The following is a 230,686-nucleotide window of genomic DNA, read 5'->3' as shown; positions in this document are numbered from 1 at the left end:
CATCAAGCAGTTTGACCCCCAGCAGAAGCGCGTAATCCCCACCGAAACGGCCTGGCTGATGCTGTACATGCTGCGCGGCGGTATGGAGGAGCCCGGCGGAACTTCGCAAGCCCTCTGGGACTACGAGCTGTGGCGGAAAAACAACCAGATCGGGGGCAAAACCGGCACCACCAGCAACTACTCCGACGGGTGGTACATGGGCGTCACGAAGGATTTGGTAACGGGTGTTTGGGTGGGCGGTGAAGACCGCAGCATTCACTTTCAGGGCTCCCAGCAGGGCGAAGGTGGGCGCATGGCGCTACCCATTTTCGGCAAGTACATGGAGAAGGTGTACCGCGACCCGGACCTGGGCATCACGATGGGTCCGTTCCCGCAGGCTACCGTCAAAATCAATAAGAAGTATAACTGCATCACGGAAGAGCCGCGGCGCCGGCGCGTAGAAGCGGTAGATTCTATCGTGGTTGATAACCTGCTGGAGAACCTCAACAATGGCACCGTGCCAGTGCCCGATAGCCTGAAATAGCCAAGAAGCCCAGGCCTTGGTAAGATCACAAAAAAGCCCTCTGCTTACGTAAGCAGAGGGCTTTTTACTTTAAGAGTGGCCTAGACCTCTTCGCCGTAGAAGGATTCCAGGGCTACTTTCAGCGTAGGGTATTCAAATTCAAAGCCCTGCTTCAGTACCTTCTCAGCGCTGACCCGTTGCGAGGCCAGCACAATTTCGCTCATCTCGCCCATCATGAGCTTCAGGCCAAACTCCGGAACTTTGGGTAGCACCAATGGGCGATGCAGCACGCCAGCCAGAGTTTCGGTAAAGTCTTTGTTGGTGACGGGATTGGGCGATACGGCGTTGTATGTGCCTTCCCACTTGGGCTCTTCCAGGGCCTGAATCAGGAGGCGGCACAGGTCATCGAGATGAATCCAGGACATATACTGCCGACCGGTACCCAGTGGCGCGCCGGCCATCATCTTCACCACGCGAGCTAAGGGTACCAGCGCACCCCCATCAGGACTCAGCACAATGCCGATACGGAAAATGGCAGTTCGGATATCGTTCTGGGCGACGCTCTGGGCCGCAGCCTCCCACTTCTGACAGACATCGGCCAGGAAATCGTTGGCAGCCGGTGGGCTTTGCTCGTTCACCACCTTGTCATCCTGGTCGCCATAAATACCAATGGCTGATGCCGAGATGAACGCACGCACATGGTGGTTGCCTTTGGCCAGCTCGCGGGCAATCAGCTCTGTCCCGGCTAAGCGGCTGGAAAGGATATCGCGCTTGCGCTCATTCGTCCATTTACCATCCGATACGCTGCTGCCGGCCAAGTTAATAATGTAGTCGGCGTACGTGACGGCGGCTTCATCAATGGAACCGGCCTGCGGATCCCAGCGGAAACCACGGTAGCGCGAGGTACCGGGCTGGCGGCTAAGCAAAGCCACTTCGTAGCCGGCATCAATGAGCATTTCGGCGAGCCGAGTGCCAATCAGGCCGGTACCACCGGTAATAAGAACTTTGCGGGACATTTTCTTGAGTTGCCAGGAGTAGTGCTGGGCGCTGGTAAAGCAGCGCCGCAGCAAAAAGTAGGATCGAGGGTGCAAGCTAGCAGGCAACTGACAACTCGCAACAGAATAATTATGCACAGCCAAGCAGTGGCCTAGCACCTAAAAGCGCGTAGGCCACTGGCGCAGGCACCTAAGGGCAACCGGCGCCCCGGCACACGCAGCCAGCCGTATACTGCGGGAGGGCTATTTGCCGATCAGACGCAGAAATTCCTGGCGTAGGCCACTATCATCCTTAAACACGCCGCCGTATTCGGCCGTGAGGGTGCCGCTGCTGGTGTCATTCACGCCGCGGCTCATCACGCACAGGTGGTCGGCTTCGATGAGGACGGCCACATTATCCGTGTGCAACGTTTGTTTCAACTCCTCCGCAATCTGTCGGGTAAGGCGTTCCTGCACCTGGGGGCGCCGCGCGTAGTATTGCACTACCCGGTTGAGTTTGGAGAGGCCTACCACATGCTCACCGGGCAAGTACGCCACGTGTGCTTTACCGATGATGGGCACAAAGTGGTGCTCACAGCACGAGAACAGCGTAATGTCGCGCTCCACCAGCATGTTTTCGTACTGGTAGCGGTTCTCGAATAGCTTCACGTCGGGACGGTGCTCGGGGTTGAGGCCCCGGAACCACTCCTGCACATACATTTTAGCCACCCGCTTGGGCGTGCCGCTCAGGCTGTCGTCGGTGAGGTCGAGCCCCAGCACGTCCATGATTTCCCGGAAATGCCCGGCAATCGTGTCAATCTTTTCTTCATCGCTGAGGACGAAGGCGTCGGGGCGGAGGGGGGTGCGGAGCGACGGCGCCAGATGTCCATCGGTGGCCGGAGTTGCACCTTCCGCAGCAGAGGCCGCGGGCACTAGGTTATCCATGGTATTCTACAAAATTGCGTTCGGTCTCATACAGCGTGACCGATAGGCCTAGGTGTGCTGCCAAGTGGGGCCGCAGCCGATTCCAGATGACCACGGCAATATTCTCCGCCGTGGGGTTCAAGTTCCGAAAGTCTTCTGTGTCCAGATTAAGATTGCGGTGGTCAAAGGTATCCAGAATCTCACGTTTCATCAGGTCGCTGAGCCGCTTCATATCATAGACATAGCCCGTATCCGGATCAATCGGGCCGGTGAGGCGCACAATCAACTCGTAGTTATGTCCGTGATAATGAGGGTTATTGCATTTGCCAAACACGCGCTGGTTCTGCTCATCGCTCCAGGCGGGGTTGTGCAAACGGTGAGCCGCATTAAAGTGCTCCTTTCGGCAGATGGTAACTTGCATAGTCGAGTTGAAACCCCATGGAGTTGCTTTTGTTTGCACTCTCCAAAGAAGAAAATTGAAGCGAATGAAAGTATAGAATCTCTTATTTATAGAGGAAAATATATGTTTTATGGTAGTTAAATAATACTCTATATGAATTATTCAACAAAAAGGTCAATTCTTCAAAAAAAACAATCTAGGGCATGCAAAGATGGCTGCGAGTCTATTTAAATTTGATGAGTCGGATTCCTAGATACAAACCGATTCAACCTGTAAATCATTTCTTTTCAACACATTCCATACTATATGAAACGAGGCGTACTCCTTTCTTTACTGCTGGTATTTGTACTATCGGTGACTAGCTACGCGCAAAAGTCGCCCGTGGACGAAACGGACATGGCCATCAAGGGCATTCCGCGTAAAGGCCAGCGTGTTTCGGTGCAGCTCGACAGCAAACGCGTTGAAGATTCTTGGAAAAAGAAGCTCGACGCAGAGTTCGGCAGCAAGGTAAAATCCGACAAAGGCATCTACACTATGGATGGCGTCGTGATTGAAGCCATTGCCAAAACGCCAGTGCGCGTAATCAGCAAAGTTGACGCTGTTCCAACCGGCACTACCATTTGGTGGTCAATTGACTTGGGCAACGCTTATCTGAGCAAAGATGCTACTCCCGTGCAGTGGAAGTCGGCTGAAGGCTACCTGAAGGATTTCGCTCGCATGCTGTACCGCGAAGACTTGGCTATCCAGGTTTCTGAGGCTGAAAAAGGCCTGATGTCGTCGCAGAACAACCACAATGCGGTAATCGCCAAAGGTGATGCTATCAAGAAGGACATCGAGAAGAACAAAGCCAAGAAGGCTGAGATTCAGCAGCAGCTGGCTCAGAATGCTGCCGAGTTGCTTCAGTACAACAACATGGTGGACATGAACCTGAAAGAGCAGGAAGCTGCCCGTGCCGACATTGTGAACATGCGTGTGGCTCTGGAAGCCGTAAAAGAGCGCATGAACAAGATTGAGTAGTTCCTGAGTTAGTCTCAAACTCAATAAAAAGCCCCGCCGGTATGCACCGGCGGGGCTTTTTGCGTTTTAAGCCATTTGACTACTGGCCTAGTAGCCTCTCTTATTGCATCTGCGCCCGAATCTGCTGCTCGGCGTATTTCTCGTCTTTCCAGCCGGCTATGCGCACTGGCTTAGGCAAGTTGCGGTGCTGAAACCACAGGCCTAGCGACTGGCGCACCGCCGGATACCGCCGCCTAAGCGTGGCCCAATCCGTAACATCGGGCAGAATGCGCTGACCGGGCCGGGCCGGCACCGCAACTACTATCTGCTCCAAGGTGCCGTCAATGTCCAGTAGCAGCATGGCCAGCGGCAGCACTTCCGTAACAGTACCAGCCGCCTCGCTTTCCGCCAGCACAAGTACCGGCAAAGGTTGATCAGCCGCAATATTGACGCCGGCAGTGGCCACACGCGTGCCCGGAATGAAGCCGTAATTGCCGGGGAAGGGCAAAAATTCTACCATCCGCTCCACTCCGGCTTGTTGCAATGGCTGAAAGCTATGCGTAGCCGGGCTGTAGCGTTGCTCGTGGTTGGTACCGGCTGGTACTTCTACCACCATCTGTAGCAGATGGCGCTCCTTGGAGAAAGTGGGCAGATCCGTGTAATCAGTGCGGCAGCTTGCCAACAGGCCTAGGCCACTAAGCAGAGAGGCAAGCAGCAAATTGGAGACACGCATGAGCAGTAGCTAGGGGTAAAACAGGGCTTCCGGACCGAGTAAGGAGTAGGCCACTGTCTGGGCCACTTCCTTACTCAGCCCGGAAGGCCAAGTAACTTAATTTTCGTCAGCTAACAGGCCTACTGGGCCAGTTGCTCATCCAGCAGCCGGAAGGGGTTCAGCTGCTCCAGGTGCAGCACAAAGCGAATCCGGTCGGTGAAATCTTTGCGACTGTTGGGCAGGCCATTCTCATACTGAGAGCCAGCTACTGGCAAGTACAGACGGAAGACGTTTTTGAACAGCGGCAGTACCAAGCCGGCATCGTAGTACAGGCGTTGGCCTCCCCGCGAGCTATAAATAGTGTTGAACTCCTTGGTAGCGCCAAAGTCAGCAAATACCGCTAGGCTGGTTATGGGCAAGTCAGCTTCCAGGCCCAGCGTGCTCAGCCAACGTTGGCTGCTCGTCTGTAGGCCACCTTGCGTAGGTACGTAGCTCTTAAAAGCGCCATCCCGGTCATCGGTTTGATGAAACTGAGCGGTATAGGTATCCGAAATCTGCTGACGGTCCAGGAAAGCTGTCTGGCGACGATAGTCAGGGCTGCCGCTTAGGCCCATGTAGTACTCTGTGAAAGTAGACGACTGCAGGAACCGGCCGCCGAATAGGCGGGCGCGCACTTGCTTCTTGGCCGAATAGTAGCGGCCATACGTAGCCGTGGCCCGCAGCAGGGTTGCCTCACTCGAAGGGTTATCCTCGGCCTGTGAAGGAATAAAATGGTTCAGTTCTACATGCGCCGACCACTCCTGAAGCGCGTTGCCATGATGCACACGGTACTCCAGCGTCTGGATGTTGCTGGTACGGTTCTGGTCCTCATCCCGAATGTATGTTAGGGCGCCTTTCAGCGTATGCTGAGGCCGATCGAAGGCAGAGTGAGGGAGGAGAAGGGTAATGCTAGGCTCCAGCTTACGGTAGCGCTCGAAGCGCTGTACCAATACGCCGGTCAGCAGTTGCCGTGAGCCACGCTGGGGCAGCACATTCAGGCTCAGGTTGCCGATACCATTCAGCTCTTTCCGGTTAAAGCTATACATCGGCATCACCAGAAAGTTAAGCTTTTTGGGTGCTATCAGGTTGTTGTAGAACGCCGCCCCAAGCATAAACTTATCGGAGGTATTGGCGCCCAGAACCGGCAGCCAGTTGATGGTGCTTCGGTCCCAGCGCTCAATGCTGGCCAGCGGCCGGATATGCAGCGGCTCCCAGGTCCGGAATGAACCGGTGAGGTTGATGTGGTCGTCGCGGCGGTTGAGCTCGGGCGTAAGGTAGCCGGGGTCAACGACAACGGAAGCCACACCTTCGCGCCGGAAGTTGAGCTGTACTTCATCGTTCTCATCGTCTTTGGAGCTGCCAAATACGGGCGTCCATTGCGTTTGGAGCACTTTGCCTTGTGCATCGAGGGTAGCAACCGGCACAGCAAAAGGAGCCGGAACATCGTTGCGCACCAGCACTTTCACCTGCTGATCCTGCACCAGAATATCCGAAACAGTGGCATCGTAGTGCGTCCGGCCCGTCAGCATGTCCTTAAAAAACCAGTCGAGCTTCTGACCGCTTACTTCCTCAAACACCGCCTCCATATCTTGGGGGTAGGGGTGGCGGAACTGCCAGCGCTGGTAGTAGGCCTGCATGGCTGCGTCAAACTTCTCCTGGCCCAGGTAGCCGGCCAGATACTTCAGCAACGAAGCCGTTTTGCCATACACTACCACCCCGTAATTCAGCTTACTATATGCCGCCGAAGTGGGGCCAGTCACCGGTTGATCGAGGCCGCGGCTTGCTAGGGCTTGATAGGGAACCTGATTGAGGGCCGTAGCGTCCAGGCCATCGGCATCCAGTTTGCTGGCCAAGCCCGGCGACTTCATGAGAAAGTCAAACTGACCTGCCATGGGGTTCTCGCGCTCCGCAATCCGGTTCTCCACATAGGAATTCACGCCTTCATCCATCCAAGGGTACTCGCGCTCATTAGAGGCCAGAATTCCATAGAACCAGTTGTGGCCTACCTCGTGCACAATAGCATTCGGCATCGTGACGGTGACCATGGGATATTCCATGCCGGAGCCGGCACTCAGGGCGCCATCTACGGCGGTTGCAGAAGCATACGGATACTCGCCTACCCACTGGGAGTAGTAGGTGAGGGCATCGTTCACATCCTGCAGGCCTTTTGTCCACTTCTCAGCCTCTTTGTTCGTGAACATGACCCAAGAGGTCACGGCCCGTCCAGATGGTAGCGTGACGCCTCCTTTCAGCACGTTAAAGCGCTTATCGGCAAACCAGGCGAAGTCGTGCACACGGTCCTGCACATAGCGCAGGGTTTTCGTTTCAGCAGCTGAGGCTGGAAACTTCAGATCGTCGCCGAAATCTTTCTGCGTTTTTTTCAGGGCCGTAGCGGCAGCCAGTTGGTCGAGGCGCTGCTGTTCGTCGGGGTTCTGCAGTACACCGGTAGCGCCTACCGTATAGTTGGCGGGCAGCGTAATACGCACATCAAACTTCCCGAATTCCGAGAAAAATTCACCCTGATCCAAATACGGCATCTGGTGCCAGCCTTTGCTATCGTACACGGCCGGCTTGGGGTACCACTGCGTAATCTGGTAGCTCTGGTCTACGTGCCCAAAACGCGAGAAGGAATCTGGAATCTTCACCCGGAAAGGTGTCGTGATGACGATACTATCGCCCGCGGCAAGTGGCCTAGGCAATACCAGCTTGGCCATGTCGGGGCTGGTGGCATCGTATTCCAGACGGGCAGCTTGGCCGTTTACTTTGAAGTCAAGGCCATCAATAGAGCCTCGCTGTTCGGGTTTGGCAAACTGAAACTTGCGGCTGCCATTGCGCAACTGCTGGCGAGCAAAAGCCGTGTTGTTGTCGCGGTACGCATTCGGCCACAAATGAAACCAGATGTAGGGCAGCGCGCTCGGAGAATGGTTGACATAGGTAAGCTCTTCCTGGCCCGTCAGGACGTGCTGTTGATCATTAAGCGCAACATCGATAGAGTAATTGGTTTCCTGCTGCCAGTTGGCTGCTACCAGCTTTTTCTGCGCTGTAGCCAAGAGCGGCAGAAACGCCAGGCAAATACCGGATACTAGTTTTTTCATGCTAATAAATAAGGGGAGATGGGCGGTGATGCCACGAAAGTAAGGTGCCGCCCCCGGATACCCGCATCATAACCTTTGCCAACCGCTACCGTTTGCTGAGTATTCCACGTACCACCCCGCCTCGCGGGCAAATTTCTAAGACCTATGTCCTTTCATAAGCAACCCAAAGACGATACCCAGCACCAGAACCACCTCGATGGCGCTGTCAAGATCCTGAGCAGCGACCTGCAGGAAGAAGCCGACCGCTCCGGGCTGGATAACCATTTCCAGCGTTGGATTGAAGATTTGAAGGATGTGAACAATCCGGAGCTGCACCAGATTGTCACGGATATGCAGGCGCTGAAGGCTCACTTCAATGGTGGCGCCATCGATAAGGACCTTGTTTCTCAGCTGCTAGGCCGCTTGGGCACTAACACCTCCAAAGCAGCAGTATTCGCTGAAAACCCCAATACTGCTGAGCGGGTAACGAAGCTGGGCGAAGCACTAAGTGCCGCCGCTAAGCAAGTACATTCGCCTCAGGAGAACACGGCCGCCCAAGACCTAGGCCAAGGCTCAGCCCAATAAATAGAAAGGCTGATGTAGTCGGTGCCGCTTTCTAAGGCGCCTCAACTGGCCTGGCATAGAAAAGCGCCGCTTCTGATTAATTCAGGAGCGGCGCTTTTCTATGCCAGGCCAGTTAGGTATTAGTCCAGACCTCAGTTAAAGAGTATAACAACAAAGAGCCGGCTCCTTTGCAGGAAACCGGCTCTTCTATAATGTATGTGAGAAAAGCGAAAGACTACGCTTTTACTTTCTCTACTACGTTCAAGCGACGCTCCTTGATACGAGCCGCTTTGCCCGACAGGCCACGCAGGTAGAACAGACGAGCACGACGTACTTTACCACGACGGATTACTTCGATCTTGTCGATGTTAGGCGACAGGAGGGGGAAGATACGCTCGGTACCGATCTGGTTCGAAATCTTACGTACGGTGAAAGTTTCGCCGTTCGAGTTGTTGTTGCGACGCTGGATAACTACACCCTGGAACTGCTGAATGCGCTCCTTGTTGCCTTCACGGATTTTTACGTGAACGTTAACGGTATCACCGGCGGCAAATTTGGGGAAGCTGGCGCGGCGCTCCTGGGATTCCTGCTGAATAAAATCGAGTAGTACGCTCATGGCTGGGAAAACTGAATAAAGACGGCCGCGCCGTCTGGAGGTTTCTGGTAAAGAGGCGCAAATATAGCCCTCTGATTTGAAAATTACAACTTTCTGCAAGTGGTAACTGCACAGCTAGTTGAGTGACCCTGGAAGCACGGACGCTACCCAGTAGGAATGTACTCAACAAGTGGCCTACACAGCTATTCCTGCAGTAGGTCCGGACGCCGTTGCCGGGTCCGTTCCAATGCCTGGTCGTGACGCCAGACATCAATTTTGGGGGTGTTGCCGGAGAGTAGAATCTCTGGCACCTCATGCCCACGCCACTCGGCTGGCCGAGTATAGACGGGCGGAGAAAGCAGGTTGTCCTGGAAGGAGTCGCTTAGGGCTGATTCCTCATTCCCCAGCACACCCGGCAGCAACCGAACTACCGCGTCTACCAAAATAGCCGCTCCCAATTCGCCCCCGCTCAATACGTAGTCGCCTACACTGATTTCGTGGGTGATGTAGGCCTGTCGGATGCGCTCATCCACTCCCTTGTAGTGCCCGCAGAGCAGCAATAAGTTGCCAGCCAACGACAACCGATTCACGAGTGGCTGACGAAGGGTTTCTCCATCGGGCGTGAGGTAGATGATGGCATCGTACGTGCGCTGGGCCATGAGCTCGTCGAAACAAGCGGCAATGGGTTCCACGCGTAGTACCATGCCAGCTCCTCCTCCAAACACGTAGTCATCAATCTGGCCGTGCTTGTTGATAGCATAGCGGCGCAGATCATGCAGATGGATTTCGGCCAGGCCTTTTTCCTGCGCACGCTTCACGATGGAATGTGCAAAGGGGCTGACCAGCAAATCTGGCTGGCACGTTACGATGTCAATACGCATAGGAGTGGCCTAGGCCTCTTCTTCCGACGGTTCATCCTGCTCACGCGAACTTGCTGACAAGTACACATCAAGCAAACCTTCCGGCAAAGTCACGTAGAGTTTACGCTCCTGCTGGTCGGCCCGGACGATGAGCTCATCCACAACCGGAATCAGCACTTCTTTTCCCTGATAGCGCATGGCCAGTAAATCTTGCTGCGGCAGCTCATAGAAAGTTTCTACAAGGCCAAGCTCGCCCAACTGCTCATCAACTACAGTGTAGCCAATGACATCATGGAAATAGAACTGATCCTCTTCCAGCTTGGGCAGCTCCGTGAGGGGGCGCCAGAGCTTGGCGTTGCGCAGGGGCTCGGCTTCTTCCACGCGGTCTATGCCTTTCAGCTTAAACAATACGCGGTTTTCAGCCTGGGGCTGCACCTTTTCCACCTCGTAGGCCACTAGCTTGCCTGGGGCTGCGGGTAATTCCAGCAGCACCGATTTCAGCTTACGGTAATCGTCGAGGTCATCCACATCGAAGAAAGCCACCACGAAGCCTTTCAGGCCGTGAGGCTTCCCGAGGGAACCCAGTTGGTAGCAGTCGTCGAGAGTCATGGAAGTAGAAAGGTAAAAAATGAGGAGTTTGAGAGGTCAAGAGCGTAGCACTCTTGGGCTCTCAAACTCCTCAGATTCTATGGCAGCTTAGGCGCCAGCTTCCTCCGTGGTATCAGCCGAAGCTTCAGCCGTTTCGGTTTCAGCTTCAGCAGCCGGAGCGTTGGCAGCCAGAGCAGCAGCCTGCTTCTGACGCTGCGCCTCAGCACGAGCTTCTTTAACTTTGGTTTCAGCAGCCAGCGAAGCTTTGCGAGCTTCCTCTTTGGCAGTGCCAATGTTGCTGCGCTTGCCTTCGATTTTGGCGTCTTTCTGCTCTTTCCAGTCGGTGTAGCGCTGATCAGCAGTTTCCTGCGAAATAGCACCTTTAATTACACCCAGCTGCAAGTGCTTGCGGTACAATACACCACGGTAAGAGAGCATAGCACGTACCGTATCGGTAGGCTGAGCACCTTTCATGATCCAGTCAAATGCCTTGTCACCATCGAAGTTGATGGTAGCAGGGTTAGTCTGGGGGTTGTAGGTACCGATTTTCTCGATGAAGCGGCCGTCGCGGGGCGAGCGGGAGTCAGCAACAACGATGTCGAATTGAGCGGCCTTTTTGCGGCCGCGACGGGCGAGGCGGATTTTAACTGCCATAAACCGGGTTGGTTAAGCGACGCATCTCGTGCGTCTGATGAAAAATGAGGTGCAAAGGTAGCGGAAAACTCTGATAGAAAGGAGCGCTTTTAAAAGTATTCTCCTCTGAAGATCTTCATGCTGCGATTGCTAAGGATCTTGCTATGCCGAAACAACTGTTAATAGGCCAGTCGGGCAAGCTTAGTATGAACCGTCACAAGCGCAGGTTGACTGGCATTTTAGTAAGTAGAAAATAAAAAGGCTGCCCTCAACAGAGGACAGCCTTTTTATTGATTTCAGTGGTTACTAGGCCGCTAGCTTCTTGGCCGGAGCTTTTACTTTGCGCTTAATTTTCACGACTCCTACTTTATCCATACCCCAGATGAACATGTAAGTAGGGTCAAACTCCCACCATTTTACGCCGAAGTTGACGCGCATGGGCAGCTTGTGGTGGTTGTTCTGAAATAGCTCGCCAAAAGCGAGGAAGTCCAGCGCAAGCGTGTTCTTGGAATGGTCGTGGTTGTCGAAGTTCTGATAGCCATACTTGTGGCCGCCCCAGTTCACGATAGCACCATGGATAGGACCCATCAGGAAGTGAATCGGGAGAAGCAGGAACTGCCACCAAGCCGTAGCGAACTGCACATAGAACAGTACATACAACGTGCCCCAGCCGAGGCGTGAGTACCATTTGTCGCCGAAGTTTTCTACGGCAGCCCACTCCGGATAATCGCCCTCGAAGCGCTCAGCGGCGGCGTAGTTTCGGTTCAGAACGTCGTTGTAGATGTTCTTGGTCTTCCACATCATCGAGAAAGCATTCGATGAGAAGAGAGGGGAGTGTGGGTCCATCTCCGTGTCGGAGTAGGCGTGGTGCATACGGTGCAGCAGCGCATACGCCCGCGGCGACAGGAAAGATGAGCCCTGGCAGATGTACGTGAACAGGAAGAAGAATTTCTCCCAGAACTTGTTCATCGTGAACATCTTGTGGGCCGCATAGCGGTGCAGATAGAACGTCTGCGTGAATAGCGACAGGTAGTAGTGTGCTACGAAGAAAAAAAGTATCGCCATGGGCCGAAAAAGGTTAGAAGCAGAGGGAGAAGCGGCTAAGCCTCAATTCGCAAAGCGCGAAAGGCAGGCATAAGTTCAGAAGCCGGTTTACAAAACTACTGCCACACCCGCGCAGAGTGCAATTTCCCTGCATAAAAGGCCAAAATGTTGTTCAGTTAACGCTGCCAACTACGAATACAGCATTCTAAATAGCGCATGAATAGATACAGCGTACTTAAGCAGGGTGCGGTAGGCCAGTGTTGTAGAGCGCCTAAGCTACTACTTGCTCAAAGCAGCCACTATTAATAGTACTGTTTTGCGGCATCCCAATGCGCGATATCCGGCACAGGCGCCTCAAAGCACATAGCCTCTTTGGTAACGGGGTGCTGTAGCTCCAGCCGACGGGCATGCAGGGCAATGCTTACATCGGGCAGAGGCGCCAGGAAACCATACTTCACATCTCCCACAATAGGGGTGCCTAGGCCACTGCTGAGCTGCACCCGTATCTGGTGGGGCCGGCCCGTGATGGGGTTTACCTGCACTAGCCAGCGGTTGCCCGCCTGGCCTAGCACTTGGTAATCCAGGTCGGCTTTGAGCCCTTGGCCGTGGCGCTCTGTGTAGGCTTTCGTAGTGTTCCGGATAGGGTCTTTCACGAGCCAATGCGTGAGGTGGCCGCTGGTCGGCTCCGGGCATTTGCCGGTGAGGGCCCAGTACGTCTTGTGCACCTTGTTGTCGCGGAACAGTTCGTTCATGCGGCTCAGGGCTTTGCTGGTTTTGGCTAACGCCACTACGCCGCTTACTGGCCTATCGAGGCGGTGTACTACACCGATAAAGGCTGCCCCAGGCTTTTTATACTTGAAACGCAGGTATTCCTCAGCCTTGGCCGAAAGAGGCTCGTCGCCGGTGGCATCGCCCTGCACGAGCAGGCCGGCGGGCTTGTTGATAATGAGCAGGTGATTGTCTTCGAACAGAATTTCCTTCTGTTCCGACCACAGATTCGGACGATTCACTGATAAGGTATGAGCAATGAGCAATAAACAGGTGGCAGGTATCAACGGCAATCAGGTATTGCTCATCGGCTTGCGCCATTTCTCGGTTGATAACCGCTTCTGGTACTTAATACGCCTCGTCGGAGGTAGGAAATTCGCGGGCTTTTACGTCCTGAATATAGCGCTGCACGGCATCGTGCATTAGGTCGCCTAGCTCGGCGTAGCGGCGCAGGAAGCGGGGTTTGAACTCCTTGGTAATGCCCAGCATATCGTGCACTACCAATACCTGGCCGTCTACATCCGGGCCAGCCCCGATACCAATGACCGGAATAGTGAGCTTTTCAGCTACCTGTTTGGCCAGCGAGGACGGGATTTTCTCCAGTACCAAGGCAAAACACCCGATTTCTTCCAGCAGAAGCGCATCTTCAATGAGCTTCTGGGCTTCAGCTTCTTCCTTGGCCCGCACCGTGTAGGTGCCAAATTTATAAATACTTTGCGGAGTAAGACCCAAATGGCCCATTACAGGAATGCCCGCGGTAAGGATGCGGGTAATGCTGTCCTTGATTTCGGCGCCGCCCTCCAGCTTAATACCGTGGCCCCCCGATTCCTTCATGATGCGGATGGCCGAGCGCAATGCCTCTGATGAGTTGCCCTGGTAGGAACCAAACGGCATATCTACCACAATAAATGCCCGCTTCACAGCCCGCACTACCGATTGGGCGTGGTAAATCATCTGATCCAGCGTGATAGGCAGGGTGGTTTCGTGGCCGGCCATCACGTTGGAGGCTGAGTCGCCGACGAGCAGCACATCTACGCCGGCGCCGTCCAGAATCTGTGCCATCGAGAAGTCGTAGGCCGTGAGCATGGAAATTTTCTCGCCGCGCTGCTTCATGGCCAGCAGTTGGTGCGTGGTCACGAGCTTGACTTCTTTGTGCTGAGACATAGTCGGAACTTAGGTACTTAGAATATGAAAAACGTCAGAAATCCGACCCTACTACGGGTGCGGATGGTGGCCCAAATCTGCAGAATTTTTCCGCAATGCGCGTAGGCCACTTCCCTACCTAGGCCAGTCCGGCCCTCCACTAGCCTACACCAAGCATGGCCTAGGCCATTGCTAGTAGTTCAGGAAAGTGCGGTTGCGGCTGAGCTTCAGATCCTGCAATAGCGCAGATTTGGCCGCAATGGTCACGAAGTAGCCACGTGTGGGACCGAAGGGGCGCCAGTTGCCATTGATCTGCCAGCAGTGCAAGTCCTTGAATATATCCAGGGAGGTGAAGGCTGGATTCTTGTTCACGAAATCGTAGTTGGTACTGAAGCCGAAGCGCAACGTCTCCGTCAGCTTCACGGAGCCGTTCAGGTTGAGGCTGACGGCCGTGTAGGGCGAGTTACGGGGCCGATTAAACCGGGCGGGTAGGGGCCCCTGGTTGGCATAGGTTGCCGTGAGGTTGGTGCTCAGGTCCCACGGAATCTCGAAGTCCACGTAGTCCTCATAGGGGTCGAGGCGAGTAGGAGAGCCCAGCGAGGGGTCGTTGGCAGGTGCCACGGGCCGCTTAATGGCAGATTTACGGTCGCCGGTGCTGGGGTTGAACTGATAGCTCATCGTCAGGCTGGCCGAGGCCAGACGGGCCAGCTTCTTCTTGTCCTGCTGCCACAGAAACTTATTGATGAGGCGACGAGTGGAGTCCTGCTGATAAAACTCTAGGTTGCTATTCACCAATAAGTTGAGCTTGCGTGCCACCTGGGTGCGGAACACAATGCCCAACGGGCTGAGATTAAAGACTGAATCCGCGAAGTTGTAACCGATGTTAAAGTCTAGGCCATCAATGAGGCTGACTTTGTTGAAGGGCGTTGTGCCGGTAGTATCCTCGTTGTTGCGCACCTTCATCTCTACCGAGTTCTGCAGCGAGAAGTTAATGGCACTGACTTTTGTAGTGCTTGGTACTCCAAATAAGAAGCCGTTATAGCGTGGCAGCAGTTGAGCACTCTGATAAGATTGGCCTTTTAAACTTGGGTCATTCAGGAACACGCGGCCGGTAGCAGGGTCGCGGAGGTCGCCTAATTCTGTTATAGCAAAGGCACGGTTACTAGCTCTGTTGTCCGGCGAATATTGCCAGCTCAGGCTAGGCGTAACCTTATGGCGTAGCGCCTGGATTTTGCGCGTGCCTTTCCGGTTAATAGTGCCGTAGAAGTTCGTGCTCAGGTTCAGGCCACCAGAATAGCTATTGAGACGATTAAAGCCGGCTACCGTATCAATGCGTACTGCACGGGCCGTAGAATTATAGCTGTAGTCGAGGCTCTTGAAGTACCACACCTCGTTGTAGCTGATGCTAGGATTCAGGTTGAAGTGCTTCAGCAACGTGTAGTTGCCCAGCGTAATCTGGAACTGATGCTGGACACCCGTCTGGGAGTTGCGCAGCAGTTTGGCAAGATTGTCCAGCTTAACGGGCAGAACGGCGGTTTCGCGCGAGCCGCCCAGCACCGGAATAGCTCCGCTATTGAGCAAGGTTTGCGGGATGGAGTTGGAGATGCGGTTCTGGCCTACGAACGTGTAGGCCACTGCCAGCTGCTCATAGAACTTGCCCTGAGGCTCCAGGCCTACTAAGTCATAGAGGTACTGCCGAGCTACACCTACCGTCACGTCGGGCAGGGTGAAGTTCATCGTACCCGACTGCGTGTTCTGCGTCTGGCTTAGCTGCAGCGCGTAGTTGATGGGCGAGTTGCGGATCTGCTTCGAGTAGGAAATAGTAGACGAGAAGGCCGGCTGCAGGTAGAGGCGCTGATTGTAAGAGTTCTGGCGGTAGTAGTTGCTGCTGCTCACGTTCACGTTGGCCGAAAAACGGCCGCCGTTGGGCCGCGCCACGGGAGTGTGGTTCCAGGCTAGCGCAAAGTTTTTGGAAGAGCGTGGCACGTTGTATTGCGGGTTGGTATTGACGTCGGTAGAGCTCAGAATTTGGGTAGTGGGCTGCGAGCTGTAGTTAAACGATAGTAGGCCACTATACCGATAGCGCGTGATGTACTGCACCTCAGCCGTGCCGCGCCAGCCGCCGAACACGTCCGCATTGCCGGAGTAGATGTCACCAGTGAGGCGCACGCCAATGTGGTCGTTGGCGGCCCAGTAGTAGCCGCCGTTGCGCAGAAAGAAGCCGCGGTCAGCGGCCTGGCCGAAGGTGGGAATAATCAGGCCGGAAGCGCGTTGGTTGGTTTTGGGCGTCGGGAAATACCCAAACAGAAAGCCTAGCGGCGTCGGAATATCCCCGATAACGAGGTTGAACGGTCCGGTCACGACTTTCTCGCCCGGAATCACCTTCATCTTGGAGGCGTTGATATAGAAGTGCGGATCTTCGAGGTTGCAGGTAGTATAGCGGCCTCGCACCCCGAACAGCTCGTTCCGGTCGTTTTTCTTAATGGTTTCGGCGTGAATGTAGCCTTCCCCCATGTTCGTGACCACATCCGTGATGCGGCCGCGCTTGCTTTTAGTATTGTAGTCGATGCGGTTGGCCTGGTAGGTGCTGCCGCCGTCCTTGAACACGGGTCGGTCTACTAATTTGCCCGTAGAATCCTTGCGGCCCTCGGCCGTCACCACGTTGGTGTTATAGTCCACCGTAATCCGGGCCGACTGGATGTTCATGTCGCCGTAATCCACGTTGGCCTTGTCGTAGAGGATGGCCTTTTTATTCTGCACCTCGAACCGGATCGAGTCCTTGGCCTTGTACTTGACGGTGGTTTCTACGGCACCTTTGCGGCCCCCGGCGGCCACGTTCAGCGAATCGGGAGAGCCGCTGACCAGGCCTACGGTATCCGTACGGACCGGAGCATTAGGTTTGGGAGGGTTGAGTACACGCGGGGCGGGGCGCACATCGGTGGGCACCGAGGTAGTGCGGGGACGTTGCTGGGCTAGGCCAGTGCGCGCACCTAGCAAGCTCAGCAGCAGCGGCAGCAAGAGCGTAAGTAGCCGGGGCCACCGGCCGGGCGCATATAAAATCAAATGAAACACAGGCGCTAGCGGGGCCACGTAGTTTTTATCGTTTATTTTGTGGCGGTTTGCAAAGGTAGCGGGTCGCTGCCCCAACTAACGAAATCCGTGCGGAATATTGTAGCTCTCAGTGCGGCGGGCCTGTTGTTTTTCGCCGGTTCGTCGCGGGCTGTTGTGCCGGATGCTCCGGTACCAGTCCCAAGTAAATATCATTTGCGCACCGTGGTGCTTGATGCCGGACACGGCGGCAAGGACCGGGGGTGCGCCGGCGTGAAGGCGCGCGAGGCCGATGTGGCCCTGAAAATTATTCTCGCCCTAGGCCACCAGATCGAGGAAACCATGCCCGATGTGAAGGTGGTGTACACCCGCAAAACCGACGTGTTTGTGGAGCTGGCCGACCGGGCTGGCATCGCCAACAAGCACAACGCCGACCTCTTTATTTCGGTCCACTGCAATGCCTCCTCACCCTCGGCTAATGGCACTGAAGTCTGGACGATGGGGCCGCACAAAACCGACGCTAACCTTTCCGTAGCCAAGCGCGAAAACGCCGTAATTCTGCAGGAAGACAACTACCAGGAGCGTTACAACGGCTTCGACCCGACCTCGCCGCAAAGCCATATTCTGTTTTCGCTCTACCAAAGTGCCCACATCGTGAACAGCATTCGGTTTGCCCAAAAGGTAGATCGGCAGCTGAAAACTACCGTGGGCAGACCCTCCCGAGGGGTGAAGCAGGCGGGCTTTTTGGTGCTCTGGAAATCCACGATGCCGGCCGTGCTCATTGAGTCGGGCTTTCTGACCAACCGCACCGAGGAAGTGTATCTGAACGATAAAGCCGGGCAGTCGTATATAGCCGGAGGTATCTACCGCGCCTTCCGCGACTATAAGAACGAGCTGGAGGCAATGAACGGCGAATAGGCCTACGCAGGCCTGCCAGCCTGGTTTTTACTCCCGACTTCTCTCTCACCCAACTGCTGACCCCTGTGTCGAAAGAAATAAAAGTGGCCCTATTGGGCATTGTGGCTATTGCTCTGTTGGTTATTGGGTTTAACTTTTTGAAGGGCAGTAATTTGCTGTCTTCTGATCGGACCTATTATGCCAAATATGATAACGTAGATGGGTTAACGGTTGGAAACCCGGTTATTCTCAACGGTATCAAGGTAGGCCAGGTAAAAGAAATGGTGCTGTTGCCCGAAGAGGCCAACCGCATCAAAGTAGCCGTGGAATTGCAGAAAGGCATTACCGTCGGCGACTCTACCGTGGCTAGCCTCAGCGGCTCGCTGCTGGGCTCCAAGACGATAACCCTGTTCCTGGGCAAGAATACTAAAGTGTATGATGGCGGCGAGGAGCTTCGTTCCTATACCGTGGCCAGTATCACGGATGCGTTTCAGGCCAAGGCGCTGCCCGTACTCGGTACCGTCGATTCTACTCTGACCAAAGTGAACAGCTTCCTGAGCAAAGAAGCTAAAGTGAGCCTGCAGGCCACCTTGCTCAATGCCCAGGGCAGCACCGAGGCCCTGAAAAATCTGTTGCTGATGAACCAGCGCAACATCAACCAGATTACCACCAACATGGCCCGCCTGACCGCTGAGCTGAATAAAACCAGCGCCAAGTTTGACCGGATTGCCACCAACTTCTCCGTTTTGAGTGATTCGCTGAAAAGTGCTCCGGTAGGCCCTGCCATGCGCAAACTCAACGCCACCATGACGGAAGCGCAAGGCACCATGACCACGCTCAACCGCTCCCTTTCGGATCAGAAAGGCTCGTTGGGCAAGCTCATCAACGATACAACGCTGTATAACAACCTCAACGCTACCGCTGCCAGCACCAACACCCTGCTGACCGATTTCCAGGCTAATCCGAAGCGCTACGTGCACTTCTCGGTATTCGGGGGCGGCAAGGACAAGACCAAGAAAGAGGTGGAAACCACTACCAAGCAGCCCGACGGCACGAAAATAGAAACCGAGGCCAAAACGACCGTTAAATAAGTCCGCTAGGCCAGTTGCACATTCTCCTTACCTTTGAAATCCGCCCCACCCAGGCGGATTTCTCGCTTCTAACCAAGGGTGAAGTTGTGAAGTTGTGAAATGGTGAGTTTGACATTCTGGGGACACATATTGTGCCCTTTGTGCCGTGTAGGCCACTAGAACGTCAATTTCACCATTGCACAACTTCACCATTTCACCTTTCCCATCCCACCCCGCATGAACCTCGAATTCAACAAGAACGAAGACAGCATTAAGCAACTTTCCTTTCAGCTCCGGCAGCGTTTGCAGCGTGTAGCCCTTGGCGGCGGCGAGAAGCGGATTGCTGCCCATAAAAGTAAAGGCAAGCTTACGGCTCGTGAGCGGATTGAGTACCTGCTCGACAAAGATTCCGAAACCGTTGAAATCGGGGCGTTTGCGGGAGAAGGAATGTACAAGGAGGAGGGGGGCTGCCCCAGCGGCGGCGTGGTAGTAGTAATTGGGTGGGTGCAGGGCCGCCAGTGCGTGGTTGTTGCCAACGATGCCACCGTGAAGGCCGGGGCCTGGTTCCCGATTACGGCCAAGAAAAACCTGCGGGCCCAGGAAATTAGCATCGAAAACAAGCTGCCCATCATTTACCTCGTGGATTCGGCGGGCGTGTATCTGCCCATGCAGGATGAGATTTTCCCCGATAAGGAACACTTCGGCCGTATTTTCCGCAACAACGCCGTGATGAGCAGCATGGGCATCGTGCAGCTGGCCGCCATTATGGGGCCGTGCGTGGCCGGTGGGGCTTACCTGCCGATTATGAGCGACGAAGCCATGATTGTGGACGGAACCGGCTCCGTATTCTTGGCGGGGTCTTATCTGGTGAAATCGGCTATTGGCGAAAGCATTGACAACGAGACGCTCGGCGGTGCCACCACACACTCGGAGATTTCGGGCGTGACGGACTACAAGTTTGCCAACGACGAAGAGTGCCTCGACCATATCCGCAACATCTTCGATAAGCTGGGCGGTCAGGCTACGGCCGGTTTCTCGCGCAAAGCGGCGGTAGCGCCCAAGGAGAACCCCCAGGAGATTCTAGGCCTGTTGCCCTCCGACCGCGCCAAGCCCTACGACATGATGGACATCATCAACCGTTTGGTTGACAACTCGGAGTTCGAGCCCTACAAAGACCTCTACGGCCAGACGCTGCTGTGTGGCCTAGCGCGCATTGATGGCTGGGCGGTAGGCATTGTGGCCAACCAGCGCAAAATTGTAAAGACCAAGAAAGGCGCCATGCAGATGGGCGGCGTTATCTACAGTGACTCGGCTGATAAGGCCGCGCGCTTCATCATGAACTGCAACCAGAAGAAGATTCCGCTGGTGTTCCTGCACGATGTGTCGGGCTTCATGGTGGGCTCGCAGTCGGAGCACGGCGGTATCATTAAGGATGGCGCCAAGATGGTGAATGCCATGGCCAACTCCGTAGTGCCCAAGTTCTCGGTCATCATCGGCAACAGCTACGGCGCCGGCAACTACGCCATGTGCGGCAAGGCCTACGACCCGCGCCTCATCGTGGCATGGCCTACGGCCCAGCTGGCCGTAATGAGCGGAGCTGCTGCCGCCAACACACTGCTCCAGATTCAGATAGCTTCCCTAAAAGCCAAAGGCGAAGTCATCACGCCCGAAGCCGAGAAGGAGCTGCTAGACCGCATCAAAGCTCGCTACGAAGAGCAACTCTCGCCCTACTACGCGGCAGCCCGCCTTTGGGTAGATGCTATTATTGACCCATTGGAAACCCGTAAGGTCATTTCACAAGGCATTAGCATGGCCAATCATGCGCCTATTGAGAAGGCGTACAATGTGGGCGTAATTCAGGTGTGATGACAGATAATAATGGTCTATTCCATATGCTAACACATACCTGAGTCTATACAATGAAAATATTGTGTATCAGTATCGGATTTGGTTATGTGTTCTATATGTGCAATGGATTCTTAACCCTGAATCCACGGAAAAAACCATACAATGTATTGTTTGACAAAAGAATCTATTTGGTTCATTTAGGTCTGTCAATTGTGTTGGCAGCTTTCGGGTTTTGGTATTTCTATGATGCTGAACTACAAACGGTTTCCTGTTTTGTGCCAGCAATATTTTTAATTGCCTTTTTTGTCGCCGACAGCTTCGTTAAGTTGTTGACTGGCCGACATCTGATTATTGCTGACCGATGGGACAGTAAGCCACCTAACTACAAGTGGTACATCGATGGTTTACTGAGTATCCTAATACTGAGTACTTCCCTGTGTTTTCCATTTGTGTTGGCAACCTATCTTCAACAGGTAGGTAGTGGAAGTTCCGCCAGATGAATTTACACCTGCCGCGCAGAAGGCAGCTTAAGCAACAATTCATGTTAGATACGGCCCGCCAGCACCACCCGGTGCGGCGGGCCGTTTGCGTTGTAAGGAGGCAGGGGTTTCCGCTTTTCTAGATACCTTTTGCCTGCTGATACTTATCCATAGCTCCTGATAGTAACCAGATGAAGAAACTACTATGCCTATTCCTGCTAGCCAGCGGTATGCATACAGCCCTAGGCCAGTCTGCAACGAAGCAGATGGTATTCACCGAGAACATTGACCGTTTCTGGGTGGCCTACGACAGCATTCGGACGACCACGGACCGAGCCAAACAGCACGTATCAGCCATACGCGCCGCTGAAAGCAATGAGAAAGTGATGCTCGTTTTCTTCACGCATAGCCGCTAGGCCACCTCAGCAACACACTACATTGCTAGGCTACCTACCTTTGCCGCCCACCCAAGTAGCCCACTGCTCGTGACCGACGTAACCATTTCCGCTTTCGATAAAGCCCGCACCGGCCTCTGGACCAGCCTGCAAAAGCACCTGACGGCGGTATACGGCGCCGAGAAAACCTTCCTGACGGCCACCGCTTTCGTGGAGGCGTTTCCGTTCACGCTGCACTCTGCCACCGACGAGCAGCAGGCCGACTACCAAAGTGCCCGTAGTGGCCTACGCGACCTTTACACTGACGAAACTGCGCAGCTGGATACCTTGGTAAAAGCCATCCGGACGAAAGGCTACTCCGAGGACGAAAAGAAGCAGCTGTACCTCCTGATTTTAGGCTACATGGATATTGCGGCCTCCGCATTTGCGCTGCTCCGTACCCACGTAGCCGCCAAGCAGCCCGAAGATGAGGAACTGGCTACAACGGATGCGAAATTTGAGCGCGTGCAGAAGTTTGCCCGCCTGAATGTGAAAGGAATAGCTGGTCTACTGGCCTAGGGCTGGCATTGTATCGGTGTGGGAAGGTTGCTATATTCAGGTAGCGTACAGCCTTAGCCACCGATGCCATGACCGCCGACTACCTGACCAGCGTTAAGAAGCAGTTTGAGTATTATAAGCTGCTGGGGGAGAAAACCTTCGCCCAATTGCCCGATGAGGCGCTGTTCTGGCAGTACAACCCCGAGAGCAACAGCATTGCCATCATTGTAAAGCACCTGTGGGGCAATATGCTTTCCCGCTGGACGGATTTCCTGACCACCGATGGCGAAAAGGAGTGGCGCCAGCGCGATGCGGAATTCGACAACGACATCCGGACCCGCGACGAAATGCTGGCCAAGTGGGAGCAAGGATGGAGTTGCCTGTTTGTAGCGCTGGATTCGCTGATTCCGGAGAACTGGGACCAAACGGTGTATATCCGCAACCAGGGCCATTCCATCATGGAAGCCATCAACCGGCAGCTGGCCCATTACCCGTATCATGTAGGCCAGATCGTGTTCATTGGGAAGATGGTGCAGAATGAGAAATGGACTTCCTTGTCTATTCCGCGTGGCAATTCGCAAGGATATAATGCGGAGAAATTCGCGCAACCCAAACACAACGCCCATTTCACAGATGAGTACCTGAAGCCCGACCAGAAATAGCCGCCATGCGGTTTGCCCGGAGCTTCTAGGCCACTCTCGACCATTGTGAAGAATTAAAAAGACCGTCATTGCGAGCTTGTCGAGGAATCTCGCATGCTGACGTTGTGAGTACTCATGACGTCAGCACGCGAGATTCCTCGACAAGCTCGCAATGACGGTTGTGTATAAACTGGTAGTGCTTGCTGTTTGTCCACATTCGCTAGGCCAGTTGTTAGCTTGTTTGCGCAAGTAACAGCCAGAACGAACCCCTGCCTGGGTTACCCGCTCACCCTGATCCGCCGTATAGCCTTCGGACTTAACCCCGAAGCATATGGCGAAGAAAACCGTCTCTGAAATACTAGTTGATACCATTATGGCGGCCGGCGTTACGCGGGTATACGGCGTGGTCGGCGACTCCCTTAATGGCATAACCGAAGAAATCCGCAAGCGCGACGGTATTGAGTGGATACATGTGCGCAATGAAGAAGCTGGTGCCTTTGCGGCAGGGGCCGAAGCCCACGTAACCGGCACCCTGGCGGTCTGCGCCGGCAGTTGCGGACCCGGCAATACCCACCTACTCAACGGACTCTACGACTGCCACCGCAGCCGTGTGCCGGTGCTGGCCATTGCGGCCCAGATTCCGAGCGTGGAAATCGGAACTCAATACTTCCAGGAAACGCATCCCGAAACCACTTTCAAGGAATGCAGCGCCTATTGTGAGCTGCTAGGCCACCCCGACCAGGCCGTGCGCACCACCGAAATAGCCATCCAGACGGCCTTGGTGCAGCGGGGCGTAGCGGTGCTGGTAGTGCCCGGCGACATCAGCCACCAGAAAACCGAAGCACCCGAGCCGCGCCTACCGGTGCTCCGCAGTCGCGCCACGTTGGTACCCGCCATCGAAGACCTGCGCGCTGCCGCCGACTTGCTTAATACCTGCAGTAAAGTGACTATTATGGCCGGTGCGGGCTGCGCCGGGGCCCACGCCGAGCTTCTGCAAACCGCCGAGGCGCTGGGCGCGCCGGTAGTGCACGCGTTGCGCGGTAAGGAATACGTGGAGCCAAACAACCCCTACGATGTAGGCATGAGTGGCCTACTGGGCTTTACTTCCGGTTATGAGGCCCTGATGGATGCCGATGCCATGCTCATGCTCGGTACCGATTTTCCGTATGTGCAGTTTCTTCCACAAGAGGCCCGTGCGGTGCAGATTGATGTGCGCGGCGAGCATATTGGCCGCCGCGCCAGAGTAGAGGTAGGCCTAGTGGGCGACGTAGCGGCTACGCTGCAGGCCTTGCTGCCGCTGCTCAACCACAAATCAGACCGCCGCCACTTGGAAAAGGCGCTGGAGAACTACCGCGAAGCCCGCCAGGATCTGGACGAGCTGGCCACCGGTGAGCCCGGCGACACCAGCATGCACCCCCAGTATGTGGCCCGCCTACTGAACGAGCAAGCCGCCGAAGATGCCATTTTTACCTGCGATGTGGGCACACCGACCATCTGGGCGGCGCGCTACCTGCGTTTCAATGGCCAGCGGCGCTTGGTTGGGTCCTTCAACCACGGCAGCATGGCCAACGCCATGCCACAGGCGCTGGGTGCGCAACTAGCCTATCCCGGGCGCCAGGTAATTGCCTTGGCCGGCGACGGGGGCTTTGCCATGCTGATGGGCGAGCTGCTGACGCTGAAACAGCTAAAAACGCCCGTGAAAATGGTCATCTTCAACAACCACAGCTTGGGCTTTGTGGAGCTGGAAATGAAGGCCGCTGGCATTCTGGAGTACGGCACGGAACTGGAAAATCCCAACTTCGCGGCTCTGGCGGAAGCGGCTGGCGTCCGGGGGATTCGCGTTTCAGACCCCGCCGATTTGCCCGGCGCCATTGCCGAAATGCTGGCTCACCCCGGCCCGGTTATTCTGGATGCAGTGGTGAAGCGCACCGAGCTTTCTATGCCGCCCAGCATTCAGAAGGAGCAAGTGTTGGGTTTCAGCCTCTACACGCTCAAAGCCATTATGAGTGGGCGAGGCGACGAGGTGCTGGAACTGGCTAAAACCAACCTGCTGCGGTAACGGGTAAGCCGCTGCTTTACTTCGTGTTTGCTGCTGCCTGCTGGCTGGCTATAGAATATAGCGTGAGCCAGATTGAACATTATACTGCTCAAAGAGTGTTAAATCCCAGCAACTCGCTACGTCAAAACCGCGTCAGTTGCGTTTATTTGCCTCTCCTGTATACCGGGTGGCCTACATGGCCTTCCGCTGATCCGCTCCATGACCAATAAAGAAATCAAAGCCCTTATCTCCCTGCTCGACGATCCTGAAATCGCGCCGCAGATTCAGGAGAAAATCCAGACGCTGGGCGAGAGCATCATCCCGTTCCTGGAGGAATCGTGGGAGGAAACGCTCGATGGCCAGCAGCAGCAGCGCCTCGAAGACCTGATTCACCATTTGCAGTTTGATGGCCTGCAGCAGCGCCTGCGCGTGTGGCGCGAGTCTGGCGGCGAAAACCTGCTGGAGGGCATGTGGCTCCTCAACTCCTACCAGTACCCCGACGCCGATTTGCAGGTGCTGAACCGGGCCATTGAGCAATTGCGCTTTGAGGTCTGGACTCTGCTGCAGCCCGATATGCACCCCACCGATCAGGTGCAGGCCCTCAACCACGTTATTTTCAGGTCTCATAAGTTTGCCGCCAACACGCAGAACTTCCATTCGCCGGCCAACTCTATGTTGCACCGGGTGCTGGAAACGCGCCGCGGCAACCCGCTCACTCTCTGCGTGATTTACCTGTTGGTAGCGCAGCGCCTGAAGCTGCCGGTGTACGGTGTAAACCTCCCGAACCTGTTCGTGCTCACATTTCGGCCGGCCAGTCCGCTCAATGATGTGGAGCCGTTCTATATCAATTGCTACAACCGGGGCCTGGTGCTCACCCGCACCGATATTGAGCACTACATCGGCCAGCTGAACCTGACGCCCAACGAAATTTTCTTCGAGCCCTGTTCTCACATTGATATCGTTCGGCGCGCCCTCCGCAACCTACAGTTAAGCTTCGAGAAGCTGCAGGAACCGGCCAAAGCAGCCGAGGTAGGCCAGTTGCTGGCCATCCTCACCGATGCTCCTACGGCTGATTCTGACCCTGACGAAGAATAACAGCGGATAGTACCCCAACAAAAAAGCCACTTGCTGAAAGCGAGTGGCTTTTTTGTTGGTAGTGGCCTAGGCCCCTACCTATAGTTAGTTGCGCTTGATAAGGCAGCCAGCAGCGCGCTTATCGGCTACACTGACGGAGCGGCCGGCCAACACATTATCGATGGCCTGCTGCAGGTAGCGCTCCTTCACGTAGCTTTCCACCTGGGGGTTATCATCAATGGCGCCTTTGTAGCGGACGGCAAACCCATCACCCACGGGCTGCAGAAGCACGGCTTCTGGGGTTTTGGTGGCACCAAGCAGGGCGCTTACTTTCTGGCCTTCGTCCGTTAGTAGCGGCATATCAGCACCACCTACTGTCTTGATTTTAAGCTTTTCGGCATCGGTTCCATCGGTGCTGGCCTCCAGATTGATGGGCGTATCAATGAACAGGAACTCTACGCCTTTGGCGCTATAAGCACTGCTAAGGGCCGAGAGGCGGCTTTGGTAGAGCTTGGAGAACGCGCAGCTCGGATTCACGAACACTACTACTACCGCCTTGCGGTCAGCGTAGCTTTTCAGGGCTACCTCGGTGTTAGTGCTGGTTTTGAGGCTGAAATCCGAGACGGAGCGGCTGCCCTGCGCCCGCGCTACGCTCACGGCTACTGTGCAGAAGAGCAGGGCCGCAGCGGTAATAATAGAAATTCGGCGAAGAGACATGCGGAAGGTGAAATGGTGAGATAGTGAAGTAGTGAGTTTGACGTGTTGGCGGCGCTATCTGTCCTATTTGAGCCTTGTAGGCCAGCAGAACGGCAACTCACCATTTTACAAATTCACGATTTCACCGAGAGCGTAAGTTAGGACGTAATCCTGAGGGAGGCGCTGGTAAAAGATCTGGTGTTGGCTGCGAGATTTTTCGAGTAGCAGGTGCCCCGTCAACACACCTGCCTCTCGCAGCCCAAACGGGTCGAGCAAAAGTTGCTCCTTAAACACCAGGCCCCGGCGGCTGTGCAGCTTATAAAGCGTCTCTTTGGCACTCCAATAGAGACTGTATTTCGCTGCATCGTCGCCGGCGTCAGCCCGCTCCGTTTCCGATAGAAACCGCGAAGCCAACTTTTGCGCTTTGGCGCGGATTAGTTCAATATCTGTGCCAACTGCCCCGCGGGGGTCCAGCAAAGCCGCCACCCACTCGCCAGAATGCGAAAGAGATACGCCTAGGCCCGGTAGCTCCGGGAAGTAGGGGCGGCCGTTGGGGTCATTACGCAGCATAGCCGGCGCATCATTCACCTCTTGCAGCAACTGGTGGGCCAGCACCCGGCCGGCCAGCCATTGGCGGGCACGGGTTTCGTCACGGCCATCGGGGTAGTAGGCCAGGTAGTGCTGCTGGGCCGGCAGCAGCTCCCATAGTGCGGGCAGCGGCTCAGTGAGCTGCCAAAGGCCTAGCAGCGCCGTTTGCGAAACCGGAGTGATGGAATGTAGCGGCAAAGGAAGTGTTGAGGTGATGAGGTAATGAAGGGACGAGGTAATGGGACAAAGGTACGGCGGTCGTGGCGAGGACGCAGGACGACGCAACCTTTCCTTCACTGTTGTACGGCCTCCTATTGACGCTTTGAGAAACCCTTATGCTAGGCCAGTCATCAGGGCTATTGATCAGGTAAACGGTTCGCGCTGAATCAAGGAAAGATTGCGTCGTCCTGCGTCCTCGCACCGACCGCCGTACCTTTACCCTATCACTTCGTCCCTTCATCACCTCACCGCTTCACCACTTGTCCTCCGTTCACCGCCCCCAAGTTCACAAACTCGCTTCCCTCACCGGCCACCGCGACTGCGTGTATGCGCTGGCCGGCACGCCCGGCCATCCGGAATTTTACTCTGCCGGGGCCGATGGAATGGTGGCCGCCTGGAGTGCCAATGAGCCCGAGCGCGATGGGGAGTTGGTGGCGAAAGTAGAAAACTCCGTGTATGCGCTGCTGCACCTGCCGGAGCACAATCTGCTGGTGCTAGGCCACAATTTTCAGGGGATTCAGGCTATTGATCTGGCAGAGAAAAAACTGGCCTACGCCACCTCGCTACCCCCGGCTGCCATCTTCGATATTGTGCATTCTGCGGCTCGGCAGCGGCTATACGTGGCCCTCGGCGACGGCACGCTGGCTGTGCTGCGGACCTCTGACTTTAAAGTAGAAACCCTGCTGAAGCTTTCCGATAAAAGTCTGCGCTGCCTGGCCCTGCACGAGGAGCGCGGTGAGCTGGCCGTAGGTGGCTCCGACTGGCTGGTGCGGGTGCTGGACGTTGATTCGCTGCAACTAAAGCACGGGATAGAGGGAGCCACTAATTCTGTGTTTACCCTGGCCTACGCTCCCGATGGCCGCACGCTGTTCTCGGCCGGGCGCGATGCCCACCTGCGCACCTGGGACGTGGCAGCGGGCTACCAGGCCGCTACCAGCATTGTGGCGCATATGTTCACCATCAACCACCTGGCTTTTTCGCCCGATGGGCAGTACTTCGCCACCTGCAGCATGGACAAAAGCATCAAGCTCTGGGATACGGCAACGTTCAGCTTGTTGCGGGTGCTAGACCGCGCCCGGCACGCCGGCCACGGCACCTCGGTAAACAAGTTATTTTGGCCGGGAAAGCAGAATAGGCTAGTTTCGTGTAGCGACGACCGCAGCCTCGCGGTCTGGGAGCTATCTTGAAAAAGAAGCTAGGAGCCAGTAGTCAGGAGCTAGAAGGAAGGAAAGAGCGTGTTGTAAAGCCTCTTCTGCTCTCTATTACTGCATTGCTGAATTCTTCGCTTCGCTTCTGGCTCCCAACTTCTCGCTCCTAGCTTCTCACCCAATGAAAATTACCGCTCTCGATATCCGGCAGAAAACCTTTGAAAAAGCCTTTCGGGGTCTCGACAAAGACGAAGTGCAAGCCTTCCTGATGACGCTTTCCCAGCAATGGGAGCGGATGGGCGACGAAAACCGCGACCTGCGTCTGAAGCTTGAGCACGCCACGCACGAGGTAAGCAAGATGCGCGAGGTAGAAACCAGCCTCTACCGCACCCTCAAAACCGCCGAAGACACCGGCAACAGCATTACGGAGCAGGCCCAGCGCGATGCCCAGCTGCGCATTCGGGAAGCCCAACTGCAGGCCGAGCAGCTCCTCAGCGATGCGCGCCAGAAGGCCCGTAGCGTAGTGGAAGAGGCCTACCAGCAGTCGGAGCGCGCCATTGCCGATATGCAGAAGGAGGTGACTGGCCTAGGCCAGGAGTGTCAGCGCCTCGAAAACGTGCTCGAAGGCTTGGTTGGCGACCTGCACCGGTTGGCCTCCGAAGCGCTGGATAAGGTGGAAAAAGCTAAGGGTCGGCCGAAAGCCAGCACGGCCGCCATCCTTTCGAGGGCTGCCAGCGTAAAAGTGAATCGTTCCCACTCCTCCGCCCCCGACGATTCACCTAAATCAGACGCCTCCATGCACGTTTCCGCTACTTCCACTTCATCCGTTGCTGCCGTTGCCGGAGGCACCGCCGCTTCTTTTGGCGGTTCAGCTGCTATTGCTGAGCCTCGCACGGCACCAACTCCGCAGCCGGGCGCCTATAACCCCAAGCCCGGCCAGCAACCCGACCCCGGCGCGCCCGCGCATGCCCCCGGCCCCGAGATTGAGCGTCCCGGCGGCCCCGCCGAAAACCCCGGTATTTCGCCCGCGCCCCATATCGATCCGCCCGCACCTTCGCAGGTGCCCGAGCCGCACGCCCCCAACGTAGAGCCACCCGCGCCCGATATCCGGCCCGTAGGCCCCAGCCATCCGGAAATCAACCAGCCTTCGCCCGTTACGCACCCCGGCCAGCCCGGCATGGCGGCCGCCAGCCTGAGCGAGAAGTCATTCTTCGACGAAATTTAAAAACCCATGGAGCAGGAAACATAAAGCGATTCTTGTTCTTTATTGCCAGCAAGGAAGCCTGCCTCTCGGGGCGGGCTTCCTTATTTTTAAGCCGACAACTGGCCTAGGCCACCTCACCGTTTCACCACCTCACCACATCACCTCATGGGCCAGATTGCACTGGAAGGAATGGAATTTTTCGCTTTTCACGGATACTATGATGAGGAGCAGAAAATCGGCAATAAGTATGGCGTAGATCTGTACATCGATACCAATCTGCACGCGGCCGGTGCTTCCGATAAGCTCCATGAAACCGTAAATTATGAAGTGCTCTACCGCGTGGTAAGTGAGGAGATGCTGGCCCCGGCGCGCCTGCTGGAGCACCTAGGCCACCGCGTAATTGACCGCGTGCTGGAAGAGTTTCCTTACATAGAGAGTGTGCGGGTAAGCGTCTCGAAGTTTAACCCGCCCCTAGGCGGCATCTGCCATCGGGCCCGCGTAACGCTGGAGAGGCGCCGACAAGTGGCCTAGCAGCAAACATAAAACGCAGAAAGTAGTAACGGCTCCGTGGTGCATGGCACTACGGAGCCGCGCTGTTTTCAAGGGAGTTGAAAAATATTTTCCTACCTCTGTAACGAACGGCAAATCAGTCGGTACTCCTGACAACTCCCCCGCATAAAGCTCCTTCTACCCGTGCAAAGCCCCAGCGACGAAACCCTGATGGAGCAAGTCCGTGACAACGACCTCGACCAGCTATCCACGCTGTTTGAGCGCTATCAGGGGTTGCTGTTCGGCTTCCTGTTACGGTTGACCAATGACCGGGATACGGCGCAGGATTTGGTGCAGAACGTGTTCCTGCGCATCCTAAAATACCGCACCAGCTACCAGTCCAGCCATCCGTTCAAGGCGTGGATTTACCAGCTGGCCCGCAACGTGTACGCCGACCATTGGAAGAAACACCACGTACCGGCCGGCGACCTGGAAGTGGCGGAACATACACCTACTCTGCGCCGAGCGGCCATGGCTGGTGTGGCGGCCACCTACGATGGCCAGGACGTGCAGGAGGCTCTAGGCCTGTTACCCTCGGCGCAACGCGAGATTCTGGTGCTGCACCGCTTTCAGGGCTTCGACTACGCCGAGATAGGGGAGATGCTGGGTTGCTCAGAAGGAGCGGCCCGCGTGAAAGCGCACCGGGCCCTGGAGGCCCTGCGCAAAATTTACTTCAGCTGATATTCCGACTGCTTAGTCATGTTACATAACGAAACCCATCTGCCCATCCCGCCCGACTGCTCCGACCTGGAGCTGTTGCTGATGGACTATGCCGCCCGTACCTTACCACCCCAAGAGCGGGCTCGGGTAGCGGCCCATCTGGCGCAGTGCCCGGCATGCCAGCAGAAGGCGGCTCAATACAGCAGCTTACTCACCGCCCTCGACGACCTACCGCCCGTAATGCCTCCTATGGGCCTGCGCGACGATTTTCAGGCCATGCTAGCGGCGGAAAAGGCGCTAGTGTCCGCAACTAGTCAGGCACAGTCGCTTGAGGCGAAAGTAGTGCCCCTGCACCCAGTTGCTAGTGCTTCAGCAGCATCAAATACAGTTATGTGGCTGCGGATTGCGGCCAGTATAGCGCTACTGGCGGTCGGCACGGTGTTCGGGCTGCTGCTGCGCCAACCGACCACTCCGGAAATAGCCACGACTACGCCGGCCGCCGATGCGCAGCAGCTAGCCGCCCGGCTTACAGCCGCTACTCAGCAGCCAGCCACGGCCAGCCACCGCATTCAGCTGGTAAGTGATGCTTCCGGCAATTCGCGCCCCGGCGACCCCACGGTGCTGGTGCTTATTAACACGCTCAACTCCGACCCTAACCCCAACGTGCGCCTAGCGGCCGCCGATGCCCTCTACCGCCTGCGGGCCGATTCGTTGGTAGCCCCGGCGCTGATACAGGCCCTACCCGTGCAAACTGACCCCAACGTGCAGATTACCCTCATTGAGCTGCTCGTGAAGCTGCGCGACAAGAAGGCCGTGCCCCAGCTCAAACGCCTCTCTCAGCGCCCCGACGCATTGCCCGCCGTGCGCGACCAGGCTCGCCAGGGCATTAGCATCCTGATTTAACCTTCTCTTTTTTTACTGATAGGGTAGTTGTCAGACCCTTGGAGTCCGCGGCTCCTCACGATCTGACTCACCTATCTGCAACTGACTCTCTCCTATGAAAAAGCATAGATTTCTTCTGATCATCAGCCTGCTGCTGGCGGGCTCCGCCGCCCAGGCCCAGGAATACCGCACCAAGCTGAGCGGCAAAGACCGCAAAGTGGTTATCGAAATGCAGCACGGCAGCGAAGTGACCGTGGAAGGTTACGATGGCGACGAGCTAATCATCAAAGGCGACAATGCCGAAGAGGCTCCGAAGCGCGCCGAGGGTCTACGCCCCGTGTACAACTCCGCTGTAGATAACACCCGCATAGGCCTAGCCGTGACCAAAGAGGCTAACACGGTACGCATCGTGAAGGCCTCGCGCCAGGATGGGCACTACACCATTCGGGTGCCGCGCTCCGCCGATGTGGTGTACCGCGAAATGCAGTGGGGCGGGGGTAATGTGGTGCTGCAAAACCTGCAGGGTAAGCTGGAAGTGATGATGAAAAGCTCCGATGCCAAGATGCTGAACGTAGTCGGCCCCGTGGTAGCCAGCAGCACCAGCGGCGATATTACGGTGCGCTACACCTCACTGGGCACCGGCCCCAGCGCCATCACCAACATTAGCGGCGCTATTGATGTGGCCCTGCCTACGGCCACCAAGGCCTCGCTCATGATGCGTACTATATCGGGAGAGGTGTATACTGATTTCGATATGTCTATGCCCAAATCAGCCAACAGCAGTGGCCTGACCCAGATTGGAGGGCAGACGCTCAATGGAGCCATCAACGGTGGCGGCACCTCCATCTCGCTCAAAAATGTGAGCGGTGATGTGTACGTGCGCAAAGCCAAATAGCCAAACAGTAGCCAGAATCTATTCTTTCACTTCTCTACTACCCATCCCATGTTTCGTTTCTTATTGTTGCTGTCAGTCCTGCTAGGGCTGAGCAGCCTGGGAGCTTACGCCCAAAAAGTACTCGAACAGAAGGCCCCTTTAACTTCTGGCCAACGCTTAAACCTGGAGCTGAAACACGCTACGGTTATCAAAATTCATCCGGCCAGCGGCTCCGAGATGGTGCTGCGCGCTACCGTCACCGTCAATGGCGGGCAACTGAACGAGGCCGTGACGCTTACTTCCAGCAAAGCCGCTGATGGCCTCACCATTACCTCCGTGCTGGATGAAAAGCTGGTACAAACCAGCCAGGTTACCAATTGCCCCGATGGCGAGGGTACTACTCGCTGGGGCGGCAACTGGCGCAACGGGCAGTCGAGCGGCGGCGGCATTTGCCTGAAAGTTGAAGTAGACGTGGCCGTACCCGCTGGCGTAGCAGTGCGCGTGAACACCATCAGCGGCAATATTGAGGTGAACGGGCTGAATGCCCCACTTGATGTGAAATCCATCAGTGGCTTTGTGGATGTGAACTGGCCCGCCCAGAAGAGCGCCGACCTGGCCTTCAAAACCATCAGCGGCGAAGTGTACACCGATCAGGACATTGCCTTCGTAAACCGCAAAGACAATCCTATTGTGGGCTACCAGTTACGCGGTACGCTAGGCGGTAACGGCGGCCCCGCGGTTCGGCTGGAGTCCGTGAGCGGTGATGTGTATTTCCGCAAGCGCAAATAGGCTTCGTTGTCTAAGTGCCGCCAAGCTGTACCTCTCCGCTCATCAGTCAATCCAGGGCGCTTGGGCTTCAATTATGCCCTGACCAGGTGAGGCCCAGTTGTATATATCTACTGACTGCTACCAAGCCAGGGTGCTTAAACCATCATGACCAGCTACAGCAGCACCACAAGTGAGTGATGAGTGACCGGCAAGTGAGGAAAGGGCCAGATAAGGTGATGGTTTGTGTTATAATGCTGATATTTAACAGTATAACAGTAGGCAGTAATATTGTACGAAATAAATCGTAGATATTACTTGCATCTACGATATGGTTCGTATATGTTTGATGTACGAACTGCTTCGTAGTATCAAACACTGCAATTATGAATAAATCACCTGCCCCCAAACCTACTGAATCGGAGCTGGAAATATTGCAGGTGCTCTGGCAACATGGCCCCAGCACCGTCCGCTTCGTGAATGATGAGCTCAGCAAGAAGCGCGATGTGGGCTACACCACCACGCTGAAGCTGTTGCAGCTAATGCTGGAAAAAGTGCTGGTGCTGCGCGAAGACAGCACCAAAACGCACATCTATCGGGCCGCCGTGCGCGAGGAGGAAACCCAGGGCCTGCTCCTTGATCGTTTCGTGGAATCAGCCTTCGGCGGCTCGGCCATGAAGCTGGTGATGCAGGCGCTGGGCAACCGAAATACCTCGCAGGAGGAGCTGCAGCAGATCCGCCGTCTGCTCAACGACATTGAAATCAAGAACGACACCACCTCAACCGACGACGCGTCATGAACTGGCTCGAACAACTACTGCCACCGGCGCTGGTACGCGCCCTCGGCTGGACTTTAGTGCACTCGTTGTGGCAAGGCGCGGTGGTAGCGCTGGCATTGGCGGGGTTGCTGTTGCTGCTGCGTCGGCATAGAGCCGTGGTGCGTTATAACACGGCGGCGGCGGCTTTGGTGGCGTTGCTGGTGCTGGCTACCGTCACCTTTGGGCGCTACTACGCAGCTGCCCGCACAGAGCAGGCCGCCGAAGTTGCGACAGCTAAAGCCGCCGCTGTAGCGGTGGCGCCAACTGCTTCGGGCATTCGTTCTGCTGTCACTGTAGCTGCCTCGGAGCCGGGTTTAGTGGCTGAAGCCGCTCCGGCGCCTTCTCGTTTGCAGGCCTGGCTGAACTACTTCGACCAGAACCTGCCCATGCTGGTGGCCGTGTGGCTGCTAGGCCTGTTGGCCATGACCCTGCGCCTGATGGGCGGACTGGCCTACGTGCAGCGTTTGCGCCGCTACCGGGTGCAGCCGTTGTCTGAGGAATGGCAGGCCCGTTTGGCGGTGCTGGCCACCCGGGCCGGGCTGCGGCAGCCGGTTGAGCTGCTGGAGTCGGCGCTGGTGCGCGTGCCAGTGGTGGTAGGCCACTTGCGGCCCGTGGTATTGCTGCCGCTGGGTACCGTGACGGGCCTGAGCCAAACGTATCTGGAAGCTATTCTGGCCCACGAGCTGGCCCACGTAGCCCGCCGCGACTATCTCATGAACCTGGTGCAATCGGTAGCGGAAACGCTGTTTTTCTACCATCCGGCCGTATGGTTCATCACGGCTTGCCTGCGCACCGAGCGCGAAAACTGCTGCGATGATGCCGCTACGGCTCTGGTTGGGGGCAACCCCCTGACCGTGGCCCGCGCGCTAGCCGCCCTGGCTGAGCTGAGCGTAGTGCCCGCTACACCGGCCCAACTGGCACTGTCGGCGCTGGGGCCCGATGGTTCTGTGCTTAGCCGCATCAAGCGGCTGGTGCAAGGCCGCACCGCGCCCACGTTCACCGAAGGCTTTATGGCCGCCTGCCTGGTGCTGGGTGGTATGGTGCTCCTGACCTCGGCTGTAGCCATGGCCGATCCTAGGCCAGTAGATACCGATGAAAATGAAGGTGGCGCGCTAGGTCGCTTGCCATTCCTGCAAACCCTGCCCGATACTAGCCGCAAAGCACCGATACTGCCCGCCGTGCCTGCGGTACCTGCTGCCCCGGCTTCGCCCGACGAGGTAGCAGTGGTGCCAGATGCGCCAGATGTGCCCGAACTGCCGGAGGTAGAGCAGGCCGAGGAGGAAATGCAGCCGCTCAGCATCCTGCAAGACGACGCCAAGGACAAAAAACGCAAGCGCAGCAAGCAGGTAGTAGTAGTGCAGGAAGGCGCACGTCGGCCTGGCACCGTGGTTATCGAGAAAGATAAAAAAGGCCGCGTGACCGAGTTGTTCGTGGATGGCCGCCGGGTAGAAGGCGCATCAACCGACAAAAAAGCGAAGAAGGGCAAGAAGAATGAGCGCGAAGTTGAAGTGATTCGGGTGGGGCCTAACGGCCGCACGTGGAGCAGCAACGGCTCCGATTTCGACTTCCACTTCGATGACAACTTCTCCCGCGTTTTCACCATGCCCAGCCCTGGCCTGAGCGAGGTACAGATAGAACGCATTCGGCAGCAAGCCCGCCGTTCTACCGATGTAGCCAGCCGCCAGCTGCGCAGCCCACGGGTGCGGGTGGAAATGAACCGGAACCTGAATGCCGGAGGCAGAGATGTGCAGGCCCGGGCCTTACAGGGGGCCGCTCGCTCTCTGGAAAACACGCTGCAAGACGCCAACCTGAACCAAGAGCAACGCGAGGAAATTGGCCGGGAGCTGGCCAAAATCAGACATCAGCAAGACGAGATGCGCCGGAATCTGCAGCAGGATTTCGAAATTCGGGATGATTTCCGGGGTGGAGGCACTGAGCAGGAGCTAGACGCGGCAAACCGCAAGCTGGAAGCCGAAATGCGCCGCCACGAAGCGGAAATGCGCCGCCTGGAGGTTGAGATGCGTCGCAATGACGCAGAAATGGGCCGCCACGATTTGGATATGCGCCGCCACGACAGCGAAATGCGCCGGGTTGACTCGGAAAAGCGTCGTCGGGAAAGCGAGGAAACGGAAGCTGTACTGCGCCGCGAGCTACGCAAGGATGGCCTCGTTAAAGACGATGCTAACTTTCAGTTCAGCCTCAACGCTACCACCCTCACGGTGAACGGCAAGAAGCAGTCTTCAGCCCTCCGCGACAAGTATCTGCGCCTCGTGGAGAAGCAAACGGGCCGCAAGCTCACCGCTAATAACACCTTCGCAATCAACCGCCAGTCAACCAATCGGAGTAACGGAGATATGCCAGCACCTCCACGGCCACCCCGGGCTCCACGAGCCATGTCGCCGATGGCGCCGCCCGCACCCCCAGCGCCGGCCCCCGTGGCCCCGCCAGCTCCACCAGCACCGCCCCGCGTCGATTCCGATGAGATTCGGGCAGAGCTGCGCAAGGATGGCCTGCTGGGTGCCAACGAGAAAAACTTCCAGTTTCAGCTCAACGACGAAGGCATGAGCCTGAACGGCAAAAAGCAGTCTGCCGCCATTGCCGAGAAGTACCGCAAGCTGCTGGACGCACCCGTAACCCCTGACAGCAAGGGCACTAAAACCCGCCGCAACATTCAGATAAACGTGAATGAGTAAGGGCCTGATTAGTTGAGGAACGGCCGCCGCTGCAACGGCGGCCGTTTTTTTATGGGAAAGTTTTAAGTAACAGGCAACGGTTGGCCTTGTGTCATCATCTATTGCAGCATTCCGCCCACGCTATATATATCGGCGGCGCCACCTCGTCCTGATGCCCTGGCCTAGGCCACTCATCAGGTGTTTCACCACCCATCCACCCCTTCGCTTGTCCCACATCTCCTCCCGTCTGCGCGCCGTGAAATGCTTCCGTGTGTTCCTGCTGCTCTGGCTGACTACGCTTACTGGCCTAGCCCAGGCCCAATCTGCCAGCCCGCCTGATAAAGCGACCAATGCCGCCGCAGCCTTGCCGTCGCCCAAGCGCCAGCTGCAGGCGCTGCGCATTACCGATGCTATTAAGCTCGATGGACAGCTCGACGAAGCCATCTGGCAGCAGGCACCCATCGCTACTGATTTCATTCAGAACCGCCCCAATCCCGGCCCCCATGAGAAGCACCCCACCGAGGTGCGCGTGCTCTACGATGATGCCAACCTGTATGTGGGCGCCATCATGCACGACGTCTCGCAGGACTCCATCATGCGGGAGCTAACCGCCCGCGACGATATTGGGAACTCCGACTTTATTGGCATTTTCCTGGATACCTACCACGACCAGCTGAACGGCTACAGCTTCATTGTGAGTACGGGTGGGGTGCAGGTAGATGCGCGCTACTCGCCGGCTGGCGGCGAAGATGGCAACTGGAACGCCGTGTGGGACTCGCGCACCTCCATGAAGGGCACTGACTGGTACTGTGAAATGCGGATTCCGTATTCGGCTATCCGCTTCAGCAAAGCGAAGGATCAGGTGTGGGGCCTGAACTTTATGCGCCAGCGCAAGCGCGACAACCAGGCCTTTTTCTGGAACGAGGTGAAGCCGGCCGTGGATGGCTTCGTGAACCAGTGGGGCGAGCTGCAGGGCCTGCACGACATCCAGCCGCCGCTGCGGCTTTCGCTCACGCCTTACGTTTCCAGCTACGTCAACCATTTTCCCTACAAAGAGCAGGGCACCCGCAACACCAGCACCAGCTTCAACGGCGGCGCCGATGTGAAGTGGGGCATCAACGAAAGCTTTACGCTGGATGCCACACTGGTGCCCGACTTCGGGCAGGTGCAGAGCGACAACCAGGTGCTGAACCTTTCGCCGTTTGAGGTGCAGTTTCAGGAAAACCGGCAGTTCTTCACCGAAGGCACCGAGCTGTTTAACAAAGGCGACCTGTTCTACTCTCGCCGTGTAGGGGCCACGCCTATTGGGTTTGGGGATGTGAGCAGCCAGCTGCGGCAAAGTGAAATGGGGCCAGATGGTCAGCGTAGGCCAGGGGAAGCGGTGGTGAGTAACCCCGGTATCACACGCCTGCTGAATGCCACCAAAGTATCGGGCCGCACCAAGAATGGGTTAGGTGTAGGGGTGTTCAACGCCCTCAGCAACGACGTGTACGCCACCGTGCGCGACTCTGTGGATGGCCGCCAGCGCGACGTGCTCACGCAGCCCTTCAGCAACTACAGCATCATGGTGCTGGACCAAAGCCTGAAAAACAACTCCTACGTCTCCCTCATCAATACCAACGTCACGCGCTGGGGCCAGACCTACGACGCCAACGTGACGGGTGGCCTATTTCGCTTCGCTAATAAGAAGAACAGCTATGCCGTAGATGGCCGCCTGGTGTACTCGCGTTTGCGAGGTAAGCAGTTTGGCTCGGAAGAGGAAATCGGTGACCAGGACGGCTATAAGTACCAGATTGGGGTGAGCAAGATTAGCGGCAACTTCACCTGGGGCCTAAACCACGGCATAGAGTCGGATAAGTACAACCCCAATGATCTGGGCATCCTGTTTGGCAATAATAACATCAGCCAGGGCCTATACGCCAGCTACAACAAGTACAAGCCCTTCTGGAAGGTCAACAATCTATACACCTTCTTTAACCTGAACCACTCGGTGCTGTATAAGCCCACGCGCTACCAGAACGCCAACGTGTCGGGCGGCTTTAACACAACTTTCACGAAGAGCTTTCTCACGGTGGGCGCCAACATAGATGCTAACCCCATCACGCACGATTACTATGAGCCGCGCCAGTACCCGCTCGGCGACTATTACGTGCGGGTGCCCGTGAATGCCAATATCGGCGGCTTTATCTCCTCCGATTACCGCAAGAAGCTAGCCTGGGATTTCAACGGCGGAGTGCGCTGGTATGCCGAGGACGACCGGCTGGAGCGGCCGCGCCGCATGGGCTACGGCTGGAATATCTCGCCGCGCTACCGCGTCAGCAACCAGCTCAACTTCCGCTACAGCCTCGACTGGAACCTGCGCCAAAACCAAGTGGGCTACGTGAACGGTGGCCTAGACTCAAGCCTGCCACAGGATACCGCCATCATTCGGCAGCTGGGCGGCAATGTGCTGCTCGGCAAACCGCCCGTAGACGTACTGCTGGGCCGCCGCCGCGTGCTCACCGTCACCAACACGATTTCGGGTGCCTATACCTTCAACAACCGGATGTCGTTCACTATCCGCACGCGCCACTACACCAGCACGGTGAACTACCGCGACTTTGCTCACCTCAAGAAAGGTGGCCTAGAAACCCCCATAGACTACCGCCGCAACCGCGACAACACGTTCAACGCCTTCAACGTGGATGCGGTGTACTCGTGGTGGTTTGCGCCCGGCTCGCAAGTGAGCATCGTCTGGAAAAACGCCAGCTCGTCGTTCCTGGAATCTAACGAGGCCACGCCGCTCTACTTCGATAACCTGAACAACACCATCAACACGCCCCATAACAACAGCATCTCCATCAAAATCCTGTACTACCTCGATTACCTGATGGTGAAGCGCCAGCTGGCCGGCTAGGCCAGTGCGGGTACGTGATACATCAAAAGTAAAAGCACGTCATCCTAAAAAAGAACGTCATGCTGAGCGCAGCCGAAGCATCTCTACCGGAGCTAATCAAATGAGTTAGCAATGCGGTAGAGATGCTTCGGCTGCGCTCAGCATGACGTTCTTTTTTGCATTTTCCTCGTGCCGACGTGCTTTTATAAGCTTACAGTAAAATAAGTGGCCTACAGGCCTAGCAGTTCCTCGGCGGCGCCGAAGGCTGATTTGCGGCCGTCCATTACCTGCTGGCGGATTTCGGCGAGGCGAGTGGCCACGTCGGGGCGGGCGTAGAAACGGGTTTCCAGCGCTTCGCGGATGGTCTCGTGGAGCCAGTGCAAGTTCTGCTCCTGGCGGCGGCGCTGGAAATAGCCGCTTTCCTGCGTTTGCTGCACATACCGCTGGATTACTTCCCACACTTCGGGCACACCCGCACCTGATACCGCTGAGCTGGTAGTGACTACCGGGCTCCATTGGGAAGGCGCCAATGGGAACAGGTGCAGCGCATTCTGGTACTCAGCGCGGGCCCGGCGGGCGGCCAGCTCGTTGCCGCCATCGGCTTTGGTGATGGTTACGGCATCGGCCATTTCCATGATGCCTTTCTTGATGCCTTGCAGCTCGTCGCCGGCGCCGGCGAGCATCAGGAGTAGGAAAAAATCGACCATGCCGTGCACGGCCGTTTCGCTCTGGCCTACGCCCACGGTTTCCACAAATATCACGTCGTGGCCCGCGGCCTCACAGAGCACCAGCGCCTCGCGGGTGCTGCGCGTGACGCCGCCCAGGCTGCGGCCGGCTGGGGAGGGCCGGATATAGGCCTGGGGGTGCGCGGCCAGCAGGTTCATGCGGGTTTTGTCGCCGAGGATGCTGCCGCCGCTGCGCTGGCTGGTGGGGTCTACGGCCAATACCGCCAGGCGGTGGCCTAGCTCGCGCACCAAATGCAGGCCTAGGGCCTCAATAAACGTGCTTTTGCCCACGCCCGGCACCCCCGTAATACCTACTCGCACCGAGCGGCCCGCGTACGGCAGCACCGCATCCAGCACCTGCTGGGCCAGGGCCTGATCGGTAGGCAGCGTGCTTTCCACCAACGTAATGGCCCGGCTCAGCATGACGCGGTTGCCAGCCAATATGCCATCAGTATATTCAGAAACGGAGAAGCGTTTAGCCAAAGCGGAAAAGAAATGTAGCAGAAGCTTCGTTAGTTTGAAGCCGATACCGGTTGCCTTCGGGGAGCGGGTGGCGACTGGCCTACGTAGCCAGCCGGACCTACAAGTCCCAAACTAACGAAGCTTCCGCCACATTCTCGCTTATGAAACGCGCTCCTCTTTCTCTGCTACTCGGCGTTGCGCTGGCATTGCCTACCGCGCTGCACGCCCAAAACGAGCTCAGCAACTTCACGGCCACGGGCCGGGGCGGCGTGGCCACCACCTTCGCCACCGACTACCAGGCCATCGGCATCAACCCCGCCAATCTGGGCCGGGTGGGCGGCGCCAAGTTTGCCTTCACGATAGGCGAAGTGGGCGCCGGGGCGGGCTCTCAGTCGCTCACGCGCCAGCAGCTGCGCAAGTTCATCTACAACACCAACGACCCGCTTTCTGCCCCCGACCGGCAGGAGCTGGCGCGGGCGTTTGCCTCCGATAATGCCCTGAACATGAACGCCGACGCTACCACCTTCGGGCTGGCGGTGCAGCTGCCGGTTATCGGGGGTATTGCCATCAGCAACCGAATCCGGTCGGCGGGGCACGTGGGCCTGAACCAGAACGCCGCCGATCTGCTGTTTCTGGGGCGCGATGCGCCGGTGTACACCTCGGCAGCGGCCGGCAACATTCCGCTGGTATCGGAGGCGCTGGCTGGCACCGAAATGCAGTTTTCTGCGCTTAATGAGTTCAACCTGGCCTGGGGCACGCGCCTGATAGATCTGCCCCTGTTTCAGCTCTCGGCGGGGGCGGGCTACCGCTACATTCAGGGCGTGGGCATTGTCGATATTCGGGTGCAGCCCGGCAACCTACAGGCCTACAGCGCCATGTCGCCGGTGTTCGATATCAACTACGGCTCCCTAACCACCGACCCCAGCTTCAACCTAAAAACCGGCAACGGACTGAAACCTGTGGGCAAAGGGAACGGCTTTGATCTGGGCCTGGCCGCCGAGGTAGGCAAGGCCCTGCGCCTGGGCGTATCCGTCACCGATATCGGGCACATGGAGTGGGAGGGCAACCTGGTCACCGGCAACGACCAGCCGCTCAAGCGCCTCAATTCCAGCGGTGTCGGGACCTATAACTTCATCAAGGAAGCCACCCAGATCTTCGCGGCCGGCACCGATAGCCTGTTTCAGTACCAGGCCGGCCAAACCCGCCGCGCTAATCTGGCCACCAAGCTCCGTGCCGGCGTCGGTCTACGCATCAGCGAATATTTTGAAGCGGGCCTTGATGTGACGATGCCCCTCAACGAGGTGGCCGGTAATTTACCTAACACCTTCATCGGCGCAGGCCTGGACTACAAGCCCGTGCACTGGCTGCGCCTGAGCAGCGGCCTGACCGGCGGCGCCGGCTACGGCCTGAGTGTGCCGCTAGGCTTCACCTTCACCACCTCGTTCTACGAAGCCGGCGTCAGCACCCGCGACGTGGTAGGCCTGGTAGCCTCCAAGAATCCCTACCTCTCCGTGGCCGCTGGCTTCCTTCGGTTTAAAATTGGCGGCGATGTGCAGTGAGGTTTGATGGATTCATGAGGTGGCCTAGGCCAGTTGTGTCATCGTGAGCATGTGGCGCATCAAGTCAGTGTCGAAGCAATCTTTCCTTTTCGCGGCGTCAAGTCCTTAAAAAGCAAAAGCCCTTACCTCCACGGTGGAAGTAAGGGCTTTTGAGTAAATGAATAGTTCGTGCAACGGCAAGGAAGGATTGCTTCGTCCTTCGTCCTCGCAATGACAGGCCTAGGCCACTAGCACATCAAACTCACCTTCTCACTCAATCACCTATTTCCCGGGTTCCGTGATGAAGTTGGGGAGGCCTAGCTTGCTGCGGCGGCCGCCTAGTTTGAGGCCGTCGTCGAGGTACTTGGCGTTGTCGGAGTTGGGGTTCTGGATAATGCCCAGGAACTGGTTATCCTCGCGGGCCACGTAGATGTTGCCGTCGGGGGCGCGCTGCAGGGAGCCCACTTTGCGGTTCGCCGATTTACCAACAACGGCAGCTTTGCCGGTTTTCAGGTCAATCTGAAAGATCTGGGCCTGGCCGCCGCCTTCGCCGTTGCTGGAGCCGTAGAGCTTGGTGCCATCGGGCGAAAACTCCACGCCGTAGGCCTCCGGATAAGGACCGTACGACTTCACATTGCGCACTAGGCCAGTATTTCGGTCGAAGTCGAATACTTCATATTTGTTGGCTTCGCGCCACAGGGCTACGGCCAGCTTTTTGCCATCGGGCGAGAACTTCATGGCGCCGATGGCGTTGCGGCCGGGGCCGGCGTGCATGCTGCCCACATTGCTCATAATGGGCTTGCTCTGCACGCCATCGGCGGTTACCAGGAAGCTCACGAAAGCATTGGAGTTCCAGCGGTGGGCTACAATCCAGACGTCGCGGCCGTTTTGGTGGCGTACGGCGGCCAGCTTCTCGGCCACGGGTGAAATCAGGAGGGCATTGGCGCGGGGCACGTCGCCGAGGCCGTTGTCGCGGGTCATATCCACGGTGGAGTAGCGTAGTCCACCGCTGGTGCCCTGGGCCGCTACCGTGAACACATAGAACACATTGCCGCTGCCGGGGTCGGGCACGATGAGGGCGCTCTGGGTGCTGGAGTTGGAGCCCATCAGCTTCTTGCCGCTGGGCATCACCTGGTGCTGGCGGTTGAACACAAACTCGCCGTTGGTGTAGAACAATAGTTGTCCCTGCTGATTGGTAGCCACCGCCGAGCCCTCGTAGGTCGTCATTTTGCTGGTGAGCAGGGGCGTGGGCGCGCCGCCATCGGCGGGGAAGCTCAGGCCGGCCTGCTGACCAAACAACCAGATAGACTGTTCCCGCTGGGCAAACGAAGCCACGGCCGGCAACAGCAAAAGCAACAGAAGCGAAAGTCGTTTCATGAATAGGGCGTTAAATACGCTGATGATATTACTAACGCAAATTCGTGCCAGATTAGTGAACGAGTGGCCTAGGCCACTCGTGCCTCCTCGCAATGACAGGTCTAGGCCACTTTACACCTCCCATTCGCCGGCCAGCAGGCGCGGAATCAGGGGCTGGATGATGCGGTAGCTGGCGCCCCAGAGCTTGTAGTCTCCGACGCGGAAATAAGGGACGCGGCGCGGGCCGGGCCAGCCGGGTAGGTTCCATTCTTCTTCAGTATGGGTGGCAGTATCGGCGAGGTGGCGCAGCGGAATTTCTAGCACTTCATCAATCTCGCGGGTTTGCCATTCCCACACTTCCGGGCGGGCAATGCGCCCCAGAAACGGCGAAATCTGAAAGCCTGAGGGGACAGGCACGCTGGGCAATGAGGTCAGAATTTCCACATTGGTGGGCAGAAGCTTCACTTCCTCGTACGCCTCTCGCAAGGCCGTAGCCTGCAACGATTCATCTTCGGGGTCGCGCTTGCCACCAGGAAATGCCAGTTGGCCGCCGTGCACGCCAAAGGCCGAGCGGCGCACCATCACAATCTGCACTTCACCGGCATCATCCCGAAACACCGGCACCAGCACGGCAGACTCCCGAAAAGTCTTAGGTATAGGAAAATCGGCGTCGGAAATAGAAGGCGTAAGCATGGTACAAAGGTACGCCCAGAGCGCACCATCAGTTACTAGGCCACTCCGGGCGTTCTTATTTGAAAGAGGAATATTGGACGCTATGCAGCTTTGTTACTGAGGTGTTTTAGCCAGAGAAGCTCCTCTGCATGCCAAACTCCCGACCCCGCTACTTTCCGTCGTATTGCTGGGCCATCTGGCGGTAGTAATCCTGCAGCACATAGAAGGCCTTTTTCTTGGTGCCGGTGCTAGAAATCAGGCCTTTGCGGTTGAAGCCGTTCTGGTACACCGGGTGCTGGCGGCGGGTAGCCCGGAAGTCGGCCAGAATCCAGGGCGTCATGCCGCGTAGTCCTTTAATAGTGCTCAGCATCTTGAGCTGGTTTTGGTAGAGTGCCTCCTGGTATTCTTCGCTCCAGCGGGTGTTGGCGTCGCCGTGGTAGCCGGCCAGCGCGTCGCCGCCAAACTCACTGATCATGACGGGCTTGTTGTACTTGATATCGAAAGTGTACTTCGTGATTTCGCTGGGCTTGCCGCCCCAGTACCAGCCGGCGTATTCGTTGATGCTGGTCAGGTCCAGAAATTCGCCCAGTGGGTCATCTACGTGCATCACATTGTCGGGGGTGCGGTGCAGCTCCAGGGCCGCCGAAATCAAGCGCGTGTCGTCGAGGGCGCGGGCTTTCTTGGCCAGACTGCTCATGAACTTGAGGCGCGGCTCGCCAAGCGGCGTTTCGTTGCCGACGGACCAGACCACCACGCTGGCGCGGTTTTTCCCCATTGAAATCAGGTCGGAGAGCTGCTGCTCGGCGTTCTGGTAGGTGGCTTGGTTTTCCCAGGCAATAGTCCAGTACACGGGCACCTCGGCCCACACCAGCAGGCCCATTTCATCGACTAGCTTGAGCATGGTTTCGTTGTGCGGATAGTGAGCCAGGCGCACATAGTTGCAGCCGAGTTCCTTGGCCCAGGTCAGGAGCATGCGCAGGTCGCCTTCGCCGCGCGCCCGGCCCGGAATCAGCGGGTTTTCATCGTGCATGGAAATGCCGCGCAGGAAAACAGACTTGCCATTCAGCAGAATATCCTGGCCGCGTGTTTCGATGCTGCGGAAGCCGATGCGGTCCTTCACTTCATCGGTGCCACTGCGCAGGGTTACGGCGTAGAGCTTCGGGTTTTGCGGCGACCAGCGCGTGAGCTTCCGGGCGGGCACGCTAAACGTGGCCCGGCCTTCGGTATCCGTTTTCAGCTTCTGGCTGATGTTGGCTTCGCCAATTGAGAGGGTTACGCTTTGGTTGGCGCGGCCTTCGCCGCTGAGCTGCACGTAGCCTGCCAGCGTGTTCGGGTCGTTTTTGGCGAGCTGGACTTTGTAGTCGGTGATGTATGTCTGGGGCGTTTCGGCAATGAATACGTCGCGCGTGATGCCGCCGTAGTTCCACCAGTCGGTGTTGATGGTGGGTACTTCCTCGGGGCGGCGGGTGTTGTCGGCCTTCACCACCACAAAGTTGTCGCCGGTCGTGCTCAAGCGGTCCGTGATGTCATATTGAATGGGTGTGAACCCGCCCTTGTGCATACCCAGCTTCTTGCCGTTTAGGTAAATGTGCGACTCATAGTTAATCGCCCCAAAATACAGGAAGTAGCGCTTGCCGGCTTTGGGCTGGAGGTTGAAGCTTTTCTTGTACCAGATAGTGCCCTCGTAGTAGAGCAGCTTGGGGTCCTGGGAGTTCCAGTCGCCGGGAATCTGCATGGCCTGCGACTTGTCGAAGTCATACTCAATCAGCTCTTCTTCCTGCGTGCTGCTGGGCTTGGCATTGTCGTAGTAGCCGCCTTTGCCGGATTTCGACTGGTCAAAGGCCTCGCGGCGGTAATCATAAAAACCGTTTTCGTAGGGGTCGATGATGTAATTCCAGCTGCCGTTCAAACTCAGCACGCGCCGCGCCGGCATGTTCTGAAGCAAAATTGACTGGCCTATCAGCGGCAAGCTGTTGAAAGTGCCCACCAGTAGCAAGGCGACCGTTAGGGCTTTCATCAGGTTGGATAATAGCATAAGTGGGAAGTATAGAGTGGTAATGCTGTGCTTGTCAGGTTGGCTTCAGCGAAGAATCTGTTCATAATGCAATGAGCTGCTAGGCCAGTCGAGCTGGCGTGGCAGGGCGCTGCGCCCGGTGCAGGCTGATAACCGAAGTAGTATAGTAGATAAAATGGTAAAGGCCTATTTACCGGTGCTGCAACGGGCTGGTATGCGCTAGGGTATGTAGATAGTGGCTCTAAACAGATACCTATATCAACCCAAAACGTCATGCTTGATCTGCCGTCCGCTTGCCGAAGCATCTCTACCGCTTCGTTTCAATAGGCCTAGGCCAGTGGAGTGGTCAGAGGTAGAGATGCTTCGGCTCCGCTCAGCAGGACGTTCTTTTGTCTTACTATCACAGCTTACTGCCACAGCCTACATCAGAGGCCTAGCGCGGTGCCACCAAAAGTACCTGCCGGCTGATTACAGCTATTGCACCGCGTAGGCGCCGCCGGCCTCTACAGTGACGGTAGGCAGCTGATGCGTATCGGCGAAGCGCTGGTAACCGGGCGCCAGCTCCAACCAAAAGGCCGTGTGCGGGCTGGCCATGCGGCGGGCAATGTTGGCATCCGTCAGCTCAAACGGGAAAATATGCACCGGAATATCCAGCTGGCCGGCGGCGCGGGCTTCCACGGCCAGCACATACAGCTCCCGAATACCGGCATCAGTGATGGGCAGGCAGCCAATGGTGGCATCGGAGCCATGAATGAAAATATCATTGCCGGGGTCTTGTAGGCCACTATGCTGCAGGTCGGCGGCGTTCGGGTAATCGAGGCCCAACGACAGGTGAAAGAGGCTGTTGGGGTTGAAGCGGTTGATGTGGTAGAACCCCTCCGGCACCTGCCCATCACCCAGGCGGCGCTTGGGCCCCAGCGTGCCCGAGGTGCCGGCCAGCCGAAACGTGCGCAGCAACTGGAACTCACCTTCGCCCTGGTTGCGGCCCCAGGCTTCTACGCGCCGCTCCACCTTCAGGGCCCTGATAAATAGCTCCAGCCGCTCCGGCGCAATGCCGTGCTGCTGCAACTGGGCCTGCAGTGTGGTTCCGTTTAGGGAGTAGGCCTCGCGCACCCTTGGGAAGCGCAGTTGCTCTTGTCGGAAGGCCGGATCGGGGGAGGAGAGAGGAGAGAAAGCAGTGGCAAGAGCCGCCGCCCAAAACAGAAGACGCATGAAGTAAAGGTAGTGGCCTACAGCCTTGCACGAGACAAGCTGCTTCGCCTTTTTCAGCTCAACGCCCGCTGACCGGATTCAAGTATCAGGATACTAATATATAACGTGTTGATTCTGAGCTCTGGCCCAGCCAGACGATTCTTCGCGTAGGCCTAGGCCAGTTAAACACTACCTACAATCGGCTCTTTCCGTATGGTGTTCCATGGCTTCTTTAACTCCTGCTGCTGAGCGCTCCGACTACGTGCCCGATGTGCTGGGCGACGATTTCGAGCAACTGACCCTGGTTCCTGCCGCTGCTGAAGACTATGAAGGCCCTGTGGTGAGCACGCTGGTGCGCAAACGTGCCCCAGCGCATACCACGCGAGCCGTATTGTATGTGCACGGCTTCAACGACTACTTCTTTCAGCGGGAGCTGGCTACCGAATACAACACCCACGGCTTTCACTTTTACGCTCTCGATCTGCGCAAGTACGGCCGCTCCATCCGGCCGCATCAGCGCCCCAACAACGTGCGCAACCTGAGCGAGTATTTTCAGGATCTGGATGCCGCTCTGGCCCAGATGCGTGCCGAGGGCAACACCACACTCGTCCTGACCGGGCACTCCACCGGTGGCCTTATTACGGCGCTTTATACTGGCCAACGCAAGGAGCAGGGCGGATTGGCCGCGCTGGTACTCAACAGCCCGTTTCTGGAAATGAACCAGCCCTGGCTGTTGCGGCGGGTGGGCACGCCCCTTATGGCACAGCTCGGCGCCTGGTGGCCAGATCTGAAATTGCCCGGCACGCTGCCCCCTGTGTATGGCCGGAGCCTGCATAAGAACTTCCACGGCGAGTGGGACTACGATTTAGACTGGAAACCCAACCAGGTATTTGCCCTGAACGCGGGTTGGCTGAACGCCATTCGGGCCGGGCACGCCCAGGTACGGCGGGGGCTGGGCATTGCGGTGCCAGTGCTCGTGCTGTTCTCCACGCGCTCCTACCAGCGGGGCCAGCGTGAAGACCTGCACCGCACCGATGCCGTCCTGAACGTGGAGCATATCCGGGCGCTGTCGCCGCGGCTGGGTATCCACGTTACGGCGCACGCTCTGGAAGGTGCCATTCATGATGTGTTTCTGTCCCGGAAAGCGGTGCGGGCAGAGGCCTACCGCGTGCTATTCGACTGGCTGGGTAAGGCGTTACCCAAGGATACTCACCAAGAAGAACCCAACTAAACCCATGTACTGCCTTATTCCCCTGACCCGTTGGATGGCTCTGCTGCTACTTATAAGTGGCTTGGTGGTTTCCAGTGCCCTGGCCCAAGCCTCGGAGGGCGCATTTGCAACGTGGCTCCCGAAACAGCGGTGGCAGAAGCGCGTGGTGCTGCTCTGCGCCCCCAATAGTGCATCTTCTGAACTGAAGGCCCAACGCCATCAGTTGGCCGCCGCTCCGGCCGAGCTGCAGGAGCGGGACATAGTGGTGCGGGAAGTACTCTTCGATCAGCTATCAAACCCCGACCGGCAGTACATCATGCAAAAATTGGGGGTGAAGCCCGCCGCGTTTACGCTATTGCTCATCGGGAAAGATGGAGGTGTGAAGCGCCGCGAAACAGCGCCAATCAGCCCAACTTCCTTGTTTGGGACCATTGATACCATGCCTATGCGCCGCCAGGAAGCCCGCCGCCCCAAGTAGTGGCCTAGGCCACTGGTGGCGCTTCGTTACCTTTGGCGCCTTGCCAACCTGCCCGCCCGCGTGCCCGATTCTGTGATTACCGACTACGATGTACTACTAGTAGGCGCCGGACCAGCAGGCACGGCTTGCGCCCTGGCGCTGCGCAGGAGTGGCCTACGGGTGGCGCTGGTAGATAAAGCCCAGTTTCCGCGCGACAAAATCTGCGGCGACGCCATTCCCAGTCCCACCCTCAAGGCCCTCGCCGGCCTCGATGTGGCCTACGCGGCCGAGCTGCGCGTCCTGCTGGCCTCGCACCGCGCCGATGTAGCGCACAGCCGGCTGGTGGCACCCGGCGGCGCCGAGGTCAGCATCAGTTGGAAAGCACCGGCCTTCAACAGCCCCCGGCTGCAGTTTGATGAGGCTCTGCTGAAGCTGGTGCGCCGCCACACCACCACTACGGTGCTGGAAAACTGGCCAGTGAAGACGGTAGAGGCCTGTTCCAGCCACGTTACCCTTCACTCCGCCAATCATGCTCAGCCGCCCCTCACGGCCCGCCTCGTGATTGGCTGCGACGGGGCAAACTCGGTGGTAGGCCGCCACCTGGCGCCATGGCCGCTCGACCGCAGCCGCCACTGCGCGGCCGTGCGGGCATACTATTCGGGGGTAACCAATGCCCCCGAAACTACCAGCGACTTTTATTTTCTGCGGCAACACCTGGCTGGCTACTGCTGGGTGTTTCCAGTCGGCAATGGCGTGTACAACGTCGGCTTCGGCATGCTTTCCTCCGATATTGCCCGCGACCAGATCGACCTGAAAGCTGTGCTGCGGGAGCTGCTGGCAGAGCACCCCGCCCTGGCACCCCAGTTCCGGGAGGCCCGGCCACTCTCCGAAATAAAAGGTTTTGGGCTCCCGCTGGGCGGCTCAGCCAGGCCACTCACGGGCCCGCGTGCCCTGCTCTGCGGCGACGCGGCGGCCCTCATCGACCCCATGCAAGGCCACGGAATTGATAAGGCGGTGCAAAGTGGCCTACTGGCCGCCGAGCACGCCTTGCGGTGTTTCCAGCAGAATGATTTTAGCGCGGCCAGCCTGCACCAGTACCAGGCAGAAGTGCAGCGGCGCATTGGGCGGCCGCTAGGCCAGCGCTACCGCCTAATGCGCTTTCTTTCGGGGCAGCCTTGGTTGGTAAATAGCGTGGTGCGGGTGGCGCGCTGGCCCTGGATACGGCAGGCCCTCGTCAGGAATTTTGGCTGATTTCTTGCGGCTTCCGCGTTCGGTAAGCTTAACTTTACTGAGCTCACCGCGTTTCTATGTAAGAGGGCTTGCGCTGGTAAGCCCGTATTTTCTGTGCCTGTTCGCTTCCCTATATCGCCCTGGCTGCGCCTGTCGCTGCTACTAACCATTTGGTTGGGCGGTTGGTGGTATCTGGATGCGCCGCTGGTCACGCCTGAGCGGACTCCGCAGCGAGTTCAGGCCGGGCATCAGGCAGTAGGGCAGCAGCCGGAGCTTACGCTGGCGCACTTGCAGGAACACGCTGCGCTGCTGCCGGCCGCGCCCGATGTGCCGGTAGGCACTAGCAGCGGCGCCTGGCTGCCCGCCGTATTCAGCTGGCCCGAGCTGGTATGGCCGTCAGCCGTAGGCCGGCCGGCTGCCTTGCAGGCATGTGCGGTTCCCGACTTGTTTCGGGTTCGGCTGTTGCTGACGGCGTTATCACCTAACGCCCCGTAAAAAGCAGATAAGAATTGTTGTAGGTAGTAGGCGCGGCCCCTGGGTGGCCGGCGTCTGCTGTTTTGTCTGGCCTAGGCCAGTAGCGCCTTGCACACTGGAGGGCGCTTTCCTCATCTGCTTATTCTGCTCTTATGTTTTTACAGCAACTGTTGCTCGAGCGCAACAAAAAGCCCACGAGTGGTCTGTCCACACCTCCGCCGGGCGGCCCTTTGCCGGAGTTTCCCGCCGATTTATTAGCCAACACCGGCCGCAGTCTGCGCCGTCCGCTGGTTCAGGCTGGTCTTATTGTGGCCGGTATTTTCTCCGCTGCCTTGGGCCTGAAGGGCTTTTTATTGCCTAATGAGTTCATTGATGGCGGCGTAACGGGTATTTCTCTACTGACTAATCAGCTGACCGGTATTTCCCTGTCCGTCCTGATTGTGGTCATCAATATCCCGTTCATCATCATGGGCTATTACCAGCTGGGTAGGGGGTTTGCTTTGCGCACCCTGGCCGCCATTCTGGGCCTGGCACTGGTGCTGCTCGTGATTTCCTTCCCGGTTATTGCCACCGATAAGCTCCTGATTGCGGTGTTTGGCGGCTTCTTTCTGGGCGCTGGTATTGGCCTGGCCATACGGGGTGGCGCCGTGCTGGATGGCACCGAAATCCTGGCCGTCTACATCAGCAAGAAAACACCCCTGAGTGTGGGCGATATCGTGTTGGTCATCAATATTCTGATCTTCGGGGTGGCCGCTATGCTGCTGTCCATCACTACCGCGCTGTACTCCATTCTGGCGTATTTGTCGGCGGCCAAGACGATGGATTTCATCATTGAAGGCATTGAAGAATACACTGGCGTAACTATCATCTCGCAGCGCTCCGATGAAATCCGGAAGATGATAACCGAGAAGCTGGGCAGGGGCGCAACTATTTATCTGGGCAAGCGCGGTTTCGGCAGCCGTGGCGAGCAGCTCGAAACCCTGGATATCATCTTCACCCTGGTTACGCGCCTGGAAGTCACGCGCCTCACCGACGAAATCGACCGCCTCGACCCGCAAGCCTTCGTAGTGATGAGCAGCGTGCGAGACACTAAAGGTGGCCTAGTGAAAAAACGCCCTCTGCACTAGAAACCAAAATGGTTATTCTCTCCTCGACTGAGCAGGAGAGTTGTGTTTTTTGCTGGAATTGTATTCCAGCAAAAAGCCCGTTGACTTCTCCTAGTAGGAGAAATCAACGGGCTTTTTTACGAACAAAAGTGGCCTAACCGATGCTCCGAATCACGCCGCCATCTACCCGCACGGAAGCGCCATTGGTGGCGGAGGCCAGCGGGCTCGACAGATACACAACCATGCTGGCCACTTCCTCGGTGGTAGCGAAGCGCTGCAGCAGCGAGGAGGGGCGAGCGTCGCGGAAGAACTCGTGCTCCGCTTCCTTCTGCGTCTTGCCTTCGGCTGATAGCTTCCCGATGAACTCCTGCACGCCCTCAGAGGCTGTAGGGCCAGGCAGCACCGAGTTAACCGTTACGCCGGTGCCTTTCGTGAGCTCGGCCAGGCCCCGCGCTACGGCCAGCTGAGCGGTTTTAGTGGTGCCGTAATGAATCATTTCCTCCGGAATCTGCAGGCCCGACTCGCTGGAGATAAACAGGATGCGGCCCCAGTTTTTGGCCAGCATCTGCGGGAAATAGTGCCGTGAAAGCCGCACGCCGCTCATCACGTTCACCTCAAAAAAGCGTAGCCATTCCTCGTCGGGTATTTCTGCGAACGGCTTTGGGTCGAAGATACCCACGTTGTTTACCAGAATATCCACCGAAGGCACCTGCTGCAGCAGGCGCGCAATTTCCTCGGGCTTGCCAAAATCAACAACCACGCCCCGCACCTGGGCCTGCGGAAAGTCGGCCAGTATAGCGGCGCGGGCTTCCTGAATGCGGCCGTCGGTGCGACCCGTGATGATAAGTTGAGCGCCTTCGGCGGCCAGGCCGCGCGCAATAGCCAGCCCAATGCCAGCCGTAGAGCCTGTTACGAGGGCCGTTTTGCCCGTGAGTTGTAAGTCCATGATAGCTGTATTAATGAAGCAATTCCCGGTTCAACAGGCCTAGGCCTGTTTTGTATACTGCTTCCCGAAAGAACAAGTGGCCTAGGCCACTCTGCTACTCCGCCTGGCGCTGGGCGGCGGGGCGGAAATCGGGGTTGAAATTGAGGCTGACCTGCACGGTGTGGTTGTTCTCGAACACCACGCCATCATCATGCTGCACAATTTGCTGCAGGTAGCTGGTTTCCAGGCCCAGCGCGTCCGTAATCTGGTAGCCGAGGCCGCCATACAGGCGGTTTTGGTTGAAGATGTTGGCCGCCACGTTGGGCCCGTAGCTGATGAAAATCTCATCCGAAGCCAGCGCGTAGAGCGTGCCGGCTTCTATGGTGGGTTTGGTGAGCGGAAACTTCAGCTGCAGCCGATAGCGGGATCGGTTCTGGAAGCTGTAGGCCACTTCCTCGGGGCCGCGCAGCCAGCGCAGGTCCTGGATGTAGCGGTGCGTGAGCGAGAGGCGGCCGATGGCATTATCCAGCTCCGCCTTCAGGTACAGGCGCCGCTCGTGGCTGCGGCCAGGGTCGGGGAAGTCGCCGTAGGGGAGGGAAAGCAGGTACACGTAGCCAGCCGTGAGCAGAAGTTTTTCGGTGGCGTGGTAGTTGAGACCGGCGCGGTAAAAATACTGCTGCGGATCCTGGAGGCCGTTGGTGCGCCGGTACTGAAACTCCGTATGCAGCCCCCAGCGCTGGGTAAGGCGGGCATCGCTGAAGTAGCCCAGCCACGCATTACTGTTGCGGTCCTGGATGCGCTCCGGCGGGCGGGCTTGGGCGGCCGCCTCAGGGCCGCCTACGGCACCGGCACCCAGCAGAGCAAGCAGGCAACTATAAAAACCTCTGGAAATCAACACTTGCTGACTAACGCAAACGCCACCACAAGGGATGCGCGCCCACTAGTGGCCTAGCGCCTGCAGGACAGTGAACAGATCCGTGGACAGTCAGCAAATGACATGGCTGCCCCACAGGCCCTAGGATATGGTGGCGTATCAGTAGTCGGCTGTGTAGTGGCCTACGGCATACCAGTTTCAGCTGAAGAAAAGGAGCAGTGAAACGGCCAGATACTGCTGAGCTTTAATCCGGTTATAATTTGGCTTTAATGAAGTTGTAATGTGCCTTTAATGTGCTTATAACATCCTTTTAACGATGGCTTAATTCCGGGTATATGGTTGGGTTATACTTTTGCTAAGAGGTAATATTCAGCTTTTTGCCTGTGCGTGCTGCCTGCTGTAATCAGCAAAAAACACGGCAAAGGAGGAGGCAAGCGGCAGTGGTTGTAAGCTATTCTGATAGCTCCCGCCGTACCGTTTTGATTGGCTTGTTACCCCTGGCTTTCTATTGGCTATTCTTTCTCAACTGAATATGAGTAAAGCAACTTCTGCTTCCCGCTTTCTGGATTTCTCTTATTTCAAAAACGATCTACAGGGAGGCTTTGTCTCGTTTCTGGTGGCGGTACCGCTGTGCCTAGGCATTGCGCTGGCTTCCGGAGCACCGTTGTTTGCGGGTATTATTGCCGGGATAGTGGGAGGGCTGGTAGTAGGGGCGCTGAGCAAGTCGGCGCTGAGTATTTCGGGTCCGGAGGCCGGGCTGATTCTGGTGGTCGTGAGTGCGCTGGAGTCGCTTGGTTCGTTTGGGGCGCTGCAATTGGCGGTGTGCGTGGCGGGGCTGATGCAGGTGGTGATGGGCGTGGCCCGGGCCGGCATCATCAGCAACTTCATTCCTTCGTCGGTAATCAAGGGTATGCTGGCTGCAATCGGCATTATCCTTATCATGAAGCAGCTGCCTCATTTGCTGGGCTACGATGCCGACGCGGCCGAAACACTGGCCTTGTTCCCCAAAACCGGCTCGACCATTCTGGCCCTTTTAGAAACGGCCGTGCATCACATTCAGCCCACCGGCTTGGGCATTGCGGTGCTGGCGCTGGCGGTGCTGGTGCTTTGGGAGCAGGCCATTATCAAGCAGCACCCGGTACTCTCGAAAGTGCCGGGCGCACTGGTGGTGGTAGTGCTGGGCGTGGCGGCCAACCAGCTGGTGCTGGCCCTGAGCCCGGCCTATGCGTTGGGCGGCACGCACTTGGTGCAGCTGCCGGTAGTAAGTAGTGTTGCCGATTTTCAGGGACTGTTCACGCTACCCGATTTCAGCCAGCTCACCAATAGCAAGGTGTACATAGCGGCCCTGTCTATTGCGCTGGTAGCCAGTCTGGAGGCCCTGCTAGCCATTGAGGCCACCGACGAGCTGGACCCGCTCAAGCGCAAAACGCCCACCAACCGCGAGCTGAAAGCCCAGGGCGTCGGCAACCTGGTAAGTGGCCTACTGGGTGGCCTACCGCTAACCTCCGTGATTGTGCGCAGCTCCGTGAGTCTCAATGCCGGTGCGCGCACCAAGGTGGCGGCGCTGCTGCACGGCACGTTTTTGCTGGTGAGCGTGCTGCTGTTCCCGAAGCTGCTGAACATGGTGCCGTGGGCCGCGCTGGCCGCTATTCTGCTGGTTACGGGCTATAAGCTCACGCGCATCAGCATTTTCAGGGAGCAACTGAAGGGGGGCGTTATGGAGTTTGTGCCGTTTGCCGTGACCATCGTGGCCATTCTGGCTACCGACCTGCTGATTGGCATCGGCATCGGGGCGGCGGTGGGCATCTTCTTTATCCTGCGCGAAAGCTACCGCAACGCCCATTTCTTCGAGCACCATACCGTGGATGGGCGCGATAAAATCCGCATCAGCCTTGGCGAGCATGTGTCGTTCCTCAACAAGGCTAGCATCCTGACGGTGCTCAAGGATATCCCGGAAAACGCCACCCTCGAAATCGACGGTACCAACTCGGCCTTTATTGATCGGGATATTATCAGTGCCATCGAAAACTTCCGTGAAACGGCTCGCCAGCGCAACATTCAGGTGGTGTTTCTGCGCAAAGCCGACGATTACTCTCAGAACCTTGCCGAGCAGCGCCAGGTAAGCGAGCCGGAAGCCGAGTTCGAGGCCTACTACAAGCTTTTCGACAACGACCGCAATTGGGTAGGGGAGAAGCTTCGGCATGCCCAGCACCCGGCTTCTGAGCTGAGCACCGATGCCCCCAAGTTCCTGTTCATCGGGTGCTGCGACAGCCGCGTGCCAGCCAGCGAAATCATCGGGACGGCGCCCGGCGACGTATTTGTGCACCGCAACGTAGCCAATCTGGTGGTGAGTACCGATCTGAACCTGATGTCGGTGCTGGAATACGCGGTGGAAGTGTTGGGCGTGGAGCATGTGGTGGTGTGCGGGCACTATGGCTGCGGCGGTGTGCGCGTAGCCATGGAGGCCCAGGAGCCCGGCATGCTCACGAGCTGGCTCAGCAATGTGCGCGATGTGATGCAGCGCAACAGCGCTGAGCTCAACGCCTTGGAAACCGACGAAGACCGCTACCGCCGCCTGGTAGAGCTGAACGTGATTGAGCAGGTGTATAACCTCTACCAAACCAGCGCCGTGCTGCAGGCGCGCCAGCAGAACCGCCCCCTGCATCTCCACGGCTGGGTCTACGATTCGCACGCTGGCCGCATTGAGGACCTGCAAGTAGATACCCGCCGCGATTTTGCCGAGTACGACACGGTGCTGCGCTACCAGCTGCGCCCCGAAGGGTTGTCTCGCCTCAGCGGCAACCTGCATCAGCCACCCGCTATTTTCTCGGTCTCTACGGGCAGCACCTACGGCCCCATCATCGCTATTCCGCCCTTGAGCAGCGACGCCCCACTGGGCACGCCCTAAGCGGTATGTTGCAGCAGAACTACAACGGCCGGGCAATTTGCCCGGCCGTTTGCGTAGTGGCCTAGGCCAGTAGCCCCTCAAGTGGCGTGAGTTGGAGAAGTGGCCTAGAACCAGTTAATAAGCACGTTATCCTGACCAAGGAAGGATCTTCTCACGACTGAACAACTGGCCTAGCGCCTCGTGCACCGTAATAAGATTCTTCCTTGGTCAGGATGACGTGCTGTGAGCTTATTGACGTTCAACGATTGTTCAATCAGCCCCAACTCTTCTTTGCTTGATGTGCAACATCATCTGAGCAGGGAGCCTTGCTAGGCCACTAGCAGCGCGTGGCAAGTACAGGCAATCCATTTTTCAGCGTTGCCGTACTAAGGAGCTGACTCGTATACTAACCTGCTTCCCTGTTTTTATGGATTTTACTTCTTCCCGGCCCGAAGATTTGCTGATTGATGCCGCCCGAAAAGGCGATGTAGGCCACCTGCAGGAGCTTATTGCAAGCGGATTGGATGTGAATATCCAGAATGGCAAAGGCTTCACGCCGCTGATTGTGGCCGCCTACGACGACCAGCTGGAAGCTACCCGTTTGCTGCTGCAAGCCGGCGCCGACCCCAACGTTCAAGACGTATCCGGTAATACTGCCCTGATGGGCGTCAGCTTCAAGGGCTACCCGGAGGTGGCCCGGCTCCTCATTGAGCACGGTGCCCAGCTAGATGTGCAAAACGGCAACGGCGGCACCGCCCTCATGTTTGCCACCTTATTCGGCCGCAACAACATCGTTCCCATATTGCTGCAGGCCGGCGCCGACATCAACGTGCAAGATGTGCGCGGCCTCACTGCCCCCGACCTCGCCGTGCAGCAAGGCAACGAAGAAGCACTGCAGATTTTCGATAAGCATTTTGGGCATCAGCCTTCCTAGGCCAGTCGGCCGCTACCTCACTCAAAACTATACTTCCTATGGACCGCGCTAACGCTTATGCCCCATATGCTTATGCTCTGCTCCGCATTGTGGTAGGCCTCCTGTTCGCCATGCACGGCAGCCAGAAGCTACTCGGTGTCCCCGGAGACGGCCAAACCGTAGAAATTGCCTCTTTGATGGGCGTGGCCGGCATCATTGAGTTGGTGGGTGGCCTCTTGATCATGGTCGGTTTCTTGACGCGCATTGCGGCCTTCCTGGCCAGCGGCCTGATGGCCGTAGCCTATTTTATGGCCCATGCCCCACAACACGCACTGCCCATTGTGAACAAGGGCGAGCTGGCCGTAGTATTCTGCTTCGTGTTCCTGTACATCGCGGCCCAGGGCGCGGGCATCTGGAGCATTGATAATATGCTTGGCTCGCGCCGGCCGGCCAGCGCTGGCGTGTAGGCCTATTGTCCTGCTAAAAACAAAACGGCCAGACGCAAGTCTGGCCGTTTGGCGTTTGGAGGCTTTATTTCTTCCAGGGGAGGTTTTTGTCGAAGAGCAAAAATCCCACTGAGAGTATATACTGATTGGTGCTTTGCTGGTAGGCGTAAGTCTGGTTATCGAAGCGGAGATGTTTAGTGTAGGGCGTGAGGCTGTGCTCGTAGCGGGCACCTACGTCGAAGCGCCAAAGCCTCACGCCCATGCCTAGCTGCCCTAGCAACTGCACATGCTCAGGGCTGGTTTCCAGGCTGGTGTAGGCCGGTTGCCAGCTCTCCAGGCCGTTCAGTACTGTTTTTTCGCGCTTATTGACTGCCAGCACTGGACCGGCTACCAGATAGAACTTATCCGTGAGATGATAGCCCGCTAAAGCAGCCACCTCCAGGCGCCGAATTCGGTGGGCATAGCTAAAGTAGCCCCGCGGAAACTCTAGTGTGTATTGATTGCCCAGCACACTCGTGTAGGCCACTTCCGGCTGCACAAAAAAGCTGCCTTTCCCGAGCCCTACACGAGCATACAGGCTGGCCCGGTTGCCAGTGTCATCATCGCGGGCCCTGTCGGTGTCGGTGTACAGAGTGGAGCTGCCCAGCGTTAGTGTGCGTTGTTTGGCCCAGGTTTGATTGACGTTGAAGCTTCCCGCTACACCTACCTCTTGCAGGTGTTGGGCCTGGGTTGCGGAAGCCACTAGCGTACCCGTCAGTACCACCCCTAGGAATAGAGCAGAAGTGTTAAGCATAAAGAAAAGCCGAATAATGTAAGGGATAGTAGAATGCGTAGCAGTTGGTATATGGATCGAATTAATTGGGCAAAAGGTAGCTGTTTTTGAATAGAAAAAGGAGTGCCATGCAGAGTACACTGAACCCAAGGTATCAGCCCGTCATCCTAAGCCTAAGCAAAGCATAGCGGGTTGATCCAAATGTTGCTATTTCTGGTAAACCAAGGATGTGGCTACTCCTCGGTCTTGTTTTCCAAGAGATGATAGTTGTCGTTCTAGGCCACTCCAGAAGCGGGATGCGGCCTACGTCAGGGGCTGCCAGGGCTGCTCTACTACGGCGGCGGTGTTAGTGGAGAGGAAGTGATTGTAGAGCTGCTCTGCGGGGCTCTGGTCTAGGAGCGGTGCGCCCTCGCTGGGCAACACCAGCAGCAACGCATCCGAGGACAGGCCTAGGCGGTTTCTGAGATATTGCTCCAAGGCGGCCGGTTGCTGAATATAGGCTTCCTGAAGCTTCACCACCGTCAGGTGCTGGCCATCGTGCTCTATCTGGGCCACTACGCCGGCTGGGCCGGTGGAGAAAGTATCGGTGTCGTTCTTCATGGGAAGGGTTGGTTGGTGGAGCTACCTATACGAAACTCCGTCCGCAGCTGCTGTTTTCTGTCGTAGGCCACTTCACGGGTGAGCTGCGTTTGCCAGCAGGGCCAGTAACGGCACATGGGTATAAGAACAGCAGAGCCTATAGAAGAACCGCGTAAAAATAACATCTTGCACGTGCGCCCCCCGAAGCACCTCTTTACTTTACCGCTGCAACTGGCCTAGCCCTCAGCAACGGAGCCGATGAGAAATGTAGAGGCCTGATTTGCAGTGCTTCCTGTTCAGTAGGCCAGTTCATCTTTCCACTTCCTGCCCAGCCGCGTAGACACTAGTCGGCCCACCCGAAACGTAGCCACTCTGATGATGAGATACCACCCTCTGCGCGCCGCTATCTTGGTACTGGCCTTCGTCAATTCCTACTGGGCAACTGCTCAAACGCGCCCCGCCATCAACCACGTGGCCCTGTATGTGCACGACTTGCAGAAAAGCACGGATTTCTACCGAAATGTGCTAGGGCTGCAGCAAATCCCGGAGCCTTTCAAAGACGGCCGGCACGTGTGGCTACGGATGGGACGGCACAGCCAGCTCCACCTTATTCAGGGTGCCGCCGCAGTAGAGGAGCACGCCAAAGACACGCATCTGGCCTTTCGGGTGAAAGACATGCAGAAATTCATGGCCCACCTCGACCAGGCTACCACGCGGTACGGCAGCTGGACCGGCGAAGCAAAGCAACTAACTACCCGCCCCGATGGCGTAAAACAGGTATATCTGCAGGACCCCGATAATTTCTGGATAGAAGTCAACGACGACCGATTCTAAAGTCAACCAGAAAAAGCCCGTCATTCCGAGCATGTGGCGCATCAAGCCAGGGACCGAAGCATCTCGCGTGCTGATGTTGGATTACTTTGGCAACGTCAGCACGCGAGATTCCTCGACAAGCTCAGCATGACGTGATAGAACAGCTGCGTCTGGTTATTGCCAGCCGGGCCGGTAGTCGCGCTTCACGAAACGGTTCACCTCGTCGAAGTTGGTGACGCGCAGCTGCTGCGGGTCCCAGAGCAGCTCAATGCCGCGGCCGGGATAGTCGAAGCCGGGGCCGGTGGTTTTGGGCCGCTGCAAATCATAGCCCCGGATAGCAAGGTTGGCCATTAGTAGGGCTTCCGTCAGTGGGCCGGCCGTTTCAAAGGGGGAGCTAACTGGTTGCTTGCCGTGGCCGGCAATGCAGGCTTCTACCCACTGCGCGTAGTGCCCATTGGCGCTGTCCGGCACGCGGGCCAGCGTGGGCTTCACCTCCACCTCCTGATTGCGAGAGAGAGGCAGCAGGCGCGGATCGGCGGCGTAGGTACTGGCCATCATCTTGCCCTTTTTGCCCACAAACAGAATGCCGTTGCCGCCATCGCCAAACAGCTCATTCGGGCCCAGTTCCTCGGGGCGCTCGGGCTGAATGCCGCCGTCCATCCAGTGCACCGTAACTTCTCGCTTGTTCTTTTTGGTGGCCGGAAACGTGAGCGTGACGTGGCTGGAAGGCGGGCAGCTCTCGGGGAAATAGCCGCGCTTAAACTCATCTACATATACGCTGCCCACGCTGGCCTGCACCGCGCTGGCGTATTGCAGGCCTAGTACCCGGAAGGGCGCTTCCAGCAGATGGCAGCCCATGTCGCCGAGGGCACCGGTGCCGTATTCCCACCATCCGCGCCAGTTGAAGGGCACGAGTTTATCTACGTAGGGGCGGAAAGGCGCCGTGCCCAGCCACAGGTCCCAGTCCAGCTCCGGCGGCACGGTGGCGGCCCCTGTTGGCCAGGCAATGCCCTGGGGCCACACGGGGCGGTCGGTCCAGCAGTACACGGTGTGCACTTTCCCGATGAGGTTGGCATCGTACCACTCCTGCAGCTGCCGCACGCCGTCGCCGGAGGCACCCTGGTTGCCCATCTGCGTCACCACGGGGTAGCGCCGGGCGGCTTCCGTCAGGGCGCGGGCTTCGTAGAGGTCGTGGGTGAGGGGCTTTTGCACGTACACGTGCTTGCCCAGCTGCATGGCGGCCAGCGTCACGGGAGCGTGGTTGTGGTCGGGCGTAGACACCGACACGGCATCGAAGTTCTTGGCTTCCTTATCCAGCAGCTGCCGCCAGTCTTTGTAGTACTTCGCCTGCGGAAATGCCTGCCTGGACTTGGCCGCCCGTCGGTCGTCTACGTCGCAGAGGTAGCCAATGCGCACTTTTCCGGTTTTAGCAAACGCGGCCAGGTCGCTTTCGCCTTTGCCGCCAACCCCCACGCCGGCAATGACCAGCTGGTCGCTGGGGGCGGTGTAGCCTTTGCCCCCCAGCACGAAGCGCGGCACAATCATGAACGTGGCTACGGCGGCGGCACCCTGCTTAATAAATTCGCGCCGGGAGGGCTGGGGAGGAACTTGGCTCATACGAAATGGATATAGCAACGAAACAGAAACCCACCGCCCGCCAGGCGCCGGGGTGAGCTGGCCCACGTATCTGCCTGGGCCCAAATAGGATAAGAGCCATAAGGTAGCAAAATCAGGTACAATCCCTAACACCGCCGCGCGTGTTGCCTAGCCACCAATTCTGAGCGACTATTTCCCGCTCCATGGCGTCCCTAGGCCACTCTGAAGCTGACTTGCCCCATCCCGAAGCCTGGGTTATCCAGTGGTTTCCCTCGCTAGGCCAGTAAGCAGAGCTGCAGATTCTTCGGGCGCTTGCTTAATGCGCTATCTGCTCTGCTGCACCAACTGAGTTTGAATAGCCGGAGGCATTCCTGTTGCTGAGCCCCGTGCAAACCAAAACCGACCCGCCGTAGGGCGAGCCGGTTCAGCATAGGGGCTTGGGGCCGTGTGCCGTCTTACCTGATAAGTGAGGCGGCCCCAAAAACGTGAGCCTAACGGGGCGCTAGGCCCCCTGGCTGCTGTTCCAGATGTCGCGGTGCAGCTTCCAATTGTTGCCTTCGTGTTTCCAGACCACCACGTATTTTCCGTGGTCGAGGATCTGATGATTATGGCCGAATAGCTGATAGTTGCCCATTTCGATGGCCGTATCGGGGTTCAGCTGCTCTACTTCCACGGAGCGCAGGTTGGCCTCTTTGATGCCCATTTGCATGGCGCCCTGCCAGAAAGCGGCAATGCCCTCGTGGCCCTGCACAGGCTCGCTGCCGGTGGGTAGCAGCATACCATCGGAAGTATAGAGTCGGGCCATGCCCATGCCGTCGCCTTTCCCGAAGGTCTGCTCGAAGGTTTTGTTGGCTTGCCGAATCTCGTCCATAATTGTTGTCGTCAATGCATCCATAGAGTGGTGGGGTTGAGGGTGGTACAACAAGGGCTTAAGACTGACAAGAAGGTACACTATTCAGGCGAACCTCTATATATCGAGCGAGGAGTTTCTTTTCAGTGCCAGCCTCATACCTGCTCTATTTCTGGCGACCTCCACTGGCCTAGCCGTTCTTGCAGACTGTGGAGTGGCCTAGCAGCCGAAGTGGAGTAGGGCCCGGCGAAGAAAGCTATGCGTCGGCTCGGGCGGCGTGGCACTGCGAGTAGGGGAGGAAACCAGTACTTGCTGAAAATCGGTATTCTCTTAAAATGTCATTCCGAGCTGGCCGAGGAATTCCGCTCGGAATGACGTTGCCATGACAACCCCACACAACAGCACGTCATCCTGAGCCCAGCGAAGGATCTTCTCACGTCAGCACGAGGCGCTAGGCCAGTCGCTCTCACGTGAGTAGATCCTTCGCTGGGCTCAGGATGACGTGCGAAGTAACAAGCAGAGTCAGCACACGAGATTCCTCGACTGCGCTCGGAATGACGTTCGTTTAGCACCAGGGTACTATGAGATACTGGAAACGTCCAGGGTAGTCAGGTCGGCTACCGAGCCAGGCAGCCAGGTTTTTTGGAGCAGCGCGGCAATGCGCTCCGGCAGGTCCGCCACTGTCAGCGGCTTGACTGGCCTAGCCACCACGTAATACCGCGAATCGGCCCGCTCGTGGAGGCGCGCTTTGGCGAAGGAAAACAGGCCGCGCTGGGCATAGCGCGCCGCGCCGGGGTAGCTGCTCTCATCGGCCCCCACTTCCAGCTGTACCGCCTCCGCCGAACCGCTAGCCGGCCGCGTCAGGAAATACTGATGCAGCTCCAGCAGCGCCTCCTGAGAAGCCGCCACCGATTCGGGCAGTATCCCGCCTCCGGAAGCCACGTGCAGGATATAGCCGTTGCTATCCGTGGCAAACCAGTCAATATCCGCGTCTTCCTGGTCTATTTCGTCAATGCGCATTCAGATAATTAATTTATGATGTTATTCCAATAATTTTCATTATATGCCTTTCCTGCTGCTTTAGCAATGTTTTGTTTTTCTCTGCTTGTAAGCATATAGGATGATAAAACATTATTCGTATTAGCTGGGTCAACCACTCTTCTTAATTCGACGTTTTCATTTAGAAATTTGAATACTATGAATATGTTGGTGGCTAAATTTTCTTTGCTTCTGTTGTACAATGCGTCTATAACCAGAGATTCAAGGTATAGTGAAGGAAATTTTAATTGGTTTTGCTTTGCCCAGATCTTGATAGCTCGTATTTCTTGATCCCTGCCTGAATTCTTTACTATTTTAATATGCTCATCTATATTAGTTTGGAGCCAGCTATCTGATTCGGAATTATAAAGGCTGTGCCAAATTTTATATCCGGGTTGTACTTTCCCTGGTACTAGGTCTATGTCCAGTCCATTATAATTAATATTAAGAGCTACTGTTCTTTTACTTGCTATAATACCATTAGACCTCAACGTGCTATTTAATGATTCGTATATGGTTTTAAGTGTGGCATCCGAGGAACTTTTTATTGATATAAATATATCCGTGTCTGGCTGACCTTGTACAACTAAGTTTTTAGCTGAAGATCCAGAAAGTTTTATGTCATTTAGAGCACTGCCAGCCCAATTTCTGATAATAGATAATATGGAATACAGTCGCGCGTCTCCTAGGTGCACAGGGGTAACTGATCTGCGTGCAATTACTTCAAGTATATATTGATCCGAAGCTGTCATTAGTTTGTGCTTTAGTTCTGATAAAAGCTTAAATCTACTTTATTAAATTTTTGTTCGCTAGGTATGAAGTCAATAGCTTCATCTAGATCGATAATAAAATCGAAAAATGTTCTGTTTATCTGCCTTATTCCAAATTTTTCGCGAAGCATATTTCTGACATCAGCATCATTTCTTGGAAATACAGCGTACCAGCATTGGCAATTGGCTGATCTATTTAAATTGTAGAGTATTGAAGAAATATCTAAGTCCATAAAACTATATCCAATAAAAATAACAGTTTTATCTTGTATATCGGTCAAGAATTTTTCTAGCATTTCCTTCCTGCTCTTGATAATTTCGTAATAATCGAACTGTGTAATAACAAAGCCTCCTTCTTTTACATTTGCATTTGGAAATTCGATTGATCCATGTGGTTTATACAACGGCACATGTTTGTTGTTAAGCTGGGGACTATTATTGAAAACTGGATGAATAGGTGGGTGATTCGAATTAGAGTGTCTATATCCAATTTCTATCAAATTATCATAATTTGTAGTGAATATGGATTTTGGATATAAGTATTTGAGGGTTGAGTGATGCCACAAAGTTTTATCTACTTGAAACCTTTTAGCCAAAAAGTTTTCAAGTAACCTCCTTGAGCCTTTTATTTGAGCTAAACTAGCGGCATTTTCTAATGTCATCAGTGTTAGCTCAGAAAAATCATATGTGTCTTTCTCGTCGGGTCGGAGCATAAATTTTTTCCATATCTCATTTCTTAATTCATAAGCACTAGGAAGAAATTCATTGTCAATATTCTTAGCTCCAATAGAGGCCCCGGCTCCTAAGAAAAGAACAATATCATCTTTTAGGTGTGTCCAGTTGTGTACTAAATTTTCAAAATTTTCATCAGAAGAAGGATATTCCTTCCTAATGTAAGGCCCTACATTAGTTTCCTTTCTCTTAATGTCTCTCCGAGCAGCAGCCATTTTAATATATTTTAGATTTTAATATATAACTACTCTCCCAACTTCTCCAATATCTCCTGCGCTGCCACGGCAATAACCGTCCCGGGGCCATACACGCCGACAACGCCGGCGTTGTAGAGGAAGTCGTAGTCCTGGGCGGGGATGACGCCGCCGGCAATGACGAGGATGTCTTCGCGGCCGAGCTGCCGGAGCTCCTCAATGAGCTGCGGAATTAGGGTTTTGTGGCCGGCGGCGAGGCTGCTCACGCCCACCACGTGCACGTCGTTCTCGGCGGCCTGGCGGGCTACTTCGTCGGGGGTTTGGAACAGGGGCGCAATATCCACGTCGAAGCCCACGTCGGCGAAGGAGGTGGCAATGATCTTGGAGCCTCGGTCGTGGCCGTCCTGGCCCATTTTGGCCACCATCATGCGGGGGCGGCGGCCTTCCTTGGCGGCAAAGTCGTCGGCAGCCTGGCGGGCCTTCGCGAATTCCTCGTCGTAGTTCATCTCGGCAGAATACACGCCCGAAATGGCGCGAATAGTGGCCTGGTGGCGGCCGTATACTTTCTCCAGGGCATCGGAAATTTCACCTAGCGTAGCGCGCAAGCGAGCCGCCTGTATGGCCAGCGCCAGCAGGTTCTCGCTACCGGAGCGGGCTGCTTCCGTGAGGGCATCCAGGGCCTGCTGCACGGTGGCGCCATCGCGCTCGGCCTTAATCTGGTTCAGGCGCGCAATCTGCGACTCGCGCACGGCAGCGTTGTCGATGTCGAGCACGTCAATCTTCTGTTCCTCGCTGGGGCGGTACTTGTTCACGCCCACCACTATTTCCTTGTGCGAGTCGATGCGGGCCTGCTTGCGGGCCGAGGCTTCCTCAATGCGCATCTTCGGTAGGCCAGTCTCAATGGCTTTGGCCATGCCGCCCAGCTCCTCCACTTCCTGAATCAGGGCCCAGGCTTTGTCGGCCAGCTCGTGGGTGAGGCTTTCCACGTAGTAAGAGCCGCCCCAGGGGTCTACCACGCGGGTAATGTCGGTTTCGTGCTGGAGGTAGAGCTGGGTGTTGCGCGCAATGCGGGCCGAGAAGTCGGTGGGCAGGGCAATGGCCTCGTCGAGGGCATTGGTGTGCAGGCTCTGGGTGCCTCCCAGGGCCGCGGCCATGGCCTCAATGCAGGTGCGGGCCACGTTGTTGAAGGGGTCCTGCTCGGTGAGCGAGTAGCCCGAGGTCTGGCAGTGCGTGCGCAGGGCCAGGCTCTTGGGGTTCTGGGGCTGAAACTGCTGAATGAGCTTGGCCCACAGCAGGCGGCCGGCGCGCATCTTGGCAATTTCCATGAAGTGGTTCATGCCAATGGCCCAGAAAAACGACAGGCGAGGCGCAAATTGGTCAATCGTCATGCCCGCCGCGAGGCCGGCGCGCACGTACTCCAGGCCATCGGCGAGGGTGTAGGCCAGTTCAATATCGGCGGTGGCTCCGGCTTCCTGCATGTGGTAGCCCGAGATGCTGATGCTGTTGAACTTGGGCATGTGCTGCGCCGTGTAGCTGAAGATATCCGCAATGATGCGCATACTCGGCAGGGGCGGGTAGATGTAGGTGTTGCGCACCATGAACTCCTTCAGAATATCGTTCTGAATAGTGCCCGCTAGCTTCTCGGGCGTTACACCTTGTTCCTCAGCCGCCACAATGTAAAAAGCCAGCACCGGCAGCACCGCCCCGTTCATGGTCATGCTCACCGACATCTGATCCAAGGGAATCTGCTCAAACAGAATCTTCATATCCTCCACTGAGTCGATGGCCACGCCGGCCTTGCCCACATCGCCCACCACGCGCGGGTGGTCGGAGTCGTAGCCCCGGTGAGTGGCCAAATCAAACGCCACCGAAAGGCCCTTCTGCCCGCCCGCCAGGTTGCGACGGTAGAAAGCATTGGATTCCTCGGCCGTACTAAAGCCCGCGTACTGCCGGATGGTCCAGGGGTTCTGCACGTACATGGTGGCGTACGGCCCGCGCAGGTACGGCGCCACACCCGCCCCGAACCCGAGGTGGCCTAGGCCAGTCACATCGTGCGCCGTGTAAAAATTCTTGAGCGGAATGCCTTCCGGCGTGATGGTTTCAGTGGTTTCGGCGGGTGGCGCAGGCAGCTGGGCTGCGTCGTAGAGTATCTGAGAGAAGTCGGGCTTCATCGGGTATCGTGTGGTGCTTGTTGTCATGCTGAGCTTGCCGAAGCATCTCTACCTCTAGCTAACTCCAAACGTGAGGACGAAGCGGGAGAGAGGCTTCGGCAAGCGGACGCTAGATCAAGCATGACGGTGGTTTAATTACTTCTTCCCCTGCAAACGGGCCAGTACGTCCTCGGTGCTGTAGCCTTGCACGGTGAATTCCTTGAAGCCAAACACACGGATGGCTTCCTGCATGGTAGGCAGATCGGCGGTGAGCAGGGCAGGGGGCAGGAAGTTGGGTTCATCAATGGGGACGTGGCTGATGGCGCGCGCCAGGCGCCCAAACTGCTCCGGCGTGGCGTACATCAGCGTAGCCTCCTCCGCCGACGAAAACAGCACCGACAGCGTGCTTTCCGGGTGGGCATCGCGCAGCTCCGGCCGCTCCATGCGCGGCAGCGTTTCCAGAAACGACTCCAGAATATGCTGGTTGGTGTGGGCGCCCAGCAGCACCAGGGCTGCCCGCTTCTTTTTCCGCTCGCGGCGGTCGAAGTGCATGGCCGTGGCCAGGCGCAGCACCTCCGTAGGGTAGGTAGCGCGGGTGCTATCGAACTCCCGGCTGCGCAGCAGGCGCTTGGGGTTGTAGTCGAACTGCTCGTTGGGGTTCTGGAATTTGTTGGTGCCCACTACCACCTGCTCGCCGTTGGCGATGCGCCGGAACTGGGCCTGCGCCGAGGCGTGCAGCTCCTGCAGCACCAGCCCCGTAGCGCCCGGTAGGCCACCCTCGGCCTCAATCTTCTGAAACAAAGTCCAGGCTTGGTGCGAGAGTTGGTCGGTAAGCGTTTCGAGGTAATAGGAGCCGGCCGCTGGGTCCTGCACGCGGCCCATGTAGGCCTCTTCGCGGAGCAGAATAGGCAGGTTGCGCGCCAGCCGCTCCGAGAACTCGCTCGACTCATGAAACAAGCTATCAAACCGGCCTACGCTCACGGCCGTAGCCCCGCCCAACACGGCACTCATGGCCTCGGTGGTTACGCGTAGCAGGTTGGTGTGCGGATCGAGCGTGGTTTGGCTCCAGGAAGAGGTGCTGGCGAAAATAGGCAGCTCCTGCGCAAGCTCAGTGGGTACGCCGTAGGCCTGTAGCAGCGTGGCAAACAGGCGACGCAAGGCCCGCAGCTTCGCTATTTCAAAGAAATAATTCGGGTTGATGCCCACATGCAGATGCAGACTGCGTGCTACCATTTCCACCGTCAGCTCGTCCTTTGGCAGCTCGCTCAGATACGTAGCCGCCGTGGCCAGCGCAAAGGCAATCTGCTGCGTAATGGTGGCGCCGCGGTCGGCGTAATACGCCGAGTTGATGCCCACAACGTGCATTTCCGGCCAGCCCTGCGCCAGCAGCATTGCCTTCCGAAGCTCACCAAACTGCGCAGACATATCGGGCGCGTGGCACGTAATGGGGTCGAGGACTACAAAGCCCCGGGGCGTGAGCTCCAGCTCCTGCAGGCGCTGCACCAGCTCGCCTAGGCCACTCCGCATGGAGTAGCCTACATAGGCGCTGTGCAGTGGCATTTGCTGGTGCAGGTAGCCCACATCAAACGCAGCCGCATTTGAGAGCAGGAAGTGGGCCCCATCAGCCCCGCGGCGCAGCCCTTCGGCGGCGCGGCTGATGGCGGCGTGGCCCCGGTCGCCGGACGGGACGGTGTAGGTAGGCACGTTGCGCCAGGCCGAAGCCGTGCGCACTAGGGGCGTGGGCGCGCCGCCTAGTGAGTCCAGCGCCTCGCGGTGGTAAAAGGGCTCCAGGGTGAGGCCGTCGGGAGTATTCCAGGTAAGCGTGGCCGGGTCCTGTCCTTTCAGGTCTCGGCGAATGCGCTCCTGCCATTGCGTGGTCGTGACGGCTTCAAACTCAGAAAAGGAAACCGGGGTGGAGCTAGGCGAATCGGCCATAATTCGGCGGGGTGGGGTGGAAATCAGGCAAAGGAAAGCGGGCTAAAGATACCGTTTCGGAGGCATAAACAGGTGTTTGCCAGAGAGGCCTAGGCCACTTGCCATAATCAGGCTTTCAACAGATGAAGTATACAGACCGATACTGATCAGCCAAGCTCCTTGATTAATGGCCCTAACTCCCGAGATAAGGCGCGTTGAACTGGCGCCCGCCACGGGCTGTTTTGCCACCGGCTGCTTCCGGGTACTGGCCTAGGCCGCGCAACTCCCGCGCGGGTGCCGTATCTTTGCCCCTCGGATTTCATTTCCCCTCTGAACCTGATGCACTTCCTTCGTTCTCGCGTGGCGGCCCTGGGCCTGCTAACGGCCGTAGCTCTGGCGCCGGCCTGCCAGCGCGCTGTTTACCAGCCTAAAGCGCAGCTAGCGCCCGTAACGGGCCTGCCCGTCGGCAAATCCATCCCCGACGACCCGACGGCCGCCGCCACCATTGAGCCCTACCGCCAGCGCGTAACGGCCCAGATGACCGAGGTAATTGGCACCGCTCCCGTGGCCATCACGAAGAACAACGGCGAGTCGCCGCTCTCCAACTTCACGTCCGACATTCAGCGGATGCGGGCCAGCAAGGAGATTGGCCAGCCCGTTGACCTGGGCGTGATGTCGAATGGTGGCCTACGGGCTCCTATTCCGGCCGGCCCCGTTACGGTAGGCTCTATTTTTGAGCTCATGCCGTTTGAGAATGAGCTGGTGGTGATAGATGCTCCCGGCCCTGTAGTGCAAGAGTTGTTCGACTACGCCGCGCGCACCAAAATGCCCGTTTCAGGAGCTGCATTCACGGTTTCGCCGGAGGGCAAGCCCCAAAACCTGCTTATCAACGGCAAACCATTGGATCTGACCCGGACATACACCATCGCCATTTCTGACTACCTGGCCACGGGCGGCGACAATATGGTGTTCTTCAAGCCGGTTAAGTTCCGCCACACCAATGTGCTGCTCCGTAGCGCCTTCATCGAAGCCATTCGAGAGCAAACCAAGCAAGGCAAGCTCATTGAGGCCAAAGTAGAAGGCCGCGTGAAGTAAGAGGCCGGTAGGGCGGAAGCTTCCGGCTAGCCGCTCATCAGCCATCAGCAAACTCAGTACCTCAAGAAATCAATCCCGTGGATCGTCGCGAATTTCTGAAACATACTGGCCTAGGAGCCGCCAGCGTAGCCCTGTTGGGCGTGAGCCTGCCCGCCGCCGCTGCCGATAACAAGGCAACCCGCCTCACTATTCTGCATACGAATGATATGCACTCCCGCATCGAGCCCTTCCCCGATAATGCCGCTCAGTATGCTGGCATGGGCGGAATGGCCCGCCGCGCTTCGCTGATTGAGCAGGTGCGCAAAGAGGAGTCCAACGTGCTGCTGCTAGATTCCGGCGACATCTGGCAGGGCACGCCCTACTTCAACTTCTTCATGGGGGAGCTCGAATACAAGCTCATGTCGCAGATGAAGTACGACGCCAGCACCCTCGGCAACCACGACTTCGACAATGGCCTGGAAGGCCTGCAGAAGCAGCTGCCCAACGCCACGTTCCCGTTCCTGATTGCCAACTACGATTTCTCCGATACCATTCTGGCCGGTAAGTTCCAGCCGTACAAGGTGTTCGATAAGCAGGGTATTCGGGTGGGCGTGTTTGGAATCGGGATTGAGATGGCCGGGCTGGTAGCCGACAAGAACTTTGGCGCCACCAAGTACCTCGACCCCATTGCCGTAGCCAACGATATGGTGAAGAAGCTGCGCGGCCCCGAAAAGTGCGACCTGGTTATTTGCCTCTCGCACCTCGGCTATAAATATCAGAGCGCAAAAATCGACGACTTTAAGCTTGCCGCTGGCGCCCCCGGCATCGATCTGATCTTGGGTGGCCACACCCATACGTTCCTGGAAAAGCCCGACAGTGTAGCCGGCCCGAACGGCCACCAGACCCTGATTAACCAAGTGGGCTGGTCGGGTATTAACCTCGGCCGTTTAGATTATTCTTTTGAGCGGGGCTCGCGCCGGCCGGCTGTTGCTGCTGCTTCGGTCATGCCTGTGCGCGAAGCGTAAAAAGCAAGAGTTCGGAGCGTTTTTTTGTCTCCTGACTTTTCCACATTTTTGTCTCCCTCTTAAAAAAACGGGCCTTTTTTCGGCCTGCGGTGGTTTCTCCATTCCCCTCACCCTGCACCTGTTGCTGCTGCCCTATTTGATTGATGCTGAAGGATTGCCGAACCGTATGGGTCAACTGTCTTCGCGTCATCAAGGCAAATATTGGTGAGCAGAGCTTCAAGACGTGGTTCCAACCCATCGTCCCGGTACAGCTCCACAATAATGTTTTAATCATTCAGGTGCCCAGCCAATTCTTTTATGAGTGGCTGGAGGAGCATTATGTGGATGTGCTCCGGAAAGCCATCTACCAGGAGGTAGGCCCCGAAGGCCGGCTGGAGTACTCCATTGTGGTGGATAACGGCAACGCCCAGACAAAGCCGCGCACCCTCAACCTGCCTACTTCGCACAAAGCTTCTGGGCCAGCGCCCGAAGCTACTCCGGCGGCGGCCCTGGCTTCCGGTCCTATGTCGTCGTCGGCACGGAATGTGGCGGCTGCGGCTGCGGCACCCCAGCAGCAGGCTACGCTGCGCAACCCCTTCGAGGCTAGCAAGGCCATTGATCGGAATTACTTGCACTCCCAGCTTAACCACAGCTACACCTTCGAGAACTACATTGAGGGCGACTGCAACCGCCTGTCGCGCTCCGCTGGCTTGGCGGTAGCGAATAAGCCGGGCACTACGTCTTTTAACCCCCTCATGATTTATGGGGGCGTAGGCCTGGGCAAAACACATTTGGTGCAAGCCATCGGCAACCACATCAAAGCCACCAACGTCGATAAATTCGTGCTGTATGTGTCGGCGGAGAAGTTCACGAACCAGTTCATCGAGAGTCTGCGCTCCAATGCGGTGCAGGACTTCGCGAACTTCTACCTGCTGGTGGATATCCTGATTCTGGACGACGTGCAGTTTCTGTCGGGCAAGGACAAGACGCAGGAGATGTTCTTCCACATCTTCAACCACCTGCACCAAGCCGGCAAGCAAATCGTGATGACCTCCGATAGGCCACCCCGTGACCTGGTAGGCCTAGAAGACCGCTTATTGTCGCGCTTTAAATGGGGCCTCACAGCCGACCTGCAAAGCCCCGACTTCGAGACGCGCATGGCCATCATTCAGAACAAAATGCAGCAGGATGGCATCGACATCCCGCCGCAGGTGGTGGAATACCTGGCGCACTCCGTGAACACCAACGTGCGGGAGCTGGAAGGCGTGCTGATTTCTCTGGTAGCCCAGTCGAGCCTCAACCGCCGCGAGATTGACCTGGAAATGGCAAAGCAGGCCCTGCGTCACATTATTGAGGAAGTAGAGGCCGAGGTAAATCTAGACTTCATCCAGAAAACCTGCGCCGAATACTTCGGCGTGCCCCTAGACTTGCTGAAGGCCAAAACCCGCAAGAAAGAAGTGGTAACGGCGCGGCAGGTGGCCATGTACTTCGCCAAAGAGCACACCAGCCATTCCCTCAAAAGTATCGGTCACCACTTCGGCGGCCGCGACCATAGCACCGTCATCCACTCCGTCCAGACGGTTTCGGACCTGATTGACTCGGACAAAAGCTTCCGCAGCACTATTCAGGACCTGCGGAAAAAGTTTGCTGGCAAGTAATCTAGAGGCATTCTCTGAAGCCCCGGAACGTCATGCTGAGCTTGCCGAAGCATCTCTACCGCTGACATACTGGCCTACCAAGCGGTAGAGATGCTTCGGCAAGCTCAGCATGACGTTCTAATTCCTACAAGACTTCACCAAAAAAGCCCGCTCCAGAATAGGAGCGGGCTTTTTTGGTGATGATAAAGTTGCCTAGGCCACTACGCTGGCGTCTGGGTGTCGCGCAGCGGAATGTTGTGCTTACTGGCAAAGCCGCGGATTTGTTCGCGCAGGGCGCGTTTCCGCTTCGTGCCTTTCACCTGGCGCAGGCTCAGGGCATAGGTGCCGCCTTCTTTCAGTTGCACCCGCAATTGCTGGGGCACCAACTCTAGGCCAGTAATATCCTCGGCTGGGAAAGCCTGCTTAGGACGAAATAGACCGTCTTTGTGTACAATGTAGGCGGGCGTGAACTCCAGATAGCTCTGCGTGCCGAAAACGGGTGCGTTGTGCACCAGCACGTAGCCCACATAAATCAGGCTGAACACCAGAAACACATAGTGCAGGAAGTGCAGATCGTTCAGGCCGCTGTCGGTAACAATTAGAGAGAGCGTATAAGCAATCCAGACGCAGCCAATGAAGAGCTGGCCCCAAAAGGGAATGCGAGAAGTATTGGCGGGCTGAAGACGAATACGAGTAGAAGCTGGAGGCATAAGGGCGAAGTAAAGTCGCTGGGGGCTGCAAAATAAGCGAATAGTTCCTGAACCACGTTCTTAGGCCACCTGCGTTTACCAAAAGAGCCTGCTGCTTCCGGGAAAGCAACAGGCTCTGATTAGCTCAATTACCGCATTTTGCGGCTGCTTGCTTTATTTGAGGGTTGCCGAGGCCAGCTCCATTTCGGGCACGGCGCTCAGCAGTTGCGAGATGGGGCAGTGCTCTTTGGCATTTTCGGCCTGCTTCTGGAATTCTTCCTGCGAGATGCCCTCCACTTCGCCTTCCGTGGTTAGCACAATCTTCACCACCTTCGGCACTTCGCCGGAGGTATCCAGCGTCACCTTCGACTCCGTACGGATTTGCTTCACTTGAGCGCCGGCTTTCGTGAGCTGGCCCGTCAGGAACATCGTGTAGCAACCCGCGTGGGCCGCGCCGATCAGCTCCTCGGGGTTGGTGCCTTTCTCACCGGCGAAGCGGGCGCCTACTGAGTACGGCGCTTTTACTGTGCCGCTCTGGGTCGTTATTTCGCCGCTGCCTTTGATGTCGCCGTTCCATACGGCATTTCCGCGCTGATTTATCATGATGAAGTGAAGTTGTGAAGAGTGAATTGGTGAAGTTGTTACGGGAGCAGCAGGTAAAAAGATGAGCTTCGGGAGTCTATACGTGGGCCAACCAGATTTTAACGAAGTGTACCTTTGGCTGACACCAGGTGAAGCGGTATCCGGAAACCTTCACAACTTCGCCACTTCACCACTTTACTCCTATTATGGGCCTGAAATCTACTCTGAGCCAGCCCTTGGCCTCCTATATTGCCCGCCAGTACGCCCAGTGGCAGAAGGACCCCATCGGGACTCAGCACCGGGTATTGCAGGCGTTGCTGGCCAAGGGCGCCCGCACTGCCTTCGGCCGCGACCATCACCTGGAGGGAGTGCGCACCGTGCAGGACCTGACCTGGCAGGTGCCCGTGCGCGATTACGAGGCGCTGAGCCCCTACTTCAACCGTGTGAAAGCCGGCGAGCCGGACGTGCTCTGGCCCGGTAAACCGCTCTACCTGGCCAAAACCAGTGGCACCACCAGCGGCGCCAAATACATTCCCCTCACTAAGCACAGCATCCCAAACCACATCAATGGCGCCCGTGATGCGCTGTTGCACTATGTGCACAAGACCGGCAAAAGCCGGTTTCTGGATGGTAAGCTCATGTTTTTATCAGGCTCGCCGGAGCTGGAAACGGTGGGCGGCATTCATACGGGCCGGCTCTCGGGCATCGTGAACCACCACGTACCGGGTTACCTGCGCCGCAACCAGCTGCCTACCTACCAGACCAACATCATCGAGGACTGGGAAACCAAGCTCGACCGTATTGTAGAGGAAACCTTGCCTCAACCCATGAGCCTGATTTCCGGGATTCCGCCGTGGGTACAGATGTATTTTGACCGCATAGTGGCACGCACTGGTAGGCCAGTAGGAGAGGTGTTCCCGGGGTTTGACCTGTTCGTGTATGGCGGTGTCAACTTCGAGCCCTACCGTAAAAAGCTATTCGAAACCATTGGTAGGCCAGTAGATAGCATCGAGCTGTTTCCGGCTTCGGAAGGCTTTTTGGCTTTTCAGGATGAGCCCGGCAACCCTGGCATGCTGCTGCTGCTGGATGCAGGTATTTTCTTCGAGTTTATCCCGGCTGAGCGGTTTTTCGAGAAGAACCCGCCCCGCCTCACGCTGGCCGATGTGGAGTTGGATAAGCAGTACGCGCTGGTGCTAAATTCCAACGCCGGACTCTGGGGCTACAGCCTCGGCGACACCGTGCGCTTCACCCAGAAATACCCGTTCCGGGTGGTGGTGTCGGGCCGCATCAAACATTTCCTTTCAGCTTTCGGTGAGCACGTCATCGGCGAAGAAGTAGAGCAAACCCTCCGCGACGCCATGCAGCAGCACCCGGAGGTGGAAGTGGTAGAATTCACCGTAGCTCCCCGCGTCAGCGACGACCCCACTATACCATCACGCCACGAGTGGCTTATCGAATTCGCTAGGCCACCCCACGATGCCGCCGCCTTCGCCGCTGCCCTCGATACTGGCCTACGCCGCCGCAATGTGTACTACGACGACTTGCTGACGGGCCATATTCTGGCGCCGCTGCAGCTCACGCCTTTGCCGGCCGGAGCGTTTCAGCGGTATATGAAAAGCCTGGGCAAACTAGGCGGCCAGAATAAAGTGCCTAGGCTGAGTAATGACCGCGCGGTGGCGGAGGGGTTGTTGGGATAAGATATCGGCCCACATTTCACCCAGACATCATACCGTAATCATTGTAGGCCTATGTATCTGTTTGCGTTTCTGATGAGCTGGCTGCAATCAGCGCACAGTGACCAGCTTCCTGCCGCTGTATTTTCGGATGTTCCTATCATTACTGAAATCATTACTGAAACCTCGGTAGGCAAGGCCAAAATAGGAATGCAAACCACTGAATTGCGCAAGGTGTACCAGGGGTGCACCTTCCAGCCTGTATTTGTGACCCGCTACGGATGGTACGGGGAAGGCGATACACCAAGCGGCATTCAGGTAGCGCAAGGAAAGCAGCCGCTCTTTGTCTATTTTGAAGATGAGGAGAAGCCCGGAAAAATCAGCGGATTGATTGCACTGCACACAGCCTATCGAACCACAAAAAATATTGGGGTTGGGAGTACGTCCGGTGCACTGCGTGCGGCACTTCCTGGCATTACCATCGGGCAAGATCTAATGGATGACTACGACCAGAACCTGCAGGTGGCATCTGCAAAAGGAAGCAGAAGCGCCATCAGCTACGCATTCGCGAAGCAGAAAGACGTGGGCAGTTACTCGAAAGACTTCTCTTCTCCCATCGTCGTCAGCACCGCCAGAATCTCCTGGATTACCGTTTTTCCAAAGTAATGAGTAAACTCCTATTTCACTCCATCTTATCCAAGGTGGCCTAGGACGTCAAACAGCCTGCAAACCGCCTTATCCTATGCGTCAGATTCTTTTCTTACTCCTGAGCGGATTGCTCTTAGGCCACTCCACACTGGCCCAAAAAACTCCCGTAGCACTGCGTGTGGCCACTTACAACCTGCGCCTCAACGTGGCCAGCGACGGCGTGAATGCCTGGCCCAACCGCAAGGAGCTAGTGAAAAATCTGGTGCGCTACCACAACTTCGATGTGTTCGGGACGCAGGAAGGCTTTCGGGGACAGCTCAACGATGTAGCCGAGCTACCCGAATACGCCTTCGTAGGCCACGGCCGCGACGATGGGAAGGAAAGCGGCGAGCACTCGGCCATCTTCTACAAGAAAAGCCGGCTGAAACTGCTCCAATCCGGCGACTTCTGGCTCAGCCAAACTCCCAACGAGCCCTCCAAAGGCTGGGATGCCACTTGCTGCAACCGAATCTGTAGCTGGGCAAGGTTTCAGGATCTGAAGACGAACCAAGAATTTTACTTCTTCAGCGTACACTTCGACCATGAGGGCGTGGAAGCCCGCCGCCAATCGGGCCACCTGATGGTGCAGAAGATCCAGGAGATTGCCAAAAACGCGCCCATTATCTGCGTCGGAGACTTCAACTCCACGCCCGACACGGATCAGATAAAGACCATGCAAACACTGCTGCGCGACGCTTTCCAGGTTGCCAAGCAGCCACCTTACGGCCCGGTGGGTACGTTTCAAGGCTTTAAGTTAGACGCTCCGCTGCAGGACCGCATCGATTATGTATTTGTAAGCAAGCAATTCGAGGTGCTGGATTATGCCGTGCTAACCGATTCCATGCGCGGGCTTTATCCCTCTGACCACTTTCCTGTGCTGGTGAATGTGGTGTTAAAGTAAAGCGGCTCGTTGAAAAGCGAAAGATGAACGAAGGGACAATAAGAATTAGCGCCAGCGTTGATCACGACGGAGATTGTACGTTTGACCTGACTGCTTCAAAGGGAAAAATCGAGGCCCATGGGCACTTCTTTGGTGATTTGGACACGTTACGGGAGTTTGGTGAACAGCTTATTGCCTTCCCTGAGGCGGGAATAAATTCTTATGCTGCGTTCGAATGCGATTGGCCAATACAGTTTGTCTTAAAAGTGTATTGTTATGATGTTCAGGGTCATGCGGCTTTAAGTGTGGCTTACGACAACAAAGAAGATGAGCCTCATCGGTGCCGACTTGAATTCTCCATACCAGCTGAAGTAGCTTCCTTCAACCGCCTAGGCCACCTCTTGCTAACTTGGCAAGTCGAAAACGATTCTGAACTACTATGGCAGGCGCAAACCAGCTGATCAAATCCCAACTTCACGCCGCCTGCTTGGCCTATGTGCAGGAGCGCATAGATGCTTGCCAGGCCGCCATTCAGGCCGCGCAGGAATCGGCCAACTCCGAAACCAAGAGCAGCGCCGGCGACAAGTACGAAACCGGCCGCGCCATGGCCCAGAACGAGCGCGACCGAAACACTGTGCAGCTTCGCCAGGCCCAGCAGCTGCAAGGGGAGCTGGCCCGCATCAACCCCGAGCTTCCCTGTGACACCGTGCGGCCCGGCGCCCTGGTCCAGACTGGCCTAGGCCACTTCTACATCAGCATCAGCGCCGGCAAGCTCACGGTAAGTGGCCTAGACTACTTCGCCGTTTCGCCGGCCGCGCCGGTTGCGGCGGCACTGGCGGGTAAGCGCGCTGGAGAGCAGGCGCAGTTCAATGGCAAGCCCGTGAAAATTTCGGCTATTCAGTAGGACATGCAGAAGCTATACTGGTTGGTTCTGTGGTTATGTGTTGGGTGCGCCGCGCAGGAAGAAAATACCGCTGTTACCACTTCTAGGCCACCTGAAGCCTCGGCCGTTGCTACTGGCCCGTCCACCGCTGGCATGGCGGATACACTGGCGGCGAAAGCGGCAGATGGCTTTCTGAACCCAGCGCAGTTCAAAGCGGCCAGGCTGGATACGTTCAGGATAGGGCAAACCGATAAGCTGGTGCAGCTCACGGCGGCCGAAGAGCGCAAATACCTGCAGCAGTCTATGGCACACAGTATCTATAAACCTTACCACTTCTATTCCATTCAAGAGAATACGGCCCTGCGCAAAGTCATTACCCTTCTGTCGTATGATGGGGAGTATAAGTCTGACTTATTGCGATTGGTATATGACAGGCAGAACAAGCTTATCAGCAAGCAGATCGTCGCTGCTGATGCTTCGGATGGCGACGTTGGCGATGAAGCGTATGGCTGGTTTGATGCGCCAACCCTTTTTTGCTTCGTAGAGGTGCAGAAGCAACCAGTACGTGAGACTCAGGATGCAATAGAGTATGCCGTAGATTCTGTTGTGTCGCGCTACCAGGTTAGCCACGAGCAATTTAAACAGATACAACAGCGCAAATTTCAGCGCCGTGCTGTAGAGGCACAAGTCCAGAAATAAAGTGGCGGCAACAACTGGCGAGGCTTCGTGTAACTTTGTTGTTCCCGCTCGCCCAATCTTCCCAATGCCTGATTCCTTTCCCAAGCGCGTCACCCTCCTCGGCTCCACCGGCTCCATCGGTACCCAGGCCCTCGACGTAATCCGTAGCCAGCCCGGCCGCTTCACCGTCACGGCGCTTTCGGCCCACTCCAATGCCGAGTTGCTGATTCAGCAGGCCCGCGAGTTTCGGCCGGCGGCCGTAGTTATCGGTGACGAAGCCAAGTACGAAACGGTGAAAGCGGCGCTGGCTTCGCAGCCCGAAACCGAAGTGCTGGCCGGAGCCGCCGCCTTAGCCGATGTGGCTGGTCGCGACGATGCCGATGTAGTGCTGACAGCTATGGTTGGTTACGCTGGTTTGCTGCCCACGGTGCGCGCCATCCGGGCCGGCAAAACCATTGCGCTGGCCAACAAGGAAACGCTGGTAGTAGCCGGTCAACTCATCACCGATCTGGTGAAGCAGCACGGCGTAGGCCTGTATCCCGTCGATTCGGAACACTCCGCTATCTTCCAATGTCTGGTAGGAGAGGAGCAGAACCCGATTGAGAAAATTATTCTCACGGCTTCCGGCGGCCCGTTCCGGGGGTGCAGCCGCGAGCAGCTGGCCCAAGTGACGAAGGCCCAGGCCCTGAAGCACCCCAACTGGGACATGGGCGCCAAAATCACTATCGACTCGGCCTCCCTGATGAACAAGGGCCTGGAGGTGATTGAGGCCAAGTGGCTGTTTGACCTGCGCAACGACCAGATTGAGGTGATAGTGCACCCGCAAAGCATCGTGCATTCCCTGGTGCAGTTCGAGGATGGCTCCCTGAAAGCGCAGCTTGGCCTGCCCGATATGAAGCTGCCGATTCAGTATGCCCTAGGCTACCCGCAGCGGCTGCCCAATACGTTCCCGCGCTTCTCCTTCCTCGATTACCCAAAACTGACGTTTGAGCAGGCTGATACCAGCGCATTCCGCAACCTGGGCTTGGCATTTGAGGCCATGAGCCGGGCCGGCAACGCGCCTTGCATCCTGAACGCTGCCAATGAAATTGCCGTGGCCGCGTTCCTGCGCGATGAAATTGGCTTTCTGCAGATGTCGGATGTAGTAGAATCCAGCCTCGCGCGGGTTTCGTACCTTGCCACTCCAACCCTCGACGACTACGTGCAGACCGACTACGAAACCCGCCGCATTGCGCGGGAGCTCGTAGGCCAGGCCTGACACCGTGGCCGAAATGCTGGGCTTCGGGCACGTCGGCGCCGTTCGGTGCGTTGTTTGTGTACTGCCTCTTTACCGCTGGCCAGCTGAGTTGCTCGAAGGCCAGCCGCTCTTACTCATCACCTCATTACTCTACTCTCTTTGGAAGGATTAATCATGGCCGGGCAAATGCTGCTGGGCCTTTCCATACTGGTTGGCCTGCACGAGTTCGGACACTTTGCAGCCGCTAAATACTTCAAGATCCGGGTCGATAAGTTTTACATCTTCTTCGACTTCCTGTTTCCGCTGCCGGGCGTGATGAACTTCGCCCTCATCAAAAAGAAAATCGGCGAAACGGAGTACGGCCTGGGCTGGTTTCCGCTGGGTGGCTATGTGGCCATCCACGGCATGATTGACGAAACCCAGGATGCTGACGCGCTGGCCGCCGAGCCGCAGCCCAACGAGTTCCGGGCCAAGCCAGCCTGGCAGCGCCTCATTGTGATGCTGGGCGGCATCATCATGAACGTCATCACCGGCATCGTGATTTTCTCGCTGCTTACTTTCAAGTACGGTGAAAGCTACCTGCCTGCTTCGGAAGTGAAGTATGGCGTGGTACCGAATGAGCTGGGCAAGGAAATCGGGTTCCAGACCGGCGACAAAATCGTGAAGATCAATGGCCGCCCGTTCACGGAGTTCAATGATGTGTACAGCCCCGAAGTAGTGCTGGGCAACAATGGCTACTACACCGTTGACCGCAATGGCCAACTCGTGGATGTGCCAGTGCCCAACGACTTCATGGACCGCCTCTCCGATGAAGGTCAATCGGCCTTTGTATTGCCCCTCGACCCATTTGTAGTAGATGAGGTAGTAAGCAGCAGCCCGGCGGCCAAAGCAGGCCTACAGCCCAACGACCGGGTGCTGAAGGTCGGTGCTCAGCAAATCCAGTTCTTCCCCGAGCTGCAGAAAGCGCTAAAAGATAATGCGGGCAAAACCGTGCCGCTGCAGGTGGAGCGCGCCAGCCAGCCCGTTACCCTGAACGTAACTGTAGATGATGACGGCAAGATTGGCTTCAAGCCGAAGTCCTTGTTGCACTACGCCACCCGCCAATACGGGCTGGTCGAGTCTATTCCGGCTGGCACGAAGCAAGCCTTTGGCGTGGTAACCACCCAAATGAAAGCCTTCGGCAAGATTTTCAAGGGGGAAGCTTCCCTGCGCAAGTCGTTGGGCGGCCCCATTGAAATTGCCCAGCAGTACGGCGGTAAGTGGGACTGGCTGCGTTTCTGGACACTTACGGGCATGCTGTCCATGGTGCTGGCCTTCATGAACCTGCTGCCCATTCCGGCCCTCGATGGTGGCCACGTCATCTTCCTGCTCTACGAAATGATTGCCGGCCGTAAGCCCTCCGACAAATTCCTGGAAGGTGCCCAGAAAGTAGGCATGGCCCTCATTCTGATGCTGATGGTATTTGTGCTGGGCAACGGTCTGTTCAAGACATTATTCCACTTCTAGGCCACCCCCACAGCAACAGCAAGACCTTTTTGCGTTGGCACGATAGTCGTTCTACCTGAGCGGCCCGTGCCAAGGCCGAAAGGTCTTCTGCATTATACGCGCTTTCATACCTCGCTTTTCCTATGACACGTCGTCTTTTTCTGCTGCTCCCCGTGGCCTTGTTGCTGAGTCTGGCGGCTTGGGCCCATGCCTACCACGCCAGCATCATGGAGCTGCGCTACAATCCGCAGAAGCTCCAGGTAGAAGTGGCGCTCAAGCTCTTCAGTGATGATTTTGAGAAGGCGCTGTCCGTAGGCCAGTCCTCGGCCATCAGTCTGGATAAATCACCGAAGGCGCAGGTGAATACGCTGGTGCTGCAATTGCTACGCCGTTCCGTGCAGGTTGGCACCAAGCCCGGCGAGGCGCTACCGATTACCCTTATGGGTATTCAGCATGAGCACGATTCTCATTGGGTATATTTCACGGTGAAGCTCGCTAGACCAGTCCAGAGCCTTTCACTTACCCATAAGCTCTTCCTGGATGTGTTCCCCGATCAGATGAACATCGTGAACCTGGAAGCCAACGGCCAGAAGCAAAGCCTGCTCTTCCGCGACGGTCAGGAGCAGCAACAGCTCAAGTGGTAGCTTAGAGATGCGTAAAATGCTTCCACAGAAGCAACGCAGTAAGCCACAGGAAAAACGGACCGCAGCTGCCCGCGGCTTTCACCCAAAACGGCTTCTCTAAAAAAGTAAAGCTGAGCTGCCAGGATAAGGTACATGGGCAACGTGAGCACAAATACCCACGGAATATAGGAAAGGAGTAAGCAGCAGACTTCGGCGGCCACATAGCGGTAGAAGCGCTGGGTGGCTGAGGTAATAGCTGCCATAGTTTGGGTGGCCTACCAGCCGCTGCCGGCGCCGGTATCCTTCTTTTCGTCCTCGCCTTCGGGCTTAATCAGGCGGAACTCTACCCGGCGGTTTGTGCGGGCATCTTCGGGGGTGGCTTCTGGCCGGAGCGGCTGGGTGCTGCCGTAGCCCATGCTTTCGATGCGGTTGGGCTTGAGCTTGCCCTTTTGTTCGATGTACCGGCGAATAGACTCCGCCCGATCCTGGGAGAGCGTCATGTTGAAATCGGCGTCGCCCTTGGAGTCGGTGTGGCCCGAGATGCTGAGGCGGAACGTGGGATGGTCGACCATAAACACCGCAATCCGGTCCAGAATGGGGTGCATACTCGCCCGAATAGTGGCTTTGTCCTGATCGAACTCAATATTCTTGAACACCAACGGCAGCTTGTAGTCGATGGAGTTGGTCATGAGCTTCATCACCGTGTCGTTCTTCAGCGCAAAGCTTTTCTCCACGCTGAAAAAGTCGGGGCTTTGAATGAGCATCACGTAGTGGGAGCCTTCAATCAGGTCGAAATCAAAGGAGCCATCATCGCGCAAATACTTGCTGGCTACTTCAATCCCGTTGTCGGTATCGATAATGCTGACGATGCCATTGAGCGGCTTGCTACTTACCGAGTCAATCAGGGTGCCTTCTACGTGCGTGGTGGCCAGGGGCTGCGCTTCCATGGGGAGCGGAAAGGAGAACAGGTCGAGGTTCTTCATGTCCTTCTCCTCTGAGCGCGCATAGTAGAGCTTCTTGGAGTCAGAATCGATGGTGAAGTAATACTCCGAGCCTTTCCCGTTCACCAGTGGCCCGATGTTGATGGGTTCCTGCCAGCGCCCCTTCACCCGATACGTTTTATAGATATCGAAGTCGCCGAAGTTCAGCAGCTGCCCCCGTGAGGAGAAGTACAGCACATGGTAGAGAGGGTGATAAAAAGGGCTCACCTCGCTCTCGCGCGTATTCACGGTAGGCCCCATGTTCTGGGCATGGCTCCACTGCCCGTTCTTTTGCTTCACGGTGTACCAGATATCGGAGAGGCCAAAACCACCGAGCCGGTCTGAGGCAAAATACAGCGTGTCTTCGCCCGGCGAAAGGGTTGGCTGCGAATCCCAAGCGGTAGAGTTTACGCTGGTGCCCAGGCTTTTCGGTACGCTCCATTGGCCTTCCTTGAACGTGGAAACGTACAGGTCACAGTTGCCGTGGCAGGTGGGACACTCGCAACGGGCGAAATACAGCGTTTTGCCATCCTTGCTCACGCAGGCCGAGCCTTCGTTGTAAGGCGAGTTGATGGGCTTGGGCAGGGGCTCCGCCTCGCTCCAAACGCCGTTTTCAAAGTGCGCTTTGTACAGGTCCTCGTCTACTACATTGTTGATGCCCCGCCGCTTGCGTTTCGAGGTAAAAATCAGGTCATCGGCATCAGCGCTAAGCGTTGGGCCGTAATCTTCTGAGCTGGAGTTGATCATGTCGCCCATAGTGGTGTACACACCTTTGGGCGGTCGGAAAGCCACAATATTTTTGCGGTATTCTACAATATCGTAATAGGTCTTGAGCGGAACGTACAGATCGGCATCTTTCTGCTCCAGCGAATCATAGTAGAGTTGTACCTTCTTGAGGTCTTGGCGGCGGTGCTTAAGGGCCAGGCTATAGAAGATTTTGGCGCGGCTTTCGTTGTCGGCTTTCTCCCAGAGCTGGCCCAGGCGCCAGAGCATATTGGTGTCTTTGTAGAAATTCTCGATGCCGAACTGGCCTACGTACGCGTCCAGCAGGTTGCGGGCTGCGGTCCAGTTCTTGCGCTTTTCCGCCTTCTGGATTTCGCGGAGTGCCTTTTTGTCCTGAAAATAGGGAATGCGATTGACGTTCGGGAAATCGGGCGTGCCGTCGTTGCGCAGACGCAAGCGCTGCGTCATCTTGCCCGAAAGCTTGCGTTGCGTGTTCGGTAGGCCACCTTTTTGCTGTCCGTGGCTAGTTCCGGATAGACCTAGCGTTAGAAAAAATACCAGGCAGGGGAGAAGCAGACGGGAAAAGCGGAGCATAACAATAGTAGGCACGGAGGCAGGATAGACCGGCGCAAGGAAAATCAAAAATAGGAAATTTTTGATGCCCATGGAGGCTGATTTCATTCTGCCGGACTGGCGGTATTCAGCACGGAAAGGTGCCGGGTTGGCGGCTTGTTACCGGCAAAAATGCACAAGTGCCAGCGTGGCACGGCACTTGCCGAATCCGTACCTTCGAAAGAATATCCTGCTTCGGGCAAGGGCGCTTGTCGCCTCGGCTGTCATTCTGGCATCCGGCTTTCCCTTTCCCTCCGTCCTGCCCATGAGTCAATCCGATTCGAATAACTCCTCCTTATCTTCCTTTCTGCTGATGAGTGAAGATCCGGCCGAAGTGGTTTCCATTGTGGCTACCGACCCCGACCAGCCCCTGGGCCCCGATGATTCGCCTGCTATCCTCCCGCTGCTGCCGGTGCGCAACACTGTCCTGTTTCCGGGCGTGGTGTTGCCCGTAACGGTAACCCGCAAAAAGAGTATCCGGCTGGTGCGCAAGGCCTATCGGGGCAATAAAATAGTGGGCGTAGTAGCCCAGAAAAACGTTCAGAGCGACGATCCGACCCTCGCCGACCTGTATCAGGTGGGCACGATGGCCAAAATTCTGAAGCTGCTGGTACTGCCCGACGGCAATACCACCATCATCATTCAGGGACAGTCGCGGTTTCAGATTGAAGCAGAAACCCAGAGCACGCCTTATCTAATGGCGCGGGTGGCCTACGCCCCCGAAACGTTTCCGAACAAAACCTCCAAAGAGGTGAAAGCCCTGGTGTCGTCGTTGAAAGACGCGGCCGCCAAGATGCTCAAGCTCAACCCCGAGATTCCGCAGGAAGCCCAAATGGCCCTGGAGAATATCGAGTCACCGTCTTTCCTGACGCATTTCCTGTCTTCCAACATCAACGTGGAAGTGGGCATGAAGCAGAAGCTGCTCGAAATCAACGACGGCGTAGAGCGCGGCACCCAGCTGCTGGAGCTGATGATGAAGGAGATTCAGCTGCTGGAAATCAAGCGTGAAATCCAGACGAAAGTCCACACTGACATCGACCAGCAGCAGCGCGACTACTTCCTGCGCCAGCAGATCAAGGTGCTGCAGGATGAGCTCGGCTTCGATGGTCCCGACCAGGAAGTGGAAAAGCTACGCCAGCGTGCTAAAGGTAAAAAGTGGTCGGAGGCGGTAGCCAAGCATTTCAACAAAGAGCTGGAAAAGCTGGCTCGCATCAACCCGCAAGCCGCCGAATATCCGGTGAGCGTAAACTACGTGGAGTTCCTGCTTGATCTGCCGTGGGCCGAGTACACCAAGGACAACTTCAACCTGAAGCGCACCAAAAAAATCCTCGACGACGACCACTACGGCCTCGAAAAGGTAAAGGAGCGCATCATTGAGTATTTGGCCGTGCTCAAGCTGAAGCAGGATATGAAGGCGCCGATTCTGTGCCTCTACGGGCCTCCCGGCGTGGGTAAAACCAGCTTGGGCCGCTCCATCGCGAAGGCGCTGGGACGCAAATACGTGCGCATGAGCCTGGGTGGCGTCCGCGACGAAGCCGAAATCCGGGGCCACCGCAAAACCTACGTGGGCGCCATGCCGGGCCGTATTATCTCCCAGATCAAGAAATCGGGCGCGTCTAATCCGGTGATTGTGCTCGATGAAATCGACAAAATCAACTCCGATTTCCGCGGCGACCCATCGTCGGCGCTGCTGGAAGTGCTGGACCCGGAGCAGAACTCCACCTTCACGGACAACTACCTGGAAGTAGAGTACGATCTGAGTAAAGTTCTCTTCATTGCTACGGCTAACTCGCTGGAAACCATTCAGCCCGCCCTGCGCGACCGGATGGAAATCATTGACCTGACCGGCTACACGCTGGAGGAAAAAACCCAGATTGCTAAGAAGCACTTGTGGCCTAAAATGCTGCACGAGCATGGCCTAGGCCCCAAAGATTCCGCCATCACTAATGCTGCTTTGCAGCGCGTGATTGACGATTATACCCGCGAATCGGGGGTGCGAAGTCTGGAGCGTAAGCTGGGCGCAGTGGCCCGTAATCTTGCCAAAAGCAAGGCCATGAAGGAGGAATTTCCTGCTACCCTAGAGCCCAAAGACATTGCCCGCATCCTGGGTGCCGCCATCTTCGACCGCGACCAGTACCAGGACAACGAGACGGCCGGCGTGGTTACTGGCTTGGCCTGGACCTCCGTGGGCGGCGACATTCTGTTCATTGAAAGCCTGCTAAGCCGCGGCCGCGGCAAGCTCACACTCTCGGGCCAGCTCGGCGACGTAATGAAGGAATCGGCCGTGACGGCGCTGTCGTATCTGCGCAGCCGCGCCGAAGAACTGGATATCGATTACCGTCTCTTCGACCAGTACGACTTACACATCCATTTTCCCGAGGGTGCCGTACCGAAAGACGGGCCGAGCGCGGGTATTGCCATTTTCACCAGCATTGCCTCGGTATTCACGCAGCGCAAAATCCGGAGCCATTTGGCCATGACGGGCGAGATTACGTTGCGCGGTAAGGTGTTGCCGGTGGGTGGTATCAAGGAGAAAATTCTGGCGGCTAAGCGCGCTGGCGTGAAGGACATCATCCTGTGCCACAAAAACCGCAAAGACATCAACGAGATTCCGGCTGAATATCTCAAAGATGTCACGATTCACTACGCCGACCGTGTAGATGACGTGCTGGAAGTGGCGCTGCTCAAGGAGAAAGTGGCGCATCCTATAAAACTCATTGTTCGGGATGAGGCCGCGCCAGCCCTTGGGCCAAGCGTAGAAGTAAGCTAAACCTGGAAATTGGTCTGGCGAAGTCACTCCTCACCTCATGCCCAGTAAAATTGCGGTAGCAGGGGTAGAGAGTAGCTTCGCCAGACCAATTCTTTTTTTGTGCCAGCCACTGAAAATGCGCTTACGCCACCCGCTCCGGATACTCCGGTTTCCCTGTATCTTAGAACGATGATGACACCGCTACGCCGTCGGATTTCTGCATTTGCTCTCGTAGGCCTGTTGGCCACGGCGGCTAGGCCAGTAGCGGCCCAGATTGGCGGGCAGCAGGCCTTCTCTTTCCTGAACCTGCCCGGCAGCGCTAAACTAGCGGGCCTTGGCGGCGTAAACGTTTCCTCCCGCGATGCTGACGGCACCATGCTATTCGGGAACCCCGCCCTGCTCAATGCCGAAATGGATGGGCGCTTAGCCCTAGGCTATGTTGACTATCTGGCCGATATCAAGCAGAGTACTGCCGCGTACGTGTTCAATACGGCACATGCCGGGCGCTTTGGCGTAGGCCTGTCGTATCTGAATTATGGTCGGTTTGAGCAGGTAGATGCGGCAGGCAACAGTCTGGGCGAGTTTTCTGTGAATGAATACGCGTTGAGTGCCTCAGATTCCTACACCAGCGGCAGTTTCACGCTGGCAGGTACGCTCAAACTGGCCGTTTCAGGCATCAGCGGCAACCACTCCGTCGCTACGCTGGCCGATGTGGGAGGACTGTTCAAACACCCCGAGCAGGATTTTACGGTAGGCCTGGTGGTGCGCAACGCGGGCTACCAGCTAAAGGCCTACGATGGCGCTGGCCGCGAGCCAATGCCGCTGGATGTACAGCTAGGAACGTCGTTTAAGCCGGAGCATCTCCCGTTTCGCTTTTCCTTCACGGCGCACCACTTGCAGCAGCTGGATATCGTGTATCTCGACCCCAGCCAGCGCGGACAGCTGGATGAAGCCAACAACGAAATCGAGCCTAAGAAAACGCTTGGCGACAAAATTGCCCGCCACTTTGTGGTAGGAGGGGAGCTGCTGCTGAGCAAAAACCTAAACCTGCGCGTGGGCTACAATCATTTGCAGCGCCGCGAGCTACGCCTGGAAAATACCTCAGGCGGTGCGGGGTTTTCGTTTGGTGCCATGCTGCGCATCAGCGAGTTTCAGCTGGACTATACGCATGCGGGCTACCATGCGTCGGGGGCAGCCAATTACTTCACCGTTTCTCGCAACCTGAGTTCTTTGTTTAAAAAAGAGGAGTAAGGTAGCGGGAGTGGCCTAGGCCAGTCGGAGATGTGGCGTTCCTCCCAAAACCTTTCCTGCACAATCGGGATATAACCCGGCACTCCCATCCAATTACACACCTTCCTATATGTTAGATTCTGCCGAGTTCCTCACGCCTGCTCAGATTGTAGCCGAGCTTGATAAATACATTATCGGGCAGCACGATGCCAAGCGCCATGTAGCCATTGCTTTGCGTAACCGCTGGCGTCGGTTGCATGCGCCCATCGAGATGCAGCGCGAAATAGTGCCCAATAATATCCTGATGATTGGTTCTACGGGTGTTGGTAAAACCGAAATAGCGCGCCGGCTGGCCAGTATTTCCGGTGCCCCCTTCACCAAAGTAGAAGCCTCCAAATTCACGGAAGTAGGCTACGTGGGCCGCGATGTGGAAAGTATGGTGCGCGACTTGGTGGAGCAGTCCGTAAACATGGTAAAGCAGCGGCGCAAAGAGGAAGTGAAAGCCCAGGCCGCGCAAGCCGTCGAGGACCTGATTCTTGATGCCTTAATTCCGCCTGTTTCTGGCAGTGCAGCCGTGAAACCCAACGTTGGGTTCGGAGCTCCTGATGGCGGCCAGCTGCCCGACTCCGATTACGAGCTGAACGAGCGTACCCGCGAGCGGTTCCGGGAGAAAATCCGCAGCGGCGAAATGGACGACCGCAAAATCGATATTCGGGTGCAGCAGAACAGCTCGCCCGGCATCGGTGTGATAGGCGGGCAGACTGGCCTAGACGAGGCCTCCATGGCTGGCATTCAGGATATGCTGGGCTCTATGATACCTAAGAAAACCCGCAAGCGCAAAGTCACCATTGCCGAGGCCCGCAAGATCTTGCTCGATGAGGAAGCCGCCAAGCTCATCGACATGGACGAGGTGAAGGACGAAGCCATCCGCCAGGCCGAAAACGCCGGCATTATCTTCATTGATGAGATTGATAAAGTCGCCAGCCGCAGCAGCAAAGGTGGCGGTGGCCCCGATGTCAGTCGCGAAGGCGTACAGCGCGACCTATTGCCCATTGTGGAAGGCTCAGCCGTGAGTACCAAGTACGGCATCATTCACACCGACCATATTCTGTTCATTGCTGCCGGCGCCTTCCACGTTGCTAAACCCTCCGACCTGATTCCGGAGCTGCAGGGCCGCTTTCCCATTCGCGTAGAGCTGCAGAGCCTCACCAAAGACGACTTTTATCGCATTCTGAAAGACCCTAAAAATGCCCTCACCAAGCAATACGAGGCCTTGCTCAAAGCGGAGGAAGTAGAGCTTACGTTTGAAGATGAAGCGTTGGAGCGCCTCGCGAGTATTGCTTTTGAAGTCAACAGTGAAGTAGAAAACATCGGTGCCCGGCGCTTACACACAGTCATGAGCCGCCTCTTGAACGATATCCTGTTCGATGTGCCAGACCGAATCGGACCTAATGCCCATATCCTTATCACCCGGGATTTGGTGGAAGAGCGGCTTCGGGACATGGTACGCAACCGCGACCTAAGTCAATATATTCTCTAGGCTACTGCATAGCAGTTATGGTGTTCAATTGAACTCCGTAGAAAACGAAAAGAGGTGGCCTAGGCCACCTCTTTTCGTTTTCTACCGTATTTTTTAACTGCTTCTCTTCACATTCCTTTCCTCTATGCACTATTACATCATTACGGGCGCCAGTCGTGGCCTAGGCAGAGCGCTTGCCGAAGAAGTCCTGCAGCAGCCCAACACGGCCGTACTGGGTGTGTGCCGGCATGCCACCATTACGCACGAGCGATACACCCACCAGCCCCTGGATCTTTCTGATATGCTGGCAGTACAAAACAACCTGCATAAGGTCTTCCCAGCCCACTCGGATGCACAGAGTATCACCCTAATTAACAATGCGGCTGTTGTTGGCAAAATAGGGTATGTGGGTGAGCAGCAGAACGAGCACTTCGAGTTTGTTTTTGACGTTAATACTGTGGCCCCGGCCATGTTCATGAATACATTTCTGAGCGCCTATTCCGGTCTTTCTGTTCCACGCACCATTCTCAACATCAGTAGCGGGGCCGCTCAACGTGCGGTAGACGGCTGGGGAGCCTACTCTGCCTCCAAAGCTGCTCTCGATGCATTATCACGCACAGCCCAAAAGGAGCAAGACCTACGCGGCAGTGGCATCCGCATCCGCAGCCTTTCCCCCGGTATTCTCGACACCACTATGCAAGAACACATCCGCAGTGCAGAGGTAAGTAACTTCAGTGAAGCTGATAGGTTTGCTGAATACCACTCTGCCGGCAAGTTAGCAGAGCCTCATGACGTTGCTAAAAATATTATAGCATGGCTTTCTCAGCCTGCAATCTCAGAGGAGGAAGTAGTATTGCGAATGGAGTCTATTAAATAACATAACCCTATTAACAAGAAAAGGCCCTACTTGTGTAGGGCCTTTTCTTGTTAATAGGGTTATGTTATTAGTAACCCTCGTTCTGTACTAGGTTTGGGTTCTGCTGAATCTCGCGAAGCGGGATAGGCATAATCAAACGTGGGCTGCCGTAAGGCTGTGCGGCTGCTGAGCCCCGGGCTGTTGTGCCTTGCTTATTACGAAGCAAGTCGAACAGGCGGTGACCTTCGAAAGCAAGTTCCAAACGACGCTCCAGCAAAATAGCGTTCAAGAGTTCCGTAGCGGAGGTAAATGCTACATAGGGAGTAGTAGAGCGGCTACGTACTTGGTTAAGCAGCGTCAGAGCTTCTGGATTTACAGTGTTTGTTGTCCGAACCAATGATTCAGCACGGTTCAACAAAACTTCAGAATAACGCGAGATTGGAACCCAGTCGGCTGAGATGGCCGCGTACTTAATCGTGTAGTAACGGTTGTTCGCCGTTGACTGCGTAGTGAGTAGCGTACGGCGCTTGTCGTCTGCTGCAAACTGAGTAACCGGAATGTTGATGTAGGGAGTAATCGTGATGTCAGCACGGGCTGGCGAAGGACCGTAGTGCTGACCGATAGCGTTGTTGGTATTAGGGTTATCCGAAGTGCCCTGTGCTACAGAGAAGATAGACTCGCTGGTAGTAAAAGTGCGGAAAGGAGTCAGCGGCGAAGCATTAAGCGCATGACGCCCACCCGTAATTACATCACCGGCAAGCTGAGCCGACTTAGCGTAGTCACCTTTGTACAGCTCAACACGCGAAAGCAGTGCACGAGCAGCATCTTTTGTAGCACGACCCACTTTGCTAAAAGCAGTGGTATACGTCTCAGGCAAGCGGGTGATAGCATCGTTCAGATCTGTTTCAATCTGAGCATATACTTCGGCTACAGTTGCTCTTGGAAGGTTCTGAGCAGGGTCGAAAGCATTTGAAGCATCAGGAGCTACCAACTGAATAGGAATGCCCAAGTGCGTGGCCCCAGCAGTATAGTTGTAAGGTTGAGCATACAGATTCACCAAGTAGAACATGGTCAGAGCCCGGATATACTTGCCCTCTCCGATGTACTGAGCCTCAAGGTCAGCTGGAGCAATACCTGTGTTTTTTTGCAGCTCTTGTAAGAAGAAATTTACCGAATAAATAGTGCGGTAACCTCCCTGCCAAGCAAGCTGAGCAGTACCATCACTGGCCAATTGCGTGTTATTAGCCAGCGTGCCGAAGTAAGCTGCAGGATCAACATCGTCAGCACGAATGTCGGCGTAAATCAATGCACGGCCACCAAGAAATTCTGCGTTTTGCAGGCCATCGTACATGCCGAGCGCTGAGCTGGCGATACGAGCTGGGGTGCTGTAACCTTCAGCAGTGGTGAAAGCAGCTGGAGGAGCTTGATCAAGAACCTTGTCGCAGCTTGAAGCAGTAGTGAGAAGCATCGCGCTGAGCGCTGCTTTCCAAAACAAATTAGAATTATGTGTCATAAAGCGGTGAAGCAAATTTTTAGCAAAAAGGAATTAGATACCGATGTTTACCCCGAAAACGTAGCTCCGTGGCTGTGGCACTGAGCGGTTGTCGATGCCGTAACCAATGTTGGTATTATTTCGGTTCGAGTTTACCTCAGGATCTGTTCCTTTATAATCCGTGAAAACGTAAGCGTTCTGAACCATCACGTACAGGTTCACATTGTTCAGGCCACCAATTGCAGCAAGTGCTGGCTTGGGCAGGTTGTAACCAAGACGCACTTGACGTAGACGCAAGAAGTCGCCTTTCTCCAACCAGCGAGTTGACGCTTGCGTTGAAATGTTGTCCTGCAGAACCAGCTTAGGAACATCCGTTTTCTGACCCGGAGTAGTCCAACGGTCCTTAATTTCCTCAAGGTTGTTGTTCAGTGAGTTGGTCAACAGGCCAGCGCGGGTGGCGTTATAAATCAGGTTGCCACCGCTATACTGCATGAATACTCCTAACTCAACCCCTTTCCAGGAGAAGGTGTTGTCAAAGCCACCATACATGGTAGGGTAACCGCTCTTCTTGGTGTACTTGAAATCTGCAGCGCCAATTGCTGCAGTTGGTTCGCCAGCAAGGGTAGTCCAAGTCAGAGTAGAAGGATTGTATTGCTTAATGTTACCATCCTTATCCTTGAACTGGGCATTGCCGTTCTCGGGGTTTACACCTGCCCACTCTGGCAGATAGTATACGCCTACAGATTTGCCAATGCCAACCCGCTGCACGCCGGAAACGATATCAGTTGGTGTAGCTAATTCAAGAACGCGGTTCTTGATAACGGAGAAGTTAAGCTGAGAAGACCAAGTAAAGCCGTTTTCAAGACGTACGTTCACCGTATTCAAGGAAAGCTCAACCCCGCGGTTGTACATCTTGCCTACGTTTCTTGTAACTGATGCTCCTGGGAGACCAGTGGTAAGAAGTACTGGGGCGTTCAGGACAAGGCCGTCAACGTTCGTATCATAAAAGTCGAATGTAACCCCGATCCGGTCCTTCAATACGGACAGGTCCAAGCCAACGTCGAACTTTTTGGATTTCTCCCACTGTAGGCTTGGGTTTCCAACGGCAGTAACACTCAAACCATTAAGGTCAGCGTATTGACCGCCACCGATGGAGGTCACGGAGCCGTAGTTGCTCAAACCATTTGAGTTACCTACAATACCATAGCTAGCCCGAACTTTCAGATCACTGATGAAGGAATAGTTGCTCATGAAGCCTTCCTCCGAGATACGCCATGCTAGCGAACCTGCAGGGAATGTGCCGCGCTGGTTGTTTCTACCGAAGCGTGAGTCTGCATCGTTCCGGATTGTGAACGATGCATAATACTTGTTAGCAAACGAGTAGTTAGCACGGCCATAGTACGACTGGAAACCACGTGCATACTTCGATCCACCTCCTGTGAACGTTCCCGAGTAAAGTCCATCAAGAATGTCCTTGTACTTAGGATCAACGAAGTTCTCGGCAGGAGTATAAATCTGCTGCTGACGCTCCTCCTGATATTCTACACCAGCCGTTAGGTTCACGGTGTGTTTATCAGCAAACGTTTTGTCGTAGTTAGCATAGTTTTGCCAGTTCCACAGAGTCTGGTTTAGGTTGTTATCCTGTACCAAACCGTTGTAGGAACGTCCTAGGCCGGAAATAAGAGGGCTGCTATACTGATCCTCAAAGTTGTTGAAGTAATCAATACCCAACTTAGACGTCAACTTTAGGCCGGTAACAGGCTCAACCGTCAAGTATCCATTAGCCAGAATACGCTGGGTTGTGTTATTGTTACGCTGCAACTCAGTAACTGCCGTCGCGTGGTTAAAGTTGTTAAGCAGGTACTGGGTCAGGTTGTTACCGTTACCTAAGTTACCGGCTGTGTTCAGATAGTAGGTTCCATCTGGGTTGTAGATCGGAACGTTTGGAGGAGCGTTGTAGCCTGCAAGTGTAACACCCGCGAGGTAGCCATCTGTGAGTACACCTTTATTCAGTGCCTTAGAATAGCTGGTGCTGATACCACCCTTCAGCCATTTCTTGGGGGTAATGTCAAGGTTCAAGCGTACAGATCCACGCTTCAACTGGTTGTTAGTAAGGATACCTTTTTGATCGGTCCAGTCGCCTGAAGCGTAATAGCTGGCTAACTCATTACCACCAGAAAGAGCAACCTGATAGTCTTGCTGTATTCCTTTCTGGAATATTTCTTTCATCCAGTCTGTACGATCTGGAACACCATCGCCATTCACATCAATGTCCCGGGCGATTACAGCTGTTGGGTACTGAGCAGGGCGTGCAGCGTTGGCATTGAATGCCTTTTCATTTTGAATGAGGTTGAAGTCATCTCCATTCAAAACCTTCGGAATACGTGTTGCCTCCTGAAAACCTATGTAGGAATTAAAAGTCAAACGGTTTTGGCCTGCTTTACCACGCTTAGTAGTAATCAGGATAACGCCGTTAGATGCACGCGAGCCATAAATAGCGGCGGCGGCAGCATCCTTAAGAATGTCAATTGACTGAATATCGTTGGGGTTGATATCTGCCAATGGGTTGTAACGGGTACCATTGCCGCCGTTGAAGACGTTAGCATTGGTAAGGGTGTTCAACGGCACACCATCAACCACAAATAGCGGTTGTGAGCTATTTGAAATGGAGTTAACACCACGGATGCGAATAGCTACACCATCGGCCAGTGTACCACCAGGGTTGGTGATTTGTACACCAGCAGATCTGCCAGTTAAGGCTTGATCAAAGCTCTGTACGGGTTGGTTGGTGAGCTTCTCTTCGGTAACGCGGCTTTGTGAGCCTGTAATTTCTTTTACATCCTGCGTTCCACCATAGCCCGTTACGACTACTTCGCTCAAAGCCTTCGTGTCGGCGCTGAGGCCAATGCTAAGCTGATTATCAGTGCCAATTGCTCTCTCCTGAGGAACAAAGCCAACAGAGCTGAATACTAGAGTTCCTCCAGCTTCGGGAACGGTAAGCGTATAAGAACCATCCGAGTTGGTGGAAATACCATTGTTGGTTCCTTTTACCAGCACTGTAACGCCAGGAAGACCTTCACCGGTGGTCCGATCAGTAACCCGACCGCTTATAGTACGAGTTTGTGCAAATACCTGCGCTACACTCATGGTAGCTAGTGGTATAGCAAGAAGTAATGCTTTATTCATGTAATAGGGTGTGAGTGAAGTTTTGGAGTTGATAAAAGAAGCAGCTACTAGATGCTCTCACTTGCAAAGGGTGCTAGCTCGGTTGGAAAGTTATGGAGATATTTCAACAAACACCGCTTTGTATTCAAATTAAGCTTGTTTTTTTCGCTGAATGATATAAATTTCTCTGCTAAACGGTGAATAATACAGGTCGATCAGTTTCGATTGATATATTGTAGTTTAGATATATGGTTTCTGGTTAGATATAAAGACGTGTCACAGGACACTCGATAAAGACTTGACCAAGACAGATCGCGTTTAACTGGCTGAGTGCGCCTCAACAAGTCTGTCCTGTTGCTGGATGTAGATTATAGCGTAGTAGTAGCTTGACTGCGTACGGCTAGTACCAGTATTCCAAAGGATCTATTTATGCAGTAAAGAACATTCTCTTCGCTATAAATAGAAGTTTCATATTCTTATTATGCTATAGTAAAGCTACGCGCGGTGATAAGTAATTAAGGAGAAGAATATCTCTATAGGCTACACTCAGCGGTATTTAAAAATGTCAGAATCGTTAATTGTATTATAATTAATATAATTTGTATTATAATTATATTAATTCATTGCATTGGCAACTATTGCTATCATGAAAAGATACCATCATTTTTGAGTAGAGCTATGATGTTGGATCAATAAATAAGTTGGAGCTTGGATAGCTTGTTACTAGAACTGATTAAATTTTTTCTCTTTTGAACACTAAAGCATAACTTGTAGCACAGTTTCAATTCACTAAACGTTTTTCACTCACATGCGAAAAATTTTATTAACGGCGGCTCTTGTCGCGCCCGTACTGTTGCAGCAGGCGGCCGCGCAGAATCGTCAAATCTCAGGACGGGTTACTGACCGCTCTAATGGCCAAGGCCTACCTGGTGTAACGGTACTGGTGAAAGGAACCACTATTGGCGTTTCAACAAACGCTGATGGTAGCTATACCATTAGTGCCCCAGCTTCTGCAACTACCCTCACCTTCTCGTCTATCGGCTTTGTTGCTGTAGAGCGGGCTATCGGTGATGCTTCCACCATTGATATTGGTCTGGGAGCCGATTCTAAGCAACTAGGTGAAGTAGTTGTAACGGGTGCCTTGGGCATCCAGCGTCAGCAGCAGCAGGTTGGTTATGCAACCGCTTCTCTCGACAGCAAAGAGCTTACTCAGGCCCGTGTTACGAACGTAGCCAACGGCCTAGCCGGTAAAGTTTCGGGTCTGCAGATTCAGACTCTGAACAACAGCGTAACTGCAGCCCCCCGTGTAACGCTGCGTGGTAGCCGTTCGCTGACCGGTAACAACGAAGCGCTGATCGTAATTGACGGCGTTATTTCTACGAACGACGTTTTGGGCGCACTGAACCCAGATGACGTTGCTTCTATCGACGTGCTGAAAGGTGCTAACGCAGCCGCTCTATATGGTTCGCAGGCATCTAACGGCGCACTGATTATCACTACGAAAAAGGGTGGTACTTCTTCGCAGGTTACTTTCTCACATACTTCGCAATTCGAGTCCATTTCGTTCCTGCCTAAGTTCCAGGAAGAATTCGGACCTGGTTCGCCAGACTGGTATAACAACTCTGCAAATGCAAAGGCTGGACTCTTCTTTGACCCCAACAACAAAGTAGACGACTATACTTACCAATATCAGGGTTACGAAAACCAGCAGTACGGTCCTCGTTTCGATGGTTCCATGCGTCCTTTTGGTCAGGAACTAGCTGATGGTAGCGTGCAAATGCTGTCGTATGAAGCCCGTCCTAATGAGAAAAAAGATTTCTTCAACACAGGCTACCAAATGCAGAACGGCGTATCGTTCTCGGGTGGTGATGAGAAGAACAAGTTCTTTGCCTCTTACCAGAACCTGCACAACAACGGTATCGTCCCAAAGGACAAGTTTGACCGGAACTCTTTCCGCTTCAATGCGTCACGGGAAATGGGCCGCTTGAATGTTGGCTTCAACATGTCATACTCGCAGCAGGTTGCTGATGTTACCTCGAACCTGGACCGGAACACTTCGGTGTACTGGAACGTGTTCAACACGACGGTAATGGCTCCTCTCACGTCGTACAAAGACTATGTAAACAACCCGTTTGCTGAGCCAAACTACGGTTACTACAACGCCTACTACTACAACCCGTACTTCATCCTTGATGCAAACCGCACGAAGGATCGTCGTAATACGGTGCAGGGTAACATCGACCTGTCTTATAAACTGACGGATTGGGTTAAGGTAAACTATCGCTTAGGTACTACCTCCATCGGTCAGACCAGCCTAACTACGCAGAATAAGTTCTCGCTTGCTCCAGGATCGCCGAAGCAGATTGCCAGCTATCCTGGTTTTGTACAGGATCTGGCCAGCAACTTTACGCGTATCAACTCGGACCTGTTCCTGAGCATGGACAAAACGTTCGGCGATATCAGCGTGCAGGCCATCTTGGGCAATAACATTCAGCAAACTGACAGCCGCTACAACTTTGTAAGCTCTAGTGCACTGGCTGTTCCTGTTGTTGGTGACGGTTTTAATCTGGCAAACCGTGTAGGTATTCTCAATGGTGGAGATGCCCGAGCGCGCACCCGCTTGTACGCTTTCTATGCTGATCTGACTGTAGGCTACAAGGATTTCCTGTACCTGCACGGCTCGCTACGCAACGACAACATCTCAGTTCTGGATCCTGACAACCGGAGCTTCTACTACCCAGGCGTAGATGCATCTTTCGTTTTCACGAATGCTGTACCTGCCTTGAAGGATGTTTCGTGGCTCGATTACGGCAAGATCCGTGGAGGTATCTCCAAGGTTAGCCAAGTAAACTTGCAAGGCGCAACAGCTTTCGGTGTGTATAACACGGGAGGTGCTTATCAACTGGCCTCAACATATGGCCTGGGTGCTGGTTTCCCCTTCGGAAATACAGCTTCCTATACGGCGAATGGTGGCCTAGTACAGCCAGGTCTTTTGCCTGAAGAAACCCGTTCCATTGAAGCAGGTGTTGAACTGAGCTTCTTGAAGCGCCGGGTTGCTGGTGCTGTTACGTATTACAGCCAGCGAAGCACGAACCAGACAGTACAAACCAGTATCTCAGGTGCTGCAGGTTACCAAACCTTGCTGCTCAATGCTGGTGAAGTGCAAAACCAAGGTGTTGAAGCTGACCTGAACATTACGCCAGTACGCCTTGAGAACGGCTTTACGTTCACAGTAGGTGGTAACTTCAACTATAACAACAACGAAGTTATTTCACTGCCAAACGGCCTGCCACAGCTCAACCTGACTGGTAGCGGCCGCCAGAGCACGAACGCCGATTTGTTTGCTATCCCAGGTCAGCCTTTCCCCGTGCTGCAGGGTACCTACTACCAGCGCACTGCTGATGGCCAGGTGAAAATGCAGAAGGTGGCTGATCCGAACGACGCAACTCTGGTGCGTTACGCCCCAATTATTGCTACGGATACCAAGATCTTCGGTAATACCCAACCAAAGTATCGGTATGGTTTCAACACCAGCCTTACTTTCAAGGGTCTGACGCTGGCTGGCCAGGGCGAACTCCGTACGGGTTATGTGGTGTACAACACCATTGGTGAAAACCTCGACTTCACGGGTAGCGGTGTACGCAGCACGCAGTATGGCCGTCAGGACTTCGTATATCCTAACTCGGCAATTTCTACCGATGGCGGTGTAACGTATGTACCAAACACCTCGGGCCTGACCCCTGGTGGCTCGGAGTTCTGGGCTAACACGCCTAACTGGAACACTGGTGTAGCCGAAAACTACGTGACTACGGGTAAATTCTTTAAAATCCGGGAGGTTTCGCTGAGCTACGCACTGCCTACTACTCTCGTGTCGAAAATTGGATTGGTTAAAGGTGCTTCAGTGAATCTTTTCGGCCGGAATATCTTTACATGGGTACCGAAAGAGAACATTTACACCGACCCTGAATTCAGCGGCACGGCAGCTGGCAGCAATGCCATCGGTATCAACAGTGTATTGCAAACCCCTCCAACCAAGTTTTACGGGGCTACTCTTAACGTAACCCTTTAATCTGCTCTATCAATGAAAGTACATTTAAGAGTCCTGTTGGCAGCAACGCTTGCGTCTGCGACAACTGGGTGCGAGTCGTTCCTCGACATCAATGATAACCCTAACCAACAAACCTCTGTAACTCCAGATGCTCAGCTAGCTACAGCACTGGTTACAACGGCTGCCAACTACAATGGCAACCTGGGTGAGAACAACTACAATAGCTATTCCAGCTTTGCTGTAGGCTATTGGGGTAAGTCTGGTACAGTTAGCGGCTTCTCTTCGGAGCAGACGTATAACTATACTACTAACTATTACTCGGGTCTGTTTAACACCACCTATGATAACCTGAATGACTATAACCTCATTCAGCAAAATGGGAGTGCAAATGGCTACCCTAATCATGCGGCTATTGCGCGCATCATGAAGGTGTATAACTACCTACTGTTGGTAGACCAATATGGTGACGTGCCTTACACGAATGCATTGCAGGGTATTGGCAACACTACTCCTACCTATGATAAGGCCGAAGACATCTATAAAGACCTTGTTGTACAGCTAAAAGGTGCTGTTGCTGATATCAATGCAGCTGCGGCTACTGGTCGTAAGGTAAGCTCTGAAGACGTTGTCTTTGGTGGCGTTATGTCGCGCTGGAAGCAGTTTGCTAACAGCCTGCGTCTGCGTATTCTGCTTCGTGAGTCGCAGGTACCTAGCCTAAAAGATTATGTAAAGAGTGAAATGGCTACGCTGCAGACGCAGAGTGCTGCCGATGGCTTTATTACCACGGATGTAGTGGTACAGCCTAACTACTCCACCAACGCTGGTCAGCAGAACCCGTTCTTCACCCGTTACGGCTACGCTCCTGGCGCAATTAACCCTACTTCGGAGTATAGCTTTGTGATGCCCACAAACTATATCATCCGTCAGTATGAAAGCAACAAAGACCCCCGCATTACGCAGCTCTACACTGTAGGTAAGCGTACTGTAGATGGTAAAGCTGTTCCTCAGTATGTTGGAACCGACCTAGGTGAAACTAGCCCTCCTCGTTTCGTTGCCACCGATGCCACTGTTGGCTCGCGCTTCCTAGTGTCAAATGCCAATAATCCTGCTGGCGGTACTTTCCTCAGAGGTGCTAACGCCCCGACTGTTCTGATGCTGTTGGCAGAACATAAGTTCTCCAAAGCTGAAGCAGAGACGCGTGGTCTGTTTACGGGTGGTGAAGCTGCTGCTAAAGTAGATTACCTGGATGGTATTAAGGCTTCGTTCCTGCAGACGTACCGTCTTGGCAACGCAGCTCCTACTACATTGGAAGCTAACCCTGCTTCTACTCCTCAGGTGCCTTCTACAAACCCTGTAGTACTGGCCTATGAGAAGTATATTGCTGACAACGTTGGCAACCCACTAGTAGACTATGACGCTGCTATATCTGCAGGTGCTGAATTGGGTAAGCAGTCGGTTATCATCTACCAGAAATACCTGGCGGAGAACACCGTTGCTAGCACTGAAGCATGGGACGATTATCGTCGTACCGCGCTGCCTAAGTTCACGGTTTCGTCGCGTTCTGCATCGCCACGTCCTGACAAGCTGCCTACGCGTTTGCTGTATCCACAGACCGAGGTGAGCACGAACCAAGGCAACATCCCAACTGGGACTACGCAGTTCACCAAAATCTTCTGGGATGTAGTGGACTAAACCACTGCCAGTAGATAAACAAAAAGGGCTACCCAACTGGGTAGCCCTTTTTTATGTGCAGTGCGTGGAGCATGCTGTATATCAGAGGCACATGTAGTGGCCTAGCTTTGCATCAGATAGCCTTTGATAAACTCTTCCAGGTCTCCATCCAACACGTTCTGTACATCAGTGCGCTCTATGCCGGTGCGGAGGTCCTTGATGAGTTTGTATGGGTGCAAAACGTAATTGCGGATCTGGGAGCCAAAATCAATACGCTTTTTGCCGGCTTCCACCACTGCCCGTTCTGCGTTTCGCTTGTCCATTTCGATCTGGTAAAGCCGCGACTTGAGCATGCGCAAAGCGTGTTCCTTGTTCATGAGCTGACTACGCTCAATCTGGACCGCGATGATGATGCCTGAAGGAGCGTGAGTGAGACGAACAGCAGTTTCAACCTTATTCACGTTCTGGCCGCCGGCACCGCCGGCCCGGAATGTGTCCCAGGTAATGTCGGCGGGGTTTATCTGGATATTGATAGTGTCATCAATTACCGGATAGGCAAAAACGGAGGCAAATGAGGTATGGCGCCGGCCACTACTATCGAAGGGAGACATGCGCACGAGGCGGTGTACCCCGATTTCGCTTTTCATGTAACCGTACGCAAACGGACCATCTATTTCCAACGAGGCCGACTTAATGCCGCCACCTTCGCCGGGCTGATAGCTTACCTGGCGTACCGTGAAGCCCTGCTTCTCGCCCCACATGATGTACATGCGCATGAGCATTTCGGCCCAGTCCTGGCTTTCGGTGCCGCCGGCTCCAGGGTTGATGTCCAGAATGGCGGAAAACTGGTCTTCCTCATCGGAGAGCATGCGCTTGAACTCCAAGCGCTCTACGGCCTGCTCGGCGGCTTGGAACTCCTGTTGCATTTCCGGTTCCGTCACGTCGCCTTCGCGGTAGAAGTCGTAGAGTACTTCTACGTCGCCGAGCTTCTTTTCAACCGCTTCGTAATCATCCGTCCACACTTTGATGGATTTGATGTCGCGCATGACGGCCTCAGCCTTCTTGGAGTCGTCCCAGAAGCCGGGGGCGGTGGTTTGCTTCTCGGCTTCTACTATTTGTGCTTTACGATTATCGTAGTCAAAGATACCTCCTCAGGGCCTCAGCGCGGCCCTTCAAGTCCTTCACCTGTTCGTGGGTCATCGGGACAAAAATGTGAATGATGAAAAGAATAGTTATGCTTCAAAGGTCTACATAAATAATGAGGCCGGCTCCATCAGGAGCCGGCCTCATTATTTATGTAGGCCACTTGCTAGGCCTGTTTGATATGGTTATACCCGTACCATCCAGCCGTGTGGGTCGGGGGCTAGGCCACTACGGATAGCCGCCAGGGCTTCTGAAACGCGGTGAGAGAAGGCGTTGGCCGGAGGAGTGGGCAAGGGGTAGTCCTCACCCTGATAGCCAATTACCGACATGGGAGCAATGGTGGCGGCCGTGCCTACCCCAAAAGCTTCCTGCAGCGTGCCATTGGCCTGAGCCGCCAGAATTTCCAGAGCAGACACCTTCCGTTCTTCTACCGGAATATCCCAGTCGCGAGCCAGTTGGAGCACGCTGCGGCGCGTGATGCCATCCAGAATAGACGAGCTGAGCGCGGGCGTTATCACGCGGCCATCAATCACGAACATGGCGTTCATGGTGCCTGATTCTTCTACGTAGCGGTGTTCCGAAGCATCGGTCCAGATGAGCTGGTTGTAGCCTTCCTGCTGCGCTAGCTTGGTGGGGTACATGGCCGCACCGTAGTTGCCGGCATTTTTAGCGAAGCCAGCGCCGCCTTCAGCAGAGCGCACATACTTCTCCTCGAAGCGCACACGTAGCGGCTTATTGTAATACAGGCCTACGGGGCACGTAATAATCATGAACCGGTAGGAGTCGGAGGGACGCACTCCCAGCATGCCATCGGTGGCAAACATAAAGGGCCGGATGTATAGCGCACTGCCTGCAAAACTCGGAATCCATTCGTTGTCCAGACGCAGGAGCTGGGTGAGGCCCTGCATAAAGAGCTCCTCCGGAACCGTAGGCATGCACATGCGCTCGGCCGAAGCATTCAGGCGGTGTAAGTTATCGGAAGGGCGAAAGATATATACCTCGCCTTTCTCGTTTTTGTAGGCCTTCATGCCCTCGAAAATGGCCTGGCCATAGTGCAGAGCAGAATTAGCCGGGCTTACGGCCATGTCGCCGAAAGGAACAATCTGGGGCTCCTGCCACTCGCCATCGTGGTAGTCAACTACCAGCATATGGTCGGAGAAGGTCTTGCCGAAGTCAAGATGGTCGAAGTCTACTTCGGGCAGACGCGAAGCGCTGGTGCGCTGGGTCTGGATAGTGAGGGTGTCAAGCATAAGCGGAGGAGGTGGGTGGGAAGGGAAACGAATAGCGTCGGGCGGGAGTCTTGAAACGACGGCAGCCCGCTGCTGGTTTTGGGGTGGAAAAAGGGGGCGGCCGAGCCGCAGATCGAGGGGTGAAAAACGGAGGGACTTCTCCTTACATCCGGGGCTTCCAGCTAACTTCTTCGGCGCCTAGCTCGTGGGCCATTTGGCGGCTGAGCACGAAGAGGTAGTCAGACAAACGGTTGAGGTACATGACCACGAGGTCAGCCACAAACGAATCCTCGCGCAGGTGGATAACAAGCCTCTCTGCGCGCCGGCAGACGCACCGGGCCACGTGGGCAAATGATACGGCAGGGTGGCCACCGGGCAAGATGAATACGCGCAACTCAGGCAGCGTTTCATTCATGCGGTCCATTTCCTGCTCCAGCAGCGCAATGTCTTCGGCGTGCAAATCCGGAATCTTCATCTTTGATTTTTCCGGATCGGAAGCCAGCGAGGAGCCAATGGTGAAGAGGCGGTCCTGGATTTCCTTCAGCAGTGGCCTACGAGCGGCATTTACTTCCTGATCGCGCACCAGGCCGATGTAGGAGTTGAGCTCATCTACGGTGCCGTAGCAGTCGATGCGCAGGCTGGATTTGGGTACGCGGGTACCGCCGATGAGGGAGGTGAGGCCTTGGTCGCCGGTCTTGGTATAGATTTTCAAAAGCAGGAACGTAAAACAGAAAGTACTACAGAGACAGGCAGCTTGGCTAAAAGTTGCGGCCCCATCGTAATCCTGTTGCCTGCTGCCAAATGACGTGAGCTTATTTGCTCACCAACTGCTGATGGCTGTTGACATCATGATTGATGGTATCAGACTCCACGAGGCCATCGCGCAGACGCACAATGCGGTGGGCGTAGCGCGCAATGTCCTCTTCGTGCGTCACCATAATAATGGTATTGCCTTTGGCATAGAGAGCCTCGAACAAGTCCATAATCTCATGGCTGGTGCGCGTATCCAGGGCGCCGGTAGGCTCGTCGGCGAGGATAATGCTGGGGTTGTTGACCAAGGCGCGTGCAATGGCTACGCGCTGGCGCTGGCCGCCACTGAGTTCATTGGGCCGGTGCAGTGAGCGTTCTGCCAGGCCTACACTACGCAACGCTTCGTGGGCAATGGCCTGCCGTTCCGATTTGCCATAGCCCGCATAAATGAGCGGCAGGGCCACGTTATCGAGCGCGGTGGCGCGGGGCAGCAGGTTAAACGATTGGAACACGAACCCAATTTCCCGGTTGCGCACATCGGCCAACTGGTTATCGGTCATGTTGCTGACATCCTTGCCGTTCAGAATGTAACGGCCGCTGCTGGGCGTGTCCAGACAGCCAATGATATTCATCAGCGTGGATTTTCCGGAGCCGGATGGGCCCATGAAGGCTACGTACTCGCCGCGCTGAATGGTAATGGATACCGATTGTAGGGCATGAATCTCCTCCGTCCCCATGCGGTAGACCTTAGAAATGTCAGTAGTCTCTATGACAGGATTCAGCATAACCAGGGCAGATTAGTTCCAGGGGGCATTGGCGGTAGCCTGCGCGGAGCGCTGTGCTTCTACCCTCGTACGAAAGGTACTATATTCCTCAGGTGAAAGCAAAGCCCCTAAATGTTCCATTGGAGCTGCTGCATATTCAGTAAGACCAACCGGAATAGCCGCCAGAATGTAGGCCTTCAGGAGCTCCGTTGACTCGGGGTTGTATTCAATTCCCTTCAGCAGGGTGTTGTATGCCGTGTTGAAATCCTGACGCTGCGTGTAGAAGTTGGCTGCCGCCAGAATCCCGCTTTCCACGAAAGGCGTTTCCTGCACTAGCGCGGCATAGAGTTTAGCTGCTTGCTCAGGTTGTTTGTTCGCTTCGGCCAGCTTGGCCTGGAAATAGCGCTTCCATGCCACATCGGGGCCTACCAGATAGGCCTGCTGCGTGAGCTGCTGCAGGCTAGGCCACTGTTGAGACCGAATCAGTAGCTCGCCGCGAGCTACGTTCCAGGCGGAGGCGCGAGCAGAACGGGTAGCAGGGGCGGGCGCAAAGCGACGGACCGCCTCCTGGGCAGCGGCCTGCTGGCCTGCACGTAAGGCCCGGGGCAATTGTGCTAGTAACGCGGCTTCACGCGGCGCGGGCTGTTGCAGGTCGGCGGCAGGTGCTAGTAAATCAGAAGAAGCGGGTAGCTCGTCGCCGCGCAGTACCAGGTATTGTGCTTTTAGGGAGTCAGATGCCTGTGCGTACCCCGATTTAAAATCAGGCTGGAGTACCGTATATAAGTTTCCGGCGAGGCGGGCCTGCGGGCTCCGGGGTTGTTTGAGTAAGTAGGTGACCACCCGACGAGCAGAATCGAGCTGGCCGCTGAGAGCCAATGCGTAGGCCTGAGGCAGCGCGGCCGGCACGGAGCCGTTTTGCGTGGCCTCGGCCAAACGTGGAGCTGCTGCGGCATAGAGGCGTTGGTCCATCAGCCAGAGGCCTTGTATTGTTTGATAGTAAGCCGCCGATGGTCCAGAGCCGGTAGCCAGCGGGCGAAGGATGCTCTGGGCCGCTACCGGACGGCCGCCATACTGCTGAGACAGTGCCCGCAGAAACTGCAGCTGATCAGCATAAGCAGCGTTTTCTGGTTGGGCAGCAAGTTGGCTGAGAGTAGGCAGTAAGCTGGTGTCGCGGCGCGTGGCTTGGCCTAGCGCGTAGTGGTAAAGCTGAGCAAACACGGCCGGCGTGAGAGGCTCTGGCGAAGCAACGGCCGGCGTAGCGCCAGCTACGGTCTGTTGCGTGAGGTGGCCTAGAAGCAGGCGGTTGCTCTGCAGGGCAGGGTCTTTGGCCTGGGTAGCATCAGCAGCTAGCTTCTGCGCGGCTGCCCATTGCTGCTGTTGAATCTGGTAGGCCAGCTGGTTGGACTGCAAAACCGCGTCATTCGGGGCCATGGCCTGTGCACGGGCCTGGTAGTAGGTTACCGAGTCGGAGAGGGAGGAGCGCGTGTACAGTTGCGCCAGATCGTTAGCGAGGCGGGCACTGCGGGGCGAGGCTTTCAGGCCTTCGCGCAATACTGCCAAACGGTCGAAAAAGTCGGCGGGCTCATTGTAGAGAGCAGCGAGGCGGAGTGAAATCTTCTCAGATGGCCTACGGCTCAGTGCGCGGCGCAGGATGTTAATTTCGTTCTGGCGCTGCAGGCGGAAGCGGTAAAGCGCTGCGCGGCCCAGGCTGGCTTTGTGGTTGTGTAGGTCCAGGTCGTCGCTTTCGGCGTAGTAGCGCTCTGCCAGTAGCGCCAGCCCATCGGCTTCAGGAGAAAGCTCGCTTTGCAAGCGGGTCAGGTCGCCGAGGTTGTTGTAATAAGCCGCCCGAATCTGATCGGCTATATAAAAATTGTTGCGCAGCTCTACCGCTCCTACTGCCACGATGCCGAGCAAGTACATGGCATAAAAGGGAAACCGCCGCGGCTCATACACCACGCGGTGCACCGCCATCTTCTTCCGAAGCAGCGGCCCGAAATTTACCAGCACGTACAGCAAAAAGGCAGTACCGATAGCCAGGAAGGCCAAGGCCGTAAAGTCGCGGGCGGCGGCCAGAAACGGGTCGTTGGCAGTGGCAAAGGCATAGCCCAAGGCGCCGGCCGCCAGCAGCACGAACACCAGATAGAGGTAATTGGCTGCGGGCCAGTAAGCCACCCAGGGAGCATAGGTAGTGCTGCGCTGCTGGAGACCCAGCCAGCCTATCAGCACCGCCGGAATCAGCAATATCAACGGATCTAGGTGCCAGCCGGGCAGAATAAGCAGCTCGCCTTCATTCCAGTAATACAGCAGTAGCGTGCCCAGGTAGAGCAGGCTCGTGAGTAAGAAAGGCAGGAGGCCAAAACGGCCGCTGGGCGTTTCTGCCTGCGTATTCAGCCAAAGAAGACCGTGAATACTCTCGTAGGCCACCCATACTACCAGCAGCGCCACCGCTACGGCTCCAGCTGTCGTGAAAAAAGCCGTAAGGTGCAAGGCCGTTACATCGGGCTGGTATTGGCTGCGCAGAAACAACAGGCCGCCTAATGCAGCCACCAGTGCGCCTAGAACCAGTAGTCGGCGAGTGAAAGACACCGTAGGCCAGAACGCATGGAAGGCGTAGGCCACTCCGCCCAGCAAAGCCAGGCTCAGGACCAGAAAATATTGCTGCCGGGCATTAAAAATGGCCAGTAAGTCGGCATTGAGCGACATCAGCAGGAATATCACCATGCCCATGCCCACCACAAAAGCCGGACGTGCCAGCGTGCTGACGGCGGCTAGGAAATAGGCAAGCGCTATCCCCAGCAGGCCTACAAGCAGCAGGGCCGCCGTAGTCTGGACATAAGGGCCGACCACATCGTAGGTTTGCGTGAGCAGGTAACCATTGGCCTGCACCGGTAACTCAGCCAGGCCTACGCTCACGGAAGCTACCGTGGTAGGAACCGGCGTGAGCTGGGCTACGGCCCGCACAGGCAGCACTTCGTCGGGGCCCGTGAAGTAATTCCAGGCAGCCAAGCCTACTGCCAGTGCAGTAAAAAGCGCAAGCAGCGCCAGCGGTCCGCGCCAGCGGGAGGAGGTGGAAGCGGGAGGAAGTAGCAACCGTTATTCTAATACTTTCGGGACGCGGAAATAATCGGAGTCTTTGCGCGGGGCATTGCGCAATCCTTCCTGATGGCTCACGGTGTTGTGGGCTTCATCGGGCCGGAGCACGTTGATTTCTTGCGAAAGATGAACGAGCGGCTCCACATCAGAAGTATCGAGCTGGCGCAGCTGATCAACCCAGTCGAGAATTTTGTTCAGGTCGCCGAGCATCTGCTGCTCTTTGTTTTCGTCGAATTCTAGGCGGGCCAGGTGGGCCAGTTTGCGCAGGGTGGCTAGATCGGTGCTCAAAGCAAGAGAGAATTAAAGAGTAGGGTAGAGGCTGGGCTAGGCCAGTTGCTTTTTGTTGGATTGGTTTGTTGGCTTGCGCCAGGTGCTGGCCTCCGGAATTCCGGCCGCTTCCGGCAGAAATTCGCTTTTGATGATATCGTAGACCCGGTCTTTCAAGGCTACGGCATCTGCCTGCGTAAGCCCGGTGGTCGGAATCGGCTCATGCATAACGAGCTTCAGCGGCGAATAGCGCACTCGTAATGATCCTTTTACATCCGGCATGAACCGGTGGTTCAGCGGCATACTAATCGGAACGATGGGTACGCCGGCAGCAATGGCCAGTTGAAAAGCCCCTTCCTTGAAAGGCACCATTTCTTCGCCGGGCTTGGGCGAGATGGTACCCTCCGGAAAGAACACGACCGAGCGGCCTGCTTCCAGACTGCGGCGGGCGGCCACCATAGAGCGGCCCCGGCTGATGGCGTTTTCCCGGTTGACCGTAATGTATGCTCCGCCGAAGATGGGCCCCCAGGCCGGGACTTCTGCCAGGGCGCTTTTACCTACCATATTCAGGAAACCTGGTATGGCCTTAAACAGCAGCATGATATCAATGTAAGAGCCATGATTGGCTACATACACGCAGGTCTGGCTAGGCGGGAGCGGGCTTTTCTTGATAATCGTGACGGGCACGCCCCACATCCGGATGGAGAAAATGCTCCAGCCTCGGTTAACCATGTGCAGCAAACGGTGCCGCTTCTGTCGGCTCAGCAGCCACTGCAGCGGATACGTCAGCACAAAAGGCAGCACAAACCAGAAGGTTGCCCAAGTGGTGTACAGACGGTGGCCTAGAAAACGAAGCAAGCGGCGCATAGCCACAAAGGTAGGACGGATGAGCGACTAACGGCGCAAAACGGGCCGCAGGCCCGGCAGTGGCCTAGCGAATATCTAACAGACGAGCCGCCTTCAACAAGCCTGCTGCGCTGATGGCATCGGTGATGCGGTTGTTCATGACCATTTCAACGGCTTCCGAAAGTGGCAGTTTCCAGACGCGCAGATCTTCGGTTTCCTCCGGCTCATGTTCGCCAAACTCCAGGTCCTGGGCCAGGAATACAAAGCCTTCCTCATCCGTCACGGAGTTGGACGTATGCAGGCGCGCAATATTGGTCCAGCGGTGGGCCGTGATGCCGGTTTCTTCCCGCAGCTCCCGTTGGGCCGATTCCAAGATATCCAGTTCTACCGGGCCGCCGCCCATCGGGATTTCCCAGCAGTATTCGTTCAGGGTGTACCGGAACTGGCCTACGAGCCAGGTGTTGCCGTCCGCATCAACCGGGATAATGCCTAAGGCCTTGTTTTTCATGGAGACTACGCCATAGATTCCGGGGTTGCCAGCTGGGTTTGTAATCTCGTCTTCCCGCACGCGTATCCAGGGGTTCTCGTAGAGTACCTCGCTGCTATGCGTTTGCCACGGATTGTGGGATTCGTCTAAATCGGATAAATGCTGATTGGACATAAGCAAGAAATAGCTTGTGGTGCAGGTAGGCAAAGGTACGGCGCATTCCATTTCTCGCCTGCTTTTCTCGGGCTTCGGTCGGGAAAGAAGGGCAATTGGCCGGCAAAGTTGGTCAGTTGGTCAAGTAGTGCAAATAGGTAGGGAGGCGCTGCTATACATTTGTATCAGTAATAAATGACGCACGTAGGGTTAATGGAAAGGAAGGCTTCTACTGCGTTGTGTTGCTGCTGGCAAAGGAGTAGGGTGGATGAATGAATTTGCCGGCCAACACACAAAAAAAGCCGCTGCCTTGGGCAGCGGCTTTTTTGCGTTATAGCGGTTTGGGTACTGGCCTACAATCCCCAAATCCTATGTGGCTGCGGAACCAACCTCGGCGGCATGAGGCGCGTATCAGAGGCTAATCGACCGTTCACATTCCGGTCGGTGCTGTATGCTCTATGGCCAATCAGTCAAAAAACCAATCAGCCCAAAACCAACCCGGCGATCCGCTCTTCAATCTGAAACATGCCCAGGCTGAATCAGAGCTGGCCCAGAACACGGGTGGCTTAGGCCCCATTACCAATGTGTATGTTACCAATGATGAAGACGAAGCCTTAGACGAAGGCCCACGTGATAAGCAAGGCAACCGCCGGGGCTCCAATGATGGCCCCGAAGCTGGTTCTACGGCCGGTAGCCACTAATCAGACTAACGAACACAGTGCCTATAAAGGGCCTCTCCGGTTGCTGCGGCTGCCGGGGAGGCCCTTTTCCTGTGGGTGCCTAGACCACTTCGGGGAGGCTTCCTGTACCTTTGCTGCCATGTTACTTGCTACTTATACCGGCCAACCATTGGAAGCGGGCCTCGATGAAGCGGGCCGAGGCTGCCTAGCCGGGCCCGTTTTTGCGGCGGCTGTTATCCTACCTCCCGATTTTGCTCCGCAATTCCTCAACGACTCCAAGCAGATGACCGCCCGCCGGCGGGAACTAGTACGCACGGAAATTTGCCAAGAGGCCATAGCCTGGGCCGTGGCGGAAGCCTCGCCCGATGAAATAGCCAGTATCAATATTGCTCAGGCCAGCTACCTGGCAATGCACCGCGCGGTAGAAAAGCTTAGCCAGGTGCCCACGCATTTGCTGGTAGATGGCAACCGCTTTCGTCCGCATCCTACGCTGCCGCACACCTGCATTATTGGCGGCGACGGACTGTACCGCTCCATTGCGGCCGCCTCTGTGCTGGCCAAAACCTTCCGCGATGACCGTATGTGCGAGCTGGCCGCCGAGTACCCGTACTATGGCTGGGAGCAAAATGCCGGCTACCCCACCGTGCAGCACCGCGCCGCCATCCGCGACCATGGCCCGACGGAGCACCATCGGATGGGCTTTCGATTATTATAAGGGGCGTTTCTGAATATCTGGAGACACTACGCCTTGCTTACAAGATCACTACAAACGAAAAGCCCTTACTTCTTGATAACTAGAAGTAAGGGCTTTTGAGACAAGTTGAGGGCTAGGCCAGTGGGATGGGCTAGGCCAGTGGCCTAACTTTTGAGCTGCAGCAAATCCAGGAACAGGCTGAACCCATCAACGGTGGTACCGCCTTCGCCAAAGCTGTCAAAGCTTAGTGGTTTGATGATGTAGCCGCTCACGGCCAGGTCCTGTGCTTTAAAACGGTCGGTTTCCAGGTCCGAGGTAGTTGTGATGAAGACGTTGAGGCCTACAAAGTCGGGGTCGGAACGCAAGACTTCCAGCAGCTCTAGGCCATTCATGCGAGGCATGTTGATATCGAGCATAACCACGCTGGGCTTCGGAATAGCTGTTTTGCCGTCTTCGCCGCGTAATAGGCTAAGGGCCTCACGGCCATTACGGGCAATGTGTAGAGGAACTTCGATGTTGTGCTTACGCAGCTCGCGTTGCACATTCATAATATCCATCTGGTCGTCTTCGACGAGCAGAATGCTGGGTTGGATAGCGTCGCTGGTCATGGGGCGGAAACGGAAAATAAGTCGAAAAGCAGGCTTGTATACGAGCTACTGTTGAATTTGGGCATTAGACACCGGCAACACGGCCCCTTCGGAACGGAATTCGGTCCGGCGGGGCTTCTCCTTCGGCCATGTAAACAGGAAGGTGGCCCCTTGTCCCTCAGCCGATTCTACGCGAATGGTGCCACCGCGGCGCTCCACTATTTTTTTCACGATGGCTAGGCCTACGCCCGTGCTTTCCAGCGTATCACGCTCCGTGAGGGTCTGGAAAATGACGAAAATGCGCTCATGATACTCCGGCGAAATCCCAGGGCCATTGTCTTGCACCGAGAACATAAATTGCCCCCGCTCTTCGCGGCAGCCAATCCGGATGAGGCCCTGCTCCGGCTGGTGGTGATATTTGAGCGCGTTGCTGATAAGGTTGCTGAAGACCTGCTGTAGCTGCACGCGGTTGGTAGTGATGGTAGGTAAATAGCTGGGCAGCTCTACCTTAAAGCCCTCGGGCGGCGCCAAGGAATCCAGAATTTCCTGAAGTAGCTCCCGCACATTTACCCGCTCCTCGGCTTGTTTGGTGCGGCCTACACGCGCGAGCTCCAGAATTCCACTAATGAGGTTTTCCATGCGGCCTACCCGCGTACGCATCAGCAGCAGAAACTCCCGAATGTGCTCTGGCAGCTCCCGGCCCATGTCTTCCTCAATCCAGCGGGAGGCCGTCTCGATGCCGCGCAGGGGCGCTTTCAAATCGTGCGATACCACGTAAGCAAACTGATCGAGTTCCTGATTGCGGCGCTCCAGCTGCGTAATGGTGCCGTCAATGGTATTCGACATCACGTTTAGCGAGTCGGCTAGCTCCGTCAACTCGTCCTGTTCCGTGTCCAGTACGGTTGTGGTATAGTCGCCGTCGGCGATGCTGCGCGAGAGGGTCACCATGCCTCTGATACGCCGGGAAAGCTGCCGAACCAGGTAAGAAGCGTACAGCAGGCCCAGGAAAATAGTAACCAGGGTAATGCCCACTGACAGAATCCGGGTTTCCCGAATGCTGTCCTGCAGCTTCTGGCGCTGGGCCATACGAATGCTGTTTTCCTCCTTCTCGAAGGCCGCAAATACCACCCTGATCTGGTCCATGAGGACTTTGCCCGTGAGGCCCGATGTGAGGTTGCGGTGCTCCAGACCCTCCAGCGCAATCTGGCGGGGGTTGCGGCGCAGGGCCTCGCGCTTCTCACTGATCAGCAAGTGGGAGTAGGCTGTCCATTGCTGGTAGAGCCGTTGGGCCCTCAGCATGCGGTTGTACTGTGGTGTATTGAGTGGCAACTCATTGCGCAACTGGGCAAACCGGCCTAGCAGGTTCCGCTCGCCTTCGTAATAATATTCCAACAGCGTTTCGTCGCCTAGGAGAAGAAACCCCCGAAACCCCGTTTCCATATCAATGATGTTGCGCAGCAGCGTGGTCGATTCGCCGGTGATGCGCTGAGACCGTTCTACCCGCTGGGAGTTGCGCAGCACCTTGCGCGAAAGCTGGTAGTTGATAACCGCCACGGCCGCAAACAGCACTGAGATGGCCACAAAGCCAGCGAAGAGTTTGGTAGAAAGGCGGAGCTTCATGCAGGAAAACAGGGTGAAAAATGAGGCACTGGGTGGCCTAGCGCGCAGCCCGGACTTTTTGCTCTATCGTACGCAGGAGCTGGGTAATGTGGTCGGCAAGCAGGTTGACTTCGGACAAGCCTTCCTTTGCCTCATCTGGGTGGCCTTGCTGGTGCAAATCCATTAAGCGGTTGGCCACCTGGTGCACCCGGATATGCTGGCGGTTCAGCTCATGGCTTTCGGGCAGATACGCGTACTGCTTCAGCACCACATTCGTAATCCATTGCCCGAAGATACAGGCTTCCGGGTCGCGGATAGGACTTTCGCTGATGCCGCTGCCGTAGAGAAAGGAGCGCAGTTTAGACTTAAACAACAAATGCTTTACGAGGGCAGAATCGAAATCCTGTTTGAGCTCGTCATTCATAACAGACGGAAATAAAAGACCGCTACTGGCTGCTAACCCACCAGCAGGCCACGGGGAAATACAGAAGGAAAGAGAATCAATCGGCGTGTACGCCTTTGGCTCGGCCACAGCCTAAACAAAGATAACAGCAGGCCAGTAGCCGGGTGCCAAGCGGAATTGGCTAATTTCGCCCGGCAGCCTGCTGCTGGCGAGTGTGTAGTAGCCAGGGAACTGGCCTACACGGTTCTTTTGCACGCGCAAGCCACCACGTATACGGCACAGAGAAGCTCCACAGTTACTCTAGGCCACCTGTTGGTTTACCTTTTCTTCTTTTTCCTCCCACCCACTTTCTGATGGCCGAAGACCTCAAAACCGTTCCGTTGAATGATGTGCACCAGCAACTAGGTGCCAAAATGGTGCCTTTCGCGGGCTACAACATGCCCGTGCGCTACTCCTCCGATTTGGACGAGCACCACACCGTGCGCCGGGCCGTGGGCATCTTCGACGTATCGCACATGGGCGAGTTTCGGGTGCGCGGCCCCCAGGCCCTCGACCTGATTCAGCGCGTAACCAGCAACGACGCCAGCAAGCTGCAGCCCGGCAAAGCCCAGTATTCCTGCCTGCCTAACAGCCAGGGCGGCATCGTAGACGATTTGCTGGTGTATAAGCTGGCCGAAGAAGACTACCTGCTGGTAGTAAACGCGTCCAACATCGAGAAAGACTGGAACTGGATACAGGAGCACAACACCCAGGGCGCCGAGATGGAGAATGTGTCGGACACCATCAGCCTGTTTGCGGTGCAGGGGCCCAAAGCCATTCAGGCTCTGCAAAGCCTCACCGAGACCGACCTGACGAGCATTCCATACTACTCGTTCGTGCAGGGTACGTTTGCCGGAGCGCCCAATGTCATTATTTCGGCTACGGGCTATACTGGCGCCGGCGGCTTCGAGCTGTATGTACCGAACGAGTCGGCTCAGCAAGTATGGGACAAGGTGATGGAAGCTGGCAAGCCATTCGGCCTGAAGCCCATCGGCCTGGGTGCCCGCGACACGCTCCGCCTGGAAATGGGCTATTGCCTCTACGGCAACGACATCACTGATGAAACCTCGCCCCTGGAAGCTGGCCTGGGTTGGATTACGAAATTCACGAAGGACTTCACCAACTCCGAAAGCCTCAAGAAGCAGAAGGAAGCCGGTGTAGAGCGCAAGCTGGTAGGCTTCCTGATGGACGGGCCCGGCATTCCGCGCGGCCACTATGAGCTGGTAAATGAAGCGGGCGAGAAAATAGGCGATGTAACCAGCGGCACCCAGTCGCCGAGCCTGAGCAAAGGCATTGGCCTGGGCTACGTGAATACAGCATTGAGCGCGCCCGGCAGCAAAATTTTCGTCCAGATTCGGGGCAAAAACCAGCCTGCTACAGTAGTGAAGCTGCCCTTCGTGCCCGGCACGGAAGAAGCGTAAGCTGCTCTGAAATACAACAGACCGTCATGCTGAGCTTGCCGAAGCATCTCTACCGCACAGTTACGTTCGGTAGAGATGCTTCGGCAAGCTCAGCATGACGGTCTATTTTTAACTCTACTACTTGCCCTTGATGCCATCCATCGATATCTGTTTTTCCCCGGAGCTGTTGCCCCTCTATGACTTGTCCGGCCGGGTAGCCGTGGTAGTAGATATTCTGCGGGCGTCGTCGTCCATCGTGACTGGCCTAGCGCAGGGCGTGACGCACATGGTGCCATTCAGCGAGCTGGAGGCGTGCCGGGCTATGGCAAGCGAAGGGTATTTGACGGCCGCTGAGCGCGACGGTCGGCAGGCTGAAAACGTAGATCTGGGGAACTCTCCCTTTGGCTACCTCGACGGGCTGGTTCCGGTGCGCGGCCGGGCTGTAGCCATTACCACCACCAATGGCACGCGCGCCCTGCACCTATCAACAGGAGCGGATCACGTGGTGGTAGGCGCCTTCCTAAACCTGGGTGCCGTGGCCGATTTCCTGCGTCAGCAGCAGAAGGATGTAGTGGTTGTGTGTGCTGGCTGGAAGGGGAAATTCTGCCTCGAAGACACGCTGTTTGGCGGAGCACTGGCTTACCGCCTAGCGCAGGAGTTCGACGTCAGCAGCTCCGACGCTACCTTGGCGGCGCTTGACCTCTGGCAAGTGGCCCAGCCCGATGTGGCCGGCTACCTGCTGAAATCCTCTCACGTGCGCCGCCTCAACAGCCTGGAATCGCACAAGGACATGGAGTTCTGTGTGCGCGAGGATGAGTACAACATAGTACCCGTGTTCCGCAACGGCCGAATTGAAGTGGCCTAGGCCAGTTAGAGAGCCGCCAAACCTGTCATTCCGAACACTGGAAGGAATCTGGATGTAATCTTTAACGATTGATTCAGATTCCTCCCAGTGTTCGGAATGACAGTTTAGTGGCCTAGCGTAGCTTCTCGTTTTGCTGATGGCGGTCGGCGTCGCGCTTGGTCTTTTTGTCGAGGTTGCTTTGTAGGGCTGCTGTCAGGTCGACGCCGGTTTGGTTGGCGAGGCAGATTACCACGAACAGCACATCGGCCAGCTCATCAGCCAGTACTTTGTCCTTATCCGATTCCTTGAATGACTGCTCGCCGTACTGGCGGGCAATAATGCGGGCTACCTCGCCCACTTCTTCCGTGAGCATAGCCATGTTGGTCAGCTCGTTGAAATACCGGACGCCGGTTGTCTTAATCCACTGGTCAACGGTTTGCTGGGCTTCTTCGATAGTCATGAGGCAAGTAGGGAAGGATAATTTGAGCAGTACAGGTTTCAGCCAGTTTATTCCGGCGAGTCCAGCACAATCGTGACAGGGCCATCATTGAGGAGCTCCACCTGCATGTCGGCCCCAAATTCCCCGGTAGGTACGGACTGGCCTAGGAGCTGCTCCAGCATTTGCACAAACTGCTCATATAGCGGAATGGCAATGGGCGGCGGCGCAGCCCCGGTATAGCTGGGGCGGTTGCCTTTGCGGGCAGCGGCCAGCAGCGTAAACTGACTCACGACCAACACCTGACCAGCCACATCCTGCACCGAGCGGTTCATTTTGCCTTCTTCGTCCGAGAAAATCCGAAGCTGCACCAGCTTGCGGGCCATCCAGTCGAGGCGGCGGGTGTCATCGTCGGGGGCGAAGCCGGCCAGCACCAGCAGGCCCGACCCTATTTGCCCGGTCACGCGGCCATCTACACTGACGCTGGCGTGCCGGACGCGCTGAATTACAGTGCGCATATTCTCAGAAAATACTAAGTGAAACTATTGGCCCGATAGGTACAGAAAAGCCCGGTGCACTGCTGGTTTCAGCGGATATTACCGTACTTCGCCGCACGCTCCAACTCGCGCATGGCGGCCACGAAGAACGACATTCCTTTACCGAACCCCAACCTTTGGTGGCTGCTGGCCCTGGCGGCCGTGGCGGCGGTGCGCCTGCACGGCCTGCGCGAAATAGCCCTGCCCGACTACGACTCCGTTCGGAACTGGCAGATTGTGCAGGAAGTGGCCTACGGCAATCTGCGCCACCTTTTCCATCATGGTAGCCCCGGCTTTGCCTTGGTGTATGCGCCGGTGGCATGGCTGACTTCTGATTTTCGGGTATTTCAGCACCTGAACGCGTTGCTGGCCATGGCGGCGCTGGGCCAGCTCACGCGGTTCGTAGGCCACCAGATGCGCCTTTCCGGAGCTCAAGTTGCGCTACTCACACTTTTCGTGGGCACCTCCGTCTTCCTGACGTTCTCCGGCCGCGACTTTACCATGAGTGCCGGCAGCCTGTGGTGCTTCTTTGGGCTGCTGGAGGCCTACTACCACCGGTTGCAGCGCCCCAGCCGCGCTACGTTGCTGCGTGCCACGCTCTGGCTGATGGCTGGCCTCTGTTTCAACTACAAATTCATTCTGACGCTGCCCATTCTGGCGGTGCTGGAACTATGGCAGGCCGATGGGCTGCTCTGGCGCCCCGGTAACCTGTGGCGGGTATTGGCGCTGCTGCTGGCGCCGTATCTGGTGCTGGGGGCGGTGGGCGTAGCAGCTGGTTTGCCTTGGTATCTGTGGCCGGCCATCTATTACAAAGTAGCTTTTCCTGATGCCGCCAATGCTGCCGGTCGGACTACTACGGTGCATTTCGATGGACTATACTACCTGCGGTTTCTCTGGCAGTTCGAGTCGCCGCTGCTATGGTTGGGAGCAGGCCTGGGGCTCTGGCAGCTACGCCGCGAGTGGCCTAGGCGCCGGCAGTTGCTGCCGTTACCGTGGTACCTGCTGGTGTGGGGTGGTTGTTTGCTGGCTGGCATGACGCTGCTACTGAAAGCACCCCGTGGCTTGCTATGGGCGTATCCGCTGTTTTATACATTGGCATTTCTGAGCATGCGGCAGCGCCTACCCAGCGGTGTGGTTGTGGCGCTGGTGCTGGGTGCCGTGGCCTGGAACGGGTTCCGTTTGCAGCAGGAAGTGTTTGCCTACAGGCCTACACACTACCCACAGGTAGCCGCCTGGCTACACCAGCACCAAGTCGGCAAAGTAGCCAGTACCGTAGGCCTGGGCCTGGCGCCCTTCCGCTTAGCCTCCGATACCGTACTGCCCATTACCCAGACGCAACAGCTTGCCGCCTTGCGCAAGCGGGGATATCAGTATCTGCTACTCGATGACTACTACCGCGTGGCCGGCGTGCTGCCCTTTGATTCGTTGCGTCGTCAGCGGCCGGTGGCGGCGTGGCCGGAGCCGCTGCTTACCTCGCCCTTGCTGTTTCTGGAGCATTCCGAGTACACTGGCCTAGACTATGAGGAAACGCTGGCTCGGCAGCGGGCCACGCTACAGGATACGCTGCAACTGCGCCTGCTAAAACTGTAGACAGGTACGCGGAGCATTTACCGCAAAATGCGCATGCTGTCCAGCATATGCTGGTAGCGACGAGCATTCTGCTTGTGTTGCGCGTACGTCTCGGCGAAGTCAGAATAGCCGCTGTGGTCGGGGCGGGCGCAGAAGAAAACGTATTTGTGCGCGGCCGGCTTCAGCACGGCATCCAGGCTTTGGCGGTTGGCCGAGGTGATAGGGCCAGGCGGCAGGCCCTTGTGCTTGTACGTGTTGTAGGGCGAGTCCACGAGCTTGTCCTTGTTCAGCACTCGCTTCACCCCAAAGTTGCCGATGGCCCAGAGCAGCGTGGGGTCGGCCTGGAGGCGCATGCCGCGCTGCAGCCGGTTCAGGTACACCCCCGCAATAATGGGCTTATCTTCTTTCATGGAGGTTTCGCGCTGCACGATGCTGGCCAGCACGTGCACCTCAGCAGGAGAGAGGCCTAGCGAGTCGGCGCGCTGCTGGCGTTGCCGGTTCCAGAACCGCCGGTGCGTGGCGGCAGCCGAATCCAGAAACTGCCGGGCCGAGGTGTTCCAGAGCAACCGGTAGGGGCCAGGCAGAAACATCGTCAGGATGGTGGTAGTATCCAGCTGGTACTGCTGTCGCAGAAAGCGGTTATCCTGTAGCAAGCGGCGTAGGCCTACAGAGTCGGTTTCCAGCTGCCGCGCAACCTGGCGGGCCAGCTGGGGCTTGTATTTGAAGGCATCGAGCACAAACGCCACCGTGTCCTGCTCGCCTTGCATAAGCATATCCAGCAGCGCCGAATTGCTGAGCTGGGGCGTAAGCAGATACCGACCGGCGCGCACCTGGGCCGGGTAGTTGCGTTGCCGCGCCAGCCACTCGAAGGTATCTTCATCCCGTAGCAGCTCATACTTGCGCAAGGAGTCCTGCACCGCCGCAAAGCCCGAGCCTGTTCGGATATAGAGGTAGGCCGGCCCGAATGCCGAGGTGTGCACGTTGGGCTTCCAGAGCACGTACCAAGCCGCGCCCAGGCCTACAGCCAGTACGGCTAGCAGCGCCGAAAGTATAGGCCACAGCAGGCGCCGCAACAACGAAGGTTTCTTGTAATCAGGCAAAAGACGATGAAATGGGCCTGTGGATAAAATTGGACAGTTATTCCGGAACTGTCATTCCAATCAGCGCAAGGAATCTGGGTTAGCTTCTAGGCCACTTCCCAGATTCCTCACGCTGCTCGGAATGACGAGGGGCTGCCCGGTAGGCTATCCGCCGTTTACCAGCGCCGCTACCGATTCCTCTAACTGCTGCTGACGCTGCCGACGTTCAATTTCGACAGGTGCCGCCGCGCGCACTTCGCAATCCAGAATGGTGCACCGCTCGCAGGTTTCGTTTACTTCCTTCTGCACAATGGCCGGATCATCCAGAAAACGAATTTTTTGGCGCAGGTTATCGTCGCAGAGCAGGCCTACAGTCACGCTTACGGCCGGCTCGGTAGCGTCGCCGGCGCGGGCCAGCGTGAGGCACAGGTACTCGTCGCCGTTGGGGTAGTGGGAGCGTTGGGCACCCAGCGTGAAGTTGGGTGCGTCGGTCACGGGTTGCTGACGCAGATCGGCAATCAGGCGCAGCGAAATCCAGCGGCGGCAGTAGTGCTCGTGCAGCTCATTGCCGTGCGGGTTGTGGAGGCGGGAGAGGTGCAGCTCCTTCGTCAGCTTATAGACAGAAGAGGCATTGGCTTGGTCGAAGCGCAGGAAAAACAGGCTTTGCAGTCCAAAATGGCGGGGCAGCAGGTTGGTGATGCGCTGCATAAACATCTCCGGCGACACATCATACTTCGTGAGCAACTCCAGCAGCAAAGCTGGTTCCCACTTTTTGTGTGCAAAAAACCGTTGCAGGTCCCGCACCAACAATTCCTCTTCCATCAGCAGTGCCCCCGCGAAGTACGATGCCTTGAAGTTGTTAAGCACTTCCTCGAAGGAGTGTACCGGGAACGTGGCATTCACGTAGGGGCGCTCCTTGAGATTTAGGTAGTTGAAAGCCACCTCCCGGCCCAGTACAAAGCCTTCCTGTGCCCCCGTAAGCCCGGAGCGCAGCAGCAAGCGCCGGGTTTTGTGCTGGAATACGGACCGCAGACGGCCCAGATTGGTGTGTTCCTGCAGCGTAGTCCGGTCGAGGGTGTAGCCATACTTTGATTCCAGCACGCGCGCTAGCTGTGCGCGGTCGAAGGGGGCGCCGTGCTGCAGTTTGTGCTCACCCACGAAGGTGCGCACATCCTGCTCCAGCTCCTCAAAATAGTTGTCCTGCATCTCCTGGAAAGAGCGTAGAGCGGCCAGGAAAAAATGCTCCTGGCGCATCTCGTAGTTGCGGGCAATTTCAAAGAGCGTGCTGATAAATGCGTTCATCTTGGCCGGCGCATCGGCAATGAGCTCCACAATCCGCAGCGGATCAAGCCCAAACATCTCCAGTGGAAACTCCTTCAACAAATCAGACTGCAGAAGCTCGGAAATAGGCTCCAGCCGGCGGCTAAGCGTGAGCGACGTGAGCTGGTCGTACGTGACGCCCAGCACTTTGCTCAAGCTCAGAATCTTATCGGCCTTGGGGTACTTTTTTCCCTTCTCAATCTCATTGAGGTACGACACCGAAACGTCGCAGGCACGGGCCAGCTCGGCGGGAGTATAGCCGCGTTCCTGGCGTAGCTCGCGAAGCTTTAATCCGAAAATCAACCGGACAACTTGGCTGTGACTCAACATATAAGCAGAAACTGAAGGCAGAGGAGAGAAATGGCTAGCTGGCTTTAGCCAGCACTCGGGATTATTGCGAGATAAGGTGTGTGCGCCAAAGGCATAAAAACGAGATATAGTGGCCTAGGCCACGCAAACACACTTTATCCTAACGGCTACTAGCACTAGAACGCCTGATACAAGCCAAACTAGCTGGCAAGCAAGTACTAAATTCAAAGACCTGCAAACTTGGCGTGGTTAGCGATTTTAAATATTTAGCGAATATTCGCTTGTTATTTGAAATTCGCTTACGTATGTTTGGAATAGATAATCTGAAAAGGTTCTTATTCAGCCACTTCCAACTTGTAGCGTATGTCTCCTTTTAGTGAACCCGAATTGGCAGTAAAGCCAGCCAAGTACCTGACTCCGGAGCGCGTCAAAATACTAGGCGATTATTCGCTCGAATACGCGGGAATCCTGACCCCTTCGGCCCTGGCGTTTGTGGCGGAACTACACCGCCGCTTCGACCAGACACGGCAGCAACTGCTGGCTCGAAGGGAAGTGCGGCAACAGGAGCTAGAGGCTGGCATCCTGCCTGACTTTCTGCCCGAAACCCGCCTCATCCGGGAGAAGCCATGGACAGTGGCGCCCATCCCGCCGGATCTGCAGGACCGCCGCGTGGAAATAACCGGCCCGGTAGAGCGCAAAATGATTATCAATGCCTTGAACTCCGGGGCCAAGGTGTTCATGGCTGATCTAGAGGATTCTAACTCGCCTACCTGGGCCAACGTGGTGGAGGGCCAGCGCAACCTACGCGACGCGGTGCGACGGACTATTTCGGTTTCCACGCCGCAGAAAGAGTATAAGCTGAACGAGAAAACCGCTGTACTAATGGTGCGCCCCCGCGGCTGGCACCTGCTGGAAAAGCACATGCTGGTAGACGGTGAGCCAGTGAGCGGGGCGCTGTTCGATTTCGGGCTGTACTTTTTTCACAACGCCCACGAGCTATGCGCCCAAGGCACGGCGCCTTATTTCTACCTGCCCAAGCTGGAAAGCCACCTGGAAGCGCGCCTCTGGAACGACGTATTTGGCTTTGCCCAATGGTCATTAAAAATGCCGAAGTGCACAATTAAAGCCACCGTGCTGGTTGAAACGCTGCCGGCCGCTTTCGAGCTCAACGAAATCCTGTATGAGCTGCGTGAGCATTCCGCCGGCTTGAACTGCGGCCGCTGGGACTATATTTTCAGCTACATCAAGCGGCTTGGCCTGAAGTCGGAGTTTCGCCTTCCGAACCGCGCTGAAGTGACGATGTCGGTGCCGTTTATGGCGGCTTATTCGCAGCTCGTGATTCAGACCTGCCACAAGCGCGGCGTGCACGCCATGGGAGGAATGGCCGCCCAGATTCCCATCAAAAACGACCCCGAAGCCAATGAGGCGGCGTTGGAGAAAGTTCGGCAGGACAAAGTACGCGAGGCCCGCAACGGCCACGACGGCACTTGGGTGGCGCACCCCGGCCTGGTACCGGTGGCTATGGCCGTATTCGATGAGCTAATGCCCCAGCCCAATCAGATTGAGAACAAGCGCGAAGACCTCCACGTGTCGGCCGCGGATCTGCTGAAAGCGCCCGTAGGCCACATCACGGAAGAAGGCCTGAAGCTCAATATTGATGTGGCCGTGCAATACCTCGAATCGTGGTTACGTGGCAACGGCTGCGTCCCGATTTATAATCTGATGGAAGACGCTGCCACTGCCGAAATCAGCCGGGCGCAGGTGTGGCAGTGGGTGCACACGCCCGGTACCACGCTGGAGGATGGCCGACCCGTGACGGTGGAGCTGTACCGCTCTTTGGTGCCAGGGCAGCTGGAGAAAATCAAGGCGTTGGTAGGAGATGAGGCCTACGCCACCGGCCGCTACCTGGAGGCCGCCCGCCTCTTTGATAAGCTCGTGATGAGTGAAAAATTCATCGAGTTTCTGACGGTGCCGGCCTACGACCAACTGGCCTAGAGAGGAAAGCGGGCCCTGCGTTTCCCGCGCCCTAGCCTCTCCCTTTTACTTCATTATGCTTGCTCTAGGCCACTTTTTTAGCTGGCCTGGCAGAGCCTTGCCCTCAACTCAACATCCATTCAACCCTTACTCCCATGAACAAGCAGGACCGCATTACCGCATTGCAACAAGACTGGGCCACAAATCCGCGCTGGAGCGGTATAGCGCGTCCTTACACTGCCGCCGATGTCCTGAAACTGCGCGGCTCCGTCCAGATTGAGTATTCGCTGGCCCGGCAAGGTGCTGAGCGGCTGTGGAAGTTGCTGCACACGGAAAGCTATGTAAGTGGCCTAGGCGCCCTCACCGGCAACCAGGCCATTCAGGAAGTACAGGCGGGCCTCCAGGCCATCTACCTCAGCGGCTGGCAGGTAGCGGCCGATGCCAACAACGCCGGCCACATGTACCCCGACCAAAGCCTGTACCCCGCCGACAGTGTGCCGGCCGTGGTAAAGCGCATCAACAACGCGCTGCTGCGTGCCGACCAGATTCAGAGTGTTTCGGGAGAGGGCAATGTGCATTGGATGGCCCCGATTGTAGCCGATGCCGAAGCCGGTTTCGGGGGCAACTTGAATGCCTTTGAGTTGATGAAGATGATGATTGAAGCCGGTGCCGCGGGCGTGCACTTTGAGGATCAGCTTTCGTCGGCCAAGAAGTGCGGGCACCTGGGCGGCAAAGTGCTAGTGCCTACGCAAGAGGCCATTAACAAGCTGGTAGCGGCGCGGCTGGCTGCCGATGTACTAGGTGTGCCTACCCTCATTGTGGCCCGTACCGATGCCGATGCCGCCGACCTACTCACGGCCGACGTAGATGAGCGCGACCGGCCTTTCATTCTGCAGGAAGCTGAGCGCACCCCCGAAGGGTTTTACCGGGTGCGGTGCGGTGTAGAAGCCGGCATTGCCCGCGGACTGGCCTACGCGCCCTACGCCGACCTGATCTGGATGGAAACTTCCACGCCCGACCTAGGCCAGGCCCGGCAGTTCGCCGAAGCCATTCATGCCAAATTTCCCGGTAAGCTACTGGCCTACAACTGTTCTCCTTCGTTCAACTGGGCCAGCAAGCTCAGCAAAGAGCAGATGGAAACCTTCCGGGAAGAGCTGGCGGCCATGGGCTACCGGTTCCAGTTCATCACGCTAGCCGGTTTCCATGCCCTCAATACTAGCATGTTCGAGCTAGCCGTGGCCTACCGCGACCGGGGCATGGCTGGCTACTCGGAGCTGCAGGAGCGCGAGTTTGCGCTGCAGAAGCAGGGTTTCAAGGCCGTGAAGCACCAAGCGTTTGTGGGCACTGGCTACTTTGATGCAGTGCAGAACATCGTGTCGGCCGGCAAATCCAGCACAGGCGCGCTGGTGGGCTCTACCGAGGAAGCTCAATTTCAGCACTAATACTGGCCTAGGCCTCTTTTAAAATGCAAATAGCCCCAACAATCGTTGGGGCTATTTGCGCTTCGGGCTTATGTTACTAGCCTAGAAAGGCGCTGAAATCAGAGAGTAGTCGAGGTTGTGGCTTTGGGCAGCTTCGCGCAGGATGGCTTTCTGCCAAGGGCGGAGCGTTTGTTCTGCCCCCATTTCTACTATATCAGCAATGAGCCGGTTGGACAAGACCAGGTTAGCCACAAAGCCATTCACATCCGTTGTGATGTGCGTTTTCAGTTGCATGAGCAATTGCTCGCGGGCATCGGCCTGGGCTGCTTTTTCGCCGGAGAGGCGCCGACGGAACGGAAACCGGCGCTGCTCGCCGGTCTGGGGCGGCTCGGGGCGCGCCACAAAGTTTTCCGGGGAAAGCGCTACCAGCTGGTCAATATAGGGAGTACGCTTGAGCTCGGGGTGCAGACCACGGGCGTTCTTCCAGTCGTTAGCAGAGCGAGGAGTGTCGCGCACCAGCTCGGCCAGGCGCTCGTTAGCAAAGATCATGTAGGGCGGCCGGTCCAGCTCACGGGCCACTTGGTCGCGGAGCATGTATAGGTCGCGGAACAAGGGCAGCTCGTTGGGCAGAATCCGGAATTTGCCGGCATTGCGCATGTAGGGGCGCTCATCGCGCACATAGCGCACTTCCTCCAGCGCAGCATTTTCCTGCTCCGCCCATTCTGTGCGGCCCAAGGCGGCCAGCTTGGCGCTCAGGCGGTCGGCCAGCTCAAATAGGTAGATTACATCATTGGCGGCGTACTCCTTCTGGGCCTCCGTAAGCGGACGTTTCAGCCAGTTTGATTTTTGCTCGCCTTTGTCTACTTCAATGCCTAACTCGCTCTGAATCAATCTTCCTAGCGAAATATTATTGTCGGCTTCTGCTAACAATGTATATTGTACACTAGTATCGGTGATGTGACGAACATGCACACTGTAGAGTTCATCAAGCAGCAGAATATCTGACTTGCAGCTGTGGAAAATCTTCTCCACGGCGGGGTCACGCAGGATTGCCCACAACGGCTCCAGCTCATGCGCTGGGTTGGTGAGTGGAAGCGGATCAAGCAGGTAAGCTGTCTGGCCATCGAAGAGCTGGATCAGCGCCAGGTTACGCCCGTAACGGTGGCGCATATCGTCAAATTCCAGATCGATGGCGATACGAGGGGAGTTGCGCAACGCATCGGCAAGCTGCTGCACCTGCGCGGCGGTGGTCAGGTAGTGGAGATCAGGCATTCACAAGTAGAATAGGCGGAAATAGTCCAGCAGCGCTCTTTCTGCAAAGGGCCGCGCTGGTAAAGGTAGTCAGCAGGGCGGGGCAAAACCAATATGGGAGGTGCAAGAGTGGCCTAGGCAGAGCTAAAGCGGTAGCTATGCCGATGTGGGCTGGCAACAGGCAGTTTTGGGTCGGAAAATGCTAAAGAATAACTTATGCCGGTAGTAAAACTAAAAGTATTAGACGAATAGTGTAATTTGCTTTAGTTACGAATTTCACGATAAACCCCTGAAAAAAAAGGGAATCTTGAAATAAGTGGCGGCTTTCCTAGGTTTGTCCTTAATTTGCGAACTGCAATCAGTAGAGGATATCCTTCTTTTACTTTACAGTACCAGCGTTTTTTTGCTGGTCAATTTTCACTCTAATCGGCCTACAGGTCTAGATTGTATGAAACAACATTTCCTCATTCCTCTCACCTGCGGATTGGCATTTGCTTCGACTGCAGTGGCCCAGACGCGCGCCGTAACGGGGCGCGTAACGGATGCCAGCGGCACGGGCCTGCCTGGCGTAACGGTGCTGGAGCGTGGTACTACCAACGGCACCAGCACCGATGCCAATGGTGGATTCTCTCTCTCGGTTCAGCCGGGAGCTACTCTGGTTCTTAGCTCAATTGGATTTGAAACCCAGAATGTGGTACTAGGCGACCGTACCTCCTTGCCCGTCACGCTGAAAAGCAATGCTACAGAGCTCGGCGAAGCGGTAGTTGTGGGCTACGGTAGCCAAACCAAGTCAGAAGTAACCGGCTCGGTTACGCAGCTCAGCAGCAAGGACGTACAGAACGTGCCTACTGTTAGCTTCGAGCAGGCCATACAGGGCCGTACGCCGGGTGTGCAAATCAACCAGACCTCGGGTAAGCTGGGTGCTGGCGTGCAAATCCGGGTTCGTGGCTCTTCGTCGGTTACGGCTTCCAACCAGCCACTGTATGTAATCGACGGGATTCCGGTAACGTCGCAGGACGTAGGCTCTGACACGGAACCTCTGAACCCGCTGGCCGACCTGAACCCGAACGACATCGAGTCGATTACGATTCTGAAAGATGCTGCTTCTTCGGCTATCTACGGTTCGCGTGCTTCCAACGGCGTTGTGTTGGTAACTACCAAGCAGGGCCGCCAGGGCCAGACCAAGGTGAACCTGGGCTACTATGTAGGTACCAGCGAAACTACTCGTCGTCGGAAGTTCCTGAACGCTGAGCAGTACAAAGCGCTGTTTACGGTAGCTGCCGAAAATGAAGGCTACGATGCCCGAGAAGAGTTCGAAGGCAATGGCCTCGACTACGATTCGCCCTACGACCAGAGCTGGAGCGACGAGCCTTTCCGCAAAGGCAAAGTGTCGCAGTACGATCTGAACGTGAGCGGCGGCGACGCCAAGACGCGTTTCTACCTGAGCACGACCTTCAACGACCAGACCGGTATCATCATCGGCAACCGCTACCGCCGGGGCAGCGCCCGTATTAACCTAGACCACTCTATCACGGAGAAGCTGCGCGTAGGCCTCAACCTGTCCTTGACGCGCTCCGTGAACGACCGGACGCCAAACGACAACGCCTTCTCGAACCCCGTTCAGCTGAATGCACTGCCGCCTTTGCAGCCCAAAATTGACCCTGCCACGGGCCAGCTGAACCAGAATACGCTGTACTACAACAACCTGTTGGATCTGGAGAAAGGATCTAACCGCGCTGGTACGTATCGCTCGTTCAGCAACGTCAACCTGAACTATAAACCAATTAAGGATCTGACGCTGCGCACCGAAGCCGGCGCCGACTTCCTGAACCTGAACGAAAACATCTACCGGGCCGCTGGCACGCAGGATGGTGGCAACACCGGCTACGGCTACAGCAACCAGGTCCAGGTAATCAACTACACCACCAACAACACCGCCACCTACCTCAAAACCATCGGTGAGGACCACTCCATTGAAGCACTGGCCGGTTTCTCGTTCCAGCGCTCAGATGCGCAGGAAACGTCAGCGGAAGGCCGGGGCTTCCCGAACCCAGAGTTTACGAGAGTGGCCAGCGCCGCTATCAAAACGGCTGGTTCGGGTTCCGTGCGCGATGGATTCTCCTTCGTATCGTATTTCGCTCGTGTAAACTATGGTTTCCAGGGCAAGTACCTGATTTCGGGTAGCGTACGCCGCGACGGATCTTCGCGCTTCGGTGCCAACAACCGTTATGGTACGTTCGGCGCGGGCTCGGTGGGCTGGATTATTTCAGAAGAAGCTTTCCTGAAGGATAACACCATCCTGAACCTGCTGAAACTGCGGGCCAGCTACGGCCTGACGGGTAACGCCGAAATCGGCAACTTCGCCTCACGCAACCTGTATGGTGCACTGGCCTACGCCGATCAGGCGGGTATTGTACCAAGCACTGTAGTAGGCAACCCCAACCTGAGCTGGGAAAACACAGCCCAAACCGACATCGGTCTGGAGTTTGGCTTCTTCGACAACCGCATTTCGGGTGAAGTGGATGTGTATGAGAAGAAAACCAGCGAGCTGCTGCTAAGCCGCCCGCTTTCGTACAGCAATGGCTACACCAGCGTAACGGAAAACGTAGGCTCACTACGGAACCGTGGTCTGGAAGTGTCCTTGAACACGCGCAACCTGGATGGTGAGTTTAAATGGAGCACCAACTTCAACGTATCGTTCAACCGCAACAAGGTAACGTCGCTGGCTGCTCCTATCCAGAGCCAGTACCTGGGTAGCGTGCGCGAAGGCCAGCCGATCGGGGTATTCTACGGCCGCAAGTATGCCGGTGTAGATCCTGAAAACGGTGATGCGCTGTACTACGCCGCCGATGGCTCGACCACCAGCAACGCTGCTACTGCCGCTCTGCAGATTGTAGGCGACCCCAACCCGAAATACACGGGTGGTATCACCAACAACCTGTCGTTCAAAGGTGTTGATTTGAGCGTGCTAGGCCAGTTTGTGTATGGAAATGATATCTACAACGCAGCCGGTCTGTATCAGTCAGTAAACGGGGACTATTTCGATAACCAGACTGTTGACCAGCTGAACTACTGGACGCCTGACAACCGCAACACGAATGTGCCACAGCCGCGCCTGTATGCCGGCAACGGTACGCAAGTGTCTTCGCGTTGGGTAACCGGTGGCTCATTCTTCCGGGTGAAGAACGTGACCCTGGGCTACAACCTGCCCCAGGACCTGGTGAAGAAAGGCAGCATAGCGTCGGTACGGGTGTATGTGTCAGCACAGAACCTGTTCACTCTAACGAACTATGATGGCTACGATCCAGAGGTAAACACAGCTGCTTTCGGAGCTGCTAACTACCTCATCGGTCACGACTTCTACACGCCGCCGCTGGCCAAGACCTTCCTGGCTGGTATCAACGTGGGTTTCTAACTTTCTGATTTTATTTTCTGATGAAAACCATATTCTCTCGTTCTGCCGTCGCTATTGCTCTGGGCCTCAGCCTGGGTTTGGTGGCTTGCGACAAGCAGCTTGATATTGATCCTTTTCAATCGGTAGATGCTACTACTGCTCTCAACTCCGAGGATAAAGTAGGCAGCGCCGTGGTAGGGATGTACGCCCGTCTGGATTCGCCGAACCTCTACGGTACCGACCTTATTTTGGTGCCAGAGCTGATGGCCGTAGACAACTACATCTCTTTCCAGGGCTCCTTCGCAAACTATCGCCAGTTGGCTTTGCGCAGCACGAATGCGCAGAATGCTACGGCCGAAGGCATCTGGCGCGCATCGTATCAGGCCATCAACCTGGCCAACCTGATCATTGATGCTCTGCCAGTTGTAACTGATGAAGATCTGAAGTCTCAGTACGAAGGCGAGGCTCGCTTTATTCGGGCCGATATGCACTTTGAGCTGGTGCGCCTGTATGCCAAGCAGTACCAAGCGGGTGGAAATAACACGCAATTGGGCGTGCCCATTAACCTGGTGCCCGTGAAAACGGTAGAGCAAGCCTCCGTACTGACCCCTCGTGCTACAGTAGAGCAGGTATACGCGCAGGTTATTACGGACTTGAAGGCTGCTATTGATTTGTTGCCAAAGTCTAACGGCACTCGCGCATCCAGCTATACCGCTAAGGCCTTGTTGGCACGCGTGTACCTGCAGCAAAGCAATTTTGTGCAGGCTGGCCTCATGGCCGATGACGTGATTAAGAATAGCGGCAAAACCTTGTCGCCGACGCTGCAGTCGGTTTTCACGGGGCGTAACACGTCGGAGACGCTGCTGGAAATTCAGCAGAACGACCAGAACAATGCTGGTACTTCCAACAGTGGCCTAGCTACGCACTTCGCCAGCATCGGCCAGCTTGGCCGTGGTGATATTCGTGTGTTGCCAGCCTTCGCGGCACAGTATGGCCCTACGGATGCTCGGGGTGAATCTCAGCTGTTGTACGTAGGTACTGGTACCCGTGCCGGTGTACTGCGCTCGGGCAAATACACCACCTACGGTCAGAATATTCCAGTTATCCGCTTAGCTGAAATGTACTTGATCCGGGCTGAAGCAGCTTTCCGGGCCGGTGATTTGGTTACGGCCCTAGCTGACATCAACCGCATTCGTAACCGTTCGGGCGCTACGCCCCTGACAGCAGCTCAACTCTCTCTGGCTTCTATTCTGCGGGAGCGTCAGTTGGAACTGGCCTTCGAGGGTTTCCGCCTTCATGACCTGAAGCGTACGGGCACGGATATCTTTATCCCAGCTACCGGCAGCAACCCCGCTACCACGTACCCCATCACCAGCGACCGTCTGGTGCTGCCGATTCCTTTCCGGGAAACGAACGTGAATACTACACTGGTGCAGAACCCTGGTTACTAGGTTTTGACAATAGTGCTCAAACAAAAAGGCCGCAACGATATTCGTTGCGGCCTTTTTGTTTATAGTGGCTTGGGAGTTCAATGGGAGTGCAAGGTGGCTAGGCCACTAGGTTAGTTTTTATCTTCGTCCTCATCGTCTTCATCTTGGCTGAAATCGAGCTCTGATGAGAGGTACAAGGCTTCCTGAATGACTTCCTCCATGAGGGGCTGCGTGTCGGCATCGAGGGTGCGCTCAAATAGGCCTAGCAGCTGCTCGCCATCCTCATTCACGTAGAGGTTGGTGTAGAGCTTCTCAAACACCTTGGCCTCTTTAGTAATGGTGGCATCAATCTCGGCAACGGAGCGGGCTTTGAGGGCGCGATGCAGCACATCCATCACCCGGCGGCTTTCCTCATGATCGCCGAGGTCGGCCAGCAGCTTCATCAGGGCCAGCGCAACGCCCAGGCGCACGCGCTCAAAGCGGAAAGCAATATCAGCCTGGGGGGCTTTCTGGAAAGCCGTGTAGGCCTCTATCGTAGAGGCCTGCAGAAAGCGGGAAGCATCGGCGGCTACCGGGAAGGCAGCTTGCAAAAGTTGTTCGTAAGCAGAAGGCATAGCAAGCAAAAAACAGCGGGTGGCCTATAGCCGCAAAAAGAAACTGGCCTAGGCGAAACATTAGAGGGCAAAGGTACGATTGTATCTGCAGGGCTGATCAACCCCAGAATTATCTCCCACACTTCTGCTCCGGAATCAACCGTACACTCCTATGACGCACAAAGAAAAATGGCTCACGTTTGCCCCTGCCGGCCTGCTAACAATTGGCCTAGGCGCCTGCCTGATCCAATGGGCTTCCGATAAAAAACGTAACCGTGCCTCTACTACCGAGTGGGTATCTGCCGGTACGGCGGCTTTGGTCGTGTTTAATGCCGGCCTGAGTTTATTTGGCCGTGGAGTGGCCGAAGGTGTACTGTATGACCTTAAGGAAAAGCCGCGCGAAATGGACTTCTATAACGTGCCTCGCATGTAAACAGGCTCGGGCCCTTAAAAACAAAGGAGACGCAGCATTGCGTCTCCTTTGTTTTTAAGGGCCCGAGCCTGTTTAGAGTGGCCTACAGAACGCGCAACGTGAGCTGCGAGCTATGCGCCGGCGAATGGTACAGCCGATGCGTGGCGGCCTGGAAATCCTTCTCATCGGCCTCGAAAATATTGGGTACGAAGGTCTGCGGGTTGCGGTCAACAATCGGGAACCAGCTGCTTTGCACCTGCACCATCAGGCGGTGTCCTTTCCGGAAGGTGTGGCACAGGTCCTGCACCGTGAAGGGCACGGCCGTTACCTGTTCCGGTACAAAGGCTTCGGGCTTGGAGAAGCTGTTGCGGAAACGACCGCGCATCACCTCGGAGCGAACCATCTGCTGGTAGCCGCCCAGTTTCACGGCGGGGTTCGTGCTGGGGTTGTTGGGCGTATCGTCGGGGTACACATCAATAATCTTCACTACCCAGTCGGCATCGGTGCCGGTGGTGGCTACCTGCAACAGCGCCTCGATAGGGCCAGCCAGCGTCATGTCCTCGGTAAGCGCTTCGGTCTGGTAGGTCAGCACGTCGGGGCGGCGGCTGGCGAAGCGCTGGTCGTCGGTCATGTACTCGCGGGTCATGCCCGTAGCCGTAGCTTCGGTGAAAGGCACTGGGTGAGCCGGGTCGCTGAGGAACTGGTCGTACTCTAGGCCACTGGCAGGCTTCTCGAAGCCGATTTTCCCGGCCGACTGAAAGTACAAAGTGCGCTCTTTGGCTTCTTTGGGCGGCCAGGTTTCGAAGCTGCGCCAGCGGTTGGTGCCGCTTTCAAAGATGGTAGCCTCGGGGGTAGCGGCAGGTTTGCCATCCTTCAGATATGATTTGAAGAACGGCGCTTCAATCTGCTTCTGGTAATACAACGACGGCGACTCGCCGTAGGCCACATTGCCTACCATTTCGCCAGTGCCGCGGGCCCAGCCACCGTGTACCCACGGCCCCATCACGAGGCCGTTGCGCATGCCGGGGTTTTGCTTCTCGATGCTTTCGTAGGTTTTCAGGGCGCCAAACAGGTCCTCGGCATCATTGAAGCCACCAACCGTGAGCACCGCGGTGCCTTTGTTGAGGTTCTTGAGGTGGGGGCGTAGGTTACGGGCCTGCCAGAATTCGTCGTAGTTGGGGTGGCTGGCCATTTCGTTCCAGAAGGCCACTTTGCCTTTGTAGTAGTTGGCATCAGCGTTTTTCAGCGGACCCATCTTCAGGAAAAAATCGTAGCCATCGGGGGTGCCGTGCTTGAAGCCGGGGTTGCCGGTAGGCGTGGGCTGGGGGCGGGCCAGCCCAAAGGAGGCCAGGAAGTTGAAAGCGTGCGGCAGGAAGAACGCGCCGTTGTGGTGAAAATCGTCCCAGAACCAGTCGGCAATAGGGGCCTGCGGTGAGGATGCCTTTAGGGCCTTGTGGCGGCTCAGTAGGCCAGTAGCGGTATAGTAGCCGGGGTAGGAGATGCCCCACTGGCCTACGCGGCCGTTATTCTTGGGCCCGTGCTTCAGAAGCCACTCAATGGTATCGTAGGTGTCGGTGCCTTCATCGATGTCGTTCTTGCCTTTGTGCATGTCCTTTTCGGGGCGCACATCCACAAACTCTCCTTCCGACATATATCGCCCACGCACATCCTGGTAGGCGAAGATGTATCCCTCATGCATCATCGTGCTGCTGGGGCCCAGGTTGAGCTTGTATTTGCCGGGGCCGTAGGGGCCAATAGCGTAAGGGGTACGGTTGAGCAGAATAGGGTACTTTACCTTGTTGGCATCGTTGGGCGCGTACACAATGGTGTACAACTTCACCCCATCGCGCATCGGAATCTGATATTCTGTTTTGGTATAGCGCTCCTTGATGTAAGCCGTATCGGCTAGTACCACCGCCAGCTGCGCTTTTTCAGCCTCAGAAGCCAGCGGATAGGTAACAGGAGTTTGGGCGTGGGCACCGGATAAACCGGCCACCAGTAGGCCACTCAGGGCGGCAACTTTCGGGAAAGAGTAGGGCATAGTGGAAGGGTAGGTGAAGAACGAGCCTAATGTAGTTCCAATTCGTCAGCAGACATTCAGTTGAGTTACTATTCCGGCGTTGTTCGTGCTACTGGCCTACCGCGTCAGTACTTGGGCCGAATTGTTCAGCTAGGCCAGGTTTAGCAGTATTTTTTAGCTAACACAACGCTTCTTTATGCTTTCTTTGGTATCCACTTGTACACTGCGGGCTGCGGCCTGCCCAACTCACATATTGTGCTATACTCTCGCTTACGGGCGGCCTGCCTGCTGCTCTTGCTGCTCTGGGCGCCTCGGCTCTTTGCCCAAACGCCGGCCACTACCACTGATGGCCCTTTGCTTACCCCGGCTCAGTTCCTAGGCTATAAGCTCGGGACACAGTTTACGCCCCATGCGGAAGTTCTCCGCTATGTAGAGCACATAGTGCAGCACACGCCCGGCCAGATGAAGCTGGAGCGCTACGGCAAGACCTACGAAAACCGGCCGCTGGAGCTGGTGTACGTGGCCACCGCCGATAACATGAAGCAGCTGGATAATATCCGGCACAACAACCTCCGCCTGGCAGGCCTAGAGAAGGGCGCGGTGCAGCGCCAACAGCCGGCCGTGGTGTGGCTGAGCTACAACGTGCACGGCAACGAAGCGGTGTCGTCGGAGGCCGTGATGGAGGTGCTGTATGACCTAGCCAACCCCCAAAACCAGCAAATGCAGCAGTGGCTGCAGAACTTGGTGGTCATCATCGACCCCTGCGTGAACCCCGATGGCCGCGACCGGTACGCCATGTGGTACAACCGCGTGCGGAATCAGAAAGCTAATGCCTCGCCGTACTCCTGGGAGCACCGGGAGCCCTGGCCTGGGGGGCGCTACAACCACTATTATTTCGATCTGAACCGCGACTGGGCCTGGCAAACGCAGCAGGAAAGCCGCCAGCGCATTGTGGTTTATAACCAGTGGCTGCCGCAGGTACATGCCGACTTTCACGAGATGGGGCCCAACAACCCGTATTATTTCTCGCCGGCCGCCAAGCCGTTCCACGCCGACCTCACGGAGTGGCAGCGCAAGTTTCAGAACATCATCGGCGACTACAACCGGCAGGTGTTTGACAAGAACAACTGGCTCTACTTCACCCGCGAAACCTACGACCTGTTTGCGCCTTTCTACGGCGACACTTGGCCTTCTTTCAACGGGGCTATCGGTATGACCTATGAGCAGGGCGGCGGCGGCCCGGCAGGCATCAGCTACACCAAAACCGATGGCGACACCCTGACGCTGGCACAGCGCATTGCGCACCACCACGCCACCAGCCTGGCCACTATTCAGGCGGCTTCCGACCGACATACGGACCTGATTAGGGAATTCCAGACATTCTATACCAACGCCGCTACTAAGCCTAAAGGTGAGTACAAGTCGTTTGTGCTGGCGGGCAGCGGTGACCCCGGCCAGGTACGCGCCCTCACGCAATACCTCGACCGTCAGCAGATCAGCTATGGCTATGCCAATAAGCGCAGCAAGCTCAAGGGTTTCGACTATACCACCGGCAAAACCGACAATGTGCAGGTTGAAGCCAATGACGTGGTCATCAGCATGTATCAGCCCAAATCGACGCTGGTGAAGGTGCTGTTTGAGCCGAAATCAACGCTGGAGGATTCCCTGACCTATGACCTTACTTCCTGGTCGTTGCCCTATGCTTTCGGATTGAAGGCTTACGCGCTGAAAAACCAAGTAGCTGCCTCGGCTACGCGGCCGGCACCTGCTACGGTGAAAGGAAGTGCCGCCGCGCCCAATGACAAGCCTTACGCGTACTTGGCTCGCTGGAACAGCCTTTCCGATGTACAGTTTCTGGGCCGCTTGCTGCAGCAAGGCGTGAAAGCACGCGTGGCAGAGGAGCCCTTTGAGACGGAAGGCCAGAAATATCAGCGAGGCACATTGGTCATCACCCGCACCGGAAATGAAGGGCTGGGCGACAAGTTAGACCAGCTGGTGCGGGCCCAAGCCGATTCGGTGGGCGTAACGGTGCAGGCTGTGCAGTCAGGCTTTTCTACTACTGGCGGCGACCTGGGTTCCCGCTCGGTACGCCCGCTCCGTCAGCCAAACGTGGCTTTGTTGGCTGGTCCAGGTGTAGATGCCACGGCTTTTGGGGAAGTGTGGCACTTCTTTGAGCAGCAACTGGGCTACCCAGTTACGGTACTCGGTACGGATTATTTCAGTACGGTTCCGCTCGCCAAATTTGATGTCCTGATTCTGCCTGATGGCAACTACACCGAGATAATGCCCGAGCGGACTCTCGAGAACGTGAAAGACTGGGTGCGGGCCGGCGGAAAACTTATTGCACTAGAAGGAGCGTCGCGCTTCCTGGCAGGCAAAAAGGACTTCCTGCTTAAAGCAAAGCCAGCCGATACCACCGCTACCAAAAAAGCAGGCCCTTACACCGCCCTACGCCGCTACGCCGATTCGGAGCGGGAGCAGATCGGGGAGCGGGTGCAAGGCAGCGTGTACCGGGTACAGCTGGACAATACGCACCCGTTGGCCTTCGGCTACGGCAGCACCTACTACGCCCTACTGCGCGATACGCCCAACTACCGCTTCCTGCCCAAGGGCGGCTGGAACGTAGGAGTGCTCAAAAAGGACAGCTATGCCGCTGGGTTTGCGGGCCGCAAGGCCCAGCGCGTGCTCACCGACAGCTTCGTCATCGGAACCCAGGACCTGGGCCGCGGGCAAGTGGTGTATCTCGCCGATAATCCCTTGTTCCGGGCCTTTTGGCAGGGTGGTAAGTTGCTGTTTGGCAATGCCATTTTTATGGTAGGCCAGTAATCACTGCTAGGTATAGCGCAATAAAAAAGCCCTGCCGTGTAAACGGCAGGGCTTTTTTATGAATTGTGAGCAGACTAATCTACTACGTCTTCTGCTTTGTTTTTCACAGCTTTAGCGCCCTTTTTCACGGCGTGGCCGGTTTTGTTAGCGCCTTTTTTCACTACGTGCCCCGTCTTCTGGGCACCACGCTTTACAGCGCTACCGGTTTTCTCGCCAGCGTATTTAGCGTCTTCTTTCGTGTTGTGAATTTTCTCGCCAGCTTCCGTGCGGCCCGTCTGCGACTCCACTTTCATGGTGCCGTTGTCGCGGGTGGTTACGGTCGTTTTGGCGCCGGTAGTCTGGTCTTTTGCTACAGTTTTAGTATCGCCCTGGGCGAAAGCGGCCGTCGAGAATGCGAAGGCAGCAGCTATCATTAGTATCTTTTTCATGGCTAAGGAAAGGTTTGGGAAAGTAAACCTGTGTCCTTATACGCTGCCCTGAAAATAAGTTGTTTTCAGAAGCTACTGACGCCATACCTGTTGAGCTAGGGCCTTGGTTTACAACCAGAATTTGATGGCTATGGAAGCAGCAAAGAGCTGTCGCCGTAGCTAAGGAAGCGGTAGTTGTGGCCTAGCGCATGCTCATATACCGTGCGCCAACTAGGCCCGATCAGGGCAGCTACCAGCAGCAGTAAGGTGCTTTCCGGCTGATGAAAGTTGGTAATCAGGCCGCGCACCAATCGGAACTTATAGCCGGGCGCAATCAGTAGCTGTGTGGTGGCGTGCAGCTCCTGCTCTCCGGTAGTTTCCAGGTGCTGCAGCAGCGCCTGTAACGCATCAGCCGCCGATACATCCGCCCCTGGTTCATAGGGCTGCCACTGGCCTACATGCCACTCAGGAGCCGCGCTATCAGTTTGCTGAAGAAGGCGGGAGCCCAGCCAATACAGGCTTTCCAGGGTCCGGAGACTGGTGGTACCTACAGGAATGATTGGCTTGGGCAGGTGCTCCAGCAGCTGACGCAGGGTGGCGGCCGTCACGCTTATTGGTTCGCCGTGCATGGAGTGGCCTAGCATGTTGTCGGCCTTTACGGGCTGAAATGTGCCGGCTCCCACGTGCAGCGTTACGTGCGCCGAAGGTATATGGAGGGTCGCTAACTCGGCCAGCACGGCATCAGAGAAGTGTAGGCCAGCGGTAGGAGCGGCCACGGCACCTTCGTGGGCCGCATACACCGTTTGGTAACGTACGGCATCTACTTCCGTATCGGCGCGGTTGAGGTAAGGAGGGAGGGGCAGGTGGCCGGCCGCACGCAGCACTTCCGCGAACGGTAGGCCACTCGGCTGCCAGCTAAACCGAATCAGAGCATATCCTTCGCCTTGTTCAACACGCTCGGCAGTAAGAGTAGCCGGTTGTCCGTTTGCCTCAAACTCCAGCAGCACTGGCCCCGATTTCCAGCGCTTCCCATTCCCGACCAAGCATTTCCAGATACAGCTTTCAATTTGCTGCATAGCGGGCTCAATGGCTTTGTGCGGTGCCACCGGCTCTAGGCAAAAAAGCTCTACTATGCCACCCGTGGGCTTGTGCGCAAACAGCCGGGCCCGCACTACTTTGGTGTCGTTAAACACCAGAAGCGAATCAGAAGGAAGCAAACCGGGAAGCTCCTGAAAGCTCCGGTCCGTCAGCTCGCCCGCTTGGTAAAGCAGTAGCTTCGACTGGTCGCGGTTGGCCAGGGGCTCGGGGGCAATGCGCTCTGGCGGGAGCTGATACGTGAAATCGTGAATAGAAAGCTGGCGAGGATCGGGGGGAACGGGAACGAACATAGCACAAAGGTAGCGCCACTATCGTACTCTGCCCCGCCTCTAGGCCAGTTACTTCGCCCGTCGGAAGATCAGCAGGTGTTGCTGAGGAAGTGCCTCAATGGTGTCGGCTAGTTCAAGCCCTGCCGCGGACATTTCACGGGCAGCCTGCGCTACTGACATCTTATGGATTCGCTTGATCGGGACGTTAGGATCTTCGGCGCGGTATTCTACCAGCGCTACACGACCATTAGGCGTCAGGGAATTGCGAATAGCCCGCATCATTTCCTTGGGATGGTCGAATTCGTGGTAAGCATCCACAATCAGCACTAGGTCTACGCTATTGGCAGGCAGGTTGGGGTTTTTGGTAGTGCCGAGCACGGTTTCCACATTAGCCGCTTTTCTACTGGCCTTTGTAGCCTGCAAAGACGCCAGCATTTCCGGCTGAATATCTACGGCCAGTACCTTGCCCTGTGGCACCAGCGGGCTCATCCGGAAAGTGAAGAAGCCAGTGCCGGCGCCAATGTCGGCCACCACATCGGTGGGTTTAAGCTGCAATTCGCGCAATAGAATATCTGTTCCCTCTTCCTGTTGGCGGTCGGAGCGCTCCAGCCAATCGGAGCCTTCATGGCCCATCACATGCGCAATCTGGCGACCCAAGTAATACTTCCCGATGCCGTTGGGGTCCTGAGGAGCCCGGCGCATATAGCCACTGCTATCCGGTACACTGCTGCGCTGAAACTCAGATAGCTGAGCAGCAGTGCTTTCCGAGAGTGGTTGGGTGCACGCCGTAGGAGCCAAAAGGACGCTGGCAGTACACACCCGTAAGAAGGAAGCTAAGGGAAAAGGCATAGGCACGGAGGCAGATAAACGGCGTTAGGGTTAACAGCCTATTGCCGCTAAGCGTTCGAAACCTAACGCATGGGAAGCCCAAAATGCTATTCCTACTGCTGCATTATTTCAATATTCAGGTCTTTAACTATAGCATATCAGCAGATTTAATCCTGTTTATTCTCGCCTATTATTACTTTAGCCCGTACAAATCCCGTTTGCTTACCATTCACTTCAAACTTCTTTTCCATGAAACACCTATCCGGAATCTTGCACAAGCTGACAGCCGTAGCGGCTGTAGCGGTAGCTCTCACTGGCTGTAACCGTGCCGAGTACGCTATGCTGCCCAAAACTTCTTCGGCCTATCATGGCACGCAACGCGGCGTAATCGTAACTCCTGCTCCAGCCAAAGCACCCGTTGCTACTACTGCAGAAGTGCCTCAGGATGTGGCTGTAGCGCCTGAAATTGCGCCCGTACAGGCCGCACCTGCTCCCGTTGCTGCTGAACGTGCTGCTGTAGCCAGCGCACCGGCAAAAGCTCCTGCTGCTACTTCGGCTCCAAAGCTGACGCTGGCACAAAAGGCGTTAGTACACAGCCTAGCCAAGAAAGCCGACAAGCTTGCTGAGAAAGCACAGGTGAACAAGAAATCGGAAGTTGCTTCCAAAAAGGATGCTAACGCCATCAGCCGCAACATCAAGCTGGGTATCATCCTGCTGCTAATCGGTATTCTGGTTGGCATTATCGTCCCAATCCTGGGTACCGTTATTGCCATCATTGGTATCGTATTCATCGTGCTAGGCCTCCTCGACGAAGTATAGGCCTACCGTTTTCGCTTTTACTAAAACGACCCCAATTGCGCAGGCAGTTGGGGTCGTTTTGTTTCTAAGCTCCACTATATAGTCGGGTTCTTATTCTATCTTGCCTTGAGTTATTTTAGTACCATACCTGCAGTAGCGCTACTATATAACGCTTTCCATAGCCGATGTGCTTGTTTACTTTCTTATCTACTCTTCTTAGACTGTGCCCAAAAACTATCTATTACATACCACCAGTCTTGTTATGCTAGGCGTTGGTTTGCTCACAAGTTGCCAAACTACCTATTCCGCACTACCAGCAGCCGGTGGCTTTGGTACTGTTTCAACCGCCTCAGCACCTGCTAGGCCAGTGATGGAAGAGCCCGAAGCGCTTGTTGCCTCTGTTGCTGCGCAGCCGTTCCTGCTAACTACCTCACGCCCGCAGGCGGCAGAAGACGGAGCCGTTAAAATGGACCAAGGCGCCGCACCGTACCATGCTCTTCGCCCAATTACTGGCCTACAAGCACAATCACCTGATACGCTGCTTCAGCAGAAGCAGGCAGAGGTTCCGCGCCAGTTTGGGGTTACGCAAGCGGCACATATAGCAGGTGGAGTGTTAGTACTAGCGGGCGGAATCACCACCATTAGCGGGTTACATTCCGATGAACCCGGTTTTGAGCCATTAGCCATCGCAGCGCTGGGTGTTATCTTGGCCGTTGTTGGCGGAGCCATGCTGCTTTTCAGAGGCAAAACTGCCCGCCGGCGCCAGAAACAAGCCTAGTAGCTCTTAACTATAGTTAAAGTGGCCTAGCCGTCAACCAGACGTGCTAGGCCACTTTGCATTACATCGGGTCCACATCGGCCGCAATACGGGCCTGCTTAAAATCCTTATGGTCGCGCACTAGGTTAATGGACTCCAGAATATCGGCTTTAGCAGCGCGCACCACGGTATGCTCACGGCTGAGCTTCACCGTGATTTCCTGGAGGTAAAAATTCCGGATGCGGAAGATATACGGTGCCTCAGGACCCAGCACAGCCTCGCGCCCGAGCCGGTCCACGAGCTCCTGGGTCAGTAGAATAGCTGCTTTCTCGGCCAGTACCGGGTCCATGTGCTTTACCGTGAGCCGAATGACACGCATGAACGGCGGGTAACCGTGCTCGCGCCGCTGCAGAATCTCGTACTCGTAAAATTCCAGGTAGTCGTTGCGAATCACCTTGTCGAAGATGACTTGCTGCGGGTCGCCGGTCTGGATGATGACTTTGCCTTTCTTGCCCTTGCGGCCCGCCCGCCCGCTCACTTGCACAAACATCTGGAAAGCGCGCTCGTGCGCCCGGAAGTCGGGGTAGTGAATGATACTGTCGGCGTTAATGATGCCCACCAAGCTCACATTGGCAAAGTCAAGGCCCTTGGTTACCATTTGGGTGCCTACCAGCACGTTGGTCGTCTGCTTCTCGAAGTCAGAAATAATCTGCTGATACGAGTTTTTGGCGCGGGTAGTGTCCAGGTCCATGCGCTGCACGCTGGCCTCGGGCAGCATAATCTTCAGGTCGTCTTCCAGCTTTTCAGTGCCGAAACCTACGGTTTTAATGTTGCGGGAGCCACAGGCCGGGCATTCCACAGGCATCCGGTCGTGGTAGCCGCAGTAGTGGCAGCGCAGTTCGTGGGCGTGCTTGTGGTAGCTCAGGCTTACGGCGCAGTTCTTACACTTCGGAATCCAGCCACAATCAAGGCAATTGATGAAGGGCGCGTAGCCGCGGCGATTCTGGAACAAAATCACCTGCTCCTTGGCGGCCAGCTTACGCTCCATTTCCTGCATCAGCTCCGGCGTGAAGTGGTTAAGCATGGTTTTCTGCTCCCGCGACTTACGCGTATCTACCAGTTCAATTTCCGGTAGGCCTGCCTCACCAAAGCGTTTCGTGAGCGAAACCAGCCCATAGCGCCCGGTGCGCGTCTGGTAGTAGGTTTCCACGGAAGGCGTGGCCGAGCCCAACAGCGTTTTGGCACCCTGGAAGTTGGCCATCATCAGGGCCACCTCGCGGGCGTTGTAGCGCGGGGCCGGGTCGTACTGCTTGTAGCTCGATTCGTGCTCCTCGTCTACAATCAGCAAGGAGAGGTTATCGAAGGGCAGAAACACAGAGGAGCGTACGCCTACCACCACCTGAAACCGGCCGGATAGGACGCCGTTCCACACTTCCACCCGCTCGTTATCCGAGAATTTTGAGTGATATACGCCCAGTCGTGAGCCAAACACGCGCATCAGGCGCGTCACAATTTGAGCTGTAAGGGCAATTTCGGGCAGCAGGTACAGCACCTGACCGCCGCTTTCCAGCGCCTGCCGAATCAGGTCGATATAGATTTCTGTTTTGCCGGCACCTGTCACGCCGTGGAGCAGCACAATATCCTGGGTCTGAAACTGCCGCATGATATCGGTGTGGGCTTCCATTTGTGCCTCACTCAGCGTGAAGTGCATGTTGGCCACCTCATCGTCTTCCATTGGAAAGCGCGACACAATCACATCAAACTGCTCCAGAATACCGTTTTTGATGAGCGTATTTACCGCCGAAGGGGAGAGGTGCGGGGCGCTGGTCAGGGCTGCCTTCTCCATGCCCTTGTGGTTGGAGTGCTCATTCTGATACACGGGAACGCGCTGCAGATAGCGCATCAGCACATCCAACTGCTTGGCCTTGCCGGCCAACTGGGCGAAAAGCTGCTCCAATGCAGCTTCGGCCACATACCGGTGGGCCAGACGCACCTTTTTCACCACCTTGGGTGAGTACTTATCAGACATGTGCTCAAACAGGAACACCACATCCTTCTGCATCAACGACTTGATGTACTTATGGAAAGAAGCAATGCCCAGCAGCTCGCCAATCTCAGTGAAGGTCATCGACTTACCTTCCTCGCCGGTGCTTAGCGCCTCTACAATCTTCTGCTCCTGCTCACTCAGTGGGTAAGGGTTCGTTTCGGTCTCGAAAGCTGGGTGCAGCTGCACGCGGCTCTCGGAGCTAAGCTTGAGAGCGGCCGGCAAAGCGGCATTAATCACCTCGCCCAGTGTGCAGAGGTAATAATCGGCCATCCAACGGAACAGCTTCAGCTGCGGCTGCGTCACGACGGGCGCATCGTCGATGAACTCCAGAATGTACTTGGCCTGGTAGTTGGCGGGCGGCGTTTCGTGCACGGCCGCCACAATGCAGCTCAGCGTCTTTTTAGCCCCAAACTGTACAATTACGCGTCCCCCAATTACCACTTGATCATTCAGCTCAAACGGAACGCGGTAGGTGTAGAGCTTAGGCAGCGGCAACGGCAGAATAACGTCCGCAAATAGCGTAACGCGGTCGGCGGCCGGTTCCGGCTGCGGCTGAACAAAGTCAAACGTGAGGCTCAAAAGAAATCAGAAACAGAAAGCGAATAGTAAAGATAGCCGACCAGCTTCAATGAATAGAAGCCCTGTTCAGATTTGGTCCTAGGCCAGTTCTATATAGTTGGTTTGGCATAGGGCGCTTTCTAGGCCACCCTGCTGCCTGCCAACAGCCAAACGCTATGAGGGGCTGGTTTACTGAACTGATCGATTCCTGAAAGCAAGAGGAGGGGGTCGGCATTAACCGCGAATAAGAACAAAACAGAAAACCCGACTCTTGGGGGCCGGGTTTCCGCACTTCTTCAAAAAGAACAGCCAAGGGAATCCGCTTTGCGCTGGAAAACCTGGGTTGCCCACTAGGCCAGTTTACGTCGTTTCCTCAGAACTGCTGTCGGTTGCTGGCTTACGCCGGGGTGGCCTAGCACGGCGGGGAGCTGGTGCGGCCTTTGCTGCCGCTGGTTCTGCCTCTGCAGCGGGTGCAACGGGAACTGCCTTTTTACGGCTTGGTGCTTTCTTGGATGCCGGAGCTGCCGTATCAGCAGAAGCAGCGGGTGCAGTTGCTTCGGTAGCCTTAGGGGTTGCTTTCCGGGCCGGCCGCTTTTTGGGAGTAGCGCCAGTGTTTTCAGCAGGGGCCACTGGCAAAACTTCGGTTGGAAGTATCACAGGGGATTCCGGCGTCGGCTGCACAGCTGCCTTACGTGGCGCGCGTTTCGGACGAGCTTTCGCCACAACGGGCACAGCAGGTTCGGGCACCACCGGAGTAGGTGCTACGGGTGTTGCGATTGGCTGGACTTCCACAACAGGCGTAGCACTTACCGAGCCTACGGCTGCAGCCGACTCCGCTGCCTGAGCTACCCGGTCTTTGCCCGCGTTGCCACGGTTGCGGCCGGCTCCACCACGACTACGGCTGCGGCTTTTAGCGACAGGAGGTGTAGTAGCAGGAGCCGAAGCTACAGTCGGGTCTTGTAACTCCGTTGCGGATTGTACGAGCGGTGCTTCTAGGCCTGTCGGAGGTGTTTCCGTGAGCATAGCCGCAGCTTCGTCGGTAGCGGGCACCGCATACAATGGCTGCCGATTACCACGGCGCGGGTCGCGGTTTCCCTGCTGCCGAGGCTGCCTTTCCGGTCGGTTGCGCTGCCGCGTTTCTTGGATAGAAGAGCCTCGGGCATCCTCATTAGCACGAATGATTTCCGGTGCCGACACCGAAACAGACTGAGGCTCTGCCTGTACAGCCGGGGTAGCAATTCCTTCAGAAGGAAGCTTGGAAACAGTTCCGAACAGTTCAGCTTCCGATATATACGTGATGCCTTCGGTTGTGCTAACATCTTCGTCGTTTTCAGCACCGTGCTCACCCGGATCAGGTGTGGGGTGGCCTACAGCAGTGATTTCAGTCGCTGAGTCCACTCCAGACGGTTCTGCCTCTGCCGCTAAACGGGCAGCCTTACGCTTGCTGCGCTTAGCACCTCCTCTCGAACGACGCTTCTTTTTGCGGACGGGCAGATCTTGGTCTGATTCTCCATCGATGGAAGAAGTCTGCTCCGTAAGCAGGTCTTCCTCGTCGGCGTATTCCAATTCTTCACCGGAGTAAGCTGACTCGTAGGCCACCTCAGGGCTAGCCGTAAGCTCTTCCTGCTGCTCATACTCCTCGTCGTCGGCTTCCGTCAACAAGCCACTGCCTTGGCTGAGTAACCTTGCCTGGGAGTCATCTGCTTCTTCAATTTCAGCGGCTTCCTCCTCGAGAAAGTTCTCGTCCTCGTCCTCATCGGGCTCGGGTAAGGGTGGGGGAGGAGGTAAAGGTAAAGTGGCCAGTTCTTTTTCTATATGGAGCAACTCCATTCGCACGTCAGCTTGCGTGCTCAAGCGCTGCAGCCGCGCTAAGGTCCCCTCCAGGAACTGCCGGTGCTCAGGAGCTGCAATGTATAGCGGCCGATGATTGAGAGCCTGACGAATGCTTTCCCACTCCTTTTTGAAACGGCCAAAAGCTGTATCGAAATACGTACGCGTGAATCGCTCCCAGATGTAGTTTTCCGCCACGTCGGAAGGATGCAGCATATCCGCTGCATAAAAACGATAATCTCGCAAATCATCCAGCAACAACTCGTAGGCCGGGAAGTACGAAACATCAGGCAGCAGCTCGCTCAGGTAGTGGCAGGCCACCCGCAGCATCGATTTGCTGACAGAGCTAAGCGCTAACGTTTCCTTCAGATGCCGAACGGGGCTCACCGTCAGAATAAAGCGCAAGCGCGGATTAATACGCCGCAGATAAGCATGCGTTTCGGCTACTGCAGCAATAATCTCATCCGCTGATAGTAGCTCTTTCTCGAATTTATCAGCCGGAAGTTTATGGCAATTGCTGATAATCTCCTGCGTGTCCTGAAGCCGGTAGGCGAAGGCAGTACCTAAGGTCAGCACTACCGCATCCGCGGTAGCCAGAAACACCCCGGTATCGCGAACGAGGCGCTGAATGTGCTGAAGTAACTCAACCGGCGAATCAGCACCTAATGTGGCATGCAGGTCATAGCTCTGCCAGCGGCCACGAGCTTCTACTACGTGTTGTTGCCAGTCTATATCTTCTCCTGCGGCTGCTCGCAGCAGTTTGCACGCAGAAATCGGGTTGAAAACAGTGCCAAAAGGATTAACGAGTGTTGCCACCTTATAATCAGACAGGCGGTTTCCAATAGAATCCGAAAAGCATGAGCCTATCGTCAGCACCCGCGCGGTAGGCGGCAGCTGCTGTGGATGAGGGGTAAGTGGTAGTTCAGTGCGAAACATTTCTCCTTGATAAGGCCTAAAACGGCCAACGGACAAGCAACCTACTCAACATCGCTCGTTCGGCCAAAATACCTAGGATGGATGGAGTCACGAAACGTGAGTAGAGTATTTCTATAAAGTAAAGGGTAGTACGGTTTCTAAAGAGAAAGACTAGCCTTTGTAGCCAAAAAAGCCCGGCTACCGAAGCAGCCGGGCTTTTCCAAGCGTTTATAGAATAGCTTATTCAGCTACTACGTTAAAGCGCACTTTGTGTTTTACTTCGCGGTGCAGGTCCACCGTAGCAGTGTACTCGCCAACAGCGCTAGGCTCCGAGTCGAACGACAGGCGCTTGCGCTCCACATCGATGCCCTTTGCCTTCAGCGCGTCTGCCAGTTGCAGTGTGGTTACACGGCCGAAGATGCGGCCGCTTTCACCCACCTTAGCAGGGATATCAATTACCACATCACCGATCTTGTCAGCTACTGCCTGAGCATCAGCTTTTACTTTCTCGGCTTTGTGAGCAGCCTGACGTACGTTCTCGGCTACGATTTTCTTATTGGTTTTGTCGGCCAGGATAGCCAGACCCTGCGGGAGCAGGTAGTTACGGCCGTAGCCAGGCTTTACAACAACAGTGTCGTTCTTGTAGCCCAGGCCTTTAACGTCGTCTTTCAGAATTACTTCCATGTCTTTTTTAGTATTGAGTAGCGAGAAGTTAGAAGTGAGGAATTAAGCGGTAAGCAGAAAAGCCCACTTCTCACTTCTCAATACTAATGTCTATTTCAACGAGTCGGTTACGTAAGGCATCAGGGCCAGGTGACGAGCTTTCGCTACCGCCTGAGCTACTTTACGCTGGAACTTCAGGCTGGTGCCCGTGATACGACGTGGCAGGATGCGGCCCTGCTCGTTCACGAACTTCAGCAGGAAGTTCGGGTCTTTGTAGTCTACGTACTTAATGCCGTTCTTCTTGAAGCGGCAATATTTCTTGCGCGTATCCTGCTTGTGGATTTTTTCGTTGGCGAGGCTCATCTTCTTTCTACTGGGCTACGGCTTCCGATTGTTTAGCTTTCTGCTGGTTCATCTCGCCCTTACGACGACGCTCACCGTAGGCTACGGCGTGCTTGTCCAGAACGGTGGTCAAGAAGCGGATAATACGCTCGTCGCGGCGGAAAGCCAGCTCCAGCGTATCTACTATGTTGCCCGAGCCAGTAAACTCCACGAGGAAGTAATAACCGGTGGACTTCTTCTGAATTGGGTACGCCAGTTTCTTGAGGCCCCAAGCTTCAGTGTTGATAATGTCGGCGCTATTTTCCTTAAGCACCTGGGTGAACTTCTCGACCGTCTCTTGCACTTGGCTCTCGTTCAGAACGGGAGTCAGAATGAAGACCGTCTCGTAATTTCTTACTTCCATTACGACGGGGTGAATTGTGTGAAAAACCTAAATTGAGGGGCAAAGGTAACAGCTTTTACACCTATTTCTATATAGAAAGAAAAATTATTCGCATTCCTAGGCCTATTAAGCATTTGATTATCAAATGGGAAAACCTTCGGTTATATTATACAGTTGAAAATCTGAGACCATTTGAATTTGCAAAGTTATAGTGAGCAAGTGTGGCGAAGGCTGGAATCTGGGTATCAGACATAAGGAGCTATGCTGTCATTAGTGATGGCAGGTAGATTTCATCAGAATGTCTTTTTAGACTAATTCCAGACAAGCGTCAAAGGGCGAAAATTAGCGGAAGCTGGTTTGTTCTCTGCGTTCTCCGACCTACATTTGTGGCCTTGGAACACCCCCGAGTTTCTTTTTTCCCGTCAAACTGTGCTATGAATAGCATCCGACTTCGTTCTCTTCCCCACCTCCTTCTCGCTCTGTTTCTGACGCTTGCAGCCTATGGACAATCCATGGCACAAACGGTAGGATCGGCCCCGGCCGTGAGCAAGGAAGGTGTGGCGCCCGGCGCTACGGCCGGTGCAACTCCCGCTACGGCGGCCGCTCCCGCCGCAGGCGGTGGTGATGCTGCTGCCATTGCTGCCGGTGATGCCCTGTTTAAAGGCAACTGTGCCCAGTGCCACGCCGTGAACGACGTAGTAGTAGGTCCGGCCTTGGCTGGTATCTCTAAGCGTCGTCCAATGTCCTGGATCATTCCATGGGTAAAGAATTCCAGCAAAATGGTTGCCAGCGGCGACGAATATGCTGTGAAGATCTTCAATCAGTATGGGAAGCAGCAAATGCCAAGCTTCCAGCTGTCCGATCAGGAAATTACCTCTATCGTAGCTTGGGTTACGTCGCAGGAGGGTCAGGCTCCAGCTGGAACTGGCTTAAATGCAAAGAGCGGTGATCAGGCTGCCGTAGATGGTACTGCCGCAGCTGCTGGAGACGAGGCTGGTTCTGGCAAGTACATGAACGTACTGCTCATCGTATTGGTGGTAGTGCTCATTGTGTTGGTGGTAACACTAGTTATCATCGCCAACATCATGAAGGATGTGTTGCGTGGTCGGAAAGACTTAGATGGTCGTGATGTTGAAATCGTTGATCAGCGCTTTGACTTCTCGAAGATTTATAAGTCTACTGCCGTTCGTGCCATTGTAGGAGTTGTATTTGTGTTAGCGGTTCTCTACGAATCGGTGCAAGGAGCTATGGGTGTAGGCCTCACACAGGGCTACCAGCCTACGCAGCCGATTGCCTTCTCGCACAAGCTGCACGCTGGTGAGAACCAGATCAATTGTGCCTATTGCCACACCTCAGTGTATAAGAGCAAGTCGGCCAATATTCCTTCGGCTAACATCTGTATGAACTGTCACTCGCAGATCAAAACAGAGTCTCCTGAAATCAAAAAAATCTACCGTGCCATCGAGCGTAAGCAGCCTATCCAGTGGGTGCGTGTACACAACCTACCTGACTTAGCCTACTTCAACCACTCGCAGCATACCCAAGTGGCAGGCCTAGAGTGCCAGACTTGCCATGGTCCTATCCAGAACATGGAGGTTGTATATCAGTACTCTCCTCTCACAATGGGCTGGTGCATTAACTGCCACCGCGAAACCCCATTGAACACGAAGGGAAATGCTTATTACGATAACCTCGTGAAACTGCATGACACCAAGAATGGTGCAGTGCCCTTCACTGTAACATCGAACGGTGGAGCCGAGTGCTCGAAATGCCACTACTAGTAAAATAGGTCTTCGCAACGGCGGGCTTGGTTCCCACTAAGTTTGGCGTTACGAAGACCTAATTCACGTTACATAAGTCTACTTGGAGACTGTACGGACTATATACTCCCGAGTCCCTAAGCCCCTAAGCCCCTAAGTCCCCAAAATCACGATGCAAGAGTCGCCTAAGTACTGGAAGGGAATTGAGGAACTGGAGAATTCACCAGAGTTCGTGAAAGGTGCTTTCACGGAGTTTGCTGATTTCCTGCCGGTAAAAGACAGCCATGGATCTTCGGATGCCACGGTAGCGCCACGCCGCGACTTCCTCAAACTCATGGGCTTCGGTATTGCCGCAGCCACCCTGGCCAGTTGCGAAACGCCTGTTAGAAAGGCCATCCCGTATCTGAATAAACCTGAAGAGGTTGATCCAGGCATTGCTAATTTTTACGCCTCCACTTATTTCAACGGTCAGGATTACAACAGCATCCTGGTGAAAACCCGTGAGGGCCGTCCGATTAAGTTTGAAGGAAATCCAGAGTCTCCCATCACACGTGGTGGCTTATCTGCTCGGGCGCAAGCTGCCGTGCTAAGCCTGTACGATGGTGGACGTCTGAAGAATTTTGCGATTGATGGTAAGCCAGCTGAAAAAGACCTCGTAGATCAACGAGTTCGTGCCGCTTTGGCTAGCACTACTGGCAAAATCGCCATTGTGTCACCTACCATCATCAGCCCCTCTACCAAGAAAGTTATTGCTGAGTTTGCCTCGCGCTACCCGAACACTGAGCACGTGATGTACGACGTGAATTCAGCTTCAGGTTTGCTGCGGGCTAATGGCGGAGTACTGCCTGCTTACGATTTCAGCAAGGCTGGAATTATTGTAAGCTTTGGCGCTGATTTCCTAGGTACTTGGCTGTCTCCAGTTGAGTATGCTCAGCAGTACGTCACCAATCGTAAAGTATCGCGTGACAAAAAGACCATGTCGCGCCATTACCAGTTCGAAACGGCGTTGACGCTTACTGGCTCAAATGCAGACGTTCGCGTTGCACTAAAGCCTTCCGAGCAGGGAGAAGCAGTATTAGCTCTTTACAATTTGGTTGTAGGAGGTGGCACTGGTGCTACCTATTCCAATGAGCAGCTTAAGAAGGCTGCTGCCGATTTGAAGGCAGCTGGAAATGGTGGCCTAGTAGTTTCAGGTTCTAACGATCCTGCTGTCCAGGCGTTGGTTGCTGCAATCAATGCTGCTTTAGGTTCTACTGCTGTTGATGTAGCAAATCCTTCTCTGATTCGCCAAGGCGATGACGCACGAATGGCTCGCTTAGTACGTGAAATGAACGGAGGCCAAGTTGGCGCTGTCATTTTCTATCACGCTAACCCCGCTTACGACCACCCATTGGCGGAGCAGGTAATTGCCGGCATCAAAAAGGTTAAAACCACAGTTTCGCTGAACGACCGTCTTGATGAGACGGGTAGCCTGTGTACCTATTCTGCTCCCGACCATAACTTCTTGGAGTCATGGAACGACTACGAGCCTAAGCGTGGCTTCCTGAGTCTTGCTCAGCCAGTTATTACGCCGTTGTTTGCCACTCGTCAGGCTCAGGATTCACTCCTGACTTGGGCCGGTAACCCCACCAGTTACTACAATTACCTCCGCAATCAGTGGAAAGGTGTACTGGGTGGTAACTTCCAGAAAGCGTGGGATAAAGCTGTGCATGACGGCGTAGCTGTTGGAACTGCTTCGCCTGCTGCAGTAGCTCAAGTTGCTCCAGCAATGGACGCTTCAAGCGCTATTGCTGCTATCAAGTCAGCACCAAAAGCTGCTGGTGTGGAGCTTGCCATCTATGAAAAAGTAGGGGTAGGCAGCGGGGCTGAAGCAAACAATCCCTGGTTGCAGGAATTGCCTGATCCTGTATCTAAGGCCACTTGGGGTAACTATGTTGCAGTGCCCCGCTCGATGGCTGTAGAGAAAAAGTGGGAGCAGGGGGACGTTGTAAAGGTGTCTGCTAACGGCAAGTCAGTTGAACTGCCCGTTCTGATTCAGCCTGGCCAGGCCAACGGTACTGTAAGCATTGCTCTGGGTTACGGCCGTACGAAAGGCGGTAAAGTAGCCGATGGAGTTGGCGCCAATGTCTTGCCTCTAGCTGCAATGCGCAATGATGCTATCGTTTACGCGAATGCTGTAGAGATAACAAGCACCGAAGGCAAATCGCCTATTGCGCAAACCCAGACTCACCACACTATCATGGACCGCAAGCCGGTCGTGCAGGAGTCAACGCTGAAGCAATATATCGAGAACCCCAAGGAGGTTACAGAGTACGAAACCATCTCGACACCTGATGGGCCTCAAAAGCCTAACAAGGTATCGTTGTGGCAGGATTACGAATACAAGAACCACCATTGGGGGATGGCCATTGACCTGAACTCATGCATTGGTTGTGGTTCTTGCGTAATTGGTTGTCAGGTTGAGAACAACGTAGCCGTTGTAGGAAAGCAGGAAGTAATCAACCGTCGTGAGATGCACTGGATGCGTATCGACCGTTATTACAGCTCTGATGCACATAAGGAGGACTTTGAAACAAAAGGCAAGCTAGCTACATACGAAGCTATGGAGCATCCTTCGGATAACCCGAAGGTCATCTTCCAGCCAATGCTTTGCCAGCATTGCAATCATGCTCCCTGCGAAACAGTATGCCCAGTATTGGCTACTACTCACAGCTCGGAAGGTCTTAACCAGATGACCTACAACCGTTGTGTGGGTACTCGTTACTGCGCAAACAACTGCCCTTACAAGGTGCGTCGTTTCAACTGGTTCTCTTACTACTCTAACGAGAAGTTCGAAACCGTAAACGGGCATATGTTCACCGACCTCGGTCGGATGGTATTGAACCCCGATGTAACGGTGCGGGCACGTGGTGTAATGGAGAAATGCTCGTTCTGCGTGCAGCGTATTCAGCTCGGTAAGCTAGAAGCCAAGAAGCAGAAGCGTCGTCCACAGGACGGTGAGATTGTTTCAGCTTGCGCCCAGTCTTGCCCCACCCAAGCGATTGTATTCGGCGATATGCGTGATCCAAACTCGCGTATTTCGCAGGTCCTTCGTCGTGAAGACGGCGAACGTGCTTTCCACGTTCTCGACGCCATCAATGTTCAGCCGAACATTACGTATCTGACCAAGATCCGTAATACGGAAGAAGAAGTTCGTAACGCCTAGAAATTGAGCCATAGGGAAGGGCCATCTGGCTCTAGGCCACATAGCCCTTCCCGTCTACTCCTTTAAGTCCAAACACTATGCAGCACGTATCGCCTGTACGGGAGCCGCTCGTAACCGGGGGGAAAACGTACCACGACGTCACACAGGATGTGTGCCGCCAGGTAGAAGCCGCCCCTAATATCCGGTGGATGGCCGCTCTGAGCGTTGCCCTCATTCTCCTCGGCGTATTCTTTTACTCTGTATATCGTACCCTTTGGTATGGTATCGGAGAGTGGGGTTTGAATAAAACCGTAGGCTGGGCCTGGGATATCACCAACTTCGTATGGTGGGTAGGTATCGGTCACGCTGGTACACTGATCTCAGCAGTACTGTTGCTGTTCCGTCAAAAGTGGCGGACCTCCATCAACCGAGCGGCAGAGGCAATGACCATCTTTGCCGTAATCTGCGCAGCTATGTTCCCCGTGCTGCACATGGGCCGTCCATGGTTGGCATTCTACGTATTTCCCCTGCAAAACACACTGGGGTCGCTGTGGGTAAACTTCAACTCCCCTCTGTTATGGGATGTGTTTGCCATCTCGACTTACTTTACTGTTTCGCTGGTATTCTGGTATACAGGTCTAGTTCCTGACTTTGCTACCATTCGTGACCGTGCGAAAGGCCCTATCGCTAAAGTGGCCTACTCGCTGCTAAGCATGGGCTGGAAAGGTTCTGCCAAGCACTGGTCGCGTTACGAAACTGTGTCTTTAATTTTGGCTGGTGTTTCTACGCCACTGGTACTCTCGGTACATACTATTGTATCGATGGACTTTGCCACTTCGGTGGTTCCAGGCTGGCACACTACCATCTTCCCTCCCTACTTCGTTGCCGGAGCTATCTTCTCAGGCTTCGCCATGGTACTCACGCTGATGCTTATCACACGTGTTGTGTTCAAGCTGGAAGACTACATCACTATTGAGCACATCGCCCTCATGAATAAGATCATGATGGTTACGGGTTCGATAGTAGGGGTGGCCTACATCACCGAGTTTTTCATTGCTTGGTATTCGCAGGTTGAATTTGAGCAGTATGCTTTCATCAACCGTGCTACTGGACCTTATTGGTGGGCTTACTGGTCGATGATGACCTGCAACGTAATTACGCCGCAGCTGGTATGGATTCGCCGCGTACGGTACAGTATCCCTCTGACCTTTGTTCTTTCGATCATCGTGAACATTGGTATGTGGTTCGAACGCTTCGTGATTATCGTAACCTCGCTGCACCGCGATTACCTGCCATCGAGCTGGGCTATGTTCTCGCCCACTATTATCGACGTTGGTATCTACGTAGGTACAATTGGTCTATTCTTCACCTTGTTCCTGCTTTTCGCTAAATTCTTCCCTGTAATCAACATGGCAGAAGTAAAAGCGGTATTGAAGTATACGGTTGATAACGGTCCCACTTATACCGGGCACGATCCGCATCAGCACGCTCCTCATCAAACCACCACCCACGGCGTGCCTGCCTCGGCTCCCGTAAACTATGACAAGCATGACTAAGCGCTTCGCCCTCGGCATCTTCGAAGACGAAGACGTGCTGCTGCACGCCGTTGAAAACGTTCGCGAGGCGGGCGTGAAAATCTACGAAGTCTTTACCCCGTTTCCGATTCACGGCATTGATGATGCCATGGGTATCGAACGTTCTCGTTTGCCTATCGCAGCTTTCTTCTTCGGCTTAACTGGCCTATGCTTCGCGCTGTGGCTGCAGATCTACACGCTAGGCTTTGACTGGCCCATGATAATTGGTGGTAAGCCGCATATCGCGCTGCCCGCATTTATCCCAGTAACGTTCGAACTGACGGTACTATTCTGCTGCCATGGGATGGTGATAACCTTCTATACCATTAGCAAGCTTTACCCTCGTTGGAAGACTCCAGTACTGGATGTGCGTTCCACGGATGACAAGTTTGTAATGGCCATTGAGGTAAACGAAAATACCGACATGACTAAATTGTCGCAGTTGTTGCGCGATAACGGTGCTTCTGAGGTGAACCAAAAAGAAATGTCCAAGTTCTAATGACGCATTCGCTGAAAATAACTCTGCAGGCGTCGGCGGTACTGCTGGCATCGGTGTTCACCACCGCCTGCAACCGCGCCGATGATCCGGGTGTAGAATATGCTCCGGAGATGTACGAATCCATTCCGTACGAACCCCTGCGCCAGACAAGTGCTAATACGATTAACCCAATGGGGATTAACGAACGCACTCCTGCTGTAGGTACAGTAGCACGTGGCAAGCTCAATTACTACTCTCACATTGGTAAGGATAGTGTTGGTATTGCTGAACGTACTTTAAAAGAGCCTTACTCGTACACAAAGGCTAACCTAGCCGAGGGCCAGACTCTTTATACGCGCAACTGCCAACACTGCCATGGTGAGCAAGGAGATGGGCAAGGACCAGTAGGCATAAAGTACAAAGGTGTGCCGAACTACTCGACTGGTGCTTACAAAACCATGAACGAAGGACACATCTATCATGTGATCCAATGGGGTAAAGGCCGCATGATGCCACATGGCTCACAGGTTAACCCTGAGGAACGCTGGAAGATTGCTATGTACGTCCGGATGCTGCAGGAAGGAAAAGGCCCAGATGGTCTAACCGATTTCCTAAAGGCAAAAGGAATGTCTGCTACTGATTCGGCTACGACAATAAATCCGACTGAGCAGCTGCCAGTGCAAGAAGCACAGGCTGATAAGGCTTCGACTACCCCTGGCCAAGGTGATAAAGCACGTAACGGAACGGCGAACTAACTGATATGGCAACTCTGACGCATCACGAAACGGTGACGGCTGAATACCTGGAGGTTTCGCCGAACGCACGTAAACGGTTTATCACCATCATTGTTGCTGGTGTAATAGTACTAGCTATCGGTTTGATAGTTGCAGCTATGGGTATTGGTGCTGGAGCCCATGAGGGGGCAGCAGCAGCCCATGGAGCAGCAGGCGCCGGTCATGAGGGTACAGGGCATCATGGTAGCCCCATCTGGCTTAAGCGCTTCATCGTAAGCCTTTGGCACAATAATGTGTTCTTCACCGGGGTATCCGTAATTGGTACTGTGTTCATGGCTATCCAATATGTGGCCTACGCTGGTTGGTCAGTACTGATTAAGCGCATCAATGAAGCATTGAGTGCTTGGGTACTGCCAGGTGGCATATTGATGGTCATCATTTTTGGTATCGGCCTGATTAACCATGACATATTCCACTGGACTCTGCCTGGCATCATGACCAAGGGCAACGCTAACTATGATGCTATCATAGCTGGCAAGTCTGGGTTCCTAAGTGTTCCTTTCTACCTGATTCGTACGATTTCCTATGTCGTTATTTGGGTAGTGTTCACTAACAAGTTGCGCACTTTGTCGCTGGAAGAGGACTTAAACGGTGGAACTGTTTATTTTCATAAAAGCATTACTGCTTCTGCTTTGTTCTTGGTGCTTTTCGCAGTTACCTCGTCAATGGCAGCTTGGGACTGGGTGATGTCTATTGACACTCACTGGTTCTCGACAATGTTTGGTTGGTATGTGTTTGCCTCATGGTGGGTATCAGGTATTGCTGCCACAACACTTTGCGTGATTCTGCTGAAACAAGCTGGTTACCTGCAATTCATCAAAGAAGGCCATTTGCACGATCTAGGCAAGTTTATGTTTGGCTTCAGCATTTTCTGGACCTATGTATGGTTCTCCCAGTTTATGCTGATCTGGTATGCTAACCTGCCTGAAGAAGCGGTTTATTACAACCAGCGTTTAGGGGGCTTTAATGGTCAGTATACTTGGATCTTCTTTTTTAATCTGATTATCAACTTTGTGTTCCCTTTCCTTGTTCTTATGACACGGGATGCAAAGCGTCAGATGATCATGATGAAGATCGTGAGTATTGCCATTCTGGTGGGTCACTGGTTCGACTTCTATTTAATGATCATGCCAGCAACTATGCAGGCAGAGAATGGGTTTATCATTGAGATTGGGACTGCATTAATTTTCTTAGGTTCTTTCCTTCTCTTGTTCACGAAACGCTTATCTCAGGCCTCACTGGTGCCGGTTCATCATCCATTCTTGGATGAGAGTGTGCACCATACGACCTAATCATAAACCTGGGTATTGGGAGGTAAGCAGCATCATAGTTACACGGCTCTTACTTCCAATCTCTCACAGTTTCAGTTTATCCCTTTCTCATGACTGCACTTGGTATTCTTCTGGTATTGGCGTTGCTGCTGGTCGTTTTCGGCCTGCTGTTTCGTCTCCAGATTCTGACCTCTATTTTCTCGGGTAGTTCCACACGTGAAATTGGAGCGAGTAACCGTGTAAACGCTATCCTCTTCATCATCTTCATGGTTGTAGGTGGGGCTGCTTTTGCCTGGTCATTTGTCGATAACTTCGATAAAATGAACCCGCCAATCGCGTCAGTTCACGGACATGCTACGGAACGCATGTTCTGGACGACGATGATCATTCTGGGTATTGTGTTTACGCTGACCCATATTTTGCTATTTGTGTACTCTTACAAGTACCAGCACAAGGAAGGCCGTCGGGCATTTTTCTTTCCCCACAATAACAAGATAGAAATTATCTGGACCCTGATTCCTGCTATTGTTATGGCAGGTCTGGTGTTTGCTGGTTGGAAGGAGTGGTCGCGTATTACTGGTCCTGCTCCTAAGGATGCTGTAGTGGTTGAAGTAATGGGCAAGCAGTTTAATTGGCTTGTACGTTACCCAGGTCGTGATCAGAAACTAGGGTTGGTAAATTATCGTCTGATCGATGCTACCAATGAATTTGGATTTGATTTGAACGATAAAAGCGGCCTAGACGACTTCGTAGCTCCTGAGATCCATATTCCTAAGGGTCATCCAGTGCTACTCCGCATTCGTTCACGTGACGTATTGCACGCTGTATACATGCCGCACTTCCGAGTGCAGATGTATGCAGTACCGGGTATGCCGACTAAGTTTTGGTTTACACCTACCAAAACGACAGATGAAATGCGCGCTCAGACAGGCAACCCTAAATTCAATTACGAGCTAGCTTGTAACCAGATTTGTGGTCGTGGTCACTTCGCTATGAAGCTGAACATTGTAGTAGATGAACCAGATGATTACGTTGCTTGGTTCTCACAGCAAAAGTCCTTCTCGGAGCAAAACCCAGATGTCTTGGCTAGCTTCAAACAGAAAACTGCCAAGCTGGCAGTAAACGAGGCTGCTGTTCCTGCTGCTACAGTAGTTTCTACTGCTAAAGCATCGCTTTAATTTAACTTAATCGTACGCTTCTCATATGGCTTCTAATCAAGCGCAAGTGCAAGGTGGGGTCGGGGCAACCGAACCCGGTGTATCGCACGACGAGCACGCGCACCACGACGAGCACCACGAGCAAGGCTTCCTTTCCAAATATGTCTTCAGCACAGACCACAAGGTAATTGCCAAACAATTCCTGATCACTGGTATGCTGTGGGCTATTATTGGTGGCACTCTCTCCAGCTTATTTCGCCTGCAGTTAGGCTGGCCTGAAGCTACTTTGGAATGGCTTCAGCCGTTTCTAGGTAAATGGATCGAAGCTGGGAAGCTTAATCCAGAGTTTTATCTGGCCCTAGTTACGATGCACGGCACCATCATGGTGTTCTTTGTACTGACGGCTGGTTTATCTGGTACATTCTCCAACTTCCTGATTCCGCTGCAGATTGGAGCCCGTGACATGGCATCGGGCTTCATGAACATGCTCTCGTACTGGTTCTTCTTTGTATCGAGTGTCATTATGTTCACCTCTCTCTTCATTGAGACAGGTCCTGCTTCAGCCGGTTGGACAATTTATCCACCGCTGAGCGCTTTGCCCCAGGCTATCCCTGGCTCAGGTGCTGGTATGACGCTGTGGCTGGTTTCAATGGCTCTGTTCATTGTATCACAGTTGTTGGGTGGTGTAAACTATATCACCACTGTTATCAACCTGCGTACGCAAGGCATGTCGATGTCGAAATTGCCCCTTACCATTTGGGCCTTTTTCCTCACGGCAATACTAGGCCTGTTGGCATTCCCTGTGCTATTTTCAGCTGCTCTTCTGCTGATATTTGACCGCTCATTCGGTACGTCCTTCTTCCTCTCGGATATTTACATTGCCGGTCAGGCGCTGCCAAATACTGGTGGTTCGCCCATCTTGTTCCAGCACTTGTTCTGGTTCTTGGGTCACCCAGAAGTGTACATCGTAATCATGCCAGCAATGGGTATGGTTTCTGAAATTCTGGCAACCAACGCACGCAAGCCTATTTTCGGCTACCGTGCTATGATTGGTTCGCTGCTGGGTATCTCTCTGCTTTCGTTCGTTGTATGGGCTCACCATATGTTCGTGACGGGTATGAATCCGTTCCTTGGGTCGGTGTTCATGTTCCTGACCCTAATTATTGCTGTACCGTCAGCTGTAAAGACGTTCAACTGGTTGGCCACTCTGTGGCGTGGTAACATCCGATTTACGGCAGCTATGCTGTTCTCTATCGGCTTTGTTTCACTGTTCATTGCAGGTGGTCTTACCGGCATCGTGCTCGGCAACGCTGCCCTAGACATTCAGATGCACAATACATACTTCGTGGTAGCTCACTTCCACTTAGTAATGGGTTCATCGGCATTCTTTGGTCTGTTTGCTGGTGTTTACCACTGGTTCCCAAAAATGTTTGGTCGTCATTTGGACGAGAAACTGGGTTACATTCACTTCTGGCTGACGTTCATTGGCGTGTATTTGGTGTTCCTGCCGATGCACTACGTAGGTATTGCTGGTTTCCCCCGTCGTTACTACGCCTGGACTGGTTTCGATACTTTCAGCCAGTTTGCTAATCTGAACAAGTTCATCTCGGTGGCTGCGATTCTGGCATTCTTTGCTCAGTTTGTATTCATCTTCAACTTCTTCTTTAGCATCTTCCGTGGCCGTCGCGCTAGCGAGAACCCGTGGAACTCCACCACTCTGGAGTGGACGACGCCAGTAGTACCTGGTCACGGCAACTGGCCTGGTGCTATCCCAGCCGTACACCGCTGGCCTTACGACTACAGCAAGCCTGGTGCTGCTGAAGACTTCATTCCGCAGAACGTTCCTTATTCACAGACGCAGTCATCTAACCTGCCTTACGAAAAGGAAATGGAGTAGAGCCTGTTAGGCTATATGACTTCTGAAACGGGCCGCTGTATCTACGGCGGCCCGTTTTTGTTTAAGCGAAATACCGGCATCGGCTTAGTCGGTGTCGGTATTTCGCATTTAGCGAAGCAAACAGCACATGTAAACTGTTTGCATTACACACTTGCTCTTTTAAGTTATGCCTGTTCCTGACTACGTCCGGCGCTTTCGGTTTATTGGAATACTCACAGTAGTTGCCGTGTATATTCTGATTCTGGTGGGAGGTATTGTGCGCAGTACCGGCTCCGGAATGGGATGTCCGGATTGGCCCAAATGTTTCGGTACCTGGGTACCCCCAACTCATATCAGCCAATTGCCAGTCAATTACAAAGAGATATACACTACCCAGCGGGTAGAAAAGAACAAAAAGCTGGCTGCCAAGCTAGAACGGATGGGATTTCATCAAGTGGCTGGTGATATTTTCGCTCATCCTACCCAATACATTGAGACTGACTTCAACCCTGTAAAAACTTGGATTGAATATGTTAACCGCTTGATCGGGGCACTGATTGGCGTGTTTGTGTTCTTAACGGTAGTATTCGCGTTGCCCTATTGGAAACGCGACAAGCCTGTATTCTGGCTTGCTTTTGCCTCGTTCATACTGACGGGTGTTCAGGGCTGGCTAGGTTCACTGGTAGTTTCTACCAACCTGTTGCCCATTATGGTGACAATTCATATGGGTCTGGCCCTACTGATCGTAGCTATGTTAATTTACGCTGTTGATCGTTCACAGGGGGCTCCCGCTGGTCAGCAACCTATCCGCGCTATTGCAGGCCTTACTACTTGGCTTTGGATAGGCATTATTTTAACCTTTGGGCAGATTGTGCTGGGCACTCAAGTGCGGGAGCAGATAGATATGGTAGCGTTTGCCAATAACTACTTAAACCGAGCGGAGTGGATAGAGCAGCTTGGCGGATCTTTTCGCTTTCATCGCACCTTCTCTGCTGTGCTATTACTGGTAAACGTATACCTGGCCTACCGACTGTACTTATTGCCAGCTGTGCGGCTACACAAAATGGCAACTGCTATTCTGGTGTGCGTAGGCGGCGAAATTCTTGCTGGTGTTCTGTTGGCCTACTTCGCATTTCCGGCAGTAGTGCAACCTGTTCACCTTACACTGGCTACCCTCTTGTTTGGTGCTCAGTTTCTAGCACTCATTGCTTACCGTCGGGTTACTAAACTGCAACCGCAGACTGCTATTCCGGCTGTTGTTGCGTAACTTTGCGGGCCCATTCCGGGAGCGATTTACCCGGCCTCTTGTTTGTATAGTTGATGAGTAAAGCCAAGGCGTTTTTTCAGTTAATCAAATTTCGGCTTGCGCTGACGGTGGCTTTTTCCAGCGCCATCGGCTATTTGCTGGGAGCCCATGAGCTGAACTGGGGAAAAGCAGTATTGGTAATGTTGGGTGGCCTAGCAGTTACGGGTTCCGCAAATACCATTAACCAGATTTTCGAGATTGATCTCGATAAACAAATGAAGCGCACCGCCAATCGGCCGCTTCCCATGGGTGTGTTGTCGGTGACCGAAGCGTGGGTATTCACTGCTGTGCTAGGTGGCCTAGGCTTAGGTCTATTGACCTACTTCTTCAACCCTTTGGCAGCGGCACTGTCGTTGGTTTCATTGATTCTGTACGGCTTTATATACACCCCCCTAAAAACCATCTCGCCGATCTGTGTAGCAGTAGGAGCCATTCCAGGTGGCCTACCACCACTCATTGGGTGGGTAGCCGCTACGGGCTATCTTGGGATTGAGGGTTGGATTCTTTTCGGAATTCAGTTTATGTGGCAGTTTCCTCACTTCTGGGCCATTGCCTGGGTGCTGGATGATGACTACAAAAAGGCCGGTTTCAAAATGCTGCCGACACCAGGGAAGAAAGACCTGCGCACCGCTTTCCAGATCATGACCTACACTTTGGTTCTGATTCCACTGAGTCTGCTGCCATTCTACTTTGGTATGACGAACACTACGTATCCTATGGTAGCGGCCATATGTGGGGTGCTTTTTCTAATGCAAACGTTCTATTTAATGCGCACTGTCAGCAAAAAAGCTGCAATGAGCATCATGTTCGGATCTTTTCTTTACCTACCTATCGTACAGATAGCGCTGGTATTGGATAAGGTCTAACTGTGAGACTGGTAGGCCAGTGCAAAGCAGTGTAAAACCTGCAGTATCTGGCCAAAATGACGCACAAATCCAAGCTGCTACTTGTTGTCATAGTAGTAGGCCTAGCGTCTGGCTTATTCTTGGTTTTTTCTAATTCAACAATTGTATGCATCCTGCAGAAGCATTAAGCACCAAGCAGCCCGCCACCGGAATTCACCCGTTGCGGTTCCTGCTTTGGCTCATGATGGTAGCAAGTACCATGATTTTTGCGGCCTACACCAGCGCCTACATCGTTCGGCGTGAAGAAGGCAACTGGCTGGAGTTCGATTTGCCAGGCGGGTTTCTTATTACCACCTGCATCATTATACTAAGCTCCATTACCATACAGTGGGCGTGGTTTGCAGCTCGCAAAGACGAGCTGAATCAGGTACGGGTAGGTGTGTTACTAACCTTCCTGCTGGGAGTAGCGTTTCTTGTCGGGCAATGGATGATGTGGGGCCAGTTAGTGGAAAATCGAATCTTTTTTGGTGGTACAGATGCCAACCCTTCTGGCTCTTTTCTGTATGTATTAACCGGAGTACACGGATTTCACCTGATTAGTGGCCTTATCTTTTTGCTGATAGTGCTGCGTAAAAGCTTTAACTATCAGGTGCATTCCCGCCAAATGCTCTCTATTGGCAACGTGACCATCTTCTGGCACTTCCTAGGCGCGCTTTGGTTGTACCTGTATTTGTTCCTACTTTTGAACCACTAGATTTTCGTCAACCCCCCTGCACGCTATGTCCACCATTTCCACGACGCAGACGATTCCTGATTCCGCCCTGGATAAGCCGCGCACCGGCACCTGGGACGGAGGAAACGAGCCCTTCAAAGCTAGCTATGGCAAGCTGATGATGTGGTTCTTCCTGCTGTCGGACGCTTTCACGTTCGCTGCCTTCCTGACTACTTATGGCCTGATCCGTCATCGCTACGCTGCGTTTGATGAGAAAATTCACGGTGCCTTTAAGTTCTCTACTGATTACTGGCCTGTTCCAGATCAGGTATTCAACGCCTTCCCTGGCCTGCACGGTATGAACGTGCCCCTGGGCTTCGTGGCCTTGATGACCATGATTCTTATCTTCAGCTCTGTAACCATGGTACTGGCGGTAGAAGCTGGCCATCGGATGGATAAAGCAGATGTGCAGAAGTGGTTGCTGTGGACGATTTTGTTTGGTGCTACCTTCTTGAGCTCACAGGCATGGGAGTGGAGTCACTTCATCGGTGGTCATGAGGAGCCTACGCTTATGGCGGATGGTACAAAGTTCTTTGGGGCAAACCTGGCGATGAACCAGTATGGTCCGGTGCTTTTTGCTGACTTGTTCTTCTTTATCACTGGTTTCCATGGCACGCACGTATTCTCCGGCGTATGTCTGTTGGTGTATTGCTTCATTGCAACTACCAACGGTACTTTCGAGAAGCGCGGTCATTACGAGATGGTGGAAAAAGTAGGCCTATACTGGCACTTTGTAGATCTGGTGTGGGTATTCGTCTTCACCTTCTTCTACCTCGTTTAATTTTCATTTATACCCTGCCATCGGCTTGCTACCATGTAGACCGGTAGCAGGGTTCTTAGCTCTCTTACAACAATGGCTAATCACGCATCTACGGCTCCTGCGCAGATCGGAGAGATTCCAAAGCCTAACACAGGCTGGATCTGGAAAACGTTCTTCGTGTTGGTGGGTATCACGGCACTGGAATTCGTGTTCGTATTCCTGATGGAACCCAGCACCCTTCGCAATTCCATTTTCATTATCCTCACGATCTTCAAAGCTTTCTTCATCGTGGCTGAGTTCATGCACCTGAAGCATGAAACCAAAGGCCTGATCTGGACCATACTCATCCCGATGGCACTGCTCATCTGGCTGCTGGTTGCCCTGATTACTGAAGGAAATGCCATCGGCACAGCTGTCGATAACCTAGTTTCTTAAAGAATGAGGCCCAGGCAAACACTTGTGTTGGGCCTTATTCTGCTGGTTCCGGTTCTGGCTTTTCTGTTTCTAAAAAGCTTCGGTACTAACCGTTACGCGCTGCCAAATTTCCTGCCCGATCATGTGGATTCCACACAGATTGAGGGAAAGTGGCAGCGCGATACTGTTTTCCACCAGATCGGTGATTTTCGGTTTCAGTCGCAGGCTGGACGGGAAGTGGCCCAAGCGGAACTGGCAGATAAAGGCATGTATGTAGCTAGCTTTTTCTCGACTACCTGCCCCGACATCTGCCCGCGAGTTAATTCGCAGCTTATGCGGGTGCAGGAGAAGTACCGCCGTGAGGGGCGAGTGCGTCTGGCTTCTTTCACCACTGATTCGCACCAGGATTCAGTAGCTATTTTGGCGCGGTATGCTGAACAATACGGAGCTATTGCCGGCAAATGGTTCTTCCTCACAGGCAATGCAGCATCCTTGAACAAAGTGGCTACGGAGGAGTTTCAATTGCCTAGGCCACTACGAGCAGGAAGTACCATGACTCCTAGCTCAAAATTGTTTTTGGTGGACAAGGATCGGCGGGTGCGGGGCATCTACGATGGCACCAAGGAGAAGGAAGTAAATCGGCTCATCACCGAAATTGAAGTATTGCTTTACACCTATGACCACGAATAGTACTGCCGCCAACCCCGGCAACTTCACTAAGTACAAGATACTGGCAGCCATATTAGGAGCAGTCATTCCGGTGGCCGTAGCTATTCTGTACTTTTTTCCGGAGGTATTCCGGATAGAAGGCGCTCAGGTGAAAGCCTTGCCCAAAGTGAATGCTGTGCTCAACTCCTTGACGGCAGTGTTCCTGATAATTGGCTACTATTTCATTCGGCGCAAAGATGTGGCCAAGCACCGAGCCATGATGGGGATGGCGTTTCTGCTAGGCTCACTGTTTCTGGTATCGTATGTGGCCTACCACTCTCAGGTAGCCAGCACAAAGTTTGGTGGTGAAGGCCTTATCAAAGGCATCTACTACTTCATCCTACTGACTCACATTGTATTGGCCGCCGTTACGGTAGGGCTGGTGCTTTTTACTCTCTATTTTGCTTTAACGGAGCAGTTTCAGAAGCATCGGCGAATTGCCCGCTGGACGTACCCTATCTGGCTGTATGTATCTGTAACAGGCGTAATCGTGTACTTCATGATTTCGCCTTATTATACATAGCCGTAAGTGGGAATTGTTCGGTACAACGGTTGTTGTATAAGAGAATAAAAGAGCTTGAAAGGCCCAGCGAAATTCTCATTCACCCGAAATCAATCTGCTGCTTCGGCAGTTAGACAAGTATGAAAAAGATATTTTTTGTCGGAACATTAGCGGTTTTCCTTGGCTTGCTGCTAAGTGTATTTCCTGTGAACGTGCAGGCCCAGTGCACCATGTGCAAAACCCAGGTAGAATCGTCGAGGCAGGATAAAGATGGCTACGACACCACTGGCCTGAACAAAGGAATCCTGTACCTGATGGTGATTCCGTACGTGCTGATGGGTACGGTTGGCTTCTTCTGGTATCGGAATAGCAAGAAGAAAAAGGCGACTACTATCCGCTAACCAGACTACAATTGCCCCACCGGACGGGGTAAATAACAAGCGTTAGGAAATGCCGCCCAAGGGCGGCATTTTTGTTGCTTACCATCAGCGCTCAAGCCCGTAGGGTAGGCCATTCGCTTTTTTCGCTGACCATTGAAGTTCAAACGTCTTTCGCCCATACCACTACTGCTGCTGGCAGTACTGTGTTTTATTGGAGCCTACGTTAGCAACCTATATAGCCGCACCCCGGAAGTTGTGCTGCGGTTGGCGGCTTCCCGTTTGCAGCAGCAGGTGCTGGAGGCAGAAGAAACGGGCGAGCAGGAAGCGCAGGAATTGGCGCAGGATGTTGCGGCCAATGCCATCAGCTTTCGGTCGCTGGTAGGCCATACTACCTTTCCCACCTTCATCTTTCGGGGCGAAAAGCTGCTGTATTGGTCCGACCATATTGTTCGGCCTGAGCCCGAGCATGCCACTCAAGTATATACCGATAAGCTGGTAGAAACGCGGTTCGGGAAGTTTCTGGCTTTGCGCCATGTGGCGGGTCCTTACGTAGTCCTTACCTACGTGCCTCTCGAGATGCACTATGGTATCAGCAACCGCTACTTGCGCGAAGGCTCAGAGCGGGCACTCTTTCGCGACCTGACGGTGCGTTTAGTGGTAGAAATAAGCCCTTCCCAGCGGCCGCGCATCTATTCTGAAGAAGGTACTTATCTGTTTTCCATTGATCAGCTGCAGACTGATCCTATTACGGGACGTTATCTGCCGCTAGGCCTGTTGCTGATTGGGTTTGGACTGTATCTGGCGGGCTGGCTGCGGCTGGCACGGCGGATGTTTGCGCAGGGGCGGGTGGTGGCTGGTGCCGCTTTGGTGGTGCTACCTCTTGTGCTGTTTCGGGCCGGAATGCTGTACCTAGGCCTGCCGTTCTCATTTATCGAGCTACGCCTTTTCGACCCACGGGTGTACGCGGCATCCTGGTTGTCGCCTTCCCTCGGCGACTTACTCCTGAATGCGGTGGTGTTTGTGGTGGCGGCTTATTACGGCTTGCTGCTATTCCGCCGCTATGGAGTGCTACGCTGGACCCAGCAGACTGTAGGCACTAGCCGGGTAGTAGTGGGCAGCGGTACTGTGCTGGCGTTCTTTGTATTGCTGGAGCTGATGTTTGGGTTTTATTCCAGCAGCTTCAACAACTCCCAGCTTGTGCTGGATATCACGCAAAGCATTCAGTTCAGCACCATTAAGGCATTGCTGTGTCTGGCCATCGTGCTGCACACCGCCGGCTACCTGGTAGGATTCTACTTATTGTCGTTGCTCTTCGTGAGTGTGGTGCGGCCCAGTTCGCGCCTGGTGGGCATCACGCTCCTGCTGATCAGCACTGCCGTAATCCTGCCAGTGGGCGTGGTGATAGGGCAGAAGGATCTTACGCTACTGGGAATAACGCTGCTGTTCTTTCTGGTACTGCGCATCACCGGGCTTAAGTCGGCCGGAGCCGTGCTGCCCTATCAGGTGTATCTGTTCATTTTCCTGATGCTCGGCCTCAGCTCGGGTGTGGGCGCACTGGCTTTGTATGAGCACTTCGATCAGCAATTGTTGCTAAACAAGCAAACCATTGCCGGCAATCTGCTGGTGGATAATGACCTGCAGGGCGAATACCTGTTGGCGGAACGGGCCGTCGATATGGCCCGCGACCCTGGCCTACGGACCATGTTGAGCAGCCCGTTCATCAACATGGACCTGATACGGCAGAAGGTAGCCAAATACTACCTGCGTGGCTATTTTGACAAGTATGAGGTGGCCATTACGCTTTTCGGGGCCAACGATTTTGCGGTAGGGATGCCCGGCAGCCTCCAGCAGATGCAGACGCATCTGCTGCGCCAGGCCATACCCACCGACCATCCGAATATTTATCTGCTGCGCGGTTCTACCTCCTTTTCGAGCCGGCGGTACGCGGCCTTTCTGCCCATACCCATGGGAACGGAAGGAGACACGAGCCACATTGTGCTGGAGCTTTCCCTGAAGAAGCTGACGGCCAACAGTGTAGTGCCTGAGCTGCTCGTAGATCAAAAGTATTTTCAACCTGGCCTAGGGTCTGAGCTGAGCTATGCTGGCTATGAAAACGGCCGTTTGGTGTATAGCGAAGGGAATTTTGATTACGTAAATCGGCTGCCCACTTCGTTGTTGCAGGAACCCAGGTTGTATACTACCGGGCTTTCGGTTGATGGGTTCCAGCACTTGGCCGTGCGCGGCATTCATGGGCAGAACCGGGTGGTCGTGGTCACGACGGCGACCTATAACTTCGGCGACTGGCTGGCGAATTTCTCCTTCCTGTTTCTGCTCTACACATTTTTCTGGGTACTAGGCCTAGGGGCCTATCTGTTGGTTAGGGGGCAGTATGTAGAACTGGTCCGGACCAACTTCAGCACCAAAATTCAGCTGTTCCTGAACCTGGGTATTCTGGTGCCTTTGCTGGTGGTAAGTATTGCTACGGCCAGTCAGGTGACGGACTCCTACAAGCGCGACCTGCGGCGCTTGTACCTGCGGCGGGCTCAGGCCGTGCAGGATAACCTACTGAAAAACCGCGTGCTACTCGCCGATTCTGCGGACCGGGTAGATCTGGTGGAACTGGCGGAAAACGTATCGGGCCTCACCGAAACCGACCTGAACCTTTACAATTCGCAGGGCGAACTGTTGGTGAGCAGCCAGCCGCTCATCTTTGAGTCGGGCTTGCTAAGTACACTCATTAATCCGCAGGTGGTAGCAGAGCTGCGGGAAGGAGGGAAGCCGCGGACGCTGCTGCAGGAACGGGCCGGCACACTGTCTTTCAATGCGTTGTATCTGCCGCTTCGGGCTACAGCCACCTCCCCTGGTAGGCCTGGGGCAGTATTGGGCTACGTAGGTATTCCGTTCTTCGACTCAGAGAAAGACTTGGATAATAAGCTTACGGAGCTGATTTCCACCATCCTGAACATCTTCACGGTGATGTTTATCCTGTTTCTGGTGCTGGCCTTCGTGGCTTCCCGGATCCTGACCAAGCCGCTGAAGCTTATCACCGAAAAACTCAAGCAAACCACGCTCACGGGCCAGAACGAAATGCTGGCCTACGAATCAGAGGACGAGATTGGGCTGCTAGTACGCGAGTATAACCACATGTTGCTCAAGCTGGAAGAGAGCAAGAAAGAGCTGGCCACGCAGGAAAAAGAGGCCGCTTGGCGCGAAATGGCCCGGCAGGTAGCCCACGAAATCAAGAATCCGCTCACGCCTATGAAGCTGAGCCTGCAGTTTTTGCAGAAAGCCATTCAGGAGCAGCGCCCGAATACGGAGGAGCTGATCGGGAAGATTTCGCAGACGCTTATCACCCAGATTGATGTGCTGTCGGATATTGCGACATCGTTCAGCAACTTCACCAACCTGCCCGCCATGCGTCCGGAGCGCCTCGATGTAGCCGCTGTGCTGCGCCGTTGCGTAGGCCTGCATCAGGGAGGTAACCACCAGGATATTGTGCTGCACCTGCCCGCAGATGCGGAGGACGGCCGGTACGTGGTGTATGCCGATGAAAACCTGCTGATAAGGACGTTCAATAACTTGCTCATTAATGCGGTGCAAGCTGTACCCGCTGGCCGGCCCGCGCACATTGAGGCTAGTTTGGCGCTACAGCCTGGTAGCCGGGTGCGCATTTGTATTAAGGATAATGGCAGCGGCATTCCGGATGCCATCAGGGAGAAGATATTCGTGCCCAACTTCACTACCAAGGAAACCGGCTCGGGGATAGGCCTAGCGGTAGCACGCCGGGGCATTGAGAGTGCGGGCGGCACCATAACGTTTGAAACCGAGGAAGGAACGGGCACTACCTTTTGCATAGAGCTTCCGCTGGCCGGCTAGGGGCACGAATCCGGTAGGCTTTGGCGTTGTGCTAGGTGCAAACTTGTGGCCTCGTATTTTTACTGAATGAGTAACAGCTTTCCGCACCATTTCCTGCGCTTTTGGCTGTTGCTCGTCTGGCTGGTTTTAACAGAAACTGGCGCAAAAGCCCAGCAGCTTACCCCTCCCAATACGCGCCGATGCGTATGGGTGCGCCTTACGCTCGGGCGCGACACCACCGATTTCGCCCTGCGAGATACACTGACGGTTGTGCCTGCTTCTGTAGCTATTGAGGGCCGCTCAGTGGCCTACGACAACCGCACGGGCACGTACCGTTTCATCAGGCCCGGCATGCGGTTTCCTTCGCCGGAACAGGGCCAGCCAGATCTGGTGCTGCCCGGTGACCTAGACTCTGTGCTGGTGTGCTACCGCGTGCTGCCCGTTCAGCTCTCTGCGGCCCGGTATCTGCGGCCGCGCAGCCAGATGGACAGCCTGGGCTTTCTGAGAAGAACCTTCAGCATGGAGGACTTTACCGTGAAGGAGCAGATTCTGAGTACGCCGGGTATCAACAAAACCGGCAATCTGTCGAGGGGAGTTTCCTTTGGCAACACGCAGAACGTGTTCGTTAATTCTTCGCTCAACCTGCAGCTAGAAGGGCGCCTCACCGACCAGATTACGCTCACGGCGGCCATATCCGACCAGAACGTGCCGTTTCAGCCGGAAGGCAACACTCAGCAGCTGCAGGAATTCGACCGGATTTATATCACGCTCACGCACCCGCGCTGGAACCTGACTGCTGGTGATGTGGTGCTGCGCAACAAGCCTGATTACTTCCTGCGGTTCTACAAAAACATTCAGGGCGCAGCCATAGAGGCCAATTTTGGGCAGCTGCCGATAGGTGGATTTGGCGGCGGAGCCATTGGGCCGGGGATTAGCAACACCCAGCTGTTTCAGTACCCCAATGCCTCGGGCACCAGCGCGGGCACGTTCGTGACGGCGCCGCCTACGGTGCCGGTTAGTCCGCCTGCTGCCAATGGCACGGCCCCGCTTCCAACAGAGAATACGCAAACCGTCACGACAGTTACGCCCCGCACTGGCCTAGGAGCCGACGGTGGGCTGCGTAGGCCAGTATTTGCCACTACTACGGCAGCCACTGGTGTAGCAAAAGGCAAGTTTGCGAGTATTGACGTGGCGCCGCTCGAGAACGTGCAGGGGCCGTACCGTTTGCGCGGACCGAACGGGGAGCAGTTCATCATTGTGCTGGCTAACTCCGAGCGGGTGTATCTGGATGGGCGCCTGATGGTGCGCGGGTTTGACTTCGATTACATCATCGACTACAATCAGGCCGAAGTCACGTTCTCGCCACGTCACCTGATTACGCGCAATTCCCGCATCAAAATCGACTTCGAGTACTCCGATTTCAACTATGCCCGCTCCCTCTTTCAGGTAAGTCACTACCAGCAGTTGGGGCGCCTGCAGGTGCACTCCAATTTCTACCGCGAAGCCGACAACCCCGACAACTCGCCCAACCTCACGCTGGACTCACTGGATAGAGTGCTGCTGCGCGGCATCGGCGACAACGTGAGCCGGGCCGTGACCGACGGGGCCAAGCTGGCCGAGTACGACCGGCGCCAAGTGCAATACAACCGTGCGGAAGTGGGCGGAGCACCCGTATACCAATACAGCGAGCCGCTGGACTCTACCCAGGCCGTGTACAATGTTCTGTTTACAAACGTAGGCGCGGGGCAGGGCAACTACCGCTTGAGCGCTACGTTCCGCAATGCCAACGGCCGCGTGTATGAGTACGTGGGCGAACGGCAGGGCGACTACTCGCCGGTGCGGGTGCTGCCCACTCCCCTGCAGAAGCAGTTGGTTACGGTGGGGGCCAGTTACCAGGTAGATTCTACCAGCACGGTATTCGTGGACCTGGCTTCTTCTGACCTCGATCTGAACCGGTTCTCGCCCGAGTCGGCAAAGGGCCAGGCCATGCGGGTGGGGTATACAGTGCAGGATAAGCCTATCAATTTGCCTGGCCTAGCGGGCTACAAGCTGCGCAGTACTTTGGATTATGAGTACACCAGTCACCGCTTCTCGCCCATTGACCGCTACCGCGACATTGAGTTCGACCGTAACTGGAGCGCCTCTACCACCACCACAACTACCATCAACGGTACGGCGCCCACGCCCCGCGAGGAGAACATTCTGAACTTTGCGCTGGGCGTGGTGAAGAATACGGATAACGCCATTGGCTACCGGCTTAGCAGGCGCTACCGGGCCGGCGAGGTGAGTGGCCTACAGCACTGGCTGGATGTGGCCCACCAGACCGGCAACGTGCAGATGCGCGGCAGCCTGTTTTTGCTGAACTCTGAAGCCGGTCGGCGGCACTCAACCTGGGCGCGGGGTGAGGCTACCGCCCGGTATGTGGGCGGCCCCGTAGTGCCAGGCTATGCCTACCGCTTCGATAAAAACCGTGTAGTGCTGCCCAGCGGCGACTCTCTTACCTCCGCTAACTACTTCGATGAGCACGCCGTGTTTGTGCAAAGCCGCGACTCGGCCCGCACCCGCTTCCGCCTGGATTACAGCTACCGCCGCGACCAAACGCCCAACGTAGAGCGCACCGCGCTGCGCGAGCGGGGGCGGGCGCAAACCTGGCAGGGCACTATGGCTACCCGTCTCGGTAGCTCCCAGGAACTGAGTCTGCTGGCCACCTACCGTGACTTGGCTTCCCTAGACAGTGCCCGCCAGCGCACCGTGCTTAGCAAGCTCGACTGGAACGCCAGCTTCTTCCAAAATACCATTCGCTCAGAACTCAGCTATGCTGTGGCCACGGGCCGGGAGCTCAAGCGCGACTATTCCTTTATTGCCGTGAACAACGGCCAGGGCACCCACTACTACGGCGGCGACACCAATAACAATAGTCGAGAGGACAAGGAAGAGTTCTTTGAGGCGCAAACACTTGATGCACAGTACCGCACCCATATCAAAGTGTACTTGCCCACCGACGACTATATTCTGGCTTTCACCAACCGCTTCAGCTACCGCCTTACCACCAACGCCCCGCGCGGCTGGCGCGAAGGAAGTGGCCTACGCAGCTTTGTAGGCCGATTTTCAGACATCACAACGATTACTTTGGACCGCAAAACCACGGAGAACAGCCTTAGCTCGCGCCTGAACCCGTTTGCCTTCCAGACCGAAGATTCGTTGCTGCTGAGCCTCAACAAGCTGTTGCGCAATACTTTGTACTTCAACCGCTCCAATCCCATTTTCGGGGCAGAGTTTACGGTGCAGCAGGCCCAACAGAAAGTATTGCTGACCCAGGGCTCCGATATCCGGAACCTAGCCAGCCAGAGCGTGCTGCTGCGCCGCACGCTGGCACAGTCGTTCACGGGGCGCCTGACCACCACGCGCAGCATCCGGCAGAACTCTTCAAACTACCTACTCAACCGCAATTTCCGGCTGCTACAAGTTGATATCGCCCCCGAAATCAGCTACCAGCCCACCCAGTCGTTGCGCCTCACCGGCACCTACCTGCGCACCACCAAGCAAAACACCGCCGGCCCCGAGCCCGACACACGCGGCACTTTTGATGAGCTTGGAGTAGAAACCCGCGTGAGCCAGGTGGGCAAACGCACGCTTTCGGCTACCACGCGCTACGTGCGGGTCGGCTTTGAGGGTGAGCAATCATCGTTGGTAGGCCTTGAAATCCTGAATGCCCTTCGCCCCGGCAGCAACTTCACCTGGAACCTGAACCTGGAGCAGCGCCTCAGCAACGGCCTGAACGTGACCCTGGCCTACGACGGCCGCAAGGCCAATGGGTTGGGAGCGGTACACACCGGCCGCATGCAGGTGGCGGTGCTGTTCTAGCAGGTGGCCTAGGGTAACCCCACGACAATACCCAAAAAGAAGCTAGGCCACTAAAACTGACACACACCGAGCGGTAGCGTGTCAGTTATAGTGGCCTAGTGCCTTACTAGTGTCAGCTTGACAGCTGAATTATTTCCAGCCGCCGCCCAGGGCCCGATACACGTTTACCGTGGCATTGAGCTGCTGCATGCGGGTTTCGATCAGGTCGAATTTTGACTCCAAAGCGTCCCGCTGGGTAAACAGAACTTCCGTGTAGTCGGCGCGGGCGGAGCGGAACAGGCTGTTGGAGATGGTAGCCGATTGATTCAGGGCCTGCACGGCTTTGGCCTTTTCATCGTAGCTCTTTGCCAGGTTGTTGATGCTGGCTAGCTGGTTGGCCACCTCCACGTATGCGTTCAGTATGGTGCGCTCATATTGGTACGCGGCCTGAATCTGGACCGCATTGGCGTTGCCGTACACTGCTTTTATGCCGTTTCGGTTAACCAACGGCGCTACCAGATCGCCGGCCAACGAGAACAGCATCGACTCAGGCGACGAGAACAAAAGGCCCGACTTGAACGCCGCGAAACCTGCGGATCCGGTAATGCGCACCGACGGGTAGAAGTTGGCGCGGGCTATCTGCACATCCAGTTTCGTGGCGGCCAAGCTCTGCTCTGCCTGCCGAATATCGGGGCGGTTTTGCAGCAACTGCGCCGGCACGCCCGTCTGAACGGCTGTTGGTAGCAAGTCGTTGAAGGAGGCGTCGTTGCGGACAATGGGCTGCGGATACCGACCTACCAGGAAGTTGATGCGGTTTTCCGTTTCAATAATGCGCTGCTGAATAGTGTACTGCAGGCTCCGGGTGTTGTGCACCTGGGCCTCAAAACGCTGCACCGCCAACTCCGTAGTCCGGGCCGATTCCTTCTGGAGCCGAACCAATTCCAGCGCATTGCTCTGCAGCTCAATGTTCTGCTTCACAATGGCCAGCTGATTATCGAGAGCCAACAACTCATAATAGGAGGTGGCAATTTCAGAAATCAGGTTTGTGATGGTGAAATTGCGGCCCTCCACAGTGGCCAGGTAGCGCAGTGCCGCCGACTTGCGGGAGTTGCGCAGTTTATGCCAGATATCCACTTCCCAGCTGGCAAAAGCGCCCACCTGGTAGTTCGGCAGCGGGTCGGGGTTGCGGTGTTCCGGCTTGATGCTGATGGCTTCTTCCGTGGCGCCCTGCAGCGTGTTGCGGCTGGGTCGTTCGGTTTCCGCCTTGGCGCCCAGGCCTACGAACGGCAGGTATTCCCCTTTCCGAATCTGTACTTCGTTGCGGGAAATCTGAATTTCCTGCAGCGAGATATTCAGCTCCTGATTGCGCTGTAGGGCCGTATCAATGAGGGCCGTGAGGTTGGGGTCGGTGAAAAACTGCTTCCACTGCGCCTGGGCCGTGTTGGTAGAGTCCTGCGTGGCGCCGTAGCTGGCAGGCACGTTGCGGCTGGCGGTTTTCTGCACCAGCTCAGGCGTTTTGCAGCCCGCCACCGCCAACGTGAGCAAGGCGGCGCTCAGGCCTTGATAGATGCGTCTTTTAAGCATGACTCGGGATTTCTTCAACTAAAACATGCGGCTCAAACTCCGACAGAGGATTCTCATTCTCGTCCTGAATCAGCTTGCGGCCAGCGGCCAGGGTGCCAAAAATGTAGTACAGGCCCGGTACAAGTATCACCCCGAACACAGTGCCGAACAGCATGCCGCCCAGCGCCGCCGTACCAATAGTGCGGTTACCAATGGCACCCGCGCCGGTAGCAATAACCAGCGGAATCAGACCGGCAATGAAGGCGAAGGACGTCATCAGAATAGGGCGGAAACGCACTTTGGCGCCTTCAATGGCCGCTTCCCGTACCGTCATGCCTTCCTCGTGCTTCTGCACCGCAAACTCCACAATCAGTACCGCGTTCTTACCCAATAGGCCTACGAGCATTACCAGGCCTACCTGGGCGTAGATATTGTTGGCCAGGCCCATGGTTTTGATGAGCAGGAAGGAGCCGAAAATACCGGCCGGCAACGATAGGATCACGGACAGAGGTAGCAGGAAGCTCTCATACTGCGCCGCCAGCACCAGGTACACAAACCCGAGTACAATCAGGAAAATGTAGATGGCCTCGTTGCCGCGCGATACTTCGTCCTTCGACAAACCACCCCAGTCGATATCGTAGCCGCGGGGGAGGGTTTTGGCCGCCACTTCCTGCACCGCCTTAATAGCCTCACCGGAGCTGTAGCCCGGAGCCGCATCGCCGCGGATGGAGGCTGTGGGGTACATGTTGTAGCGGTTGATTTCGTTGGCCCCTTGGCCCTTCACAATTTTCATGAAGGCCGAGAACGGCACCATTTCTCCCTTGTCGTTCTTCACCCACATATCCAGGATGTCCTTGGGCAGGCGGCGATACTCGGGCGAGGCCTGCACGAACACCTTGAAGAAGCGCTGATACTTGATAAAGCCCAGTTCGTAGGTAGAGCCCACCATGATGCTGAGAGTGTTCATGGCATTGCCGATGCTCACGCCCTTCTGCATAGCCAGCTGGTTATCAATCTGCAGCTCGTACTGCGGATAGTTGGCCGAGAAGAAAGTAAACAGGCCGCTAAGCTCCTTGCGCTTTTTCAGGGCAGCCATAAACTCTTCGTTCACCTTTTCCAGCGCTTTGTAGTCGCCAGTAGCGGTTTTATCGAGCATCTGGAGCTGGAAGCCACCTGCCGCGCCGTAGCCCGGTACTGCTGGGGGCTCAAAGAACTCGATGGTCGCGCCGGGTATCTCCTTGGCTTTTTCTTCCAGGGACATGATAACGTCGTGCACCGATTCCTTGCGCTCATTCCAGGGCTTGAGGCTGATGATACAGGTACCCGCGTTGGAGCCCCGGCCTTCGGTCAGAATCTCGTAGCCAGCAAGCGTGGAAATGCTTTCGATGCCGGGCACCTTCTCGGCCAGCTTCTGCAGCCGCTGCGAGAGGTCGTTGGTGCGCTCCAGGGTGGAGCCGGGCGGCGTCTGTAGCACGGCGTAAATCATGCCCTGGTCCTCGGCCGGAATAAAGCCCGAAGGCAGCGTGGTAGAGATACCGAAGATGCCCAGTCCGAAGGCAATCAGTACTGCGAACGTGAGGACGCGGCGGTCCACTACCTTTTCCAGTAGGTTGGTGTAGCGGCCGGTTAGGCGCTCGAAGCCGCGGTTAAACCAGTCGATAAACCGGTTGATGGGCGTTTTCTTGCGGGGTTGGCCGTGGTTGTTCTTCAGGATCATGGCGCACAGCACCGGCGTCAGTGTCAGGGCCACAACGCCCGAAATCACGATGCTGGCGGCCATTGTGATGGAAAACTGACGGTAGAAAATGCCCACCGGACCGCTCATGAAGGCTACCGGCACGAATACCGCCGTCATCAGGATGGTAATGGCGATAATGGCCCCGCTGATTTCGCCGATTACCTCGCGTACTGCACCGTAAGGCGAGAGGTGTTTTTCCTCCATTTTGGCGTGCACGGCTTCCACCACCACAATGGCGTCATCGACTACGATACCAATAGCCAGTACCAGCGCAAACAGGGTAATCATGTTGATGGTGAGCCCAAACGCCTGCATGGCCATGAAAGCGCCCACCAACGACACCGGCACCGCAATAATCGGAATCAGCGTAGAGCGCCAGTCGCCGAGGAATAGGAATACCACCAGGGCCACCAGAATAAAGGCGTCGCGCAAGGTGTGAATTACGTTTTCAGTAGAGGCATCGAGGAAGTTCGACACGTCGTAGCTGATTTTGTAGTCCATGCCGGGGGGCATAGTTTTCTTCAGCTCCTCCAGCTTTTCCTTCACGCTCTTAATTACATCCAGCGCGTTGGAGCCATAGGTCTGCTTGAGCATGATGGCCGCCGAGGGGTAGCCATCGAGGTTGGAGTAGATGTCGTAGAATTCCGAGCCCAGCTCCACGTTGGCCACGTCCTTGAGGCGGAGCGTTTCGCCGTTGGCGTTGGCTTTGATGATGACGTTCTTATACTCCTCCACATCGTTGAAGCGGCCTTTGTAGGTCAGCACGTATTCCAGCGCCGAGGCCTCCTTACCGTCGGAACGGCCAATACGACCCGGCGAGCCAATTACGCTCTGGTCGTTGAGAGCTTCCATCACATCATCCACGGATAGGCTGTAGGCCCGCATGCGGTCCGGCTTCAGCCAGATACGCATGGCGTACTGGCGCGAGCCCAGAATGCTGGCCCGCCCCACGCCGTTGATGCGCTGAATTTCGGGCAGCATGTTTACCCCGGCAAAGTTGAAGAGGTACCGCATATCGGTATTCTTGTCTTTGCTGTAGAGGTTTACATACATCAGCATGTTGGGCACCACGCGGTTTACTACCACACCTTCACGCTGCACCAGCACCGGCAAGCGGTTCAGAATCTGGGCAATGCGGGTGTTGACGTTTACTACCGCCTGCTCCGGGTCGGTACCGAGGTTGAAAACGATCTGAATGTTGGCTTCGCCGGCCGATACGGCGTCGGAAGTCATGTACTTCATACCGGGTACGCCATTGATGGCCTGCTCCAGCGGAATAAGTACCGATTCTGTCAAAACCTTGGCGCTGGCGCCCGGGTACGCCGTGCTTACCATTACCATGGGCGGCGAAATCTCGGGGAACTGAGACGTTGGCAACGTATTGATTGCCAGAATACCCAGGAACATGATGACCACCGATATAACGATGGCAAACACGGGTCTGCGAATGAATTTACTGAACATGATCTAGCTGTTCGTGGCGATGATGGTGTACCAAATTCTATTCGGAGTACACTTTCAGATGCGAAATCACGGTCTTCGGCTCCTCGTAGGTGAAGCTGATCTTGTCACCTTCCTTCACCTTGCGGATGCCTTCGAGCATGATTTTGTCGGTGGCTTTGAGACCGGCCGAAATGATGTAGAGGTCGGGCATTTCGGAGGCCACGGTGACCTCGGTCTGGTGCACCTTGTTCTTGGCGTCTACCACGTACACAAACTTCTTTTCGAGTACTTCGAAAGTGGCTTTCTGTGGGATAATCACGGCGTTCTTCAGCGGCACCGTCATCAGAACCGAGCCGGTTTCGCCGTTGCGCAGCAGCCCGTCGGGGTTGGGGAAAGTGGCCCGGAAGGCGATGTTGCCGGTTTCGTTGTTGAAGTCGGCCTCAATAGTCTGTACCACGCCGGGGTATTTAAATACCTCGTTGTTGGCCATCATCAGCTTCACTTTCGTCTCGTCTTTGGTGCGGGCGTGGGCTTTGTAGGCCAGGTACTCGGCCTCGGGAACGTTGAAGTACACCCACATTTTGCTGTTGTCGGAGAGCGTAGTCAGCAGGTCACCCTCATCCACGAGGCTACCCAACCGGGCCTGGAAATGGTCCATGATGCCGCTGAAGGGCGCCTTGATGGTGGTGAAGTCGAGGTGTGTTTTGGCCAGGCCTACCTCGGCGTTGGCCTTATCCAGCTTGGCCTGGGCCAGCGCCAGCTCGTTTTTCGATACCACATTCTTATCAGCCAACTGCTTGGTGTTCTGGTACTCCAGGCTCACGTAGTTGGCTTCGGCTTTCGATTTCTGCAGCTCGGCTTTGTACACCATGGGCATAATCTGAAACATCAGCTGCCCCTGCTGCACGTGCTGGCCTTCATCTACATAAATCTTCTGCAGGTAGCCCTTTTCCAGCGCCCGCACCTCAATGTGCTGGTAGGCATGGATCTGCGACACATACTCTTTGGTGATGGTCGTGTCTTTCTGCAGAGGGCTGGTAACCAGAAATTTGGTGGCCTCTTCTTTTTCCACGTGTTTTTCTGCGCAGCCTGTACCGCCGTACAGGAGACCGATGCCCATGAACATGAGCAGGAACCTTCTTTTCATATGAGTAATGGTGATGAGTCTGGGAGGAGTTAGCTAACCAGGAGCACTGGCCTAGGCCTGTTGTAGGCCACTAGCGGCCGGATTCACGCGCTAAAGCCAAGGAAATCGGCTAACCACGTGGTTGAATTTGCTCAGGCAACGGGCCTATGAATGCCAGCTCGTGTGCTGGGGCCTACTTCAGTTTGGGGGAGCAAAATCAAGGGAAACAACGGGTGCCGCATAGCCTGTGTGATGTACTTATTGAGCACAAAACAAGCGTCGCCAAATGAAGACGTTATGAAGGAACCAAGTATCTGCCCACAAAAGCATTGCTTGCATCTGCCGCATTCCGGAGCGTTTTTGGCTCTCAGCGCCTCTCTAACCTGGGTGCGTGCTACGTGAATTATGAAGATTCTGAATGGCTGAGCTTCTCCGGTACCAGTGCATGCGTTCTGCCTTGGTCCAAATTCATGGGCAGGATATCCGCCGGATTTTTGGGCACACAGGCCTAGCCGGTGCTACCTAGTTGCCCAGGCAAAGCGGATAGGAATACAGAGTGTTGAGCACAGCAAAAAGCCCACGGCGGCAAGCCGTGGGCTCAGGAAGCTACGTAGGCCAGCAAGGAATAGGAAAATAGGCCTAGGGCCCAGCGCTTGCTGCCGGCTAACGGACCCGAACGAGCGTGTACTGCAGCGGACCACGCAGTAGATCGGGGTCCTGCACGCGAGCCTGGTAGAGCCGCACCGTGTCTCGGCTGATGGTGTACACGAAATCCTGCTGCCGCTTCGTACCGAGGTCGAAAATCAGGTTATCGAGGTTGTTTTCCACAGTTACCACGAAGTCGGTGGCAATGTAGTACTGGCGGAATCCGTCCAGGCCATCTACCTGGCCGGCAGGAGAAAACTGCACCTGCTTTTTACTGCCCTTGGCATCGGTAGCGGTGTAAGTACCGGCCAGCAGCTGCCGGTTTACCACGCGCTGCAGGCCATCTGAAGCGGCCGTAGCCGTCTGCGGGACGCCTGGAATGCGCGTGTACCGCACCGACTGTATCAGGCGCTTCTGAGGGTTGTACTTGTTGAGCAACAGAAACGTATCGGTGGGTGTGAGATGGTAGCTTAGCTCATGGAAATTAGCCGGCTGCTGATAATCGGGCCAGTTGGTAGGAAGTGAGGTAGTCTGGCGGCCCGCCCGCAGAAGAGCCTGAAAAGAGGTGCCCTCGTGGTTATTGATGTTGGCCTCTACGCGAAGGCTGTCACCGGCGGCTTTTCCAGGATCAATAGACAGGGCAACTACATCCGTAAGCTGATCGGCAGCCTTAATAGGTGACTTGCTACGAGCTACAGCTTCCAGATAAGCTGATTTTACCCATACTCCCCGTAGAAAAGGGCCCACACGCTGCAACGTAGCCGCCCCGGCAGCACTAAGGGCAGGCTCGGTGCTTTCGCCGGTGCGAGTGGGGTCAGCAGCTTCAGGCTGTGGGCGTTGGCAGGCGGCCAGTAGCAGCAAGGCGGCCAGGCAGGAGCGTTTCATAGCGGGGGAGAATAGGTGCGTTACTTGGCTTCTACGAGCCTGCGCACTGCCGGGACGATGGCCAGCTCCGTTTGGCCGGCCGGCGCCTTCGCGGCATCCAACTGTTTGAGGGCCGCCGCCTGCGCGGAAGCGGAAGGCGCCTGGCCTTTTTCCAGCAGCGTCAGGCGCTCCAATGATAGAGTAGCCAGGGCTTTCAGCTGCCCTGATAAAGGCGCGTATTCGGTGAGCGTAGGGTTGGCGGCGAGAACGGGTTGTACCAGCACATCATTCGCCTGCCAGCGCAGCAGCGTAGCGCGCAGAGCCGCTAGGCCAGTACGCGTCTCTGCGTCGTTCGGAAACTTACTTGCCATGCGGCGCGCCAGCAGGGCATCTAGCGCCACCCCAAACTCGCGGGCCGCATCTGACTCCGAAGGGGCCGCATCTACCAATCGGTTGAGTGGCGTTGCGGTGGTGTATTTGAAGCCCTGGAAGTGGCGCTTATACTCTTTTACCGGTTCGAGCACGCTGGCCAATGTGCGCAGCGGCGCTACTGACTTACCCTGGGCCAACTGCGCCAGGATCTGCTCCGGCGCCTTGCGGTGCTGTAGGCCTAGCGTCTCCAGCTCGTTGCTGAACAATGCCAGTCGGCGGTACATATCCGGTACATTCGTGACGGTGGCGGGGCTCCAGAGGCGCTCCGCAATGGCTGCCGCACGGGGCCAGATCCGGGAATCGACGATAACGGAATCGGCAAATTCAGCCCACATAGTAGCCTCGCCGCCCAGCACCAGCTTCTTTTGTTCCGGCGTGAGGGGCGCATCCTGGGGCAGCGGATCAACGGCGTAGTGGGTAGCAGCACTATAGTTCAGGTCGATGTAGTACCCGTTGGAGAGGATGGTGGGGTGCCCTGCTTTGGCCGCCTCGTACAGCCCCTTGCGTCCTCGCCAGCTCTGAATGACGGCATCGGTCGGCAGGCCGGGGCCGAGAATCTCGTCCCAACCCACCATTTTCTTGTTGTAGCGCGTCACCAGCTGCAAAATGCGGCGGTTGAAGTACATCTGCAGGGCATGCTTATCGGGCTGACCCTTGTCGGTCACCATCTTGTTGTCGCGCATGAACTGCACAATGCGCGGGTTGCGCTTCCACTGGCGGCCGTCGTTTTCGTCGCCCCCGATGTGGAAATACGGGTCGGGAAACAAAGCCGTCATTTCAGCCAGCAGCTTATCCAGCAGTTGATAGGTGGTTTCCTTGGTTGGGTCGATGGCGATGTTGAGCACGCCCCAGCGCGGCGACACGCCATAGGTAGAGTCGTTGGAGGCCAGCTCGGGGTAGCCGGGCAGCCAGGCGGTGGTGTGGCCGGGCATATCGAACTCGGGAACCACCCGAATGCCGCGGCGGGCGGCGTAGGCCAGTATTTCGCGCACCTGAGCCTGGGTATAGAACTGTCCCTGGCTACCCATCTGGTGCAGGCGCGGCAGAGCAAAGCTTTCCACCCGGAAGCCCTGGTCGTCTGATAAATGCCAGTGCAGTACGTTAAGCTTGGTGGCCCACATGCCATCTAGGTTGCGCTTGACGGTGGCCACGGGCATAAAGTGACGGGCCGCATCCATCAGCAGCCCGCGCCAGGCAAAGCGTGGCGAGTCGGTGATATCCACCTCAGGCAGCGAAATAGACTTCTTTTCCTTCATCACCAGCTGCCTCAGCGTAGCCAGCCCGCGCAGCACGCCCAAGTGAGTGGGTGCATTCAGGGCCACTCCCATAGGCGTCACACGCAAGGAGTACGATTCATCATCGCCGTAGGCCAGTAAGCGGCCAGCACGGCCATACTGAATGGTCAGGTTTGCGGAAGGCACCTGGGAGCTGAGCCGGGCTTTGCGAATCTGTTCTTCCGAAAGCGGCGTAGCCGATAGCGCCGGCAGCAGGAAGTGGCCTACGGCTTCCGTCACAGCCGAATCGGCGGCGCCCGAAGGTGGGCCAGGAGCGGGCGTGGCTACCTGCCAGGTAAAGCTCTGCTTCACTAAGTAGCTGCCCTTGCCCCAAGCCACCTGCACGGGTACGGGCAGTAAAGCGCGCGTATCGGTGGGCTGGGCTTGCAGAGAAGCAGAACAAAGAAGGGTCAGAAACAGAAAAACCGGACGCAGGCGCAGGAAAGAAGGCATAAGCAAGGGCAGGTAGTTGCCCGAAAGTACACAAGCATTGGGCCGGACCAGGAATGCGTGGCTTTTTTTCTCATTTTGCAGCCCCGTAGGCCTATTCCTACTTCTCTCTGGTTCCCCTGCATGAAGTCGCCCTCCCGCCTGGCCTGGCTGTTTTGCTCACTCTTTATTGCACTAGTATCCATCTGGTACATACCTCGCTGGAAGGAGAAAGCTACTAACAGCGTTTTAGGCTGGGATGTATCGGGCTACTACCTATATCTGCCCGCAATTTTTATTCATCATGATGTAAAGGAGCTGCGCTTTCGGGAGGAGATGATGCGCAAGTACGCGCCCACTCCCGATTTTTACCAAGCATTCCGGCACCCCGAAAGCGGCAACTTCGTGATGAAGTACCCAGCCGGAATGGCCCTACAGTACCTGCCTTTCTTTCTTGCCGCCCACGCCATAGCTGGCCCCGCTGGCTACCCCGCCGATGGCTTTTCGGCGCCCTATCAGATGGCTATTCTACTAGCCAGCCTGGCGGTAGCAGTGCTGAGTTTGTGGCTGGTGCGGCGGGCGTTGCTGCCCCGGTTTGGAGAGTGGCCTACGGTACTCACGTTGCTGATACTCGTGCTCGGTTCCAACTACCTGGACTATAGCTCCCTGGGCGGCGCCATGACGCACAGCTGGCTGTTTTTGTGGTACGCGGTCCTGCTGCTGCTAACGCCCGCTTTCTACCGTCGTCCTAGATTGGGCCGGGCCGTGGCTATCGGGGCCGTACTGGGCTTGATGGTGCTCACGCGCCCCACCGAAATACTGGCCGCCCTCATACCGATACTGTGGGGGCTGCGTCCGGCCTGGGCTTCCTTGCGCGAGCGGTTGGGCTTCTGGCAGCAGCACCTAGGCCACCTAACGGCGGCCGTGCTGGCGGCGGCCGCGCTTATCAGCATTCAGCCTTTGTACTGGCACTATGTAAGCGGCGACTGGGTAGTTTACAGCTACCAAGACCAGGGATTTAGCTGGCTGCGCCCGCACTTGTGGGAAGGCATTTTCAGCTTCAAAAGCGGGTGGCTGCTGTACTCGCCGTTGCTGTTTACGGCCCTGGTGGGCTTTGTCTTTTTGCGCCGGCAGCAACCCGAGGCCTTTTGGGCCATGCTGATCTTTCTGGTGCTCTTTATTTACGTGACGTTCGCCTGGGATGTCTGGACGTACGGCGGCTCCCTAGGCCAGCGGGCCATGGTGCAGAGTTATGCCGTGCAGGCCTGGCCGATGGCGGCCGCCCTCCGCTGGCTTCTGGCCCAAAAACGCCTGGCAGTGGCCTACGGGGTGCTGGCTGTACTGGGCTGCTACTACAATCTGTGGCTGACGCACCAGGCCCACCGCGGCGGTTTGCTGATTGTAGGAGAGATGACGCGCACCTACTGGCTGCGGATTCTGGGCCGCTATGATGTGCCCCTCGAAGCCCGGCTGCTGCTGGATACTAACTCCTATTTCTCGGGTACGCCGCGCAACCAACGTGTGCTCTGGCAACAGGACTTCGAGCAGCCCGGCAGTCCTGAGGCCTGCGGCGCCCCAGCGTTGGAGGGTAACTGCTCCTTGGTGCTAAATGCGCAGCATCCTATCAGTCAGGAATATGTGATTCCCGCGCGCCCAGGGCAGTTTGAGTGGGTGCGGGCTAGCGCCCTGGCCCGCACCAGCCAGCCAGAGTGGAGTGTAGGCCACATGAGCCAGTATGTGGTGCGTTTCCGGCTGGGTAAAAAAATGGTAAAAGAGCGCACAGTGCATTTTCAGCGCGCATTGGAGCCCAACTGGTCGCGTGAGCTGCACTTTTATATGCGTCCGCCCGAGGAAGCTTTCGATAACGTAGCAATACTGTTCGTCTACCGCGGCACCTCGGCCTACCTGGTGTTTGATAATGCCAAGCTGGAAGCTTTCGATGGTGACTAAACTGGCCTTGCGCCCTTGTATTTTACTTAATCCTGGAGCGTAAAGAAGCCTTTCTGCCGCAGAGAACCATACGACTGGCCTAGCAGGAGACTTGCATTATCAGCGGAACACGTGTACTCCTAAATAAGCCCGCGGGCTTTAAACTCCAGGTACTTGTTGATGGTGTTGGCCGTGAGTTGCTGAGGTGGCGTAAGCAGGGCGTGAATGCCGTAGCGGTTCAGCTCCAGCACAATCTGCCGCTTCTCCTGTGCGAATTTCTCAGCAATGGTTTGGTTGTACACGTCCTCAGTAGAAGCCGCCGGTGTTTCCAGGTACTCCCGAAGCTCCGTATTCTCAAAAAACACTACCAATAGCAAGTGCGATTTAGCCAGGCGTCGCAGGTAGGGCAGCTGGCGGTGCATGGCGCTTAACGTCTCGAAATTGGTGAACAGAATCAGCAGGCTGCGCTGGCGGATATGCGTCCGGACTTGCGTATAAAGGGCCTGAAAGTCGGTTTCGAGGTATTTCGTGCGTTGCTTGTAGAGCACTTCCAGCAGCTTGCCTAAGTGGCCGCTGCGCCGGTCAGCGGCTACTATCTGGCCGGTTTTCTCGGCGAAAGTGAGTAGACCAGCTTTGTCGTGCTTGATGAGGGCGATGTTGCTGACTACCAGGGTCGCATTGATGGCATAATCCAACAGGCTCAGGCCATCGAAAGGCATACGCATCACCCGGCCTTTATCAATCAGGCAGTATACCTGCTGGGCACGCTCATCCTGAAAGTGATTGACTACCAAGGTGTCCGCGGCTTCGGGTGTGGTGGCGCGCCTGGCCGTAGCCTTCCAGTTGATGCTGCGCGAGTCGTCGCCGGGCACGTAGGGGCGCAGCTGCTCAAACTCCATGCTCTGGCCTACACGCCGAATGCGCTTCACACCCACATCGGTGAGGCGGTTATGGATGGCCAGCAGCTCGAATTGTCGCATCTGCAGAAACGACGGGTACACGGGCACCGTCTGGTCCTGCTCAAACCGGAAGCGCCGCCGTACCAGGCCTAGCGGCGAAGCCACCAGCACATTCAGGGCCCCAAAGTGGTACTCGCCCCGCTTGGTAGGCCGCAGCTGATATCGTATTACGTGTGTTTCGCCGCTCGCAATTTCCACCCGAAACAGCACATCGCGCCGCTGAAACTGATGCGGAATCTCATCAATGGTTTCAGTGATGATGGGAAAGCGGTAGTGATTCTCCAGGTAGAGGGCAATGTCGTTGTCGGAGCCATTGGCCAGCTTATCGCCGAGCACACGCCGCCCGAAAACCGGCTGTTTACCCTGGCTCCGGCCCGGCACGTACAGCAGCATCACATCAATGAGCGTGAGCAGTACCAGCGCCGCCAACAGCACCTGCAGCGGCACCAGCAGCCCCGGCACCAGAAACGCCACCACGAAGCCCGCTACCAACAGGCCTAGCACCAGGAAAAAGCGTAAAGTCAGGAAAAAGCTTTTCAAGAAGAATAATTGAAATAGCGAGGGATGACCACTAGCTAGCGCGGCACCTCAATCTGCTGGATAATCTGCTTCACAATATCATCGGGAGTGCCGCCTTCCATTTCGCGCTCGGGGGTGAGCTGGATGCGGTGGCGCAGCACGGCCGGCGCGAGGTATTGGATGTCTTCAGGCGTCACGAAGTCGCGGCCGCGGAGGGCGGCCAGGGCTTTGGCGCCGTTGAGCAGCGCAATAGAGGCCCGCGGCGATGCGCCCAGATACAGGCCTTTGTGGGCACGGGTCTGGCCTACGAGGCGGGCAATATATTCCAGAAGCTTGGGCTCTACGTGCTGCTGGCGCACCTGCTGGCGCATTTCGGCCAGTTGGGCGGCGGTAAGAACCGGCTGCACCGCATCGGCCGTCATGCCGCCGAAGCCACTGTGGTGGCCCTGCAGAATGGATACTTCTTCCTCTGGGCTAGGGTACCCCACGTTCAGCTTAAACAGAAACCGGTCGAGCTGGGCTTCGGGCAGGCGGTAGGTGCCTTCCTGCTCGATGGGGTTTTGGGTTGCCAGCACCAAAAACGGCTCTGGCATGGGGTAGGTGGTACCATCCTGGGTTACGTGGCGCTCCTCCATCACCTCAAACAGCGCCGACTGCGTTTTGGCCGGGGCGCGGTTGATTTCATCGATCAGGACGACGCTGGCGAAAATAGGACCGGGCCGAAACTCAAATTCCCCACGCTGCGGCCGGAAAATAGACGTGCCCAGCACATCCGATGGCATCAGGTCGGGGGTGAACTGCAGGCGGCTGAAGGGTACCGCCAGAGTCCGGGAAAGCAGCTTGGCGGTAAGTGTTTTGGCTACACCCGGCACACCTTCCAACAGTACGTGGCCATCGGCCAGTAATGCCGTGAGCAGTAACTCGGCTAGGTCCTGCTGGCCTACAATGACCTTGGCCAGCTCGCGGCGAACCGCCTCCGCCCGGGCAGTCAACTGGCTGAAATCAGTACGTGGCGCCAGCGGCTCGGGGGCTGATGTAGAAGCAGACGCAACGGGACCGGTGGGGGTAGGGGAAGCAGTTGATTGTACTTCCTCAGGAGTAAGGCCGTTGAGCTGAGTAGAATCTGGGCTAGAAGAAAACGATTGATTTTCCATATGTTAGTCGGGGCAGAATCGGGAGAGGAAGTGGTTCGTGTAGTATGGAATATTTAAAATATGAACAGGCATATACTTACTGATTATATAGCTTTATTGCATTAAATAGATGATATGGGTAAAGTACAATAGTGGTTAAGTTTAAATTTGAATAATAGTGCAATTTTAGAAAGCGGCTTTTTTAAAGTTGCTTAACGCCCTGCTGAGGCGTAGTAAGTCGTGAGCGGTTACCTGCGGTGCGGTTTCAATCCGATGAATCAGTTTTATCAGCTCATCTACTTGCGGGCGTGGAATACCTGCTTTCTGCGCCAGCCGCTCCCGCGTGGCATCGTCGTTCAGGTCTAGCTCTGGCTCCTGCAAACGGTAGCGCAGCTGCTCCCGAAACAAGCCGATTTTCTTTTCCGCGATGGGGGCGTGGTTGCTGCCCTGCCGGTAGAGCGAGGCCACTGTGCGCGTAAACAGCAACGTAGTATTGGGGAGTGGTTTCAGGATGGGAATGATGCGCTGACGGCGGCGCGCCTCAAAGAAAGCAAACAGTGCAAGACCTGCCAGACTAGTGTACAGCGCCCAACGCAGAGCTATGTTCTGCTTCAGTACCCGTAGCAACGACTGCTCACCCAACGCGCCCTGTTTCTGGTACTCATCCCAGAAAACGGCGCGATTAGCGGGCAGCAACGACATAGCCGCAAAGGCATACGTGGCAGTGGAAGGCTGGAGCAAGACGATATTGCTGAAAACGGCGGGCGTAGAGCTCAGCAACAGATTTCCTTTGCCGTAGGCCACCCGCAGCAATACCGGCTGCTTTCGAGCATCAGTGGCTAATACGGTGGCGGGGCAACCCGTGTAGGCCACAAAATGCCAGCGTACATCATCAGTAGAGAACCGAAACTGCTGAGTGGCGCTACTACGCAAAGGCGTCAGCAGCTTCAGGGTTGCCGTTTGGGAGGCAGGGCCTTGATTGTTGCGGTAGCGCAGCGCCTGGCGCGACATCAGGCTATCCAGTGTGAGGTCGGGAGCGGTGTCGAAGTGTAGGGTGTCCTGTAGGAAGTTATCAAACTGCTCAGCAGCAATAAAGGCCGTATTACCCTGGGCTACATAGCGCAGCAAGGCATCCCGATCGAGGCGGGAGCAGGAGAATTCCTGGTTGATAAACACGTAAGAAGCCTGCTGACGCAGCAAAGGAGGCAACCCTCGGGCACTCAGCGCCGAGTCGGGGTTAATATCGGTATCCAGGGTAGGTAGGAGCTGGTTGGCAATGGGCTGGCGCACCATGCTGACGGTCTGGCCCGGAAAAAGGCTTGCCAGCGCGTCGTAGAGCACATAAGTGCCGTATGGTATCTTGTCGTGGTTGATGTAGGTCTGGCGCCAGTTGGTAGGGGTAGGGCGGAAGTATTCTACCAGTACAAAGGCCGTAAACAACGCCACCAACCCCAGCAGAAAAGCACGAAAGCGGGTCATAGGCCTAGGCGGCTACACGTGTGAGTTGTTGAAGAAAATGCTGGCGGTTTTCGCGCAGGGCCGGATAAGCCTCGGATGCCAGAGGCAGCTCGCCGTACCATACGTACTCAAATTGCCTCGTGAGCGTAGCAAAGTCGGGGGCCCAGCGGGTGCCGCCTAGCTCGCGCAGATAATCGTGGTTGGTTTTTTCGGGCTGCCAAGCAATAAGCTGCTGCTCGGCGAGGTGACGCAGGATCTGGAGGTAGCCTAGGCGCACTGCCAAACGGAAGTTGCCGGCGGCTTCGGCCTCGGCCAGCGCCGCCCCAAAATCTACTGCATGGATATCCTCCAACGCCGTATCGTAGGGTAGCGGCACGGCGCGGTTGCGGCGGCCAAAGGCTCCCGTCAGATCAAGGCGCAGCACGCGCACCAGCACATAAAGGAAAGCCGCGCCAAACAGCGCATATACCACAAACCGGCTCCGGCTCTCATACCCTGGCCCCGAAAGCAGTTTGCCCAGCCACTGCGTCAGGCGCCACCAAAACAACGACCATACGCTTTGCTGTTCCGGCTTTTCCTCCGGCTTCACATACTGAAACGCCTGTTGGCTGCGCAATGCCCGCAGGCGCGCCTCCGCTGGCCGCCTCAACGCCACAGGCGCCTGCCGATCGGGGGGCAGCGAAATAACCTTCGTAGATGCCTTGGCTGAGGCTGAATCCTGCGTCGTCTCGGAGGGGATAATAGGGGACTTGGGCGCCGGTAAGGGCGCTTGCGCTGCCGCGTGGGGCGCCGCCTGGGTAGCACTGGCCAGCAGCACTAGGCCCAGGGCTACAGCAAGTGGCCTAGGCCAGTACCGGAGGTTTGGTTGCCAGCGCAGGAAGGAGAACGAGGTAAGCACGCAGAAAGGTAGAAAAGCAGGAAGCGAAAGACGGAGCCCTACTGGCCTAGGCCGCTAGTATTCGCCTTCGTCGTCGGGGCGAAGGGCTTGGGGGACGGTTTCCGGGGCCGGCTGCCCAATGGCGTCTACCAGCAGATGCAGGCTTTCACCGTCTTTACGCTCTACCAGGTTGAAGTACTGAAATGCCAGCGCCATAAACAGCAAGGGATAAACAGCCAGGCTTACCAGAGATTGAATGAGCGTAGCCACCACAAACCCAATACGAGCGACTCCTTCCAGGTTGCCGCCGCTAATTAAGGCGAAGGGCGAGCCAATAAGTGAGGTGAGCAACATAACGGCAATCAGGATAACGCCGCATATAATCGTCATCACCATCATCAGCCCGAAAGTCGACCACCATTTTCCCCAAATCAGGCGGAAGCTGCGCCCGATACTGGCGAAAAAGCCTAACCGCTCTCGCACCCAGATTATCAGGAACAAGCTCAGCGTAACCGAGATGTAGGTGATGCTGCCGAAGAGCAGAGTGGACACGAGCATGACACTAAAGCCAACCATTAAGGTGTTTCCGCCGCTGCCCGCTATGAGCATGGCGCTCAGGAAGCCTACCACCATGGATACCACTACGAAGCCGACCACCAGCAGAATACCTAGGCCTAGAAGTGCCAGTAGGGTGCCAAAGAAGCGCTGCCGTACCAGCCGCCATACGTCCGACACGCTGACTTCCTGATCGGGTTCGGTTTCCAGGCGAAGGGTGAGATAGCCGTACACGGTTAAAATAAGTACCGTGATGAGTATGAGGCCGCCCAGCACCGTACCCAGGTAAGCCGGACTCAGGAACATGTTCGAGTATATGGAGCTAACCGTTGAAATAGTTGTCGCTTTGCCCGAAATGGTTTGTTCGGTACGCTGCATTCCCTGCATCAAACCAACCCATTGCAACATCATCATCGCCGATAAAATACCTGTGATGAGAGCTACTGGCAGCACAATGTAGAGCAAGGCCTTGCCCAGCGGCTTAAAGTGCGCCTTTACGAAATCAAAAGAGGCCTCAATTTTCTGCCCGAAATCTCGCTCCCGCAGGAAGTGGGAAGCATGGGTGAATGGCAGGTAACGCATACTACAAGGAGAAATAGAAGGGGTAAAGAAGAAGAGAAGTCGTTAGAAAGCGGCCGAGGACGGCAAGCGGGCCCCGCGCCGGTGTAACCACCACGGATAGGCCACGAAGTAGCCCAGAATAAAGGTGGCCGAGGTGCCAATAATAGTGAGGCTAGCCCACAGCGGCATCTCGGTGTGCCGCGTCACGAAGCCTTCCAGAAAGCCGGCCACTATGAAAACAGGAACCAAGCCCAGTACCAGCTTCATGCCGTCGCGGGCACCTTGCTGCAGGGCATCGCGACGGGAGTAGGTGCCCGGGAACAGCAGACTGCGCGCCATCACGAGGCCCGCACCGCCTGCCAGAATAATGGCCGAAATTTCCAGCGTGCCATGAATCCAGATGGTAAGCACTGAAGGGAGCAGCACGCCTTTTTCGTGGAAGAAATACTGAAATGACCCCAGCATCACGCCGTTGTGAAACAGCATGTAGGAGGTCAGTAGGCCACCGGTAATGCCACCGGCAAACGCCAAAAGCGCCACCCGCACATTATTGAGCGTGATTTGCAGGAACATCAGCGTTTCATCAGAGCCCTTATACACGGCCATCGGGTCGCCCTTCTGAATGTTGGCCAAGGTCTGGTTTACGTACCGGTCGCCGAGGACCACGCGCACAAACGTATCGTCGAGGGCAGCCGAGAGAGCACCAATACCCGAGCACAGCAGGAAAAACAGCAGGGTACCCAGCAATATGCGATGGTGGCGCACTACCAGCAGGGGCAGCTCCAGGCGCCAGAAGCGCCCAAAACGGCCGGCATCCTCGGTTTTGTTTTTGTACAGGGCTTGGTGTAGCTTGCCTGCCAGGTCATTGAGATAGACTGTAGTGGTAGAGCTCGGATAGAAAGTCCGGGCATACGACAGGTCATCGGTCAGCTCGATAAAGCGCTGGGCCAGCTCATCGGGGCCGGCGGGCGGCTGCGTTTCGTAGAGGTGCCAGCGCTCCTGATTCTGGCGGAGAAATACGGCTTCGCGCATAGTATATGCCGCCAATAAATAGCTAAGAATACTAGTGCTCACAATGGCACTGTTCAAATATACAGGTTTTGGGCGGCCAGCCGCCCAGCCAACTTCTTTTCTTCGTTTATGAGTACCATTCGCATTCAAACTGCCCAAAACGTGGTGGTGGAGTATGATGTAGCCAGTGTGGGCGACCGAATAGTAGCCCGGCTTATTGACTGGCTGGTAATGGGACTTTGGGCCATTGTGCTATCCTTTCTGATAGAGCAGCTAACCAACTCCGGTGATGAGCAACGCATACTGGGCTATATCTTCATTGCAATACCCTTGCTGGTGTACCATCTGGTCTGCGAAATCTTCTTTAATGGGCAGAGCCTGGGCAAACACTTTCGGCGCATCAAAGTCACGCGGCTCGATGGCACCCGCCCTGGCCTGGGCGACTACCTGCTGCGCTGGCTGATTGGGTTGTTTGAAAACCAGGTGACCTTCGGGACGGTGGCCCTCCTGACGGTGCTCATCAATGGTCGCGGTCAGCGCCTCGGCGACCTGGCGGCCGGCACTACGGTGGTAAGCCTGCGCAGCCGCGCGCAAACAGCCGAGGAGTTTGAGCTGACGATGGTGCCGCCGGGCTACCAAGTAGTGTTCCCGCAAGCCGCAATGCTTGCCGACCACGACATGGCCCTGATCCGACGCCTATATCAGCAAGCCGTTAGCCGCCACAACTACGTGCTGCTGAATGATGTCGCCAAGAAAGTGAAAGGCCTGACCGGCATCGAAACCAGCCTGCACGACGAGCCCTTCCTGCGCACTATTCTGCGCGACCACGCCGCCCTGCTGCAGGAAGAGGCCAACCGCTAGGCCAGTCGTAAACACAAAAAAGCCGGTCCGCACCATGCGAACCGGCTTTTTTGTGTTTACGACTGGCCTAGCGTACCAGCACTCGTTGGGTGCCGGCGGGCTGGCCATCCAGCTGCAGACTCAGGAAGTACATGCCGGCTTTCTGCGAGGCCGAGGACCAGCGCAGCGTTTGGGCACCAGCACCTAGTGGGCCTGTCTGGCGCTGCTCTACCGTACGGCCCAGCGCGTCCGTCACGGTTAGGGAAACCTGACCGGATCGGGGCAGCGTAAAGGCCAGGGTAGCGTCGCTGGAAACCGGGTTAGGAAATAGGGTGAGGCCCGTAGCCAGCTCATTGCGCTGCCGGGTGCCGGCCACTACGCCCGCCGGGCCTGCTATAGCCACATCACGAACGGTAAGGCCATTGCCAATGGTGCCGACCAATGTAGCGGCACCGGTGGTAAGGTTCAGGGTATAGAAGGCACTGTTCAGGGAGGTGCCGGTATTGGCTACCAGGTAGGCCATGTTTATGCCGGCACCCGTGCTGAAAATGTCCATATCCACGTTGGGGGCGGTGGTATTTACCGTGATGCCCGAGGGGCCTACCGTCGTCAGCTGGCCATCGGCGGGCGGGTTGGCTGTGCTTTGGGTGTTGAGCACGTTCAGAACCTGGTCGTAGTTGTAGAGCGTGGTGCCGGAGGTGGCATTGGCCCCCATAAAGCTGTTGGTGTAGGCCACTGCCCCAATGGTAGGTGTGTTGGTACCGGTGGTGTAGGCCACTTGCCCATCTGTAAACGCTACCGTGCCCGTAATGGGGTTGATGCGGTAGTTGTTGCGGTTGGCACCCACCACCCGGATGCGGTCAACGGTGGGGTTGAAATCGAAGCTGACATCTCCGGTGCCCAGCTCCAGCGCCAGCACGCCGCCAACGGCCACGGCCGCCCCGGTAGTGGGGTTGATGCCGTACAGCTGGCCGGTTTGTGCGGTGCCATTGTAGCCCAACACATACAGCGCATTGTTCAGGGGGCGTACATCGAGGCCTACCAGCGTTTGGGTAGCATCTACCCCCGTAATGGCTACCGATGTGCGGATGGCACCAGGCGTAGAGGTGTCAAAGCTGATGAGGTTGCCGCCCGCCAGCCCGTAGGCCAGTTGGCCCGTGAGGGCCGGCAATGTGGCCGGCCGGTCAATAGCAAACGTGATATCCGTAATGGCTACCAGCGGGCCCGTGCCTAGCGCCCCGACTGAGGTAGCCGCGCCTGTAGTCAGGTTTACAGTATATAGCGTAGAGGTAGCCGCCGTGGCATTTGTCGAGATGGCCGTGGTCATGTAGGCCACATTGGCGCTGGTGGCGGGGTTGAAGTAGATATCCAGATCGGAGGCCTGGCTGGCGCCGTTGGTGGCCACGCCCAGGGGCCCCACCGTGTTTAGCGTGCCAGCGTTCGGCGGGTCTTGCGTAACGAGGCGACTGTTGGCTTCATCCAGATCATACAGTCTGGTAGCGGTGGAACCGATATAGCTGTTCGTGTACGCCGCAGAGCCCACGCCGGGCGTCTGGCCCGCATTGGCATCGGCGGCCGCGTAGGCCAGGGCACCATCGGTAGCGGCCAACGCGCCGTTGTTGGGGTTTAGGCGGAAATCGGTGCCGATACCGCTGACCACCCGAATGCGGTCGACGGTGGGGTTGAAATCAAACCCAATGCGGGAAGTGGTAGTACCCAGGTTTAGGGTCAGGGCCGCGCCAATTGGCGTCACAATGCCGGTAGTTCGGTCGATGGTATAGAGCTGCGCCTGGGTGCCGGTGGGGTTATAGCCCAGCGCAAACAGCTCACCGGTGTTCGGCCGTACATCAATGCCCACAATGGCCTGGCCAGCCGTGAAGCCCGTGATAGGAACCGTAGCCGTGAAAGTGCCCGGAGTCGCTGCACTGAATGTTACGAGGCTCACCACAGCCGGAGTGCTGGTAATGGAGAGGCCATAAACGGTTTGAGCCTGGGCGGCTCCGGCCGATAGGCCTAGGGCTGCCAGCCCCAGCAGACTGCCGCGCAAGGAAGGAAGCCAGGAAGTAATAGTCGAGCGCATACGAAATAGTAAGATGGTGGTGAGATGGAGTAGAATGCCCCCTAAAAAAACCAAGGCGGCTAACGTCCATACGGTAGAATATTAAAGCATGGATTTGTTTTAATGTGCTTTTAATGCAGTGAAAGCGTGAATATTAGAGTTTGGGAAGAAATTGCTGACCTTCTAGTTATGCTGGAGCTTGGGATATAAGCACAGAGGGCCGCTTTCCATGGAAAGCGGCCCTCTGTGGGTGCACCAAATGTTGTACGTACTGGCCTACCAGGGCACTGGCTGGCCCTGCCACGTCACGAAGCTGCCATTTTCCTCCGTATGCAATTGGTCAGTAAGACGAAGGATGCCTTTCGCCGAGTCAGCAGCAGGAAGTGCGGCGTTGGAGCCACCCATGCCCGTCCGGATCCAGCCCGGATCGACGAGTACGGAAATCAGGCCGTAGGTGCCTACCTCAGCGGCCAGGGCGCGCATGTACATGTTCAAGGCGGCTTTGCTGGCCGAATAGTGGTACGGCTCGCCGGAAGCTTTCCAGGTAAGAGAACCTTGGCCCGACGATAAGCTGATGATGCGCGGCTTGTTGCCGGCCTTCAGTAAGTCCAGAAATGCCTGCGCCACCAGAATAGGCCCAATGGCATTTACTTTAAAAACCGTCAGGGCATTATCAGCCGAAAGTCCGCCCAGGTGCTGCTTGGCGGGGTCTTCGGGGCCGGCACCGGGGAAGATGCCGGCGTTATTGATAAGAATATCCAGTGCAGCCGTATGGCGGCGCACGGCTTTCTGGGCCTGCGCAATGGAGTCCTCACTGGTAATATCGAGCTGAATGAGGTGCAGGCGGGTGGTGCCCAACGCCTTCAGCTCCGTAGCGGCATCGGGGTGGCGACAGGCGGCAAACACAGTGTCGCCGCGCTCCAGATATTGGCGGGTAAGTTCGAGGCCCAGGCCCCGGTTGGCCCCGGTAATTAGTACGCGTCTCATAAGGGGAGATAAAAGAATGAAAGATGGCGTTAGGGGGCCGCAGTTTACATCAAAAACTACTACGCTCCTTCCTAGGCCACTACATCTGTTAAAACAAGTTCGGCCCGCCAATGTCGGCGGGCCGGTTGTATAAGTGGCATTCTAAAGTAAGTCAATGCGAGTTTTGTAGGTAGGCTAGCGTATCTGAGTGACGACTCCAATTCGCCCGGTAGTCACAATTTCATTTACGTAATGATTGCCTTTGGGCGCTAACAAAGGCGATACAACAGGTTGTTGCTCCTTGTTCATAGCATCGGCCGCCGTTACAATCTTAAAATGCACAACTATATAAAATTTGGTAGGAGCTAGCTGGCCCTGATAGACAGCGGGAACCCAATTGTCGGGCAACTCTTTTACTACCCGCCATACTTCCTGATCTAACTCGGAGCCAGCACTTTTTTCAAACAGGTAATCCTTGGTATGGCCATCTGTATCAACGGTATAAGCCAGTACTACACTCCCTTGTTGCCCTTGCCGTAAGGCATTTGCCGGGTAACGGAGTTTAGTAGCTATATCCATAGTCCTCTGCTTGTTGCTGCCTAGAATCTTTGGGGTGCGGGTCATATGCTTCAGTTCCCATTGGTCGCCTATGCGTACCAGATAGCGAGAAGTATCGGGCTGCACATACGTTATGCGGCTCGAGTCATAATCGAATATCATTTCCAGTTCGTCATGGAGACCGTAGAAATTCCATTTGCCTATTCTGCGGCCATCAGCCGATGTAAGCCCCTGCTCCGCTTGACCTTTCTTGAATTTAACTGGCTTCGAGGGGTTTTTTTGCGCCTGAGTAGGCAGGGAGAACAGTAGTACTGCCAGCAGAACGATATAAAACGATTTCATCAAATGAAGAGTAGTGAAGAAGTATTAGGTGTAGAATAGCCTTCAAAGATAGATAATCACCCCTTTGATGCTCCAACCACTAGGCTGCTAAAAGAAAGCGCCCTCCATAACCAGTATGGAGGGCGCTACTTCTATATAATAGGAATGATTGTTTGACTGGCCTAGCTGGCCGTTACACTTTTGCGGCGGGCGGGTGCTTTAACGGCGCGCTCCTCGCCCTGAGCCAGCAGTTCGTCGTCACGCTCAGTCTTCTTCACCCAGCTCACGGAGTACAGATCCTTGCGCCGGTCGCGCAGGTTCCGGACGGCACCGCTGGTGTTGAGGTCCTTGAGCAGGTCCAGGTCCAGGTCGGCAATCAGCGTCATCTCGGTGTTTGGCGTGGCTTCGGCCACAATAGCATCGTGGGGGAAAGCGAAGTCGGAGGGGCTGAACACGGCGCTCTGCGAGTACTGGATGTCCATGTTCTCTACGCGCGGCAGGTTGCCTACTGAGCCGGTAATGGCCACGTAGCACTCGTTTTCGATGGCCCGAGCCTGAGCGCACAAGCGCACCCGCTGGTAGGAGTTCTTGGTATCGGTCCAGAACGGTACGAACAAGATTTTCATGCCCTCATCCGACAGCATACGGGAGAGCTCCGGGAACTCCACGTCGTAGCAAATCAGGATGCCGATTTTACCGAAGTCTGTATCGAAGCAGCGAAGCTTGTCGCCGCCACGCATGCCCCAGTAGCTGGCCTCGTCGGGCGTTACGTGCAGCTTATATTGCTCATCCACGGTGCCATCGCGGCGGCACAGGTACGAGACGTTGTAGAGCTTGCCATCATCGTAGAGTGGCATGGAGCCCGCAATTACGTTGATGTTGTAGCTCACGGCCAGCTCCATCATCTTGGTTTTGATGGGCTCCGTGAAGGCCGCCATCGAGCGGATAGCCACCGAGGCCGACTCCTCGTTGGTCAGGGCCATCATGGGCGCATTGAAGAACTCCGGAAACAGCACGCAGTCGGCCTTGTAGCCCGATACGGTGTCCACGAAAAACTCCATCTGCTGGAAGAAGTCTTCCAGGTTCTGGGTAGCCCGCATCTGCCACTGCACAATGCCAATGCGCACGTTCGATTTCTGGTTACCGATTAGCTTGTCGGTTTCCTCGTCGTAGTACACATTGATCCACTCCAGCAGTGTAGCGTAGGCCTTCGACTCGGAGTCGTAGGGCAAGTACCCGCGGATAAGCTTCCGCACATAGAAATCGTTGGAAAGCTGGAAGGTCAGGATAGGGTCGGTGAGCTCCTTGTTGCGCACCATCTCCACGTACTTAGCCGGCGTCATTTCGTTGGCATAGGCTGCGTAGCCCGGAATCCGGCCCCCGGCCACCATAGCGCGCAGGTTCAGGTTTTCGCAGAGCTCCTTGCGGGCGTCGTATAAGCGGCGGCCCAGACGCAGGCTTCGGTACTCGGGGTCCACGAACACGTCTACGCCATACAGCGTGTCGCCTTCAGAATCATGGGTATCAAACTTACCATTGCCCGTGATTTTGGCGTAGGTATGCTTGTCGCCGAACTTGCTGTATTCCACAATGATAGCCAGAGCAGCGGCTACAACTTGGCCGTTGTCCTCGATACAGATCTGGCCTTCTGGAAATTTCTTCAGCAGGGCGTTGTATTCTTCCTGCGCCCAAGAGCCCTCCATGTTGGAGTACACCTTGTCCATAATTTCCTTCACGGCCTTGAAGTCGCCGCGCTTGAGGGTGCGCAATACCAGCTTGTGAGCCGGAATTGCGGTGGGCGTCATCAGCTCGGGAGCGGCGGGCATGCCGGGTAACGTTTGTTTTTTGGCGTGGCTGCCACCAGCCTTGCCATTAGCACTTGTTGCCATATACTGCGGAAAGAGAAAGTCAGAAGATGATGCAAAGGTAGCCAACCTACCTATGGGCGACCTGCCTCGTCATACGGGCCTACAACAACTTTGATGGCAAAAATGCTCACTAGTGCCACGATTTGACCGCAACGCGTCCCGCAGGTTTCCGTCACAGGCGGCCGGTTGTTGTCAGATGCGTCGTACCTTGTAGGTATGTCTGCTCCCATGCCCGAACGCCGGCTGCTTACGTTGGCGGCCATCCTGCAAGCTCCAGATGCCTATCCGCCCACGGCATGGCTGTGCGCGCCTAGGCCAGTCGGGCGTTGGCAGGCCGATAGTCCGGCGGCGGTTTTGCTGGTGGCGCAGCCCGGTCAGGCCGTACCGCCGCCACCAGGCCTAGCGCGCATCTTGTTCATGGATGAGGTGCAGCTGCTGATGAAACGCCTGCTGGAGCAAGTGCCCGGCGCACCCATTTGGCTCCGCATCGAAATCCTGAGCCGCTACAAGGAACACGCTGAGTTTCCGGCCCTCACCGCCTACCCCGACACGCTGGCCGATTACCTGGCCGAAGCCGTGCACGACGGCGGCCTCACCGCCATTGAGGCCCTGGAGCACCTACGTCGCTACTTCGCCCACTTCACCGTCGATGCGGCCCAGCGCATCATGACCCAGGCCTACAACCGCACCCGGAAATAGGCCTAGGCCACTGATCGGAAGGGAAAACGACCAAAAGAAAGCACGTCATCCTGAGCGCAGTCGAAGGATGACGTGCTGTTTTGTATCCGGTTAAACCACATAAGTGGCCTAGGCCACTCTATACGCCCTGCATTTCCGGTACGCCGGCTTCGGGGATTACCAGCTTGCCGGCGGTGGCGGCCTGGATTTGCTCTACGGTTACGCCGGGGGCCCGCTCGCGCAGCACGAAGCCATCGGGCGTTACGTCCAGCACGGCCAGCTCCGTCACGATTTTCTTCACGCAGCGTAGGCCAGTAATGGGCAGTGTGCAGGCAGGCAGCAGCTTGCTGGAGCCATCTTTGGCCACGTGCTGCATGGCCACGATGATGTTTTTGGCCGAGGCCACCAAATCCATAGCGCCGCCCATGCCTTTCACCATTTTGCCCGGAATCTTCCAGTTGGCAATGTCGCCCGTCTCGGAAACCTCCATGGCGCCCAGAATGGTTAGGTCCACGTGCTCCCCGCGAATCATGCCGAAGGAATCGGCGGAGGAGAAAATGCTGGAGCCGGGCAGCGTCGTCACGGTTTGCTTGCCGGCATTGATGAGGTCGGGGTCAACTTCGGCATCGGTAGGGAAGGGGCCCATGCCCAGAAGCCCGTTTTCCGACTGCAGCTCTACGTTGATACCCTTGGGGATATAGTTGGCCACCAGCGTCGGGATGCCGATGCCCAGGTTGACGTAGGAATTGTTTTCTACTTCTTGCGCAATGCGCTTGGCAATGCCGTGCTTATCTAACATGATGGGTGGGATTAGGAGGATGGAACGGCTTACTTGACGGTAGCCGGCTTCGATTCGATAACCGACTGCCTGACCAGGCGCTTGAATTTATCGGCCAGGTCGCCGTAGCTGTTGGGGTACTTTTGGGTGTAGAGCAGGGCCACGATTTTCTCCTTCGGATCAACCCAATAGGTGGTCCCGAAGATGCCGCCCCACTCAAATGAGCCCTCCGAAAGACCCGATTGCGCGGCTCCCTTCGGGGTAACGATGCTGAAGCCCAGGCCAAACTTGTTCGGGCCCTGCGTGACCTCGCCAATCTGGTTGGTCGTCATCAGGCGCACGGTGGCGGGCTTCAGCAGGTGGCGGCCGTTGTACTCGCCTTCATTCAGCAGCATTTGCAGAAAGATGGCGTAATCATCGATGGTGGAAGAAAGCCCCGCGCCGCCCGAAAAATATGTGCCGGGCGCGTTGGGGTAATCCGGAATCATGCCGCCCTGGGACTGCATGGGTACGGTGGCTTTGCGGGCGTCTTCGGTGTAGAGCTTGGCCAGGCGAGGCTGCTTGGCAGTGGGCAGGTAGAAGTACGTATCCTGCATGTTGAGCGGCTCAAACAGACGCGTGCGCAGAAACTGATCCAGCGGCTGGCCCGACAGTACTTCAATCAGATAGCCCAACACATCAACGCTAAGACCATACGTGAACTTCTCGCCGGGCTGGTGCATGAGTGGCAAGGGGCCTAGTGCGTTCATGGCCGTGGCCAGCTGGCCGCCCGGCGTACCAATGCCGCTCGGAATGTGTGCCTTGGCGTAGATAGCCCGCGCCTCCCTGGTCCCGATTACTGGGTAGCTGATGCCCGAGGTATGGCTGAGCAGCTGCCGGATGGTGATTTCGCTGCGGGCCGAAACGGTGGTGTAGGTTGAGTCCTTTTCGTTGAAAGTTGCCAGCACCTTAGGGTTGCGGAAGGCCGGCAGGTACTTTGAAATCGGGTCGTCGAGTTGCAGCAGGCCCTGATCGTAGAGCATCATCACGCCCACGCTGGTAATGGCCTTGGTCTGGGAGGCAATGCGCAGAATGGCATCTTCGCGCAGCGCCTTCTTGGTGGCCTCATCGTCCAGCCCGTAGGCCTTGCGGTAGATGATTTTACCGTCGCGGGCAATCAGGGCAATAGCTCCGGGCACGCGGTTGGTGGCCGTGTACTCCCGGAGCAGCTCATCCAGGGCCGGCAGGGCAACCGGGGCAGCGGCCAGTGCTTTGCTCTTGCTAACTACGCTTTTGCTGACTACAACCGGTGCCTTAACGGGGGCGGCCGTTTGAGCAGTTGCGCCATAGCTGCTTAACAGCAGCAACAGGCCTAGTGAGGTGTTTTTCATGAGTGTCAGCAAAAAACGAGATGGAATAAGCGAGGCGTTTCGGCGGCGCCAACAGGCCTAGCTCTGCCGAACGGTGCGCTGTTCAATGCGCTTCTCGTAGTTTTTGCCCTCGAAAATGCGCTGCACAAAAATGCCGGGCGTGTGAATGTGGTTCGGGTCCAGCTCGCCGGCGGGGACCAACTCCTCCACTTCGGCCACCGTGATTTTGCCGGCCGTAGCCATCATTGGGTTGAAGTTGCGAGCCGTGCCTTTGAAAATGAGGTTGCCGGCCGTGTCGCCCTTCCAGGCTTTCACGAAGGCAAAATCGGCGTGCAGGGCGGCTTCCAGCAGGTACATCTTACCGTTGAACTCGCGGCTTTCCTTGCCTTCGCCCACCTCAGTGCCATAGCCCGCAGGCGTGTAGAAGGCCGGAATGCCCGCTCCGCCAGCCCGGATGCGCTCGGCCAGCGTGCCCTGCGGAATCAGCTCTACTTCCAGCTCGCCGGAAAGCAGTTGCCGCTCAAATTCGGCGTTTTCGCCTACGTAGCTGGAAATCATCTTCTTCACTTGCTTCGTCTGCAGCAGCAGCCCAATGCCGAAATCATCGACGCCGGCGTTGTTGGAAATGCAGGTGAGGTTTTTGACGCCGAGGCGCAGCAGCTCCTGAATGGAGTTTTCGGGAATGCCGCACAGGCCGAAGCCGCCGAGCATGAGGGTCATGCCGTCGGTGATGCCGTGCAGGGCCGCGGAGGCATCGGCTACAACTTTATTGATCATGGAGGAAGGGGTGGGGTGGAAAAGTGGGTCAGCGCGCCGGAGTCGGCGGCATGTAATCGAGGGGTAAAAATTCACCCATTTTCTCGAAACCCCAGTACCCATCCATAAAAACCGCCAGTGGATTGTATAACTGGCCATTTTTCTGAATCTCCACCTCTTGGTTTAGCAGAATAAGCGTAGAAATCTGCCCCGTGGGCGGGAGAGCCGCCGCGGCCTGGGCGCTGATGGGTTTGCTGGCGGGGTAGGCCACATCCGGCGACTCCCGCAAATACGTGACCTGCAGATAGTCGCGGAAGCGCAGCCACACGCGGCCCGAATCGGGCTGCGCGCGGCGCAGGCTGTCGAGTGGCCTAGGAGCGGTGTAGAGCATAGAAAATGCCCGCGGCACCTTGTTCCAGCGGGCCAGAGAATCCTGATCAGCCGCGGAAAACGGTGCGTTATGGCGCGCCTTCCGGAGGGCCTGGGCCAAACTGTCGGCGCGCGGGAACCGGGGGTTGGGCACCACGCGCATCTTCTGCACCAGAAACCCCTCGGGTGTCACCTGGCCCGTGTACACGCTGTGCAGAAAGTGGCTCAAAGAACCGTGGTAGGCCTGTTGGCGGTTGGTGGCCCAGCGCCTCGCCTGCCGCTCGTTGCGGGGTTTTAATTCCTCAAACACCGGCCAGCCATAGAAGGTCATGTACCGCTGCTTGAAATTCTGGGTGAAATGAAGGCCGTAGTACTTCATGCGGTAGCCGAGGGCCGCATTATCAATCTGCACGAATGTGGGACTGGTGGCGGTTAGCTCGTTCTTATCCACATCGTACTCCACATACACATCTTTGGGGTTGCGGATGCGGCATTGTTGGGAAAAGGAGGTGGCGCCCAGAAAAGACTTGGCAAATTTCTGATAATCGGCCTCGCGGTTGGGGTTCGGGCGCACCACTACTTCGCCAAGCTGCTGCGCCGCCGGAGAAAGCAGCAACGCAAGCGTCTGCGGGCCCGGCTTCACCATGATGGTGCGCTTGTAGAGCTTGTAGCCGAGGTAGGAAATAATTAGGTCGTACTGGCCTACGGGCACATTCGGCAGCGAAAACTGCCCTTTGTCATTGGTGGAAGCACCATAGGTAGTATTGGCCAGAAACAGGCTGGCCAGCTCCAGCGGCGCCTGCGTCAGGGAGTCGCGGACGGAGCCGGTGAGCGTGCCGACCTGGCCTAGGCCAGTGGTAGTAGCCAGGAGCCAGCAGAGCAGTAGTAACAGCCAGGGGCGAAATGAGAAAGCAGGGACCATCTGAGGAAGGCAGAACCGATGAGGCCGCAGGATACGACGAATCCGGGAATACGCGGTGGCCTGGCCCGGCTAGTTTAGCCGCCCATCAAGTGGCCCCGCGCATTCTCAGCATCCAGAAACAGCTGGGCTTTCAGGGCATCCAGGCCATCGAACTTCTGCTCTTCGCGCAGGCGGGCCACAAACTGCACTGTCAGGGGCTGGTCGTACAGGTCGCCGTCGAAATCGAGCAGGTGCGCTTCTACCGTCTGGGCCAGGTTGCCGCCTACGGTGGGGCGCACGCCGATGTTGAGCATGGCCGGGTGGTGGGTGCCCGCCGCTGTGGTGGCCATTACGGCATACACGCCGCGGGCCGGGATCAGTTTCAGGGGCTCCTCACACTGAATATTCGCCGTAGGCCACCCAATGGTGCGGCCCAGCTGACGGCCCTTCACCACGATGCCCGTCAGCGGATAATCGTAGCCGAGGTAGCGGTTAGCGGTGGCTACGTCGCCGGCTTCCAGGGCCCGCCGAATGCGGGTGCTGCTTACGCCCACGGCATCTACATCTTCGCGCGGAATTTCTTCTACACTCATGCCATAGCGGTCGGCGTGCTGGCTGAGGTAGTCGAAGCCACCTTCGCGGTTTTTGCCAAACCGGTGGTCGTAGCCGATAACCAGCTTGCTGGTGCCCACCGTACGCAGCAGGATATTTTGGATGTATTCCTCGGAAGTCCAGGCGGCAAACTCGCGGGTGAAAGGCACAATCAGCAGATAATCGACCCCTAATTCCGCCAGCTTCTGGCTGCGCTCCTCCAGCGTGTTAAGCAAGTGCAGATCCATCGGGGCCGGGTGCGTAGTTGGTGGCGCCAGCACCAGGCGCGGGTGGGGCCAGTACGTGATGACCACCGCCGGCCCGCCGCTCTGCTCGGCTACTTCACGCAGCCGCCGCAGAATCTGCTGGTGGCCTACATGCACGCCATCAAACGTGCCGCTGGTTACTACGGCGTTGCCCAAGTGCGGAAATTGCGCAGGGTCCCGGATGATGTCCATGAGGTGAAATGGTGAGGTGGTGAATGGGTGAGTTGGCCGTTGTGGTGGCGCGGAACTCCTTTGGTACGGGTGCTTTAGCTGGCGGAAGGCTCGGCAGCAGAATCTGCGGCGGCATCTTGCTGCGACTGATAATACTCTAGGCCAGTCCGGCGCTCGGGTTGCCGCTCGCGGCGGGGGCGGGGCGGACGTTCTGGCTCGCCTTCGGGGCGCGGTGGGCGCAGGGCCTGTATAGCTTCCATCGTGAGGGCATCGGCCACGCGGTACTCGCCAATACGGGTGCGCACCAGCTTGGTGAGGTGGGCGCCCACACCCAGCGCAGCGCCGTAGTCGCGGGCCAGGCTGCGGATGTAAGTGCCTTTGGTGCAGACTACTCGAAAATCGACCTCGGGCAGCGCGATGCGCGTCAGCTCAAATTCCTTGATGGTTACCTGCTTGCTCTTGATTTCGGCCTCGCCGCCCCGGCGCGCTACTTCGTAGGCCCGTTCGCCATTGATTTTCACGGCCGAAAATAGCGGCGGCGTTTGCTCGATGAGTCCCAGGAAGGGCAGCAGTGCCGCCTGCAGGTCGGCTTCGGTGAGGTGCTCGTAGGCCTGTTCCTGATCGACGGGCGTTTCCAGATCGAAACTGGGTGTGGTTTGGCCGAGGCGGAAGGTACCGGTGTACTCCTTTTCCTGGGCCTGAATCTGGTCGATTTCCTTGGTTTTCTTGCCTGTGCACAGAATCAGGAGGCCAGTAGCCAGCGGATCGAGGGTGCCCGCGTGCCCGATTTTCTTGATGCGCAGCGTGTTTTTCACCTTGCGCACCACATCAAACGAGCTCCAGGTCAGGGGCTTATCCAGCAGCAGCACTTCGCCGGCCTCAAAATCGAAGCGAGCAGCGGGAGTAGGTTGTTCTTCGTTCGTCATAATCTTACAACACCTGCAGGCTGATACCCAACGTGCCCATCACTAAAATCACAATGCCTACCACAATGCGGTAGAGCCCAAATGCGCGGAAACCAAAGCGCGATACGAAATCGACAAACGACTTCACGGCCAGCAAAGCCACAATAAAGGCCACCACATTTCCGAACAGCAGTAGCTTGATGTCCTCGGCGCCGGGCGCACTCACTTTGTAGGTTTTGTAGAGCTGGTAGGCCGTAATCACGAACATGGTAGGCACCGCCAGCAGGAACGAAAAGTCGGCGGCGGAGCGGCGGTCGAAGCCCTGGGCTAGGCCACCGATGATGGTTGCCGCCGAGCGCGACACGCCGGGCACCAGGGCAATGCACTGAAACAAGCCAATTTTGAAAGCCTGTGCAAAGCTGGGTGTCGTCACCTCTTTCCGCTCACCCGTAAATAGTTTGTCGATGAATAGCAGCACAACACCGCCCACTACCAGAGAAACGGCCACTACCGTCACGCTTTTCAGAAGCTGCTCAATGACATCCTTCAGCAGAAAGCCCAGAATACCGAAGGGAATGAAAGCAACAGCCAGCTTGTAGTAGAAATCCAGGCTTTGCAGAAACCGGCGCCAGTACAGCACCACCACCGCCAGAATTGCCCCGAACTGAATGGAGGTAATGTAGGTGTCGGTGAAAGGCAACTGTCCGATACCCAGCAGGTTGGCGAAGATAATCATGTGCCCCGTGCTGGAAACAGGCAAAAATTCGGTGAGGCCTTCAACAATTGCCAGCAAGAGGGCGTGCCAATAGGACATAGGGGAGATTTTGGAGAAACGTATTTGGAAGACAGTGGCCTAGCAGCAGACCGGCACGCTACAATCACAACGTCATGCTGCATCTGGCGTCCGCTTGCCGAAGCATCTCTACCGGTGGCTACACAATGAAAGTTAGCACTGCGGTAAAGATGCTTCGGCAAGCGGACGCCAGATGCAGCATGACGCGTTCTGAGCGGGTAGGCGAGTGGCCTAGCGCTTATAAGTTGGCGCAGTAACAGGAGCCGGCGTAGGCGCCGAAACTGGCGGCACTGCCCGCGAAGGCACCGCATTCAGGGTGGCGGCATCTTGTGCCACGGGCGCATTGCCGGAGCGGGCCATAATGGCCCAGAACTCAATACCGAAACCGACAGCCAGCAGCAAGGGGCCTAGAGTAATGCCCAGGAAACCTTCGCCGTAATCGGCGGAGTCCAGCATCATCGTGATGAAACCAGCGGCCAGCACGGCCAGCCCGACAAACATCAGCCGGTAGTTGCGTGGCCCGAAGGCGAAGCGGGGGGTAATCTGTTCCATGAAAGCAAAGGTAGGAAGGTTGGCAGAAGGCAGCGCGCAAATTCAACCAACGGGGTAGTTCATTAATACAAGTCGTCAAGCGACATGCCCGAATACTTGCGCACGGCTCGCCAGGAGCTCAGGAAACCGATGCCCATGCCCAAGATTACCAGCGCCGCAACGAGTACGCCAATCATACGCTCATCGCGCAATAAGCGCAGCTCTTCCAGCTGCAGGTAGGCGTATTGGAGTAGCGCCAGTAGGAGCAGGCCGGCAAGTAGGCCACTCACGAGGCCTTGCCACACAGCGCGCCGCAAAAAAGGCCACTGAATAAACGCCTGCGTGGCGCCTACCAACTGCATGGAGCGAATGAGAAACCGTTGCGAGAACAGGGCCAGCTTGATGGTATTGTTGATGAGCACGACCACTACAAACGTCAGGACCACCGCAAAGCCCAACAGCACAAGGCTTACGTTGCGCAGGTTTTCATTGACGGAGGTTATTAGGCTCTCCACATACTCCACCTCAAATACGCCGGGCTCCTGGCGCAGCTCCTGCTTGATATTTGCGAGGTTTTTGGCGTCGCCGTAATCTGCGTTGATCTTTAGCAGGTAGGCGTCGCGCAGAGGATTGTCGCCGAGAAACTGCTGGAAGTCTTCGCCGGTCTGGTCGATGAGCTGCTTGGCGCCTTCCTCTTTCGAGAGGAAGCGGACCTGTGCCTGCCCGTTTTTATAGGCGATGTACGGTTTGTTCGCAAAGTCCTGCTGCAGGCGCAGCAGTTGGGTTTCCGGCAGGCCGCGCTCCAGATACACCTGCATCTCCAGGTTCTCTTTCACCAGATTCGACATTTTGTGCGCATGAATCAGGAGCAGCCCAAACAGCCCGATAACCAGCAGCGCCAGCGTGATACTGAACACCACCATCGTGTGTGGATAGCTGCCCAGTTTCTTCTTACGGGTCGTGCGGGGTTGGGCCATAGGTGAAGTTGTGAAGTTGTAAAGTTGGGAAGGGCAAAGTTGTGAAAGAAGCGCTTCACAAGTTCACCTTTCACAACTTCACCATTACATAGAAGTCCGGGGGTCGTCATCGATCTGCAGCTCGCGGGCCTTGCGGGCATTCTGGTCTCGGCGGCGCAGGCGCTTGCGGGCAAACAGCTCCCGCATAGAATCGAACTGCTCCGTATGCAGCAACGATACGCCCGCCCGCGCCTGGTTCGCCGATTGTGCTAGGCCAGTCAGGTCGCGCGGTGTGGTTTCGTAGCGCAGCTTCGCCCTAAACTTGCCATCGGGGCGCAGGTAGTATTCCAGGCTCAGGTCGCCGAGCAACGAGGATTGCGCAGTCGGGAGCGGGGTGCCCCCTGGGGTAGAGCTACCGGTGGGCAGTGCGTTGCTACCGAAACCGCCTTCCCGCGTCACGCGCAGGCGGCCGTTCATGAAGGAATAACTCAGGCGTACCTGCAGGGCCTGCAACTGCTCCGAGGTCAGACCGTTCAGGTTGAAGCTGATTTCCAGGTTGGGGTCAATCTGCGACGTCAACAGGCCTAGCTGCGTGGATATGATCTGGCCCAGGCTGTTGCCGATGGCGTTGTTCTCGCCTTGCAGCCGCGTAACGGCCAAGGAGCCGATGGGAGTCAACTGGCGGAATACCACCAGGCTGAATACCTGCCGGTTTAGCTCCTGCTCATCGTTGCGCAAGGCCGATAGAAAAGGAGCTAGGTCGCCTTCCAGCGACGATGGGATATCGTTGAATTCCAGATTGAGCTTGATGATGGGCTGCAGCAGTGGCCCCGTCAGGTTCATAACGGCCGTTACGGGCACCACGGCCGTATTGGCGGCCAGTACGGGAGCCAGCGAAGTGCGCTGGGTGTAGGTCGCCGTTACGTTCATTTCGCCGGCCAGCGGGTCGCCGTTCCAGGCAATGGTACCGCCGGGGCGCACCACAAATTCCTTGTTCACGAGGCCTTGTAATGTGAAGTTGTAGGCGCCTCGTACAATTTCCACTTGTCCATACATGTTGAAGTCGCCACGCGTGTCAATATTGAGGCGCAACTGGCCTAGGGCCGTGCCCCGGATAATGTCGCCGGTGCTTTCATCCAGCAGCATTTCCAGGTAGGCATCGGGCGTAATATCGAGGTTCATGTTCAGCCGGATACCCGAAACATCTGTCTGCCCGTTTGCCGCAACTACTGCTTTCGTGCGGGCCGTATCAGGCAGGTTGCGGTTCACGAACTTAATGTAGCTGGCCTGCTCCGCCTTGGCGGCGTTATCGAAGGGCAGGGAAATGCGCGTGCCGGCTTCGCTGCGAGCCGTTACGTTTACAAATAGGTTATCGGCAGGGCCGCGTACTACGGCGGTGCCGGTGGCGTAGGCCTGTCCGAAGTAAAGCTCGTTGTCTTTGCGCGTGGTGTTGAGCACCTGCAGCTTCCGGAAAGACGCGTTCAGCTCCAGGCGCATATCCTGAAAACCCTTCTCGAAAATGTTGCCATTCACTACACCTGTATTGCCCTGGGGGTCACGCACAGTAATGTTTTGCAGGGCAATCCGGTCTTCCAGGAAGCGGATACGGTCGGTGAAGGTGTAGGTGGTGCCCAGGTAGATGAACGTGAGTTGTCCATCGGTCACGTCAATATTGCCGGTAAGCACTGGCGCACTGAGGCGGCCCGTGAGGCGGAGCGTACCCTGAGCAGTGCCGCCCAGGTCGCGGAACAGGGTGTGCAGGAAAGGCTGCGCCAGCTTGACGGGCGCATTGGCCAGCGCCCCCGTTAGGTTAAGCTGCTGCTCTTTTTCGCCGGGGGCGAAAGTGCCCGTTACCTGCACCACGCGCACATCGTCGCGCTCCACATCGAGGTTGACAGCCAAGCGGCTAGCGCGGTTGTCCCAGTCGCCGCGGCCTTTCACGTTGCCAATCAGCACGTCATCCATCTGCAGCGAATCCACGGAGAGCGTGGAGTTGATGACTAGCGCATCATACACGCCACTAATAGTGCTCAACGCATTCACGCGGCCCGCAAATTTCTCCTGGCCCGTGAGGCCATTCAGGGTCGAAAGCTCGAAGTCCTTTACGGTTAGGGCCAGGGGTTTATTCGCATTCTGCGAGATGAAGCCCTGGGCGCTGATGCTCTGGCTACCGTTGCTGAGGCTCAGGTTCTGGAAGTCGAATTCCTTACCGCCGCCCGAGATAATCACGGAGTTATCGGCCGCAATAGTCCAGTCCTTCCCCAAAACATTCACGCCAGACTGCCGGAAAACCACGCGCACAGCATCACTCAGGAAAGCCAATGAGCCATTAATAACGGCGCGGTTGGTGGTGCCGGTTTGGGCCAGGGAAGTAGAGAAGTTGATTTTTTCCTGGTCCCACACGCCTTCCACATAAAACTTCTCTGTAGCGCCTAGGCCAGGTACGCGCTGCCGAACGGAGGTAATGTTGGCCTGGGCCAGCACCTCCGGCTGGTACGGCAGCTTCGACGTGTTGAACTCAAAGTCATTGTCCATGACCGTCACGCTGTCGTAGCGCACCTCGTTTACATGGCCACCAAACTGGAAAATAGAAGTCGGGCCGTTACGGAACGACCCATCGATGGCAGTAGAATCCGATACCGTAAGCTGCGGCATAAACAGGTGCAGCACGGGGTTCGGGCGCTTCAGGAGCAGGTTGAGGGCAATCTGATAATCTGGAATGGGCCGCTGGCGCTTACGACGGTAGTAGTCGGCAATAACGGCGTCGTTGCTCTCGAAATTCAGCCGATATTCGGTCAGGAGCGTGTTTACGTCGCGCATCACGGTGGTCGGCGTGAAGTCGCCAGCCAGGTTCAGGTTCAGCACTTCCGAGCGCACATTCAGGCGGCGCTGGCCGTTGCCAAACTGGCTCACTAGATCCAGCGTGTCGATAGCTACGGCCTGGCCATTATAGGTCAGGCGCGAGTTGCGCAGGCGGGCGTACCCCAGCAACTCATCGAGGCGCAGGCCCCGGAATTTCACGTCGGCGGTGGTGGCTAACACAATGTTCTGCTTGGTGAGGCCCAGCGCCCGCAGGCTGGCTCGCCGCACCCGGGCACGGAGGTCGAATGCCTGGGCTTTCTTGTCCAGATCAATGGTGCCATCGGCATCAAACTGCAGATTAGGGTCGTTGGCTGCCAGTTTGCCCGTGAACGATTGGCGACTGAACTTACCGTTGGTGGTGATATTGCGGTAGCGGTAGCCATTGAGCCAGATGCTTTGCACCGTGGCATTGGCCGTGAGGCGGGCCGTAGCCGGCGAAAATCCAACGCCTTCTACCTTGCCGTTCATCGTCACGTCGCGCACCATGCTTTCATCGCCCAGCAGCTTGCCCAGCTGGAAACCGGTGGTGCGCACCTGCCCTTCGTAGCTGGAGTAGCGTGGGTCGTCCTTGAACTTGAGGTTCACGTCGGATACCACCGAGCCCAGCGCTGTTTGGAAGGCGCCGTTGGCCACAAAGTCGTTGTAGTACCCCAGAAACTGCCCGTTGAGCTTCACGGTGCCCAGGCGCTGCACGTAGGGCCAGCCCGAGGCCGGAATGTAGCGCCGGATGTCGCGCCCATCTACCACGGAGGGTTTCAGGCGCATTTCCACAAAGCTCTCCTTGAAATTCGGCAGGCCCTCTACGTTAATATCGCCCTTTACATGCGTGTTCTTGCCGTAAGTGATGTCGAGGTTTTTGGTGGTGAAGTTCCGCACGTAGCCTTTGGCTTCGCCCGAAATCAGGACGGCTTCCTTCAGATCACGCATGAAGGGCTGAGGCGCGAACTTGGCAATATCATCGGAGTACACCCGCGAAGGCTGCAGACGGGCAATAACCTTTACGGAGTCGTTGAAGCTGGTGAAGTTGAGGAAGTGCTGATACTCAAAGCGCAGATAGTTGCTAAGTTGGCTGTTCTGCACGCGCAGCATCAACTTATCAAACTCCCAGAACTTGTCGGCGTAGGTCATGTTCGCCGTCAGCTCGCGCAAGTGCGTTTTGGAGGGCGTGTCTACAGTACGGAGGCCCTTTACGTTAGCATGAATGGTGTCGCCCTTGATCCAGAGTTGGTCGGCATCGGCATAAATGCTGTCGAGGCGCATGTGGGCGTAGTCCATCGTGCGGCCATACTCCGGAATGCGTGGCACATCCTGGCGGTCTAGCACGAAACGCCCGTTGCGTAGGCCTATCGACTCCACTTTGAAATCAAACGGCTTACTGACTTTGGTCGTGTCAGAAGGCCCGATGAGCCGTTTTACGGCTGTAATAAACTCCGTAAGGTTGGTGGTATCGGGGCTGTTTTTGTACGTGACCAGGTTGAAGCGGGGCTCCTCCAGTATCAGCTTGCCCACATGCAAATGCGAGGGGTCGAAGACGGAAAACAGCCGGATATCGGCATCGGCGCGGGTGATGTTGAACAGCTCGTTGCCGCGGCGGTCCAGCACCTGCACGCCTTCCAGCAGCACCCGCGAGAAGGGGCGCACATCTACCCGGCCTACCAGCACTTTCTGGCCTAGCTTCTCGCTGAGCATGGAAGCGGCCCGCTGCGCCAGGTTGGTTTGCACGCTGGGCACCCGCAACGCTACCAGCACACCCACTACGGCCAGCACCACCAAGAGCAGCAGCGCAAACAGGACCTTAAGGATGATGGTTATAAAGCGGGGCACGGGTAGTAAGTAGGGGAGAAGCAGAACGCCAGCCGAGGCAAAGATACAGCGTGGACCCCGACCGTTGCCTGGCCTACGCTCGCGAAGAAACGAGGAGCAGAGCTTCGGGGTTGAGCTTTGACAACGCCACTGGTCAAAGGTTTAGCATTTTGCCCGACCTTTACCGAACAAACTAGCTGTTTTCAGTTGTAATATGCTAGTTCTATCCTGAAGTAAGGCCAATAATATGGCCTAGGCCTATGGTCTTTCCCTGCTACATCACACGCCTTTTTTATGCACCCCGTTATTCTGGCCATTGAATCTTCCTGCGATGACACCTCGGCGGCCGTTATGGTAAACGGTGAAATCCGCTCGAATGTAGTGGCCACGCAGAAGGTGCACGAGCAGTATGGCGGCGTGGTGCCCGAGCTGGCCTCCCGCGCCCATCAGCAGCATCTTATTCCGGTGGTAAACGCCGCGCTGCAACAGGCCGGCATCACGAAAGCTGATCTTGATGCCGTGGCCTTCACCCAGGGACCTGGCCTACTGGGCTCCTTGTTGGTAGGTGGTATGTTTGCCAAAACTCTAGCCCTGGCCCTCGGCAAGCCGCTCATAGCCGTGAACCATATGCGTGCCCACATTTTGGCGCACTTCATTGAGGCTCCTAGGCCAGTATTTCCGTTTCTGTGCCTAACCGTGAGCGGCGGCCACACCCAACTGGTGATTGTGCGTAGCGCCCTGGACATGGAAATCATTGGGCAGACCATTGATGATGCCGCCGGCGAGGCCTTCGATAAAACCGCTAAGCTGCTAGGCCTGCCATACCCCGGCGGCCCCCACCTGGATAAGCTGGCACGCGAAGGCAACCCCACGCGCTTCCCGTTCCCGGTGGGCGCCATGCCCGGCTACGATTTCAGCTTCAGCGGCCTGAAAACCTCGGTGCTCTACTTCCTGAAAAAGGAAACGGCCCAGAACCCTGACTTTATTCAGGAAAATCTGGCCGACCTGTGCGCCAGCATTCAGCACACCATCATCCAAACGCTGCTGCGCCAGCTGCGCCGCGCTGCTGCGGATAATGGCCTGACCCAGATTGCGCTGGCCGGTGGCGTAGCCGCCAATAGTGGCCTACGCCAGGCGCTGCAGGATGAAGCCGTGGCGCAAGGCTGGCAGGTGTTCATTCCCGCCTTCCAGTTCTGCACCGACAACGCCGGTATGGTGGCCATGACGGCCCACTTCCAGTACAAAGCCGGCGACTTTGCCGATCAGCTCGTCAGCTCCGACCCGCGCCTGAAACTGGCCTAGCGTACCAGAACTGTCATTCCGAGCAGAGCGAGGAATCTGACCACTGGCCTAGAAGCCAACCCAGATTCCTCGCTGTGCTCGGAATGACAGTGTACTCGCTTAGGCCTGTCGTTTTCTGCTTCTCTTTATTTATTCGCAACCTTGCCGCCCGCATTTGCGAACCTTGCTTACGCCGCCTTTCCTGCGGTTACTTTCTCATGGCCAAACAAAAAGACGATACTCCTAAGCGCGTTAATATTCTCAACCGCCGCGCCAGCCACGAATATGCCTTCATCGTGAAGTACGATGCGGGTATTATGCTGCAAGGCACTGAAATCAAGAGCATCCGCGACGGTAGCGTGCAGATTCAGGACGGTTTCTGCTCGTTCCACCCCGATGGCAGCCTGTGGATACATAACCTCACGATTGCGAAATACACCGAGGGCACTTACAACAACCACGAGCCCACCCGGCCCCGCAAGCTCCTGCTCAATAAGCGCGAACTGAAGCAGCTGGCCAATAAAAACCAGGAGCAGGGCCTCACCATTATTCCCATCCGGATGTTCGTGAACGACAGGGGCTTTGCCAAACTGGAGATTGCGCTGGCGAAAGGCAAGAAGCTTTTTGATAAGCGCGATGACATCAAAGCCAAAGACCAGAAGCGCGAAATGGACCGCGCCCGGGAGTTTTAGGCCAGTTGGTGCCGAGAAACTGCTTGTTTTTGAGCAGATATTTGCCTTGTTGCACTTTAAGCAGGAGCTTCGCAGCAAGTTTTAACTTAAGCGTGTAGGTTACACTGGCCTACGCATGGTGAACGACAACTCACCAATTCACCATTTCACTAGTTCACCGTCTTGGAACACGGAATATGCGCCCTGAGCGTCGTGCCGGTGCGCGCCGAGCCAACCGATAAGGCCGAAATTGTCACCCAGCTTATCTTCGGGGAGTGCTATTCTATTCTGCAGGTGCAGGGTACTTGGTGCCAGGTACGCAGCGCCGCTGATCAGTATGTGGGCTGGATGGATCACAAGCAGCACCTGCCCGTAACAGCGGAGTACCTGCAGGCGTGGCTGGCCCAGGACCACCCGCGCACGCTGGATGTGGTGCAGATGGTCAGCTGCCCCAACACGCGTATTCCGGTGAGCCTGGGCGCCCGTCTGCCGTTTTTTGATGGTATGACCCTGCGGCTTGGGGAACAGCAACTCTTTTATAATGGGGCCGCCACTAACCCCCAAAACGGCCACGGTCCGCACGGGCCCATCGACCAGCGGTTGCGGTTGCTCCAGAAAATGGCCCTCACCTTTTTGAAAGCGCCATATCTGTGGGGCGGCAAAACCATGTTTGGTATTGACTGCTCAGGCCTCATGCAGCAGCTCTACGGCCTGATTGGGGTGCAACTCCCGCGCGATGCGCACCAGCAGATCAACGTAGGCCAGCCCGTGCACTTCGTGGCCCAGACCCGCCCCGGCGACCTGGCTTTTTTTGATAATGCCGACGGCCGTATCATCCATGTAGGCCTGATGCTGGAAGACCAGCAGATTCTGCACGCCAGCGGCGAAGTGCGCATTGACCCGCTCGACCATAACGGCATTTATAACCGCGACCGGAAAAAGTATTCGCACAAGCTCCGCCTGATTAAGCGGGTGTTGCCGGAGGACTAGAAGTTGGCTTCCGGCTGCGGCCATACATTCTGAAATACATCCTAAGGACCTGCAACCAGAAGCGTCAGGCTATTGTTAATGCGCTAAGAATCATCTAGCTTTCTGCCAGGCCAGATTCTTTTTTCTTAGCGCATTATGGATCAAAAAGTGCTCGTGTTAAACGGCGACTACACCGCCATAACGCTGTGTAGTGTACAGAAAGCCTTCGTGCTTCTGTTTTTGGAAAAAGCCGAGTTGATTGCCAAGTCCGATGGGGTGTTGCGCACGGTAAGCAAAGCCTTCCCGAAGCCCAGCATCATTCGGTTGCAGCGGTATGTGCGCGTGCCGTACAAAGGCATTGCCCTGAGCCGCCATAACATTATGAAGCGGGACCATTTTGAGTGCCAATACTGTGGCTCCACTAAAAACCTGACCCTGGACCACGTGCTGCCCAGGAGTAGGGGCGGCGACTCCAGTTGGAGCAACCTGCTCACGGCCTGCTCCAGGTGCAACCACGCCAAAGGGCATCGGACCCCGCAGGAAGCCGGCCTCATCATTCGGCAGCAACCCAAAAAACCTACCCTCAGTGGTTTCCTCAAACTAAGTGCTGGCACCCTCGACGAAAACTGGCACGCCTATCTTCACTAAAACCGACCGCCTCCGGGCTGGTCGGTTTTTTTATGCTCCACAAAAAAAGCGCTACTGGCCTAGGCCAATAGCGCTTTTGCATTTCGGGTAGCGGAGCCGCTAGTAGCGGTCGGCGGTACCTTCTACCGTGCCACCACTGCTGAAAGCCAGAATGTCGCGGTTCAGGCGTTCTTTCTCCGTCACGAACAGGCCGTGCGGGGCGCCACTGTACTCCACAAACTGGGCATGCGGTACAAACTGGGTCATCCGCTCGCCACTCACTTTAGCGGGCACGGTTTCGTCGCTGCTGCCATGGACAACCAGCGTAGGGACTTTAATGGTAGCCAGGTCCTGGCGGAAATCGGTGGCCGCAAAGGCATACACATCCTGCTCCGTGGCGCGGGGCGAGGCTTGCTGGCACATGGCCTGCATCCAGTCCAGCGTGGCGGAGCTTACGGGGTGGCTGATGGTGCCAACACCGAAGAACTTTTTGCCGAACGAGGCCAGAAAGTCGAAGCGGTCTTTATTGATGCCTTCCACCATCTTGTCGAAGGTTTCCTTGGGCGCACCGTCGGGGTTATCGTCGGTCTGCAGCAGGAAGGGCGTTACGGCCGAAATAAAGGCCACTTTGCTCACGCGGGCCCCGCCGTGGCGGCTCATGTAGCGGGCCACTTCGCCGCCACCCATCGAGAAGCCCACTAGCGTCACGTTCTGCAGGTCCAGCGTGTCGAGTACGGCTTTCAGGTCGTCGGCCAGCGTATCGTAGTCATTGCCTTCCCAGGTTTTGGAGGAGTTGCCGAAGCCACGGCGCGTGTAGGCCACTACACGGTTATTGTGCTTAGGCAGCTCGGCCAGCTGGTATTCCCACATCTCGTAGCTGGCGGGCCAGCCATGTATCAGAACAATCGGGTTGCCCTGGCCCTGGTCGATATAGTGCAGCTTTACGTCGTTGCCATTGGCATCGGTGCCGGCTTTAATGTAGCTCATAGGAGTAGTTTGAAGGTGTGGAGAAAAGGTCGAAATAGAGTTACTACATACGACAAGCCATTTATTGCAGGGGTGACTATGCCAATAAGTTGTACAACAGTTGTGCTTCGTCTCTGAATCCTCTTCCTTTGAGCTGATGACGTGTTTCTCCCGCTTTCTTTCGGTTGCTTTTTCGGCCAGGCTTTGGGCTATAAGTGGCCTAGGCCTATGGCTAACGGCCTGCCAATCGGGTTCCGATAAGCCCGCAGCCACCTCTGCTGCACCTACCCAGCCAACTACCACTTCCCAACTCACCGATTCGCCGGACACGTGGTACCGGCAGTACCGGACCTTGTTGCCGGGCACTACGGATAGTATTACGCTGCACCTACAGAACTTCGGGAGCACATCAGAAGAGTTTCTCTCGGGGCGAATAGGTGGTTTCTATGCCGCGGCTGAGGGCCGGCCAGTCAGCCTGACCGGAGAAAATTATGCTGCTTCGCCAGATAGCTTATTGCTGCACGAGAGCAGCCTTCCGCTTTCTGTTGAAGGCGACGAAGGCCTTGTTTGGCGACTGAAACGCGTGGGTCCCCAGTTGGTAGGGACGCGCGATGGGCAGGCCGTGCGGTTGCGCCTCGTGCAGCATCCCGAAGGCGTTGCGTTCATCTCCCGGATCTTTGCCGATTCGGTGCCGGCCCGTCCTTCGCAGCCTACCGACACGCTATTCGGCCGCCTTCGCCTGCATGCTCTGGTGCCTACCAATGGCCCCGCGAAACAAGCCCTGCAGCAACACCTGCTGCGCGGCCTGCGCGGCGATACCCTGGATACACATCCCGTCCCGGAATTATCCTCCTTGTGGCAGCAGCAGCGCTCCGCATTTGCCCGCGACTATCAGGAAGAAGTAGGGCCGCTCCTCAACGCTGCCGAAGCAGATACCAGCAGCAACTACCGGCCTCTGGCTACGTTGGCCTACGCCGCCGAAACCAGCACGCAGGTACTCTGGAACCAGGGTAATCTGCTTAGTATCGGGTATTTCAACTACAGCTACAGCGGCGGAGCGCACGGCAATTACGGTACCACCGTCTGCAGCTACGACACCCGAACCGGGCGGCCCCTGCGCTATCAGGATATCTTCCGGCCTGGTTCTGAGGCAGGTATAGAAAAGCTGCTAGGCCAGTATGCTAGGCCTGTGCTGGGCCTGAAACCAGGGCAGCCCTTGTCAGAAGCCTTATTTGATAACACGCTGCCCGCTACCCACAATGTGTACCTGACGAGCGGCGGGGCCGTATTCGTGTATTCACCGTACGAGGTTGCCTCCTTCGCCCAAGGTGAAATCAGCGTATTCGTGCCGCTGTCAGCGCTAAAACCGTGGCTACAGACTGGCCTACCCATACTTGGTGGAGGGGAAGTGGTGCGCAAGTAGAGGAATAGGCTCATGCTGATGAAGAGACGAGTGGCCTAGCGTCTTTTCCCCTTTCACATAGCAGCCTCTTTTCTGCGTCAGGAGCATGAACGCACCGGAGTAAATCCGGTACTGGCCTACGTGTAAAATCCGGCCCTTTCCGGCCTTGCACAAGACCACAGTAGTAGAAGAAGTATCTTTGTATACGTTTCTTCTCACCACCACATATGCAAGCACCCAAATTCGCGGCCTCTCGCTCCTTTCATCAGGAACTGAAGCGCCGTACCAATGCCTACTTCGCCGAAGCGGGTAAATCAACTACCGGCGGCAAGAGCTTGTTTTTCAAAGCCATCCTGCTGACGTCGGCCTTCGTAGCCGTGTATTTGCACCTCGTGTTCTGGACGCCCACCGCGTGGGTAGGTATCCTGGAGAGTGCCTTGCTCGGCCTTATCGGAGCCGCTATTGGCTTCAACGTGATGCACGACGGTGCCCACGGCTCCTTCAGCAAGAAAAAGTGGATGAACCAGTTTGCAGCTTTCACCCTGAACGTGATGGGCGGCAACTCCTACATGTGGAATGCCAAGCACAACCTCATTCACCACATGTATACCAATGTGGAAGGCGTTGACGACGACCTCGATGCCCAGCCGTGGTTGCGCCTGAGCCCTGAGCAGCCGCGCCGTCTGCTGCACCGCTTCCAGCACCTGTATTTCTGGTTCTTCTACGCTCTGCTCTTCATTGCCTGGATTTTCTTCATGGACTACCAGAAGTATTTCAAAGGTAAAATCGGCGAGATGCCTATCAAGAAAATGTCGGCTTCTGATCAAGGGGTGTTTTGGGGCTTTAAAGCCTTGCACCTAGGCCTGTTTGTAGCGCTGCCCATCTATACCGTAGGGTTTGTGGGCTGGTTAGTTGGCTTCTTGGCTTTCGCGGCCGTGGCTGGTTTCACACTGAGCATTGTATTCCAGTTGGCGCATACAGTAGAGCACACCAACTTCGTGGTGCCAAACGCTACCACCAACAAGATTGAGGACGAGTGGGCCATCCACCAGATCAAAACCACCGCCAACTTCGCTACCGATAATAAAGTAATCAGCTGGCTGGTAGGTGGCCTGAACTTCCAGGTAGAGCACCATCTGTTCCCGAATATCTCGCACGTACATTACCCGGCCCTGAACAAGATCATCCGTCAGGTATGTGAGGAATTCAACATCACCTACAACGAGTACCCCAAGATGCGCTACGCCGTTGCCTCTCACGTAGCTCACCTGCGCGCCCTGGGCCGTCGATAACCTTCCCTATGCGTTCGTGACTTACCTATTAAGTTGCGGATGTATAGTTAAAGCAAAAGCCCCTTGCTATTCTCTAGCAAGGGGCTTTTTTGGTTATTAAGTAACGATTCGGAAACCGGGAATGTCTTTTACGTTTTGCTCCCAATGAATCATTTCCTCCAGAAACTCCTGCACGTGATGCAGAATAATGTCGGAGGTTAGTTCTTCGGGCTCGAAGCTATCCAGGTGTTTTGGTTCGCCGCAATCCTTGAGTTCTACAATCTCAGGGTATTGAATGCTCACATACACTCTAGAGTCAGAAAGCTGGGAATAGAGTAGCGCACCCCCCTTCTTAACATAGTGTCGGAAGTCGGTTTCCTGTTCAGCCTCTTCGTGCAGTACTGTCTTTATACCGCTAGGGGAGGAGTTAAAGGAAAGGAATATCACCTCCCGATTCTCCAGATAGTTATCGGTATCAACGTACCAGTTCAGGGTTACTTCGCGCTGCACCTCGTTTAGCTGCTCCAGAATCAGGTTGCGGGTGTCGTTTTTCCAGGTATTTCTCCTTGTTTCAATCTTGTGCAGGATTTCCTGGTACGCGACACTGGTCTTTCTGATAATCTCTAATCGGGTCATGAACTGGCTGTTTTGGCAATGGTTAAGGTAGGGGTAATGGGCAGTACGAATAATAAGAGATATGGATTAAAGGCTACTCATGAAATATCAACTGCTCTTCCTTACTGTAAATAATTATAGTGTTGCGAATGAATAAAAGACCAAGAATATCAGGCTCTAATCGAAATAGGTGGTTAGTGAATCTAAGAAGCAATAAGAAACACATTCTCACACTATGCAGTATGTTGCTATTCTTTACTGGCCTAGAAGTTGGTCGCCACAAATGGCGCAACTACATAAAGGAGAATGGGCATGAAGTCACAGGGTATGTGACTGGTTCAAATAGCCGGAATATTCACTTGTTATATACTATTCATGGGAAACGGTTTTCGGTAACTGTACCAAATAATGGGTCAAATCTGGTTGCAGGAGATAGTTGTAAGCTGAAATACATCGAATTGTATTTCAAGGATGTTGTTCTGATTTCAGACTGATTGAAGCTAGGTCTATCATGTAGTATAGAGGATTTCTAACTCTCCTCTAACTTCCGTATCTTTGCGCCCCCGCCAGGGTGGCGGGCCGGTGCTTTGGCACTGTGTATCAAGTAAAAACGCGTTCCGGAGTTGGCCCTGAGCCGGACGTGTACAGCAGGGCTATACGCAAACTAATGGCAGAATTAGTAGACAACTTCGACTGGGACAACGTTGGAGCCAGCAGCTTCGGTGGTAACTATACCGCTGAGCAGCGCGCCGAAATGGAGCAGATGTACGGTGAGACCCTCACGACGGTACAGGAAGAAGAAGTAGTAAAAGGTACCGTGGTAGGTATCACCGACCGCGATGTAATCCTGAACATCGGCTTCAAATCCGATGGTCTGGTGTCTATCACGGAATTCCGCGACCTGACCGACCTCAAAATCGGTGACCAGGTAGAGGTATTCATCGAAGACCAAGAAGATGCCAACGGTCAGCTGATCCTTTCGCGCAAGAAGGCGAAGATCAAGCAGGCCTGGAAGTCGATTTACGACGCTCTGGAGAACGATACCGTTCTGGAAGGTGTAGTAAAGCGCCGCACCAAAGGTGGTTTGATCATGGATCTGGACGGCGTTGAAGCCTTCCTGCCCGGCTCGCAGATTGATGTGAAGCCTATCCGTGACTTCGACATCTATGTTGGTCGTCGCATGGAAGTGAAAGTGGTGAAAATCAACGCCGCTTTCGACAACGTGGTAGTTTCGCACAAAGTCCTGATCGAGAAAGACCTCGAGAAGCAGCGTGAAGCCATCCTCAACAACCTGGAAAAAGGCCAGATCCTCGAGGGCGTTATCAAGAACATGACCAACTTTGGTGTGTTCATCGACCTTGGTGGCGTAGACGGTCTGCTGCACATCACGGACATCTCGTGGGGCCGCATCGCTCACCCAAGCGAAGTACTGCAGCTCGACCAGAAGCTGAACATCGTAGTTCTGGACTTCGACGAAGCCAAGAAGCGTATCAGCCTCGGTCTGAAGCAACTGACTCCTCACCCATGGGATTCGCTGCCCGCCGATATGGGCGTAGGCTCGAAGGTGAAAGGCCGCATCGTGAATGTTGCCGACTATGGCGCATTCATGGAAATCATCCCCGGCGTAGAAGGCCTGATCCACGTTTCGGAAATGTCTTGGAGCCAGCACCTGCGTAACCCGCAGGACTTCATCAAGCAGGGCGACGTAGTAGAGGCTCAGATCCTGACCCTCGACCGCGAAGACCGCAAGATGAGCCTGGGTATCAAGCAACTGAGCGAAGATCCATGGACTCGCGGCGACTTCGGTACGAAGTACGCAGTAGGCACCAAGCACAACGGTCTGGTGCGTAACCTGACCAACTTCGGCCTGTTCGTAGAGCTGGAAGAAGGTGTTGACGGCCTCGTGCACGTTTCGGACCTGTCGTGGACCAAGAAGATCAAGCACCCTTCAGAAGTTGTGAAGGTAGGCGACCGTCTGGACGTAGTAGTTCTGGAACTGGACGTAAACAACCGTCGTCTGGCCCTGGGCCACAAGCAGCTGGAAGAAAACCCCTGGGATACGTTCCAGACGGTATTCACTCCTGGCTCGGTGCACAAAGCTACCATCACCGAGAAAACCGACCGCGGTGCAGTGCTCGAGTTGCCTTACGGCATCGAAGGCTTCGCATATCCTAAGTCGTTGGCCAAGGAAGATGGCTCGCAGGCTGAGAACGGCGAATCGCTGGACTTCCGCGTAGTTGAATTCTCGAAGGATGACCGTCGCATCGTGCTTTCGCACACTGCCGTGTTCAACCAGGCGCAGGAAGAAGATTCCCGCAACTCGAAGTTCACGAAGAAGAAGCCTGCTGGCGGCGCTGCTGCTCCGGCACAAGGCGAAGGCAAAATCAGCGACCTGAAGAAGCCCGCAACGGCTGAAAAGTCGACCCTCGGTGACCTGGATGCTCTGTCCGCTCTGCGCGACAAGATGATGGGCAGCGAGCGTCAGGCTGGCGAGCAGAAGCTGGCTCCTAAAGCGGCTCCTGCTGCTGAGGCTCCGGCCACAGAAGAAGCTCCCGCTGAAGGTGGTATCCTGGCTGCTGTAACTGGTGCTGCTTCGGCCGCTCTGGACAAGGCGAAGGAAGTAGTAGGCGACGCAGTAGAAGCTGCTTCGCACTCCGAAATCCTTGACAAAGCCAAGGAAGTTGCTGGCGGCGTAGTTGACAGCGTGAAGAACGCCCTGTCAAGCGACGAAGCTGCTGACAAGAAAGAAGACGAGAAAGCGTAAGCTTCCCTTGCTCTTTAGTAAGAAAGGCCCCGGAGAAATCCGGGGCCTTTTTTTGTGCTTCAGAAACGGTCCCGAAACCAGACGGCAATTAGATGGTCTGTCGGGCGCTTCTATCTGTATTGCTAGGCCAGTCTCGTACTGGTACAGCCGATGAGCCTCGGCACCGCAAGGCCAGTAGGAGGCAAGGGTACGTAAAATTTCTTGCACATGCCCAACGACTTACCGCTTGGCTAAGCGAAAAACTGGCCTGTACTTTGGCAAAAGCCAGATTAAGGCGTATGTTTGCATCCTCAAAACCACTGGTGACGTGACCGAGTGGCTAGGTAGAGGTCTGCAAAACCTCCTACAGCGGTTCGAATCCGCTCGTCACCTCTCTTTACAATTCCTGTTTTCTGAGTACGCTTAGTGCCCCGGTCGATTAGCCCCGACCGGGGTTTTTGCGTTTTAGTGGCCTAGCCCTGTCCGAACTCAGTTGCTAGGCCACCGTAAGCCAAAGTACTTAGTGCGCAGCGCGAAGGGTCACGTAGTGCTGAATAACCCTGGTAGATTTCGGGCGGAGTAAGATTTTCTGAGAAGCCTTCTGGCTGAGAATGATACTACTACACGGTTGAGTTTGCCTAGAACAGAAAAAGGCTTTCTTGCCGTATTATCCCTACATTTCATTTTTGCGTAAGACCGCGCACGCAACTACTTCTTTCTCCCTGACCATCCATGAAGATTATTGACCTCCGCACGATGCGCGGCCCGAGCTACTGGTCCGTTAAGCATTACAAGCTTATTGTGATGAAGGTGGACATGCAGGACCTGGCCGACAACTGGTCGAGTGCGATTCCTGCTTTAGCCGAGCAATTGCCCGAGCTCCTGCCGGAGCTGGCGCAACTGCCCCCCGTTGACTCCTCCAGTAAAGCGGCTCAGAAAAACCCTCCGCTAACCCAGGAGCAACTGACTGATGGGGAGCCGCTAGGCCACGTTATTCAGCACGTAGCGCTGGCCCTGCAGCGCACAGCCGGCATGCAAGTACATTGGGGCAAGTCGTATCCAGCGCATCAGGAAGGGGTGGAGTTTGTGGTGTTTGCCTATCAGGAGGAACGTGCGGGTCGTATGGCTGCCGAAGTGGCGGTGGAGCTTGTGGATGATATTTGCCATGGGCGTCCCGTGAACCTGAAGCCTATCATTGATGAGCTGCACGAAATCAGGGAAGAGGAATTTATTGGCCCTAGCACGTACAGCATCGTGGCAGAGGCTGCCACCCGCAACATCCCCTACATTCAGCTGAAGAATAGCAGCATCATCCAGCTGGGGTATGGCGTCAACCAGAAGCGTATCTGGGCTACTACCACCAGCTACACCTCTCATGCAGGAGTAGAAGTGGCCGGCAATAAAAATCGGACAAAGGCCATGCTCAACGATGCGGGTGTGCCTGTGCCAAACGGCACCACCGTGTATTCGGAAGACGGTCTACGCGACGCCATTGAAGAGCTGGGCTTTCCCATCGTGACGAAGCCCCTGGACGGTAACCATGGCAAGGGTGCTACTATCCGCATTATGAACTGGGAAGCGGCAGTAGAAGGTCTGAAAGCGGCGCAAGTGTATTCCCGCGCGGTCATCGTGGAGCAGTTCATTGAAGGCCACGATTACCGGCTGCTGGTAGTGAATGGTAAGCTCATTGCCGCCGCCAAGCGCACACCAGCCGCCGTTGTGGGCAATGGTTCCAGCACCATACAGCAGCTCATTGAGGAAGTAAACAAGGACCCACGACGGGGAATAGGCCACGAAAAAGTGCTTACCAGCATCAAGGCCGACCAGCATACGCTGGAAATACTAAAGGCACAGGACCTCACGCTGGAATCCGTATTGCCGCAAGGACAGGAGCTGTATCTGAAGAGCACCGCGAACATCAGCACCGGCGGCACTGCCACCGATGTAACCGACCTGGTGCATCCGTACAATGTGTTGTTGGCGGAGCGCGTGTCGGGCATCGTTGGCCTTGATATCTGTGGCATTGATTTGCTCACCAACGACATTGCTGTTCCCCTGAACGAAACACGCGGGGCCGTAATTGAAGTAAATGCCGCTCCTGGTTTCCGGATGCACATTGCGCCTACCCAGGGCTTGCCGCGCAACGTAGCGGCGCCGGTGGTGGATATGCTGTTCCCACAGGGAAGCACCGCCCGCATTCCTATTATGGCGGTAACCGGCACCAACGGTAAAACAACTACTACGCAGTTGATGGCCCATATTGTGGCCTCCAAAGGCTACAAAGTAGGCTATACTACCACCAACGGTATTTATATACAGGGCGTGCAGCTGCAGAGCGGCGACTGCACCGGCGGGCAAAGCGCCGAGTTTGTGTTGAAAGACCCGACGGTAAACTTCGCGGTGCTGGAAACGGCACGAGGCGGCATGCTTCGCTCGGGCCTTGGCTTCCATACCTGCGATGTGGCCGTGGTAACCAACGTGGCGGCCGACCACCTAGGCTTACGGGATATTTATACGGTAGAGGAAATGGCCGCCGTGAAAGGCGTGCTGCCGCGCACCGTGCGCCCCGAAGGCTGGGCTGTACTCAACGCCGATGATGACCTGGTGTACGCTATGCGGGAGAAGCTGGAATGCAACGTAGCATTGTTCAGCATCACCGACGACAACCCGCGCATCAAAGAGCACATTGAGCACGGTGGCCTAGCGGCGGTGTACGAAGAGGGGTACATCACCATTTATAAGAACAGCTACAAACTTCGCATCGACCGCGCCGCTGAATTCCCGATTACGTTCGGAGGGCGCGCTACTTTCAACATCGAAAACTCCTTGGCGGCGGCTTTAGCTTGCTACTGCTACGGCTTCGATAAGGAGGACATCAAGCTAGCATTGCGCACGTTTGTCCCATCGGCAGCCAAAATGCCGGGCCGTATGAACACGTACAAATTCCCCGACTTCGAGGTGATTGTGGACTACGCGCACAATACGCATGGCATCGGGAAATTTGCCCAGTTCCTGAACGCTACGGAAGCTACGCACAAAGTAGGCGTAATATCTGGCCTAGGCGACCGGCGCGACGAGGATACGCTGGGTTTCGCCAGGATTGCGGGCAGCATTTTCGATGAAGTAATTCTGCGCCAAGACCGTGACTTACGCGGCAAAACGGCCGAGCAGCTAAAGGAAATCATGGAGCGGGGCCTGCGCCTGGATGCCCCCGACTTGCGCATCACCTACATCGAAAACGAACCCGATGCCAATGAGTATGTGCTGACGCATGCAAAGCCGGGTTCAGTTATTGTGCTGTTCACGGAAAATATCAAAGCCACCTTGGCCCAGCTGGATAAATACGAAGCACAGGTAAAGACCGCCTTATAGGCCTAGGCCACTTACTAAGTAAGCATATACTAGAAAAGGCCACCCGCTTGGGTGGCCTTTTCTAGTACTGAGGATTGATAGAGTTGGCTACTTGAGCGTGAAAGTAGTCTTACCGATCATTACACCACCTTCGTAGAGCTCTACGGTGTGCAGGCCCACTTTGTAGGGGGCGCCTTTGGCGTACAGGAACTGCACGGGCTGGCGGGTATTGTCGTACACGATGTCTTGCTTGGCCGTATAGAAAGCCTCCGAGCCATCAATGGTGAACGTGCCACCGCCAGTGCTCAGGTTGTAGAGTGCTGCGCCATCGGGCTCAATCAGGCGCATCATGATCTGCTTGGTTTCCTTCGGCGATACGTCGTTGCGGGCCAGGTTGAACGTGACTTTAACTTTCTCTACGCGCTTGGCTTTGAACTCGTTATCGTCGTCGTCTTTCTCTTTGTTGCGGCTGTTGATAACACCTACGCGGATGTTCTCAGCCTGCAGACGTGAGGCAATTGTCACCTTTTCCGACAGCTCCTGGTTGGAGCGAACTACCGTAGAAATGGTGTCGGTGAGTTTGTTCTGGCGTTCCTTCAGCGTGGTTGTTTCGGTGTAGAGCGCCTCATTGTCAGCTTTCAGCTGCGCAATTTCTTCGTCTTTTTTCCGCAACTGGCTTTCGAAGTTAGCAGCGCGCTGCTTGTAGCGGCGCTGCTCCGCAATGCTGAAGCTGCCGGCTTTGAAGGAACGCAGACGCAGCAGGTCGGCGTTTACCTGCGCAATTTTGGCTTGCAGCGAGTCATTCGCGAGACCCATGCCCTGTACTTCCTGGCTCTGGCGCTCAAAATCGGCCTTGAGGGCTTCATACTGTTTGATCTGCTCTTCCAGCTTGGTGTCTTTCACCTGTACTTCCGACTGCAGCTGCTCGTTTTGCTGCGTCTTCTGCCGATTCATGTAGAACAGAAAACCGTTGATGCCGACCAAGAGCAGCACCAGCGCAATGAGCAGGAGCCATTTGTTGTTGTTCTTCGGTTCGTCGGTGTTGTGGTCTTGTTCCATGGAAGGAGGGGTTTAGTGAAGTCCGAGTAGTCCGGACGGAGGCATTACCTTTGGGGCAAAAATAACGGAGTTCCGCACCCAGTCAAGTCCCAAGGTACAATCCTGCCGCCATATGCAACCGGAATCTCACCTCGATGCCACATATTGGCAGCAACGCTACGCAATAGGCCAGACCGGCTGGGATACGGGTTCGGTAACGCCCCCGCTGCGAGAATATTTTGTGCAGCTAGGCCACCCCGACGACCGGCGTATTCTCATTCCGGGCGCTGGTCGTGCGTATGAGGCTGAATATCTGTATAATGCAGGCTGGAAGAATGTATTGGTAGCCGACGTGGCTCCCGAGCCGCTGCACGATTTGCAGACGCGGGTTCCCGGTTTTCCGGTAGACCACTTGCTTCAACAGGATTTTTTTACGCTGGAACCCACGCCTCCGTATGATTTATTGGTGGAGCAGACTTTTTTCTGCGCCCTCGATCCGGTCCTTCGCCCGGCCTACGCCCAGCAGTGTGCCCTTCTGCTGCGGCCCGGCGGAACGCTCGTAGGCCTGTTGTTCGATACGACCTTCAGTCAGCCGGGGCCACCATTCGGGGGCTCAGCGGAGGAGTACCGCACCTACTTCGCGCCGTATTTCGATTTCGTGCATTTCGCTCCGGCCACTAATTCCATAACGCCCCGCCAAGGCCGGGAGCTGTTTATATGTCTGAGAAGGAAATAGACCAAAGCCTTCTAGCTTTGGCCCCAGCGGCAAGAGTGGCCTAGGCCACTTCGCTACTACACTCTCCGTATTCTGTGGAGCAACGGCTTCATCTCAACCCCTGACTTTCATGCTACAATCTCTCGCCAACGCCCTACCGCATTTCCGCAATACCAACTCAGGTCAGTTTTTCCTGATGGCCGGCCCCTGCGTAATTGAGGGGGAAGATATGGCCCTGCGCATCGCCGAAAAGGTGCAGCACATGACCGATAAGTTGCAGATTCCCTACATCTTCAAAGGCTCCTACCGTAAGGCCAACCGCTCCCGCCTAGACTCCTACACGGGCATCGGCGACGAAAAGGCGTTGCGTATTCTAGAGAAAGTAGGCCGTGAGATTGGCGTGCCTACGGTCACGGACATTCACGAGTCGGAGGAGGCGGCGCTGGCGGCACAGTACGTCGATGTGCTGCAAATTCCGGCTTTCCTGTGTCGGCAGACCGATTTGCTGATTGCCGCCGCCAAAACGGGGAAAGTAGTGAATGTGAAGAAAGGCCAGTTTCTCTCGGGCGAGTCGATGCAGTTTGCCGTGGATAAAGTGCGCCAGTCGGGCAACGACCACGTTATCCTCACCGACCGCGGCAACTCCTTCGGCTATTCCGATTTGGTAGTCGATTTCCGCAACCTACCCGTGATGCGAGAGTTTGGAGTGCCCGTAGTAATGGACGTTACGCACTCCTTGCAGCAGCCCAACCAGAGCAGCGGCGTAACAGGTGGCAAGCCCGCCCTCATCGAAACCATTGCCAAAGCTGCCATTGCCGTGGGGGCCGACGGCCTGTTCATCGAAACGCACCCGACGCCTGCCACCGCCTTATCAGATGGCGCTAACATGCTGGCGCTGGACCGGCTGGAGGAGCTGCTTGTTAAGCTCACGCGTGTGCGGGAGGCCATAAAGTAACCGCCGTTTTCCGCGATACAACAAGAGCCCGCCCTGACCAGGGCGGGCTCTTGTTGTATCGCTACTTTATGCAGAAAGCCGGCGCGTCCTCTCCACCAGCTTATCTAGCATGTTATCAAAGCGCAAGATGAAGTGTTGTTTGGGCTGCTTGCGCCGAAAGAATACCAGCCCAATAAAGAACAGATCGATGGTCAGCGTAACCTCCGGGTGCTGCTTGATGGCTTCCCAGGCCCGCGTCATTTCCTCTGACCAATGAATGTCATCCAGCACGAAGACACTGTCTTCGGTGCGGTGCTGGTTCATGAGCTCGAAGTAGCGCATAGTGGGCTCGTAGCGGTGGTTGCCATCAAAAAAGGCGAAATCAACTGGCCTAGCGAGAGCGGCGAGTGCAGGAGCAAGGGTTTCATCAAGGTTGCCCTCCACAAGCTCAACGTTGTGTAGGCCTAAGCCACTAAATGTCTCCCTCGCAACCTCAGCCGTCTGTGGGCAACCCTCAAATGTGAGGACATGCGCCCGGGAATCGGCGGAGGCCAGGTAAGCAGTGGTAAGGCCCAGGGAAGTGCCCAACTCCAGTACCGTGCGAGGCTGAAAGTGATTGACTAGCCGGAAAAGCAGCTGGGCCAGCACGCGAGGCTTGGCGGCCGTACGGGCAATACCGCGGAGGCGGCGCGTGCGGCCTGCGCCCGTGTGGGAGCCGGCTCCAAAATCACGCACCTGGATAGCTTTCTGACTGCTGAGAAGCTCCTGGCGCCGGGTTTCAATGGCCTCAAAGGCCGCAAAATGGCCCGTATGCCCCACCACATGCGCATACAGCCCAAACACAAAAGGCGAATGCAGCCCGTGCGTGTTGCCGGAACGGAGCAGAAACCGGAGGTAGCTAAGAACTTGAAAAAGCAAGAGCGCAGAAAGTAGAGTCGTAGGCCTGTTGGCCAACTGGCCCGACCCCCGCGTGAGTAGTAAAGAGGCAAAGCTACACGCCTTTTCAGGATCGTGGCGGCCTTTCCTACGGAATCAGGTAGGCTATTTATCAAAGAAAAGGCCTTTCTCCTGCCAACAACATTCGGTGACGAGAGAAAGGCTTTGTTTGGAGATGCCTCAGGCGTGCGAGAAGCTAGTTCAGGCGGTAAGGCACCACGAGGGTAAACTCCGGAATATCAACGGCAAACTCATGGCCATCCATGAGGCGCTCCATCTGATACGAGCCGCGCATCTTGCCCAAACCCGACTTCAGGTTGCAGCCGGATACATACTGATGCGACTCGCCGGGCTCCAGCACGGGTTGCTGGCCTACCACGCCTTCGCCCTCCACCTCACGCACCACGCCGTTGGCGTCGTAGATGTACCAGTGGCGGCGCAGCAGTTTCACGGTAAACTCGCTGTCGTTGCGGATATCAATTTTATAGGCAAAGACGTAATGTTCCTGACCTGGGCTCGAATAGTCGGGCAGGTAGTTGGTGGTTACGCTG

At 55.8% G+C, this 230,686-nt stretch carries 185 protein-coding genes and 1 tRNA gene (2 of these 186 only partly in view); 94 read left to right on the top strand and 92 right to left on the bottom strand.

The window, feature by feature from the left end:
• A protein-coding gene (locus tag CFT68_RS13225) for a transglycosylase domain-containing protein (protein WP_245815390.1) crosses the window boundary here: on the top strand, positions 1-523 show its final stretch. It extends 1,853 nt beyond the left edge of the window; 523 of the gene's 2,376 nt are visible here — the last part of the coding sequence; the start codon falls outside the window, past its left edge; the stop codon is at positions 521-523.
• A gap of 80 nt (positions 524-603) precedes the next feature.
• Here the strand turns inward: CFT68_RS13225 and CFT68_RS13220 are convergent, their stop codons facing one another.
• The 3 genes from CFT68_RS13220 to CFT68_RS13210 form a co-directional block, all read right to left on the bottom strand.
• Positions 604-1,518: a TIGR01777 family oxidoreductase gene (locus tag CFT68_RS13220; RefSeq protein ID WP_088845078.1), complete on the bottom strand. Its 915-nt coding sequence runs from the start codon at positions 1,516-1,518 to the stop codon at positions 604-606.
• A 222-nt stretch (positions 1,519-1,740) separates the two neighbouring features.
• On the bottom strand, positions 1,741-2,421 hold the full coding sequence (folE, locus tag CFT68_RS13215) for a GTP cyclohydrolase I FolE (RefSeq protein WP_088844029.1): 681 nt from the start codon (positions 2,419-2,421) through the stop codon (positions 1,741-1,743).
• Entirely contained in the window at positions 2,414-2,821 is a 408-nt protein-coding gene (locus tag CFT68_RS13210; protein WP_088844028.1) for a 6-pyruvoyl trahydropterin synthase family protein, read from the bottom strand. Before CFT68_RS13210 ends, folE begins: the two co-directional genes overlap by 8 nt.
• A gap of 285 nt (positions 2,822-3,106) precedes the next feature.
• Here CFT68_RS13210 and CFT68_RS13205 point away from each other — a divergent pair, with 285 nt between their 5' ends.
• Positions 3,107-3,817, top strand: coding sequence for a DNA repair ATPase (locus CFT68_RS13205; protein WP_088844027.1), 711 nt, complete (start codon positions 3,107-3,109; stop codon positions 3,815-3,817).
• A gap of 100 nt (positions 3,818-3,917) precedes the next feature.
• Here the strand turns inward: CFT68_RS13205 and CFT68_RS13200 are convergent, their stop codons facing one another.
• Together CFT68_RS13200 and CFT68_RS13195 are read right to left on the bottom strand one after the other, a co-directional pair.
• Positions 3,918-4,529: an inorganic diphosphatase gene (locus CFT68_RS13200; protein WP_088844026.1), complete on the bottom strand. Its 612-nt coding sequence runs from the start codon at positions 4,527-4,529 to the stop codon at positions 3,918-3,920.
• Positions 4,530-4,648: 119 nt separating this feature from the next.
• On the bottom strand, positions 4,649-7,642 hold the full coding sequence (locus CFT68_RS13195; protein ID WP_088844025.1) for a M1 family metallopeptidase: 2,994 nt from the start codon (positions 7,640-7,642) through the stop codon (positions 4,649-4,651).
• 144 nt (positions 7,643-7,786) lie between these two features.
• Here CFT68_RS13195 and CFT68_RS13190 point away from each other — a divergent pair, with 144 nt between their 5' ends.
• On the top strand, positions 7,787-8,206 hold the full coding sequence (locus CFT68_RS13190) for a hypothetical protein (RefSeq protein ID WP_088844024.1): 420 nt from the start codon (positions 7,787-7,789) through the stop codon (positions 8,204-8,206).
• A gap of 214 nt (positions 8,207-8,420) precedes the next feature.
• Here CFT68_RS13190 and rplS read toward each other — a convergent pair whose 3' ends face one another.
• From rplS to CFT68_RS13150, 8 genes are all read right to left on the bottom strand, one after another.
• Positions 8,421-8,801, bottom strand: a complete 381-nt coding sequence (gene rplS / locus CFT68_RS13185) for a 50S ribosomal protein L19 (protein WP_088844023.1) — start codon at positions 8,799-8,801, stop codon at positions 8,421-8,423.
• 182 nt (positions 8,802-8,983) lie between these two features.
• Positions 8,984-9,661, bottom strand: coding sequence for a tRNA (guanosine(37)-N1)-methyltransferase TrmD (gene trmD / locus CFT68_RS13180; RefSeq protein ID WP_088844022.1), 678 nt, complete (start codon positions 9,659-9,661; stop codon positions 8,984-8,986).
• Between the two features lie 9 nt (positions 9,662-9,670).
• Complete coding sequence (gene rimM / locus CFT68_RS13175) at positions 9,671-10,249, bottom strand: ribosome maturation factor RimM (protein ID WP_088844021.1); 579 nt, start codon at positions 10,247-10,249, stop codon at positions 9,671-9,673.
• A gap of 87 nt (positions 10,250-10,336) precedes the next feature.
• The gene (locus CFT68_RS13170; RefSeq protein WP_088844020.1) at positions 10,337-10,882 is read right to left on the bottom strand and encodes a 30S ribosomal protein S16; all 546 of its coding nucleotides are present in this window, start codon (positions 10,880-10,882) and stop codon (positions 10,337-10,339) included.
• A gap of 285 nt (positions 10,883-11,167) precedes the next feature.
• Positions 11,168-11,926: an acyl-CoA desaturase gene (locus CFT68_RS13165; protein ID WP_088844019.1), complete on the bottom strand. Its 759-nt coding sequence runs from the start codon at positions 11,924-11,926 to the stop codon at positions 11,168-11,170.
• A gap of 281 nt (positions 11,927-12,207) precedes the next feature.
• Entirely contained in the window at positions 12,208-12,915 is a 708-nt protein-coding gene (locus CFT68_RS13160) for an RluA family pseudouridine synthase (RefSeq protein WP_088844018.1), read from the bottom strand.
• 106 nt (positions 12,916-13,021) lie between these two features.
• Complete coding sequence (panB, locus tag CFT68_RS13155) at positions 13,022-13,837, bottom strand: 3-methyl-2-oxobutanoate hydroxymethyltransferase (protein ID WP_088844017.1); 816 nt, start codon at positions 13,835-13,837, stop codon at positions 13,022-13,024.
• A gap of 171 nt (positions 13,838-14,008) precedes the next feature.
• Positions 14,009-16,888, bottom strand: coding sequence for a putative LPS assembly protein LptD (locus CFT68_RS13150; protein WP_141106551.1), 2,880 nt, complete (start codon positions 16,886-16,888; stop codon positions 14,009-14,011).
• Positions 16,889-16,975: 87 nt separating this feature from the next.
• On the opposite strand from CFT68_RS13150, the gene CFT68_RS13145 reads away from it, so the two are divergent.
• From CFT68_RS13145 to CFT68_RS13110, 8 genes are all read left to right on the top strand, one after another.
• A complete protein-coding gene (locus CFT68_RS13145) occupies positions 16,976-17,782 on the top strand; it encodes an N-acetylmuramoyl-L-alanine amidase family protein (protein WP_394340112.1) in 807 nt (268 codons plus the stop codon).
• A 65-nt stretch (positions 17,783-17,847) separates the two neighbouring features.
• The gene (locus CFT68_RS13140) at positions 17,848-18,852 is read left to right on the top strand and encodes an MlaD family protein (RefSeq protein WP_170934794.1); all 1,005 of its coding nucleotides are present in this window, start codon (positions 17,848-17,850) and stop codon (positions 18,850-18,852) included.
• Positions 18,853-19,068: 216 nt separating this feature from the next.
• Entirely contained in the window at positions 19,069-20,697 is a 1,629-nt protein-coding gene (locus tag CFT68_RS13135; RefSeq protein ID WP_088844014.1) for an acyl-CoA carboxylase subunit beta, read from the top strand.
• Positions 20,698-21,388: 691 nt separating this feature from the next.
• Positions 21,389-21,574: a hypothetical protein gene (locus CFT68_RS13130; protein ID WP_141106550.1), complete on the top strand. Its 186-nt coding sequence runs from the start codon at positions 21,389-21,391 to the stop codon at positions 21,572-21,574.
• 69 nt (positions 21,575-21,643) lie between these two features.
• On the top strand, positions 21,644-22,111 hold the full coding sequence (locus tag CFT68_RS13125; RefSeq protein ID WP_088844012.1) for a hypothetical protein: 468 nt from the start codon (positions 21,644-21,646) through the stop codon (positions 22,109-22,111).
• Between the two features lie 68 nt (positions 22,112-22,179).
• Positions 22,180-22,752, top strand: coding sequence for a DUF1572 domain-containing protein (locus tag CFT68_RS13120; protein ID WP_088844011.1), 573 nt, complete (start codon positions 22,180-22,182; stop codon positions 22,750-22,752).
• Between the two features lie 310 nt (positions 22,753-23,062).
• Complete coding sequence (poxB, locus tag CFT68_RS13115; protein ID WP_088844010.1) at positions 23,063-24,790, top strand: ubiquinone-dependent pyruvate dehydrogenase; 1,728 nt, start codon at positions 23,063-23,065, stop codon at positions 24,788-24,790.
• Between the two features lie 198 nt (positions 24,791-24,988).
• Positions 24,989-25,864: a transglutaminase-like domain-containing protein gene (locus tag CFT68_RS13110; RefSeq protein ID WP_088844009.1), complete on the top strand. Its 876-nt coding sequence runs from the start codon at positions 24,989-24,991 to the stop codon at positions 25,862-25,864.
• Positions 25,865-25,948: 84 nt separating this feature from the next.
• Here the strand turns inward: CFT68_RS13110 and CFT68_RS13105 are convergent, their stop codons facing one another.
• Entirely contained in the window at positions 25,949-26,560 is a 612-nt protein-coding gene (locus CFT68_RS13105; protein ID WP_088844008.1) for a redoxin domain-containing protein, read from the bottom strand.
• A gap of 105 nt (positions 26,561-26,665) precedes the next feature.
• On the bottom strand, positions 26,666-27,325 hold the full coding sequence (locus tag CFT68_RS13100; protein ID WP_088844007.1) for a 4'-phosphopantetheinyl transferase superfamily protein: 660 nt from the start codon (positions 27,323-27,325) through the stop codon (positions 26,666-26,668).
• Positions 27,326-27,606: 281 nt separating this feature from the next.
• Between CFT68_RS13100 and CFT68_RS13095 the strand changes: the two genes are divergently transcribed.
• The 10 genes from CFT68_RS13095 (at position 27,607) to CFT68_RS13050 (ending at position 39,814) form a co-directional block, all read left to right on the top strand.
• A complete protein-coding gene (locus CFT68_RS13095) occupies positions 27,607-28,533 on the top strand; it encodes a WD40 repeat domain-containing protein (protein ID WP_088844006.1) in 927 nt (308 codons plus the stop codon).
• A 142-nt stretch (positions 28,534-28,675) separates the two neighbouring features.
• Entirely contained in the window at positions 28,676-29,719 is a 1,044-nt protein-coding gene (locus tag CFT68_RS13090; protein WP_088844005.1) for a DivIVA domain-containing protein, read from the top strand.
• A gap of 144 nt (positions 29,720-29,863) precedes the next feature.
• Positions 29,864-30,229, top strand: coding sequence for a dihydroneopterin aldolase (gene folB / locus CFT68_RS13085; RefSeq protein WP_088844004.1), 366 nt, complete (start codon positions 29,864-29,866; stop codon positions 30,227-30,229).
• Between the two features lie 162 nt (positions 30,230-30,391).
• Entirely contained in the window at positions 30,392-30,928 is a 537-nt protein-coding gene (locus tag CFT68_RS13080; RefSeq protein ID WP_245815389.1) for an RNA polymerase sigma factor, read from the top strand.
• Positions 30,929-30,946: 18 nt separating this feature from the next.
• Positions 30,947-31,810, top strand: a complete 864-nt coding sequence (locus CFT68_RS13075) for a HEAT repeat domain-containing protein (protein ID WP_088844003.1) — start codon at positions 30,947-30,949, stop codon at positions 31,808-31,810.
• A gap of 94 nt (positions 31,811-31,904) precedes the next feature.
• Positions 31,905-32,684, top strand: a complete 780-nt coding sequence (locus tag CFT68_RS13070) for a DUF4097 family beta strand repeat-containing protein (RefSeq protein ID WP_088844002.1) — start codon at positions 31,905-31,907, stop codon at positions 32,682-32,684.
• A gap of 48 nt (positions 32,685-32,732) precedes the next feature.
• On the top strand, positions 32,733-33,452 hold the full coding sequence (locus tag CFT68_RS13065; RefSeq protein ID WP_141106549.1) for a DUF4097 family beta strand repeat-containing protein: 720 nt from the start codon (positions 32,733-32,735) through the stop codon (positions 33,450-33,452).
• 362 nt (positions 33,453-33,814) lie between these two features.
• Positions 33,815-34,228: a BlaI/MecI/CopY family transcriptional regulator gene (locus tag CFT68_RS13060; protein ID WP_088844000.1), complete on the top strand. Its 414-nt coding sequence runs from the start codon at positions 33,815-33,817 to the stop codon at positions 34,226-34,228.
• The gene (locus tag CFT68_RS13055; protein ID WP_088843999.1) at positions 34,225-36,939 is read left to right on the top strand and encodes a M56 family metallopeptidase; all 2,715 of its coding nucleotides are present in this window, start codon (positions 34,225-34,227) and stop codon (positions 36,937-36,939) included. Before CFT68_RS13060 ends, CFT68_RS13055 begins: the two co-directional genes overlap by 4 nt.
• A 205-nt stretch (positions 36,940-37,144) precedes the next feature.
• Positions 37,145-39,814, top strand: a complete 2,670-nt coding sequence (locus CFT68_RS13050) for a DUF5916 domain-containing protein (protein WP_170934793.1) — start codon at positions 37,145-37,147, stop codon at positions 39,812-39,814.
• Between the two features lie 209 nt (positions 39,815-40,023).
• Here CFT68_RS13050 and meaB read toward each other — a convergent pair whose 3' ends face one another.
• Positions 40,024-41,001 carry a methylmalonyl Co-A mutase-associated GTPase MeaB gene (gene meaB, locus CFT68_RS13045; protein WP_088843997.1) on the bottom strand — a complete coding sequence of 326 codons (978 nt, stop codon included), beginning with the start codon at positions 40,999-41,001 and terminating at the stop codon, positions 40,024-40,026.
• 140 nt (positions 41,002-41,141) lie between these two features.
• Here meaB and CFT68_RS13040 point away from each other — a divergent pair, with 140 nt between their 5' ends.
• Positions 41,142-42,539: a DUF5723 family protein gene (locus CFT68_RS13040; protein WP_141106547.1), complete on the top strand. Its 1,398-nt coding sequence runs from the start codon at positions 41,142-41,144 to the stop codon at positions 42,537-42,539.
• Positions 42,540-42,800: 261 nt separating this feature from the next.
• On the opposite strand, the gene CFT68_RS13035 is transcribed toward CFT68_RS13040, so the two are convergent.
• The 4 genes from CFT68_RS13035 to CFT68_RS13020 all read right to left on the bottom strand — a co-directional run bounded on the left by CFT68_RS13035 (position 42,801) and on the right by CFT68_RS13020 (position 47,772).
• On the bottom strand, positions 42,801-43,895 hold the full coding sequence (locus CFT68_RS13035) for a TolB family protein (RefSeq protein ID WP_088843995.1): 1,095 nt from the start codon (positions 43,893-43,895) through the stop codon (positions 42,801-42,803).
• A 111-nt stretch (positions 43,896-44,006) separates the two neighbouring features.
• Positions 44,007-44,567, bottom strand: coding sequence for an NUDIX hydrolase (locus CFT68_RS13030; RefSeq protein ID WP_088843994.1), 561 nt, complete (start codon positions 44,565-44,567; stop codon positions 44,007-44,009).
• Positions 44,568-44,715: 148 nt separating this feature from the next.
• Complete coding sequence (locus CFT68_RS13025; RefSeq protein ID WP_212590415.1) at positions 44,716-46,581, bottom strand: glycoside hydrolase family 2 protein; 1,866 nt, start codon at positions 46,579-46,581, stop codon at positions 44,716-44,718.
• Positions 46,582-47,034: 453 nt separating this feature from the next.
• Positions 47,035-47,772 (bottom strand): L,D-transpeptidase family protein, encoded by a 738-nt coding sequence (locus CFT68_RS13020; protein WP_141106546.1) that lies wholly within the window; start codon positions 47,770-47,772, stop codon positions 47,035-47,037.
• A 202-nt stretch (positions 47,773-47,974) separates the two neighbouring features.
• Here CFT68_RS13020 and CFT68_RS13015 point away from each other — a divergent pair, with 202 nt between their 5' ends.
• From CFT68_RS13015 to CFT68_RS12995, 5 genes are all read left to right on the top strand, one after another.
• Complete coding sequence (locus CFT68_RS13015) at positions 47,975-48,982, top strand: alpha/beta hydrolase (RefSeq protein ID WP_088843992.1); 1,008 nt, start codon at positions 47,975-47,977, stop codon at positions 48,980-48,982.
• 4 nt (positions 48,983-48,986) lie between these two features.
• Entirely contained in the window at positions 48,987-49,439 is a 453-nt protein-coding gene (locus CFT68_RS13010) for a DUF4174 domain-containing protein (RefSeq protein ID WP_170934792.1), read from the top strand.
• A 15-nt stretch (positions 49,440-49,454) separates the two neighbouring features.
• Positions 49,455-50,669, top strand: a complete 1,215-nt coding sequence (locus tag CFT68_RS13005) for an NAD(P)/FAD-dependent oxidoreductase (protein ID WP_212590414.1) — start codon at positions 49,455-49,457, stop codon at positions 50,667-50,669.
• 93 nt (positions 50,670-50,762) lie between these two features.
• Positions 50,763-51,143, top strand: coding sequence for a hypothetical protein (locus CFT68_RS13000; protein ID WP_088843989.1), 381 nt, complete (start codon positions 50,763-50,765; stop codon positions 51,141-51,143).
• Positions 51,144-51,274: 131 nt separating this feature from the next.
• Complete coding sequence (locus tag CFT68_RS12995; RefSeq protein ID WP_088843988.1) at positions 51,275-52,249, top strand: YitT family protein; 975 nt, start codon at positions 51,275-51,277, stop codon at positions 52,247-52,249.
• A 133-nt stretch (positions 52,250-52,382) separates the two neighbouring features.
• On the opposite strand, the gene CFT68_RS12990 is transcribed toward CFT68_RS12995, so the two are convergent.
• Positions 52,383-53,174, bottom strand: coding sequence for an SDR family NAD(P)-dependent oxidoreductase (locus CFT68_RS12990; RefSeq protein ID WP_088843987.1), 792 nt, complete (start codon positions 53,172-53,174; stop codon positions 52,383-52,385).
• 94 nt (positions 53,175-53,268) lie between these two features.
• Positions 53,269-54,048 carry a DUF2490 domain-containing protein gene (locus CFT68_RS12985; protein ID WP_170934790.1) on the bottom strand — a complete coding sequence of 260 codons (780 nt, stop codon included), beginning with the start codon at positions 54,046-54,048 and terminating at the stop codon, positions 53,269-53,271.
• Positions 54,049-54,559: 511 nt separating this feature from the next.
• Between CFT68_RS12985 and CFT68_RS22145 the strand changes: the two genes are divergently transcribed.
• From CFT68_RS22145 to CFT68_RS12970, 3 genes are all read left to right on the top strand, one after another.
• Positions 54,560-56,935 (top strand): SulP family inorganic anion transporter, encoded by a 2,376-nt coding sequence (locus tag CFT68_RS22145; RefSeq protein ID WP_088843985.1) that lies wholly within the window; start codon positions 54,560-54,562, stop codon positions 56,933-56,935.
• A 406-nt stretch (positions 56,936-57,341) separates the two neighbouring features.
• Positions 57,342-57,848 (top strand): ankyrin repeat domain-containing protein, encoded by a 507-nt coding sequence (locus CFT68_RS12975; RefSeq protein WP_088843984.1) that lies wholly within the window; start codon positions 57,342-57,344, stop codon positions 57,846-57,848.
• 38 nt (positions 57,849-57,886) lie between these two features.
• Positions 57,887-58,294, top strand: a complete 408-nt coding sequence (locus CFT68_RS12970) for a DoxX family protein (protein ID WP_088843983.1) — start codon at positions 57,887-57,889, stop codon at positions 58,292-58,294.
• Between the two features lie 64 nt (positions 58,295-58,358).
• Here CFT68_RS12970 and CFT68_RS12965 read toward each other — a convergent pair whose 3' ends face one another.
• Positions 58,359-59,066, bottom strand: coding sequence for a porin family protein (locus CFT68_RS12965; protein ID WP_088843982.1), 708 nt, complete (start codon positions 59,064-59,066; stop codon positions 58,359-58,361).
• Between the two features lie 282 nt (positions 59,067-59,348).
• Positions 59,349-59,645: a hypothetical protein gene (locus CFT68_RS12960; RefSeq protein WP_088843981.1), complete on the bottom strand. Its 297-nt coding sequence runs from the start codon at positions 59,643-59,645 to the stop codon at positions 59,349-59,351.
• 357 nt (positions 59,646-60,002) lie between these two features.
• On the opposite strand from CFT68_RS12960, the gene CFT68_RS12955 reads away from it, so the two are divergent.
• Positions 60,003-60,458 carry a VOC family protein gene (locus tag CFT68_RS12955; RefSeq protein WP_088845071.1) on the top strand — a complete coding sequence of 152 codons (456 nt, stop codon included), beginning with the start codon at positions 60,003-60,005 and terminating at the stop codon, positions 60,456-60,458.
• Between the two features lie 153 nt (positions 60,459-60,611).
• Here CFT68_RS12955 and CFT68_RS12950 read toward each other — a convergent pair whose 3' ends face one another.
• The 7 genes from CFT68_RS12950 to CFT68_RS12925 all read right to left on the bottom strand — a co-directional run bounded on the left by CFT68_RS12950 (position 60,612) and on the right by CFT68_RS12925 (position 69,702).
• Positions 60,612-62,054, bottom strand: a complete 1,443-nt coding sequence (locus CFT68_RS12950; RefSeq protein ID WP_088843980.1) for a Gfo/Idh/MocA family protein — start codon at positions 62,052-62,054, stop codon at positions 60,612-60,614.
• A 481-nt stretch (positions 62,055-62,535) separates the two neighbouring features.
• The gene (locus CFT68_RS12945) at positions 62,536-62,928 is read right to left on the bottom strand and encodes a YybH family protein (RefSeq protein ID WP_088843979.1); all 393 of its coding nucleotides are present in this window, start codon (positions 62,926-62,928) and stop codon (positions 62,536-62,538) included.
• 534 nt (positions 62,929-63,462) lie between these two features.
• Complete coding sequence (locus CFT68_RS12940) at positions 63,463-63,903, bottom strand: hypothetical protein (protein WP_088843978.1); 441 nt, start codon at positions 63,901-63,903, stop codon at positions 63,463-63,465.
• Positions 63,904-63,911: 8 nt separating this feature from the next.
• Positions 63,912-64,673: a nucleotidyltransferase family protein gene (locus tag CFT68_RS21540; protein WP_141106545.1), complete on the bottom strand. Its 762-nt coding sequence runs from the start codon at positions 64,671-64,673 to the stop codon at positions 63,912-63,914.
• 11 nt (positions 64,674-64,684) lie between these two features.
• Positions 64,685-65,638 carry an SIR2 family NAD-dependent protein deacylase gene (locus tag CFT68_RS12935; protein ID WP_088843977.1) on the bottom strand — a complete coding sequence of 318 codons (954 nt, stop codon included), beginning with the start codon at positions 65,636-65,638 and terminating at the stop codon, positions 64,685-64,687.
• Positions 65,639-65,667: 29 nt separating this feature from the next.
• Complete coding sequence (gene scpA / locus CFT68_RS12930) at positions 65,668-67,788, bottom strand: methylmalonyl-CoA mutase (RefSeq protein WP_088843976.1); 2,121 nt, start codon at positions 67,786-67,788, stop codon at positions 65,668-65,670.
• A 135-nt stretch (positions 67,789-67,923) separates the two neighbouring features.
• Entirely contained in the window at positions 67,924-69,702 is a 1,779-nt protein-coding gene (locus CFT68_RS12925; RefSeq protein WP_088843975.1) for a methylmalonyl-CoA mutase family protein, read from the bottom strand.
• Between the two features lie 318 nt (positions 69,703-70,020).
• On the opposite strand from CFT68_RS12925, the gene CFT68_RS12920 reads away from it, so the two are divergent.
• From CFT68_RS12920 to dnaA, 3 genes are all read left to right on the top strand, one after another.
• Positions 70,021-70,776, top strand: coding sequence for a 5'-nucleotidase C-terminal domain-containing protein (locus tag CFT68_RS12920; RefSeq protein ID WP_088843974.1), 756 nt, complete (start codon positions 70,021-70,023; stop codon positions 70,774-70,776).
• 77 nt (positions 70,777-70,853) lie between these two features.
• On the top strand, positions 70,854-71,780 hold the full coding sequence (locus CFT68_RS12915) for a bifunctional metallophosphatase/5'-nucleotidase (protein WP_088843973.1): 927 nt from the start codon (positions 70,854-70,856) through the stop codon (positions 71,778-71,780).
• 143 nt (positions 71,781-71,923) lie between these two features.
• A complete protein-coding gene (gene dnaA / locus CFT68_RS12910; protein WP_088843972.1) occupies positions 71,924-73,417 on the top strand; it encodes a chromosomal replication initiator protein DnaA in 1,494 nt (497 codons plus the stop codon).
• Positions 73,418-73,617: 200 nt separating this feature from the next.
• On the opposite strand, the gene CFT68_RS12905 is transcribed toward dnaA, so the two are convergent.
• Complete coding sequence (locus tag CFT68_RS12905) at positions 73,618-74,106, bottom strand: hypothetical protein (protein WP_088843971.1); 489 nt, start codon at positions 74,104-74,106, stop codon at positions 73,618-73,620.
• A 153-nt stretch (positions 74,107-74,259) separates the two neighbouring features.
• Entirely contained in the window at positions 74,260-74,688 is a 429-nt protein-coding gene (locus tag CFT68_RS12900) for an OsmC family peroxiredoxin (protein WP_088843970.1), read from the bottom strand.
• A 185-nt stretch (positions 74,689-74,873) separates the two neighbouring features.
• Between CFT68_RS12900 and CFT68_RS12895 the strand changes: the two genes are divergently transcribed.
• From CFT68_RS12895 to CFT68_RS12860, 9 genes are all read left to right on the top strand, one after another.
• Positions 74,874-76,364, top strand: coding sequence for a GH3 auxin-responsive promoter family protein (locus CFT68_RS12895; protein WP_088843969.1), 1,491 nt, complete (start codon positions 74,874-74,876; stop codon positions 76,362-76,364).
• A gap of 51 nt (positions 76,365-76,415) precedes the next feature.
• Positions 76,416-77,006, top strand: a complete 591-nt coding sequence (locus tag CFT68_RS12890; protein WP_088843968.1) for a hypothetical protein — start codon at positions 76,416-76,418, stop codon at positions 77,004-77,006.
• Between the two features lie 76 nt (positions 77,007-77,082).
• Entirely contained in the window at positions 77,083-77,928 is an 846-nt protein-coding gene (locus CFT68_RS12885; protein ID WP_088843967.1) for an endonuclease/exonuclease/phosphatase family protein, read from the top strand.
• Positions 77,929-77,951: 23 nt separating this feature from the next.
• Positions 77,952-78,368 carry a hypothetical protein gene (locus tag CFT68_RS21820; protein ID WP_170934789.1) on the top strand — a complete coding sequence of 139 codons (417 nt, stop codon included), beginning with the start codon at positions 77,952-77,954 and terminating at the stop codon, positions 78,366-78,368.
• Positions 78,347-78,811: a 3-oxoacyl-ACP synthase gene (locus CFT68_RS12880; RefSeq protein ID WP_088843966.1), complete on the top strand. Its 465-nt coding sequence runs from the start codon at positions 78,347-78,349 to the stop codon at positions 78,809-78,811. Before CFT68_RS21820 ends, CFT68_RS12880 begins: the two co-directional genes overlap by 22 nt.
• Before the next feature lie 3 nt (positions 78,812-78,814).
• Positions 78,815-79,489 carry a hypothetical protein gene (locus tag CFT68_RS12875; RefSeq protein ID WP_141106544.1) on the top strand — a complete coding sequence of 225 codons (675 nt, stop codon included), beginning with the start codon at positions 78,815-78,817 and terminating at the stop codon, positions 79,487-79,489.
• Positions 79,490-79,553: 64 nt separating this feature from the next.
• Complete coding sequence (locus CFT68_RS12870; RefSeq protein WP_088843964.1) at positions 79,554-80,726, top strand: 1-deoxy-D-xylulose-5-phosphate reductoisomerase; 1,173 nt, start codon at positions 79,554-79,556, stop codon at positions 80,724-80,726.
• Between the two features lie 138 nt (positions 80,727-80,864).
• Entirely contained in the window at positions 80,865-82,211 is a 1,347-nt protein-coding gene (gene rseP / locus CFT68_RS12865) for an RIP metalloprotease RseP (RefSeq protein WP_088843963.1), read from the top strand.
• A gap of 122 nt (positions 82,212-82,333) precedes the next feature.
• On the top strand, positions 82,334-82,834 hold the full coding sequence (locus tag CFT68_RS12860; RefSeq protein ID WP_088843962.1) for a DUF6702 family protein: 501 nt from the start codon (positions 82,334-82,336) through the stop codon (positions 82,832-82,834).
• A gap of 254 nt (positions 82,835-83,088) precedes the next feature.
• On the opposite strand, the gene CFT68_RS12855 is transcribed toward CFT68_RS12860, so the two are convergent.
• The gene (locus CFT68_RS12855; RefSeq protein ID WP_245815388.1) at positions 83,089-85,110 is read right to left on the bottom strand and encodes an OmpA family protein; all 2,022 of its coding nucleotides are present in this window, start codon (positions 85,108-85,110) and stop codon (positions 83,089-83,091) included.
• A 283-nt stretch (positions 85,111-85,393) separates the two neighbouring features.
• Here CFT68_RS12855 and lon point away from each other — a divergent pair, with 283 nt between their 5' ends.
• From lon to CFT68_RS12835, 4 genes are all read left to right on the top strand, one after another.
• A complete protein-coding gene (gene lon, locus CFT68_RS12850) occupies positions 85,394-87,898 on the top strand; it encodes an endopeptidase La (RefSeq protein WP_245815387.1) in 2,505 nt (834 codons plus the stop codon).
• A gap of 168 nt (positions 87,899-88,066) precedes the next feature.
• Positions 88,067-89,128 carry a type IX secretion system protein PorQ gene (porQ, locus tag CFT68_RS12845; RefSeq protein WP_245815386.1) on the top strand — a complete coding sequence of 354 codons (1,062 nt, stop codon included), beginning with the start codon at positions 88,067-88,069 and terminating at the stop codon, positions 89,126-89,128.
• Positions 89,129-89,237: 109 nt separating this feature from the next.
• Positions 89,238-90,647: an ATP-dependent protease ATPase subunit HslU gene (hslU, locus tag CFT68_RS12840; RefSeq protein WP_088843959.1), complete on the top strand. Its 1,410-nt coding sequence runs from the start codon at positions 89,238-89,240 to the stop codon at positions 90,645-90,647.
• 124 nt (positions 90,648-90,771) lie between these two features.
• The gene (locus CFT68_RS12835) at positions 90,772-91,503 is read left to right on the top strand and encodes an SDR family NAD(P)-dependent oxidoreductase (RefSeq protein ID WP_088843958.1); all 732 of its coding nucleotides are present in this window, start codon (positions 90,772-90,774) and stop codon (positions 91,501-91,503) included.
• Between the two features lie 67 nt (positions 91,504-91,570).
• Here the strand turns inward: CFT68_RS12835 and CFT68_RS12830 are convergent, their stop codons facing one another.
• Together CFT68_RS12830 and CFT68_RS12825 are read right to left on the bottom strand one after the other, a co-directional pair.
• Positions 91,571-92,995, bottom strand: a complete 1,425-nt coding sequence (locus CFT68_RS12830; RefSeq protein WP_088843957.1) for a RagB/SusD family nutrient uptake outer membrane protein — start codon at positions 92,993-92,995, stop codon at positions 91,571-91,573.
• 33 nt (positions 92,996-93,028) lie between these two features.
• On the bottom strand, positions 93,029-96,160 hold the full coding sequence (locus CFT68_RS12825) for a SusC/RagA family TonB-linked outer membrane protein (RefSeq protein ID WP_088843956.1): 3,132 nt from the start codon (positions 96,158-96,160) through the stop codon (positions 93,029-93,031).
• A 787-nt stretch (positions 96,161-96,947) separates the two neighbouring features.
• Here CFT68_RS12825 and CFT68_RS12820 point away from each other — a divergent pair.
• Both CFT68_RS12820 and CFT68_RS12815 read left to right on the top strand, forming a co-directional pair.
• On the top strand, positions 96,948-100,208 hold the full coding sequence (locus CFT68_RS12820) for a SusC/RagA family TonB-linked outer membrane protein (RefSeq protein ID WP_088843955.1): 3,261 nt from the start codon (positions 96,948-96,950) through the stop codon (positions 100,206-100,208).
• Between the two features lie 12 nt (positions 100,209-100,220).
• A complete protein-coding gene (locus CFT68_RS12815; protein WP_088843954.1) occupies positions 100,221-101,879 on the top strand; it encodes a SusD/RagB family nutrient-binding outer membrane lipoprotein in 1,659 nt (552 codons plus the stop codon).
• A 101-nt stretch (positions 101,880-101,980) separates the two neighbouring features.
• Here the strand turns inward: CFT68_RS12815 and prfB are convergent.
• The 8 genes from prfB to CFT68_RS12775 form a co-directional block, all read right to left on the bottom strand.
• Positions 101,981-103,058, bottom strand: a protein-coding gene (gene prfB, locus CFT68_RS12810; RefSeq protein ID WP_141106543.1) for a peptide chain release factor 2 whose coding sequence is annotated in 2 segments (ribosomal slippage) — positions 101,981-102,997 and positions 102,999-103,058 — 1,077 coding nt in all. Because the reading frame shifts where the segments join, the coding sequence is not laid out codon by codon here.
• Positions 103,059-103,186: 128 nt separating this feature from the next.
• Complete coding sequence (locus tag CFT68_RS12805) at positions 103,187-104,251, bottom strand: branched-chain amino acid aminotransferase (RefSeq protein WP_088843953.1); 1,065 nt, start codon at positions 104,249-104,251, stop codon at positions 103,187-103,189.
• Between the two features lie 142 nt (positions 104,252-104,393).
• Positions 104,394-104,942, bottom strand: a complete 549-nt coding sequence (locus CFT68_RS12800; RefSeq protein ID WP_088843952.1) for a cob(I)yrinic acid a,c-diamide adenosyltransferase — start codon at positions 104,940-104,942, stop codon at positions 104,394-104,396.
• A 100-nt stretch (positions 104,943-105,042) separates the two neighbouring features.
• Positions 105,043-105,765: an ABC transporter ATP-binding protein gene (locus CFT68_RS12795; protein ID WP_088843951.1), complete on the bottom strand. Its 723-nt coding sequence runs from the start codon at positions 105,763-105,765 to the stop codon at positions 105,043-105,045.
• A 12-nt stretch (positions 105,766-105,777) separates the two neighbouring features.
• Positions 105,778-108,834, bottom strand: coding sequence for a hypothetical protein (locus tag CFT68_RS12790; RefSeq protein WP_088843950.1), 3,057 nt, complete (start codon positions 108,832-108,834; stop codon positions 105,778-105,780).
• A gap of 3 nt (positions 108,835-108,837) precedes the next feature.
• Positions 108,838-109,125 carry an Asp-tRNA(Asn)/Glu-tRNA(Gln) amidotransferase subunit GatC gene (gene gatC / locus CFT68_RS12785; RefSeq protein WP_088843949.1) on the bottom strand — a complete coding sequence of 96 codons (288 nt, stop codon included), beginning with the start codon at positions 109,123-109,125 and terminating at the stop codon, positions 108,838-108,840.
• A gap of 36 nt (positions 109,126-109,161) precedes the next feature.
• A complete protein-coding gene (locus tag CFT68_RS12780) occupies positions 109,162-109,971 on the bottom strand; it encodes a lysophospholipid acyltransferase family protein (RefSeq protein ID WP_088843948.1) in 810 nt (269 codons plus the stop codon).
• A 64-nt stretch (positions 109,972-110,035) separates the two neighbouring features.
• Positions 110,036-110,611, bottom strand: a complete 576-nt coding sequence (locus CFT68_RS12775) for an NUDIX domain-containing protein (protein WP_088843947.1) — start codon at positions 110,609-110,611, stop codon at positions 110,036-110,038.
• 437 nt (positions 110,612-111,048) lie between these two features.
• On the opposite strand from CFT68_RS12775, the gene CFT68_RS12770 reads away from it, so the two are divergent.
• Entirely contained in the window at positions 111,049-111,291 is a 243-nt protein-coding gene (locus CFT68_RS12770) for a hypothetical protein (protein WP_088843946.1), read from the top strand.
• Between the two features lie 118 nt (positions 111,292-111,409).
• On the top strand, positions 111,410-111,985 hold the full coding sequence (locus CFT68_RS12765) for a ribonuclease HII (protein ID WP_088843945.1): 576 nt from the start codon (positions 111,410-111,412) through the stop codon (positions 111,983-111,985).
• 143 nt (positions 111,986-112,128) lie between these two features.
• Here the strand turns inward: CFT68_RS12765 and CFT68_RS12760 are convergent, their stop codons facing one another.
• Genes CFT68_RS12760 through CFT68_RS12750 form a run of 3 tightly spaced genes read right to left on the bottom strand, consistent with a single transcriptional unit; the run spans position 112,129 to position 114,574 of the window.
• Positions 112,129-112,572 (bottom strand): response regulator, encoded by a 444-nt coding sequence (locus CFT68_RS12760; protein WP_088843944.1) that lies wholly within the window; start codon positions 112,570-112,572, stop codon positions 112,129-112,131.
• Positions 112,573-112,617: 45 nt separating this feature from the next.
• On the bottom strand, positions 112,618-114,171 hold the full coding sequence (locus CFT68_RS12755) for a sensor histidine kinase (protein WP_088843943.1): 1,554 nt from the start codon (positions 114,169-114,171) through the stop codon (positions 112,618-112,620).
• Between the two features lie 37 nt (positions 114,172-114,208).
• On the bottom strand, positions 114,209-114,574 hold the full coding sequence (locus CFT68_RS12750; RefSeq protein WP_088843942.1) for a CZB domain-containing protein: 366 nt from the start codon (positions 114,572-114,574) through the stop codon (positions 114,209-114,211).
• A 332-nt stretch (positions 114,575-114,906) separates the two neighbouring features.
• Between CFT68_RS12750 and gcvT the strand changes: the two genes are divergently transcribed.
• Complete coding sequence (gcvT, locus tag CFT68_RS12745) at positions 114,907-116,013, top strand: glycine cleavage system aminomethyltransferase GcvT (RefSeq protein ID WP_088843941.1); 1,107 nt, start codon at positions 114,907-114,909, stop codon at positions 116,011-116,013.
• A gap of 130 nt (positions 116,014-116,143) precedes the next feature.
• Entirely contained in the window at positions 116,144-116,857 is a 714-nt protein-coding gene (locus CFT68_RS12740) for a 2-phosphosulfolactate phosphatase (protein ID WP_088843940.1), read from the top strand.
• A gap of 112 nt (positions 116,858-116,969) precedes the next feature.
• Here CFT68_RS12740 and CFT68_RS12735 read toward each other — a convergent pair whose 3' ends face one another.
• Positions 116,970-117,296 carry a nucleotide pyrophosphohydrolase gene (locus CFT68_RS12735; protein WP_088843939.1) on the bottom strand — a complete coding sequence of 109 codons (327 nt, stop codon included), beginning with the start codon at positions 117,294-117,296 and terminating at the stop codon, positions 116,970-116,972.
• 47 nt (positions 117,297-117,343) lie between these two features.
• Positions 117,344-117,790 (bottom strand): D-aminoacyl-tRNA deacylase, encoded by a 447-nt coding sequence (gene dtd / locus CFT68_RS12730; protein WP_088843938.1) that lies wholly within the window; start codon positions 117,788-117,790, stop codon positions 117,344-117,346.
• Between the two features lie 111 nt (positions 117,791-117,901).
• Between dtd and CFT68_RS12725 the strand changes: the two genes are divergently transcribed.
• The gene (locus CFT68_RS12725; protein WP_088843937.1) at positions 117,902-119,398 is read left to right on the top strand and encodes a hypothetical protein; all 1,497 of its coding nucleotides are present in this window, start codon (positions 117,902-117,904) and stop codon (positions 119,396-119,398) included.
• 17 nt (positions 119,399-119,415) lie between these two features.
• Here CFT68_RS12725 and mltG read toward each other — a convergent pair whose 3' ends face one another.
• Entirely contained in the window at positions 119,416-120,477 is a 1,062-nt protein-coding gene (gene mltG, locus CFT68_RS12720) for an endolytic transglycosylase MltG (RefSeq protein ID WP_170934788.1), read from the bottom strand.
• Between the two features lie 144 nt (positions 120,478-120,621).
• Positions 120,622-122,106, bottom strand: a complete 1,485-nt coding sequence (locus tag CFT68_RS12715; protein WP_088843935.1) for a helix-turn-helix domain-containing protein — start codon at positions 122,104-122,106, stop codon at positions 120,622-120,624.
• A gap of 342 nt (positions 122,107-122,448) precedes the next feature.
• On the opposite strand from CFT68_RS12715, the gene aceB reads away from it, so the two are divergent.
• A complete protein-coding gene (gene aceB, locus CFT68_RS12710) occupies positions 122,449-124,080 on the top strand; it encodes a malate synthase A (RefSeq protein WP_088843934.1) in 1,632 nt (543 codons plus the stop codon).
• Between the two features lie 134 nt (positions 124,081-124,214).
• Positions 124,215-125,501: an isocitrate lyase gene (gene aceA / locus CFT68_RS12705; protein ID WP_088843933.1), complete on the top strand. Its 1,287-nt coding sequence runs from the start codon at positions 124,215-124,217 to the stop codon at positions 125,499-125,501.
• Between the two features lie 81 nt (positions 125,502-125,582).
• Here the strand turns inward: aceA and CFT68_RS12700 are convergent, their stop codons facing one another.
• Entirely contained in the window at positions 125,583-126,752 is a 1,170-nt protein-coding gene (locus CFT68_RS12700; RefSeq protein ID WP_088843932.1) for a ribonuclease D, read from the bottom strand.
• Between the two features lie 427 nt (positions 126,753-127,179).
• Here CFT68_RS12700 and CFT68_RS12695 point away from each other — a divergent pair, with 427 nt between their 5' ends.
• Positions 127,180-130,146, top strand: coding sequence for a SusC/RagA family TonB-linked outer membrane protein (locus CFT68_RS12695; RefSeq protein WP_088843931.1), 2,967 nt, complete (start codon positions 127,180-127,182; stop codon positions 130,144-130,146).
• Positions 130,147-130,166: 20 nt separating this feature from the next.
• Positions 130,167-131,576: a RagB/SusD family nutrient uptake outer membrane protein gene (locus tag CFT68_RS12690; protein WP_088843930.1), complete on the top strand. Its 1,410-nt coding sequence runs from the start codon at positions 130,167-130,169 to the stop codon at positions 131,574-131,576.
• Positions 131,577-131,686: 110 nt separating this feature from the next.
• Here the strand turns inward: CFT68_RS12690 and CFT68_RS12685 are convergent, their stop codons facing one another.
• Entirely contained in the window at positions 131,687-132,169 is a 483-nt protein-coding gene (locus CFT68_RS12685) for a hypothetical protein (RefSeq protein WP_088843929.1), read from the bottom strand.
• Between the two features lie 151 nt (positions 132,170-132,320).
• Between CFT68_RS12685 and CFT68_RS12680 the strand changes: the two genes are divergently transcribed.
• The gene (locus CFT68_RS12680) at positions 132,321-132,581 is read left to right on the top strand and encodes a hypothetical protein (protein WP_212590413.1); all 261 of its coding nucleotides are present in this window, start codon (positions 132,321-132,323) and stop codon (positions 132,579-132,581) included.
• A gap of 82 nt (positions 132,582-132,663) precedes the next feature.
• Here CFT68_RS12680 and CFT68_RS12675 read toward each other — a convergent pair whose 3' ends face one another.
• Positions 132,664-134,601: a CocE/NonD family hydrolase gene (locus CFT68_RS12675; protein WP_088843928.1), complete on the bottom strand. Its 1,938-nt coding sequence runs from the start codon at positions 134,599-134,601 to the stop codon at positions 132,664-132,666.
• A gap of 234 nt (positions 134,602-134,835) precedes the next feature.
• On the opposite strand from CFT68_RS12675, the gene CFT68_RS12670 reads away from it, so the two are divergent.
• Positions 134,836-137,406: a M14 family metallopeptidase gene (locus CFT68_RS12670; RefSeq protein ID WP_088845068.1), complete on the top strand. Its 2,571-nt coding sequence runs from the start codon at positions 134,836-134,838 to the stop codon at positions 137,404-137,406.
• 74 nt (positions 137,407-137,480) lie between these two features.
• On the opposite strand, the gene CFT68_RS12665 is transcribed toward CFT68_RS12670, so the two are convergent.
• The 3 genes from CFT68_RS12665 to CFT68_RS12655 all read right to left on the bottom strand — a co-directional run bounded on the left by CFT68_RS12665 (position 137,481) and on the right by CFT68_RS12655 (position 140,029).
• Positions 137,481-137,834 carry a hypothetical protein gene (locus CFT68_RS12665; protein ID WP_088843927.1) on the bottom strand — a complete coding sequence of 118 codons (354 nt, stop codon included), beginning with the start codon at positions 137,832-137,834 and terminating at the stop codon, positions 137,481-137,483.
• Positions 137,835-137,962: 128 nt separating this feature from the next.
• Entirely contained in the window at positions 137,963-139,201 is a 1,239-nt protein-coding gene (locus CFT68_RS12660) for an S-adenosylmethionine:tRNA ribosyltransferase-isomerase (RefSeq protein ID WP_088843926.1), read from the bottom strand.
• A gap of 48 nt (positions 139,202-139,249) precedes the next feature.
• Positions 139,250-140,029, bottom strand: a complete 780-nt coding sequence (locus CFT68_RS12655; protein WP_088843925.1) for a class I SAM-dependent methyltransferase — start codon at positions 140,027-140,029, stop codon at positions 139,250-139,252.
• 228 nt (positions 140,030-140,257) lie between these two features.
• Between CFT68_RS12655 and CFT68_RS21960 the strand changes: the two genes are divergently transcribed.
• Together CFT68_RS21960 and CFT68_RS12645 are read left to right on the top strand one after the other, a co-directional pair.
• Positions 140,258-140,827 carry a hypothetical protein gene (locus CFT68_RS21960; RefSeq protein ID WP_088843924.1) on the top strand — a complete coding sequence of 190 codons (570 nt, stop codon included), beginning with the start codon at positions 140,258-140,260 and terminating at the stop codon, positions 140,825-140,827.
• 349 nt (positions 140,828-141,176) lie between these two features.
• On the top strand, positions 141,177-141,584 hold the full coding sequence (locus CFT68_RS12645; RefSeq protein ID WP_088843923.1) for a hypothetical protein: 408 nt from the start codon (positions 141,177-141,179) through the stop codon (positions 141,582-141,584).
• Positions 141,585-141,645: 61 nt separating this feature from the next.
• Here the strand turns inward: CFT68_RS12645 and priA are convergent, their stop codons facing one another.
• The 5 genes from priA to rpsF all read right to left on the bottom strand — a co-directional run bounded on the left by priA (position 141,646) and on the right by rpsF (position 148,321).
• Positions 141,646-144,189, bottom strand: a complete 2,544-nt coding sequence (priA, locus tag CFT68_RS12640; RefSeq protein WP_088843922.1) for a replication restart helicase PriA — start codon at positions 144,187-144,189, stop codon at positions 141,646-141,648.
• A gap of 339 nt (positions 144,190-144,528) precedes the next feature.
• Entirely contained in the window at positions 144,529-146,934 is a 2,406-nt protein-coding gene (locus CFT68_RS12635) for a GSCFA domain-containing protein (RefSeq protein WP_088843921.1), read from the bottom strand.
• Between the two features lie 219 nt (positions 146,935-147,153).
• Positions 147,154-147,597 carry a 50S ribosomal protein L9 gene (rplI, locus tag CFT68_RS12630; protein ID WP_088843920.1) on the bottom strand — a complete coding sequence of 148 codons (444 nt, stop codon included), beginning with the start codon at positions 147,595-147,597 and terminating at the stop codon, positions 147,154-147,156.
• A gap of 90 nt (positions 147,598-147,687) precedes the next feature.
• On the bottom strand, positions 147,688-147,939 hold the full coding sequence (gene rpsR / locus CFT68_RS12625; protein ID WP_045687822.1) for a 30S ribosomal protein S18: 252 nt from the start codon (positions 147,937-147,939) through the stop codon (positions 147,688-147,690).
• A 7-nt stretch (positions 147,940-147,946) separates the two neighbouring features.
• Positions 147,947-148,321, bottom strand: a complete 375-nt coding sequence (gene rpsF / locus CFT68_RS12620) for a 30S ribosomal protein S6 (RefSeq protein ID WP_088843919.1) — start codon at positions 148,319-148,321, stop codon at positions 147,947-147,949.
• Positions 148,322-148,812: 491 nt separating this feature from the next.
• Between rpsF and CFT68_RS12615 the strand changes: the two genes are divergently transcribed.
• The 18 genes from CFT68_RS12615 to CFT68_RS12530 all read left to right on the top strand — a co-directional run bounded on the left by CFT68_RS12615 (position 148,813) and on the right by CFT68_RS12530 (position 173,800).
• Positions 148,813-150,081: a c-type cytochrome gene (locus tag CFT68_RS12615; protein ID WP_088843918.1), complete on the top strand. Its 1,269-nt coding sequence runs from the start codon at positions 148,813-148,815 to the stop codon at positions 150,079-150,081.
• Between the two features lie 151 nt (positions 150,082-150,232).
• Positions 150,233-153,265 carry a TAT-variant-translocated molybdopterin oxidoreductase gene (locus CFT68_RS12610; protein ID WP_088843917.1) on the top strand — a complete coding sequence of 1,011 codons (3,033 nt, stop codon included), beginning with the start codon at positions 150,233-150,235 and terminating at the stop codon, positions 153,263-153,265.
• 77 nt (positions 153,266-153,342) lie between these two features.
• Entirely contained in the window at positions 153,343-154,800 is a 1,458-nt protein-coding gene (gene nrfD, locus CFT68_RS12605; protein ID WP_245815385.1) for an NrfD/PsrC family molybdoenzyme membrane anchor subunit, read from the top strand.
• A complete protein-coding gene (locus CFT68_RS12600) occupies positions 154,793-155,317 on the top strand; it encodes a DUF3341 domain-containing protein (protein ID WP_088843916.1) in 525 nt (174 codons plus the stop codon). The genes nrfD and CFT68_RS12600 overlap by 8 nt, the downstream gene beginning before the upstream one ends.
• Positions 155,317-156,051, top strand: coding sequence for a c-type cytochrome (locus CFT68_RS12595; RefSeq protein WP_088843915.1), 735 nt, complete (start codon positions 155,317-155,319; stop codon positions 156,049-156,051). The genes CFT68_RS12600 and CFT68_RS12595 overlap by 1 nt, the downstream gene beginning before the upstream one ends.
• A 5-nt stretch (positions 156,052-156,056) precedes the next feature.
• Positions 156,057-157,382, top strand: coding sequence for a quinol:cytochrome C oxidoreductase (locus CFT68_RS12590; RefSeq protein WP_245815384.1), 1,326 nt, complete (start codon positions 156,057-156,059; stop codon positions 157,380-157,382).
• A gap of 89 nt (positions 157,383-157,471) precedes the next feature.
• A complete protein-coding gene (locus CFT68_RS12585) occupies positions 157,472-158,539 on the top strand; it encodes a cytochrome c oxidase subunit II (RefSeq protein WP_088843914.1) in 1,068 nt (355 codons plus the stop codon).
• Between the two features lie 25 nt (positions 158,540-158,564).
• Positions 158,565-160,415: a cytochrome c oxidase subunit I gene (locus CFT68_RS12580; RefSeq protein ID WP_088843913.1), complete on the top strand. Its 1,851-nt coding sequence runs from the start codon at positions 158,565-158,567 to the stop codon at positions 160,413-160,415.
• A 166-nt stretch (positions 160,416-160,581) separates the two neighbouring features.
• On the top strand, positions 160,582-161,661 hold the full coding sequence (locus CFT68_RS12575) for a COX15/CtaA family protein (protein WP_088843912.1): 1,080 nt from the start codon (positions 160,582-160,584) through the stop codon (positions 161,659-161,661).
• A gap of 53 nt (positions 161,662-161,714) precedes the next feature.
• Complete coding sequence (cyoE, locus tag CFT68_RS12570; RefSeq protein WP_088843911.1) at positions 161,715-162,566, top strand: heme o synthase; 852 nt, start codon at positions 161,715-161,717, stop codon at positions 162,564-162,566.
• Between the two features lie 145 nt (positions 162,567-162,711).
• Positions 162,712-163,299: a cytochrome c oxidase subunit 3 gene (locus CFT68_RS12565; protein WP_088843910.1), complete on the top strand. Its 588-nt coding sequence runs from the start codon at positions 162,712-162,714 to the stop codon at positions 163,297-163,299.
• Positions 163,300-163,324: 25 nt separating this feature from the next.
• Complete coding sequence (locus tag CFT68_RS12560; protein WP_088843909.1) at positions 163,325-164,098, top strand: cytochrome c oxidase subunit 3; 774 nt, start codon at positions 163,325-163,327, stop codon at positions 164,096-164,098.
• A 72-nt stretch (positions 164,099-164,170) separates the two neighbouring features.
• Positions 164,171-164,512: a cytochrome C oxidase subunit IV family protein gene (locus tag CFT68_RS12555; protein WP_088843908.1), complete on the top strand. Its 342-nt coding sequence runs from the start codon at positions 164,171-164,173 to the stop codon at positions 164,510-164,512.
• Between the two features lie 3 nt (positions 164,513-164,515).
• Complete coding sequence (locus tag CFT68_RS12550; protein WP_088843907.1) at positions 164,516-165,181, top strand: SCO family protein; 666 nt, start codon at positions 164,516-164,518, stop codon at positions 165,179-165,181.
• Positions 165,168-165,722: a DUF420 domain-containing protein gene (locus CFT68_RS12545; RefSeq protein ID WP_088843906.1), complete on the top strand. Its 555-nt coding sequence runs from the start codon at positions 165,168-165,170 to the stop codon at positions 165,720-165,722. The genes CFT68_RS12550 and CFT68_RS12545 overlap by 14 nt, the downstream gene beginning before the upstream one ends.
• 119 nt (positions 165,723-165,841) lie before the next feature.
• The gene (locus tag CFT68_RS12540; RefSeq protein ID WP_088843905.1) at positions 165,842-166,102 is read left to right on the top strand and encodes a hypothetical protein; all 261 of its coding nucleotides are present in this window, start codon (positions 165,842-165,844) and stop codon (positions 166,100-166,102) included.
• 132 nt (positions 166,103-166,234) lie between these two features.
• Complete coding sequence (locus CFT68_RS12535; protein WP_088843904.1) at positions 166,235-169,957, top strand: sensor histidine kinase; 3,723 nt, start codon at positions 166,235-166,237, stop codon at positions 169,955-169,957.
• Between the two features lie 66 nt (positions 169,958-170,023).
• Positions 170,024-173,800 (top strand): hypothetical protein, encoded by a 3,777-nt coding sequence (locus tag CFT68_RS12530; RefSeq protein WP_088843903.1) that lies wholly within the window; start codon positions 170,024-170,026, stop codon positions 173,798-173,800.
• Between the two features lie 129 nt (positions 173,801-173,929).
• Here the strand turns inward: CFT68_RS12530 and CFT68_RS12525 are convergent, their stop codons facing one another.
• The 5 genes from CFT68_RS12525 to CFT68_RS12505 form a co-directional block, all read right to left on the bottom strand.
• A complete protein-coding gene (locus CFT68_RS12525) occupies positions 173,930-175,363 on the bottom strand; it encodes a TolC family protein (RefSeq protein WP_088843902.1) in 1,434 nt (477 codons plus the stop codon).
• Positions 175,356-178,544, bottom strand: coding sequence for an efflux RND transporter permease subunit (locus tag CFT68_RS12520; protein ID WP_088843901.1), 3,189 nt, complete (start codon positions 178,542-178,544; stop codon positions 175,356-175,358). Before CFT68_RS12520 ends, CFT68_RS12525 begins: the two co-directional genes overlap by 8 nt.
• Before the next feature lie 37 nt (positions 178,545-178,581).
• On the bottom strand, positions 178,582-179,670 hold the full coding sequence (locus CFT68_RS12515; protein ID WP_088843900.1) for an efflux RND transporter periplasmic adaptor subunit: 1,089 nt from the start codon (positions 179,668-179,670) through the stop codon (positions 178,582-178,584).
• Positions 179,671-180,312: 642 nt separating this feature from the next.
• Positions 180,313-181,179, bottom strand: a complete 867-nt coding sequence (locus tag CFT68_RS12510) for a hypothetical protein (RefSeq protein WP_088843899.1) — start codon at positions 181,177-181,179, stop codon at positions 180,313-180,315.
• Between the two features lie 20 nt (positions 181,180-181,199).
• Positions 181,200-183,317, bottom strand: coding sequence for a beta-N-acetylhexosaminidase (locus tag CFT68_RS12505; RefSeq protein WP_088843898.1), 2,118 nt, complete (start codon positions 183,315-183,317; stop codon positions 181,200-181,202).
• A gap of 120 nt (positions 183,318-183,437) precedes the next feature.
• Between CFT68_RS12505 and CFT68_RS12500 the strand changes: the two genes are divergently transcribed.
• Positions 183,438-185,243, top strand: coding sequence for a hypothetical protein (locus CFT68_RS12500; RefSeq protein WP_088843897.1), 1,806 nt, complete (start codon positions 183,438-183,440; stop codon positions 185,241-185,243).
• Positions 185,244-185,362: 119 nt separating this feature from the next.
• Here CFT68_RS12500 and CFT68_RS12495 read toward each other — a convergent pair whose 3' ends face one another.
• From CFT68_RS12495 to CFT68_RS12470, 6 genes are all read right to left on the bottom strand, one after another.
• Positions 185,363-186,721: a DUF58 domain-containing protein gene (locus CFT68_RS12495; protein WP_088843896.1), complete on the bottom strand. Its 1,359-nt coding sequence runs from the start codon at positions 186,719-186,721 to the stop codon at positions 185,363-185,365.
• Positions 186,722-186,756: 35 nt separating this feature from the next.
• The gene (locus tag CFT68_RS12490) at positions 186,757-187,854 is read right to left on the bottom strand and encodes an AAA family ATPase (protein WP_088843895.1); all 1,098 of its coding nucleotides are present in this window, start codon (positions 187,852-187,854) and stop codon (positions 186,757-186,759) included.
• 165 nt (positions 187,855-188,019) lie between these two features.
• Entirely contained in the window at positions 188,020-189,312 is a 1,293-nt protein-coding gene (locus tag CFT68_RS12485) for a DUF4350 domain-containing protein (RefSeq protein ID WP_088843894.1), read from the bottom strand.
• Between the two features lie 4 nt (positions 189,313-189,316).
• Entirely contained in the window at positions 189,317-190,189 is an 873-nt protein-coding gene (locus CFT68_RS12480; RefSeq protein WP_088843893.1) for a DUF4129 domain-containing protein, read from the bottom strand.
• A 54-nt stretch (positions 190,190-190,243) separates the two neighbouring features.
• Positions 190,244-191,305, bottom strand: a complete 1,062-nt coding sequence (locus tag CFT68_RS12475) for a hypothetical protein (protein WP_088843892.1) — start codon at positions 191,303-191,305, stop codon at positions 190,244-190,246.
• A gap of 42 nt (positions 191,306-191,347) precedes the next feature.
• A complete protein-coding gene (locus CFT68_RS12470; RefSeq protein ID WP_088843891.1) occupies positions 191,348-192,316 on the bottom strand; it encodes a stage II sporulation protein M in 969 nt (322 codons plus the stop codon).
• A 108-nt stretch (positions 192,317-192,424) separates the two neighbouring features.
• On the opposite strand from CFT68_RS12470, the gene CFT68_RS12465 reads away from it, so the two are divergent.
• A complete protein-coding gene (locus tag CFT68_RS12465; RefSeq protein ID WP_088843890.1) occupies positions 192,425-193,156 on the top strand; it encodes an RDD family protein in 732 nt (243 codons plus the stop codon).
• A 67-nt stretch (positions 193,157-193,223) separates the two neighbouring features.
• Here the strand turns inward: CFT68_RS12465 and CFT68_RS12460 are convergent, their stop codons facing one another.
• From CFT68_RS12460 to CFT68_RS12445, 4 genes are all read right to left on the bottom strand, one after another.
• Positions 193,224-195,215 carry a DUF4394 domain-containing protein gene (locus CFT68_RS12460; protein ID WP_088843889.1) on the bottom strand — a complete coding sequence of 664 codons (1,992 nt, stop codon included), beginning with the start codon at positions 195,213-195,215 and terminating at the stop codon, positions 193,224-193,226.
• A gap of 255 nt (positions 195,216-195,470) precedes the next feature.
• Entirely contained in the window at positions 195,471-196,181 is a 711-nt protein-coding gene (locus CFT68_RS12455; protein ID WP_088843888.1) for an SDR family oxidoreductase, read from the bottom strand.
• Between the two features lie 174 nt (positions 196,182-196,355).
• A complete protein-coding gene (locus CFT68_RS12450; protein ID WP_088843887.1) occupies positions 196,356-197,060 on the bottom strand; it encodes an energy transducer TonB in 705 nt (234 codons plus the stop codon).
• Between the two features lie 161 nt (positions 197,061-197,221).
• Complete coding sequence (locus CFT68_RS12445; RefSeq protein ID WP_245815439.1) at positions 197,222-198,844, bottom strand: bifunctional GNAT family N-acetyltransferase/carbon-nitrogen hydrolase family protein; 1,623 nt, start codon at positions 198,842-198,844, stop codon at positions 197,222-197,224.
• Between the two features lie 279 nt (positions 198,845-199,123).
• Between CFT68_RS12445 and CFT68_RS12440 the strand changes: the two genes are divergently transcribed.
• Positions 199,124-199,606, top strand: coding sequence for a hypothetical protein (locus CFT68_RS12440; protein ID WP_141106542.1), 483 nt, complete (start codon positions 199,124-199,126; stop codon positions 199,604-199,606).
• Positions 199,607-199,724: 118 nt separating this feature from the next.
• On the opposite strand, the gene CFT68_RS12435 is transcribed toward CFT68_RS12440, so the two are convergent.
• From CFT68_RS12435 to CFT68_RS12390, 10 genes are all read right to left on the bottom strand, one after another.
• Positions 199,725-200,384 (bottom strand): 3-oxoacid CoA-transferase subunit B, encoded by a 660-nt coding sequence (locus tag CFT68_RS12435; protein WP_088843884.1) that lies wholly within the window; start codon positions 200,382-200,384, stop codon positions 199,725-199,727.
• Positions 200,385-200,413: 29 nt separating this feature from the next.
• Positions 200,414-201,733 (bottom strand): serine hydrolase domain-containing protein, encoded by a 1,320-nt coding sequence (locus CFT68_RS12430; RefSeq protein ID WP_088843883.1) that lies wholly within the window; start codon positions 201,731-201,733, stop codon positions 200,414-200,416.
• A gap of 57 nt (positions 201,734-201,790) precedes the next feature.
• The gene (locus CFT68_RS12425) at positions 201,791-202,489 is read right to left on the bottom strand and encodes a CoA transferase subunit A (protein WP_088843882.1); all 699 of its coding nucleotides are present in this window, start codon (positions 202,487-202,489) and stop codon (positions 201,791-201,793) included.
• A gap of 28 nt (positions 202,490-202,517) precedes the next feature.
• Positions 202,518-203,759 (bottom strand): carboxypeptidase-like regulatory domain-containing protein, encoded by a 1,242-nt coding sequence (locus tag CFT68_RS12420; protein WP_088843881.1) that lies wholly within the window; start codon positions 203,757-203,759, stop codon positions 202,518-202,520.
• 74 nt (positions 203,760-203,833) lie between these two features.
• The gene (locus tag CFT68_RS12415) at positions 203,834-204,787 is read right to left on the bottom strand and encodes a bifunctional riboflavin kinase/FAD synthetase (protein WP_088843880.1); all 954 of its coding nucleotides are present in this window, start codon (positions 204,785-204,787) and stop codon (positions 203,834-203,836) included.
• A 74-nt stretch (positions 204,788-204,861) separates the two neighbouring features.
• Positions 204,862-205,692 (bottom strand): tRNA pseudouridine(55) synthase TruB, encoded by an 831-nt coding sequence (gene truB / locus CFT68_RS12410; protein WP_088843879.1) that lies wholly within the window; start codon positions 205,690-205,692, stop codon positions 204,862-204,864.
• Positions 205,693-205,696: 4 nt separating this feature from the next.
• Positions 205,697-206,485: an undecaprenyl-diphosphate phosphatase gene (locus CFT68_RS12405; protein WP_088843878.1), complete on the bottom strand. Its 789-nt coding sequence runs from the start codon at positions 206,483-206,485 to the stop codon at positions 205,697-205,699.
• Positions 206,486-206,695: 210 nt separating this feature from the next.
• Positions 206,696-207,016, bottom strand: a complete 321-nt coding sequence (locus CFT68_RS12400; protein ID WP_088843877.1) for a DUF3098 domain-containing protein — start codon at positions 207,014-207,016, stop codon at positions 206,696-206,698.
• Between the two features lie 62 nt (positions 207,017-207,078).
• Positions 207,079-207,972: a cell division protein FtsX gene (locus CFT68_RS12395; RefSeq protein WP_088843876.1), complete on the bottom strand. Its 894-nt coding sequence runs from the start codon at positions 207,970-207,972 to the stop codon at positions 207,079-207,081.
• 84 nt (positions 207,973-208,056) lie between these two features.
• Positions 208,057-212,637, bottom strand: coding sequence for a translocation/assembly module TamB domain-containing protein (locus CFT68_RS12390; protein ID WP_088843875.1), 4,581 nt, complete (start codon positions 212,635-212,637; stop codon positions 208,057-208,059).
• 273 nt (positions 212,638-212,910) lie between these two features.
• Between CFT68_RS12390 and tsaD the strand changes: the two genes are divergently transcribed.
• From tsaD to CFT68_RS12370, 4 genes are all read left to right on the top strand, one after another.
• Positions 212,911-213,918, top strand: coding sequence for a tRNA (adenosine(37)-N6)-threonylcarbamoyltransferase complex transferase subunit TsaD (gene tsaD / locus CFT68_RS12385; RefSeq protein WP_088843874.1), 1,008 nt, complete (start codon positions 212,911-212,913; stop codon positions 213,916-213,918).
• 197 nt (positions 213,919-214,115) lie between these two features.
• Complete coding sequence (gene smpB, locus CFT68_RS12380) at positions 214,116-214,589, top strand: SsrA-binding protein SmpB (RefSeq protein ID WP_088843873.1); 474 nt, start codon at positions 214,116-214,118, stop codon at positions 214,587-214,589.
• 162 nt (positions 214,590-214,751) lie between these two features.
• On the top strand, positions 214,752-215,558 hold the full coding sequence (locus CFT68_RS12375; protein ID WP_245815383.1) for a C40 family peptidase: 807 nt from the start codon (positions 214,752-214,754) through the stop codon (positions 215,556-215,558).
• 135 nt (positions 215,559-215,693) lie between these two features.
• Positions 215,694-216,185: an HNH endonuclease gene (locus CFT68_RS12370; RefSeq protein WP_088843872.1), complete on the top strand. Its 492-nt coding sequence runs from the start codon at positions 215,694-215,696 to the stop codon at positions 216,183-216,185.
• Positions 216,186-216,284: 99 nt separating this feature from the next.
• Here CFT68_RS12370 and CFT68_RS12365 read toward each other — a convergent pair whose 3' ends face one another.
• Positions 216,285-217,151: an alpha/beta fold hydrolase gene (locus tag CFT68_RS12365; RefSeq protein ID WP_088843871.1), complete on the bottom strand. Its 867-nt coding sequence runs from the start codon at positions 217,149-217,151 to the stop codon at positions 216,285-216,287.
• Positions 217,152-217,287: 136 nt separating this feature from the next.
• On the opposite strand from CFT68_RS12365, the gene CFT68_RS12360 reads away from it, so the two are divergent.
• Complete coding sequence (locus CFT68_RS12360; RefSeq protein ID WP_088843870.1) at positions 217,288-218,553, top strand: DUF3298 and DUF4163 domain-containing protein; 1,266 nt, start codon at positions 217,288-217,290, stop codon at positions 218,551-218,553.
• A 206-nt stretch (positions 218,554-218,759) separates the two neighbouring features.
• Complete coding sequence (locus CFT68_RS12355; protein WP_088843869.1) at positions 218,760-219,824, top strand: fatty acid desaturase family protein; 1,065 nt, start codon at positions 218,760-218,762, stop codon at positions 219,822-219,824.
• 96 nt (positions 219,825-219,920) lie between these two features.
• On the opposite strand, the gene CFT68_RS12350 is transcribed toward CFT68_RS12355, so the two are convergent.
• On the bottom strand, positions 219,921-220,439 hold the full coding sequence (locus CFT68_RS12350) for a hypothetical protein (RefSeq protein WP_088843868.1): 519 nt from the start codon (positions 220,437-220,439) through the stop codon (positions 219,921-219,923).
• Positions 220,440-221,085: 646 nt separating this feature from the next.
• On the opposite strand from CFT68_RS12350, the gene rpsA reads away from it, so the two are divergent.
• The 3 genes from rpsA (at position 221,086) to cphA (ending at position 226,533) form a co-directional block, all read left to right on the top strand.
• Positions 221,086-223,182 (top strand): 30S ribosomal protein S1, encoded by a 2,097-nt coding sequence (gene rpsA / locus CFT68_RS12345; protein WP_245815382.1) that lies wholly within the window; start codon positions 221,086-221,088, stop codon positions 223,180-223,182.
• Between the two features lie 301 nt (positions 223,183-223,483).
• Positions 223,484-223,554, top strand: a tRNA-Cys gene (locus CFT68_RS12340).
• 339 nt (positions 223,555-223,893) lie between these two features.
• The gene (gene cphA / locus CFT68_RS12335; RefSeq protein WP_088843867.1) at positions 223,894-226,533 is read left to right on the top strand and encodes a cyanophycin synthetase; all 2,640 of its coding nucleotides are present in this window, start codon (positions 223,894-223,896) and stop codon (positions 226,531-226,533) included.
• 87 nt (positions 226,534-226,620) lie between these two features.
• Here the strand turns inward: cphA and CFT68_RS12330 are convergent, their stop codons facing one another.
• Complete coding sequence (locus tag CFT68_RS12330) at positions 226,621-227,571, bottom strand: hypothetical protein (RefSeq protein WP_088843866.1); 951 nt, start codon at positions 227,569-227,571, stop codon at positions 226,621-226,623.
• Positions 227,572-227,683: 112 nt separating this feature from the next.
• On the opposite strand from CFT68_RS12330, the gene CFT68_RS12325 reads away from it, so the two are divergent.
• Both CFT68_RS12325 and kdsA read left to right on the top strand, forming a co-directional pair.
• Complete coding sequence (locus tag CFT68_RS12325; RefSeq protein WP_088843865.1) at positions 227,684-228,286, top strand: class I SAM-dependent methyltransferase; 603 nt, start codon at positions 227,684-227,686, stop codon at positions 228,284-228,286.
• A gap of 109 nt (positions 228,287-228,395) precedes the next feature.
• Positions 228,396-229,220: a 3-deoxy-8-phosphooctulonate synthase gene (gene kdsA, locus CFT68_RS12320; protein ID WP_088843864.1), complete on the top strand. Its 825-nt coding sequence runs from the start codon at positions 228,396-228,398 to the stop codon at positions 229,218-229,220.
• Between the two features lie 66 nt (positions 229,221-229,286).
• On the opposite strand, the gene CFT68_RS12315 is transcribed toward kdsA, so the two are convergent.
• Positions 229,287-230,117: an O-methyltransferase gene (locus CFT68_RS12315; RefSeq protein WP_088843863.1), complete on the bottom strand. Its 831-nt coding sequence runs from the start codon at positions 230,115-230,117 to the stop codon at positions 229,287-229,289.
• Between the two features lie 214 nt (positions 230,118-230,331).
• Positions 230,332-230,686, bottom strand: partial view of a Co2+/Mg2+ efflux protein ApaG gene (gene apaG, locus CFT68_RS12310; protein ID WP_088843862.1) — the 3' portion only. It continues 32 nt past the right edge of the window; 355 of the gene's 387 nt are visible here — the last part of the coding sequence; the start codon falls outside the window, past its right edge; it ends in the stop codon at positions 230,332-230,334.

The sequence above is a fragment of the Hymenobacter gelipurpurascens genome, assembly GCF_900187375.1.
GTDB lineage: Bacteria > Bacteroidota > Bacteroidia > Cytophagales > Hymenobacteraceae > Hymenobacter > Hymenobacter gelipurpurascens.
Note: the sequence above shows the minus strand (reverse complement) of the source record. Positions and strands in the feature narration are given on the sequence as shown.

Excerpts from the sequence above, each read along its gene's own strand:
- scpA (WP_088843976.1), bottom strand. The coding sequence starts at position 67,788 with ATGAAGCCCGACTTCTCTCAGATACTCTACGACGCAGCCCAGCTGCCT.
- CFT68_RS12510 (WP_088843899.1), bottom strand. The coding sequence starts at position 181,179 with ATGAAACGCTCCTGCCTGGCCGCCTTGCTGCTACTGGCCGCCTGCCAA.
- CFT68_RS13205 (WP_088844027.1), top strand. The coding sequence starts at position 3,107 with ATGAAACGAGGCGTACTCCTTTCTTTACTGCTGGTATTTGTACTATCG.
- CFT68_RS12615 (WP_088843918.1), top strand. The coding sequence starts at position 148,813 with ATGGCACAAACGGTAGGATCGGCCCCGGCCGTGAGCAAGGAAGGTGTG.
- gcvT (WP_088843941.1), top strand. The coding sequence starts at position 114,907 with ATGGCCGAAGACCTCAAAACCGTTCCGTTGAATGATGTGCACCAGCAA.
- CFT68_RS12690 (WP_088843930.1), top strand. The coding sequence starts at position 130,167 with ATGAAAACCATATTCTCTCGTTCTGCCGTCGCTATTGCTCTGGGCCTC.
- CFT68_RS12935 (WP_088843977.1), bottom strand. The coding sequence starts at position 65,638 with ATGGCTGCTGCTCGGAGAGACATTAAGAGAAAGGAAACTAATGTAGGG.
- CFT68_RS12940 (WP_088843978.1), bottom strand. The coding sequence starts at position 63,903 with ATGCGCATTGACGAAATAGACCAGGAAGACGCGGATATTGACTGGTTT.
- CFT68_RS12395 (WP_088843876.1), bottom strand. The coding sequence starts at position 207,972 with ATGGCCCAACCCCGCACGACCCGTAAGAAGAAACTGGGCAGCTATCCA.
- CFT68_RS12890 (WP_088843968.1), top strand. The coding sequence starts at position 76,416 with ATGTATCTGTTTGCGTTTCTGATGAGCTGGCTGCAATCAGCGCACAGT.
- CFT68_RS12740 (WP_088843940.1), top strand. The coding sequence starts at position 116,144 with ATGCCATCCATCGATATCTGTTTTTCCCCGGAGCTGTTGCCCCTCTAT.
- CFT68_RS13065 (WP_141106549.1), top strand. The coding sequence starts at position 32,733 with ATGTTTCGTTTCTTATTGTTGCTGTCAGTCCTGCTAGGGCTGAGCAGC.
- CFT68_RS12995 (WP_088843988.1), top strand. The coding sequence starts at position 51,275 with ATGTTTTTACAGCAACTGTTGCTCGAGCGCAACAAAAAGCCCACGAGT.
- CFT68_RS13120 (WP_088844011.1), top strand. The coding sequence starts at position 22,180 with ATGACCGCCGACTACCTGACCAGCGTTAAGAAGCAGTTTGAGTATTAT.
- CFT68_RS12885 (WP_088843967.1), top strand. The coding sequence starts at position 77,083 with ATGCGTCAGATTCTTTTCTTACTCCTGAGCGGATTGCTCTTAGGCCAC.
- CFT68_RS12635 (WP_088843921.1), bottom strand. The coding sequence starts at position 146,934 with ATGTTTCGCACTGAACTACCACTTACCCCTCATCCACAGCAGCTGCCG.
- rimM (WP_088844021.1), bottom strand. The coding sequence starts at position 10,249 with ATGACTCTCGACGACTGCTACCAACTGGGTTCCCTCGGGAAGCCTCAC.
- CFT68_RS12475 (WP_088843892.1), bottom strand. The coding sequence starts at position 191,305 with ATGCGTTACCTGCCATTCACCCATGCTTCCCACTTCCTGCGGGAGCGA.
- CFT68_RS12675 (WP_088843928.1), bottom strand. The coding sequence starts at position 134,601 with ATGCCCTACTCTTTCCCGAAAGTTGCCGCCCTGAGTGGCCTACTGGTG.
- CFT68_RS12755 (WP_088843943.1), bottom strand. The coding sequence starts at position 114,171 with ATGAAGCTCCGCCTTTCTACCAAACTCTTCGCTGGCTTTGTGGCCATC.
- CFT68_RS12735 (WP_088843939.1), bottom strand. The coding sequence starts at position 117,296 with ATGACTATCGAAGAAGCCCAGCAAACCGTTGACCAGTGGATTAAGACA.
- CFT68_RS13195 (WP_088844025.1), bottom strand. The coding sequence starts at position 7,642 with ATGAAAAAACTAGTATCCGGTATTTGCCTGGCGTTTCTGCCGCTCTTG.
- CFT68_RS12565 (WP_088843910.1), top strand. The coding sequence starts at position 162,712 with ATGCATCCTGCAGAAGCATTAAGCACCAAGCAGCCCGCCACCGGAATT.
- rpsA (WP_245815382.1), top strand. The coding sequence starts at position 221,086 with ATGGCAGAATTAGTAGACAACTTCGACTGGGACAACGTTGGAGCCAGC.
- rpsF (WP_088843919.1), bottom strand. The coding sequence starts at position 148,321 with ATGGAAGTAAGAAATTACGAGACGGTCTTCATTCTGACTCCCGTTCTG.
- CFT68_RS21540 (WP_141106545.1), bottom strand. The coding sequence starts at position 64,673 with ATGACAGCTTCGGATCAATATATACTTGAAGTAATTGCACGCAGATCA.
- CFT68_RS13070 (WP_088844002.1), top strand. The coding sequence starts at position 31,905 with ATGAAAAAGCATAGATTTCTTCTGATCATCAGCCTGCTGCTGGCGGGC.
- porQ (WP_245815386.1), top strand. The coding sequence starts at position 88,067 with ATGATGACACCGCTACGCCGTCGGATTTCTGCATTTGCTCTCGTAGGC.
- CFT68_RS12520 (WP_088843901.1), bottom strand. The coding sequence starts at position 178,544 with ATGTTCAGTAAATTCATTCGCAGACCCGTGTTTGCCATCGTTATATCG.
- CFT68_RS12485 (WP_088843894.1), bottom strand. The coding sequence starts at position 189,312 with ATGACCCGCTTTCGTGCTTTTCTGCTGGGGTTGGTGGCGTTGTTTACG.
- folB (WP_088844004.1), top strand. The coding sequence starts at position 29,864 with ATGGGCCAGATTGCACTGGAAGGAATGGAATTTTTCGCTTTTCACGGA.
- CFT68_RS13010 (WP_170934792.1), top strand. The coding sequence starts at position 48,987 with ATGTACTGCCTTATTCCCCTGACCCGTTGGATGGCTCTGCTGCTACTT.
- CFT68_RS12465 (WP_088843890.1), top strand. The coding sequence starts at position 192,425 with ATGAGTACCATTCGCATTCAAACTGCCCAAAACGTGGTGGTGGAGTAT.
- cyoE (WP_088843911.1), top strand. The coding sequence starts at position 161,715 with ATGAGTAAAGCCAAGGCGTTTTTTCAGTTAATCAAATTTCGGCTTGCG.
- CFT68_RS13135 (WP_088844014.1), top strand. The coding sequence starts at position 19,069 with ATGAACCTCGAATTCAACAAGAACGAAGACAGCATTAAGCAACTTTCC.
- CFT68_RS12955 (WP_088845071.1), top strand. The coding sequence starts at position 60,003 with ATGAGATACCACCCTCTGCGCGCCGCTATCTTGGTACTGGCCTTCGTC.
- CFT68_RS12975 (WP_088843984.1), top strand. The coding sequence starts at position 57,342 with ATGGATTTTACTTCTTCCCGGCCCGAAGATTTGCTGATTGATGCCGCC.
- CFT68_RS12400 (WP_088843877.1), bottom strand. The coding sequence starts at position 207,016 with ATGGAACAGATTACCCCCCGCTTCGCCTTCGGGCCACGCAACTACCGG.
- CFT68_RS12490 (WP_088843895.1), bottom strand. The coding sequence starts at position 187,854 with ATGGAAAATCAATCGTTTTCTTCTAGCCCAGATTCTACTCAGCTCAAC.
- CFT68_RS12370 (WP_088843872.1), top strand. The coding sequence starts at position 215,694 with ATGGATCAAAAAGTGCTCGTGTTAAACGGCGACTACACCGCCATAACG.
- CFT68_RS12505 (WP_088843898.1), bottom strand. The coding sequence starts at position 183,317 with ATGCCTTCTTTCCTGCGCCTGCGTCCGGTTTTTCTGTTTCTGACCCTT.
- CFT68_RS12350 (WP_088843868.1), bottom strand. The coding sequence starts at position 220,439 with ATGACCCGATTAGAGATTATCAGAAAGACCAGTGTCGCGTACCAGGAA.
- CFT68_RS21960 (WP_088843924.1), top strand. The coding sequence starts at position 140,258 with ATGAAACACCTATCCGGAATCTTGCACAAGCTGACAGCCGTAGCGGCT.
- CFT68_RS12870 (WP_088843964.1), top strand. The coding sequence starts at position 79,554 with ATGCCTGATTCCTTTCCCAAGCGCGTCACCCTCCTCGGCTCCACCGGC.
- CFT68_RS12580 (WP_088843913.1), top strand. The coding sequence starts at position 158,565 with ATGGCTTCTAATCAAGCGCAAGTGCAAGGTGGGGTCGGGGCAACCGAA.
- CFT68_RS12530 (WP_088843903.1), top strand. The coding sequence starts at position 170,024 with ATGAGTAACAGCTTTCCGCACCATTTCCTGCGCTTTTGGCTGTTGCTC.
- cphA (WP_088843867.1), top strand. The coding sequence starts at position 223,894 with ATGAAGATTATTGACCTCCGCACGATGCGCGGCCCGAGCTACTGGTCC.
- CFT68_RS12660 (WP_088843926.1), bottom strand. The coding sequence starts at position 139,201 with ATGTTCGTTCCCGTTCCCCCCGATCCTCGCCAGCTTTCTATTCACGAT.
- CFT68_RS12430 (WP_088843883.1), bottom strand. The coding sequence starts at position 201,733 with ATGAAAAACACCTCACTAGGCCTGTTGCTGCTGTTAAGCAGCTATGGC.
- CFT68_RS12750 (WP_088843942.1), bottom strand. The coding sequence starts at position 114,574 with ATGAATGACGAGCTCAAACAGGATTTCGATTCTGCCCTCGTAAAGCAT.
- CFT68_RS12470 (WP_088843891.1), bottom strand. The coding sequence starts at position 192,316 with ATGCGCGAAGCCGTATTTCTCCGCCAGAATCAGGAGCGCTGGCACCTC.
- CFT68_RS12500 (WP_088843897.1), top strand. The coding sequence starts at position 183,438 with ATGAAGTCGCCCTCCCGCCTGGCCTGGCTGTTTTGCTCACTCTTTATT.
- CFT68_RS12355 (WP_088843869.1), top strand. The coding sequence starts at position 218,760 with ATGCAAGCACCCAAATTCGCGGCCTCTCGCTCCTTTCATCAGGAACTG.
- CFT68_RS12405 (WP_088843878.1), bottom strand. The coding sequence starts at position 206,485 with ATGTCCTATTGGCACGCCCTCTTGCTGGCAATTGTTGAAGGCCTCACC.
- CFT68_RS12440 (WP_141106542.1), top strand. The coding sequence starts at position 199,124 with ATGTCTGCTCCCATGCCCGAACGCCGGCTGCTTACGTTGGCGGCCATC.
- CFT68_RS12830 (WP_088843957.1), bottom strand. The coding sequence starts at position 92,995 with ATGACACATAATTCTAATTTGTTTTGGAAAGCAGCGCTCAGCGCGATG.
- folE (WP_088844029.1), bottom strand. The coding sequence starts at position 2,421 with ATGGATAACCTAGTGCCCGCGGCCTCTGCTGCGGAAGGTGCAACTCCG.
- truB (WP_088843879.1), bottom strand. The coding sequence starts at position 205,692 with ATGACGAACGAAGAACAACCTACTCCCGCTGCTCGCTTCGATTTTGAG.
- CFT68_RS12540 (WP_088843905.1), top strand. The coding sequence starts at position 165,842 with ATGAAAAAGATATTTTTTGTCGGAACATTAGCGGTTTTCCTTGGCTTG.
- rplS (WP_088844023.1), bottom strand. The coding sequence starts at position 8,801 with ATGAGCGTACTACTCGATTTTATTCAGCAGGAATCCCAGGAGCGCCGC.
- CFT68_RS13030 (WP_088843994.1), bottom strand. The coding sequence starts at position 44,567 with ATGCTTACGCCTTCTATTTCCGACGCCGATTTTCCTATACCTAAGACT.
- CFT68_RS12460 (WP_088843889.1), bottom strand. The coding sequence starts at position 195,215 with ATGCGCTCGACTATTACTTCCTGGCTTCCTTCCTTGCGCGGCAGTCTG.
- CFT68_RS12820 (WP_088843955.1), top strand. The coding sequence starts at position 96,948 with ATGCGAAAAATTTTATTAACGGCGGCTCTTGTCGCGCCCGTACTGTTG.
- CFT68_RS12775 (WP_088843947.1), bottom strand. The coding sequence starts at position 110,611 with ATGTCCAATCAGCATTTATCCGATTTAGACGAATCCCACAATCCGTGG.
- CFT68_RS12695 (WP_088843931.1), top strand. The coding sequence starts at position 127,180 with ATGAAACAACATTTCCTCATTCCTCTCACCTGCGGATTGGCATTTGCT.
- CFT68_RS12760 (WP_088843944.1), bottom strand. The coding sequence starts at position 112,572 with ATGACCAGCGACGCTATCCAACCCAGCATTCTGCTCGTCGAAGACGAC.
- CFT68_RS12575 (WP_088843912.1), top strand. The coding sequence starts at position 160,582 with ATGCCTGTTCCTGACTACGTCCGGCGCTTTCGGTTTATTGGAATACTC.
- panB (WP_088844017.1), bottom strand. The coding sequence starts at position 13,837 with ATGTCTCAGCACAAAGAAGTCAAGCTCGTGACCACGCACCAACTGCTG.
- CFT68_RS13220 (WP_088845078.1), bottom strand. The coding sequence starts at position 1,518 with ATGTCCCGCAAAGTTCTTATTACCGGTGGTACCGGCCTGATTGGCACT.
- kdsA (WP_088843864.1), top strand. The coding sequence starts at position 228,396 with ATGCTACAATCTCTCGCCAACGCCCTACCGCATTTCCGCAATACCAAC.
- CFT68_RS12945 (WP_088843979.1), bottom strand. The coding sequence starts at position 62,928 with ATGGATGCATTGACGACAACAATTATGGACGAGATTCGGCAAGCCAAC.
- rplI (WP_088843920.1), bottom strand. The coding sequence starts at position 147,597 with ATGGAAGTAATTCTGAAAGACGACGTTAAAGGCCTGGGCTACAAGAAC.
- CFT68_RS12435 (WP_088843884.1), bottom strand. The coding sequence starts at position 200,384 with ATGTTAGATAAGCACGGCATTGCCAAGCGCATTGCGCAAGAAGTAGAA.
- CFT68_RS13035 (WP_088843995.1), bottom strand. The coding sequence starts at position 43,895 with ATGAAACGACTTTCGCTTCTGTTGCTTTTGCTGTTGCCGGCCGTGGCT.
- CFT68_RS12685 (WP_088843929.1), bottom strand. The coding sequence starts at position 132,169 with ATGCCTTCTGCTTACGAACAACTTTTGCAAGCTGCCTTCCCGGTAGCC.
- CFT68_RS12895 (WP_088843969.1), top strand. The coding sequence starts at position 74,874 with ATGGGCCTGAAATCTACTCTGAGCCAGCCCTTGGCCTCCTATATTGCC.
- CFT68_RS12700 (WP_088843932.1), bottom strand. The coding sequence starts at position 126,752 with ATGCCTGATCTCCACTACCTGACCACCGCCGCGCAGGTGCAGCAGCTT.
- CFT68_RS12825 (WP_088843956.1), bottom strand. The coding sequence starts at position 96,160 with ATGAATAAAGCATTACTTCTTGCTATACCACTAGCTACCATGAGTGTA.
- CFT68_RS12925 (WP_088843975.1), bottom strand. The coding sequence starts at position 69,702 with ATGGCCGATTCGCCTAGCTCCACCCCGGTTTCCTTTTCTGAGTTTGAA.
- CFT68_RS12875 (WP_141106544.1), top strand. The coding sequence starts at position 78,815 with ATGCAGAAGCTATACTGGTTGGTTCTGTGGTTATGTGTTGGGTGCGCC.
- lon (WP_245815387.1), top strand. The coding sequence starts at position 85,394 with ATGAGTCAATCCGATTCGAATAACTCCTCCTTATCTTCCTTTCTGCTG.
- CFT68_RS12515 (WP_088843900.1), bottom strand. The coding sequence starts at position 179,670 with ATGAAAAGAAGGTTCCTGCTCATGTTCATGGGCATCGGTCTCCTGTAC.
- CFT68_RS12920 (WP_088843974.1), top strand. The coding sequence starts at position 70,021 with ATGCACTTCCTTCGTTCTCGCGTGGCGGCCCTGGGCCTGCTAACGGCC.
- CFT68_RS13020 (WP_141106546.1), bottom strand. The coding sequence starts at position 47,772 with ATGCGTCTTCTGTTTTGGGCGGCGGCTCTTGCCACTGCTTTCTCTCCT.
- CFT68_RS13090 (WP_088844005.1), top strand. The coding sequence starts at position 28,676 with ATGAAAATTACCGCTCTCGATATCCGGCAGAAAACCTTTGAAAAAGCC.
- CFT68_RS13105 (WP_088844008.1), bottom strand. The coding sequence starts at position 26,560 with ATGTCTCTTCGCCGAATTTCTATTATTACCGCTGCGGCCCTGCTCTTC.
- CFT68_RS12360 (WP_088843870.1), top strand. The coding sequence starts at position 217,288 with ATGACGTGTTTCTCCCGCTTTCTTTCGGTTGCTTTTTCGGCCAGGCTT.
- CFT68_RS12770 (WP_088843946.1), top strand. The coding sequence starts at position 111,049 with ATGGCCAATCAGTCAAAAAACCAATCAGCCCAAAACCAACCCGGCGAT.
- aceB (WP_088843934.1), top strand. The coding sequence starts at position 122,449 with ATGTCTCCTTTTAGTGAACCCGAATTGGCAGTAAAGCCAGCCAAGTAC.
- CFT68_RS22145 (WP_088843985.1), top strand. The coding sequence starts at position 54,560 with ATGAGTAAAGCAACTTCTGCTTCCCGCTTTCTGGATTTCTCTTATTTC.
- CFT68_RS12545 (WP_088843906.1), top strand. The coding sequence starts at position 165,168 with ATGACCACGAATAGTACTGCCGCCAACCCCGGCAACTTCACTAAGTAC.
- CFT68_RS12835 (WP_088843958.1), top strand. The coding sequence starts at position 90,772 with ATGCACTATTACATCATTACGGGCGCCAGTCGTGGCCTAGGCAGAGCG.
- CFT68_RS12600 (WP_088843916.1), top strand. The coding sequence starts at position 154,793 with ATGACTAAGCGCTTCGCCCTCGGCATCTTCGAAGACGAAGACGTGCTG.
- CFT68_RS12805 (WP_088843953.1), bottom strand. The coding sequence starts at position 104,251 with ATGCTTGACACCCTCACTATCCAGACCCAGCGCACCAGCGCTTCGCGT.
- CFT68_RS12525 (WP_088843902.1), bottom strand. The coding sequence starts at position 175,363 with ATGCTTAAAAGACGCATCTATCAAGGCCTGAGCGCCGCCTTGCTCACG.
- CFT68_RS12455 (WP_088843888.1), bottom strand. The coding sequence starts at position 196,181 with ATGAGACGCGTACTAATTACCGGGGCCAACCGGGGCCTGGGCCTCGAA.
- CFT68_RS13040 (WP_141106547.1), top strand. The coding sequence starts at position 41,142 with ATGAAACGCGCTCCTCTTTCTCTGCTACTCGGCGTTGCGCTGGCATTG.
- dtd (WP_088843938.1), bottom strand. The coding sequence starts at position 117,790 with ATGCGCACTGTAATTCAGCGCGTCCGGCACGCCAGCGTCAGTGTAGAT.
- CFT68_RS13165 (WP_088844019.1), bottom strand. The coding sequence starts at position 11,926 with ATGGCGATACTTTTTTTCTTCGTAGCACACTACTACCTGTCGCTATTC.
- CFT68_RS13015 (WP_088843992.1), top strand. The coding sequence starts at position 47,975 with ATGGCTTCTTTAACTCCTGCTGCTGAGCGCTCCGACTACGTGCCCGAT.
- rpsR (WP_045687822.1), bottom strand. The coding sequence starts at position 147,939 with ATGAGCCTCGCCAACGAAAAAATCCACAAGCAGGATACGCGCAAGAAA.
- CFT68_RS12815 (WP_088843954.1), top strand. The coding sequence starts at position 100,221 with ATGAAAGTACATTTAAGAGTCCTGTTGGCAGCAACGCTTGCGTCTGCG.
- CFT68_RS13170 (WP_088844020.1), bottom strand. The coding sequence starts at position 10,882 with ATGGCAGTTAAAATCCGCCTCGCCCGTCGCGGCCGCAAAAAGGCCGCT.
- CFT68_RS12445 (WP_245815439.1), bottom strand. The coding sequence starts at position 198,844 with ATGACGCCCACCGCAATTCCGGCTCACAAGCTGGTATTGCGCACCCTC.
- CFT68_RS13055 (WP_088843999.1), top strand. The coding sequence starts at position 34,225 with ATGAACTGGCTCGAACAACTACTGCCACCGGCGCTGGTACGCGCCCTC.
- poxB (WP_088844010.1), top strand. The coding sequence starts at position 23,063 with ATGGCGAAGAAAACCGTCTCTGAAATACTAGTTGATACCATTATGGCG.
- CFT68_RS12905 (WP_088843971.1), bottom strand. The coding sequence starts at position 74,106 with ATGCCTCCAGCTTCTACTCGTATTCGTCTTCAGCCCGCCAATACTTCT.
- CFT68_RS12450 (WP_088843887.1), bottom strand. The coding sequence starts at position 197,060 with ATGAAATCGTTTTATATCGTTCTGCTGGCAGTACTACTGTTCTCCCTG.
- CFT68_RS13190 (WP_088844024.1), top strand. The coding sequence starts at position 7,787 with ATGTCCTTTCATAAGCAACCCAAAGACGATACCCAGCACCAGAACCAC.
- CFT68_RS12860 (WP_088843962.1), top strand. The coding sequence starts at position 82,334 with ATGACACGTCGTCTTTTTCTGCTGCTCCCCGTGGCCTTGTTGCTGAGT.
- CFT68_RS12610 (WP_088843917.1), top strand. The coding sequence starts at position 150,233 with ATGCAAGAGTCGCCTAAGTACTGGAAGGGAATTGAGGAACTGGAGAAT.
- CFT68_RS12560 (WP_088843909.1), top strand. The coding sequence starts at position 163,325 with ATGTCCACCATTTCCACGACGCAGACGATTCCTGATTCCGCCCTGGAT.
- CFT68_RS12855 (WP_245815388.1), bottom strand. The coding sequence starts at position 85,110 with ATGCTCCGCTTTTCCCGTCTGCTTCTCCCCTGCCTGGTATTTTTTCTA.
- CFT68_RS12780 (WP_088843948.1), bottom strand. The coding sequence starts at position 109,971 with ATGCGCCGCTTGCTTCGTTTTCTAGGCCACCGTCTGTACACCACTTGG.
- CFT68_RS12725 (WP_088843937.1), top strand. The coding sequence starts at position 117,902 with ATGGCGGCCACGAAGAACGACATTCCTTTACCGAACCCCAACCTTTGG.
- CFT68_RS12420 (WP_088843881.1), bottom strand. The coding sequence starts at position 203,759 with ATGGTCCCTGCTTTCTCATTTCGCCCCTGGCTGTTACTACTGCTCTGC.
- CFT68_RS12330 (WP_088843866.1), bottom strand. The coding sequence starts at position 227,571 with ATGGAACAAGACCACAACACCGACGAACCGAAGAACAACAACAAATGG.
- CFT68_RS12585 (WP_088843914.1), top strand. The coding sequence starts at position 157,472 with ATGACTGCACTTGGTATTCTTCTGGTATTGGCGTTGCTGCTGGTCGTT.
- CFT68_RS12590 (WP_245815384.1), top strand. The coding sequence starts at position 156,057 with ATGGCAACTCTGACGCATCACGAAACGGTGACGGCTGAATACCTGGAG.
- CFT68_RS12325 (WP_088843865.1), top strand. The coding sequence starts at position 227,684 with ATGCAACCGGAATCTCACCTCGATGCCACATATTGGCAGCAACGCTAC.
- CFT68_RS12950 (WP_088843980.1), bottom strand. The coding sequence starts at position 62,054 with ATGAGCCAAGTTCCTCCCCAGCCCTCCCGGCGCGAATTTATTAAGCAG.
- CFT68_RS13110 (WP_088844009.1), top strand. The coding sequence starts at position 24,989 with ATGACCAATAAAGAAATCAAAGCCCTTATCTCCCTGCTCGACGATCCT.
- hslU (WP_088843959.1), top strand. The coding sequence starts at position 89,238 with ATGTTAGATTCTGCCGAGTTCCTCACGCCTGCTCAGATTGTAGCCGAG.
- trmD (WP_088844022.1), bottom strand. The coding sequence starts at position 9,661 with ATGCGTATTGACATCGTAACGTGCCAGCCAGATTTGCTGGTCAGCCCC.
- smpB (WP_088843873.1), top strand. The coding sequence starts at position 214,116 with ATGGCCAAACAAAAAGACGATACTCCTAAGCGCGTTAATATTCTCAAC.
- nrfD (WP_245815385.1), top strand. The coding sequence starts at position 153,343 with ATGCAGCACGTATCGCCTGTACGGGAGCCGCTCGTAACCGGGGGGAAA.
- CFT68_RS12665 (WP_088843927.1), bottom strand. The coding sequence starts at position 137,834 with ATGAAAAAGATACTAATGATAGCTGCTGCCTTCGCATTCTCGACGGCC.
- CFT68_RS13075 (WP_088844003.1), top strand. The coding sequence starts at position 30,947 with ATGTTACATAACGAAACCCATCTGCCCATCCCGCCCGACTGCTCCGAC.
- CFT68_RS12365 (WP_088843871.1), bottom strand. The coding sequence starts at position 217,151 with ATGAGCTACATTAAAGCCGGCACCGATGCCAATGGCAACGACGTAAAG.
- CFT68_RS12415 (WP_088843880.1), bottom strand. The coding sequence starts at position 204,787 with ATGGACATCATCCGGGACCCTGCGCAATTTCCGCACTTGGGCAACGCC.
- CFT68_RS12715 (WP_088843935.1), bottom strand. The coding sequence starts at position 122,106 with ATGTTGAGTCACAGCCAAGTTGTCCGGTTGATTTTCGGATTAAAGCTT.
- CFT68_RS12900 (WP_088843970.1), bottom strand. The coding sequence starts at position 74,688 with ATGATAAATCAGCGCGGAAATGCCGTATGGAACGGCGACATCAAAGGC.
- aceA (WP_088843933.1), top strand. The coding sequence starts at position 124,215 with ATGAACAAGCAGGACCGCATTACCGCATTGCAACAAGACTGGGCCACA.
- CFT68_RS13060 (WP_088844000.1), top strand. The coding sequence starts at position 33,815 with ATGAATAAATCACCTGCCCCCAAACCTACTGAATCGGAGCTGGAAATA.
- CFT68_RS12425 (WP_088843882.1), bottom strand. The coding sequence starts at position 202,489 with ATGATCAATAAAGTTGTAGCCGATGCCTCCGCGGCCCTGCACGGCATC.
- CFT68_RS13025 (WP_212590415.1), bottom strand. The coding sequence starts at position 46,581 with ATGCTATTATCCAACCTGATGAAAGCCCTAACGGTCGCCTTGCTACTG.
- tsaD (WP_088843874.1), top strand. The coding sequence starts at position 212,911 with ATGCACCCCGTTATTCTGGCCATTGAATCTTCCTGCGATGACACCTCG.
- CFT68_RS13210 (WP_088844028.1), bottom strand. The coding sequence starts at position 2,821 with ATGCAAGTTACCATCTGCCGAAAGGAGCACTTTAATGCGGCTCACCGT.
- CFT68_RS12970 (WP_088843983.1), top strand. The coding sequence starts at position 57,887 with ATGGACCGCGCTAACGCTTATGCCCCATATGCTTATGCTCTGCTCCGC.
- CFT68_RS12965 (WP_088843982.1), bottom strand. The coding sequence starts at position 59,066 with ATGCTTAACACTTCTGCTCTATTCCTAGGGGTGGTACTGACGGGTACG.
- CFT68_RS12645 (WP_088843923.1), top strand. The coding sequence starts at position 141,177 with ATGGAAGAGCCCGAAGCGCTTGTTGCCTCTGTTGCTGCGCAGCCGTTC.
- CFT68_RS12960 (WP_088843981.1), bottom strand. The coding sequence starts at position 59,645 with ATGAAGAACGACACCGATACTTTCTCCACCGGCCCAGCCGGCGTAGTG.
- CFT68_RS12880 (WP_088843966.1), top strand. The coding sequence starts at position 78,347 with ATGGCAGGCGCAAACCAGCTGATCAAATCCCAACTTCACGCCGCCTGC.
- CFT68_RS12795 (WP_088843951.1), bottom strand. The coding sequence starts at position 105,765 with ATGCTGAATCCTGTCATAGAGACTACTGACATTTCTAAGGTCTACCGC.
- dnaA (WP_088843972.1), top strand. The coding sequence starts at position 71,924 with ATGCTGAAGGATTGCCGAACCGTATGGGTCAACTGTCTTCGCGTCATC.
- CFT68_RS12655 (WP_088843925.1), bottom strand. The coding sequence starts at position 140,029 with ATGCCTTTTCCCTTAGCTTCCTTCTTACGGGTGTGTACTGCCAGCGTC.
- CFT68_RS12765 (WP_088843945.1), top strand. The coding sequence starts at position 111,410 with ATGTTACTTGCTACTTATACCGGCCAACCATTGGAAGCGGGCCTCGAT.
- CFT68_RS12990 (WP_088843987.1), bottom strand. The coding sequence starts at position 53,174 with ATGGACTTACAACTCACGGGCAAAACGGCCCTCGTAACAGGCTCTACG.
- CFT68_RS13130 (WP_141106550.1), top strand. The coding sequence starts at position 21,389 with ATGCATACAGCCCTAGGCCAGTCTGCAACGAAGCAGATGGTATTCACC.
- CFT68_RS12550 (WP_088843907.1), top strand. The coding sequence starts at position 164,516 with ATGAGGCCCAGGCAAACACTTGTGTTGGGCCTTATTCTGCTGGTTCCG.
- CFT68_RS12555 (WP_088843908.1), top strand. The coding sequence starts at position 164,171 with ATGGCTAATCACGCATCTACGGCTCCTGCGCAGATCGGAGAGATTCCA.
- CFT68_RS21820 (WP_170934789.1), top strand. The coding sequence starts at position 77,952 with ATGAACGAAGGGACAATAAGAATTAGCGCCAGCGTTGATCACGACGGA.
- CFT68_RS12595 (WP_088843915.1), top strand. The coding sequence starts at position 155,317 with ATGACGCATTCGCTGAAAATAACTCTGCAGGCGTCGGCGGTACTGCTG.
- CFT68_RS13200 (WP_088844026.1), bottom strand. The coding sequence starts at position 4,529 with ATGCGTGTCTCCAATTTGCTGCTTGCCTCTCTGCTTAGTGGCCTAGGC.
- CFT68_RS12680 (WP_212590413.1), top strand. The coding sequence starts at position 132,321 with ATGACGCACAAAGAAAAATGGCTCACGTTTGCCCCTGCCGGCCTGCTA.